General features: G+C 35.9%; 155 protein-coding genes, 11 tRNA genes, 3 pseudogenes and 6 riboswitches. Of the genes and pseudogenes, 55 read left to right on the top strand and 114 right to left on the bottom strand.

Translation table 11 applies throughout. The features are described from left to right. The 4 genes from U860_RS33980 to U860_RS0122790 all read right to left on the bottom strand — a co-directional run. Nucleotides 1–3,774: Cna B-type domain-containing protein (locus tag U860_RS33980; RefSeq protein ID WP_025150316.1), on the bottom strand; the 3,774-nt coding region annotated here is incomplete at its 3' end. 2,140 nt (nt 3,775–5,914) lie between these two features. Next, nucleotides 5,915–6,868 (bottom strand): methyltransferase domain-containing protein, encoded by a 954-nt coding sequence (locus U860_RS0122800; RefSeq protein ID WP_025150315.1) that lies wholly within the window; start codon nt 6,866–6,868, stop codon nt 5,915–5,917. Between the two features lie 508 nt (nt 6,869–7,376). Continuing rightward, nucleotides 7,377–8,951, bottom strand: coding sequence for an N-acetylmuramoyl-L-alanine amidase (locus tag U860_RS0122795; RefSeq protein WP_025150314.1), 1,575 nt, complete (start codon nt 8,949–8,951; stop codon nt 7,377–7,379). Between the two features lie 226 nt (nt 8,952–9,177). Further along, nucleotides 9,178–10,227: a M42 family metallopeptidase gene (locus tag U860_RS0122790; RefSeq protein ID WP_025150313.1), complete on the bottom strand. Its 1,050-nt coding sequence runs from the start codon at nt 10,225–10,227 to the stop codon at nt 9,178–9,180. Between the two features lie 128 nt (nt 10,228–10,355). On the opposite strand from U860_RS0122790, the gene U860_RS31865 reads away from it, so the two are divergent. After that, nucleotides 10,356–10,535, top strand: coding sequence for a hypothetical protein (locus U860_RS31865; RefSeq protein WP_033795471.1), 180 nt, complete (start codon nt 10,356–10,358; stop codon nt 10,533–10,535). 20 nt (nt 10,536–10,555) lie between these two features. Here U860_RS31865 and U860_RS0122785 read toward each other — a convergent pair whose 3' ends face one another. The 3 genes from U860_RS0122785 to U860_RS0122775 form a co-directional block, all read right to left on the bottom strand. Further along, the gene (locus U860_RS0122785; protein WP_016119674.1) at nt 10,556–10,882 is read right to left on the bottom strand and encodes a nucleoside triphosphate pyrophosphohydrolase; all 327 of its coding nucleotides are present in this window, start codon (nt 10,880–10,882) and stop codon (nt 10,556–10,558) included. A gap of 17 nt (nt 10,883–10,899) precedes the next feature. Beyond that, complete coding sequence (locus U860_RS0122780) at nt 10,900–11,220, bottom strand: hypothetical protein (RefSeq protein ID WP_025150312.1); 321 nt, start codon at nt 11,218–11,220, stop codon at nt 10,900–10,902. A 62-nt stretch (nt 11,221–11,282) separates the two neighbouring features. Further along, entirely contained in the window at nt 11,283–12,071 is a 789-nt protein-coding gene (locus U860_RS0122775) for an enoyl-CoA hydratase (RefSeq protein WP_025150311.1), read from the bottom strand. Between the two features lie 327 nt (nt 12,072–12,398). On the opposite strand from U860_RS0122775, the gene U860_RS0122770 reads away from it, so the two are divergent. Then, nucleotides 12,399–13,793: an O-antigen ligase family protein gene (locus U860_RS0122770; protein WP_025150310.1), complete on the top strand. Its 1,395-nt coding sequence runs from the start codon at nt 12,399–12,401 to the stop codon at nt 13,791–13,793. 93 nt (nt 13,794–13,886) lie between these two features. On the opposite strand, the gene U860_RS0122765 is transcribed toward U860_RS0122770, so the two are convergent. Together U860_RS0122765 and U860_RS0122760 are read right to left on the bottom strand one after the other, a co-directional pair. Next, a complete protein-coding gene (locus tag U860_RS0122765) occupies nt 13,887–14,918 on the bottom strand; it encodes a hypothetical protein (protein ID WP_025150309.1) in 1,032 nt (343 codons plus the stop codon). Nucleotides 14,919–14,927: 9 nt separating this feature from the next. Continuing rightward, a complete protein-coding gene (locus U860_RS0122760) occupies nt 14,928–16,385 on the bottom strand; it encodes an MBOAT family protein (RefSeq protein ID WP_025150308.1) in 1,458 nt (485 codons plus the stop codon). Between the two features lie 227 nt (nt 16,386–16,612). On the opposite strand from U860_RS0122760, the gene U860_RS0122755 reads away from it, so the two are divergent. Beyond that, nucleotides 16,613–18,028, top strand: coding sequence for an MBOAT family O-acyltransferase (locus U860_RS0122755; RefSeq protein ID WP_025150307.1), 1,416 nt, complete (start codon nt 16,613–16,615; stop codon nt 18,026–18,028). Nucleotides 18,029–18,052: 24 nt separating this feature from the next. Further along, nucleotides 18,053–19,243: a secondary cell wall polysaccharide O-acetyltransferase PatB1 gene (gene patB1, locus U860_RS0122750; RefSeq protein WP_025150306.1), complete on the top strand. Its 1,191-nt coding sequence runs from the start codon at nt 18,053–18,055 to the stop codon at nt 19,241–19,243. A 328-nt stretch (nt 19,244–19,571) separates the two neighbouring features. On the opposite strand, the gene csaB is transcribed toward patB1, so the two are convergent. The 3 genes from csaB to U860_RS0122735 form a co-directional block, all read right to left on the bottom strand. Further along, nucleotides 19,572–20,669 (bottom strand): polysaccharide pyruvyl transferase CsaB, encoded by a 1,098-nt coding sequence (gene csaB, locus U860_RS0122745; RefSeq protein WP_025150305.1) that lies wholly within the window; start codon nt 20,667–20,669, stop codon nt 19,572–19,574. Between the two features lie 164 nt (nt 20,670–20,833). Further along, nucleotides 20,834–22,354, bottom strand: coding sequence for a polysaccharide biosynthesis protein (locus U860_RS0122740; protein ID WP_025150304.1), 1,521 nt, complete (start codon nt 22,352–22,354; stop codon nt 20,834–20,836). 559 nt (nt 22,355–22,913) lie between these two features. Beyond that, complete coding sequence (locus U860_RS0122735; RefSeq protein ID WP_033795474.1) at nt 22,914–24,392, bottom strand: SulP family inorganic anion transporter; 1,479 nt, start codon at nt 24,390–24,392, stop codon at nt 22,914–22,916. A gap of 198 nt (nt 24,393–24,590) precedes the next feature. On the opposite strand from U860_RS0122735, the gene U860_RS0122730 reads away from it, so the two are divergent. After that, a complete protein-coding gene (locus U860_RS0122730) occupies nt 24,591–25,055 on the top strand; it encodes a hypothetical protein (protein ID WP_002170575.1) in 465 nt (154 codons plus the stop codon). 63 nt (nt 25,056–25,118) lie between these two features. On the opposite strand, the gene U860_RS0122725 is transcribed toward U860_RS0122730, so the two are convergent. Then, complete coding sequence (locus U860_RS0122725; RefSeq protein WP_025150302.1) at nt 25,119–25,937, bottom strand: helix-turn-helix domain-containing protein; 819 nt, start codon at nt 25,935–25,937, stop codon at nt 25,119–25,121. Between the two features lie 111 nt (nt 25,938–26,048). Here U860_RS0122725 and U860_RS0122720 point away from each other — a divergent pair, with 111 nt between their 5' ends. Together U860_RS0122720 and U860_RS0122715 are read left to right on the top strand one after the other, a co-directional pair. After that, complete coding sequence (locus U860_RS0122720) at nt 26,049–26,681, top strand: GNAT family N-acetyltransferase (RefSeq protein WP_025150301.1); 633 nt, start codon at nt 26,049–26,051, stop codon at nt 26,679–26,681. A 132-nt stretch (nt 26,682–26,813) separates the two neighbouring features. Beyond that, a complete protein-coding gene (locus tag U860_RS0122715; RefSeq protein ID WP_025150300.1) occupies nt 26,814–27,413 on the top strand; it encodes a DedA family protein in 600 nt (199 codons plus the stop codon). Between the two features lie 517 nt (nt 27,414–27,930). Here the strand turns inward: U860_RS0122715 and U860_RS0122710 are convergent. The 5 genes from U860_RS0122710 to U860_RS0122690 all read right to left on the bottom strand — a co-directional run bounded on the left by U860_RS0122710 (nt 27,931) and on the right by U860_RS0122690 (nt 38,110). Continuing rightward, entirely contained in the window at nt 27,931–28,737 is an 807-nt protein-coding gene (locus U860_RS0122710) for a putative protein N(5)-glutamine methyltransferase (protein WP_081806866.1), read from the bottom strand. A 331-nt stretch (nt 28,738–29,068) separates the two neighbouring features. Then, nucleotides 29,069–30,625, bottom strand: a complete 1,557-nt coding sequence (locus U860_RS0122705) for a fatty acid--CoA ligase (protein ID WP_025150298.1) — start codon at nt 30,623–30,625, stop codon at nt 29,069–29,071. A 258-nt stretch (nt 30,626–30,883) separates the two neighbouring features. Next, the gene (locus U860_RS0122700; protein ID WP_025150297.1) at nt 30,884–32,374 is read right to left on the bottom strand and encodes a coproporphyrinogen III oxidase; all 1,491 of its coding nucleotides are present in this window, start codon (nt 32,372–32,374) and stop codon (nt 30,884–30,886) included. A gap of 143 nt (nt 32,375–32,517) precedes the next feature. Beyond that, nucleotides 32,518–36,816, bottom strand: a complete 4,299-nt coding sequence (locus U860_RS0122695) for a SpaA isopeptide-forming pilin-related protein (RefSeq protein WP_025150296.1) — start codon at nt 36,814–36,816, stop codon at nt 32,518–32,520. Nucleotides 36,817–37,237: 421 nt separating this feature from the next. Then, nucleotides 37,238–38,110 (bottom strand): Cof-type HAD-IIB family hydrolase, encoded by an 873-nt coding sequence (locus U860_RS0122690; protein WP_002170562.1) that lies wholly within the window; start codon nt 38,108–38,110, stop codon nt 37,238–37,240. A gap of 134 nt (nt 38,111–38,244) precedes the next feature. Here U860_RS0122690 and U860_RS0122685 point away from each other — a divergent pair, with 134 nt between their 5' ends. Further along, nucleotides 38,245–38,859 (top strand): DNA-3-methyladenine glycosylase, encoded by a 615-nt coding sequence (locus U860_RS0122685; protein ID WP_025150295.1) that lies wholly within the window; start codon nt 38,245–38,247, stop codon nt 38,857–38,859. A 31-nt stretch (nt 38,860–38,890) separates the two neighbouring features. On the opposite strand, the gene alsD is transcribed toward U860_RS0122685, so the two are convergent. The 5 genes from alsD to U860_RS0122660 form a co-directional block, all read right to left on the bottom strand. After that, the gene (alsD, locus tag U860_RS0122680; protein WP_025150294.1) at nt 38,891–39,649 is read right to left on the bottom strand and encodes an alpha-acetolactate decarboxylase; all 759 of its coding nucleotides are present in this window, start codon (nt 39,647–39,649) and stop codon (nt 38,891–38,893) included. A gap of 17 nt (nt 39,650–39,666) precedes the next feature. After that, complete coding sequence (gene alsS / locus U860_RS0122675) at nt 39,667–41,355, bottom strand: acetolactate synthase AlsS (RefSeq protein ID WP_025150293.1); 1,689 nt, start codon at nt 41,353–41,355, stop codon at nt 39,667–39,669. A gap of 385 nt (nt 41,356–41,740) precedes the next feature. Next, nucleotides 41,741–42,202, bottom strand: coding sequence for a VOC family protein (locus tag U860_RS0122670; protein ID WP_025150292.1), 462 nt, complete (start codon nt 42,200–42,202; stop codon nt 41,741–41,743). Between the two features lie 164 nt (nt 42,203–42,366). Beyond that, nucleotides 42,367–42,720, bottom strand: a complete 354-nt coding sequence (locus tag U860_RS0122665; RefSeq protein ID WP_002170555.1) for a YlbF/YmcA family competence regulator — start codon at nt 42,718–42,720, stop codon at nt 42,367–42,369. A gap of 142 nt (nt 42,721–42,862) precedes the next feature. Then, nucleotides 42,863–44,008: a DUF445 family protein gene (locus U860_RS0122660; RefSeq protein WP_025150291.1), complete on the bottom strand. Its 1,146-nt coding sequence runs from the start codon at nt 44,006–44,008 to the stop codon at nt 42,863–42,865. Nucleotides 44,009–44,133: 125 nt separating this feature from the next. Here U860_RS0122660 and U860_RS0122655 point away from each other — a divergent pair, with 125 nt between their 5' ends. Both U860_RS0122655 and U860_RS0122650 read left to right on the top strand, forming a co-directional pair. Beyond that, nucleotides 44,134–45,186, top strand: a complete 1,053-nt coding sequence (locus U860_RS0122655) for a YheC/YheD family protein (protein WP_025150290.1) — start codon at nt 44,134–44,136, stop codon at nt 45,184–45,186. A 20-nt stretch (nt 45,187–45,206) separates the two neighbouring features. Then, nucleotides 45,207–46,661, top strand: a complete 1,455-nt coding sequence (locus U860_RS0122650; RefSeq protein WP_025150289.1) for a YheC/YheD family protein — start codon at nt 45,207–45,209, stop codon at nt 46,659–46,661. Nucleotides 46,662–46,831: 170 nt separating this feature from the next. On the opposite strand, the gene U860_RS0122645 is transcribed toward U860_RS0122650, so the two are convergent. Beyond that, nucleotides 46,832–47,077: a hypothetical protein gene (locus tag U860_RS0122645; RefSeq protein ID WP_025150288.1), complete on the bottom strand. Its 246-nt coding sequence runs from the start codon at nt 47,075–47,077 to the stop codon at nt 46,832–46,834. 489 nt (nt 47,078–47,566) lie between these two features. On the opposite strand from U860_RS0122645, the gene sasP reads away from it, so the two are divergent. After that, nucleotides 47,567–47,770 carry a small acid-soluble spore protein, SasP family gene (gene sasP, locus U860_RS0122640; RefSeq protein WP_000013349.1) on the top strand — a complete coding sequence of 68 codons (204 nt, stop codon included), beginning with the start codon at nt 47,567–47,569 and terminating at the stop codon, nt 47,768–47,770. Nucleotides 47,771–47,820: 50 nt separating this feature from the next. Here the strand turns inward: sasP and U860_RS0122635 are convergent, their stop codons facing one another. The 5 genes from U860_RS0122635 to U860_RS0122615 form a co-directional block, all read right to left on the bottom strand. Then, nucleotides 47,821–48,555, bottom strand: a complete 735-nt coding sequence (locus U860_RS0122635) for an amino acid ABC transporter ATP-binding protein (protein WP_002170550.1) — start codon at nt 48,553–48,555, stop codon at nt 47,821–47,823. A 28-nt stretch (nt 48,556–48,583) separates the two neighbouring features. Next, nucleotides 48,584–49,282 carry an amino acid ABC transporter permease gene (locus tag U860_RS0122630; protein WP_025150287.1) on the bottom strand — a complete coding sequence of 233 codons (699 nt, stop codon included), beginning with the start codon at nt 49,280–49,282 and terminating at the stop codon, nt 48,584–48,586. Next, nucleotides 49,269–50,066: an amino acid ABC transporter substrate-binding protein gene (locus U860_RS0122625; protein ID WP_025150286.1), complete on the bottom strand. Its 798-nt coding sequence runs from the start codon at nt 50,064–50,066 to the stop codon at nt 49,269–49,271. The genes U860_RS0122630 and U860_RS0122625 overlap by 14 nt, the downstream gene beginning before the upstream one ends. Nucleotides 50,067–50,382: 316 nt before the next feature. Further along, a complete protein-coding gene (locus tag U860_RS0122620) occupies nt 50,383–52,383 on the bottom strand; it encodes an ABC transporter ATP-binding protein (RefSeq protein ID WP_025150285.1) in 2,001 nt (666 codons plus the stop codon). Next, complete coding sequence (locus U860_RS0122615; RefSeq protein ID WP_025150284.1) at nt 52,380–54,134, bottom strand: ABC transporter transmembrane domain-containing protein; 1,755 nt, start codon at nt 54,132–54,134, stop codon at nt 52,380–52,382. The genes U860_RS0122620 and U860_RS0122615 overlap by 4 nt, the downstream gene beginning before the upstream one ends. Before the next feature lie 645 nt (nt 54,135–54,779). Here U860_RS0122615 and gapN point away from each other — a divergent pair. Further along, the gene (gene gapN / locus U860_RS0122605; RefSeq protein WP_025150283.1) at nt 54,780–56,219 is read left to right on the top strand and encodes an NADP-dependent glyceraldehyde-3-phosphate dehydrogenase; all 1,440 of its coding nucleotides are present in this window, start codon (nt 54,780–54,782) and stop codon (nt 56,217–56,219) included. 27 nt (nt 56,220–56,246) lie between these two features. Here gapN and U860_RS0122600 read toward each other — a convergent pair whose 3' ends face one another. After that, entirely contained in the window at nt 56,247–57,101 is an 855-nt protein-coding gene (locus U860_RS0122600) for a GNAT family N-acetyltransferase (protein ID WP_025150282.1), read from the bottom strand. Nucleotides 57,102–57,306: 205 nt separating this feature from the next. Further along, nucleotides 57,307–57,488, top strand: a riboswitch (Lysine riboswitch). A 147-nt stretch (nt 57,489–57,635) separates the two neighbouring features. Between U860_RS0122600 and U860_RS0122595 the strand changes: the two genes are divergently transcribed. From U860_RS0122595 to U860_RS31860, 3 genes are all read left to right on the top strand, one after another. Next, on the top strand, nt 57,636–59,060 hold the full coding sequence (locus tag U860_RS0122595) for an amino acid permease (RefSeq protein WP_025150281.1): 1,425 nt from the start codon (nt 57,636–57,638) through the stop codon (nt 59,058–59,060). A gap of 60 nt (nt 59,061–59,120) precedes the next feature. Further along, nucleotides 59,121–60,320: an ABC transporter permease gene (locus tag U860_RS0122590; protein WP_025150280.1), complete on the top strand. Its 1,200-nt coding sequence runs from the start codon at nt 59,121–59,123 to the stop codon at nt 60,318–60,320. Between the two features lie 314 nt (nt 60,321–60,634). After that, nucleotides 60,635–60,838 carry a hypothetical protein gene (locus U860_RS31860; RefSeq protein WP_033795473.1) on the top strand — a complete coding sequence of 68 codons (204 nt, stop codon included), beginning with the start codon at nt 60,635–60,637 and terminating at the stop codon, nt 60,836–60,838. Between the two features lie 52 nt (nt 60,839–60,890). Here U860_RS31860 and U860_RS0122585 read toward each other — a convergent pair whose 3' ends face one another. Beyond that, nucleotides 60,891–62,153 (bottom strand): MFS transporter, encoded by a 1,263-nt coding sequence (locus U860_RS0122585; RefSeq protein ID WP_025150279.1) that lies wholly within the window; start codon nt 62,151–62,153, stop codon nt 60,891–60,893. Between the two features lie 106 nt (nt 62,154–62,259). On the opposite strand from U860_RS0122585, the gene U860_RS0122580 reads away from it, so the two are divergent. Together U860_RS0122580 and U860_RS0122575 are read left to right on the top strand one after the other, a co-directional pair. Beyond that, nucleotides 62,260–64,002 (top strand): SgrR family transcriptional regulator, encoded by a 1,743-nt coding sequence (locus U860_RS0122580; protein WP_025150278.1) that lies wholly within the window; start codon nt 62,260–62,262, stop codon nt 64,000–64,002. Nucleotides 64,003–64,048: 46 nt separating this feature from the next. Further along, nucleotides 64,049–64,567: a hypothetical protein gene (locus U860_RS0122575; RefSeq protein ID WP_025150277.1), complete on the top strand. Its 519-nt coding sequence runs from the start codon at nt 64,049–64,051 to the stop codon at nt 64,565–64,567. A gap of 117 nt (nt 64,568–64,684) precedes the next feature. On the opposite strand, the gene U860_RS0122570 is transcribed toward U860_RS0122575, so the two are convergent. Together U860_RS0122570 and U860_RS0122565 are read right to left on the bottom strand one after the other, a co-directional pair. Beyond that, nucleotides 64,685–65,233, bottom strand: coding sequence for an NAD(P)H-dependent oxidoreductase (locus U860_RS0122570; RefSeq protein ID WP_025150276.1), 549 nt, complete (start codon nt 65,231–65,233; stop codon nt 64,685–64,687). A gap of 22 nt (nt 65,234–65,255) precedes the next feature. Next, nucleotides 65,256–65,795 (bottom strand): ester cyclase, encoded by a 540-nt coding sequence (locus U860_RS0122565; protein WP_025150275.1) that lies wholly within the window; start codon nt 65,793–65,795, stop codon nt 65,256–65,258. Between the two features lie 166 nt (nt 65,796–65,961). Between U860_RS0122565 and U860_RS0122560 the strand changes: the two genes are divergently transcribed. Continuing rightward, on the top strand, nt 65,962–66,300 hold the full coding sequence (locus U860_RS0122560) for a helix-turn-helix domain-containing protein (protein WP_025150274.1): 339 nt from the start codon (nt 65,962–65,964) through the stop codon (nt 66,298–66,300). 47 nt (nt 66,301–66,347) lie between these two features. Here the strand turns inward: U860_RS0122560 and U860_RS0122555 are convergent, their stop codons facing one another. From U860_RS0122555 to U860_RS0122535, 5 genes are all read right to left on the bottom strand, one after another. Continuing rightward, on the bottom strand, nt 66,348–67,550 hold the full coding sequence (locus tag U860_RS0122555) for a tetracycline resistance MFS efflux pump (protein ID WP_025150273.1): 1,203 nt from the start codon (nt 67,548–67,550) through the stop codon (nt 66,348–66,350). Between the two features lie 307 nt (nt 67,551–67,857). Next, entirely contained in the window at nt 67,858–68,433 is a 576-nt protein-coding gene (locus tag U860_RS0122550; RefSeq protein WP_025150272.1) for a TetR family transcriptional regulator, read from the bottom strand. 165 nt (nt 68,434–68,598) lie between these two features. Beyond that, complete coding sequence (locus tag U860_RS0122545) at nt 68,599–68,913, bottom strand: multidrug efflux SMR transporter (protein ID WP_025150271.1); 315 nt, start codon at nt 68,911–68,913, stop codon at nt 68,599–68,601. Nucleotides 68,914–68,915: 2 nt separating this feature from the next. Then, the gene (locus U860_RS0122540; RefSeq protein ID WP_025150270.1) at nt 68,916–69,260 is read right to left on the bottom strand and encodes a multidrug efflux SMR transporter; all 345 of its coding nucleotides are present in this window, start codon (nt 69,258–69,260) and stop codon (nt 68,916–68,918) included. A gap of 625 nt (nt 69,261–69,885) precedes the next feature. Beyond that, entirely contained in the window at nt 69,886–70,245 is a 360-nt protein-coding gene (locus tag U860_RS0122535; RefSeq protein ID WP_025150269.1) for a MerR family transcriptional regulator, read from the bottom strand. Between the two features lie 140 nt (nt 70,246–70,385). Between U860_RS0122535 and U860_RS0122530 the strand changes: the two genes are divergently transcribed. After that, nucleotides 70,386–71,156: an SDR family NAD(P)-dependent oxidoreductase gene (locus tag U860_RS0122530; protein WP_025150268.1), complete on the top strand. Its 771-nt coding sequence runs from the start codon at nt 70,386–70,388 to the stop codon at nt 71,154–71,156. Nucleotides 71,157–71,234: 78 nt separating this feature from the next. Here U860_RS0122530 and U860_RS0122525 read toward each other — a convergent pair whose 3' ends face one another. Continuing rightward, the gene (locus tag U860_RS0122525; RefSeq protein ID WP_025150267.1) at nt 71,235–71,690 is read right to left on the bottom strand and encodes an N-acetyltransferase; all 456 of its coding nucleotides are present in this window, start codon (nt 71,688–71,690) and stop codon (nt 71,235–71,237) included. A 138-nt stretch (nt 71,691–71,828) separates the two neighbouring features. Beyond that, nucleotides 71,829–72,323: an Lrp/AsnC family transcriptional regulator gene (locus U860_RS0122520; RefSeq protein WP_025150266.1), complete on the bottom strand. Its 495-nt coding sequence runs from the start codon at nt 72,321–72,323 to the stop codon at nt 71,829–71,831. 206 nt (nt 72,324–72,529) lie between these two features. On the opposite strand from U860_RS0122520, the gene U860_RS0122515 reads away from it, so the two are divergent. Further along, on the top strand, nt 72,530–73,441 hold the full coding sequence (locus U860_RS0122515; RefSeq protein ID WP_025150265.1) for a DMT family transporter: 912 nt from the start codon (nt 72,530–72,532) through the stop codon (nt 73,439–73,441). A 33-nt stretch (nt 73,442–73,474) separates the two neighbouring features. Here the strand turns inward: U860_RS0122515 and U860_RS0122510 are convergent, their stop codons facing one another. From U860_RS0122510 to U860_RS0122470, 9 genes are all read right to left on the bottom strand, one after another. Further along, nucleotides 73,475–73,957, bottom strand: coding sequence for a PRK06770 family protein (locus U860_RS0122510; protein WP_025150264.1), 483 nt, complete (start codon nt 73,955–73,957; stop codon nt 73,475–73,477). 88 nt (nt 73,958–74,045) lie between these two features. Beyond that, nucleotides 74,046–74,447: a nuclear transport factor 2 family protein gene (locus U860_RS0122505; RefSeq protein WP_025150263.1), complete on the bottom strand. Its 402-nt coding sequence runs from the start codon at nt 74,445–74,447 to the stop codon at nt 74,046–74,048. 154 nt (nt 74,448–74,601) lie between these two features. Then, entirely contained in the window at nt 74,602–75,006 is a 405-nt protein-coding gene (locus U860_RS0122500) for a DoxX family protein (RefSeq protein ID WP_025150262.1), read from the bottom strand. 167 nt (nt 75,007–75,173) lie between these two features. Next, complete coding sequence (locus U860_RS0122495) at nt 75,174–76,232, bottom strand: MupG family TIM beta-alpha barrel fold protein (RefSeq protein ID WP_025150261.1); 1,059 nt, start codon at nt 76,230–76,232, stop codon at nt 75,174–75,176. Nucleotides 76,233–76,280: 48 nt separating this feature from the next. Continuing rightward, nucleotides 76,281–77,645 (bottom strand): PTS transporter subunit EIIC, encoded by a 1,365-nt coding sequence (locus U860_RS0122490; RefSeq protein WP_025150260.1) that lies wholly within the window; start codon nt 77,643–77,645, stop codon nt 76,281–76,283. 23 nt (nt 77,646–77,668) lie between these two features. Next, nucleotides 77,669–78,553 carry an N-acetylmuramic acid 6-phosphate etherase gene (gene murQ / locus U860_RS0122485; RefSeq protein ID WP_025150259.1) on the bottom strand — a complete coding sequence of 295 codons (885 nt, stop codon included), beginning with the start codon at nt 78,551–78,553 and terminating at the stop codon, nt 77,669–77,671. A gap of 150 nt (nt 78,554–78,703) precedes the next feature. Then, nucleotides 78,704–79,567 carry a MurR/RpiR family transcriptional regulator gene (locus U860_RS0122480; protein ID WP_025150258.1) on the bottom strand — a complete coding sequence of 288 codons (864 nt, stop codon included), beginning with the start codon at nt 79,565–79,567 and terminating at the stop codon, nt 78,704–78,706. A 30-nt stretch (nt 79,568–79,597) separates the two neighbouring features. Then, nucleotides 79,598–79,915: a hypothetical protein gene (locus U860_RS0122475; protein ID WP_025150257.1), complete on the bottom strand. Its 318-nt coding sequence runs from the start codon at nt 79,913–79,915 to the stop codon at nt 79,598–79,600. Nucleotides 79,916–80,039: 124 nt separating this feature from the next. Next, nucleotides 80,040–81,221 carry a cation:proton antiporter gene (locus tag U860_RS0122470; RefSeq protein WP_115610340.1) on the bottom strand — a complete coding sequence of 394 codons (1,182 nt, stop codon included), beginning with the start codon at nt 81,219–81,221 and terminating at the stop codon, nt 80,040–80,042. A 209-nt stretch (nt 81,222–81,430) separates the two neighbouring features. Between U860_RS0122470 and U860_RS0122465 the strand changes: the two genes are divergently transcribed. Next, nucleotides 81,431–82,852 (top strand): amino acid permease, encoded by a 1,422-nt coding sequence (locus tag U860_RS0122465; RefSeq protein WP_025150255.1) that lies wholly within the window; start codon nt 81,431–81,433, stop codon nt 82,850–82,852. Nucleotides 82,853–82,965: 113 nt separating this feature from the next. Here U860_RS0122465 and U860_RS0122460 read toward each other — a convergent pair whose 3' ends face one another. Continuing rightward, nucleotides 82,966–83,169 (bottom strand): hypothetical protein, encoded by a 204-nt coding sequence (locus U860_RS0122460; RefSeq protein ID WP_025150254.1) that lies wholly within the window; start codon nt 83,167–83,169, stop codon nt 82,966–82,968. 80 nt (nt 83,170–83,249) lie between these two features. Next, nucleotides 83,250–85,712: pseudogene (locus U860_RS31855) on the bottom strand (LamG-like jellyroll fold domain-containing protein). Nucleotides 85,713–85,846: 134 nt separating this feature from the next. Here U860_RS31855 and U860_RS36570 point away from each other — a divergent pair. After that, nucleotides 85,847–86,005: pseudogene (locus tag U860_RS36570) on the top strand (S-Ena type endospore appendage); the annotation flags it as partial. Between the two features lie 86 nt (nt 86,006–86,091). Here U860_RS36570 and U860_RS31850 read toward each other — a convergent pair. The 4 genes and pseudogenes from U860_RS31850 to U860_RS0122440 all read right to left on the bottom strand — a co-directional run bounded on the left by U860_RS31850 (nt 86,092) and on the right by U860_RS0122440 (nt 88,038). Continuing rightward, nucleotides 86,092–86,321: pseudogene (locus U860_RS31850) on the bottom strand (S-Ena type endospore appendage). A gap of 167 nt (nt 86,322–86,488) precedes the next feature. Next, entirely contained in the window at nt 86,489–87,094 is a 606-nt protein-coding gene (locus tag U860_RS0122450) for a DedA family protein (protein ID WP_025150253.1), read from the bottom strand. Nucleotides 87,095–87,105: 11 nt separating this feature from the next. After that, nucleotides 87,106–87,387 (bottom strand): DUF1232 domain-containing protein, encoded by a 282-nt coding sequence (locus U860_RS0122445; protein ID WP_002170514.1) that lies wholly within the window; start codon nt 87,385–87,387, stop codon nt 87,106–87,108. Nucleotides 87,388–87,663: 276 nt separating this feature from the next. Beyond that, on the bottom strand, nt 87,664–88,038 hold the full coding sequence (locus tag U860_RS0122440) for a VOC family protein (RefSeq protein WP_025150252.1): 375 nt from the start codon (nt 88,036–88,038) through the stop codon (nt 87,664–87,666). Between the two features lie 108 nt (nt 88,039–88,146). Between U860_RS0122440 and U860_RS0122435 the strand changes: the two genes are divergently transcribed. From U860_RS0122435 to brnQ, 4 genes are all read left to right on the top strand, one after another. Further along, on the top strand, nt 88,147–88,362 hold the full coding sequence (locus U860_RS0122435; RefSeq protein ID WP_002170512.1) for a spore coat associated protein CotJA: 216 nt from the start codon (nt 88,147–88,149) through the stop codon (nt 88,360–88,362). A gap of 8 nt (nt 88,363–88,370) precedes the next feature. After that, entirely contained in the window at nt 88,371–88,634 is a 264-nt protein-coding gene (locus U860_RS0122430; RefSeq protein ID WP_025150251.1) for a spore coat protein CotJB, read from the top strand. 130 nt (nt 88,635–88,764) lie between these two features. Continuing rightward, entirely contained in the window at nt 88,765–89,334 is a 570-nt protein-coding gene (gene cotJC / locus U860_RS0122425) for a spore coat protein CotJC (protein ID WP_002170510.1), read from the top strand. A gap of 217 nt (nt 89,335–89,551) precedes the next feature. Then, on the top strand, nt 89,552–90,868 hold the full coding sequence (gene brnQ / locus U860_RS0122420) for a branched-chain amino acid transport system II carrier protein (protein ID WP_025150250.1): 1,317 nt from the start codon (nt 89,552–89,554) through the stop codon (nt 90,866–90,868). 44 nt (nt 90,869–90,912) lie between these two features. Here brnQ and U860_RS0122415 read toward each other — a convergent pair whose 3' ends face one another. The 3 genes from U860_RS0122415 to U860_RS0122405 form a co-directional block, all read right to left on the bottom strand. Then, nucleotides 90,913–91,920 carry an ABC transporter permease subunit gene (locus tag U860_RS0122415; RefSeq protein ID WP_025150249.1) on the bottom strand — a complete coding sequence of 336 codons (1,008 nt, stop codon included), beginning with the start codon at nt 91,918–91,920 and terminating at the stop codon, nt 90,913–90,915. A gap of 1 nt (nt 91,921) precedes the next feature. Further along, nucleotides 91,922–92,782 (bottom strand): ABC transporter permease subunit, encoded by an 861-nt coding sequence (locus U860_RS0122410; protein ID WP_002170507.1) that lies wholly within the window; start codon nt 92,780–92,782, stop codon nt 91,922–91,924. Between the two features lie 87 nt (nt 92,783–92,869). Continuing rightward, a complete protein-coding gene (locus tag U860_RS0122405; protein WP_025150248.1) occupies nt 92,870–93,604 on the bottom strand; it encodes a TIGR02206 family membrane protein in 735 nt (244 codons plus the stop codon). A gap of 211 nt (nt 93,605–93,815) precedes the next feature. Here U860_RS0122405 and U860_RS0122400 point away from each other — a divergent pair, with 211 nt between their 5' ends. The 4 genes from U860_RS0122400 (at nt 93,816) to entC (ending at nt 98,798) form a co-directional block, all read left to right on the top strand. Further along, nucleotides 93,816–94,919, top strand: coding sequence for an efflux RND transporter periplasmic adaptor subunit (locus U860_RS0122400; protein ID WP_025150247.1), 1,104 nt, complete (start codon nt 93,816–93,818; stop codon nt 94,917–94,919). Continuing rightward, complete coding sequence (locus U860_RS0122395; protein ID WP_000609100.1) at nt 94,916–95,590, top strand: ABC transporter ATP-binding protein; 675 nt, start codon at nt 94,916–94,918, stop codon at nt 95,588–95,590. The genes U860_RS0122400 and U860_RS0122395 overlap by 4 nt, the downstream gene beginning before the upstream one ends. Nucleotides 95,591–95,592: 2 nt before the next feature. Continuing rightward, nucleotides 95,593–96,768 carry an ABC transporter permease gene (locus tag U860_RS0122390; RefSeq protein WP_025150246.1) on the top strand — a complete coding sequence of 392 codons (1,176 nt, stop codon included), beginning with the start codon at nt 95,593–95,595 and terminating at the stop codon, nt 96,766–96,768. A gap of 614 nt (nt 96,769–97,382) precedes the next feature. Then, a complete protein-coding gene (gene entC, locus U860_RS0122385) occupies nt 97,383–98,798 on the top strand; it encodes a cell wall-binding protein EntC (RefSeq protein WP_115610339.1) in 1,416 nt (471 codons plus the stop codon). Between the two features lie 193 nt (nt 98,799–98,991). Here the strand turns inward: entC and U860_RS0122380 are convergent, their stop codons facing one another. After that, a complete protein-coding gene (locus tag U860_RS0122380; RefSeq protein WP_025150245.1) occupies nt 98,992–100,080 on the bottom strand; it encodes a DUF871 domain-containing protein in 1,089 nt (362 codons plus the stop codon). Between the two features lie 320 nt (nt 100,081–100,400). On the opposite strand from U860_RS0122380, the gene U860_RS0122375 reads away from it, so the two are divergent. Both U860_RS0122375 and U860_RS0122370 read left to right on the top strand, forming a co-directional pair. After that, a complete protein-coding gene (locus U860_RS0122375; protein WP_025150244.1) occupies nt 100,401–101,603 on the top strand; it encodes an MFS transporter in 1,203 nt (400 codons plus the stop codon). A 327-nt stretch (nt 101,604–101,930) separates the two neighbouring features. Continuing rightward, nucleotides 101,931–103,586, top strand: a complete 1,656-nt coding sequence (locus tag U860_RS0122370; protein ID WP_025150243.1) for a Na/Pi cotransporter family protein — start codon at nt 101,931–101,933, stop codon at nt 103,584–103,586. 36 nt (nt 103,587–103,622) lie between these two features. Here U860_RS0122370 and U860_RS0122365 read toward each other — a convergent pair whose 3' ends face one another. Next, complete coding sequence (locus U860_RS0122365) at nt 103,623–104,621, bottom strand: YhdH/YhfP family quinone oxidoreductase (protein WP_025150242.1); 999 nt, start codon at nt 104,619–104,621, stop codon at nt 103,623–103,625. A 278-nt stretch (nt 104,622–104,899) separates the two neighbouring features. On the opposite strand from U860_RS0122365, the gene U860_RS0122360 reads away from it, so the two are divergent. Both U860_RS0122360 and U860_RS0122355 read left to right on the top strand, forming a co-directional pair. Further along, nucleotides 104,900–106,180 (top strand): LCP family protein, encoded by a 1,281-nt coding sequence (locus U860_RS0122360; protein WP_115610338.1) that lies wholly within the window; start codon nt 104,900–104,902, stop codon nt 106,178–106,180. Between the two features lie 140 nt (nt 106,181–106,320). Then, nucleotides 106,321–106,761 carry a hypothetical protein gene (locus U860_RS0122355; protein WP_000642362.1) on the top strand — a complete coding sequence of 147 codons (441 nt, stop codon included), beginning with the start codon at nt 106,321–106,323 and terminating at the stop codon, nt 106,759–106,761. Between the two features lie 187 nt (nt 106,762–106,948). Here the strand turns inward: U860_RS0122355 and U860_RS0122350 are convergent, their stop codons facing one another. The 14 genes from U860_RS0122350 to U860_RS0122285 all read right to left on the bottom strand — a co-directional run bounded on the left by U860_RS0122350 (nt 106,949) and on the right by U860_RS0122285 (nt 116,590). Continuing rightward, nucleotides 106,949–107,722, bottom strand: a complete 774-nt coding sequence (locus tag U860_RS0122350) for a sulfite exporter TauE/SafE family protein (protein WP_025150240.1) — start codon at nt 107,720–107,722, stop codon at nt 106,949–106,951. A 32-nt stretch (nt 107,723–107,754) separates the two neighbouring features. After that, nucleotides 107,755–108,234: a DsrE/DsrF/DrsH-like family protein gene (locus U860_RS0122345; RefSeq protein ID WP_002170492.1), complete on the bottom strand. Its 480-nt coding sequence runs from the start codon at nt 108,232–108,234 to the stop codon at nt 107,755–107,757. Between the two features lie 66 nt (nt 108,235–108,300). Further along, nucleotides 108,301–108,597, bottom strand: a complete 297-nt coding sequence (locus tag U860_RS0122340) for a rhodanese-like domain-containing protein (protein WP_025150239.1) — start codon at nt 108,595–108,597, stop codon at nt 108,301–108,303. Between the two features lie 16 nt (nt 108,598–108,613). Next, nucleotides 108,614–108,982 (bottom strand): rhodanese-like domain-containing protein, encoded by a 369-nt coding sequence (locus U860_RS0122335; RefSeq protein WP_025150238.1) that lies wholly within the window; start codon nt 108,980–108,982, stop codon nt 108,614–108,616. A 170-nt stretch (nt 108,983–109,152) separates the two neighbouring features. Continuing rightward, on the bottom strand, nt 109,153–109,500 hold the full coding sequence (locus tag U860_RS0122330; RefSeq protein WP_025150237.1) for a hypothetical protein: 348 nt from the start codon (nt 109,498–109,500) through the stop codon (nt 109,153–109,155). Between the two features lie 63 nt (nt 109,501–109,563). After that, entirely contained in the window at nt 109,564–109,791 is a 228-nt protein-coding gene (locus tag U860_RS0122325; protein ID WP_025150236.1) for a sulfurtransferase TusA family protein, read from the bottom strand. Nucleotides 109,792–109,816: 25 nt separating this feature from the next. Then, on the bottom strand, nt 109,817–110,044 hold the full coding sequence (locus U860_RS0122320) for a sulfurtransferase TusA family protein (protein WP_025150235.1): 228 nt from the start codon (nt 110,042–110,044) through the stop codon (nt 109,817–109,819). A 38-nt stretch (nt 110,045–110,082) separates the two neighbouring features. Continuing rightward, on the bottom strand, nt 110,083–111,213 hold the full coding sequence (locus U860_RS0122315) for an MBL fold metallo-hydrolase (RefSeq protein ID WP_025150234.1): 1,131 nt from the start codon (nt 111,211–111,213) through the stop codon (nt 110,083–110,085). Between the two features lie 42 nt (nt 111,214–111,255). Next, the gene (locus U860_RS0122310; RefSeq protein WP_025150233.1) at nt 111,256–111,825 is read right to left on the bottom strand and encodes a sulfurtransferase TusA family protein; all 570 of its coding nucleotides are present in this window, start codon (nt 111,823–111,825) and stop codon (nt 111,256–111,258) included. Nucleotides 111,826–111,913: 88 nt separating this feature from the next. Continuing rightward, nucleotides 111,914–112,177 carry a metal-sensitive transcriptional regulator gene (locus tag U860_RS0122305; RefSeq protein ID WP_002170484.1) on the bottom strand — a complete coding sequence of 88 codons (264 nt, stop codon included), beginning with the start codon at nt 112,175–112,177 and terminating at the stop codon, nt 111,914–111,916. Between the two features lie 237 nt (nt 112,178–112,414). Then, entirely contained in the window at nt 112,415–114,079 is a 1,665-nt protein-coding gene (gene cdr / locus U860_RS0122300; protein WP_025150232.1) for a CoA-disulfide reductase, read from the bottom strand. Between the two features lie 355 nt (nt 114,080–114,434). Further along, nucleotides 114,435–114,935: a GNAT family N-acetyltransferase gene (locus U860_RS0122295; protein ID WP_025150231.1), complete on the bottom strand. Its 501-nt coding sequence runs from the start codon at nt 114,933–114,935 to the stop codon at nt 114,435–114,437. A 350-nt stretch (nt 114,936–115,285) separates the two neighbouring features. Then, a complete protein-coding gene (locus U860_RS0122290) occupies nt 115,286–115,870 on the bottom strand; it encodes a DUF3238 domain-containing protein (RefSeq protein ID WP_025150230.1) in 585 nt (194 codons plus the stop codon). Between the two features lie 135 nt (nt 115,871–116,005). Then, a complete protein-coding gene (locus U860_RS0122285; RefSeq protein WP_025150229.1) occupies nt 116,006–116,590 on the bottom strand; it encodes a DUF3238 domain-containing protein in 585 nt (194 codons plus the stop codon). 145 nt (nt 116,591–116,735) lie between these two features. On the opposite strand from U860_RS0122285, the gene U860_RS0122280 reads away from it, so the two are divergent. Further along, on the top strand, nt 116,736–117,209 hold the full coding sequence (locus U860_RS0122280; protein ID WP_025150228.1) for a MarR family transcriptional regulator: 474 nt from the start codon (nt 116,736–116,738) through the stop codon (nt 117,207–117,209). Between the two features lie 126 nt (nt 117,210–117,335). Here the strand turns inward: U860_RS0122280 and U860_RS0122275 are convergent, their stop codons facing one another. The 3 genes from U860_RS0122275 to U860_RS0122260 all read right to left on the bottom strand — a co-directional run bounded on the left by U860_RS0122275 (nt 117,336) and on the right by U860_RS0122260 (nt 120,802). Beyond that, a complete protein-coding gene (locus U860_RS0122275) occupies nt 117,336–118,598 on the bottom strand; it encodes a neutral/alkaline non-lysosomal ceramidase N-terminal domain-containing protein (RefSeq protein ID WP_025150227.1) in 1,263 nt (420 codons plus the stop codon). 111 nt (nt 118,599–118,709) lie between these two features. After that, nucleotides 118,710–120,125, bottom strand: a complete 1,416-nt coding sequence (gene spoVR, locus U860_RS0122265) for a stage V sporulation protein SpoVR (RefSeq protein WP_025150226.1) — start codon at nt 120,123–120,125, stop codon at nt 118,710–118,712. A gap of 116 nt (nt 120,126–120,241) precedes the next feature. After that, entirely contained in the window at nt 120,242–120,802 is a 561-nt protein-coding gene (locus U860_RS0122260) for a nitroreductase (protein ID WP_025150225.1), read from the bottom strand. Nucleotides 120,803–121,034: 232 nt separating this feature from the next. On the opposite strand from U860_RS0122260, the gene U860_RS0122255 reads away from it, so the two are divergent. The 13 genes from U860_RS0122255 to U860_RS0122195 all read left to right on the top strand — a co-directional run bounded on the left by U860_RS0122255 (nt 121,035) and on the right by U860_RS0122195 (nt 132,946). Continuing rightward, a complete protein-coding gene (locus U860_RS0122255) occupies nt 121,035–121,631 on the top strand; it encodes a hypothetical protein (protein WP_025150224.1) in 597 nt (198 codons plus the stop codon). Nucleotides 121,632–121,931: 300 nt separating this feature from the next. Further along, entirely contained in the window at nt 121,932–123,437 is a 1,506-nt protein-coding gene (locus tag U860_RS0122250; RefSeq protein ID WP_025150223.1) for a spore germination protein, read from the top strand. After that, a complete protein-coding gene (locus U860_RS0122245; RefSeq protein WP_025150222.1) occupies nt 123,434–124,516 on the top strand; it encodes a Ger(x)C family spore germination protein in 1,083 nt (360 codons plus the stop codon). Before U860_RS0122250 ends, U860_RS0122245 begins: the two co-directional genes overlap by 4 nt. A gap of 12 nt (nt 124,517–124,528) precedes the next feature. Then, a complete protein-coding gene (locus tag U860_RS0122240) occupies nt 124,529–125,629 on the top strand; it encodes a GerAB/ArcD/ProY family transporter (RefSeq protein ID WP_025150221.1) in 1,101 nt (366 codons plus the stop codon). Between the two features lie 54 nt (nt 125,630–125,683). Then, nucleotides 125,684–126,193 (top strand): PCYCGC domain-containing protein, encoded by a 510-nt coding sequence (locus tag U860_RS0122235; RefSeq protein ID WP_025150220.1) that lies wholly within the window; start codon nt 125,684–125,686, stop codon nt 126,191–126,193. 120 nt (nt 126,194–126,313) lie between these two features. Continuing rightward, on the top strand, nt 126,314–126,562 hold the full coding sequence (locus tag U860_RS0122230) for a YhdB family protein (protein WP_001195459.1): 249 nt from the start codon (nt 126,314–126,316) through the stop codon (nt 126,560–126,562). Nucleotides 126,563–126,726: 164 nt separating this feature from the next. Continuing rightward, nucleotides 126,727–127,146, top strand: a complete 420-nt coding sequence (locus U860_RS0122225) for a disulfide oxidoreductase (RefSeq protein ID WP_025150219.1) — start codon at nt 126,727–126,729, stop codon at nt 127,144–127,146. A 12-nt stretch (nt 127,147–127,158) separates the two neighbouring features. Beyond that, on the top strand, nt 127,159–127,617 hold the full coding sequence (locus U860_RS0122220; RefSeq protein WP_025150218.1) for a thioredoxin family protein: 459 nt from the start codon (nt 127,159–127,161) through the stop codon (nt 127,615–127,617). 63 nt (nt 127,618–127,680) lie between these two features. Continuing rightward, nucleotides 127,681–127,896 carry a DUF1540 domain-containing protein gene (locus U860_RS0122215; protein WP_002170469.1) on the top strand — a complete coding sequence of 72 codons (216 nt, stop codon included), beginning with the start codon at nt 127,681–127,683 and terminating at the stop codon, nt 127,894–127,896. A gap of 119 nt (nt 127,897–128,015) precedes the next feature. Further along, nucleotides 128,016–129,002 (top strand): LacI family DNA-binding transcriptional regulator, encoded by a 987-nt coding sequence (locus U860_RS0122210; protein ID WP_025150217.1) that lies wholly within the window; start codon nt 128,016–128,018, stop codon nt 129,000–129,002. A 136-nt stretch (nt 129,003–129,138) separates the two neighbouring features. Then, nucleotides 129,139–130,515: a sucrose-specific PTS transporter subunit IIBC gene (locus tag U860_RS0122205; protein WP_025150216.1), complete on the top strand. Its 1,377-nt coding sequence runs from the start codon at nt 129,139–129,141 to the stop codon at nt 130,513–130,515. 17 nt (nt 130,516–130,532) lie between these two features. Further along, the gene (locus U860_RS0122200; RefSeq protein ID WP_025150215.1) at nt 130,533–132,008 is read left to right on the top strand and encodes a sucrose-6-phosphate hydrolase; all 1,476 of its coding nucleotides are present in this window, start codon (nt 130,533–130,535) and stop codon (nt 132,006–132,008) included. Beyond that, on the top strand, nt 132,005–132,946 hold the full coding sequence (locus U860_RS0122195) for a carbohydrate kinase (RefSeq protein ID WP_025150214.1): 942 nt from the start codon (nt 132,005–132,007) through the stop codon (nt 132,944–132,946). Before U860_RS0122200 ends, U860_RS0122195 begins: the two co-directional genes overlap by 4 nt. Nucleotides 132,947–132,958: 12 nt before the next feature. Here the strand turns inward: U860_RS0122195 and U860_RS0122190 are convergent, their stop codons facing one another. The 3 genes from U860_RS0122190 to U860_RS0122180 all read right to left on the bottom strand — a co-directional run bounded on the left by U860_RS0122190 (nt 132,959) and on the right by U860_RS0122180 (nt 135,009). Next, nucleotides 132,959–133,210 (bottom strand): hypothetical protein, encoded by a 252-nt coding sequence (locus U860_RS0122190; RefSeq protein ID WP_025150213.1) that lies wholly within the window; start codon nt 133,208–133,210, stop codon nt 132,959–132,961. A gap of 102 nt (nt 133,211–133,312) precedes the next feature. Then, the gene (locus U860_RS0122185; protein WP_025150212.1) at nt 133,313–134,074 is read right to left on the bottom strand and encodes a L,D-transpeptidase; all 762 of its coding nucleotides are present in this window, start codon (nt 134,072–134,074) and stop codon (nt 133,313–133,315) included. Between the two features lie 68 nt (nt 134,075–134,142). Next, nucleotides 134,143–135,009, bottom strand: coding sequence for an SDR family oxidoreductase (locus U860_RS0122180; protein ID WP_025150211.1), 867 nt, complete (start codon nt 135,007–135,009; stop codon nt 134,143–134,145). A 223-nt stretch (nt 135,010–135,232) separates the two neighbouring features. On the opposite strand from U860_RS0122180, the gene U860_RS0122175 reads away from it, so the two are divergent. The 4 genes from U860_RS0122175 (at nt 135,233) to U860_RS0122160 (ending at nt 140,396) form a co-directional block, all read left to right on the top strand. Further along, nucleotides 135,233–136,534 (top strand): NCS2 family permease, encoded by a 1,302-nt coding sequence (locus U860_RS0122175; protein WP_002170465.1) that lies wholly within the window; start codon nt 135,233–135,235, stop codon nt 136,532–136,534. A gap of 92 nt (nt 136,535–136,626) precedes the next feature. Next, nucleotides 136,627–136,732: riboswitch (SAM riboswitch) on the top strand. Between the two features lie 88 nt (nt 136,733–136,820). Beyond that, the gene (locus U860_RS0122170) at nt 136,821–137,933 is read left to right on the top strand and encodes a sugar ABC transporter substrate-binding protein (protein ID WP_025150210.1); all 1,113 of its coding nucleotides are present in this window, start codon (nt 136,821–136,823) and stop codon (nt 137,931–137,933) included. Further along, nucleotides 137,930–139,417, top strand: a complete 1,488-nt coding sequence (locus U860_RS0122165; RefSeq protein ID WP_025150209.1) for a sugar ABC transporter ATP-binding protein — start codon at nt 137,930–137,932, stop codon at nt 139,415–139,417. The genes U860_RS0122170 and U860_RS0122165 overlap by 4 nt, the downstream gene beginning before the upstream one ends. Then, nucleotides 139,401–140,396: an ABC transporter permease gene (locus U860_RS0122160; protein ID WP_002170462.1), complete on the top strand. Its 996-nt coding sequence runs from the start codon at nt 139,401–139,403 to the stop codon at nt 140,394–140,396. Before U860_RS0122165 ends, U860_RS0122160 begins: the two co-directional genes overlap by 17 nt. Before the next feature lie 27 nt (nt 140,397–140,423). Here U860_RS0122160 and U860_RS0122155 read toward each other — a convergent pair whose 3' ends face one another. The 3 genes from U860_RS0122155 to U860_RS0122145 all read right to left on the bottom strand — a co-directional run bounded on the left by U860_RS0122155 (nt 140,424) and on the right by U860_RS0122145 (nt 142,020). Further along, the gene (locus U860_RS0122155) at nt 140,424–140,696 is read right to left on the bottom strand and encodes a hypothetical protein (RefSeq protein WP_025150208.1); all 273 of its coding nucleotides are present in this window, start codon (nt 140,694–140,696) and stop codon (nt 140,424–140,426) included. A 75-nt stretch (nt 140,697–140,771) separates the two neighbouring features. Next, complete coding sequence (locus tag U860_RS0122150; protein WP_081806867.1) at nt 140,772–140,984, bottom strand: hypothetical protein; 213 nt, start codon at nt 140,982–140,984, stop codon at nt 140,772–140,774. 181 nt (nt 140,985–141,165) lie between these two features. After that, nucleotides 141,166–142,020 carry a patatin family protein gene (locus U860_RS0122145; protein ID WP_025150206.1) on the bottom strand — a complete coding sequence of 285 codons (855 nt, stop codon included), beginning with the start codon at nt 142,018–142,020 and terminating at the stop codon, nt 141,166–141,168. A 301-nt stretch (nt 142,021–142,321) separates the two neighbouring features. Here U860_RS0122145 and U860_RS0122140 point away from each other — a divergent pair, with 301 nt between their 5' ends. Beyond that, nucleotides 142,322–143,209, top strand: a complete 888-nt coding sequence (locus U860_RS0122140) for a DMT family transporter (protein ID WP_025150205.1) — start codon at nt 142,322–142,324, stop codon at nt 143,207–143,209. 187 nt (nt 143,210–143,396) lie between these two features. Here U860_RS0122140 and kdpDN read toward each other — a convergent pair whose 3' ends face one another. The 18 genes from kdpDN to tenA form a co-directional block, all read right to left on the bottom strand. Continuing rightward, nucleotides 143,397–144,551, bottom strand: coding sequence for a KdpD-like non-kinase potassium sensor (gene kdpDN / locus U860_RS0122135; RefSeq protein WP_081806860.1), 1,155 nt, complete (start codon nt 144,549–144,551; stop codon nt 143,397–143,399). A gap of 56 nt (nt 144,552–144,607) precedes the next feature. Beyond that, nucleotides 144,608–145,189, bottom strand: coding sequence for a K(+)-transporting ATPase subunit C (kdpC, locus tag U860_RS0122130; RefSeq protein WP_025150204.1), 582 nt, complete (start codon nt 145,187–145,189; stop codon nt 144,608–144,610). Nucleotides 145,190–145,206: 17 nt separating this feature from the next. Next, the gene (gene kdpB, locus U860_RS0122125) at nt 145,207–147,297 is read right to left on the bottom strand and encodes a potassium-transporting ATPase subunit KdpB (RefSeq protein ID WP_025150203.1); all 2,091 of its coding nucleotides are present in this window, start codon (nt 147,295–147,297) and stop codon (nt 145,207–145,209) included. A gap of 13 nt (nt 147,298–147,310) precedes the next feature. Next, nucleotides 147,311–148,978: a potassium-transporting ATPase subunit KdpA gene (gene kdpA / locus U860_RS0122120; RefSeq protein WP_025150202.1), complete on the bottom strand. Its 1,668-nt coding sequence runs from the start codon at nt 148,976–148,978 to the stop codon at nt 147,311–147,313. 19 nt (nt 148,979–148,997) lie between these two features. Beyond that, entirely contained in the window at nt 148,998–149,078 is an 81-nt protein-coding gene (kdpF, locus tag U860_RS31845) for a K(+)-transporting ATPase subunit F (protein WP_000972378.1), read from the bottom strand. Then, on the bottom strand, nt 149,075–149,179 hold the full coding sequence (locus U860_RS0122110) for a SipW-dependent-type signal peptide-containing protein (protein WP_000887889.1): 105 nt from the start codon (nt 149,177–149,179) through the stop codon (nt 149,075–149,077). The genes kdpF and U860_RS0122110 overlap by 4 nt, the downstream gene beginning before the upstream one ends. Nucleotides 149,180–149,280: 101 nt before the next feature. After that, a riboswitch (cyclic di-AMP (ydaO/yuaA leader) is annotated at nt 149,281–149,426 on the bottom strand. A 258-nt stretch (nt 149,427–149,684) separates the two neighbouring features. After that, complete coding sequence (locus U860_RS0122105; protein ID WP_025150201.1) at nt 149,685–149,915, bottom strand: hypothetical protein; 231 nt, start codon at nt 149,913–149,915, stop codon at nt 149,685–149,687. Between the two features lie 17 nt (nt 149,916–149,932). Continuing rightward, nucleotides 149,933–150,319 (bottom strand): hypothetical protein, encoded by a 387-nt coding sequence (locus tag U860_RS0122100; RefSeq protein ID WP_025150200.1) that lies wholly within the window; start codon nt 150,317–150,319, stop codon nt 149,933–149,935. Nucleotides 150,320–150,412: 93 nt separating this feature from the next. Next, nucleotides 150,413–150,560, bottom strand: a riboswitch (cyclic di-AMP (ydaO/yuaA leader). A 119-nt stretch (nt 150,561–150,679) separates the two neighbouring features. Then, nucleotides 150,680–151,492 (bottom strand): bifunctional hydroxymethylpyrimidine kinase/phosphomethylpyrimidine kinase, encoded by an 813-nt coding sequence (gene thiD / locus U860_RS0122095; RefSeq protein WP_025150199.1) that lies wholly within the window; start codon nt 151,490–151,492, stop codon nt 150,680–150,682. 15 nt (nt 151,493–151,507) lie between these two features. Next, nucleotides 151,508–152,527 (bottom strand): thiazole biosynthesis adenylyltransferase ThiF, encoded by a 1,020-nt coding sequence (locus tag U860_RS0122090; RefSeq protein ID WP_025150198.1) that lies wholly within the window; start codon nt 152,525–152,527, stop codon nt 151,508–151,510. After that, nucleotides 152,520–153,290: a thiazole synthase gene (thiG, locus tag U860_RS0122085; protein ID WP_002170447.1), complete on the bottom strand. Its 771-nt coding sequence runs from the start codon at nt 153,288–153,290 to the stop codon at nt 152,520–152,522. The genes U860_RS0122090 and thiG overlap by 8 nt, the downstream gene beginning before the upstream one ends. A gap of 2 nt (nt 153,291–153,292) precedes the next feature. Continuing rightward, a complete protein-coding gene (gene thiS, locus U860_RS0122080) occupies nt 153,293–153,496 on the bottom strand; it encodes a sulfur carrier protein ThiS (RefSeq protein WP_002170446.1) in 204 nt (67 codons plus the stop codon). A 15-nt stretch (nt 153,497–153,511) separates the two neighbouring features. Continuing rightward, nucleotides 153,512–154,621, bottom strand: a complete 1,110-nt coding sequence (gene thiO, locus U860_RS0122075) for a glycine oxidase ThiO (RefSeq protein ID WP_025150197.1) — start codon at nt 154,619–154,621, stop codon at nt 153,512–153,514. Continuing rightward, the gene (gene tenI / locus U860_RS0122070) at nt 154,614–155,234 is read right to left on the bottom strand and encodes a thiazole tautomerase TenI (protein ID WP_025150196.1); all 621 of its coding nucleotides are present in this window, start codon (nt 155,232–155,234) and stop codon (nt 154,614–154,616) included. The genes thiO and tenI overlap by 8 nt, the downstream gene beginning before the upstream one ends. 10 nt (nt 155,235–155,244) lie before the next feature. After that, nucleotides 155,245–156,246 carry an ABC transporter substrate-binding protein gene (locus U860_RS0122065; RefSeq protein ID WP_025150195.1) on the bottom strand — a complete coding sequence of 334 codons (1,002 nt, stop codon included), beginning with the start codon at nt 156,244–156,246 and terminating at the stop codon, nt 155,245–155,247. Further along, on the bottom strand, nt 156,243–156,995 hold the full coding sequence (locus U860_RS0122060) for an ABC transporter permease (RefSeq protein WP_025150194.1): 753 nt from the start codon (nt 156,993–156,995) through the stop codon (nt 156,243–156,245). The genes U860_RS0122065 and U860_RS0122060 overlap by 4 nt, the downstream gene beginning before the upstream one ends. Further along, nucleotides 156,995–157,744 (bottom strand): ABC transporter ATP-binding protein, encoded by a 750-nt coding sequence (locus tag U860_RS0122055; protein WP_025150193.1) that lies wholly within the window; start codon nt 157,742–157,744, stop codon nt 156,995–156,997. Before U860_RS0122055 ends, U860_RS0122060 begins: the two co-directional genes overlap by 1 nt. Continuing rightward, nucleotides 157,713–158,408, bottom strand: coding sequence for a thiaminase II (gene tenA / locus U860_RS0122050; protein ID WP_025150192.1), 696 nt, complete (start codon nt 158,406–158,408; stop codon nt 157,713–157,715). Before tenA ends, U860_RS0122055 begins: the two co-directional genes overlap by 32 nt. 89 nt (nt 158,409–158,497) lie before the next feature. After that, nucleotides 158,498–158,600, bottom strand: a riboswitch (TPP riboswitch). A gap of 60 nt (nt 158,601–158,660) precedes the next feature. Continuing rightward, a riboswitch (TPP riboswitch) is annotated at nt 158,661–158,773 on the bottom strand. A 250-nt stretch (nt 158,774–159,023) separates the two neighbouring features. On the opposite strand from tenA, the gene U860_RS0122045 reads away from it, so the two are divergent. Next, the gene (locus U860_RS0122045; protein WP_025150191.1) at nt 159,024–160,181 is read left to right on the top strand and encodes an SH3 domain-containing protein; all 1,158 of its coding nucleotides are present in this window, start codon (nt 159,024–159,026) and stop codon (nt 160,179–160,181) included. Nucleotides 160,182–160,186: 5 nt separating this feature from the next. Next, nucleotides 160,187–160,519 carry a hypothetical protein gene (locus U860_RS0122040; protein ID WP_025150190.1) on the top strand — a complete coding sequence of 111 codons (333 nt, stop codon included), beginning with the start codon at nt 160,187–160,189 and terminating at the stop codon, nt 160,517–160,519. 241 nt (nt 160,520–160,760) lie between these two features. On the opposite strand, the gene U860_RS0122030 is transcribed toward U860_RS0122040, so the two are convergent. The 13 genes from U860_RS0122030 to U860_RS0121970 all read right to left on the bottom strand — a co-directional run bounded on the left by U860_RS0122030 (nt 160,761) and on the right by U860_RS0121970 (nt 163,873). Continuing rightward, entirely contained in the window at nt 160,761–161,912 is a 1,152-nt protein-coding gene (locus U860_RS0122030; RefSeq protein WP_025150189.1) for a DUF3965 domain-containing protein, read from the bottom strand. Nucleotides 161,913–162,296: 384 nt separating this feature from the next. Beyond that, a complete protein-coding gene (locus tag U860_RS0122025) occupies nt 162,297–162,716 on the bottom strand; it encodes a CBS domain-containing protein (protein ID WP_002170436.1) in 420 nt (139 codons plus the stop codon). A gap of 139 nt (nt 162,717–162,855) precedes the next feature. Beyond that, nucleotides 162,856–162,927, bottom strand: a tRNA-Glu gene (locus U860_RS0122020). Between the two features lies 1 nt (nt 162,928). Continuing rightward, nucleotides 162,929–163,003 (bottom strand) — tRNA-Asn (locus U860_RS0122015). Between the two features lie 9 nt (nt 163,004–163,012). Then, nucleotides 163,013–163,089: transfer RNA gene (locus U860_RS0122010), tRNA-Ile, on the bottom strand. A 13-nt stretch (nt 163,090–163,102) separates the two neighbouring features. Next, nucleotides 163,103–163,173: transfer RNA gene (locus tag U860_RS0122005), tRNA-Trp, on the bottom strand. A 6-nt stretch (nt 163,174–163,179) separates the two neighbouring features. Then, a tRNA-Thr gene (locus U860_RS0122000) sits at nt 163,180–163,252 on the bottom strand. Between the two features lie 18 nt (nt 163,253–163,270). Next, nucleotides 163,271–163,346, bottom strand: a tRNA-Phe gene (locus U860_RS0121995). A 9-nt stretch (nt 163,347–163,355) separates the two neighbouring features. Further along, a tRNA-Asp gene (locus tag U860_RS0121990) sits at nt 163,356–163,431 on the bottom strand. Nucleotides 163,432–163,433: 2 nt separating this feature from the next. Next, nucleotides 163,434–163,510: transfer RNA gene (locus U860_RS0121985), tRNA-Met, on the bottom strand. A gap of 25 nt (nt 163,511–163,535) precedes the next feature. Next, a tRNA-Ser gene (locus tag U860_RS0121980) sits at nt 163,536–163,628 on the bottom strand. A 61-nt stretch (nt 163,629–163,689) separates the two neighbouring features. Further along, nucleotides 163,690–163,782: transfer RNA gene (locus tag U860_RS0121975), tRNA-Ser, on the bottom strand. A gap of 18 nt (nt 163,783–163,800) precedes the next feature. Continuing rightward, nucleotides 163,801–163,873, bottom strand: a tRNA-Ala gene (locus U860_RS0121970). Between the last annotated feature and the right edge of the window lie 34 nt (nt 163,874–163,907).

Here is a 163,907-nt window from a genome sequence, read left to right as displayed (position 1 = left end):
GTCTGTAAACGCGTATTTCCAATCACTTGCTTTACTTACTTCTTGTGTCGCGATTACTTTGCCATTTTGTAGTAGATCTACTTTGATCATTTCTGGACGATCTGTTGCGTTATCATCTTTCCATGTCTTCGTTCCTTCTACCTTTGTTTGGCCTACTTTTGTATTCGTGATGTCATAACCTTGAACCTCAGATTTATATCCAGCCACCGGTTGTTCTTTCACTTCATACTTATATGCTTTTCCTTCGGCATCATATGCCGCTAAGTCTTTGAATCCATATTTCCAATCACTTGCTTTACTTACTTCTTGCGTCGCAACTACTTGGCCATTTTGTAGTAAATCTACTTTGATTGTTGTCGGACAATTTGTTGCGTTTCCGTCCTTCCACGTCTTTGTTCCTTCTACTGTTGTTTGCGCTACTTTTGTATTTGTGATGTCATAACCATGAACCTCAGACTTGTATCCATCCACCGGTTGTTCTTTCACTTCATACTTGTATACATTTCCTTCGGCATCATATGCCGCTAAGTCTTTGAATCCATATTTCCAACCTGTTGCTTCACTTACTTCTTGCGTCGCAACTACTTGGCCATTTTGTAGTAAGTCTACTCTGATCGTTGTCGGACGATTTGTTGCATTTCCATCCTTCCACGTCTTTGTTCCTTCTACTGTTGTTTGCGCTACTTTTGTATTTGTAATGTCATAACCTTTTACTTCGGATTTGTATCCATCCACCGGTTGTTCTTTTACCTCATACTTATACGCATTACCTTCGGCATCATATGCCGCTAAGTCTGGAAACGCATATTTCCATTCACCCGCTGCGCTCACTTCTTTTGTTGCGATCACCTTGCCATTTTGTAGTAAGTCCACTTTGATCGTTGCCGGACGATTTGTTGCGTTTCCGTCCTTCCACGTCTTTGTTCCTTCTACTGTTGTTTGGCCCACTTTTGTATTTGTAATGTCATAACCTTTTACTTCGGATTTATATCCATCTACCGGTTGTTCTTTCACTGTATAGATGTAAACTACTCCGTTTGTATCGTATGTTGGGATTTTTTCAAAAGTATACTTCCAGTTTGTTGCCGCTGTCACTTCTTTTGTATCTATTACTTTACCGTTTTGTAGTAAATCTACTTTAACTGAGCTTGGGCGATTTGTTGCGTTGTTATCGTTCCAAGTCTTTGTTCCTTCTACTTTCGTTTCGCCTACTTTTGTATTCGTAATATCATAACCGCTCACGTTAGATTGATATCCCACTACTGGTTGTTCTTTCACTTCATACTGATAAGCTACTCCATTCGCATCGTATGCTTCTAAATCTGCAAATATATATTTCCAACCCATTATTGCTAGTACGTCTTGTGTTTTGATCAAGTTTCCGTTTTGTAGTAAGTCTACTTTAATCATTGCCGGACGGTCTATTGCATTTCCGTCTTTCCACGTCTTCGTTCCTTCTACTGTCATTTTCGCTACTTTTGTATTTGTAATATTGTAGCCATTTACTTCCGTTTTGTATCCCGCTACTGGTTGTTCTTTCACTGTATAAGTATAAGCAACACCGTTCGCATCATATTGTGCTAAGTCTGCAAACGTATATTTCCAGTTATTCGTTTCTGTTACGTCTTGTGTTTGGATTACGTTTCCGTTTTGTAGTAAATCTACTTTAATTGAGCTTGGACGATCCAGTGATGCGTTATCTTTCCAAGTTTTTGTTCCTTCTACTGTTGTTTCGCCTACTTTTGTATTTGTGATGTCATAACCGTTTACTTCGGATTTGTATCCCGCTACCGGTTCTTCCTTCACTGTATACGTATAGGCAACACCATTCGCATCATATGATTCTAAATTTGTAAATGTATATTTCCAACCATTTGCCGCTGTTACGTCCTGTGTCCCGATTACATTACCATTTTGTAGTAAGTCTACTTTGATCGTTGCCGGACGGTCTGTTGCATTTCCGTCTTTCCACGTCTTCGTTCCTTCTACTGTCATTTTCGCTACTTTTGTATTTGTAATATTGTAGCCATTTACTTCCGTTTTGTATCCCGCTACCGGTTTTTCTTTCACTATATAAGTATAAGTAACACCATTTGCATCATATTGTGCTAGGTCTGCAAATGTATAATTCCAACCGTTTGCTGCTGTTACGTCTTGTGTTTGAATTACGTTTCCATTTTGCAATAAGTCTACTTGGATCGAGCTTGGACGATCTGTTGCATTGTTGTCATTCCAAGTTTTTGTTCCTGAAACAGATGTTTTTGCATCTTTTGTATTCGTAATGTTGTAGCCATTTACTTCCGACTTGTATCCTGCTACTGGTTTTTCTTTTACTGTATACGTATAAGCATTACCATCATTATCATATGCAGGTAGATCTGCAAACGTATAGTTCCAGTTATTCGCTGCTGTTACATCTTGTGTTTTGATTGAATTTCCATTTTGCAGTAACTCTACTTGGATTGAGCTTGGACGATCTGTTGCATTGTTGTCATTCCAAGTTTTCGTTCCTGAAACAGATGTCATTTTCACCTTATTCGGAATAGTAAGCTTTACGCCTTTTTCAGCATTTGCAACAATTGTAAAAGGCACTTTTACTTGAGGATCGAAATCCAAATAGTTTGGACCTGCAATCTCCTGTACATAATAATTACCTGGGTCTAAACCTGGGACCTCCACCATACCTTGTCCATCCGTTTTATACGTACCGCCTATTTGCTGACCCGACTCTGTATATAAATTAAATGAAACATTCGGTATAAATTTCGTCTCATCTCCGGCAATGTGCTTCACGATTCTTAACGTTCCTTTAGGAGGTAAATCGCCTTGCGCACCGCCGCCCTGATCGATATTTTTAACACTGGCACCCTCTGATTTAGATACTTGCTCTTCACCCGTAACCTTGTAGTTTACGGTATAATTATTATAAAATGATTCTAGTTTCTTTCCACTATCAGATATATTTGCTTTATATTCAAAAACAAAAGTAAGACCATTGGCTTTATCCTTATTAATAACAGCATTAAATCCGTTATCACCAATAAACGTAATCGTTCCATAACCTTGAGCTTGGAATTCTTGTGGTGTCATAGGGCTAGCAAACCCTCCAATACGGAGACTATCTTGATTAAGCGTTTGCCCCTCTTGTAAGGTATCAGTCAAAACAATATCACTATCTACATTTTGTTTTGACGTATTTACATTTAAAACCCATTGTACTTCATTGGTGTTTTCTGGTTTAATCTCACCTGTTTTGTACGAAAACGGTGAAGATCCACCACCACCACCACTAGTCGGGCCGATAATCGTTACCGTTTTCTTTTCTAATTGTGTACCTAAATTCGTTTCAGTTGTTACCGTTTGTCCCTGTGCAACATCAACTGCTTTAACTTGGAAATGAAAATCCCCTCTAATATTTTGAAGTTTCTCAACTGTATCACTAAATGTACATACGGCATTAGTGGTCTTTATTTGACAAGTACCAAAATTAACACCTGCATCATTATTTAATGGAATCGTTCCACTGTATCCTTTCAATTCCGAAGGTAACGTTAATGTTAGTGTATCTCCAGCTTTCATTTGATTCCCAGATTTATCACTAAACTGTACTGTTATTTTTGTTGGTTCTCCGGAATTAAGCGTCGTTTTATCGATTGTAAAACTATCAACAAATCCTGTTGTATTTAACTCTTGTGCATTTGCTATTATGGATGTGAAACTCTGACCTATAGTAAATATAAAAATCATTAAAATCGAGGTTACTCTCTTTATCATGTCATTCTCCTATCAATTATAATTAGATGGCTCCTAATATGAATATGAAATGACAATGACTTAATAGGTTGATGGCATTTTTCTCTTTTAATTGTTATACACTTAAAAACTTGAAAACAGATTTCTATAAACGATCCCTCTGTTCTCTATTAAACTTCATTTTTTCTAATGTAACATTAAATTCACCAAGTTTAATGTTTACAAGTTTAACAATTATTGATATTATTGTAACTGGCGAAGTTACGTTCTTTTCATCATCCCTATAAAATCTTGGGATTTTATATCATATCTACCATCTTATGTTCAGCATAAATCTCTGATTAATAATGTTTTCATTTCAATGCTATTAGTTTATTCATATTATTTTTCATTGTTTTCAGATTCATAACATCAATATGTCCAAATTTGATAGCACATTTTTAATGATTCACAACTTTATTTACCAGAATCTTTTTCCCCCTCCTATAGGCATTTTTTTCATGCTCTCATCCGTAATATAGGACCTTTTAGATACCAAAGATAGTTTTTGTAACTTTTGTAATTGATTTTGTAATTAAAGAAACCAAACATAAATTAATACCTCTTTTGGGATAAACTTCTTATTTTATACTTCCTCCTACATACACGAAACATCATCCCTAAATGCTTGTTCTAAATCTCTACCTAATTCTTGATTCATTCAGTAAAAATATAAAATCACAAACAATTTTGTTTATCCATATACCTCTTGGAAATCATTTCTCAGATTTGTAATTAGATAGTCTTATACTTTGTAAAAGAATGAACAGCAACGTTCACCAATTTGGGTCAGCTTATGCATTTAGAATCTAAATCACAATCTACATGACTTGTAAACTTCATGGTTGCATCTCGCTATTCCAAGTCTTCAATTAAATCCTCAGCTTGATGACTAGATTCATAATTACTTGTAGTTGCTTACTTCTTTATTTGTATGAAACTAAATTTTTCGTTGCTAGGTTGAAACAACGATCTCAATTTCCTTTACAAATATTTGTAATAAGTGTGCAATTAATTGATTAAGGTTTCATAAGAATAACAGAATGCTTACACTCTACTTTTACCAAATAATCACATCTCAGTCACCTCGCTATCTATTTATAATGCTCGCTATAATATATAAAATAAAACAAAGAAAGAGTAGTAAGCGTAAATATGAATCAGACGAAAATTAAACTGAATTTTCAGTCTTTTTTGTTTGGAGGAGGATATTTTCAGCTACTCTTTCTTTGTATTTTGAGTTTAGCACTAAATATAAAGTATAACAAGACAAAAAAATTCAAAATTCTCATAAATTCGACATTTTTTTCACAAAAAAATAATACTGATCCTTAATTAGTAGAGATCAGCCGAAATACGTTGTACTTTCATAATTAGCTTTTTAGGTAAGAATCCTCTCCATCAAAAAAAACAAGTTCCTGTACGTTAAAGAAATTGGCTTATTAATGTAATTCATTGGTTACGTTTGTTTTTTTGAACGCTGAAATAATGGCCATAAAAGTATTCTTATCTCTTTTTAACTTATACAATGGAGAAAGAAATTGTAGAAAAATTCAAACAAACGTTTGTTTAAAACATTTTGGCGATGAGGGGCATGTAAGGTGACCCCTAAAACAAAAAAGAAAACAACTTGTATAAAAACAGGTTGTTTTCTTTTATAGGGTAAAACAAAGAAAGAGCGGAAAAGCAATACTCAAACTTATGAATCTAATGGAGTAAACCAACAAACAAGACTAAAAATTCAGAAAACTTAATCGCTAAGGGTTTTTGTTCACTCTTTCTTTGTTGTTATGAGTATAACATTAAAAATTTGATGAATCAACAAAAAATTACATAATTCTTATATTTTCGACATTTTCCGCAAAATGATGCTGGTTGTTAATTAGTGTGGGTTACCACACATCTCCATGGTTCTGATGCAATGATTGCATCTATTTGAAAGAGGTATATAGATTCCTAATGGAATCTATTCTTATACAGCCATTCCGAATAGTTGATGGATGTGTAGCGGTACTCCATAATAAAAAGGCAGGAACATTTTGTACATATCAAATATGTTCCTACCTTTGATTTTATTGAGTTTAACATCTATGACCTAAATATAACGATCGGGTGACCTTTCCTATTCACAAATAAGAATTTGTCTAGAGAATGTTCCTTTTTTTGCGACGCCACGATCTGTGATTTCGAATCCGGCTTCATGAATCATGTCGTCCATTGTTTCCATCGTTACAACGACTACTTTTTTTGCGATACGGCGCGCACTTGAGAGAATTGAGAGTTGATCTTCTGGTGTTGCGTGCGTAAATAGGTCGTACGGCATGTCGATAATTGCGACGTCGTAGCTCTCAGTAATTTCTTCAATTGGGCCTTTTGTTACTGTTCCTTCAAACCCGAAATGTGCGATATTTTTTCTCGTTCCAAGAACCACAAGTGGATTAATATCTCTACCGACGATATTAATCCCCATAGAAAGTGCTTCTACTACTACCGTTCCAATGCCGCAGCACGGGTCAATTGCTCGTACTCCCTCTGGATTTGGTACAGCGATATTTGCGACAGCTCTAGCAACACGTGTGCTCAGTGATGTCGAATAACTATGCGGTTTTTTTATGTGATGGTACCAAACGGCTTCACTTTCCATATAGTGTCCGAAGTACCAGCGCCCTCCAAGGGGAACAATTCCGAATACACGCTCTGGATTACGAACGTCTGCTTCTCCCTCAATATGCATACCAAGGTCTCGCTCAATGAGACGTCTTTCTCCATATTCAATTTTATTCTCTCCAACAAGGTCATTAATTTTAACGAAGATAACTTTGAACGTTGCTCCCGCCAAGTCAATTTGTTCCACTTGTTTCAAGATGCTTTCTAAGTCGTCTCCTTCATACATAACTTCAATTCGCTCTTTAATAAACGGGCTTCTGCTTGGATCAATTTTGACATCACTTTTCAAAATGTTAACGTGGGACTCCATTCCAAATAATGAGCGCATTTCCAAGTAGCATAAAGAACGCTCATCCTCACGGAATGCATACGTATATATACATGCAGGTGTTTTACTATGATTACTCAATCTATTATCATCCTTTATCGTTTAAAATTGTTATTATCACAATTACTCAAATGCTTTTTCACGTAAAGTGAAACTTTTATCAGTGGGAAGCCTTATCCCCCACTGATAGTTAGCCCTCACCAATCGGGCTTTTACGGGCAGTTGATCTCCCACCTAACTTCCTCGTGTTCGTCTAATTTCTGGGTGGGAATCTTACTGCTCGCAAATAGCGGGATAAAATTAAATGATATCATATGCTCGAAATAAAGAGAAACTTTTATAATTCATTTATTGAACTACCCCATTTACCTTCTAGACAAACTTATTCTGTTACCTCGTAGCAAATCTTTAACAAGAAGAACCTTTAGGATTCTGCCTAACCGCCAGTCATCTCTCACCTACTCATCGGACCATGTCCTATCCATTCCTTGAGGTGGGAGTCTTACTGCCCGCAAATAGCGGGATAAATTAAAAGAGACTGCCTCTCGGCAATCTCTTCCATATTTACATTCTAAAGTTATCTCTATTATTAACGGTAAGAAGATACGTCTTTACCTTGCCATTCATAGTAATCTAGAATACCAGCATAAATTGCTTCTGCTGCGCGTTGTCTCCATTTTTCTGAAGATAGTTTTTCACCTTCGTCTTTCGCATCGATGAAACCTAATTCAGTTAAAATTGCAGGCATTGTATTATATTTAACTACATAGAAGTCATCTGTTTTTACACCTCTATCATTTGATTGAAGTGCGTTCACTAGACGTTTTTGTACTTTTTCTGCTAGTACACGGCTTTCTTCTGAGTTTGGATTTGGTGCTGATCTATAGTAGTATGTTTCCGTTCCTTCTACTTGGTTATTGAAGCCATTTGCATGGATACTTACGAAAACATCACCGTTATTTTCTTGCGCAAATTCTACACGTTTCTTTAAAGAATCACTAGCAGTATTTCCTGGTCTTGTATCATTATTACGTGTTAATAAAACAGTGAATGGAGTCTTTTGTTCAAATAATTTTTGCACGCGTAAAGATGTATCTAGTACAATAGCACTTTCATCCATGTTTACACCAGCATGCCCAGGATCCACTCCACCATGACCTGGATCAATAATAATTGCCTTACCTTCTAAGAAATTACCTTGTTTCACTGGGTTTAATTGATTTTTATCAACCCATTGGAAACCAGCGCCCACACGGATACGAATCCAGCTACCATTCTCTTCAATAACAGTTACTTTTTGTGCACCATATGTACCTAGCACTTTAGACTGATGTGAAGCTTCTGCATACGCAGTAAACCCTTCATTAATAACATCTGTTTTCTCTGTTAAAGGTGTCCACTTGTCACCTTTACTTGTTGCAATCTTCATCCATCCATCCGCTCTTTGCTCTTTCACTTCAATCATTTGCGGTTGATGTTGAACGTCAGTAATACCAGATGCTAATGATGCTTGATGATATGTAATAAAGTTTCTATTCATATACATTCTTTTCGATGTATTTGTTTTATTTTTATCTGCCATTGCGATAAACTGAGCTGCTTCGGCACGACTTACAGTACCGTCAGGATTCCAGCCATTTCCTGTACCCTTTGAAATCTCTAAAGCTACTAAAATATTAGCTTTTTCCTTACCCCAATGATTTTCCAAATCTTTAAATTGTGTTGGAAGTTCTCCAATAATTTTCTTATCTAATGAATATGCTTGTACAAGCATAGCTGCCATAGATGCACGGTTAATTGGGCTTGATGGATTGAATTTCCCAGTACCATCTCCACTAACTACACCTGCTTTTTCTACTGCAGCAATATATGGTGCTGCCCAATGATTTTGTGAATCTTTAAAAGATGGTTTCGCTTTTGGATCAATTGGTAAACCAAGAACGATCGCTAATAACTTTGCAGCTGATCCTTTATCTACCGCTTCAAATGGAGCGAATGTACCATCTGGTTTTCCATCAAGCGCATTTTTACTAACTAAATAGTCTAATGAACTTTGCGCCCAATCTGGAACATCTGTAAATTTTTTCTCTGCTGCGAAACTACTTAATGGAGACGATAATAAACTTGCGGCTAAAATACCTGCCGCGACTGCACGATACTTCATAAATAATAATACTCCTCTCGAAAATCAACCTTTAAAACGCGTAATCTTAATATACAAATTATGGATAAAACAAAAAAAAAAAAAAAAATTAGCGCACCTCTATCATTCTATAATACTAGAATTCTGTAGTAAACCTACTTTCTTAATATTGTACAATAAAATGCAATTAAATTATTTTTTATGCACAAAAAAGTGGTTGATTCATAGAATCAACCACCCTCTCTCACTATTCTACTATCATCTCTGATAATACATATGCATAAACAAGCGCTTCTGTATGTGCAATCGAGCTTTCATGCGTACGCTCAAATGCATGAGAAGAGTCAATACCAGCTCCAATTAACGCATGCTTCACATCAAATCCGGCGCGAATCGCAGCTGATGCGTCTGATCCGTAGTATGGATAAATATCCACTTTATATTCAATAGCATTCGCTTTCGCCAGTTCCACTAAATGTTTGCGTAAAGCGTAATGGTATGGACCACTAGAATCTTTCGCACAAATAGATACTGTATATTCATCAGATGCTTGTCCATCACCTAACGCCCCCATATCAACTGCTAAATATTCTACAGTTTCCTCTGGAATGTTAGAGTTTCCACCGTATCCGATTTCTTCATTATTAGAAATTAAGAAATGTGTTGTATATGGCAATGTTACATTCTCATCCTGCAATCTTTTAATTAATTTTAATAAAATTGCTACACTTACTTTATCATCCAAATGACGTGATTTTATGTATCCACTCTCTGTAATTTGAACGCGCGGATCAAATGAAACGAAGTCTCCTACTTCAATTCCTAACTCACGTACTTCATCTGCTGAAAATACACGCTCATCAATACGAACTTCAATATTTTTCTCATCGCGCTTCGCTTCGCCTGCATCTTTATATACATGGACAGAAGTTTGATGCATTAAGATCGTTCCTGTATACGTCTTACCGCTTGACGTTTCAATTTCGCAATATTCCCCTTCTACAGAGTTCCAGCGAAATCCGCCAATCATAGATAAACGAAGACGACCGTCAGGCTTTATTTCTTTCACCATCGCACCTAACGTATCAACATGAGCAGTTAATAAACGATGCTGCTCATCATTCTTCCCTTTTACCGTTAAAATAAGAGCGCCTTTATTATTACGCTTCGTCTCTACATTCCACTCACTCACATAGTTTTCAATGAAATTAATAATTTCCGTCGTGTTTCCAGATGGACTCGGAATAGAGACAAGCTCTTTAATTAATTCCATCGTTTCTTTTGCATGATGTGCCATTGTCGTTTTCCTCCTCATTTTCTCTACTATTCAGTATACAAAATTTGCTATGAAACCTCTACTAATATAGTTTAATTTTCTAAATTATAGTAAAATTTAGTTTAGTACGTGAAAAGGAGCTAGCAAAAATGACCGTAACGAAAAAACATGTACATGTTGCACTCATTTGGTTTTTATCCTCATTAATTTGTTTACAAGTTTCTTATGTCGTCCACACTACTACTTCTATTACAATCGGCTGGACATTAACAGTTATCTTCTTAATCATTAGCCTACTTGCAGCAAAAAAGCACAGCGCCACTAAGTAAGCTGTGCTTTTTCTATGAAACTACTCTTCCGAAACGTCCATCAAGTAAATCCCTCTTGTAAAGCCGCCTCGTTCTTCTTCTTTCTGCTTACGAAGACGTTCTATATCTTCAATTGTTGCACCTTCTGCACGCGCTAATGAAATAATAACTTCAAGTGCATCCGCAAGAGAATCTAATGCATGCTCACGCTCTTTCATTGAAGCAAATTCACGAATTTCTTCCGTACCAATTTTCGCTAACGCTTGTATGTAAGCTTGTCCTGTTAATTTTTGCGCTGTATATGTTTTTCCAGACATTAAAATTTTCTCTGGGACACGATCCCTTACTAACTTGTTATAAGTTGACATCACTTATCCTCCTATTTTTAATAACACCCGAGCTCTGCTTTATAGAAAAACCAATCTTTTTTCACACAAGCACTTAACATATCAATTCCTGATCCATGTGCTCTTACTGTTGGAAAGAAGTAATTCTCTGGCTCCTCTTCCTTATCACTATATAAAGTCGCATACTCAGCAGGAATCGCCTCTTTTTTCACATCCCGTTCTTTCGTCACTTCACTAGAGAAAGCAACAATTGGATGTCCCTCAAAGAATAATGCAGTCCGTACCGCAAGAGATGGCGTACTATGCAAAGCATAATATGTAAGTAAAATAATAGCGATAGCACCGATAATTTTCTTCATTTATTCCTCCTAAAAAAAGTGCTAACACAATTATACTAAAATGTGTTAGCACGTTCTTTACTTTATTCCCCTTTAAACACCGGTAAACGTTTTTCTAGAAAAGCAGCAATACCCTCTTTATGATCCGCTGTTTGTCTCATCGCATATTGACCACGCTTTTCAAGTTGCAGCGTTTGTTCTAAATTAGAGCGATTTACTTCACATAAAATTTGCTTTGTTTGAATCATCGCCTTGATAGGTTTTTGTAACCACTCATTAATTTTTTGCTTCACAGCCGTTTGGAAATCCTCACCGATTACTTCATCAATTAAACCGATATCTAATGCTTCTTTTGCCGATAACTTCTTCCCTTCCCAAATAATTTGCTTCGTCATATTTTCACCGACGCGCTTTTGAAGGAAGAAATGGCCACCACCATCTGGAACTAAAGCGATTCCAATAAAGTTCATCGCAATAACTGACGATACATCTGCCATTACATAATCAGCTGTTAACGCAATGCTTAGCCCCAGTCCTGCAGTCGGCCCATGAATCGCACTAATAACAAGCTTTGGCATCGTATATAACGTCACAACAATTTCAGAAATTGTATTCATAATGCCTTCAAACTTGCTTTCATCATTACTTGAAAGCATGGATTTAATATCTCCACCCGCAGAAAAACCACGGCCATTTCCGCATAACACAACAACATGAGCAGAACTTGCCGCTACTTCTTTCAACTTTTGTAACAACTCTTTTAACGTTGGTTCATCTAATGCATTTAAAACCTCTGGACGATTGACCATAACCGTTGCTACGCGCCCTTCATATTTCACAACAACAGATTCTGTTTTACTTGTTACTTCCATTATATATACCCCTCTTTTCCACATAAAGATTATACTTCTATAATTATAGAAAGCATGTCAAAAACCCTTCTTTTTTCTTAATTTTCTGTCTAATATTCTCGTAATTTGTATATAACTCCGTATAAAACATACAATTTCGTTAAAAAATATAGAAATTAAAGTCGGTTTATCGATGCTTTTCATCTATTTACCATTGTAATGAAATGGTGTATTCTTAAGTTTGTTACAAAAACAAATATGGAAATTCATTCGCCTTACTATGTAAATAAGGCTTTTATCCCCATCTCTTGGGTATTGAAATAAAGGAATGAAGAAATGGAGGAACATATGGTTACTAAGTTGAAACAAACGGATAACTACTTCCCGCATTTCCTATTGCTATTCATTGTGTTTCAACCAATTTTAGATTTATTAACATCTTTTTCAATCTATGTATTACACATGAGTGCAACAGTTGGAATCGTAGTCCGTTTCGCCTTTATGCTTCTCGCATTAGGGTATCTACTTCTTCATAGAAAACAAAATGGAGCGAAAAAGTACATTCTCTATTTATGTCTACTTGGGGTCGTACTAGCAATTGGCCTTGTAAATAATATGATGGTCAAATCTCCAGTTTCATTTGGCGAAGAAGTGAAATTTATTTTAAAGAGCATATATCCAATTGTGTTACTGTTTGGATACATCATCGTCTTTAAAGAGTTAAAAAATAATGAATACGCGTTTCATAAAATCATTACATATTTCTTATATGCAACTTTAATTTTAAGTATCACACTGATTGTTGCAATGCAAACTGGTACAGATTTCCCAAGCTATCCTCACTCAAAGATCGGTTCAAGAGGATGGTTCTTTGCTGGAAATGATTTAAGTGCTATTTTTGCAATTATGTTCCCAATCGTTGTCTTATATTCGATTCACAAAACAACTTCTTTCTCGAAAGTCTATTACTGGATTCCAACTTTACTCGCGATGTATGCAAGTATTATGGTCGGAACGAAAGTAGGATACGGTGCAATTGTTCTTACACTTGGTATTGCACTTTTATTCTCATTCATTGAATATATGATTCATCGCAAAAAAGAAGGAAAAGGATTCACATATCTTGTAAACACAGTTGTTGCTGCTATTGTACTAGGAGGCTTAATTGCACTTACACCGTATACTCCTATCGCAAAAAATATGGGCATCCATTTACAAATGTATGAATACAAAAAATCAGTTCAAGAAGAAAAAGAAAGAAAAGAAGGAAAAGTAATTAAAAAAGATCCAGACGAAGCAAAAAAACATGCACAAGGTGAGCTAACAGACTCTGAAGTGAAAAGTTTAATTTACAGTGATCGCGATAAGTTTTTAAAAGTATACAAACAATACTATAAAGACGCACCACTATCACAAAAATTATTCGGAATGGGCTACGCTGGTAACTATACGGATAAAATTAAATTAATCGAAATGGACTTCCATGATCTATTCTTTGCATTCGGAATCATCGGTTCTCTTATTTACTTCCTACCATTCCTTTACTTCGGTATTAAATTGTTACTGCGCATCATCGCAAACTTTAAGAAAATATTAACTGTGAAATATATGCTATCAGCTAGCACCATTATACTATCACTTGGAATCGGCTTTATGTCCGGGCACGTATTAACCGCGCCATCCGTTAGTATTTTCTTCGTTGTTATACTCGCTTACGTAATTGTTGATTTAAAGGCGGAATAACTGAATAAAAAACGCTTAGAGAAATAATTCTCTAAGCGTTTTTTTGTCCTACCATTCCCTTACCGCCTCTAGTATTCAAAGTACTAATTCTTTCTATTGAAAAGATGCATGAATCTGCTCTAACACCTCATCTATATTATCCTTCGTAATCACAATACCGAAGTCTTTCGGGACATTGCTATCCTCTTCATTCACAACTTTATGCGCGATCATCTGCCCGACTTCCGGTCTGAAATGATGCCCATCCATATAATTGTCTAAATTCTTTGTAACGGAATTGAGATACATGAAATGATGAACTTCTCCAAATACATCTACAGCGTCATGAAGCCATCTTTTATAATCTTCCCATCGCCCTGACTGAATCATCGTACGGAACAGAGGCTCTGAAACAGGCGTTGTAAAAATATAAAACTTCGTATTCGGATTATGAGCCTTTACTGTTCCTAATATTTCTTTCATATTTTGATACTCATAATTCCCGCCGTAAATCTCTCTACTAAATTTATCTATTTGCGCTGCTATTTGTGCATCGCGTTCTTCTTTCGTATAATCACGCATTGACTTTACATTCTCTCGATTGTACCGGTCAATAGCCGTATTATGATGGATAGAGTTTTCAATTGTATTCTTTGAATAGGTAATCCCGTCCATACTCACATACGATTTAATCGGGTACAATAAACTTTGCGCCTGATTAATATACACTTCTGGTTTATCAAAGCCGATTTCTCTATTTTTGTTCGTTCCAAGAAAATCTAAACCGAGTACAATTGACGATAATTCACTGCCTTTTTGTTCTTTCGCATATTCAATATACGCATCATATTCACGCGGGTCTGTACTACTCACCGCATAATTAAATGCGTTTAACCCGGTGAAGTCATTCTCGTTAACAAAAGTCGTTCTACTACTTCCAAGTATAACTCCATCATATGTAAACGGACGGTATGTTATATAATTCGTTTTCTGCTGTCTCTCGTTAAACCCAAACTGAACATCATTCCACTTATTTTTATGCGGGAATAACCAAAGTGAATCTATATAGCTATTAAATATCCCAACACCTACAAGAGGAACAAAAACACATACAAAAACGAAAATAAGCCACTGTTTGTTTTTCATATTCTCCACCTAGAAATTAAAGTATAAAAACTCACTAATACTCGTTAAATGTAACACGCTATATACGAGTAATATTGCAGTAAATAAAGCGGTCCATACATTCGGACGGAATGAATCTTTTAACTGAATCGAATTTTTCAAGAAGAAACTAATACATAACGCCCCAAAAATGTACGCTACCATTTTCGGATCTAATAAAGATACATGGTACCCTTCTGTAAATGATACACCGTACTCTTTTAAAAATTGCAACTTCTCTATTATAAATGCTGGGAATACGCTATTTGCTAATTCGAATCCATTTAATCCGAACATTCCTTTTAACACTTTCACCGCATCATGCATAGATGTTGCCCTAAAGAATACCCACGTTATATTAATGAAGAAAAACGTAACGAGCCAACCAGCAAAGGCTGGCATGCGTCCTCCCGCTTTACTCCATAAGCGATGAATAACAGAAGCCGCGCCGTGCAGGAATCCCCAAAAAATAAATGTCCAGCCAGCTCCATGCCAAAGTCCACTTATTAAAAATACAATCATAATATTCACGTATGTACGTGTAATCCCTTTTCGATTTCCTCCTAGAGAAATATATACATACCTCGTTAAAAACTGGCTAAGCGTCATATGCCAACGATGCCAAAAATCTTGTATATTCACTGCTTTATATGGTGAATTAAAGTTTTGAGGTAATTTAATATTGAACATTAAGGCGATTCCAATTGCCATATCACTATATCCACTAAAATCAAAATATAATTGGAACGTAAACGCTAACGACGAAAGCCACGCTTCGACAAATGTTAATGATTGCTGCACATCAAACCCTTCACGTACAAGGGGTGATAATACATCTGCAATACCTACTTTTTTGAAAATACCAATTGCAAATACGAAAATCCCAAGAACGATATACTTCGATTGCCAACGCTTTTTATTATCATCAGCAAACTGCGGCATAATTTGCGCATGATGTACAATCGGCCCTGCAATAAGCTGTGGGAAAAAAGTTACAAACAATGCGTAATCAAGAAAATGACATGCCTTCGTTTCCCCACGATACGTATCTACTAAAAATGCTATCTTTTGAAACGTATAGAAACTAATCGCAAGCGGTAACGTTAATGATAATAATGTAAAATGAGTTCCAATTAATGCATTAACATTTTGTAAGAAGAAATCATAATACTTGAAATAACTAAGCATCCCAATATTAAATATTAACCCTACTATTAAAAGAAATTTACTCTTACTCTTCACAAGCCTCATTCCGATAAAGTAGTTCACAATGAGCGACACTAACATAAGCGGTAAATATTTCACATTCCAATAACTATAGAAAAATAAAGAGGCCGCAACAAGCCAAGCTTTCGCTAATGTAGCATGTCCAAATTTATTTAATAGAAAATATAAAAGAAATGCTATCGGTAAAAATAAAAAAATAAACTCAAACGAGTTAAATAACACACCATCTCTTCCCTTCTAAACAAATCACACCTTACTCATCTTATCTTATCCAAATAATGAGTGTCAAAAGGATTCCGTCCCTCTTTTCTTCCATTATATATAATAATCATCTTAATCGAATTATTAATATGCCAAAATAATAAAGGCGCTTTTATATAAAAAAATATATAATAGGAATGTCGGTTTTTTGCACGAAATGTATTTTTGAAAAAAGTGAGGAGAGTCCTTTGGTATTTAGTAGTTCTATTTTCTTATTTATCTTTTTACCTCTCGTATTATTTTTCTATTTTATAGTGCGTGCCGAGCTACGTAATTTCGTATTACTTGCATTTAGTTTAATTTTCTATGCATGGGGAGAACCACGATTCGTCCTCTTAATGCTCTTTTCTATTCTATTAAACTACTGCTTCGGCCTACTCGTGCATCATTATGATAAACGAAAAAATATGAAAGTCACATTTTTAATTATGGCTGTGGTCGGAAATATTTTATTACTTTCTTATTTTAAATATATTTCCTTTTTCACAGACATTTTGAATCAAACTTTGCATTTATCTATTCATGTGGAACCTATTCCACTACCGATTGGAATTTCATTCTATACGTTCCAAGCGATGTCCTATGTTATTGACATATACCGTAAAGATGGTGATGTTCAAAAGAATCCACTTAACTTAGCGTTATATATATCAATTTTCCCGCAGCTCATTGCTGGACCAATCGTTCGTTACAATATCGTTGCTGAACAAATTAAAACGCGCATCCATTCTTTTGAACGATTTACAGAAGGTATCCAAATTTTCGTTTTAGGATTAGCGAAAAAAATATTAATTGCCAACCAAGTTGGATTTGTAGCAGATAAAATCTTCGCCTTACCACCGTCTGAAATAAGCGTTGGAACGGCTTGGATTGGTATTATCGCCTATACTCTTCAAATCTATTTCGATTTCTCAGGGTACTCTGATATGGCAATTGGACTTGGAAAAATGTTCGGATTTGATTTCCCGAAAAACTTCAATTATCCGTACATCTCGAAATCCATTTCAGAATTTTGGAGAAGATGGCACATTACATTAGGTTCTTGGTTCCGCGACTATATATACATTCCGCTCGGCGGAAACCGTGTTTCAAAACTAGCAAATTACCGTAACCTCTTCATCGTATGGGGATTAACCGGTTTATGGCACGGAGCAAGCTGGACATTTATCGCCTGGGGCTTATATTACGGCTTTATTATCTCAATTGAAAAAGCTGGATTTGAGAAAATATTAAATAAGCTATGGAAACCGCTGCAACACGCATATGTACTAATCATCGTTATGATCGGTTGGGTCTTCTTCCGAGCTGATAATTTCGCTTACTCGTTCCAATATTTAAAAGCGATGTTTGGCATGCAGCGACAATCTTTCATTGATGACAACACAATGCTATATATACATGAATACATTATCGTATTTATCATTGCCTTTATCGCAGCGACACCAATTTTGAAACGTGTTAAAAACATATTAGAACTTGCGCCCAAAACGTATATGTTCACGATGCAAATTGTACGTCCTATATTATTACTCACATTATTTATGATTTCGATTATGTATTTAATTAATTCGACGTATAATCCATTTATTTACTTCAGGTTTTAACTTATGTAGGAAGGAAAAGTTATTATGAAAAAATTGGGGAACATCGTCCTATTTATCGGTTTTCTCACCATTATCTTTTCATTTGGCATATTATCGCTTCTCAAAACTGACCGAGCAATCTCGCCTGTTGAAAATCGTCCGCTCGCTCAAAAACCAGCTCTTACAAAAGAAGCCCTCGCAAAAGGCAGCTTCTTTAAAGACTTTGAGACATATACAAACGATCAATTAATCGGAAGAGATGATCTCATTAAAAACTATACACTTACCCAAATTAAAATGGGCAAGTCTCTCATTAACGATATTATTCTAACTGATGATAAATGGCTTCTAAAAAACCCAGCTTGGACTACAAAATATAATGAGATTGACCAAGCTATGCCAGCTGTAAAAGACTTATCTCAGTTTTTAAAAGAACAAAATATTGAGTTTTACTTTGCTTTACCACCGTCCAAAACGAATGCATTATCATTTAAATTACCTTCTTATATTCACACATATGCACAGGAAAATTTAAATTATTTTCTAAATAAACTTCCAGCGGACGTAAAGCCAATTAAACTCATGGATTATTTTAAGCAAAACTATACAAATGAAGAAATACAAAGTATGTACTTCAAAACAGACCATCACTGGAATATGGATGGTGCCTTCTTAGGCTATCAATATATAATGAACACAATCGGGCAACAATCTTCTATATATAAAGGAAAAGAAATAAAAAAAGAAGATTACACTCGTACGTGCGCTCCAAATACACATCTAGTCGGAAGCTTTAACAACCAGCTATACCAACTGATCGATGCGACTGGTGAAAAACTATGCTACTACACACCGAAAGACGGTTTCAACTTCACAAGCGTAACCGCAAAAGATGTAAACGGCACTGTATATCGCACATTGGATGAACTATATGGCGTAGAAAAACAAAACGATACAACATCATACGCAGGTTATTACACGAACGACTATCCAGAAATCGTCATCGAAAATAACAATGTGCCAAATGATGTACGAGCTTTAGTCCTAAAAGATTCATTCGCAAACGCAATCGTGCCTCACTTAGCACAAAGCTTTAAACACACATCCATCCTCGACCTCCGTCACTATCACGAAAAGGATGTATATCAATACATTAAAGACAACAATATTAACATGGTATTGTTTGTGTATAGTGATTCGAATTTGAGTGGTGAAATGTTTAAGTTTAAGAAATAAAAGAAGCCTCTTGTAACCAATTTACAAGAGGCTTCTTCTTTATTTATTCCGCTATTTGTGGGAAATAATAAAGTGAAACTTTAATCAGTGGGGGTTTTGTCCATCCCCCACTGATTATTAGTTGAACCAATCGGGCTTTTACGGGCAGTTGATCTCCCACCTAACTTCCTCGCATCCGCCAAATTTTGAGGTGGGAGTCTTACTGCCCGTTAATGCGGGATAAATTAAACTATTATGGGTTTCGACATTGTTATTATTTCACTTGTACCTTCAACTACAAAAAGGAGAAAGAGCTAGGAAATTCCCCTCTACCTCTCTAAAAATAAGATTACATCCCTCTTTTTATAGACTCTTTTGCATGTAAGTCACTAATAATATGTTTGGATGCTCTTGAAATTTGTTCTCGTAATTCCTCTACCCTTTGCCCTAAAGTTTCTTGCATATATTCTTTTTGTTCTATTTGGTTGATTGCCATGCTATATAGTGTCCCCGGCGTCCAGCCTCCATCTACACTCCCAATACTTGGTTGGTTTACTTGTTGTACAAACGAATCGATCTTTGGATCATATGAAATGCCAATCATAGGAGTATTAGCAACTGCCGCTAATATAAGAGCATGGAGCCTCATTCCGATTAGCAAGGAGCATTCTGATAAAATAGAGATTTTTTCATGAATATCCATTTTATAAGGGAGCATGTGTGCTTCTTCTCCCATCAAATTAATGATTTCCCTTGATGCATTTTGATCAAATGGACCATGCATCGGTACAAATAAAATATGATATCCCTCTTGCTTAAGTCTTTTTAGCGTGCCTGCTAACTTCTTCATATAATTTTCTTTTGCATCCCAGTACCGTACACTAACCGCAACAATTTTCCCTTGTAAAGAATGTTTTTGCAGCCAATTGGTCTTCTTTTTTTCTGGCATACAAGCTAATACTGGATCTGGAACAAGTTCGATGTCTTTCTTAATACCAATTTCTTTTAAGTACAAAAAAGAGTCTTCATCACGCACTGATATATACTCAGCCTTTGATATATGCCATTTCACCAATAAACGATTTTGCTTCTTCGTAATAGGCCCGATTCCTTGGGCATAAATATAATACGGCTTTTTCAACAAAAGAGCCAACCGCATAATACCTGTATAATATAGAATACTTCTTATACTCGTCTTATCTTGCAAGAGGCTACCGCCTCCACTAATTAAACCATTACTTTTCTTTATTTCTCGGTAAACCGCTCCTATATCCCAACGATTTACCGCCTCTACACCGTACATTTCCCTTGTATAGTCGGGGTCATTAGAAAGTACAACAAGCTCAAGAGTAGGATCCTCTTCATGCAGCGCTTTAATAATTGAATGTAAAATTGCTTCGTCCCCAACATTATAAAAACCATAATATCCTGATAAAACTAACCGCACTCTTAGCCTCCTCCAACGTTTCACAATCAGCTCTTTTGTAATTAAACAAATTGCTATTAATTCCTTACCGAGAAAGGTTTGATAACTTCAAATTGAATTCTTTTAAAAACATATAACAAACCATACTTATTTATAACGCTGTTCATTTTCTATAATAATCGAATTTATTTACGTAAAAACGGAATTTGTTCTTTCGATATCCAGTTTAATTTCAACGCACATACGCCATATAACAAGGAAGCTATTCCTAGCGCTACAGCACTATATATCATTGCAAAAAGTCTAGAATCTGTCACATTGATAAGTGTAGACACAAAGTATAATGCTGCCCCTAAAATACTAGATACTACAATCACCGCTATAAATTTCCCTATATGTATTGGATAGGAAAGGTCTTTTCTAATATAAATGTAATTCGCAATACAAATCAGTATATATATGATTAGAGTACTATACGCTGCTCCATTTATACCAACTTGTTTTACTAGCGTTATATTTAAAATAATTTTTACGAAACTCGCACCAATGATAATCCATGCTGCTTGCATTGAACGCTTAATCCCTTGCAAAATTCCTATTGATAATACCGTAAGTGATGTGAAATACGAACTACCAATTAAAATGGCTAGCATGCCACTTCCTTTTGTGTCTGTAAATAATCCAACATTAAGCGGTACTGCGAGCGCCATAAGCCATATCGTTAGCGGCATTGTTAAAACATGCGCAAACTCATTTGTGCGCTTTACTGTCAATTTAGCTAAAGCTATATCTTTTTTTGTTAAAGCAGCTGTTAATAATGGAATTAATGGAAATACCATTGCGCTTGCAAGTACAACAATTAATTGCGTAAATGCAAAACCACGGCTATATATACCGAATTGCTCTTGAATAGTTGCAGAAGATTCATGTAGTACATGTGGAATTGTTACGGAATCAACTAAATTTAAAACCGGCATAGATAACGCTCCAATGGCAATGGGAATTGAAACACGGAGTATTTTTTTCGCGTTTTTCTTAAAGTCTTGTAACGAATACGTTTTACTCTTATAACGATACGTGCTTCTCACATATTTTACTCGTAAATATATAAGTGACGTAATAACGCCAAAGCAAGAACCAATCATTGCTCCACCTGTTATGATATCACTACTTTTATTCAAATATACAAATACATAAGCAATCGTTAGCATAAAGAAGACGCGAATCAACTGCTCAATTACTTGTGATACGCCCGTAGGTATCATATCTCCAAATCCTTGGAAATATCCACGATACACTGCCATGTATGGTGCGATTAACAAGGCAAATGAGGTAATAATTAATGGTAGCCTCGTCTCTTGTCCACCAAGCATATTTGCAATGCTACTCGATCCAATGATAATAATTAAAAATCCGAATATCCCACATATAACACCGATAATAGATGCGGACGTAAACAATTTAGCAATTCCGTCCCGATCATTTTTTTCATGAAGTTCAGCAATTAGCTGGGATATTGCTAGCGGAACCCCCGCTACTGATAAAGTTAAGGCTATCATATATACAGGAAAAACGAGGCGAAAAATCCCAAGTACTTCATCTCCCGCTATATTTTGCAATGGAATTTGAAAAAAACTCCCCACCACTTTCGATAGGAACGTTGTAATGGTTAAAATTGCAGCGCCTTTTACAAACTTTTTATTCATCTTCTATCTCTTTTCTTTCAAATATGATCTAAATAAATATCAAGTCAGTATTCTTGCTTAATCTAAAGAAACTTCACTCTATTTCATTTAGTTATCATACCAAATTTCTTATATATTGAATACTCTCGTTCCAAATATAATATGCACAAAACAAGATTATTTCCATCCTATTTTCCCTTAAATTTACTACTTTTACTTATTCAAGATAAACCTGTAATATACTGTAGCTCTTGTCAGTAAGAGGATTGTTTGCAACACGCTAAATTAAGTAAAATAATTCTTAAAATTCCATTTCCAAGAGGAAATGGAGAAATCTGAAAAAACAGACGAAATGTGACTTATTCAATCATCTTAAGTTTATAATTTCGTTAACCGTACACAATTAATTTGTGAAGATAGCCATTTCTCAAATCCTAAATATAATTTGAAGTTAGATGATCTAATTGATGCTCAGCAGATTACAAAATCCAGACATAAGGATTCTCCACATAAGCAACACATATATAAATAATAAGAACCCCCACACTCTACAACACAACTCGTGTGAAGGTTCTTATTATTATACTGCCTTAACTTCTAAAAACTGTAGTTTCTCTTTTTGCTCATCATTCGCCATCATAACTATCGTCTTTTCAACATGTGGATGTACATTTTCAAGCGTCACACTCGCTCCTACTTTATCTGACTGCTCAACAAAGTTTAATAACGCCATAGCTCCTGATACATCCATATAACGTACATCTTTCATACGTAAAACAACCGGTGACTTCACATCTTGTAAAGAAGTAAAAATACGATCTACTGATAGGAAAGAAAGTGATCCCTGAATCGTGTACGTCGCTTCTTTTTCTTTTATAATAGAAGCTTTCCGTTCTTTACATCTCACCATATATATAATGAAAGAAAGAATAATACCAAACGCAACAGCAACCATTAAATCAAATTTCACTGTCACAAACATCGTCACGAACATAACAATAACATCACCCTTTGGGGCTACGTGCACTTTCCTCATACTTTCCCAATCAAACATCCCTATACCAGTTAAAATTAAAATACCTGATAATACAGCAAGTGGGATATATTGTACCACCGAACCGAGTCCCATAATGAAAATAAATAATATGACACTATGCATACAAGCTGAAAGTGCCGTTTTCCCGCCACTTCTTATATTTACAATAGACCTAACAGTCGCCCCTGCTCCTGCTAATCCTCCGAACAAACCGCTCGCAATATTACCAATACCTTGTCCGATTAGCTCTTTATTACTTTTATGCCGTGTCCCTGTCACATTATCCATTACGACAGACGTTAATAATGAGTCAATGGATCCTAGTAAAGCAATACTTAGAGCTGGCAATACAAGTTCCAACATTCCCGATCCGCTTAAAGCCGGTACGTGAAGAGCTGGCATCGCCTCCGGAATTGTACCTATCTTTTCAATTACCTTATTTAAAGAAATAGTTCCTACAACCGGTAAGTGTACTGTAAGTCCTTGTAGCATAGAAGAAAATAACGGCAATAGTGCTGTAACACCTACTAATGCCACTAAACTTGATGGAATCGCCTTAATCCATTTTCCAGAAACAATCATTACAATAATCGTTAATAACACGAGTAGAAAACTATTTTGTACGTGCTTCATTTCACCTAAAATAATGATAAGTGCAATCCCATTCATAAACCCTGAAACTACAGAGTACGGAATATAGCGAACGTAAGAACCAAGCTTACATACACCAAATAAAATTTGAAATACCCCTGCCATCATAAATGCAATAAAACTTGCTTCTAATCCGTAAGTTGCAATAACGCCTGTTGCAATAACTGTAATCGGCCCAGTTGGACCTGTTACTTGTCCTGGTGTCCCGCCAAATAACGCCGCAAACAAGCCTGCAAAAATCGCGCCATACAATCCAACTAATGCCCCTTCAGACGTTCCCGTCGCGGCAATACCAAATGCAATTGCTAGCGGCAAAGCAACAATCGCAACAGTAAACCCTGCTAAACATTCCTTTGCTATTTTTTGAATCATAAAAAAACCACCTTCATATAAAGTCCACGTTCCATTGTACACCCAAAAAGATTCATTCGTTAGCGTATTTATAAGAAACTCTTTACAGTCTCGTGAAGTAAACGTATTCAATGAAAAGTTTCTCCCTTACCTTTGGAAACAATTACAACTATGCTATAATGAACAAATTAAATCTTTTACTATACACTTGGAGGCACTATGCTAACTTTTGAAGAAAAATTATCGATTATTGAATCTTTCCCAGAATTAGAAAGAAAGAACGTATCATTAAAACGCGTAAACTTTCACTTTGAAGAAAGTCGTTTAGATAAAAAGAACGTTGTATATCATTTACATCCAAACGGAAACGGATTTGTATACGCAAGCGGTATTAAAGGCTACAAAACGGACGACAAAGGTATGATTAACATTCGTGAATTTTCAGCAGAGGAATTACGTTCAGTAATTGAGCAATCCATTGAACTACTATCACAAGAAGAAATAGTAGTTCCTGCAGAACCTGCGAAAGAAGAAGAATGGCATAACGAAGATGGTCATATTCTTACTCTTATATCTGAGGATGACATGTGGAACGTTTACGCTGGCGTAAACTTAGACGGTACATTCAACTCTTATCCAGAAGCTGCGGAATACCTTGACGAAGAAGGTTTTTCACGTAAATAATAAGCTCTCCACCATGTATGATACCCCCGTAAATTACGGGGTATCATACATCAAATTATGAAATCAAAACTTCTTATTCTCACTATCCCCTATAAAACTTTGAAGTTGACAACTATAAGACTCCGTATTAAAAACATCATTAACTAACTCCACTTCAATAAAACTCTCCACTTCTATATTGTTTTCTTTTACATATTTAATCATGGTATTTCTACGTTCCTCTTCATTCTCTTTACTATACGCTAATGTTAAATATTTCCCGCCCGGTAATATTTTTATATTTTGCTCCTCTTCCATATGTACATTATCTTGCACCTTATTAAAAACATACTTTGGTTCTACATCCCACTTTTCATTTACATTGTATAGAATCCCCATTTCCATTGACATTTTCCCTTCATAATTTTGAATGATTTTCTCTAAATCGGAATAATAAAGTAACTCTTGTAAACTCCCCACTTCTTTACAAGGAGCTACAATTACATAACGCTGTTCAAAGAACTGAATAGATATTTCATCATTCTTTAATATATCCTGTGAACTCCCTACTTTCGCATTTAAACAATCAATCGTTTCGATTACTTCTTTCATTTTCTTTATATTTTCTTCCGCTTCTTCTCTCTTTAATTGTAAAAATTGCAGCAATTTATCCGTATTACATTCCTTAAAAATCTCTTGAAGTTCTACTATACTGGTGTTTAACTCTCTACAGCTTTTTATAATATCAATGTGAATGAATTGATCTATAGAATAATATCTATATCCAGTTGATTCATCAATATGTTTTGGAATAAGAATCCCCATTTTATGATAGTACCTTAATGCTTTTATCGTTATACCCTTTATTTTTGCAACTTCTCCAATAGAAAATAATTTTTTCACCTTAATCTCTTCCTTTATATTTTTTCTCTCACTACCATTGACTCTCCCCTTAGAGGAGACCTTACTATTTATATAATAAGTTATTTACATTGATAAAGGGAGTATACAATTATGAACACAGTAAAATATAGAGCTCTTGTTAAGGAAGACTATGAACCTATAAAACATTTAATTGGTGAGGCATTTGGATTTAATGAATTCATTACAGATAAAAAATTTTTAAATTCATTATTAAACTTCTATCTACAAAGTTGTATTTTAGGAAGTTCCTTTAGTAAGGTAGCTGAAAAAGATAATAAAATTATCGGTGTCATTTTAGGCGATTCCGAAAAAGATAAAAACCGTTTAAAGAAATTTCATAATACTTTTAGCTTTGCCTATAACACGCTTAAACTATTCATGACTAATAAAGAGAATAGAGAATTTTTAAAAGCATTTATAAAAGTTCAAAAAACATATAAAGAACTAATTAAAGGAAAAGAAGATCATTTTCAAGGCTGTATACAATTATTCATCGTATCCGAAGAATCTAGAGGTCTTGGAGTTGGGAAAACTTTAATGAACGATTTATTCCAATATATGACAAAAGAAGATGTGACTTCCTTATATTTATATACAGATAATGAATGCAACTATGGATTTTATGACAAGCAAAACTTCAAACGTGTACAAGAAAAAGCAATTCATTTTGGACCAAAGGAAGATCAATTTAATATATTTTTATATCGCTATGATTTTCTCTAATAGCAACATTTACGATTCGATGCTCTTTACTAATTAGTAAAGAGCTATATTAAGTATGATCGATCCTACCTAGAAATATAAAGAGAATGTGGGTATTGTACATGAGTAATACTGTAAAAAGGAGAGCACAATATGGAATGGATTTATGAATTATTTCAGCAATATGGGTATTATGTAGTACTTATTGGATTGCTGTTAGAATATATCGCTTTTCCGTTTCCAGGAGAGCCAACATTAGCCTATGCAGGATTTTTAGCGCATCAAGGTGATTTGAGTTTACCGATTTTAATTGTTTTATCCTTTATTGGGACAAGCGTAGGTATGACATTCCAATACTTTTTAGGAAATAAACTTGGCATGCCTTTCATTCAGAAATACGGGAAATATGTATTTTTAACACAACGAAAAATTGATTTAACGAAAATGTGGTTTGATAAATACGGATATTTTCTAATCTTTATCGCTTTTTTCATTCCAGGTGTCCGCCACTTTACAGGGTACTTTGCAGGAATTATCAACTTACCGTTTCGCCGTTTTGCCATTACAATTTATTCAGGCGCCCTATTTTGGGTATCTTTCTTCTTAATCGGCGGTTACTGGTTAGGCGATAACTTACAAGATATATTCACAGTACTTGGACAGCACATTGGGAAAATTATTTTCGGTGTGATTGCCATTATGCTAATCACCCGATTCCGCAAAAGATTAAAGCATGTGTTTGTAAAAAATTAAAACACATATTTGTAAAAAACATAGTAGAGTAGAAAACTGAAACAGATTATATTTTCTTTAGAGATGGCTCTGCCATCTCTTTTCCGTTTCAGCTTCCCCTCATCAAACCGTACGTGAGGTTTTCCCTCATATGGCTTTCCGATGTTTTTCCTTCTTTGGTTTTCAGTTTGTTCTAGCTTCCGACTTTCACGAGTATGTATGTTGTTTTGTTTGACATACGATGACAAAGTCATCGGCATATCGAATAAGTTCTGTAAAAAGACAATAAAGTTATTTAATTTTAAAGCCTAAAACAAGCATAACCCCGTTCTAAATTTAGGACGGGGTTAAAATATAGTTGTTTAATTTTCGATATAAGATACTTCACTGTACTCAAAAATATAACAATAAAGTCGTTTGAAAATCTAGGGTTTATTGAACAATAGCGCCCTTTAATTGAATAAGGATTTTTTGTTTATTTGTATATTGCTAGGAAATTATCATTTCATTTGTGAATAAGACTACGTACTGATTTATGCTAAAAAACAGAATTCGATCCTATAACGACAGTGGCGTCTAGTTCCTCGTCTCTAGCCACTTTCGTGGTAAGCCCAGCACCAGCAAAGATTTCAAAGGTCTGGGTTGCCTGCATTTTGCTCGTCTCTATTAAAAGATGTCCTCCTGGTGCTAGCCAGAGAATTGCTTCTTTTGCTACTCTTCGCTGAATGTCAAGTCCATCCTCTCCTCCGTCAAGCGCCCCCTTCGGTTCATGTAGGCGAGCCTCTTGTGGGAGCAGCTTTATTGCCTTGGTAGGAACATAAGGTACGTTCGCAACTAGGGTGTTCACATGGCCTTTAATCGAGTGAGGCAGAGCTGTATACAAGTCACCTTCAAAAACATGGCCACCGAAATCTGTTACGTTGCGGCTTGCACATCGTACTGCGACAGGGTCAATGTCAACAGAGTACAATTCAACTTGTCCTAAAGCTGCTGCCAGTGCTACACCCACAGCACCTGACCCGCAACATAGATCAACGACGATATCACCAAAACATGACAGAGCTTCTGCCTGGTGAACAAGAAACTCGGTACGTTGACGAGGCACGAAAACGCCTTGGTCCACTTCTATCCGCAACCCACAGAATTCTGCGTATCCAACAACATATTCAAGTGGTAAACCATCGGCTCGCATTTCTACCATTTTCTTGAGGTCCTCTGCAGTTCGTGCCTCTGAAATAAGTAACCGGGTCTCATCTTCTGCGAAAACACAACCCGCGCTCTGAAGCCTGTTAATTATACATTTTTCCGTTTTATTGTCCCAAAAAAAATTAAATTCTTTTCCTATTTATCTCACCACTTTTGCTTATTTATAACCCTGTATTCGTTAAAAATTGGAGATATCCTTTTTCAACAAAATGGTCCAATTCAAAAAAATACGACTTTATTGTAAATTAAACAACTTTATTGTCTCTGTACAAGTTCCCCCAAGTGTTTACACTTCTTTTCCTAAATGATATCCATATAGTTTAAATATATATAGGAAGGAATTATAAATAGAAGGTACATACTATTTTTTTGATCACTCTATTTATCATATCTAATAATTTCCAAAAAATAAGGCTACCTTTCCTTATTAAGAAAGGTAGCCTTATCTGTATAGACGACTGTTCTATTCCCTATTTATTCGATCCTTGTAACGACTCTCTCAGCACAAACTTTTGCAGTTTTCCGCTCGCATTACGAGGAAGTTCATCTACAAATAAGTAATGACGTGGACGTTTATAATCTGCTAATTCATCACTTTCTTTACAATACGTTTCTAAATCAGCCTCTGTAATATTTTCATCTTTCTTTACAACGACCGCAACAACACGTTCTCCCCATAGTTCATCCGGCTCACCAAGTACTGCAACATCTAATACACCAGGGTGACTATGAAGGAAATCTTCAATTTCACGAGGGTAAATATTCACACCACCGCTAATTACCATATCATCAACGCGGTCTGCAACGAATAAATATCCGTCTTTATCGAAGTAGCCTAAATCACCAGAATGATACCATCCTTTATACATTGATTTTGCATTTGCTTCTTCTCGATTATGATAGCCAGCCATCATAGTTGGACCACGCAAAATAATTTCCCCTACTTCATAAGGAGGCAACATATCATCTGGCTCTGCCGGTGCATCTTCGTTCGGTTTGACAATTCGAATTTCATGGCTAAAGCATGGTGTTCCTGCTGAACCAGCTTTCGTAATCTGATCCTCTTCTACGAGAAACGCAACAACTGGTCCCATTTCTGTCATTCCGTAAATTTGAACAAGATCAATATAAAGACGTTCTTTACATTCCTTCACTAACGCTGGAGCCATTGCAGCCCCGCCATATACGCCAATCTTCATCGAAGTTAAATCATACTCGGCTAGATTTTTTTGCAGTAACATATTCCACATCGTCGGTGCTGCAAAAAACGTCGTAACCTTCTCTTCTTGAATCGTATGTAATACTGTTTTCGTATCAAAGTGATGCAAAATAACATTCTTGCCACCAACTTGAATGCGCGGTATGATTCCAGCGTTTAACTCGCCGCAATGATATAAAGGCGCTACTACAAGCCCAACACTATCCCTGTTATATTTTATGAAATACGTACAAATCATACTATGCTCAGCCATATCACGATGACGATGTAGTACGCCTTTCGGACGACCAGTCGTACCGCTCGTATAAAGCATAGAACAAAAATCCATTTCATCGACTACAATATCTACTTTTTCAGCTGATGCTTCATTTACTTTTTCATGGTAGGAACTAGCATAGGAAGGTGTATCGTCTTCTACATACCAAAAAGACGTATTTGGAAAATCTCGTTCAACCATAGCAACAGTTGATTCGACTGCTTTTTCAAAGACAACTACTTTCGAGGCTGCATCTTGGAGGATATACGATAATTCTTTTGCTTTTAAGCGGAAATTAATTGGGTTAAATATCGCGCCAATTTTCGCACAGGCTAAGTAAACGTTTACAAATTCACGACAGTTATATAAGTAAACAGATACACAATCTCCCTTTCTTACGCCTTCTTTCAATAGAGCTTGCGCTGTTTTATTTATTTGCTCATCCCACTGTTTATATGTCCAGCGAATATTTTTTTCTGGTTCTACTAACGCCTCTTTATTCGGATACTTGCCCACTACTAAATCAAAAATTCTCCCTATCGTCATGTACATGCCAACAATTTCCCCCTTTTCTCTTTCATAAATCTATCATTTCGTCTATAAGTAGACATTGTCCTCTAATAATCTGACTAATTTTTCTGATTATTATCGACATAGTTTTACAAATGAAGTTAGTTTTTGATCCACATCTCGGCAAATGAAATTATATCGGCGTTTTTTCGAATATATCGATTTATCGACAAAAGCTGATAACAACATCCCCCTATATTAAAAAGAAGCTATCCCAAAATTGGGACAGCCTTCTTCTCCTTACGCGAATAGCTCTTCTAAAATTTTCAGTTTATCTTCTGTATATTTCACAAAGCCATCGTTATATGATTTTGGATCTTTCGGATTCGCAAAGTGTGTAATTGCTCCTGTTTGTGGGTGAACAAATTTACTTGATGCCCCGCAACCAAGTCCGATAATAGATTGCACTTCTTCCATAATAACAATATTGTAGATACTTTCTTGCGATGGTATTGCATAACCAACGTTTTCTAAGTTACCTAAAATATTCTTTTGACGATATAAATAGTATGGCACGTAATTGTGGTTCTTTGTCCACTCTTCTGCCTCATGCATCATCGCAGTAATTTCTTCACGACCTGCTACTTTATATTTACGTTTGTTTTGTGTCATTTCAGAAGCACGTTTAAATGATAACGTATGAACTGTTAACGATTCTGGCATTAACTTTTCTGTTTCATCTAACGTGTGCTTAAAGATTTCTAATCCTTCACCAGGAAGACCAATAATTAAGTCCATATTAATATTGTTCATTCCCATTTCACGTGCTAAATGATATTTCTCAATTGTTTCTTCTACAGTATGATGACGTCCAATTGCTTTTAGTGTTTCTTGATGGTATGACTGCGGATTAATACTAATACGGTCAATATTCCATTTATTTAACACTTCTAGCTTTTCTGGTGTAATCGTATCTGGGCGACCTGCCTCAACTGTTACTTCACGCACATCTTTCACATCTGGGAACGCTTCGTACATTTCTTCATACAGCATATCCATCTCTTCTGCTGTAATACTTGTAGGTGTACCACCGCCGTAATAAATCGTCGTAACTTTAACACCTTTTTCTTTTAAAAACTTACCAATTTCACGAACTTCATAGTGTAAGCCACCTAAGAATGAATCAACAGATCCTTGGCGTCCGTTAATTGCATAAGCCGGGAACGTACAGTACGCACATTTTGTAGGACAAAACGGAATACCAATGTAAATACTTACTTCTTCTTTCAAACGGTATAAATCCGGAACGACCGCTAATTGGCAATCTACGATACGTTGCAGAAGTTCAATTTTCTCTTCATGAATTAAATAACTTTCACGAAGTTCTTTATGCGCTTCTTCTTTTGACATACCATTTTGAAGCATTTTGTGAAGAAGTTTCGTTGGGCGTACCCCAGTTAAAATTCCCCAACTCTGTTCAAGTCCAGTTAGCTGTTGAAGCACAGAAAGATATACGTAAGAAACAACATGTTTCACTTGCTTCATACGTTCTTTTTCTTCTGTGAAAGCAGATAAATCTTTCGAGAATGTTTCTTCATACACATTTCCGGTTGCAACATCCGTTAAACGAGCCGATGCTGTCACATTACCTTCTATCTGTATATCAACGATCAGATTTGCTTCTTCTTTCTCAAACCCTATCGTGCTCTCTTCAAAAAATAAACCGCCAATATTTTGTAGCGGACGTAAAAAACGATCATCTTGTAACGTTTTAATTGAAATTAACAACATTATCACCTTTTCATTTGCAAACTCTCTTTAGTTTACTTGAAGGGCGTTTGCAGGTCAATACAGAAGCTTTTACCTTATTTTTTCTATATAAAAGCAAAAGGCATAAGAGAAAACATTTTCTCTTATGCCTTTTATAAATCCTATTAACTATTTTTAATCATAAATCTTAAACGTAGCCCTAATAGTACAAGAATTCCCCCTATAAACGGAAGATAATTCGTATTATGCCCTGTAGCTGGAAGCTCTTGATCATTAGAGCCGCCTTGTTCTTTCTCTGGTAAGTTAGGCTTTCCTACTTCTTCACCTGGCTTTTCTGTTCCTTCACCTGGCTTTTCTGTTTCTTCACCTGGCTTTTCTGTTTCTTCACCTGGCTTTTCTGTTTCTTCGCCTGGTTCTTTTTCATTTGTAATTTGAAGTCTTACAACTTCATTTTTTTGATTAGAAATCGTAAATTTGATTTCCTTATCAGATAAATTGTATCCTTCTGGTGCCTGAATTTCTTTTAAAATATAATCTCCTGGCTCCAATTCCTTCGAAGTCACTTTACCATTTTTATTTGTTGTCAATGTATCTATTTTTGTTCCATCTTTCCAAATTTCAAACACTGCGCCTTCTAATGTTTTATCTGTATCATTTGCGTCTACCTTTGTAAGCTCTAATTGACCTGTTACTTTTGCTGTTACTTTTTCATTCATCACTTCTTGTTTCACTACTTCATTCGCTACAACGTTTACTTCCACTGTAACTTCTATCGCTTTGTAGCCTTCCGGCGCTTTCGTCTCTTCTAACGTGTACTTTCCTGGCACTAAGTTTTCGAATGTAACTACACCGCCTTTATTTGTTGTTTTCGCTTCTCCAACTACTTGGCCATTTTCGTTCTTTAGTTTAAATTCTGCACCTTCTAGAGCTTTTCCACTCTCCGCATCCTTTTTGATTACTTGTAAGCTTCCTAGTTCTTTTGCGTTTTCCACTTGTACTTGTACTACTTTGTTTGCTTCCACAATGACTTCAATTTCTTCTTTTAATAATGTATATCCTTGTGGCGCTTTCGTTTCTTTTAATGTGTATTTTCCTGGTTCTAATTTTTTAGAGGTTACTTTACCTGTTTTATCCGTTCGTAACGTATCTATTTTCTTACCATCTTTATACACTTCAAACTCTGCGTCCGGTAGTACCTTCGTTTTATCGTTTGCATCTACTTTTACGATTTCAAATTGACCAAGGCTCTTACTATTCGTTACTTTTACATCAACAACTTTTTCACCATCAACTGTTACTTGAATTACTTGTTTTGTTAACTCATAACCTTCTGGTGCTTTTGTTTCTTCTAACGTATACTCACCTGGCACTAGTCCGTCTACTTTAACAGTTCCAGACTCATCTGTTGTAATTCCTTCTTTTACAACATTTCCTTCAGCATCTCTCAATGTAAATTCTGCGCCTGCTAAACGTTTCGCTTGATCTTTATCATCCGTTTTAATAATTTGTAGAGAACCTAAGATTTTTTCGTTTTCTGCCTCTACTTTTACTACTTCTTTCTCGTTTTGAATTGTTACTTTCCATTCTTTATTAGAAAGTTTATAACCCACTGGTGCTTTCGTCTCTTTCACTGTGTATTCACCTAATGGTAATTTCGGTGACATCACTTTTCCACTCTCATCTGTTTTCAGTTCCGCTACCTTTTTACCATCTTTATATACTGTGAATTCTGCACCTGATAATACTTTCGTTTTATCATTCGCATCTACTTTTACAATTTCAAATTGACCTGTTACTTTTTCGTTCGTAACTTCTTGTTTTACTACTTCGTTCGCTACAACGTTTACTTCCACTGTTACTTCTACTGCTTTGTAACCTTCTGGTGCTTTCGTTTCTTCTAACGTGTACTTACCTGGCACTACGTTTTCGAATGTAACAACGCCATCTTTATTTGTTGTTTTTGCTTCTCCAACTACTTGACCACTTTCGTTTTTCAGTCTAAATTCTGCGCCTTCTAGAACTTTTCCGCTCTCCGCATCCTTTTTAATTACTTGTAAGCTTCCTAGTTCTTTCGCATTTTCTACTTGTATTTGTACTACTTTGTTTGCTTCCACAATGACTTCAATTTCTTCTTTTAATAATGTATATCCTTGTGGTGCTTTCGTTTCTTTTAATGTGTATTTTCCTGGTTCTAATTTCTGAGAGATCACTTTACCTGTTTTATCTGTTCGTAACGTATCTACTTTCTTACCATCTTTATACACTTCGAATTCTGCGCCTGATAATAGCTTCTCTTTATCATTCGCATCTACTTTTACGATTTCAAATTGACCTGTTACTTTTTCATTCTTAACTTCTTGTTTTACTACTTCATTCGCTACGATATTTACTTCCACTGTTACTTCTACTGCTTTATAACCTTCTGGTGCTTTCGTTTCTTCTAGCGTGTACTTTCCTGGCACTATGTTTTCGAATGTAACAACGCCATCTTTATTTGTTGTTTTCGCTTCTCCAACTACTTGACCGCTTTCGTTTTTCAGTCTAAATTCCGCGCCTTCTAGAACTTTTCCGCTCTCCGCATCCTTTTTGATTACTTGTAAGCTTCCTAGTTCTTTCGCATTTTCTACTTGCACTTGTACTACTTTATTCTCTTCCACAACGACTTCAATTTCTTCTTTTAATAATGTATATCCTTGTGGTGCTTTCGTTTCTTTTAATGTGTATTTTCCTGGTTCTAATTTCTGAGAGATCACTTTACCTGTTTTATCTGTTCGTAATGTATCTATTTTTTTACCATCTTTATACACTTCGAATTCTGCGTCTGATAGTCGCTTCGTTTTATCGTTTGCATCTACTTTTACGATTTCAAATTGACCTGTTACTTTTTCATCGATTTTTTTATTTAATGCTTCTACCGTAACAACCTCATTAGATACTACATCAACACGAACTGAGCTAGATGATAGTTCATAACCTTTTGGCGCTTCAACTTCTTTTAATGTATATGTTCCAACTGGAAGTTGTTTTGATAAAGCCTCACCTTTATCGTCTGTAATAATTGTTTCCACAACATTCCCATCTTTATCTATAACATCAAATTTTGCACCTGGTAGAAGTTGACCAGATTCACTATCCTTTTTCAATAATTTAAATTGGCCATTTTCTACTTTTTTCGTATTCTTCATAACAAGTTCAATTACGTTTGTCTTATCAATTGTTACTTTTACTGGTGTATCAACTTTTACATATCCTTCTGGTGCACTTATTTCTTTTACAAAATAGTCACCAAGTGGTAAGTCTTTAACTTCCGCAATACCCTTGTCGTTTGTTGTAACAGTAGCCACAACAGTATTATCTTTATCTATAACATCAAATTTCGCATCTTTTAAAACAATATTTTCATCGTTTTCATCAACTTTTTTAATTTGTAAATTTCCTTTTTCAACTGATGGCTTTTTCCATTTCGGCCAGTTAAATTTGAAATTATGAACCTCAAATCCATCTCTTTGGTGTAATCCACCAACAAAGGCTTGTCCGTTAATAGAACCACCTTTTGTTTCCACAACTGCGTTAGGCGCAAACACGCTTCCTACTACACCATAACCTTTAGTTGATATTTTAGTAGCATTTGGAAACACCCAAATTACTTTACTAGCTAACTCAGTAAAAGATGAATTAGGATCATATGCTTGAGACGTATTAATTAAGTCTGTCGCTATCCCAGTATTTCTTGTATCATACAAAATTGCACCACTACCAAAATTCACTTCTTCCGCATCTGAATAAATAACAATAAAGTCTTTGTTATCTACGTTCGGAAGATAAACATCTCTTACATCAAATGTTTTCTTTCCTGTTAAGCCTGAAGAAACATAAATATTAGGATTCTTTACATCTTCTCCGATACCAAAGCTCATATTAGGTTTTGGTGTATCTGTATGTAGTTGGCTCGCATCCCCAATTACACCATCAACGTCTTTTCTAAACTCTTTAAATTTGGCATCAATCTCTGCTTGCTCTTTATAAGAGATACGGTCATACGATGATTTCATTGCACCTTCAGGGTCACCATCTTTTGTCATCGCCACTGTTCCATCTTGGATAATTACTTGTCCTGTTCCCACTTTCGTAAATTGACCACCTAGTAATAACGATGGATATCCTTCATCTACCCATGTTGCTCCAGCTAAGTTACTCGCTCCAGTTGCAGCCGCTACGACTGTATAACTTGATGCGTTCATATTCTTTTGAACAGCCATCGCACCCTCAATATCCGCACTTGTTGCACTGTGATCTCCAAAAATGATTGCGTTGTAATAAGATACATCACCTAAACCTTTTAATTCTGTTGTAGCTGCCTCTGCTTTGTTTGGTAAATGGATTAAAGAATTCATACATAATAATAATACGACCATGAAACTACTACTTATTTTTTTAACCTTTTGACTAAATGATTTCTTCAAGAAATTCATTCCCCCTTTTCAAATTTCAAAAACTTATAAAAAGAAGTACATTTCATATGTACTTAAAACCTATTCATACTAATTTACAAATAATCCATTTAAATAAAACAAAGAAGCTCTACAACTAATTGGCGAAACTACTACAATTCATTTTTGAGATAATACGTGAACTAAACTAACATACGGAAGTGCTTTTACTTATGGGAGCTCAATGAAATTAATCTGAAGAATATTTCATGTGGTGTAACTGTTTTGGCAACATCATCCACTCTACAACAGTTTTCTAAAGTATTCAAGTGAATTGCATGGATTTCAGACACAATTCACCACCTGAAACGCTTTCATTTTTCATTGGAATATGAATTTAAATTTTCCAAATAAGGTCGACAAAAAAACGTAGCCAAAAAGCTACGTTTTTCTTTCATCGTTTCGGTGTATGTTTATGATTCTTTAAAAATGGAAGCGGGAATTGTTTACGGAAATGCTCTTTAATCATATACTCTACGCCGTTCTCAGTATTAGAGCGTGTAATCCAGTCCGCCGCTTGCTTTAATTCTACAGGAGCATTCCCCATCGCTACCCCGAGCCCAACATTTTCAATTACATCTAGATCTTCTAAACTATCCCCTATCGCCACCATTTCATTTAGCGGTATGTTTAAATGTTCACCAAGCAATTGTAACCCACGTAGCTTCGATACATTCTCTGGAAGAATTTCTATTCGTTTCGCATCACAATCGACATATGATATATCTTTAAACGCTTTTTTTAGCGTGTTAAGCCCTCTTTCTTGTTCACCCTTACTATGAAAGACAACGTCAATTTTCGGCGCAGCTACTGGATGATCACGCAGTGCATCTCCTAAAGAATCTACAAATTGAACCGGATAAAATAACGGGTCTGCACTTGATAATACAGTACGCGCAATTAAGTTTGGTGTATTTCTCTCACGATTCCCAATTGAAAATCGTTCATGCGAAATGCGAATATTACAATCAAAATGCTCTAATACCTGCACAATATTAAAGGTTTTCTCTTCAGATAACCTCCTTTGAGCGAACGGCTTATCTAACGATGCTGAAACGAAAGCACCACTATGTGTAACTAATATAGAATCTAATTTTAACGCCTTCGCTATTTTATGAGCGGATTGAAAATTACGACTCGTAAACAATGTAACGTATACATCTTTTCTTTTCACAAAGTCAATTGTTTCCCGTAACCCTTTTGCGATTTTTCCGTTGTTGTATAGTAGTGTCCCATCTATATTAAGAGCTAGTAAGCGATAAATCATGTCGCACTCCCCCTCTTCGCTGTTGTACTCTATCCATAATTTATGAAATAATTTCAGTAAATAGAACGAGTTAGAATTACTACTGAAAATTTGGTTTACTATATACATATACAACTGGCAAAGGAGATAGTACTATGCAAGCACCACCTTCTTTTTATGAAGGCGATACGTTAGAAGTCGCCCAAAAGTTACTCGGACATAAACTTGTACATATTGTAGATGGCATAAAGCGGAGCGGAATTATTGTAGAAGTAGAAGCGTATAAAGGTCCAAATGATAAGGCCGCACATAGTTACGGAGGAAGACGGACAGATCGAACGGAAGTCATGTTCGGCGCACCAGGACATGCTTACGTATATCTTATTTACGGTATGTATCATTGTTTTAACGTTATTACAGCACCAGTCGGCACCCCGCAAGGAGTTCTCATCCGCGCTCTTGAGCCTGTAGACGGAATCGAAGAAATGAAACTAGTGCGCTACAACAAAACCGACATTACGAAAGCACAGTACAAAAACTTAACAAATGGCCCCGGAAAACTATGCCGCGCACTCGGAATCACTTTAGAAGAACGCGGGGTATCACTCCAAAGTAATACGTTACATATTGAACTCGTTCCAGAGGAAGAACATTTGTCATCCACATATAACATAATAGCCGGCCCTCGCATTAATATTGATTATGCAGAAGAAGCTGTTCATTATCCGTGGCGATTTTATTATGAGAAGCATCCATTTGTTTCAAAGTAAAAAGGGAAGCTATTTAGGCTTCCCTTTCCTTTTACTCCGCACCTTCCGCAGTTGCAATATCATTCTCTAAATTCTCTCTTGATAATTCCGCCGTCATAAAATCGGCTGTTTCCGGAAGCGCTAAATGCATATGAGCTTTTTGACAAATTTGGATCGTACAGTTTTCTACAACATAGTCGAAAACATGTCCGCCCCCGCTTCTTTTATCATCAATATAATGCAAGTGGAACCCCGCTACACCGATGCCTTGTGCGTAATCTGGCGTCCAAAATCCAGCTAACGTACCGTCTGTATTTTTAAATGAAAAGATCGGTTGTGATTTCGTCACCTCAACAAGCGGTGTATACGGTTTTTCTTGTCTTGGAACTGTTCTCGTTCTTACTTCACGGAAAGTCCCATCCATTCGAAGCGCATAAAATAAATTTTTACTTGGCATTAATTCATGTAATAATGCTTCTACTTCTTCGCGATTCATCGGATGCTCTACCCGATAACTCATTTCTTTTTCAAAAAACGTTACAGTCGCAAACGGTGTTGTTTCTTCTGGTTCTACTTTTTCTGCCGAACCGTCTGAGCGTAAATGGTAAAAATCATTATCAAATGCAATCATTTCACCATCTAATTGATCAAATGTACCGATGCCGAAATCCCCGCGCTCTTTTAATTCTTCAAAGTTAATAACGCCATCGTATATACCATCTAATAACGCAAGCATTGTAGATGTTTGATATACTTCATTGTTCGTTTTCGTTCTTTTTGCATCAATGTCAATTACTTGTGCAACACTCATCTCACTCATGCCCCTCGTTAATTTAATTGGTTTGGTAATAATTTTTCGCTTAATTTAATGTTGTCACGGTAATCGATTGGAATATCAATAATGACAGGGCCCTCTGCTTCTAATGCCGTTTTCAGTACACCCTCTAATTCGTCTGGTGTATTGACACGAAGACCTATTGCACCGAAACTTTCCGCATATTTCACAAGATCAACATCGCCAAATTCTGTAGCTGATGTTCTGCCGTATTTCATCATTTGTTGGAACGCAACCATATCATATGTACCGTCTCTCCAAACGAGATGTACAACCGGCGCATTTAAACGGACAGCTGTTTCTAACTCCATCGAAGAGAATAAGAAACCACCATCACCTGACACGGAAACTACTTTTTTACCTGGTTCTACTAACGTTGCAGCGATTGCCCAAGGTAGCGCAACACCTAACGTTTGCATACCGTTACTAAATAATAGTCTACGTGGTTCATAAGAACGGAAACATCTTGCCATCCAAATAGAATGTGAACCGATGTCACACGTAACCGTTGTATCGTCACTAATTAAAGAACGCAATGTACGAATGACTTGCAATGGATGAGTAACACCTTCTGAAGCACGATTTGGGACTTCCGCTTGTTCTGATAATTTCGCACGTAATCGTTCTAAAACTGCTTCTGATTCCGTCTTTAATACAAGCTTCGGTAATTTCTCTGCAATACTATTTACAGTTAAAGCGATATCACCAATTAATTCACGCTCTGGTTGATAATCATGGTCGATATCTGCTTGGTGATCGTCAAGATGAATAATTGTTCTGTCTCCAAGCTTATTCCAGAACTTTGGATCATACTCAATTGGATCATAACCGATAGATACAACAAGATCGGCTTCTTCTAGTAAAATATCACCTGGTTGATTGCGGAATAATCCAACGCGGCCGAAGAAATGATCTTCTAACTCACGTGAAATCGCACCCGCTGCTTGATACGTTTCTACAACAGGAAGTTCTGTACCAGCAATTAATTCACGAACCGCTTTCGTTACTTCATTTGTACTCGCTCTCATACCGAGTAAAATAACTGGCAATTTCGCTGATTTTATTTTTTCTACTACATATGTAATATCTTGTGTGGGAGCGATTCCAAGCCGCGGCTTAGAAAGCGCACCGATAGACTCTACAGTCGTTTCCGCAGTCATAACGTCTTGCGGAAGACTTACTAGAGTTGCTCCTGGATTTGTAGAAGTAGCACTTCGAAATGCATTTGATAGTGCTTCTGGCACATTATCAGGATGCTCTACTTCTACGCTATATTTTGTGATTGGTTCGAATAGTGCAGCATTATCCATAGATTGGTGCGTACGTTTTAATCGATCAGTACGCGGAACTGCACCAGCTAAAGCAACAACGGGATCACTCTCCGCATTCGCAGTAACAAGACCTGTCGCTAAATTTGATGTTCCTGGTCCTGAAGTTACAAGACATACACCCGGTTTCCCTGTTAATCTACCAACAGCCGCTGCCATAAATGCTGCGTTTTGTTCATGACGACAAACAATTAACTCTGGTCCTCTTTCTTGCAATACATCAAATACAGAGTCAATCTTCGCTCCTGGAATACCGAAAACATGTGTAACACCTTGTTTAATTAAACAATCAACAACAAGATCTGCTCCTCTTGTTTTTGTTTTCACGTCGTTTGCTTTTACACCTGTACTCAAACTAATCATCCCTTTATTTCATAATGTGTGTAATAAAGATTTTAATTTCACCTAGTTAATTAATGTGGTGAAGTATTGTTTATCATTATATTACAAATACATTATTTTTCCAATGAGATGAATTTGACAGTATTTTGACAACCACTAAAGAATGCGCTTACAATTATTTATTTATCTTAAAATACCATTCTGATATTATCACTTTACCCATAAATTTGCCGAAAATTTTACAAAATAATAAATAAAAATACTTATCAGTGTAGGATATTCGAAATGATTAGCTTATTCATTAGAATCTTTGTGATTTAAACCATAACTTTGCCACTTGGGCAATGTTATGGTTCCTTTTAAAATTGTCTTGCGGGATCCGAGTCAAAAATCAAATTTATTCTTCACTCACCAAGCTTTCCCACTCACTTAAATACATAACATCTTGTTTTACTTTTTTCTTTTCAGGAAGTAAACAAAGAAACTCTAAAGAGTTGCCGTCAGGATCATAAAAATAAAGATTTGCAGTAGGTGTCCAGGTATGAACCATAGGCTCGGAAGGTTCAAGACCAAAAGCGGCCCTTGGGTTTATTCCTTTATTAAGAAGCCATTCTCTTGCATGAATGATTTCTTCATAGTTAACCTTGAATGCAAAGTGACTTGTATGGAATGCTTCTTCTGATACCTCCCAAATGCCCAGCATTTGTTCTTTCTTATTATCTTTATCAAACCAAAAGAATGCTACACGGCGTTCTTCAATAGTGCGAGCATGAAATAATCCAAGTTTAGTATAAAACTCTTTTGCTACTTCTAAATTTTTTGTTTTAACATGTGTTTCATATAAAGTACCTGGAAACAAAGCATATCCCTCCTTTATATTTTTAGAAATTCTTACTATAAAGCCTATTTTAATAAATTAGAAATAGAAGTGCCCTCGTATTTTATTTATATGTTTTGTTCAATTTTGTAGCCCTAATGCTGAACAAAAAAGACGCCCCCATATCCCAGGAGCGTCTTCCATCATTACGCTTGTTGCGCGCTATATAATTCTTCAAGTGGCTTCATGATGATTTTGTTAACGTCAGTGATAACGATGTTTAAACGTTGCTCAGTTTCCATTAACTTTGTGATTTTTGCATCTTGTTGAATGCGAGTTACAACTTCTTGTGCTTTTTGGTTATCTTCTTCAGTGATTTCTTGGCCTTGCATCATTTTTTGTTGTAAACCAAGTTGCATTGTACGGAACTCTTCAAATAAGTTCTTTGAAGCTGCATCTCCTTGTACTGCTGCGTAGCTTGCTTTTAATGTTTGGAAATCTTCGTTTTCAGCGATTGCTTTTTGTAATTCATATGCAACATCATGAATGTTTTTTGTCATTTTATTTTTCCTCCTTTAGAAGGCTAGCGCTTTTCGTACGCACTGCCTTTTAAGTGCTTTTTATCCGCACCTCTTCTTACCATATCAAACTATGTAAGAGATGTGAAGAAATTTCACTTTTATTTCTATGTACCCACCTTTATTACTTAAGGAATAAGAGCAACAAGCCTTGAATAAATCCAATCGTTCCTCCTAATAACGCCCCTAAATATGTAATCATTTTTAACTCATTTTTTGTAATGGATAATACGAGATCTTCTAGTCTCTCTGTTGAAAATGTAGATACTTCTTGCTGGACGATTTCCGCAAGGTGTAGATTTTTCAATATATCTCCGACGTTTTCTGTCCCCCACTTCAAGCCTTTCTGCATCAGGCTAGGGACCACTTTTTCAACGATCGTTTCTCGAACCGGCTCACATACTTGCTGAACAGACTGATTTAAAAATCTACTCACTATTTCCTCTACTTTAACCGCTGACAATATGGAGCTCACAATCATTTCTTTCTCTACGAACGTTTCTAATTCTTTTACGTCTCTTCCTTTTAACTTTTCCCACTCTTCTTGCAGTACATCAGTTAAAAGTTGCCCTGTTCCATCTTGTCCTAAAAACTTAATAACTTCCGGCTGCACACGATCCACTAAACTTACATTTCCTAAAAACATACCAACTAAGTTAAGCAACGTTCCTCGAGAAGCAAAAAAGTCATCAATCATTTTTGAAAGGCGTGCCTTTCCTTCTTCACTTTCAAAAAAGCTAATTCCTCTTTTCAAAATAAAAGACGCTACATTTGGAATCGCATTCTCTACTTTTTCATGAACAGACTGAGGTAAAGCTTGTTCCCATGTATATGTATAGTACTCTGCTAAAAATGCATGAGTTTTTTCTGTAATAACATGTTCGATTTTTTGAGTCGCCTCTTCTTCTACATGTGCTACATTCCATTTTTCTAACATATCTCGTAATGACTGTTCATTCGTAATTACTTTATTCACTTCCACTTGTGCCCAGCGGATTAAACTTTTTTGAAACTCTTCATTCGTTAGTTTCTTTCCAATTCCTTCTGGTGTTAACAAGTGGTCTACAACCATTTTCCCTAATTGAACAGCAAGCTCATCACGGCGCTTCGGAATTAACCCCGGCGTAAATGGAACTTGAAACTTCCCAATATAAATAGGACGATGAGGACGAAATAACATTTTTATCGCTAAATGATTCGTGTATCCTCCAATAATTGCCCCGAGCCCTGTCGTTGTTAACATATTCAACCATATATTCATTATAATCAACCTTTCACTTCTCTAAAACGATAGCATATCGTCATACGGACAAAAGTATAATGGTATAAAAACGTATTTGCAATATATAGCTTCGCCTATTATGCAAACATCTTGTTAATAAAGGAGTGATTTCGTTGGTTCTTGGTCTTTTAACTTCTCAATTTCATCATGAGCAAACGTATTACACCGAAATCGCTAAGCGAGCTCGACTTTATCATAACGTCGTTGCCCAATTCACACCGTTTAGCATTGATTCAAAGACAGATCTTGTTTCCGGTCTTATTTACGATACAGATACAGGAAATTGGATAGATCAAACCTTTCCCATTCCTTCATATATATATGATCGTTGTCATTTCAAAGAGGATGAGGAATTCCAACAAGCAAAACCGATTATTCATTCATTACACAAACGTTCTTCCACTACTTTTTTAAATAACACGCTTATTAATCCAAGCGATTTACACAATCTTTTTCTTGCTAATAAACGTCTTTCCCCTTACATACCAAAAATTAAAAAAGGAACAGTACAAGGAATTTTTAAATTACTACTAGAAACAAGAGATATTATTATAAGACCACTTAATATACATTCCAATGAAGATGTATATCGAGCCACATACAAAAATAAAACATTTCATATAGATACAATAAATGAACCGCATCATACTTCTACTCAATTTAAACGGACCGATGAATTTATATCATGGTGCAAATTTAACATACAATTATCCCGTTATATGATTCACCCAATGCTACAACCTCCAAATCAACTATCATATCCAATCCATGTTCGAACCATTATACAAAAAAATAAAGAGCAGAATTGGGAAGTGCTCGGTCAATTTATACAAAAAGGTTCATTCCCTGCACAATTTTTACTTTCAGCAACAGAACGTTCTATGTTACATCCATTTTCTAAAATTAAATATTTACTTTCTTCAACTGGCGTTCAATTATTGAAAGATGCTTTACATGACGTTGTAACTGAAGTTTTTCAAACACTTGATCAGTCATATTCTTCATTATTCGAACTAGAACTTTCTACCATTATGGATCAAAAAGGGGCCATTTGGCTTATGTACGTCAATACGATGCCGTCATACGAAATTTACACCAGATACAATAATCAGTTAGCTGAGCAAATTTTTCATGGTCCATTAAAGTTTAGCCGTTTCACACCATAATGAAAGGAGGAGAAACTCTGTTGAAAGAGCACGTATATACATTAAACATTTCAGATGAGTATCCAAATAGTATTACTTTACCTTACGTTTTTTCAATTACACCGCCGATTACATCTCTTTCCTTTGGTGTACGCTATATCGCATGTGAGAATATTAAAATTCATTATTCATTTACTCGAGAAATCATTATCGGAAAACAAATTGCAGACCGACTTTTACTTCCACATTCGACGACAATCCATGCCCTCACACAAAATCAAACAATCATTTTTGGCCCATTAATCGGGATTTTTACAACTGGCTTTAACGATGACTCACCCACTCCTTTAGGAAATCGTTCAACTTCTCTCGGTGAGTTACTAACACCATCATTCACATTGCGACCATTTGTATTTGTCTTTGGCGTTCAACATATAAATTGGGAAGAAGAAACAATTGAAGGGTACTTCTTTCAAGAAGGAAAATGGGTAAAAAACAAAGTCCCTTTACCGAATGTCATTTACAACCGATTACCAAATCGCCAATCAGAAAATTACAAACCAATCGTGAGAGCAAAGAAACGATTAGAAAGCGACTATGCAATCCCATGGTTTAATCCAGGATTTTTCAACAAATGGGAAGTTCATCAACTCCTAATGAAAGAAAATTCGATTAAACCATTCTTGCCAAAAACAGAAGCTTTTCAACATTTTGAACAAGTAGAACGACTTCTTGGTACGTATAAGTATATTTATATGAAACCGATACATGGTAGCTTCGGGAGAAATATTCATCAAATACTCTATTCTCAAGCAGAGAATCGCTACTATTGTCGTTATCGTGAAAATGACCAAAACAAACTAAGAAAGTATCAATCATTAGAAGCACTTCTTAACCATGTGTTAAAAGGACATGATTTAAAAAAATTTATCGTACAGCAAGGCATCTCATTGCTCCGCTTCGAGGGGCAACCCGTCGATTTTCGCATCCATACAAATAAAAACCATCTTGGCAATTGGATAGTTAGTGCAATTGTCGCCAAAATCGCTGGCAAAGGTAGCTTAACAACTCATGTAAATAGCGGTGGTGATACAAAATTACTTCAGGAACTTTTTCCTGATTCAACAAAGCAAGTTCAAATTGAAAATAAATTGAAACAAACAGCCTTACAAATAAGTTATGCACTCGATAAACAAGTAACCGGGAACATTGGCGAAATCGGTTTTGATATCGGTTTAGACACGATGGAAAACCCATGGCTATTTGAAGCAAATTCTAAACCTGGGCGAACTGTATTCCAAGATGAAAGGTTAAAAGAACAAAGTGAACTTACACGCCAATTATTTTATGAATATGCCATCTATTTAACTGAACATTCTTTGCGCGACACGAAAGAAAAAATGTCTCAAATAAAATCAGAGCCTTCGTCAAACACCGAAAATCTCCCTTCCCCTATGATTAACTCACAAATACAAAAACTTCCACCTCAATCATAAGGTGGAAGTTTTCTATTTATCCCGCTATTTGTGGGCAGTAAGACTCCCATCTCCAAATTCGGAGAATGCGAGGAAATTAGGTGGGAGTCGGGCTGCCCGTAAACGCCCGATTGGTGAGGGCTGATAATCAGTGGGGGATGAACAAAACCCCCACTGATTAAAGTTTCACTTTATATGAGCTTCACTACAACTTCCGTTTCCACATTACATACTCCGCAATAAAACACATGATTGCAATACTCCTGTGAATTATTATTTGTTAAACCGTCTACCGCACTTAATAATTCCTGATCCATATATGCACTGTAAGTATCTATGTAATCTACAGTTTTCCCATAATCTTGGAGTACACCTTGGCAATTTTGACAAGAATATGTTTGTGATTCTAGTGCGTTGCAAAGCGGGCAAATTCCCATCGCTATTCCTCCATACGTTATCGTTTAAAAACCTGTAAAAAGCCTCTTTTTTTAGATTGAAGAGAGCATCTAGCCATGCATAGGAGCGGTCAGTTCCTTTTTCTACCTCATCCCGGGTTAAAACAGAACTATGAAGTTGTTGCCGATTTAATTTTTATTTTACTAAGCTGTAATTTATCTCACTTTAACAAATCATAAGTTGAGTAAGCCAAGCTGGTTATACAAAGAAAAAACACTCATATGATATCGCTCTTAGTTTAGCCTTCTTTCTTAAAAATACAACGATTACTCTTATTTCATAATTTACAAAATAGCGAAGATTTTTTACAAAATTTACAAATTATTATTTTGTATATCTTTCTAGGTAACATCCATACTATGAGTACAAACTTAATTACCGATGGATTAGCGCCAAACGGGGCGGCAATCTGGTTCAACTCCAGCTAGTCCAACCAAAAAACTTTTACACTCTAAGGAGGATATATTCCTATGGCAAACCAAAGTTCTTACAATCAATTAGTAGTACCAGGAGCAACAGCTGCAATCGATCAAATGAAGTACGAAATCGCTCAAGAATTTGGTGTACAATTAGGAGCAGATTCTACGGCTCGCGCTAACGGTTCTGTTGGTGGAGAAATTACAAAACGTTTAGTTGCAATGGCTGAACAAAGCCTTGGCGGATTCCAAAAATAAATATATATGGCAAAAAGGTCTCAGGGCATACGCCCTGAGACCTTTCTTATTTACTGCAACATTTGTAAAAACTTCTTCGTTCGTTCTTCTTTTGGATTTGTAAATACATCTTCTGGTGTACCTTGTTCGACAACGACACCGCCATCCATGAAAATAACACGGTTCGCAATTTGATGAGCAAAGCGCATTTCATGCGTTACAATGACCATCGTCATTCCTTCTTTAGCAAGTTCTTTCATTACCTTTAAAACTTCTTGAACTAGTTCCGGATCAAGCGCTGACGTTGGCTCATCAAATAGTAAAACTTCCGGCTCCATCGCAAGTGCACGAGCGATTCCGACGCGCTGTTGTTGTCCGCCTGATAATTGGAACGGATATAAATCTACTTTATCCGCAAGACCAACTTTTTCAAGGAAGTAGTTTGCTTTTTTCTTCGCTTCTTCTTTCCCCATCTTTTTCACTGTAACGAGCCCTTCCATTACATTTTGAAGTGCTGTTAAATGCGGGAATAGATTATGGTGCTGGAATACCATACCTGTTTGCGTACGAAGATTTACAATATCTTTCTTCGATACTTTTTTAGAGAAATCGAGCTCTTTATTACCGATGCGAATGCTACCAGCGTTCGGTGTTTCTAACACATTGAGGCAACGTAGAAATGTCGTTTTACCAGATCCAGATGGCCCGATAATAACAACAACTTCGCCCTTCTCAACTGATAAATCTATATGTTTTAGTACGGTATTATCTCCGAAACTTTTTTGTAAACGTTGAATTGAAATCATAAAAACAAAAACTCCTTTTATGAAAGGATTATTTTAGAGTGTAACGTTCAGAACGTTTTTCTAATATTTGTTGCACAATAGATAATAGGAAGCAAATTACCCAATAAATAAGACCTGCTTCGAAATAAACGATTAAAAACTCATAGTTCATTGCCGCAATTTCCTGCGCTTTTCGGAACATTTCTGTTACTAAAATTAACGATGCTAATGAAGTATCCTTCACTAAACTAATAAATGTATTCGAAAGCGGCGGAATGGATACACGCGTTGCTTGTGGTAAAATAACACGTTTTAACGCTTGCGGATATGTCATCCCAATTGTGTAAGCTGCTTCCCACTGCCCTTTCGGAATAGAAAGAATAGAAGCACGAATAATTTCAGATGCATATGCACCGACATTTAATGAAAATCCAACAACTGCTGCTGTATATGGCTCAACCTCAATATTAAGAGTTGGAAGACCATAGAAAATAATAAATAACTGTACAAGAAGTGGCGTTCCGCGAATGATAGATACATAGATACGAGCAATCCATTGTAAAATACGACTACCTGAAATACGCGCGAGCGCTGTTAACGTCGCAAGTATAATACCGATAATAAACGTAACAAGCGTTAATGGAATTGTCGTAAACACAGCTTCCTTCAGCATAGGCATGAAGGAAGACTGCATAATATCTACCCATGTAGACAATCGATCTGAGACCAATGCACTACTTAGATACATTTTCACCGAACCATTTTTTCGCTATTTTGTCGTACGTACCATCTTTTTTCATATCTTCTAACGCTTTATTTACTTCTTGTACAAGCTTGTCGCTACCTTTGCGGAATAGGAAACCACTTTGTGATGCTTCTTTTTCTGTATCTACAATTTTAATTTTTGCATCTTTCTTCGTTTCTAAGTAGTTTAATACTGATAACTTATCATTAATTGTGAAATCAACACGGCCAGTGTTTAATAATTCTGCCGCTTGGCTAAAGCCTTCTACACTAGTGATTTCCGCACCATTTTTCTTAGCAATATCTGCATAGTTACTTGTTAAAGATTGTGCTGCTTTTAATCCTTTTACATCAGTAAATGTAGCAGGTTTATCTTTATCCTTCGCAATAACTAATACCGCTGAAGATGAAACGTATGGTTCAGAGAAGTCATATTTCTTTTGACGATCTTCACGAATACCAACTTCGTTAGCAACCATGTCGAAACGTTTTGCGTCTAAACCAGCAAGTAAGCTGTCCCATTGTGTTTCTTTAAATACAGGCTTTACACCTAAACGTTTTGCAACTTCTTCTGATAGCTCAACGTCAAATCCAGTTAATTTATTGCTTGAATCGTGGAATGTGAACGGTGGATATGTACCTTCTGTTCCAATTACAAGTTCACCACTTTGTTTTATCTTTTGTAACGCATCTTGACTAGCTGTATCTTTTTTCTCTTCTTTGCCGCAGCCCGCTACAATCCCAATCGCTAATGTAGTTACTGCAAGCACTGAAAATAATTTTTTCATAACCGTGATCCTCCAAGTATTCTGATAGGAATTTAAAAACTATATTGATTGTATGCAATCTTGAACAATTTTTCAATGAAAATGTTCTTATTTAGTTTAACCTTTTTCTTCATAATCAAACAAAATGGAAAAATAACGCTACATACAAAAAATAAGTAACATTTTTTAATATAGCATTTATATAGAAAAAGGTAAAACAATACTTCTTATTATTTTTGCTTGTCATGATTTATCGAAGAATCGATATCCTTTTTCAAAACGTCGATATAATTTTAATCAAAAAAGAACTTGCGAAAATCGCAAGTTCTTCTAAATATTAAGCGCTCTGGTTTCCTTCCATTTGCGTTTTATACATATCGTAATAACGCCCGCGCTTTTTCATTAATTCATCATGAGATCCTTTTTCCAAAATCGTTCCTCTATCAAGCACAATAATTTGATCTGCACTTTTAATTGTTGAAAGACGGTGTGCGATAATAAACGTCGTTCTTCCTTTTTTCACAACTTCTAACGCTTGTTGAATCATCGCTTCTGTCTCTGTATCAATACTAGAAGTCGCTTCATCTAAAATTAAAATCGCTGGATCAAAAGCAAGTGCCCTAGCAAACGATATGAGCTGACGTTCTCCGGTTGAAAGTGTACTTCCCTTCTCCGTAATTTCTTCATCTAAATTGTTCGCAAATCTTTCAGCACCAACATCACGTAACGCCTTTACGATACGATCTTTTGAAATTTTTTCATTTTCTAAGCTGACATTGGATGCGACTGTTCCGCTAAATAAAAACGGATCTTGCAATACAATTCCCATATGTTCACGAGTTGCCTGTTTCGGCATTTCTGTTACATCGTGACCATCAATCGTAAGCTTTCCTTTTTGAAATTCATAAAATTGGAAGAGTACATTCATAATGGAACTTTTTCCTGATCCAGTATGACCAACAAGTGCCACTGTCTCCCCTTGTTTCGCTTCAAAAGAAATATTTTTTAACACTTCATCTTTCCCATTATAAGAAAACGAAACATTATCGAATTTCACATTTCCGTTTAAGCGAGGCATACGTTCTTCTTCTACTGCCTCTCCTTTTTCCTCTAACAATTCAAAAACACGCTCTGATGCAACACGTGATTGCTCTAAGTTAGCAAGCTGATTCACCATATTTGTAATCGGCGAGAATAATCTCGTTAAATAATCAACGAAAGCATACAGTACCCCGAGTGAAACAATACCCGTAGCACTTAATGAAGCACCACCAAAATACCAAATCACTCCTGTAAAAGCGATGTTTCTTAATACCGACACTAAGTTATGCGATGTTGCTGCATTTAAATTTAAAATTTTATTTTGATATTTAAAATAATCGCCATTTAACTCTTCAAATTCCTTCTTCGTTTCACGCTCTTGACGGAATGCTTGAATGATCGGCATCCCTTGAATCGATTCATTCACTGTTCCGTTAATATCCGATAAACGCGAACGCATTTTATGATTGTATACAGACGCATACTTTCTATACAATATCGCCCAAACAATTAAAATCGGGATAATTAATAAACAGAACATCGCGAGTTTTACATCGAGTAAAAATAGCGCAGCGAATATCCCAATAATATAAATAATACTAGAGACGAATGTCGCAAGTACCGTTACATATAAATCACGGATTGCCTCTGTATCATTCGTTACACGCGAAACAATTTTCCCTGCTGGTAAATGATCAAAATAACGAATCGGCAACGTTTGAATATGAGAAAAGACATCCTCCCTCATAATTTGAATAATTTTGTTTGCAGCTTTTTGTAAGAAGAACTGCTTTCCGTACGCAAATAATGATACGACTACTAATAAAGCGAAATATCCACCGCCAAGTAGTAATAGTCTGTTTATTTCTGGTTTATAAAACGCAAATACTTCTTCTTTCGTTAATGCTTTCGCTTTATACACCTGCACGGCCTTACCACTCTGAACGGTAATCACATCACCCTTAACGGACCGAGAACCTTCAAGCGTTATTTTATTCGGCACAAAATAGTACTGAAAACCAACTTGAATAACTCGAACTTCCTTCCCTTTTTTCTCGCCTTCCTCAAAGCGATCGCCTCGCTTATAAAAGGCGCCATTATACGAAACAGCATCCTCACTTTTTTCTGTTTCATACCAAGGCCTCTCTATGCCAACGATATGCTCATCAATCATCGTTTTTGCGACGAACGGACCTGCAAGCTCTGCAATGACGAAAACAAATAGCATCGCCATCGCTGCAAAAATAGGCCCTTTCACTTTCATCGCATATTGAAACAATCGTTTTGAAACGCTCATATTTTCACCCCACTATCCGCACTTTCACCTTGCTGCCGTTCGAACTGCTCAGCATACCAGCCCCCATTTCGAACGAGCGCCTCGTGCGAACCTTCTTCAATAACTTCACCGTTATCCATAACGAGAATCCAATCTGCGTGCTGTACCGCTGATAAACGATGCGTCGTTATAATCGTCGTCTTCCCGCTTCTTTCTGTTCGTATATTTTCAATAATTGCCGCTTCAGTACGAGCATCAACAGCTGATAAAGAATCGTCTAAAATTAAGATTTCCGGATTTTGAATAACAGCTCTCGCAATCGAAATCCTTTGCTTTTGCCCACCTGATAAAGAAACACCTTTCTCTCCAACAAGCGTTTCTAAACCTTCCGGTAAAAACTCTAAATCCTTTTTAAACGCAGCTATTTCAATCGCTTTTTCAAGTTCTTCTTCAGTCGCTTCTCTGTTTCCGAATAAAATATTTTCCTTCGCTGTTTTTGAGAATAAAATGTGTTCCTGAGGTACATATCCAATCCAGCCAAGTACGTTATCATTCGTAATTTTATCTAGCGTCACATCAGAAACTGCAATATCCCCTTCTCCAAGTGGATATTGACGAAGCAGCTGACGAACGAGCGTCGTTTTCCCGCTTCCTGTTTTCCCAACAACTCCAAGTGTCTCTCCTTGTTTTAATGAGAACGAAACATTTTTTAAATTTGTTTCATTTGATGAAGGATATGAAAAAGAAACATTATCAAACTGAATGTAATCCGGCTCTTGTACAACCTTTGGATTTTTTGGATTCTTTACATCCGGTTCATAAGCTAACGTTTCATTCACACGATCTAACGAAGCATTTCCTCTTTGCATAACATTAATCAATTCACCAATTGCAAACATCGGCCAAATCATCATACCTAAATAGACGTTAAAAGAAACGAGTTCCCCAAGTGTTACTTTTGATTGGAACACGAGATATGCACCGTACACTAGACCAATTAAATAACTAAGACCAACGAGCATTTTCACAGTTGGCTGGAATAGCGCATCGATTCTTGCTACTTTCATATTTTTCTCGTATACGTCATCTCCTAAATGATGAAACCTTTCTTGATCAGCATTTTCTTGTACATACGCACGAATAACGCGTACACCAGCAATTGATTCAAGCACTTTATCATTCATATCTCCGAACGCATCTTGTGCAACTGTAAATCGTTCATGCAATTTCTTTCCGTATATATTCATCGCATACGCCATAATCGGAAGCGGTATAAGCGCAGCAAATGTTAGCTGCCAACTAATTGAAAAGCCCATCATACAAACGATTGTAAGCATATATAGACTAGAATCAACGAGCGTTAATATACCAAAGCCAGCTGTCATCGCGATTGCTTTTAAATCATTCGTCGCTCGCGCCATTAAATCGCCAGTACGATTTTTTTGATAAAACGTCGGCGTCATCTTGAGTAAATGCCCCATAAATTTTGAACGCATCGTTTTCTCAAGTACGAACGCCCCACCAAATAGTTGATGCTGCCAAATAAAAGTGAGCACATACCCGCCTATCGTTACCCCAAGTAAAATAAAAATATATTGCATAATCGCCTCGTTCGTTAAGGCTCCTGTTTTAATATTATCAATTGTAATTCCTAACACTTTCGGAGGAATTACCTCTATTACGTTTACAATTAAAAGTACCCCAATTGCGATACTATACCTTTTCCAATGCTCTTTAAAAAACCATCCTAATTTTTGCAGTACTGAAAACAATATAACCTCTCCCTTCCCGTTCTCGTTTGACTCACATTTCTTTATCCGCTATCCAAACCCATCACATTTACATTTCGTTTGCCATACAATTTCATCACATTTTTCCACCTTCCAAATTCTGATTTTTATAGTAACCATACAAAGTATGGAAACAAGCAAATTAGACAAAAAAAAGCATACCGCCGCTTGACGATATGCAAGGGAATGCATAAAAGCGTACGTTACGATATACGCAACGTACGCTTCTCATAAGACAAAAAAGTCCTATATATCCGCACGGGTTGCGTAATGATATGAATGTTTTCCGCCATTTAACAGAGCTAAGCCCATTACATTTACGATTACAATCATTACGCACACCCCTTTCATTTATTTTCCATTTATAATCTTACAACTTTATTGAGTATTCTGTCAATTATTTTTTTATCTATAGAATAAAATAATCTTTTATCACCAAAAATGAAAGTGATACATTCTACTTATAATCCAGTTTGAAATAAGGGAATCTTCTGTAAGAAAGGGCATACAAAATAAAAAAATAATAAGAAATCGTTTTCACAAACATTTCATTTGAAAAATATTATCAAACCCCCTACAATCACCTTATACTCACTCTTACAAGTTGCTATTTTAGGAGGACTAATCATGACAACTAGCAATACGTACAAATTTTATTTAAACGGAGAATGGAGAGAAAGCTCTTCAGGTCAAACAATCGAAATTCCATCTCCATACTTACACGAAGTAATTGGTCAAGTACAAGCAATTACTCGCGGAGAAGTAGATGAAGCAATTGCATCTGCAAAAGAAGCTCAAAAATCATGGGCTGAAGCTTCTCTACAAGATCGCGCAAAATATTTATATAAATGGGCTGATGAGCTCGTAAATATGCAAGATGAAATTGCCGATATCATTATGAAAGAAGTCGGTAAAGGATATAAAGATGCGAAAAAAGAAGTTGTTCGTACAGCTGACTTAATTCGTTACACGGTTGACGAAGCACTTCATATGCACGGAGAAAGTATGATGGGTGATAGCTTCCCTGGTGGATCTAAATCTAAACTTGCGATTATCCAACGCGCACCACTTGGTGTTGTATTAGCAATCGCACCGTTTAACTACCCAGTAAACTTATCTGCTGCAAAACTTGCGCCAGCACTTATTATGGGTAACGCGGTTATCTTCAAACCAGCAACTCAAGGTGCAATTAGCGGTATTAAAATGGTTGAAGCACTTCATAAAGCTGGCCTTCCAAAAGGTCTTGTAAACGTAGCGACAGGACGCGGTTCTGTAATTGGTGACTACTTAGTAGAGCATGCTGGAATCAATATGGTATCGTTCACAGGTGGTACAAATACAGGTAAACATTTAGCGAAAAAAGCTGCGATGATTCCACTTGTATTAGAACTTGGTGGTAAAGACCCTGGTATCGTTCGTGAAGATGCTGATTTACAAGAAGCTGCAAAACATATCGTAAGCGGTGCATTCTCTTACTCAGGTCAACGTTGTACAGCTATTAAACGTGTACTTGTACACGAAAATGTAGCGGACGAGCTTGTTGGCTTATTAAAAGAGCAAGTAGCTGAATTATCAGTTGGATCTCCAGAACAAGACAGCACAATCGTTCCATTAATCGACGATAAATCTGCTGACTTCGTTCAAGGTTTAATTGACGACGCTGCTGAAAAAGGTGCAACAATCGTTATCGGTAACAAACGTGAGCGTAACTTAATTTACCCAACTTTAATCGACCACGTAACAGAAGAAATGAAAGTTGCTTGGGAAGAGCCATTCGGCCCAATCCTTCCAATCATCCGTGTTTCTTCTGACGAACAAGCGATTGAAATTGCTAACAGATCAGAGTTCGGCTTGCAAGCAAGTGTCTTCACGAAAGACATTAACAAAGCATTTGCAATTGCGAACAAAATCGATACTGGTTCTGTTCAAATTAACGGACGCACAGAGCGCGGTCCTGACCACTTCCCATTCATCGGTGTAAAAGGTTCAGGTATGGGCGCACAAGGTATTCGTAAGAGCCTTGAGTCTATGACTCGTCAAAAAGTAACTGTATTAAACTTAGTTTAATCTTATATTCAGCAGCTGATCTAATATTTAGGTCAGCTGCTTTTTAAATTTCCGAAACACTTGTGTATGATGAAGCGGCTTAAATCCTACAGAGTTGTATAACCTCTCAGCACTTTCATTTCCTTCTATATAACATAGTCTAATATCTTCGTACCCGCCTTCTAACAACTTGTTCATACCAAATTGTAAAGCTTCACGCCCATATCCATTTCCTTGATGACTTGGTGCAACCATTAAATTCTCTATTGTCCCTTCCCCTACCGTAACTGATGCGACCAACTGTTCATTTTTTAAAACCATATACACATTACTTTCATTGCTCAATTTGTATTTCTTTATACTATCTTCCGGAGCAAGATAAGGCTTCATATCATTCATTTCATGCAATTCGTAATAACATTCCTGTACCATTTTTACAAACTGGTTGAAAAATCTATCTTCATACTTAATAAACGTGATATCCGTTTCAGGAAAACTCCCTCCCTTATATATCAATTCCAGCGATCCCCACCATCTTTCAAACCCCATTTTCTTAGCAAAACCAATACAATTTTCTGATTCAATTTTCATATAAGTGCACACAAAATCCGGTTTCATTTCAGAAGTACACTCCTCTATTGCCTTATATAAGGCAGAACCAATACCTTTCAAACGAGAACCAGGTTCCACATACACACTTATTTGAACAATAGACTCTCCATTACTATTTGTATAAAAAGATGAATACGCGAATCCTTCAATCCCATTTTGGTTATATAAAAGAAAATGCGTAGAGTTCAATACGATATCATCTAAAGAGCCTATCTCTTCTTCTATCCCCATATTTTTTATTAAATTTAATATACTGATTCTGTCCTCACTTTCACTATAAACACGTATCATTTAAACAACCTCCATTCCCATTGACAGTAAATTCTCTATTAAAAATTCAATATATATTTATTCAATGAATCCATTTCAAACCCTCCAAGCCCTTAATAACAAACTCTTCTCCATAATCTGATTATTACTATATCCATTGACGTAGAAAAATTCATTTGTTACTCTTAAATACGTTAATTTAATATTTAAATCCTCATTCGTATCTCGGTGAGGTAGAGGTTGCAGTCATTAAGAGTATCATTTCAGGAAATGTAGTGGCATTGATGAATGAATGAGAAAGGAATGATTGCCGAAGTAAGTCGTGTCCACCATGCACGCTTGCTGGGTCTGCATTTAATAAGTGCAGAACTGTCACAAACGTTTCGTTTGTGGAGAGCTATCGAGAGGTATGTCGTGGGTTTCTTATAAGATAGAAAGCATGTAGCGGCAAGTTTACGTGCTTTTTTTGTTTTGTTTGGAACTTCTCTTCCTTACCTGGAAGACATACATATCTCCTCGCTTGACTTGGTTATACTAACTTTGGAGGTATTTTCTATGCAACAAAAAAAATGGGGCTTTTGGGTACTAACAGCTTTCGTTGTCGGTAACATGGTTGGCGCTGGTATTTTCATGGTGCCAAGTACGTTGGCACAAACAGCAAGCCCTCTTGGTGTCACTTTAGCTTGGTTAACAACAGGGTTTGGTGTTTTAATGCTAGCTCTTGTTTTCGGTAATTTAGCAATTCGTCGTCCTGATTTAACGACAGGACCACAAAGTCATGCATATGCTTTATTCTCATCACCAAAAAAGAAAAAAATGGCTGGTTTCAGCATGGTGTGGGGATACTGGGTTGCAAACTGGGCAAGTAACGTTGCCATCATTACGTCTTTTGCGGGATATTTATCACTCTTCTTCCCGATTATGAAAGATACACGACTATTATTTTCAATCGGTTCTTTTAACGTAGAAGTTGGAAAACTTATTACATTTACTATTTGTTCCATCTTACTATGGGGAACTCATATCATTTTAACAAACGGTGTAAGCGGAGCCGGAAAACTAAACTTCTTAGCAACAACAACGAAAGTAACTGGATTCCTTCTATTCATCGTCGTTACTTTATTTGCATTCGAAGCTTCAAAGTTTGGACAATGGTACACACCGATGATTGATAAAGAAGGCGTATCACACGGTCTTCTATCACAAGTAAACTTAGCTGCTCTAACAACGCTTTGGGCATTTATCGGAATTGAATCAGCAGTTCTTTTATCAAACCGTGCTGTTTCTCCAAAAACGGTAAAACGTGCAACGGTTGCAGGATTACTTATTACAGTTGCAATTTACTTAGGAATTACAATTTTAACAATGGGTGTACTTCATGTTGATAAATTACAAGCTTCTGAACGTCCATTAGCAGACGCATTAAACGCAGCGATGGGTCATGGCGGTGGGAAACTTATGGCATTACTTGCTCTTACTTCCCTATTCGGTTCAATATTAGGCTGGATTTTATTAAGCTCAGAAGTACCTTATCAAGCAGCAAAAGAAGGCTTCTTCCCTTCCTTCTTTACAAAAACAAATAAAAAAGGAAGCCCGATCTATTCACTACGATTAACAAACATTATGTCGCAAGTGTTCTTATTCTCAACATTATCAGGAACAATCGCGGAAGCTTATACATTCGTTATTACAGTATCAACTTTAGCCTATCTCATTCCATATCTCGTTTCACCAATCTTCCAGTTAAAACTAGTCGCAACTGGTGAAACATATAAAAATGAAATGCGGGCAAGAATTATGGATGGCATAGTCGCAGTTATCGCACTTTGCTATGCACTATGGGTTATTAAAACCGGCGCATCCGATATAAAAACATTCCTTCTCGGAATTGGTTTATTCATAATCGGCTTTGCCTTCTATCCATTAATGAATCGTGATCAGAAAAAAAATAACGAAAAGAAAAACGAGCAAATTGCATAACGCAATTTGCTCGTTTTTTGCTTAATAAAACATATATAATAGAACGAAGAGGTGAAAAACATGTCAATCGAATCGCTATGGAGCAGTCGCTTCCAACAACATATTCAAAATGCCATTACATACTTTGCACGTATGATTAACGGTTTACTATATAGCTTTATCTTTATTTCATGCGTTGGTGCATATTATTATGCTCAGTTTCTGAAAGCATCTCCTTCTAAAGGAATATCTTTAGTACTCATTACAATCGTACTTACAACGATTATAACGAGATGCCCAATCCGTACGTTTATTCAAAAACCTGATGCTGTCTATTTATTAGCACTAGAAGAGAAATTAACTTCTTATTTCAAAAAATCTCTTCTATATAATTACGTCATTCAGCTTTTCCCACTCGTATTTACGTTCCTTATTATCGTGCCGCTTGCCATGCAATCATTACAATTAACCGTACCTTTTTTATGTACAATCTTTATCGTTTTGATGATTTTAAAAGGCTGGAACATATACATACATTGGATATGGCGTGATAGTCATGCAAAAAACATATGGCTTATCATTCGTATTGCTTGTAACGTCCTAATCATTTACATGCTTTTTTATATTGCAAATATCATTGTGCTAGGCGGCTTACTATTACTTCTTGCTTTCCTACTTCTATATACGAAGAAACAGCCCCCAAAACGAATACCGTGGGAATACATAATCGAGCAAGAAGAGAAAATGGACATACACTTTTATCAATTCGCTAGCATCTTCACCGATGTTCCGCAGTTAAAAAAACAAGTAAACAAAAGAAAATGGCTTACAAATTGGATTGAACCCATATTACATAAAAAACAAGCAACGTTCTTCTATTCACATACACTAGCGTTTTTACGTGGTAATGATTATTTCGGTATATATATTCGCTTGAGCTTTATCGGCTCCTTCATCGTATATTTCGTACCGAATATATATGTCAAAGGCGCTATCACTTACTGCATCATATATATGACTGCTATGCAGCTTCGTTCCCTGTGGAAGTGTTTTTCGGTAAATATTATCGTAGCATTATATCCAATTAGCACCGATGAAAGAATGAATCAATTTCTCCGCTTAATTTTTATGTTAATAAGCATTCAATTAGTTGTATTTTCAGGTGTTGTACTCATTGCTACAAGACAATTATTACTTGGCTTTATCATTGTAGTAATAGGAATGCTATGGATCAAATTTATTATCATACCGAAAACAAAGAAGAGGATTTCTTCGTTTTAGTTCAAAAAGAGGCTGCACATAGCAGCCTCTTTTCTCGTCCCAAAATTTCTAATCACTTTTCGTAGGCATTTCTCATATAGTGAAAATGACTATACAATCCCTATCCATAAGTTAAATAATAATTTTACACATATAAAGTGAAACTTTAATCAGTGGGGGGTTTTGTTCATCCCCCACTGATTATTAGTTGAACCAATCGGGCTTTTACGGGCAGCTGATCTCCCACCTAACTCCTTTGCTTTACAGCCGAATTTTGAGGTGGGAGTCTTACTGCCCGTTAATGCGGGACAAATAAAAAAGATGGGAGCTCTACTATAAACAACAATCCACCTTCTCCTCCCAAAAACAACTCAGAAGAAAATAGCCGTGACATTACACTACAAACATTACGGGTCATCGGACTCATCGTCCTCATTAGTGGTTATATCCTCGTCGCTCTCTCTGAAGTAGGTGAACTGAAGAGTTTGTTAACTAACCCTAACGCTAATCCTGACTTAGCTGAAGTTGATCCGTTTTAGGGGCTATATAAAAAGCGAGTCCCAGTATAGCTGGTTCGCTTTTCATATAGTTTTATCCAATCTGCGAAACTTCTCTCTCATCCTCATACTTCTCTTTCCCAATTGCCCTCATAAATAATAAAATACTGCTCATACCAATGATAAAATACATCGCACTCATTCCCCAAGATGCAATAAATGAGCCTAGCATAACTCCTAATGCACCGTTCATTTTCGCTACTTGAAAGACCATTCCGTTAATCGCCATATATGAGCCTCTCGCCTCATTTGGCACCATATCTGCCATAATGGATTGACGAACCGGAACATACATCATCTCTCCTACTGTTTGGAATAGCCCCGCGATTAATAAAATCCATAAGCTATTGCTCGTTCCGAGTATTGTAAATCCAATTGTGTAAATGAATAAACCTACATACAAGATTTTCAAATCGTTGAAACGCTTTAACATCTTAATAATAAGCGCTGAACATAGCACAACTAAAATTGTATTCTCTGCAGATATCCAGCTCAGCATTCGAATACCTGTTAAATCAAAAGTAAAACCATTTCCGAATAAAAAATGAACCGTTTCAAATTCCTTCTGCAAACGCACCCCTAAATAATTATTAATTTGAAACTCTAAAGATAACGTACATATACTCGCTGCACAAAAGATTAAAAACGCTCGGTCTTTCATAACAACTTTATAACTTTCCGCCATATCTCTTAATACATTTTTCTTCTCTACTGTTTTGCGAGCTACATACACTTCTTCCATATATACAGCCATAACATATAAGGTGATTACAGCAACAGCTGTTAATACAATAAACAATTGTAAGCGATAGTTTTCAAATAGTAGCCCGCCAAATATCGCTCCAATTGCAATGGATAAGTTAATAGCCCAGTAGTTAATGCTATACATCACCTTTCGATTTTCAGGTGTACTCACATCTATTAACATCGCCTCGGTCGCTGGATTCATAAGTCCAGATCCTAAGCTATTTACTAACATAAATAAAAACGTTAACCACGGTGAGTCTACGTAATCCGAATTCGCAACTCCCATACAAGCAATTGAAACGGCCTGTATACTTTGACCTATAATCATTACTTTTTTACGCCCAAGCCGATCTCCAATATACCCGCCATATAAACCAATTATTAATGAAGCTAACACATTGATTAGTAGTAAAGCGCCAGCAATCGTACTGCCTAATTTTATTGAAAAATAAATCGCCATAAATGGAAAAATCATCGTTGATACAGTTCGTGTTAAAAATGATGTTATAATTCTAATTTTTATATTTCGATGCATACTCCAAAACCCCATCGTTTCTCCCTCCTTATGCTTATTCATTTTACTTTGAAAAAGAGGAAGAAAAAGGTTAGAATATTCTAAAGAGTTTCCCCTTTTATACAGAAGGACGTGTATACATATGAAAATTATGGACTATTATATTAGACTAAGGCTGCATGTACAAGATCAACAGCATATGCGAAATAGCTTACAAGAATTAGCGGATATTTTATATTGCAGTACGAAAAACGTGAAGATTTTATTAAAGAAAATGAGCGAAGAACAATTAATTTGCTGGACTCCAGGGCGAGGCCGCGGGAATAAGACGGAAATTATATTTTCACATACTTTAATAGAAGCAATTGAATTATATACAGATGAACTTTTAGAGCAAGAAAAGTTAAAAGATATCTTTCTTCTTTTAAAAGAACCCCTTCCTCTTGCACTTCAGAAAAAAATAGAAAGTAAACTACATCATCATTTTGGCTATGAACCTTCAAATGATATGTACGACATATTAAAGATCCCTATATCAAGAAAGATATTACCGTTAGATCCGGCTTTTGCGGCTGTAACTACGGAGAGCCATCTTACTAGTCAAATTTTTGATACATTAGTCGTTTATAACGATGTTACAGAAAAAATGGAACCACATCTTGCTCATACGTGGGAATTAAGTCAGGATCAACTTACGTGGACGTTTCATTTACGAAAAGATATACATTTTCATAACGAAACTCTTTTAACTTCTAAAGATGTTCAATTTTCATTTGAAAGATTAAAGCAAGTCCAATCTCCTTTCGAATGGTTAACAGAAGAAATTGTTCAAATTGAAACACCATCACCACTGCAAATACGATTCCATTTAGCAAAACCGAACTTATTTTTCTTACATTATGTGAGTTCAATGCAGCTCGCAATCTTGCCACATGATGCAGTCATTCAAAATCATCACTACATAGGTACTGGACCTTTTAAACTTAATCATTATTCTGAAGATAATATCGTACTCGAAGCTTTCACCCATTATTTTAAAGAGCGTGCGTTACTAGACCGTATTGAGTTTTGGCGTATTCCAGATCATGTGAAAATACATTCTGATTATGAACTGCCAAATGAAAATGAAAACGAAAGACACGATATCCAAATAGAAGAAATAGGTTGCATTTATGCTAGCTTCAATTTTAAAAAAACTGGTCCCCATCACGATATTTACTTTCGTAAAGCTTGGAGAGAAATATATGATGTTGAAACGATACTTTGTAACATAGAAGGAAGACGAACAATTGCTGCATCAAGCTTCTTTCCTGAAAGAAGCCGTCATCAAACCCCGAGAAGATCCTACTCTTTAGAAAAAGCGAAAGAGTATTTGAAAAAGAGCACATATAATGGAGAAATAATACATATTTACTTCTTCGCATTTAAAGATAGTGCAAACGACGCAGACTTCCTAAAAGAACGTTGCGAACAATTAGGAGTGCAAGTAGAACTTCACCCATTTCTCGTTTCAGATTATACGGATCGTTCTATTGATAAACATGCCGATATCATTTTAATGGGAGAAGTATTTGCCACTGAGCATGAAATGGCATTTTTAAACGTATTTAAAAATAAAAATTGCTTTATAAATCGATTCATGGACCCGCACTATGAAAAACAAATTAATTGTTTACTAGATACATTTTTATTAGAAGAAAATAAAGAAAAGCGCTATGAACTCATGTATGAAATTGAAGAGTTTTTGCAAGCTGAATACATTATTTTATTTAACTATCACGTTTTAAAAAGAAAAACATATCCCTCTTCTTTAAAAAACGTAACAATTGATTCATTCGGTTGGGCGAATTTTGCGAAGTTATGGATACAGCCATCCCCGCACTAAAGTGTGAGGGTTTCGAATATATATTCTTTATAAAAGGAGAGAAACTATGAGAGGAAACATAGAAAGAAGGCTTTCCTATCTATACACAGGTGAGTTATTTTCAGTCATTACTTTTATTTTTACAAGTTACTTAATTAATTATGCTTATCCTACATTATATTTATATTCCCTGTATTCTTTTTGGGTCTCATTTCTTCTTTTAGAGTTTCTCTTACTACAAGGAACTGTTTACTGGTACGTAAAGTGGAAAAGACTAAAAAAAGAAAAAACATCTGTTACGCCTATTTGGATCATTCAATATTTAAAAAGACTAAAAAAGATAAATATAGGATTGATTATCACAGGACTTATTATGTTTATTATTGATTTTTTAATTTGGTATCCCCATTTACCTTTAGGCGGGCTATCATTCTCCCTATTTGTTTATGTTTTTGCATTATTTGAGTATATTAACTATTATCATATTCAGCTTTCATATGATAACACCTCTGATATTAAATATTTAATAAAATCAAAAAAACTAAAACAGTCCTGTATGAGTAAAGATTTTCAACGTATTTCATAAAAGATTAGACTCCACTTATGAAAATTTTAGGTTAATAAAAACTAAGCAACCTTTATGAATGCAAGAGAAGGTACTACACGTTTAGTAGTACCTTCTCACGCACAAAGATGTAAACTATTATTTAATTACTTCATCCAAATGATTTTTCAAGTTTAATAAAAACTGCTCTATATTAGGATTTTTCACCACATCATAACACGCAAAACTCTTTAACGGACTCATACCAATAAACTTCTGCACGCGATGTAAATGACTAAGCGCTGATTCTAAACTTTCCCCTTCAAAGAACTTCGTCTTATCTCCAAACACTTTTTCAGGTGCATTCCAAGTTGTAGAGAACATATACTGTTTCTCTTTTAGTAAACCACCTGTTCCATATTCATCTGCACCTTTGAAGAACAAACCATATTCATATACTTCATCCATATACGTTTTAAATAATCCCGGTACACTAAACCAGTAAATTGGTGTTTGATAAATAACAACATCCGCCCATAAAAACTTCTCTTGTTCTTCCTTAATACTATATCCATCTTGAATCGTTGTCGTTTTCACGTGATGATTTTCGCTTAATAAAGTTATCATATAATCAACTAACGTTTTATTTAATCGCCCTTCCTTTGAACCGTATTTCTCATGCCCATTTATAATGAATATATTTTTCATCACATTTCTCTCCCCTATATTTTTATTCCTCAGCTATTAAGCCAAGTTGCTGCTTCAGCGTAAGATTATCTTCTAAATGCCAATCTTCCGTTATCTTTCCGTCTTTCACATGCAAAATATCAATTGCAAAAAAATTAATCTTTTTATCATTATGAGTTCCCGTAAAAGAAAGACGGGCTGTTACTTTATCACCAACCACTAATAAATCTTCAATCTCACAATGTATATTTGGAACGACTTTACGAAAACTTTGCGCCGCAAACTTTAATCCTTCAATACCTTGCGGACGACCTTTCGGCAACGTATTATCGAAAAAATTTTCAGTAACAGTCTGCGGAATAAGTTTCTCCTTACCTGTATCCCAAAATGCGTAAAACCGCTGGGCTGCATGAACCATATCTGTCGCTTCTCTTTTGCTTAGTGAAGGATCGATTGTCATTGTTTTTGGCTTCGGCATTTCCTTCAATAATTGGATTTCAGTTTTTTGCTCCCCACTACACGCTACAAGCACAATACAAATGACCAAAAAACTTAGTAACGCAAATAACCTTTTTATACCCATGGAAATCACCTCCTCCTGCTACAAACCCTTTTTATTTCGTATTGCTATTGTATATGCACTAACTTCCCTTTTGGAAGTAGTGATATTTTTTTCATATAGTTACCAAAAGGATAGTTTTGTGATACTATAAAGCAAATTCATATAATTTTTTATGGAGGCTAGTTCCATGAGCAATATAGATCCGGTTATATTAACGAAAGGTTCACCAGGTATTCCATGCCCTATCGCCAAAACACTTGACGTAATTAGTACAAAATGGACTTTTTTAATTATTCGTGACCTTCTTATTGAAGGAACATTACGCTTTAGTGATTTACAAAAATCAATGGATGGCATTAGTCCGAAAACATTGTCACTTCGACTAAAAGAGTTAGAAACGCAAGGGATTATAACGAGAAAAGTGTATCCAGAAGTTCCGCCTCGTGTAGAGTACACATTAACGGATAAAGGAAAGCAATTAGAAAATATCTTTATAGAATTAAAACGGTTTGGATTAAATTTATAAAATAAAAACCCCTTACAACGGTAAGGGGTTTTTCGTTACTTATTAAATTACCTCGCCAAACTTTCAGCTAACTGCTTCTCTCTCCACATAAATGTAATGCCGAGACCAACTATTAAAACAACTCCTGAGAAAGCATATGGATAATGAATATTTACATCAAATAATATTCCACCCATCGCTGGTCCAACAATATTTCCTAAGCTCGTATAAGTTGAGTTCATTCCAGCAACGAACCCTTGCTCTTTTCCAGCTGCTTTTGATAAAAACGTCGTTAACGCTGGACGAAGTAAATCGAAAGCTAAGAAAATAAAACAAGTAACAAGGAGCACAATCCAATAATTAAAGACTATTGTTGAAACAAACGCTAACACTGCTCCTACAATTAAACATAATTGAATTAGCACTTTTTCACCGAATATGTCCACTAATTTCCCAAACATAAATACTTGTACAACTACCCCAAAAATTGAACTAATTGTAATAATTGCAGCAATATCTTTCGGTGTGAAACCAAATTTATGATCAGAAAACAGGCTAAAAACAGTTTCATATGCGGATAAACCGAATGCCAGTACAAATACAATAATAAATGCAATTGCATACATTGGATTTAAAGATTTCTTTAAATCTCCGATAAAACTTGATTCCTTCGTATTAGTAGAAATCTCTGCAAGCTCCTCTTTCGTTAACGGCTCTTTCAAAATAAATATAGAAATAATGCATGCCATAAAGGCAATAACTGCTGCCACAAAGAACGGTACACGTATACCATATTCTGCAATAAATCCGCCGATTCCAGGTCCTATTATAAAGCCAGTACTAATAGCCGCAGACAGATATCCCATCGCTTTTGGACGTTCCTGAATAGATGTAATATCAGCAACATATGCTGTAACGCCAGGCATAATAAACGCAGCACTAATCCCGCCCAGCATCCTTGCTACATAAAGCATCCATACATCTTTTCCTAATCCAAAAAGAAGCTCTGAAACACCAAAAATAAATAATCCAATGATAATCATTTTCTTCCTACCGTAAAGGTCGACCCATCGACCAGTAATTGGTGAAGTAAGAAGTTGGGCCATTGCAAATACTGCAACGAGATATCCCATCGTTTTCCCTGTTAAATTCATATCATTCATAAAGGACGGCATAACTGGAATGATTAATCCAATGCCTAAAAAAGCAATAAATATATTACTTAAAAGAATGATTAATACCATCTTTTGTTCTTTAATTGGTTTCTTCAATGATTAACACCTCTTCCCATAAAACTCATTTCTGTACAGTTTCTCTCAAAAATAATGCCCAAGAAGTTTTTTCTTTATCCCGATTAGTGGGACTAATAATCAGTGGGTTGGAAAAAACTCCACTGATTAAAACCTCGCTTTACACTTCAGCATATGCATAAAAACAAACTGAATGATTATCATTCAGTTTGTACTTGAAATGAATCCACCCTTGTATTTCTGATGAATTCACCCAGCCATTTATTCTTTTATCCCGATTGGTGTGGGCTAATAATCAGTGGGAAATGTCCCCCCACTGATTAAAGTTTCACTTTATATGTAGTGCATGTGTTAAAAAATCTAGCACTTCTGCTTTTTGGAGTTCAACTTGCTCATCATCTTTATGGTCATATAAATGAACTTGTTCAGCTGCTGATTCAACAAGAGCGATAAATAGCTTTGCTGTTCTTTCTGCATGAATTGAATCACGAATTTCACCTAATTCTTTTGCCTCGCTTAAAAATTCACTTAGCCATTTATAAAGAGGCTCATATACAGCTTCCCATTCTTTTATATGTTCAGTAGATGCAAGACCCGCATACATTAAAGCTTGTATCTCACGATATTCCGCTATAAAGTCAAAAACAGCATCTATTACTTGCGTAACTTTCTTTGAAAAAGGTCCATCGTTCTGTACCTTTTCTTTTACTGCAAGTATCATCTTTTCAACCATCACTTCTGCTATTGCAGGCATAACAGATAACTTAGAAGGAAAATATAAATAGAAAGTTCCTTGCGCAATACCAGCCAATTTCACGATATCAGAAATCTTTGTTTTTTCAACGCCCTTTTCCTGAAACACTTCAATAGCTGCAAAGATAATTTTTTCTTTTTTATTCATCATCTAAACCCTTTCACACGCGTATTGAATGACTGTCACTCATTTTATAAGAAAGTGTATTATACTGTCAATCATAGTGTATTATATAGAAAAAATCTCCTAATAGACGATTCATTGTTCTATTAGGAGACAAAAATATAATATATAATTTGTGCTATAGTATACTTCTTAAGAAAGAGCCTTTAATCCCGTCACTCCGCATACAATAAGAGCCACACTAATAATACGCGCTTTACTTTTCGATTCTCCAAACAGGAACATGTTTAATAAAACTGCTCCTGCAGTCCCAATACCGATCCAAACAGCATAAGCTACACTTACCTGTAAAAATAAGAAAGATGTATATAGGAATGCGAAAGAAGTTCCAAATCCACCTATATAAATAGCCCCGTTTGTTAACGTCTTATCTTTACTATACATTTTAAGGCCTATTACACCAACTATTTCACTAATCGCTGCACAAAATACGAAAAACCAACCCATTTTTAAGCAGCTCCTTCCACAGTTTCTTCTTTATTATCAGCCAGCTTTAAACCGATAACGCCGGCTACAACCATCACGATAAAGAATAGTTTTCCTAAACTAAAACTTCCACCGAAAAGAAAAACATCCATTAAGAAAGTTCCTACAGTACCAGCCCCAGCAAATACCGCATATACTGTCCCTGTCGCAAGATGTTCACACGCTTTAGAAAGGAAGTGAAAATCAACAGCGATAATCCCTACAATGATGATCCAATGCCACCAAGTGTGGGCCGTATTAAAACCAAACACCCAGAAGACTTCAAAAATACATGTTAATATGACATATAACCAAGCTTTATTTTTCATACCTCTCACCTTTTATAACTGACTGACCGTCAGTCAGTTTGTTTGTTTTTTAAAAATATAATCTCACACTAACTACTATATAAACCAATATCATCCTCTTTTATCATTATATTTGTTCCGTCACCAAGCTGACTAAGATTATAAAGTTCTTTCAAATTCTTACAACTCAAAAGAGATTCAATGTAATTTTAACATCCCTCTATTAATGAGCTCTCGTGTTCCCTTATCTTTCTGTATAAATTGCTTATCTACATCCTCTCACAAAAATGACTGAATGTCATTCATAAATATTCTACATGAACAATTTGTGAAATGTCAACAGTGAATTTTCATGCTACATAAGGACAAAAGAAACAAAAATCCCCTCACCATATACATGTGAAGGGGGATTATAAAAAAATTTCAACTCGACTGTATGTTTTTCAATACTCTGTCAATAATGGTAGTAACAAAATATTTTCTCCATTCCCCCTTGGAGATCCCTTTGAATCGAGCAGTTACTTTTAGCTAGCTGCTCTTTTTTAATTTATCATTACATTATAATGAAATGCTCATAAATCAATTCCAAAACAAAAACACTGAATTCCCTTTTCCACATTAAAACGGGAACGCAGTGTTTTGTACGCTATTTATTTTCCAACGAGTCTTTGTACGCAATAATTTTATTTTCAAGCATCTTCTCTGTAATTACTAAGTTCTCTCTTTGAGTTTGAATAGATTTTTTATGATCTTCTAAAAGTTGTAACCGGGCTTCGGTTGTATGCTCCCCTTCTAAATATAATCTAGCGTATTCTCTTATTTTCGCTATCGGCATTTGCGTTTGTTTTAACTTCATTACAAACTGCAACCATGTTATATGTGATTCGTCATACATTCTATTTCCATTTGTATTACGATTAGCAATTAATATATTCTCCTTTTCATAATATCGTAATGTATGTGTGCTCACTCCTAATAATTTCGCTACCTCGCTAATTGTGTACATAATTATTCTCCTTCACACGATATGTATCCTCATATATTTTACTACCTTATCTAAATTTCAAAAAACATTTGACTTAGAGTGTACTCTAACTAATACAATCTAAACATAAATAATTCAATTTGAATTCAGGGGGAGTTTATATGAAATATACTGTTATTACTGGTGCTAGTTCAGGAATCGGCTATGAATCAGCTTTAGCCTTTGCATCTCGCGGAAAAAACTTAATACTTGTAGCACGAAGACAAGCAGAATTAGAAGAATTAAAATTGAAAATTAACGAAATGAATCCGGAATTGGATGTTGTCATTCGAAGAACTGATTTATCCGTCACTGAAAATGTTTATAAACTTTATGAAAGCCTCCAAAGCTTTCAAATTGAAACGTGGATTAATAACGCAGGTTTTGGTAATTTCGCCTCAATTGCTGAACAAAATTTAAACAAAATCGAAACGATGTTGCATGTAAATATAGAAGCACTAACAATACTTTCTTCCCTTTTCGTTCGAGATTATTCAATGATCGAAGGAACACAGCTTATTAACGTTTCATCAGGCGGTGGATACACGATTGTTGCTAACGCTGTTACGTACTGCGCTACGAAATTCTATGTAAGTGCATTTACAGAAGGACTATCTCACGAACTGAAAGAACAAGGTGCAAAACTGCAAGCAAAAGTTTTAGCTCCTGGTGCAACTGAAACAGAATTCGCGAAACGTTCATTTAATATTGATGAGTTCCAATACGATAATGTTGTACCGAAATTTCATACTGCAAAACAAATGGCACAATTTATGCTCGACCTTTATGATAACGACAAAGTTGTAGGACTTGTCGATGGTTCTACGTATAACTATGAACTTAGAGATCCACTTTATAATTTTGTCATGAGACAAACGAATTCAAATTCCTAATAACATCTCATTTCTTATTAAAATACAGATGCCCACTATTATCTAAATAATAGTGGGCACTTTTTTTCTCTAAAAACTTCACCCAACATACCGAATCAGCGCCACCTCATCACAGCAATCAAACTTTGGACAATGTCTACAATCGACCCATACTTTCTCTGGCAATGATTCTTTATTCACAAAATCAAACCCACACTTTTGAAAAAATTCTGTTTCATATGTTAAAGAAATTACTCTATTCACTTTTATTTTTGCTGCCTCATTCATTACATGATTCACTAACATACGCCCAATCCCTTTTCCTGCATATGTATGCGAAACTACTAACGATCGTACTTCTGCAAGATCCTCTCCTAATACGTGTAAACCAGCGACTCCAATAATACTCTCTTCTTCTTTCACAACATACAAACATTGTAAATATTGATAAAGAGACAAGAGAGAACGTGGCAAAACAACTCCCTCTTTCGCATACACTTCAATTAAGTTATAAACCTCTTTCACATCACTTGTAACAGCATTACAAATTTCCATATTATATCCCCTTAACCAGCACATTAATATTTATAAAAATAAATGAATATTAATCCGTAATTTCATATAATAATACAATCCTCTTTTCTCTCCGTCAATCACTTTTCTGAATTTTACACAAACAAAAAACCAAGCAATCTAATCCATGCTTGGTTCCTCATTCCGTATCGGCAATACCGTAGAATATTTAATTTCACGCAGTGCTAAACTCGTTTGTATCCGTGTAATGCCTAGCTTATTCAGCTTTCTAATAAAATGCTCTAGTTCTTTTCTGTCACGATTCGCCACTTTTAATAAATAATCATATTCTCCTGTTAAACAGTGACATTCTAACACTTCAGGCATAGATTCTAATTCTCTTTCTAGCACTTCAAGCTTTTCCGACTGATGAATATTTGTACTCATAAAAATGAAACAAAGTAAATCAAACCCTAGCTTTTCTTGATTTAAAATCGCCACTTGTTTATCAATGAAACCTTCCCCATCTAACCTTTTTATTCTTGCATGCATAGCAGCCGGTGATAAGTTAACGCGGCGTGCAAGTTCCGCATTGCTTACTTGTGACTCCTTTTGTAATATATCTAAAATTTGTATATCCAAATCATCTAGCACTTTAATAACAGATGACTCCATCAAAATTCCCCCTTTTTTTCTTACCGACGATTATTCGAAGAAACATCTCATAACTTATATAAAACTGAATATTTTTCTGCGAATAAGATTTCCAACAAAACATTTTATTGAGTTTTCACCATTATACAAAAGAATATATTAGACAATAAAGAAAAATGCTAAAATTATTTACAGTTCATTCTTATTTCAACAAAGGGGTTTTTAGTATGCCTTATTTTTACGTCTTTTTATTATTATTAACGAGCTTATTATGGGGAGGAAATTTCGTCGTTGGGAAATCACTCGTCGATCATGCGTCTCCGATGACACTGACAAGTTTAAGATGGATGATTGCGATTGTTTGTTTATTACCAATGGTATGGTTTAAAGAGAAGAAAATCATTCCACCACGCTCTGCAATACTTCCGCTAATACTTATGGGAATATCAGGAGTCGCTCTTTTTAACATTTTTCAATTTTTAGCATTAGAAAAAACATCCGCAACGAATGTAGGTCTTATTTCTACATTGAACGCTATTTCAATTGCACTATTTTCTGTGTTATTTCTAAAAGAAAAAGTAAATACACTTCAAATTCTTTCTATGATTCTTTCATTTTTCGGCGTCATTCTCGTTCTTTTGAAAGGAAATTTCTCTCTTTTATTTTCACTACATTTTAATAGCGGAGATTTATGGATGATTGCGGCTGTTTGTATTTGGGGCATTTATTCTGTTTGCAGTAAATGGGCGACAAAAACAACTACACCGCTCATGGCAACTTTATATTCTGGTATTTTTGGCGTTATTTTATTACTCCCATTTAACATAGGCAACTTCACTGTTTCCAATATCAATTCTTCTTTCATTACATCACTTTTATATACAGGATTGATTTCAACAGTCCTTTGTATGGTGTTTTGGAACATTGGTGTACAGAAATTAGGAGCTACTACATCGGGGATTTTTCTAAATTTCAATCCAATTTTCACAGCTATTTTAGCATTTATTTTCCTCGGAGAAGAACTAACATGGATTCAAATTTTCGGAACAATTATCGTCGTGACAGGATGTTATTTATTTTCTCATTTTAAAACTGTTTCTCCTCAAACGACTAGAACTTTAGTACGAAAACATTCTTAATGAAAAAGCATCGCCACCAGAGTGGCGATGTATTTATTTACCCTTCATTTCTTTCACATACTTTTTTTCTTCTTCTGGCGATAAACGTTCTGTTGCCTTTCCGGTATCACCACCTTGAATTTCCCACAAAAAGTTATGCTCCTCAACCGTTTGTGAAAAGTCTCCTTTCTCCCAACGCTCCAAAGTAGAAAGTAGCTTTGATTTATATTTAAAATTTGTACTGCTTTCTACTGCGTTCTTCGCACTACTAATTTCCTTATTTGTCATTTCGATAAATCCCCATTTCTCAGAGGATTTCACTTTTTGATGTACCATCCTATGCATTGTAGAAATAATTTCATCTTCACTAACTTGTGGCTTCTCTTCCTTTACTTTCTTCTCCTGTTGATCCATTACTTTTTGTACCTTAAGGCTCTTCTCCTCTTCCTCTATATAATTAAGAAATTTAGTAACACCGAATAAAGCCCCCATCACAATTACAATCATTGTAATTGTCCCTATTATCCATTTTTTCATATTATGTACTCCCCATTCCCCCTAATAATCACATAAACAAATGGAATCGCCTGCACATAGTCAATTCCATTTGTTTCCTTATTTCCTTTTAGGCCTTCATCGCTTCTCGTATAATATAACTATCCACATACTGCTTAAACTTCACGATTTTTCCGTTCTCAAGTTTCCATACGTGAACAAAGTCTGCTTCAAAGGATTTTCCCGTCTCTTTATAAACTCCTGAGTAAACACCTTCAGCAATAATCACATCTTTTCCATTTACTTCATGGTACGTATTTACACTAGCCTTATAATCATTCCATTCTAATCCTAAACGACTAAATACATTTTTCATTACTGCTTCTACACCAATATACGTTCCGCCGTACGGAAAACCCGCTGCCTCTGTCCATTCTACTTTTCTAGAAAGGGCTTCCGCTAAATGTTTTGCATTTGAAGAAGCCGAACCTTCATATGTGCTTCGAATCATTTCTAAATTTGACTTAGTCATGCTATTTCCTCCACATTTTTTATTTTTTCACTTCAATTGTAACTAATTAAGTTACATTTATAACAAAAAAATATTAGCTCTTCCGTAACTACGCGACTAGATGTAACTATTTTAGTTACATCTAGTCGTCAAGTCAACACTTAAAAAATGAAATTTACTTCGTTTTCATTACTTTCTCTTTTAAGAGACGATCTACATATCCTTCTGCTTTTACAATGAATAAATACGCACCCATTGACAATAATGCAAGATCTAATTCATATCCCGGATTCTTTCCATCTCCTAATAATCCTGCTGCTCCATTTACCTTTACGATAGCTCCAGCTAAAATAAGAGCAAATAACAATCCTACATATCTCACACCTAAACCGATAATTAATAATATACCACCAACTAATTCAACTGTTGCTACACCGTATGCAAGACCACCTGGTAAGCCGATGCTTGTAAACCATCCTGCTACGTTATCGATACCTGATTGAAACTTTGCTAAACCGTGTGCAAAAAAAGTAACTCCTAACACGATACGAATAATTAAATTACCAATATATTGATTCATTCTGAACTCCCCTTTTCGTTTTGTTATTGTGAACTTTTATTCACAAGACAAAACAATACGGTATTTCCTTTCATTCGTCAAATACTTTTTTAAGAAAACAAAAAACATTATCTATTTTACGGATAATGTTTTTTTACAAGGTAGTGCTAATTCAAGCTTTCGCTCTATTACTTAGAAAAAAGTTGAAAATTTTTCCCAGCACCTATATAAGACAATAGCGATACATCTTCTTCCACAACCATTCCAACAACATTCACTTTCTTATCTGCAGGTAAATCATTTATAACAATTTGCATTTCACCCGCATATCTACCGTACAATTCATTATCAATTGTAATACTGCCTCTTTTTCTTAAAATTGTATTCACCGGTTGTAATACAACATTATTTTCTTCTCGCGATTCTACAGAGCGAATTACATCACGCGCTGGATCAAGCCGGTTCGTATGCACTCGTTCTATCAGCTGTACCGTGTCGCTATCATTCATAAATGATTGATACCGCACTGGGATAATTCCACCACTCGCGCTCGCGATTTCTTGTACACTTTCTAGGCTCCCGCTTATATCTCCAATTAACACTTTATCAACAGCGCACTCTTGAACAAGCTCTAAATACGCTTCAAGCGGGCGCATATGTCGATGTTTTTCTAAAGTCGGTAAACCTTCATATAAAGGACCTCGTTTTTCACCATCCCCTGGAATAAATGCCATCGTTTTTATTCCGCACTCATGTAAATATTTATTTTGTTTTTGCAAAAATGATTTTGCTAGTCCTGTTTCTGGACGCGGATAAAAATTATGCCACGCTTCTACACGATCTACTCGTATATTTTCTGCCATTAACTCTTTCCAAAATGATTCCGTAATCGTACTCGCGTTTAACGCTACTTTCATCTTATGTGATACGCATGCGATTTCTTTTGGCGCAATACCGTAATCCATTCGTAATCCTGTAATGCCCCACCCCACTAACTCTTCCACATTTTCATACGTTATTCCTAAATGATGTAAAGATTTCGGAGAGACATCGACCATTAATTCCATTTCATACTTCAGCGCTTGTTTCCCAAGTATTTGTATTAACTCTTTATACGTATTTGGATCGTCTTCTGGAATGTGAAGAGATGTAAAAATAGATGAAAATCCGTTTTTCTGTGCTATTTCCAACCATTCTTCTTGTTTCTCTACTCGCTCTTTTGAAAGATAAATTGAAACTCCTATCATATGAATCTCCCTTTCTATTAATAGAAAAAGAGAAAGGAATCCCTTTCTCTATATGTTTTCTGCCATTTCTTCTTTAAATCCGAAGAAATACGTAAAGATAAATCCGAAAGTATATGCAATTACTAACCCTAAGAAATATAATAGATATTTATTATCAGCAATTAACGGAATTAAAGATAATCCTGATACACCAATTCCGAGTGCAGCCGTTTTCATAACCGCTTGGAATGCACCACCGACAGCTGCACCTAAACAAGCAGTAAGGAACGGTTTCCCAAGTGGTAATGTAACCCCGTATAATAACGGCTCACCAATCCCTAAAAAACCGACTGGTAATGCACCTTTAATAACATTTCGAAGTCGTTTATTTTTTGTTTTCACATAAATCGCAATCGCTGCCCCTACTTGCCCAGCACCTGCCATTGCTAATACAGGTAATAGCGGCGTTACGTGCGTTTGATTAATAAATTCCATATGAATCGGTGTTAAACCGTGATGTAATCCGACCATAACGAGCGGTAAAAATGTTCCCGCAAGCACTGCTCCCGCAAATGCTCCACCAATATTTAAAATAGCATTAATTCCGTTTGTAATTCCCTCAGATAAGAATCCTGCAACTGGTTGAATCACTAACATCGTTACTATACTTACCACTAATACAGTAATAAGGGGTGTTACAATAATATCAACTGCATTTGGCACTGCTTTTCGTACTCGTCTCTCAACTACAACCATGAGCCATGCTGCAAAAATAACTGCAAATAATCCGCCCCGTCCGGGTACTAGCGCTTCACCAAATAGTTTTACATTTGCCATCGCCGGATTGAAAATTAAAATACCAGCAATTGCCCCAAGAACTGGTGTCCCTCCAAATTCTTTCGCTGTATTCCAACCGACTAAAATTCCTAAGAATGTAAAGATACCCCCGCCAATTAAAAGTAATATTTGTAGCCATGTTGCATTCGGATCAGCACCTGCATTTTTCGCAAAGTTAGCGACTCCGTTTATAATTCCTGAAGCAACAAGACCAGGTATTAACGGAATGAAAATACTTCCTATTTTTCTTAAAAAGTTTTTCACTGGTGTATTGTTTTTCTTCTTAATCCCTGACTTTATCTCTTGGCCGATATCTTCAAGGTGATAATCTGCCACCTCACCAATTCGTAATCCTGTTAAAACTTCCATTTCTGCCGCTACTTTATTTACCGTTCCTGGACCAACGACAACTTGAAGTGTTTCATCTTCAATCACACCCATAACGCCTTCAACTTTTTTCAAAAGGTCCATATTCACTTTACTTTCATCATGAAGCGTCAGTCGTAACCTCGTCATACAATGAGCAATGCCACGAATATTTTTTACTCCCCCAAGTTGCTCCGTAATCTCACTTGCCATTCTCACTTCTTTCTTCATAACAGAATCCCCCTCCCCAGAGTTTAGAGTGCCTTCTTCACAAATCCTTTCGCTTCGTTTAATTTTTTTAGTGCTTCCCCATATTCACACTGTAGTAATATCATAACGATTGCAGCTTTCACATTTCGATCTGCTTTTTCGTAATACTCTGTAGCTACTTCATAACTAGCGCCTGTCGCTTCAACAATAATTCGTTTTGAGCGTTCTACTAGCTTTTCATTTGTAGATTGAACATCTACCATTAAGTTTTTATATACTTTTCCTACACCAATCATAGACGCTGTTGAAATCATATTCAGTACTAACTTTTGCGCTGTACCAGCCTTCAAACGTGTTGAGCCTGTTAATATTTCTGCTCCTGTTTCCACTTCCACATTTAGTTTTGCATATTTACTTATCACAGCATTTTTATTACAAGAAATACTCGCTGTGCTCGCTCCCACACTATTTGCGTATTTCAATCCGCCAATTACATAAGGCGTTCTACCACTTGCTGCAATTCCAATAACCGTATCTTTCTCGTTTAATCCAATACTTTTCAAATCTTCTTCTGCTAACTCTTCACGATCTTCAGCACCTTCTACCGCTTTAGTAAGCGCTTTCAATCCACCTGCTATAAATCCTTGCACCATTTTATCATCTGTGCCAAAAGTCGGTGGACATTCCACTGCGTCTAAAATGCCTAAACGGCCGCTCGTACCAGCCCCAATATAAATTAATCGTCCATCTTCTTCAAAAGACTTAATAACAATCTGTACAACCTTTTCAATTTCTTCTATTTCATTTTCAACTGCTAACGCAACAGTTCGATCTTCTTGATTCATGCTTTGTAAAACTTCTTTTATACTCATCTCATCTAAATTCATCGTCTTCTCATTGCGATGTTCTGTAGATAAATTTTCTAGCATGTTGTCACCTTCTTTGAAATTTAATTTCACACTTTTATTATAACTTCAAGAAATTTAAAATCAATATTACTTTCTTATTTTATGAAATTTTATTTCTCTTCATGACAAATTTATGTCCAGCCACAAAAAAAGATGGGTTGCCCCATCTTTTCACTTTAACTTCCGTAACCGTACCGCTTCTTCTCTCGTCTCCATAAATTGATCTATCACATTATTACCAATACGATTAAAAGTAATAACGTATAAAGCATCAATCATATTGAGTTGCGTCATCCGTGAAGCAATACTCGCTATACGATGATCTTGCTCTACATCCGGCATACAAAGACGAATGTCTGCCGCTTTATATAAAGGAGATGATTGATCTAGCTTCGTAATCGCAATAACCGTAGCTCCTCGCTTCTTCGCATATTGCGCCATTTCGAGCACATCTTTCGTCCGCCCAGAAGTTGAAATCGCCACAAATATATCTCCCTCTTTTAAATTCGTAACGAGTGGCAACATCATATGAAAATCAGATAGCATCATCGCTGTAAATCCAAGTCGAGTAAATTTATAAGCTCCGTCCATCGCCGGTGTAGCTGACCCACCTACACCGTAAAACATGACCTTATCAGCATTTACAATACTATCTGCTGCTTTCTCAAGTTCCTTCTTATCTATCGCAGTAACACTCGCCTCAATTGCAGCTTTATTCACATATGTAACTTTATTAAACAAATCGTACGGTCCATCTTCTGTATTCATCACTGAAAAATCGTTAATATTATAATCAGCAATCGTTAATTCACGAACGAGCGCTAACTTAAATGCTTTAAAGCTCCCAATACCGATTGTTTTACAAAAACGTACAACACTCGCCTCACTCGCTCCCGCATTTGTAGACACTTCTTTCGTCGTTAAATTCGGAACAATCTCTGCGTTCTCCATTATGTACATGGCAACCTTTTTCTCAGCTGGTGAAAATTGATCCATATTATTTTCAATTTTAAATAGTAATGTTGAAGCTTGCACCATTTAACCTCCACTTCTTGTGGCTACTTTTTATTTCGTATATTCTCCTTCTTCATGAAGATAATAGCCATCATCACCAGGAGGATGAAACACATTTACAGTGCGATTCCCTTTTTGATAAACGGTTCTTTCCCCTTCTGTCCACTTCTTTTCCCATCCATTTAGCCAAACTGCGAAGTCTGGTAAAAATGCAGTGTATTTATATTCATGTGGATAACCGCCTTCCACATGAGAAGAAAAAATAGAAACCGGAAAATCTTTCACCTTTGATTCTTTTCCTACAATACATGGTATGCAAAGTAAAAGAAGTATAACTACGCCTATAACTTTTCCCCTTGTAATCTTCATCTATTTCTCTCCTTGCCCTAGCATATACGTAGATTTTAACATAATTCCAACTTATTCATGCTACATAACCATTGCTTTTTACGATAAAAAAAGAGCTTACCTATATAAGATAAGCCCGTTCTCTCTATACAAAATATTTCTTCAAAAGCGGCGGCGTAATAATCGTCGTTAATATAACGACAATGACAATAGCTGTGAAATTTTCTTTCGCTAACAAATTCGCCGTTAATCCATTTGCTGCAATGATGAGCGCTACTTCACCGCGCGATACCATCCCTGCCCCAATACTAATAGAAGATTGTAAATTAAATCCTGTTAGTCTTGCTCCTAAACCTGATCCAATTAACTTTGTGAAAATCGCAATAAGCGTCATAATGATAATGAACCAAAGTTGGCTTCCAATACCTTGAAATGTAATTTCCATTCCGATACTTACGAAGAACACTGGTACAAATATCGCATACGCAATCGGTTCAATTTTATGTTCCGCTTCATGCTTATACGCTGTTTGAGATATTGCAATTCCTGCTGCAAAAGCTCCGATGATACCTGCGATTCCCATTTGTTCACTATAATAAGCAAATGAAAAACAAATAATAAGAGCCGCGCTAATTAACGCTTCAGATACCCGAAGTGGTACGAGCAGTTTCATAATCCACGGAACAACTTTCCAAGCGATAAAAACAATACTCACAAAGAAAATAATTTTCTTTGCGATGACAAGTGTTATGTTCACATCTTGCGTTCCTAAAAAGCTCATTACAAACGCTAATAAAATAACGACTATTACATCATCAAATACCGCTGCTCCTAAAATTGTTGTACTTTCTCTCGTATTCATTTTCCCTAAATCTCGTAACGTCTGCACCGTAATACTAACCGATGTTGCGCAAAGTAATAATCCTAAAAAAATAGCATGGGATTGCATCAATCCAAAAAGCAGTCCCGTTACATATCCACCGATAAAAGGAAAAATAATTCCACCAGCCGCTACTGCAAATGACGATTTTAAGTTCCGATTTAGCTCTTCTAAATCTGTTTCGAGTCCCGCCATAAACATAAGTAGCAAAACACCAATTTCGCTAAGCTCATCAATAAGTTCAGAACTATTAATAATGCCAAGTACTGCTGGACCGATAATAATACCAATGATTAATTTACCGAGTACAGAAGGCTGACCAAGTCTAACACTAATATCACCAGCTAATTTCGTACAAAGTAAAATGACGACAAGTTCGAAATAAAATAACATAGCATCTTCTCCTACTATATAAAGTAAAACTTTAATCAGTAGATTATTCTTCATCTCTACTGATTGTTAACCTGCATCTATGTCTGCACATAGTTTCTCCTTACAACCGGCATTTTATTTGTTAAAGTTTTATTTGACAAAATATTCTGAATTATGTTAAAATTAATCCAGAAATTTCAAAAAACTACATACCATAACTGTACCTTCACTTACGTACTCTTTTCCAATGGGTTCACACTATTCGCAGTTATGGAGACGAAAAAATGGGGGGAGAGTCCAAAGTGAAATCATTATTACGAAAAAAAGCGCTTAGTACTGAATCACCACGGCAGCTAGATCGAACACTAACTGCATTAGATTTAACGTTTTTAGGAATCGGCGCCGTAATTGGGACAGGGATTTTTGTATTAACAGGTATTGTAGCGGCAAAACATTCTGGTCCTGGTATTATGTTATCATTCCTTATCGCTGCATTTACTTGTGCTTGTGTAGCATTTTGTTATGCAGAATTCGCTTCTTCTATACCAGTCTCAGGAAGTGTTTATACTTATGCATACATGACCGTCGGAGAAGTTGTCGCTTTCATCGTTGGTTGGTGTTTAATGCTCGAATATTTACTCGCAGTTGCAGCAGTGGCTGTTGGCTGGTCTGGATATTTACAATCATTGCTTCAAGGATTCAATATACATCTTCCCGCCATTATTGCCTCGGCCCCCGGCATGGGAAAAGGTGGTCTCATTGATTTACCAGCTGTTTGTATTTTACTTATCATTACGGGGCTTCTAAGTTTTGGTATACGCGAAAGCGCACGCATTAATAATGTTATGGTCCTTATAAAATTAGCAGTTATTATCGCCTTTATCGTAGCAGGCGCAAAATATGTAAAGCCTGAAAATTGGACACCGTTCATTCCATTCGGATACGACGGCATTATTACTGGAGCTGCCACTGTCTTCTTCGCATTTTTAGGTTTTGATGCGATCGCAACTGCTGCGGAAGAAACGAAAAAACCACAGCGTGATTTACCAATCGGTATTATCGGTTCCCTTCTTATTTGTACCGTTTTATACATGATCGTATCTTTCGTTTTAACAGGTATGGTTCCCTATACTCAATTAGACGTTTCTGATCCCGTTGCATTTGCACTACATTTCGTTGGAGAAGATACTATCGCTGGGCTACTTGCAGTTGGTGCAATAACAGGAATGACAACCGTTCTTTTAGTCGTTATGTATGGACAAGTTCGCGTTTCGTATGCAATGAGCCGAGACGGTTTACTTCCAAAAGCGTTAGCACGCGTAAATAAAAAAGTGAAAATCCCTTTACTAAACACATGGATTACTGGGGTATTTGCAGCTTTATTAGCAGGACTTTTAGACTTACATTTACTTGCGAATTTAGTAAACATCGGTACGTTAACGGCCTTCACATTCGTTTGCTGCGCTGTCCTTATTTTACGAAAAACACATCCTGATTTAAAACGTGGATTCCGCGCACCTCTCGTACCTGTATTACCAGTTGTCGCTATTCTTTGTTGCTTATATTTAATGATTAATTTGTCTAAAACAACATGGATCAGCTTTGCAGTCTGGCTTATTATCGGTTTATGCGTCTATTTCTTCTACTCTAGAAAGCATAGTCATTTAGCTACGGAAAAAACAAATGATGAGCAAAAAAAAGCATAACAAAATAGCTCGCCTATAAAAAAGGCGAGCTATTTTCATTAACGCTTGTAAACTGAGAAATATGCCGATGCAAATTCGTACATAACCTTCAACTTTTACATACTTATTTCCCCTTACTTCGTCTCCTTCTTATTCTTCCTCCACGCATTTACACTATCAAAGAAAAAGTTAATAAATAGTGTTCCTAATCCCGCTAATAAAAATGTCATTAAAAATAGAACCCATATACTTTTATCTTTTAATAAATAATATCCTACAAGGAGCACAACAGCGATCCATACATATTCAAGAATTCTTTTTATCTTTTTCTCTTCCAAATTATTCGCTCCCTTTTTCTATTCTACTTTTAGTATAACAAAAAAGAAGCCTATCATGATAAGCTTCTTTTTCTTCTTCCTTATTTGTTAATGCTTTTTTCAACCAATGAAATAGCATGCTCTAACGCGCGATTCATTGATTCTACATACTCATCTTTTACATTTTTATCTTTTAACACAGCTTCTGCAACTGTGATTTTTTGACTTAATGATTTAACTGATCCATCTGTTATTTCTCCAGCTTGCGCTTTTTTTACTATAGCTTTTGCAGATTCAATATTCACTTGTAATTTTTCTTGCGGTGTTTTTGGCTGTTCTTCTGCCACTTTTGATTGTACAAATGTTTGGTTTGCTGTTTTTAATTCATTATACGTTTGAACAATTTCTTCTCCTGTGCTTGCTGCGTTTTCGAATACTTTCTTTGCATTACTATAACTTTTTTGTAATTCGTTAAACGCTTCTTGTGAATATTGACCTGGCTTCTCACCAAATTCATAAGTACCTGCCAATACTTCTTTCACTTTTCCAATCTCTTCATATAACGCATTTACTTGCTCTAATTTTGTACGACTAGAAAACTCATTGTACGCTGCTAATACTTCTGAAGAGCTTAACGCTTTACTATATAATTTTGCGAGCGCAATTTGTCCATTTAACGGAATACCGCCATTTCCATTACTATCTGGGTCAGCACCAAATGCAAATGGTACGTTCGGATGATATACTTTCCCTTGAGCTGGCTGACTATTTACTTTTTTACCATCTACATAAATCGCTACTTCGCTTCCATTATACGTTCCTGTTAAATGATACGTTTTATTTGCTTCTAATTGAGCGCCAACACGTTTATAGCTTCCACCAATATGAGCCCACAGTTCTACATATCCACTTCCTGTAGATTCAAAACCAATTCCACCGCTCTATGTATTTTGCAAAATCCCTTGTCCACGAATTTCATTCATCGAAAATACAGTTTCTAACGTAAACGTATTCGCTACTTTTTCTTTTTGTGCCGCTGAAAACGGAATGTAACCAAACGTATTTGCTTTTCCATTTAACTTCATTACATGTTTTTTCAAGGCTTTATCGTATTCAATTGATACGTTTCCTTTCACATCACCTTTTGTTCCAAATGGTGAATTATCTGTAAATGTACCATCTAAAAAATTCACATCAAAAACGTCTGCCTTTGGCACTTTCACATTCGGATCAATATTATCTTTTTTCGTTGTAATTTCCGCTGTTAACGGTTGTTCACTTTCATTGCCAAACGAATCAATCGCAACCACTTCAAGCTTATATGTTTTCCCGCCATCTAATCCTGCAAGTGTAAATGTAAGTTCTTTCGGTACTGGATCACGATAAAACTCGGAGAACGCTAATAGCTTATTTTTAATCTCACCTGTTTGTTTATCCTTTGCTTGCAAGCGATAAGAATGAACAAGAAGGTTGTCCAACGCTTGCGGGAATGTTACTGTTGCCGCATTTTCCGTTACATTTGATACAGCAAACTTTGCATCCTTCGCAAAGTATGGCTTTTCTTTATCACGATCTTCTACATAGTTGAATCCTTCTTTTTTCGTTGGTAACTTAATTTTCCAAGGTTCGCCTGTCCAAGAATTCGTATGGAAATCACGGCGATTAATTGTTACCTCTTTGTCATCTACCTCTACTAATAAACCTTGGCTTAATGTACTAGCTCCTGGCGGGATATTTCCTTGTACTTTACCGCCTTCAACTTCCATATAGCTTACAGAAGATGTTCCAACGGACGTAAAGTCTTTTTGATGAATCGATCTTGGATCATCTAACGGATAATGCGAATGACCTGAAAACGTAATGACTTGTGGATATTCTTTTAATACCGCATTAATTTTTGCACTATCCTGTGTTCCCCATTCTTGGCTACCGTACACTGTATCTTTAATATGTTGATGTAAAAACACAAAAATCGGTTTTTCTGGATCATCTTTTTGTGCCTTTGCCATTTCTTCTTTTAACCAATTAATTTGCTTGTCCGAATAATATCCATGTGTTGTCCCATCCTCTGGAGACATAACAAGGAAATGATACCCTTTTACCACTTTATGATAATAAATCGATTCCATTCCTGTTTTTTCTAAGAAACGCTTCTGCGCTCCCTCTACAGATAAGCCATTCCAATAATCATGATTACCTAGAGAATTCATTCGTACCGCATCTTTATTTGCATTTTCGTTATACACTTGCATGAAACGATCATATTGTTGCAGCGATCCTGTATCCGTGAAATCACCTACAATAACAAAAGCATCTTGCTTTGGTGCAAGCGTATTAAATTGCTCAATCGCTCGTTTCCAGCGAAACGTATCATCTGTTCCACTATTTTTAATATGCACATCACTTACAACTGGAAAAACAAGCTTCTTCTCACTTGGCGCCTTTTCTTGTTTTTTCTCTTCCGCTTTGACCGATGTACTCCACGGAAATGATACAAATGCTAATACAAAAACCATCAATAATCCAATAAGGCCTTTTACTTTTCGTAAAGCAGTTCTTTCCACGTGAATCCTCCTCATATAATGAATTAATTACAATGGTTATTGTACCGAACACATATTAACCTCATTTAAATTAAAGTTAAAAGTTATTTTACTTTTGTAAATATACAGTCAATTTTACGTAACATCCAACATTACTTGTACTATCTTATACAACCACCTTTACTGTTTTTCCTGGCAACACGATGTCGTACACAGGGAAATCATTACAATCCATTACAATTATTAATATTTCAAATAATCCACTCCCCTATATAGAGGGGAAATATTGTTGTCAGTTTTCATTTTGTTTATAAGATAAGTTTCCTCTTCTTTACTTATGAACCTACAAACCATAGAGAAAAGGCATACCATTTTGGTATGCCTTTTCTTATGAAATCGGCTAACGCAATGTAAGGCATAATTGCCCTTGGCTCGTTGCCGTCCCTGTTGTTACGATTTGAATTGTAGTAAAATACCTTACTGTAAACAAGCCGCTACTTTGTGGTTGTACAGCACATTTGTAATTGCAGTAGCAACTACAGTTCCTGACCATGGACTATACACTTTATCTTGTACAAAATTTTTATCTGGACAACAAATTAACGCTGCTCCTGAGCATTCACAAGAAATTATGCGCCTTTATCCCGCATTAACGGGCAGTAAGACTCCCACCTCAAAATTCGGAGAATGCGAGGAAGTTAGGTGGGAGATCAACTGCCCGTAAACGCCCGATTGGTTCAACTAATAATCAGTGGGGGATGAACAAAACCCCCACTGATTAAAGTTTCACTTTATCTTTAAATAGATTCCGTTTTGTCCCTTTTTTTCATATATTTATAGATTAAGATACTACCCACAATCACAAGAACAACTACTAGTATAGGTAACATGTACTCCCCAACAATAGCCCCTGCTTTTTCCCAATGTGGTCCTAATTTCATCCCTACATAAATATACAAGGCCGTTAACGGGAACATTGCTATAAATGTATATATGATAAATTGCCATATGTTCATTTTTGCCATACCACATGGAACAGAAATGAGCGTTCTGACTCCTGGAACGAAGCGTCCAACAAATGCTACAACCGGGCCATACTTCGCAAAGAAATCATCTGCTTTTTGAATTTGTTCTTCTTTAACAAAGAAGTATTTCCCATATTTTATCAATAGAGGACGACCGCCGTAATAACCGAGCGCGTATAAAGTTAATGGCCCTGTCGTTCCACCAAGTGTTCCGGCTAACACAGCTAGCCAAAAATTCATATCACCCTCGTACACCCAATACCCAACAAGCGGCAAAACAACCTCTGCTGGAATAAATTCAAAAGTTAAAGCTAACACAACTCCAAAATAAGAAAACTGCTTTAAATACTCAATTATATCTAAAATAATTTGCTCCATACTTTTAACTCCTATCCAATATTCACATTATGCTTTTCTTGCAAATGTACTGGCGCCATCTTTACGATTCGGTTCAAAATGAATAACACAATTCCAATATCATCTAAAATACCGATAAACGGTAAGAAGTCTGGAATTAAATCGAGTGGCATAGCAACATACCCTACTAAAAAAGCAATAGATAAGATTTTCTTCTTTATTGAAACCTCTTTTGAAGTGAAAAAGTCAAATAAAAATGGAACAAATCGACGAACATGAAATACAACTCTTAATCTACTTATAAGTTTTTTCATTTTATTTCTCCTCTCTTTGTATACAAAAAGGACCCTACCAAATATGGTAAGGGTCCTAAAAAAGACAATAAGGGGCCTTTACCATTGCTGGTAAAGGTCTCACTAACAACGAAACGTTGCCAATAAAGCCGAGGGTTTCTCCCTGTAATGACGACTTTATTGTAATAAGTTACTCCCCTTTATATACACAATTTTATACAATCACATTAAAATATTTGGAGAGGCTTGTCAATATTTTTTTCATTTGCCATTAAGATTATTACATTATAAAAGACGCTATTCTATATTCTCTGTTGAAACAATTTGGAGCTTAAAATGGTCTGGATCATAGCAAGTTATTCTTACTTCTTCACCACAGCATTCTTCTGTAAATGATATATGATAAAATTCTAACTTTTTCTTTATTCGCTCGATATTTGCAGTTTTTAAAAATATTTCCTTAACTGATGATGTGACAGTCTCTCTATACTCTCCCAGTCCCCTATTTACTACAAAACAAATTCTCGTTGAATCAATATCATACCAAACACCTGTTACACGTAATTGTGGCCTCTCCTCGCTTGGTTTAAAACCTAGAATCCCTTCATAAAAATATAATGTTTCCTTTAAGTTTTTGGATTCTAATACAATACATGTTGTAATACCTTCCATCCGCACTCCCCCTGTCTCTATTAGTTTTCTATATGAGTCATAATTTACAATTATGTACGAATACAATACATAGTGATGAATATTTCATTTATAAAGGAGGAGTGTAACATGGATGAATTCATGAAATCCTACATACCTTTTCACGGCCCAAACGATCCTTGCCCTCCAATTGGAAAAAAATATTACTCAACTCCCCCCCACTTATACATGGGCTTTCAACCAACTAATTTACCCCAATTCCCACCAAAAGAGGCTTTAAGAAAAGGGACTCTATGGCCTGCATTTTATGATTTTTATGAAAACCCTCACAAAAAAGGACGGTGAGTAAAAACGTGACACAAACATTGCCTGATGAATATTACAAATGGATTGAAGAACTACAAGAACTTGATTTTGTATTAGTTGAACTTACCCTCTATTTAGATACGCATCCCGACGATACTGCAGCTATAAATCAATTCAACGATTTCTCCTATAAACGAAGAGTATTAAAACAAAAAATTGAAGAGAAATTTGGTCCACTTCAGCAATTTGGAAATAGTTATTCTAACGCTCCATGGGAATGGAGCAAAGGACCTTGGCCATGGCAAATATAACGTAAAACTTTCATTAGTTTTGAATTCTTTAATCCAAATCATTATGAGGCCTACTATACATTCCCAGCTATTTCTTCGCCTAGAAGAATGCTTATTACTGTTCATTAACACAAGATGAAGGAGAGAAAATATGTGGATTTATGAAAAGAAATTACAATATCCTGTTAAAGTGAGTACTTGTAATCCAGCTCTTGCAAAATTATTAGTTGAACAGTATGGTGGTGCGGACGGTGAACTAGCCGCTGCCCTTCGTTACTTAAATCAACGTTATACAATTCCTGACAAAGTCGTTGGCTTACTAACCGATATTGGTACAGAAGAGTTCGCACATCTAGAAATGATTGCTACAATGATTTATAAATTAACAAAAGATGCAACACCTGAACAAATGAAAGCTGCTGGATTAGACGCGCAATACGCTAATCACGATAGCGCTTTGTTTTATCATAATGCAGGTGGCGTTCCTTTTACCGCTACTTATATTCAAGCAAAAGGAGATCCTATTGCAGATTTATATGAGGATATTGCAGCTGAAGAAAAAGCACGAGCAACCTATCAATGGCTTATTGATTTATCCGACGATCCAGACATAAATGACAGCTTACGCTTTTTACGCGAACGAGAAATTGTTCATTCACAACGCTTCCGAGAAGCAGTAGAAATTTTAAAAGAAGAGCGTGATCGAAAAATTTATTTTTAAAACACATATCCTAACGATATGTGTTTTTTCACGTTAAAAGTTAAATCCTTCCTAATTAACATATAAATAGTATATTTATTCAATTTAATGCATCATTTTTTAATATTTATAAAATTCCCTCTTGCTTTCTAGTCATCAGACCTTTAAAATAATAACAGTTACTCGACAAATTGTTTGAATTTTCGACAAAAGCACTCATTAGGAGGATTTTCTTTATATGCGTACAACTTTAAAACCAGCGCAAATACTTTCGATTAGTTTACTACTATTCGCAGTTTTCTTCGGTGCTGGTAATATGATTTTCCCGCCCCTTCTCGGCCTCTCTTCTGGAGAAAATATGTGGGTTTCCATTACAGGATTTATTATTACAGACGTCGGCTTATCTTTACTTGCTATCGTCGCAGTTGCCCTTGCCGGTGGTAGTTTTAACACTTTAGCAAGCCGTGTTCATCCAAAATTCGCAGCAGTATTCGCTATCATTATTTATCTTTCAATCGGCCCACTATTTGTTATTCCACGAACTGGATCTGTATCTTACGAAATTGGGATTGCACCACTTTTCCCTGATCAATGGTATTCTATGTTAGTCTTTAGTGCGATTTTCTTTACAGTCGTCTACTTCTTATCATTAAACCCATCCAAATTAGTAGATCATATCGGTAAAATATTAACGCCAATTTTACTTGGAATTATTGCAATTATGGCAACAAAAGCAATTCTTTCACCAGGATCATTCGCTGAGCCTATCGGTGACTATAAAGACATCCCATTTTTCAAAGGGTTTCTTGAAGGATTTTTAACTTTAGATGCAATCGGCGCTCTCGTATTATCAACAATTGTTGTAAATGCAATTCGCCAAAACGGTATACAAGAGAAAAAATCCATTGCGAAATATACAATTATTTGCGGAAGCATTGCTGCCCTTTTCTTAACAATTGTTTATTTCTTACTCGGTTATATCGGGGCTTCAAATGGAAACTTAGGACAATTCGAAAATGGCGGTCAGCTACTAGCAACAATTATGTATCAATTCTTTGGGACAAGCGGTAATGTTTTATTAAGTATCGCGATTATAGCTGCTTGTTTAACGACTGCAATCGGTGTTGTAAGTGCATTCGCCAACTATTTCACAACAGTACTAACAAATGTTTCATATAAGAAGCTTGTACTATACGTTTGTATCTTTAGCTTCGTTATTTCAAACTTAGGATTAAGTTTATTAATTAAAATTACATTACCCGTATTAATTATTTTATATCCAATTACAATCATTTTAATTTTCGTATCATTTATTGATAAATATACGAAACGTAAACCTTCTGTCTACATCGGGGCAATGATCGCAGCATTCATGATTAGCTGTATTCATGCACTTGATAATGTGGGCATGATACCAAGTTTTATCGCTAATATCGTACACACAATTCCTTTTTATAACTTAGGAATCGGCTGGATCGTTCCAGCAATAATCGGTGGTATAATCGGATACTTTATTCCGCAAACAGAAGCTGAAGGTGAAGTTTCTACAAAATAAAAAAAGAAGCAAGCATGAAATCCATGCTTGCTTCTTCTTTATTTTCACATCGTATGTTTAAATGTAAATAACTCTTCTTTTGACTGCAAATTCGGTTGTTCCTCTTCTGCTACTTCCTTCTTTACCTCTCCACCTATTCGAACTTTCATCATTGCTTCTTCTATACTTTTTGCAATCATATTTCCCGAAAAGATGGTAAGCCCGAAAAATGTAATTGGAACGAGAGGAATCCACGGATGCACTGTTAAAGAGCGAAAATATACGCCGATTAATCCCGACCATTCATGTGTGTAGGACTCTAACTCTTTATCCATCATCCCTCCCAATACAACTGTTCCTCCAAAAAAGACTTCAAGCAACCCTAGATGAAGAAAGATAGTAAGTGTTTGAATAAATTGCTGTATAAATACGAGTATAAAACTCATGTATAAATGTGGGAAAAGATGCTTTATAACAATATGTCTTCGCGATCCACCTAATATACGAGCAGCATCAATAAATTCTTCGGTTCGTAACTTACGAACTTCATTCGCAACATAAAGTGCAATAATCGGCAACGCAAGCGCTACAAGTAATATAACCTGAAACGAAGCTCTTTCAAAAAAAGTTGACGTTTCCCCCCCACTTCCAAATGTATTAACAGATTGCAGCATGAAAAACGCAATCATTACTGTTGGAATGACTGTTAGTCCATCAAAGAAAGATTCAATTTTTGTAAAACCTCTTTTTATGTATGTTCCAAGTATGACACCGAAAAACACACCTATAATCGTACGTAATGTTGCGATAAGGAGCGATATACCAATCGTCCACTTTGCCCCTTCTATTACTAAATTTAACAAATCATAACCTTTTCGATCTGTTCCTAGTAAAAATTGGAATGAAGGTGGAAATGGCGGCACTTCTGGATTTTCAGCCGCATCATATTGCAATGTTACTTGCCTAATATGTCCATCATTCCATATCGTATTTCCGATGCTCAAAAGAACTAATATGAGAAGAAATCCAAGGCTTATCCAAAACCTTTTATCACGTTTTACATATGTCCACATTTTATAACCTCTCTTTCATTGTAGTGGGAACAAAATAATGAAATGATTTAAATAAGATAAAAATTGGGATATAAATAAGCACTAAACTAACGATGAATATTTCAATCATCGGATAATTTTTAACAAACGTAAACAGACCTCTCACATTAAAAATATATTCAATAATATATAAATTCGATAGCATAAACCAAACGTTCGTTTTTGCAAAAAAGAGTGTACTAAGCAATACATTTCGCAAAATATGACGATTCAAAATATGAAATCTATCTAATCCTTTCGCTTTCGCAAATAAAACATAATCCTGCTCCAATTCGGTTTCAAAACGCAATACTAATAGTTTTACGAACATAACTATAGTTGGAATACTTAAGCAGAATATAGGTAATCCTCGAATGGATTCGTCTCCAATTGCAGCAATTTTGAAAGGTAGCAAGCCTGTCTTTTTAAAAAACCATACTACTAAAATTTGAGAACCAATAATAAGAAGAATATCCGGAATAGATTCTAGAAAGAGCAAAAAAGACTTAATTCGATGCTGGATACGTGGTGGACTGCTCATAATGATATAAACAATGCAAAATGCTACTAATAAGGAAATTAGAAATGCCGATAAAAAAATAAGCATCGTTTCTTTATAATGGAAAAGTAACTGTGGGAATAATGGTTTTCCCATAGCATACTGTAAATTTGAAACATCTAATAACCTTTTAAACACATCTTGTAAATTTGTTATATATCCTAAAACATTTAACTCCAAACCTTGAAATAATCTCGGTAATGTACCTAAACAAATAATTCCTATAATAGAAATTGTAAACTGAATCATAACTTCCACACCATTAAAAATAACCTTTTTTGCCATTTTCCCCCTCTTTTCCACATGATTTACCACTTTATTTTATTCTTAATTTTCTGAATTGTAAATATTCGCAATAAAAAAATCGCTAGGTTATGATCCTAGCGATTCTTTATGCACATGTTTTTCATTTTTTGAAAACGGCATATACAAAATGAAACATCCCATAAGCGCTGCAATTTCTAATGAAATAATATAGTAAGGATGCGGGCCTAACATATCAAGTAATGAAGCAGTTTCTGGCTTATGAGCTAAAAACATATAATTACCGCCTGTTTTGTAATTCACATACGAAACAATTGGAATCAATATGTTTAAAAATATCATCGTCCGTTTAATAGATTGTAATGTAGGACGATATCCTTCCACCCAAGTCATAAAGAGCGGTGCCCAAATGAGCAATATATGTGCGATAAAAAATTCAATGAAACGAAAATGTGGAAAAGCATATTGCAAATTTGGCGTTAAAATGGCTTGTGATGCACCAATAATTCCTGTAAAAAACACAATCTCATATATTCGATAACTTTTCGTTACAATCATAATCGATGCTAACAATAAACTAATCGTACATAACTCAAATGGTAATGAAGTGCCTAGCTCAAAAACACCTGCTATCCATTCCCACATATGAAGTCCAATCTCACTTCCTATAAATAGAAATGCAATCGCATATCGAACCGTTATATTCCACTCACTTTGACGTAATAAATCTTGGTATTGATATAGAAAAAATATCCCCACCAACATAATAAATAATATAATGGCATGTTGCCTTGAGTATGGAATAAATGGTTTTAATGGCTGCGCACTAAAATAAGCTTCCATCTTCCTTCCTCCTCTCCTTCATACAATATTATTGTAAGAAAGAAACAAAGAGTCAATTCATCTGCTTAAAATAGTACAACCTCTACCTTACATCTAGATATTCATTCCTTACAAAACTGTAAGGTTATTGTAAGCTAAAACGATTTGTCAGATTCTCTACCTCTTCTATACTTAATGTAGATACTAAAACGAACGAAAAGGTGATAAATAGATGAAGAAGAAAAATAAAGTGTTAATTACTAGTGTAGTAGCAATCGGAATTGCAGCTGGATCATATTTCGCATTTGCTGGCGGTGGATCTGAAGTAGCAATGGCATATGGCGGTTATAAAGTTACGGAAAAACAAATTGAAAACGCACAAAAATTTGGCGGCGAAGTTATCCCTAATGGTATTGAAACAATCTCATTCGATCCAACAAAAGGTACGTATGAATTAGCTGTTAAAAAAGGTGATGAAGTAAAAAAAGGACAGCTTCTTTTTAAATATAATGATCCTGTTTCCAAACAAGGCGTAACGGAAGCAGAAATGCAAAAGAAAATTGCACAAAAAGAAGTAACATTACATCAAAAACAAATTGATGTAGCAAAACAAAAATTGCAAAAGGATAAAAATGCTGGCCTTCCTCAGGAAGCATTAAAAGCATCGGAAATCGAAGTGCAACAATTAGAATCACAACTTGAAATGAAAAAGTTTGAGGTAGAAAAAGCTGATGAAATGATTAAAGCAGCAAAAGAGAAAGTAAACACTCTTTCTGTAACGAGCCCTGCTGATGGCGTAATTGATGATATCGTTAAAACTGCTGATGAAAAAACAGGTATGAGTGGCATTACACTTCGTCACGCTGGTCAATTTAAAGTAAAAGGTCAACTTTCTGAATATGAGCTTGCTAGCATGAAAGTTGGGCAAGAAGTAACTGTTTCATCAAAAACTGTCGCTGGTAAGACTTGGACAGGAAAAGTAACAGAAATCGGTTCTACACCATTAAAGAGCATGGACGAAAATAAAACTGTTTCTAATTATCAATTCACTGTCACATTAGATAATAGTGAAGAATTACAAAACGGCTTTCATGTTTACGTAACAAGTAAATCTGGCGAAGCAACTGGTACGATTGTTCCAAAAAGCAGCATCGTGAAAAAAGGTGACAAAAATGTTGTCTTCGTTGTAAAAGACGGTAAAGCGAAAGAACAAGCTGTTACGGTTGAATTCGAGACAGATAGCGAAGCAAAAGTTTCTGGAGTGAAAAAAGGAGAGCAAATTATCTCTAAACCTGAAAAAGACTTAAAAGATGGTATGGAGGTTGTCGTTGAATGATTAACTTAAAAGGCATCACGAAATCCTTCCAAAATGGTGCAGAGTCCGTTCAAATACTACACGGAATTGACGTAACACTGAACCAAGGAGAATTCACTTCTATAATGGGACCATCTGGTTCTGGTAAATCAACATTAATGAACATTATCGGCTGCTTAGATAAACCAACGACCGGTACATATGAACTAGCTGGTCAAAATATTTCAAACATGTCTGAAACAGAACTCGCACACGTTCGTAATAAAGAGATCGGGTTCGTATTCCAAAACTTCATGTTATTACCGAGACTTACAGCACTTCAAAATGTTGAATTACCTCTTATTTACGCTGGAGTCGATAAAAAAGAAAGACGTGAGCGCTCATTAGCTGCTTTAACAAAAGTAGGTTTAGCTGATCGCGCTACCCACTTGCCGAACGAATTATCAGGTGGTCAAAAGCAGCGTGTCGCTGTTGCACGCGCAATCGTAAATAACCCGAAATTTATCTTAGCCGATGAACCGACGGGAGCACTTGATACGAAAACAAGTACACAAATTATGGACCTCTTTTACGAATTAAACAAACAAGGCTCAACAATCATTATGATTACCCATGACCGTGAAATCGGGGAAGCTGCAGCCCGCCAAATTGTAATTCGTGACGGAAATATCGTCCAAGATTGGAGAGGTTAATTTTGAACACGAGTGAAAATATACGCATGGCCCTTTCCTCTATCTTTGCTCATAAAATGCGTTCTATATTAACGATGTTAGGTATTATTATCGGTATTAGCGCCATTATTACTATCATTTCAATGGGTGATGGTACAAACGAAAAGTTTAAAAAAGAGTTAGGCCAAGGAAAAGATAATGAAGTAACGATTTACTACAACAACCCTGATTACGGAACAGATAGTGCCAAAATCACAGCTGATATGTTAAAACGTCTTCAAACTGTGCCAGGCGTTAAAGATGTTTATCCAGATGTGAGTATGAAAGTAAAAGCATCTTCTGGTTCAAAGGATGTCTCTCTTGATTTAAAAGGTGGCACAGGCGCCTTTATGACAGATTCAAAGATAAAATTAGTTCACGGCCGCGAATTAAACGACAGCGAATTAAACCAAGCAATTCCCGCTGTTATATTAAATGAAGAAGCTTTCAACAAATTATTTAACGGTTGGGAATCAAATTTATACACTGATATAAAAGGAAAGCCGTATAAAATAGTCGGTGTATACGAAACGAAAAACGAATTCGGAATGGCTATGCCTGAAGGTTATACATCACTTGAAAACGCTCCTGTCATTTCAGGAGTAAATGAGTATGACTCTGTAAAATTAACAATGACCTCTCCAACAGAACGTAAAAGTGTAGAAAAACAAGCCGTTTCTGTTTTAAACGAAATGAAAGCTCCTAAATTTGAGCATAAATTCGAAGCACAGGACTTAGGTGAATTTACGAAGCAATTAGACGAATCAATCGGTATGATGAAGATGGTATTCGGTGGTATTGCTGCTATCTCCTTACTTGTTGGTGGTATCGGTGTAATGAACATCATGCTTGTATCTGTAACAGAACGTACACGTGAGATCGGTATTCGTAAAGCACTTGGTGCAACACGTGGTAAAGTATTAACACAATTCCTAATCGAATCTTGTATTTTAACGGGACTCGGTGGATTCATCGGATTCATGCTCGGTATTTTCTTCGCTTGGATCGTCTCAATCTTTGCCGGATGGCCACTCGTTGTCTCAAAAGAACTTGGACTTCTTGCAGTAGGAATCTCAATGCTAATCGGTATTGCATTCGGTTTACTACCAGCTAACAAAGCTGCAAAACTTGATCCAATTGAATGTTTACGATACGAGTAAATAAAAAACGTAGGAGTTTACACTCCTACGTTTTTTATTTTGTTGAAGACAAATTCAATTTTATTCCGATTAGTGTGGGCTAACAATCAGTGGGAGGATTAAAGTTTCACTTTATCGATGTTTTAACGAAAATATGAACCTCTAAATTCTATTATATAAATCTACAGCGATTCACGAACCAATTAATAACGATATCGTCCCTTCAAATCATGTTTCTTCTATTATATATGTTTTATGTTACGAATATCTTTTTATCATTTAAACTTTCACTTCTTGCTAAAGCTATCATGCAATCATCTTATTGCAAAAATAATATGTAATAGAACAAATTCAAGGCGTAATTTTTTCCATACTACAATTTATTTTGTAACAATTATATCTCTATTTTATTAAAATTCACCCTATATATATGACTTTACACACAAAAATATTATACTTTCATAACTACATTACGATTCAAACAGTTAAACGCCTCTCTTTTGTAACGTCATAGAAACTATTATGTAACATTATCGACACATTGTTAATCGACTGGTAATTAAAAAAGTGTTGATTTTATGAATCATATGTTCTAATCCCCCGAAAAACGCAAAGAAAACGCTATCAGGATATTCCTGGAATTATTACAGAATATTAATGCCTCGTTACGAATGCTTTGTAGTTTTGTGTTTTCCGCAAATAAGAAAATAATGGTTGCTATAATGAGGTCAACGAAAACAAATGCAATGGAGGCTATTATGAAAAAATTTATGGGTATAGCAACAGCAGCGGTTTTTGGTCTTGGGATTTTCACAACATCTGCTAAAGCAGAAACTATCGTAACAACTGATGTATTGAATGTACGAGAAAACCCAACTACTGAATCAAAAGTTGTCGGAAAATTATTAGATGGATATAAAGTAAATGTTCTACATACAGAAAATGGATGGTCAAAAGTTAAATTAAATAACGGTAAAGAAGCTTTCGTAAGCGCTGACTATACGAAAGACACTTACTACGTAACAGCAAACGTATTAAACGTACGTGCTGGAGCAAATACAGATTCAGAGATTCTTGGTAAGTTGAAAAAAGATGATGTAATCGAAACAACACACCAAGTACAAGATGATTGGATCCAATTTGAATATAACGGCAAAACAGCTTATGTACATGTTCCTTACTTAACTGGTACAGCGCCAGTTAAAGTTCAGCCAGCAGTTAAGGCTGAAAAAGTAACTAAAGTTCAAGATACAGCTAAAGTTCGTGAAGCAGTTAAAGCTCAAGAGGCAGCTGAGGCTCAAGCAACAGCTAAAGCTCAAGAAGCGGCTAAAGCTCGTGAAGCAGTTAAAGCTCAAGAGGCAGCTGAGGCTCAAGCAACAGCTAAAGCTCAAGAAGCGGCTAAAGCTCGTGAAGCAACTAAAGCTCAAGAGGCAGCTGAAGCTCAAGCAGCAGCTAAAGCTCAAGAAGCGGCTAAAGCTCGTGAAGCAGCTAAAGCTCAAGAAGAAGCTTTAGCTCAAGCAGCAGCTAAAGCTAAAGAGGCAGCTAAAGCTCGTGAAGAAGCTGAAGCTCAGGCAGCGGCTGAAGCTCAAGCAGCAGCTAAAGCTCGTGAAGCGGCTAAGGCTCGTGAAGCGGCTAAGGCTCGTGAAGAAGCTGAAGCTCAAGAGGCAACTAAAGCTAAAGCTCAAAAACCAGCTACACAACAACCTGTTGCAAAAGAAACTGAAACAAGTGCACCATCTTCTTCTCGTGAGTTCACAGTTGTAGCAACAGCTTATACAGCAGATCCACTTGAAAATGGTTACAAAGCAGGCGACCAAGTAAAATCATCTATGGGTCATAATTTAACAGCAAACCCAAACATGAAACTAATTGCGGTTGATCCAAGCGTGATTCCATTAGGTTCAAAAGTATGGGTTGAAGGTTACGGAGTAGCAATCGCTGGTGATACTGGTGGAGCTATTAAAGGAAATAAAATTGACGTTTTAATGCCAGATAAAGGTTCATCAAGTAACTGGGGACGCCAAACAGTTAAAGTGAAAATTTTAAACTAATTACTATAAAAAAGAGTCAGTCTCAACGTTGAGGCTGACTCTTTTTTTATGATTCTTATATTCTTTCCTTCTACTTCTCTCCCGTCCAAGTTAAAATCTATCCCTTTGAATTCTATATACGATAGACTACTATTTCAACAGAAAAAAGAGGATGCCATAGCATCCCCTCCTACCTTCTTTATTCCACATTAATTTATTTCTTTAGTGTAAATCCAAACTTATCCCAAGCTTGTAAATAATCTAATAAGAAAATTTCTTCCTCTACAACTCGGCCAACTACATTTGTTTTCCCCGTATTCACCATATCTTTTAAGGCAAGTTGTAATTCACCTTTATATTGACCGTATTGTTCATTATCAATTAAAAGATCCCCCCGCTTAATCTCGCGCGTATTATGCGGTTTGAATTCCTCTTTTTTATATTTCACACGACTTTGAGTAGAACGAATCATATATTCAGATACATCCCCGCGATAAAAATGAGGTTCGTCTAGCACGATAATTCTTTCTAACTCTGTTGTCGTTTCATAAATTTCTATATCAAAAGTTTGCTTATCTTTATTTAATTCACCAAGTGCCTCTAGTTCTTTTTCTGATGCATAAGCATTCGCAATAATAACATCATCAATTAATTCTGTCGCAAACAAATGCTTCGCCTGTGTTGTCATCGGCAATTCACGATGCTGCTCTAACGTACATAACCCTTCTGTTACTGGCCAAGGCCCATATGTTGCATCAAATGATGAAATAAATGCAGCCGTTCTCATGCCGTAATCATTAAATTGCTTCGAGCATTTAATGAAATGATCGTATGATAACCCTGAATAACGGTGTGGATAAAAGTTATGACAGCCAATTAAATTTTCACGATTTGGTCTATGACTCATAATGTTATCTACATACTTTGTGCCATTGCTCATATTAATCTCAATTTTTAAGCCGTACGGATTGTACGTCATAATCGATTCTTCTAAACCAGAGAAACCAACATCTAAACGAATACCGTAAGCACCTAGTTCATGGAAAAACGATAAATCATTATAAGAAATACCTAGTTTCTCAAAAACAGACGGACTAATATCAACCAATACTTGGAACCCTAATGCATTCGCATGAGAAATCGTTTCTTTAAACTCTTCTACAATTTTCTCTTTTTCGCCATCTACAGATAGTAAACATGTGAATACACGTGTAAATCCGTATTTACTTGCTAATGTTAAATACTCCTTATCTTTCTCTACTGTCGAATGTTCTGGATAAATAGAAATACCTAATCGTCTCATATGTACACGCCTCTTTCTTCATCATATTGTAAACCTTTTCAAATATATGTAGTGAAAAAGTATGTATCCCCTTCTCGTTCACCACTTTTTGAATCCGCTTTCTGAAAAGAAAAAACAATTTCTATCATTCATAACAAATACTAGTCTATACATCTATACTTTACATCTTTTTTTCATAGTTGTGTAGCCTTTACACAAATTTGTCAGTTTTTCTGCCTTAAAAATTGTTATGCGTTTTCAATGCACCTTCCTTGACTGTTACATTGACCAATACATATACTCGAAAGAACAGAGAAAACTTTTATATAGGGGATGAATATATGGGAGAGGCAGTACTCGTAAAACGAGAACCGTTATGGACGAAAGAGTTTATTGCGTTAATTCTAGCAAACTTATGTATGTTTTTAGGATTTCAAATGTTAATTCCAACTTTACCTGTTTATGTGAAAGAAATTGGTGGCACAAGTTCAAATATCGGATTTGTTGTCGGCATGTTTACCGTTGCGGCACTATTTGTTAGACCGCTAACTGGAAACGCCTTGCAAAAATTCAATAAAAAAATCATTTTAATGATCGGTACTGCAATTTGTTTATTAGCTATGGGTAGCTACCTTTTCGCTTCAACCGTCTTCCTCCTGCTTGCCGTTCGCATTTTACATGGGGCTGGGTTCGGCATTACAACGACTACATACGGAACTGTCGTTTCAGATTTAATTCCGCAAGCTCGCCGCGGAGAAGGCATGGGATATTTCGGTCTTTCTGGCACTATTGCAATGGCACTCGGTCCACTTATCGGACTTTGGCTTATGCAAACATATAACTTCACGATTCTTTTTTTATGTGCACTCTCATGTACAATTGTTTCATTAATATTAACGAAACTACTTCAAATCAAAAAAACGCCGCAACCACCACAGCAAACATCTGGTACCTTTCTGGATGGATTTATTGAGCGTAAAGCTTTACTTCCTTCATTATTAATATTATGTATTACGTTAATGTACGGGGGAATTGGGAGCTTCATCACATTATTTGCTACGGAAGTCGGCATTGCTGACATTAGTCTCTTCTTTTTATTTAACGCACTTGCAATCGCTGTAACTCGTCCATTTTCCGGAAAATTATATGATGCGAAAGGCCATACATTCGTCATTATTCCAGGAGTTATTATAACGTTTACAGGTATTATATTACTGTCGTATACAACTACAATTCCGAGCTTAATTATTGCGGCAGCGTGCTACGGAAGTGGTTTCGGAGCGATTCAGCCAGCACTACAAGCATGGATGATTGATCGAGTAGCACCACATCGACGAGGAGTAGCAACAGCAACATTTTTCTCAGCATTTGACCTTGGAATTGGTGCTGGAGCGATTATATTTGGATTCATTGCACACTTTACCAACTATGCAACTGTATATCGTTATTCCTCCCTATTACTTATCGCTTTCCTTTTCATTTACATCACAAACTTACGGAAACAAAAACAGAAGGATAAAACTAATGAAAAAGCTGCTGGATAATTCGGCAGCTTTTTTAATTTAAAACATCATTGATTGTCCTACATACTTTTTTAACTTTCATCAAAAAATATGTAGGACAATGAAATTTTAATCGATAGTTTTCCTTACCTATTTTTACTACCTATAAATAGTGTGATAAATGTGACTTCTTAACAAAATTATCGTGTATTGAATATTAAAACCAATTAAATCCAGGTGTTTCTTTAAAGATTTGTAAACTTTTCACCCCTTTGTAAATTTAGTGTGAATTTTACAGGTGAACCGTTTACAGTGCCTCAAGGTTTAGTTAATAATTACATCGTACATGAAATTTAAGGAGTGGAATGCGTGGAATACAATGTTCAAGATATGATCTTCCAGTTCATTGGTGGATTAGGTATTTTCTTATTCGGGATTAAATACATGGGCGATGGACTGCAACAAGCAGCTGGAGATCGTCTTCGCGATATTCTAGATCGCTTTACAACAAACCCACTTATGGGTGTACTAGCAGGTATGTTAGTTACTGTATTAATCCAATCAAGTTCAGGAACAACTGCTTTAACAGTCGGACTTGTAAGTGCCGGATTTATGACATTAAGACAAGCAATCGGTGTTATTATGGGTGCAAACATCGGTACAACAGTTACTGCATTTATTATCGGGATTAAAATCGGAGAATACGCGCTCCCAATTATGGCAGTTGGAGCTATCTTATTATTCTTCTTTAAAAATAAAAAAGTACATTCTGTAGGTCAAGTTGTATTCGGTTTTGGTATGTTATTCTTCGGTTTAGAATTAATGAGCACAGGTATGAAGCCTCTTCGCTCTTTAGAGTCATTCCAAGAATTAATGGTTAGCATGAGCGACAATCCAATTTTAGGTATTGTTGTCGGTACAGTCTTCACTTTAATTGTACAAAGTTCAAGTGCAACAATCGGTATTTTACAAGAACTATTCGGTCAAGGTGCAATCGATTTACAAGCTTCTCTTCCTGTATTATTCGGTGATAACATCGGTACAACAATTACAGCGGTATTAGCAGCAATCGGTACTTCAATTGCAGCAAGACGTGCAGCATTAGTTCACGTTATCTTTAATATCGTCGGTACGATTATCTTTACGATTTTATTAGTACCTTTTACAAATTTAATTCAATACTTCCAAACGTCATTAAACTTAAATCCAGAAATGACAATTGCATTTGCACACGGAACGTTTAATGTAACAAATACTATTATTCAATTCCCGTTCATTGCTGTATTAGCATGGATTGTAACAAAAATTATTCGCGGCGAAGATTCTGCTATTAATTTCAAACCGCAACATTTAAATCCAATTTTCATTGAGCAATCTCCTGCTATCGCATTAACAGAAGCTCAAAAAGAAATTATCCGTATGGCAGAGTTTTCATTACATGGATTAAAAGAAGCAAACCAATTTTTAAATACACAAGACAAAAAACACGCTAACATGGCTACTCAATTAGAAGGAGCTATTAACAATTTAGATAAAAAAATTACCGAGTATTTAGTTTTACTATCAGAAAAACCACTTTCATCTACAGACTCTGAAAAACATTCAGTTCTAGCAGGTGTTGTTGGAGATATTGAACGTGTCGGTGATCATGTAGAAAACCTTGTAGAACTTGTAGATTTCCAAATTTCAAACCGTGTTTCACTATCAGACGAAGCACTAGCTGAACTAAATGAAATGCTTGAGTTAACAATTTCAACATTACAAGACGCAGTTGAAGCTTTAACGAACTTTGACACTGAGCTAGCTCAAACTGTTATTGCAAAAGAACGTAAAATTGACCAAATGGAACGTGTTCTTCGTAAACGTCACGTATTACGTCTAAACGAACGTAGCTGTTCAGGTGATGCAAGCATCATTTTCGTTGATATGGTAAGTAACTTAGAGCGTATCGGTGATCACGCTGTAAATATTGCTGATGGTGTTTTAGGAGAACAAGGTAAAATGGGATTAAAACAATCATTATAATAGGAAAAGAGACGCTCAAATTAGCGTCTCTTTTTTTCATTTCATATTTACAACTGTTCTTCCTTTTAACTTTCCTTGCAGTATAAGTGCAAATTTCTCATCTAATTCTTCTAATGTACATTCTTCTGTATAAGATGCTAGCTTTGAATTTTTCCACTCAGTCGCTAATAACGCCCACACTTCTCTTCTCACATCCACCGGACAGTGAACTGAATCTATTCCTAGAAGGCTAACTCCTCGTAATATGAATGGGTATACAGTTGTATTTAACTTATGCCCTGCTACATTACCACACGTCGTTACACAACCTCCATACTTAACTACCTTTAAAGAACTTTCTAACATGTTCCCACCAGCTGTATCGATAACACCTGCGTATACACCCTTCAACATTGGTTTCCCAGACTTATCATCCAATTCTTCGCGATGAATAGCTTTTTTCGCTCCTAGACGTAGTAGCATCTGTTTTTCTTCCATTTTCCCAGTTGACCCTACTACGTTATATCCTAACTTCCCTAAAATACTAACTGCTACACTACCTACTCCGCCAGTAGCACCAGTTACTAAAACATCTCCCATATTAGGCGTAATTCCCGCTCTAATAAGCTTATATACCGATAAAGCAGCTGTAAAGCCTGCTGTCCCATACATCATACTTTCCTTCAAAGACATTCCTTCTGGTAAAGGAACGACCCAAGATGATGGCACGCGAATATATTCTCCGAAACCACCAGAAGTATTCATACCTAAATCATATCCGGTTACAATAACTTGATCTCCTTCCTTAAAGGAGACATTTCTACTACTAACAACCTCTCCTGCCGCATCGATACCAGGTGTATGAGGGTATGTTCTCGTTACACCTTTATTACCATTAGCTGAAAGGGCATCCTTATAATTTAATGAAGAATAATGAACACGTATTAATACGTCTCCTTCAGGTAAACTATTTACTTCTCTATCAACAAAGGTTCTTTCAAATTGATTATTTTCCTTTTCTTCCACGACCATTGCTCGGAATGATGTATGATTCATTATGCCCTCTCCTTCATCCATAAAATCCTTCTTTATTATATAAGAAATGCTTATAAAACGAATCGCTTCTTCTTGGCTATATTTCAACAAATCTTACTTCTCTATCACTTTCTCACAATACATATTTTCATTTCTACTAAAACAGCTTATACTTATTCTTTATCCTAAAAATAAAATATAGAAAATCTGACTTTTTATAAATAAATTGAATTTTTACGAAATGTAAATGATTTGTAATGTTTTTTTTCGCTAAATTTCATTATAATAAGTGGATATGAGTGTCGTATTTCAATCCAAATGAAGGAGTACAAGAAATGGAGCAAAACCCATCTTTGCAAGAAAATACACGAAGCAACCCGAATAAAAGTAAGAAAAAAACAAAAATTATTATAAGCGTTATTCTATTATTTTTAATAGTAGGTGGCAGTTATACTTGGTTTTTAGTCAATAAAGCATCTTCTGCTGTTCGAAACGCCGCTCACGATTTAGCGCGCGGTGATAAATCTGATTTACGTGATAAAGCTGTTAAACCTATTACAAATAACGTCTCTGTCTTAATAATGGGTGTTGATGAAAGCGATGTCCGTGGGAAAGAATATGGTGGGGCTATAAGAACGGATGCACTGTTACTTGCAACGTTTAATAAAGATAGCAAAACTGTTAAACTATTAAGTATTCCACGTGACACATATACTTATATTCCAGTAGAAAAGAAAAAAGATAAAATTACACACGCTCATGCATTCGGTTCTACTAAAAATGGAAAAGATGGTGGACCACAAGCAAGCATTGATGCAGTTGAAAATTTAATGAATGTTCCTGTCGATTACTTTGTAAAATTTAACTTTAAATCATTTATAAAAATCGTCGATGACTTAGGCGGTATTGAAGTTGATGTACCAGTTGAATTCACTGAACAAGATAGCAATGATAATGCTGAGGCCATTCACCTGAAAAAAGGTGTTCAAAAGTTAAATGGCGAAGAGGCTCTTGCTCTAGCTAGAACACGACACATTGATAGTGATGCGATGCGTGGACAACGTCAGCAACTCGTTATTGAAGCCATTTTAAAGAAACTAACAAGCGTTGGATCCGTAACAAAAGTTGGTAACATCATTGATGATATTAACGGCCAATTCGTTACAAACTTAACATTCGACGATATGCTTTCATTCTATAAATATGGATCAGATTCTACTATTGAAAAATTACAAATTCAAGGTGAAGACTGTTACATGGCAAAAGGTGATGACACATGTAGTCAATCTCCTGGTGGTGGTCGAACTTACTACTACAATCCAGATAAAAAAGAATTAGCTAATCTTACAAACGAACTTCGTAGTCACCTTGGGCTACCTGCATATACAAAATCTGACTCTGATTCGAAAAAAACAAATTCAGAGAAAACGAAAGAATCTACATCCGATTCGAAAAAAACAAACTCAGAGAGAACGAAAGAAACTGACTCTGAGGATACAAACAAACATGAATCAAGTAACAACAAACGTAATGATAATAGCAGTGAAGATACAGAAACATCGTCTAATGACAATGAATAAAAAGAAACCGTACTCTATGGAGGTAGAGTGCGGTTTCCTTTTTAAGATAAAAAATCAGAACTTTCTAACTATCTTTTTTAATATTTTTAAATTATAATAAATAGTAGTAATCTATTCCAATTACCAGGGGGCTCATACATATGAAAGCTGCAGTAAAACATAACATTTCAGATTTTAAAGACTACTTAAAATCCAACGATATATACATGGAAGAAAATATAGATGAAAATGATGGTTCTGTTCATTTTTCAGTAGGATTAGAGACAGAAGCTGGCGCAAAAATTCAACTTATCGCTGCTTTCCAAAACGAACATCCTACTGTGGATATATACTGCTTCAATGTTGCTCATGTACCTGATGCAACATCAACAAATGATATTTTACACGTCATCAATGAATTAAACACATCTTATCGATTTGCAAAATTCACACTAAACAAGCAAAATGCAATTGATATTTCAACATCTCTTGCATTCTCAGAACCAAACTTTAATCCAGCACTTGTCTTTGAACATACGAGAATGCTATATAAACTGGCGAACGATGAATATAAGAACTTAATGAAAGTTATTTGGGCATAAAGTGAAACTATAATCAGTGGGGGTTTTGTTCATCCCCCACTGATTATCAGCCCTCACCAATCGGGCGTTTACGGGCAGTTGATCTCCCACCTAACTTCTTTGCTCCAGCCGAATTTTAAGGTGGGAATTTTACTGCCCGTTAATGCGGGATAAATAAAAAGATGGTGCTACAAGCAGCACCATCTTTTTATTTCGATATCATATCAACCCACATCTTTATCGCAGTTCCTACAATTAAAGCAGACAATACGTATTGCAAAACTTTTTGATTCACTCTCTTCCCTACTTTCACTCCAAGCGGAGCGGCAAATAAACTTGCTACCGCAACGATAAGGGCTGGGATAACAACTACTTGTCCCGTAATCACTTTCCCAGCAGTAATCCCTACCGAGGAAATAAAAGTAATAGCGATAGATGTTGCTATTGTCGTACGTATCGGTAGTTTTAAAACAACTAACATAATCGGAATTAATAGAAACGCACCACCAGCCCCAATAATGCCGGAAACACTGCCTACAATAAACGCTAACATACTAGCTAGCCATTTATTATACATAGTTCCTTCTGAATCCTCACAGTTGTTTCGCCTCGGTATAAACATCATAATAGCCGCGATAGTAGCTAATATTGTATAAACAACATTTACAGTATGCTCATTTAATAGATTGGCGCTAAAGCTACCTACAAAGCTTCCTATTAATATACTAGCTCCCATGTAAACAACTAACGTTTTATCCATATCATTACTTTTCCGATATGCCCACGCACCTGCAAAAGTTGCAAAAAACACTTGAATCGCTGTAATACCGCTCACTTCATGTGATGTATAGCCAGCAAATCCTAGTAATACCGGAATGTATAAGATCATCGGATAATTAATAATTGCCCCGCCAATCCCAACCATTCCTGATATAAACGATCCTATAAACCCAATAATAAAAAGCAGTACTGTTAAACTCATATGTTATCCCCCGTCTTCTAAAAGAAGGTGATTTAAATAAATAAATTCACATTCCCATCCGAAGCATCTGCTAAATATGCACCTACTCCTGCAAACTCTACCCCTTCCATAATCTCTTCCTCTTTTAACCCTAATAAATCTACTGTCATTTGACAAGCTACAAGCTTAACCCCTTGCTCTTTCGCCATATCAATTAAGTCTGGCAAAGGCATCACATTATGCTTCTTCATAATTCCTTTAATCATTTTGGGCCCCATACCAGCAAAGTTCATTTTTGATAATCCCATCTTATCCACACCGCGCGGCATCATTTTTCCAAACACTTTCTCTATAAAAGTTTTCTTTACTTTCACATGCTCATCTTTCCTGAGGGCATTTAAGCCCCAGAAAGTATGAAAAATAGTCACCTCTTGGTCGTACGCCGCTGCACCATTTGCAATAATATAAGCTGCCATCGCTTTATCATAATCTCCACTAAATAAAACAATTGTTGTTTTCTTCTGTTGCTCCATGTTGTTCCTCCTCTAAATTACCTATAGGGGTATTTAAACCCCTATAAAAAATCGTTTATTTTCGCCCTATTCTACTTTACCTTTCCAAGCTAACATACCACCTACCATATTGATCGCTCGAAAACCGTAACTTTCTAAAAATTGAACTGCTCTTGCACTTCTCCCTCCAGAACGACAAACGATAATATATTCCTGATTTTTATTTAACTCATGCATACGAAATTCTAATAGTCCTAGTGGAATATTACATGCTTCTGGAATTTTCCCTTCAGCTACTTCTTCTACTTCACGTACATCTACGATATTTACTGCTTCTTTACGTAACAATTTTTCTTCTAATTCTTTTGCAGTCATTTCTTTCATGTTTCCCATCTCCTTCTTAATTACAAGCATTCATACCGCCTGAAACATTTGTAATATATTGAAATCCTAGTTTTTTTAACATTTTCGCTGCTTGTTTACTTCTCATTCCACTTTGACAAAGAACAATAACTTCTTTACTTTTATCTAATTGTTTCGCTTTATTGGCCAGTTCATTTAATGGGATATTCCGAAACCCTTTAATATTATTTCCTCTATATTCACCAGGTGTACGTACATCAATAAATTGTTTATTATTTTGCCCCATCATACGCTTCAATTCTTTTCCTGAAATATTTTTTACTCCTCTAGCTGGTAAGAAACGAGAAATGATAAACCAAGTTACAAGTATAATTAAGATTATATTCAATATTGTCTTTCCATCCATATAATGATAGCCTCTTTCTGTTATATTTTTTTATCCCGCATTAACGGGCAGTAAGACACCCACCTCAAAATTCGGCTAGAGCAAAGAAGTTAGGTGGGAGATCAACTGCCCGTAAACGCCCGATTGGTGAGGGCTAATAATCAGTGGGGGATGAACAAAACCCCCACTGATTAAAGTTTCACTTTATTCGTCGCTACACTATAACTTTGAATACAAAACCCCTTCTTGTTTAAAAACCGAACACTTAAATTTCGATCTACTTTATTATGAACAATAAGATGTATCGGTTTATTTGGTATTTCATAATAGTACCGCTTTAAATACGCATACGGTATACACATAATTTTAGACGTATGATTACCGTGACTCTCTACATAGTCACGCACATCTATAACAATAACATCCTCACTTTGTCTTACTTGCTCTATTGAAATATGTGCAACATGTAAAACAGGAACGTAACGTTTTAATATATTTCCCATTATCAATACTATTATGGGTATGACTATATAAAACATATATGATTATCCTCTTTACTTCTAATAATGAGCAGAGAATACCCTCCTCTTATCATTGAAATATTATGCTTTCTTGATCCAAAACTTTAATTCGCCTTCTTCTTCCGTATGTTTTAACACTTCATGACCGCCTTTTTGTGACCATGCTGGAATATCTTTAATTGCACCTTTATCTGTTAAGTGTACTTCTAACACTTCTCCTGATTGTAATGCTTCCATCGCCTTCTTTGTTTTTACAATTGGCATTGGACATGCTAATCCTTTTACGTCTAATACTTCTTTCACATTCATCTTATATACCTCCACTTTTTTATAATTAAGCCTTCTTAATCCAAAACTTTAATTCGCCTTCTTCTTCCGTATGTTTTAACACTTCATGACCGCCTGTTTTTGACCATGCTGGAATATCTTTAATCGCGCCTTTATCTGTTAAGTGTACTTCTAACACTTCACCTGATTGTAATGTCTCCATCGCCTTCTTTGTTTTTACAATTGGCATTGGACACGCTAATCCTTTTACATCTAATACTTGCTTTGCATTCATCTTATATACCTCCCATTTTTATTTCATTTGAAATCGAATTAATCATGAACAGCACAACGGTTTGGACCAATCTCCATTTCACGCTCTTCTTCTTGACTTGGGTTTAATTGCCCCATATTTATTTGACGAATTTCTTGATATGCATTCGGTTGAGGTGGTAAATTCTCTGTTACAACTTTACGAAACTCTCCCTCATCCTCAATATTTAATCCTGCATTATACTCAAATAAATCTTTTAATTTTGAGCTAACAATCCCACTCTCGTTCATTTCACTTATTTTTGAATAATGAGCCGGCAACACAATTAAACTTTGAGATAGTTCTTTATATCGGCTATATAAAGTATTACGTAAATCACTTACCCAATCTTCAGCTTTCCCAGCAAGATCCGGACGCCCAATCGAATCTACGAATAAAATGTCCCCTGATAATAAATACTCATCATCTACAATAAATGAAGTACTACCAATCGTATGTCCCGGCGAATAGATTGCTTCGATATCAATCTTTGTTTCCCCAACAGTAATTACAGCACCTTCTACAAGTGGTTCGTAAGAAAATACAACTTCTTCCGCATCTTTTGGCGGTAACCAATACGTCCCATTTACTTTCTCAGCTAACTTACGACCTCCTGAAATATGATCGGCATGCAAATGTGTATCCATTACATTTGTAATTACAGCACCTTGTTCTTTTGCAAATTCCTCATATGCCTCAACTGTTCGTACTGCATCAATAACAGCTGCTTCTCCTTTAGAAATGACCATATATGATAAGCAACCTTTTCCAAGGCGGTTAAACTGATACATACTTCCGCCATCTTTTAAATCCCCAACTTTTATAGGCTTTACATATTCACTCCAAGCCTTCATACCACCAGCTAAATAATAAATATTTTCTAATCCAGCCTCTGTTAATTGCTCTGCCACAAATATAGAAGACCCTTCTTTTGCACATACTACTAAAACATCTTTATCTTTAGGTAATTCACTTACAATATGATCTATACCCTCTAATAAATCAAAGTACGGCACATTCATTGAAGTAACTTCTTTCCCTTCAATTTTCCAATTTTCATAATCCGCTTCATTACGTACATCTAAAATAAATAACTCCTCAAACATAACCTTTTCTGCAACATCTTTTGCTGCTAAATGTTTAACCTTCATTCTATTACCCCCTACGGTATATTTATGTTTAAAATTTTTTCCTTATCTTTTTTCTATCTTTCCATTCCAATGCAGCATGCCAGGAATAACATTCTTAACATTGTTAAACCCTTGCTTCTCCAATAGCTGACAAGCAAGATCACTGCGATTTCCTGTCCGACAAACAACATATATTGGTTTTGTTTGACTTAAAACACCTTGTTTTTCTTCTAACTCACCTAATGGAATTGAAATTGCAGATGGGATGTGTCCAAATACATACTCAGCTTCTTCCCTTACATCTAAAATAATGCATTCTTCATCAGCTAATACCTTTTCTTGTAGTACCTCATTCGTTACTGTATGAGCATATTTTACTACTTCGTTTATTTCTTGCGTACTCGCTTTTCTTACATAATGTTTTAAAGTATCTCCCTCTTGCTTTGTACCTATATATTGATGACCAACATTATTGGCCCAACTTTGTAAATCTGCTGTAGAGCCTTTATCTGTTGCTTCTATTTCAATCACTTGCCCAGATTGTAATGCCTCCATCGCCTTTTTTGTTTTCACAATCGGCATCGGACATGCTAATCCTTTACAATCTAAATGTGTATCTACCTTTATACTCATATTGACTTCCCCCTCAAAAAATATACATATACCTGTACGGGTATATTAAAATGTTATTTAAAATCTGTCAACAAATAAGTTTGACAGATTATCGGCTTTTTACTAGTAATTGAACAGCTTCTTTAATAAGATCCTCATTGGAACCATCACCTTTTTCAAACTGTTCACGTAAACATTGTTCCAAATTTGTTCCCACAATTAATCCAATCGAGCGATCCAATGCAGAACGAGAAGCAGTTAATTGTGTGATTACTTCCTTACAATCTTTTCCTTCTTCCATCATACGAAGCACACCACGAACTTGCCCTTCAATACGCTTTAATCGATTTTTTATATCTTGATTATATTCCATTCTATAATCACCTCATTACCATTATGTCACTATTTATAGCTTATGACAATATATTATACCCTGCAGGGTATTTCGTAAAGCCCTAATTTAAATTTTTTAACCTAAATGTGAAAAAAGCATATCGTGAGACTTCTATCCTTATTTTTTGAGCCTATACAAAGCTGAATTTTACGAGCAGCAATCTCCCACCAATTATTAAATTAGAGGATTCACTGCCCGTACTTATTAGGATAAACATCAATATACAATACGGTCTGGTAATACTGTCCCGTATAATTTAAAGCCGCCATCTACATTCTTTACCTTATATCCTTTTTCCATTAACATACGCGCTGCAACATACCCTCTCATACCAAGTTGACAAGTAATATATATTTCTTTGTCCACTGGCACTTCATCCAAACGATCACGTAATTCATCTAACGGAATATTAATAGAACCATTAATCATTCCCTGTTTTAGTTCATTAGGCTCTCGAACATCAATAAGATATCCACCATTTTCAACAATACGATCTATTTCATGCCATTGTACCGTGTCCACAAAACCATCTACTATATTACTTGCCACATACCCCACCATGTTTACTGGGTCTTTTGCAGAAGAATACGGGGGTGCATATGATAATTCTAAATCCGGTAAATCGATTACAGTTAAATTTGCTTTCATTGCCGTTGCAATAACATCGATACGCTTATCTACCCCGTCACGTCCTAAAGCCTGTGCTCCGTAAATTTTCCCGCTATCTTTATTAAAAATTAATTTTATTAGCACTGGCGTAGCATTTGGATAGTACCCTGCATGAGAATTTGCCTGTACATGTACTACCTCATAGGGTATATTTAATCGTTTTAATATTTTCTCATTTACTCCAGTCGTAGCAACTGTTAAATCAAAAACTTTAGCCACAGAAGTTCCCATCGTACCTTTATATAAAGAATCCGTATGACCATGAATAATATCTGCTAACATGCGACCTTGACGATTAGCTGGCCACGCTAAAGGAATCATTGTTTCTGTTTCTGTAACAAAATCTTTCACTTCAATCGCATCACCAATTGCATATATATGTGGGTCCGATGTTTGAAATTTCTCATTTACCTTTATCGTTCCTCTAACTCCTAGTTCTAATTCTGCATCCTTCGCTAAACTACTCTCTGGTTGTACACCAATTGCTAAAATAATCATATCAGTCTTTATTATTGAACCGCTTTTTAAACGTACAACAGTCCCGTTCTCTTCTAATGCATCCACACCATCTTCAAAAACAAGCTCAACATTGTGATTTTTCATATGCTCATGTACATATGCTGCCATTTCATAATCGATCGGTGGCATCACTTGATTTGCCATCTCTACAAGAGTAACATCAATTCCTCGTTCTCTTAAGTTTTCAACCATTTCCACTCCAATAAATCCTCCACCAATAATCGTCGCATGACGTGGTTCCTTCTCATCAATGTATGCTTTAATACGATCTGTATCAGGTACATTTCGTAATGTAAACAACGCCTTTGCTTCTTCAATACCCGGAATAGGTGGAACAATTGGTTTCGCCCCTGGTGAAAGAATTAAAACATCATATTCCTCGTTATATGTTTCATTTGTAGTTACATTCTTTATAGTAATTGTTTTCTCTTCTTTATTAATCTTTACGACTTCACTTAATACACGTATATCTAAATTAAAACGCTTTGACATCTTTTCAACTGTCTGCACTAATAATTTTTGTCTTTCTGTAATTACACCGCCAATATAGTATGGTAATCCACAATTTGCAAATGAAATATATTCACCGCGCTCAACCATAATAATTTCATCTTCTTCACTTAAACGACGAAGTCTTGCAGCTACTGATGCTCCACCAGCAACTCCACCTACTACAACAATTTTTCTAGACATATTTCAAACCTCCATATTATTTATTATTTTAAATTCTCGTATACCCATACACATAACTCATACCCGTATGGGTATATAATAAAATATACAAAAATTATTTTCAATATATATCTCTTTCTTTCACAAATTCGAAACAAATAAAAAAAAAGAACCTAGACATCTTTATCAAGACCTAAATTGAAAAAAATCTTAATTTATAAGGACTCTAACAAAATATTCATGTATATTATGTAGAAATCAAAAAGGATCTTCCGTTGAAGATCCTTTTTGATTCTTGTTTAACTAACGCACCCGTTAGTTAAATAACAGAAGGTTTTTTAGTCAAGAACCACTCCAATAGTATTACGGTATTAAATTACATATCAAAAGGTTCAAGCTTTAAAATAAATTCTTCAACATCCTTGCCTCTTGCGTTGGAAAACCCCTTATCTTCAGAGATGATTTTAAACCAGCATTTTTCCAATACCCTGATGGAGGCGAGGTTATCTTTAGCGGCACGAGCATAAAGTGGGCGTACCTTAATATACTCCAGAAACTCTGACAACGCTTTAGTTGCAATACCTTGACCCCAATATTCCTTCCCAATCCAGTAGCTTACTTCGGGTTCGCTGAACTGTTCAAAGTTCGAGACGTGTCCAGTGACAATGCCATTAAATAATATAGTCTTAATTGTGATGGTCTCGTCAGCGATAATTTTTGTCCAATGGTCAAAAAATGCGTCCTTATCAGTGGGGTCTTTAGCTGTAAAAGCAGCCATATAGTTAGCCGTTGAATCTAGTTGTTGTTCATAAAAGATAGGAAGATCTTCCTCTGTGATATCTCGTAGCTTCACTTCGCTTTTGCTAATGGATTCCATATAATTCACAAGCCCCTTAACATATTTTTGAATATAAATTCTTCAAAGTTTAGAGAAATTCCTTCTTCAACTATCCTGCTTCGTTAGTTGAAGAAGAAAAAGAGTTACCGAAGTAACTCATATTTGTTTATAAATATCAGCTATGTAAGAAAAAAGCGGATATATGCCCTTATATTGGACATAGTATCCGCTTCTCATTATAGTCTGTTTAAACATCTCCAAGCTCTTTTCTGTATAGTTCTATAGCTTTCTGTATGATTAAATCCATGCCTAAAGGCGACGTAGTATGGGGTAATACTTATTTTTGACGGCTGAATTTCATTTACGAATGAAGTAATTTGTCATATTTCCTATAATCTCTTTGCAAAACTATAATCCATGTCTCCACCTAACGCTGCAGCTGTATCACCAGTTTCTCTAAAATCATGTTTATAAATTTGTTCAAATGAACCGAAATCTACCTGCTTATAAAATTCAAAACAAGGGAATCCATCGTGTTCTCCTTGAATATCTATGCTACCATCCTTTTTAACACATACAGTTAATAAATAATCTACAGGAGGTGCATATACATTTAATGGATTACTAGCGCTTGCACTCATTTTGAATTGTACACTGTCAGAATTCCATACAATATCAGTACACACAATATTTTCGGTACTCGCTTTTCCTGTTCTTTTATTCACAGAACCATCTGGATTCGTAACCTTTTCCGTCGTAATACCTGTGTTTGCATATGAAAACACTTCTTCTTTATAAAAATCTACTACTACCTCTTGCTCAACTCTAGAGCGCATAGTATTTACCGCATGCGGTGTAAATTCCCGTGAATCACCTTCGAATTGAATTACTTTCCCTGTTTGTACATCTTTCTTAGGTTCTGTCCAAGACATTGGAATAAATACGTTGGCTCTAATTTTAACGATATTAGTCATAAGAAACACCTCTATAATTTTATTTTAGATACTGCATACTATTGAATAAAACAGACCACCATTTCGGCCCCATAATCAAATGCTTTCTCTTTTACGTTTGCTACTTCCTTCTTAAAAATAGCGCTATATTTATATCTAGATTGTCGTTTTAAAGCTATATTCCATTTCTCCAGCTAGTGCTGCTGGGGTATCATCCGTTTCTCTGAAATCATGTGTATATATTAATTCAAATGAACCAAAGTCTATTTGTTTATAAAATTCATAGCAAGGGAAACCATCATGTAAACCTTCAACATGCACAGCACCACTCTTACTAACTCGTATAGTCAAAAAATAATCAGCTGCAGGTGCTGCCGCGTCTAACGGATTGCTGGCACTTGCTCTCATTTCAAATGAAACCTCATCCTCACTCCATGCAATATTAGTACATACAATGTTTTCTGTACTTGTTTGTCCTTTTTGATACTCAATTGAGCCATCTGGATTTGTAATTTTCACAGTGACGATACAAGCATCTGCATATGTGAAAATTTCTCTTTTATAAAAATCAATATTCACTTCTTGCTCTAATCTTGAACGCTTTGTGTTCACAGCGTACGGTGTAAATTCACGTGCATCTCCGGCATATTCAAAAACCCTTCCTGTTGCAGGATCCTTAATAGGTTTCAGCAAAGCATACGGCGCAAATACACTCCCTCTAATTTTAACAATATTAACCATGTGAAACCTCCATTATTTCTATTTAGATAAATCATTATTTGTTCTAGTACCACAATATAGTCAATTTGATTGACTATATTCCGTATAGTACAATAGATTTTACTTATAGTCAATTTAATTGACTATAAGTAAGGAGGTTATATACATGGATCATCAAACATTTAACGAATTAGATCTTACTTCACTTTTGTCATTATCCTTCAGTACATTAATCACTGAACTACATGACAGATTAAGTGAATTGGGATTTGAAGATATTAGGCCAGCACATGGTTTTATGTTCAAACGCATCCTTCCAAATGGAGCAACCGGTATAGAACTAGCTGAATATTTAGGGGTTTCTAAGCAAGCTGTAAGTAAAATGGTCGATTCTCTTGAGAATAGTGGCTACGTTATGCGCAAAACGCACCCTACTGATAAAAGAGGTAAAATCATTGTTCTAACCGAACGTGGTTTGTCAGTAATGAAAGCAAAAGAAGAAATAGTAGCTGAAATAGAGCAGCGATGGATTGAAAACATAGGTGCAGAGCGAATGCAAATGCTCAAAGAAGATTTAACAACATTCGTTACTAAAGAAAATACAGGCAAATTAGCATCGAGCATACGACCTGTTTGGTAAACAAAATCCATATAAAAAATGAATCCATTTTGATTAGTCTTTTTCAAAATGGATTCGTTTTCTACAGTTGTATTAAAAATCATTAGTTTCTTTAAATTGTATTCAAAATATATGAGATAACATTTTTTACGCATTATATAATTCCATAACTCTCTTCACAACCAACTCCGCCGTATTCTCCTCAGGTGGCATCAACAAGTTTGTAACCGGCCCATACACAACCGGATTTAATTCAACTTCGTATCCACCATATATAAGCTCTTCACTTGTCGGTAAATAACCAATATATCCATTCGTATATCCACCAAAGAAAACTAGTTCATTTTGAAAACTCTCTTTCATTTCTAAAGCAGTTTCTGAAAAAGGTTCCATCGGTATTCCAGAGAACATCCCATCATTAATTTGAAACAGTTGAACTTCTAAATCTATACTTAACTGCCGAATATCTTGCTTATATTTATTTAAAACGATAGTAAGCCATTCATCCGTATTCACGCCCCACTGCTTTTCAGCTAATCGAGCCATTCTCTTTATCTCTTCAATTTCAGGAATATCCTTCAATTTCATTTGCATCGTACTCGAAATCGTTCTTAGATTTACAATTGGGCTATATGTAACTGTTGGTAGCATCATTAATACATGTCCACTAAGTACGTAAGCCATTTGTTTTAATGCTTCCTTCGAACCTCGGTACTTCGCATTCACATTTCCAGCTGCACCTTGAACAATAATAACAGGACAGTTTAATATTTCCTCAAGAATCTCTCTCGTCATTCCAGGATAATCCGCTGATAATGCATCACTATCCCCTTTTAAAACATTCGGATGCGCAGTACAAAATACTACAATCCCAGATAGCTCCTTTGATTCAGCATCTCTCATTGCTAAAACACCAATTCTTTTATCTACAATACCATCTATATTTGTACCCATCTTTGCTTTTCCATCAGATGTTCTCTCTCTTCGGTTTACTCCAATATCACCTGTCGTAACACCCCATCCAACTTCACATGACCTCATGTTGTTATTTGCAGTAACAGCACCCTGCACTACATTATTTAGTAAAATCGTTTTATACGACTTTATTAAAGGGTGATCACCGACTGTTTCCGGACCAGAGTGTGTATGTGTATAAACAACTGTTATTTGCTCAAATGATACATGAAGCTCACTAGCTACTCGTTCACGAATAATATTCGTATCTTCTACTAACATCCCAATATTATCAATGCTTATAAACACCGTCTTCACTTCATCTTTTTCAAATACAAAGATTGTCCCGTAAATACGCTCTTCAATATTATTAATCCCTGTTTCTCTATGATATCCGATAAAATCAATACCTAAAGGCGGCGTAATATCCACCTTACATACCCCTATTTTGCTCATTTGAATCGCTCCATTTCTCTATGTAACGCCCTCTCTTCAAGAATAGCATATTTACCATTTTCCAAATAAAAAGAACGGACAAGAAATTCTTTGTCCGTTCTTTTTATTACATCACACATACTTCCGATGCACCATCTTCCCATCATAAGAAAACACAACGCCCTTACTCTCCACAAAGGACTCCATATGCACCGTTCTTCCCCATAACTGATGAATGTATGGCAATACTTTTTCTAAGTATTTTAAATCTAGCTCGATTCCTTCGTAGCTATGTTTAATGTACAGTTCTCCATTCTTTAAGTAGTCTCCATCTTCTACTACTAAGTACGGGAAACCTCCATTTGTGCGCATATTTACGAGTTGATCGCGTACATGTTCCCACTCTTTATCAATTACTTTATATTCTTTTCCTTGGCGCTGGAATAAGTACATATCTTCTCGCATTACGAGTTCTTTATTTAAGTAGTTTCTTAGGAATGATACGTCCCATTCAATTTCCCGTACTTCAAAGATTTTCTCACGACCAGAACCTGGTTTTACACCGCGTCGCTTCATTTCTTCTGTCGGGTTGTTGTAGCGTTCTTCAATGTCTTCAAACATTTTAATACCGAGGTAGTATGGATTAATACTTGTTTTTGATGGCTGTACGACACCTGCGTTTAATTTCGCAAATTCAATTGCTTCATCAGATGTTAAATCCATTTCACGAAGTATGCGTTGATGCCAGAAGGAAGCCCAGCCTTCGTTCATGATTTTCGTTTCAAGCTGTGGCCAGAAGTATAACATTTCCTCACGCATCATCGTTAATATGTCGCGCTGCCAATCTTCTAACTCACGGCTATATTCTTCAATAAAGAGGAGTAAATCTTTCTCTGGTTGCGGCGGAATTTTCTTCTTTTTACGTATATTAGAGCGCTCTTGTTTTTTATTTCGGTTATCTAAATTCCATAAATCATCGTATTGTGATGCCTTTTTCTTTTCTACTTCTTCTTCTAAATCATCAATACTCCATGCAAGTTTCGGACGCATTAGTGACGGATCAATATGTTCCTGAATAGCGAGTACGGCATCTAAAAATGTTTCTACCTCTGCCTTTCCGTACTTATGCTCATATGCTTTCACACGATCCGCTGTTGCCGCCATACTCTCCACCATATCCCTTTTCGTATTAGAGAACCGAATATTATTTTTAAAGAAATCACAGTGCGCTAAAACGTGCGCCACGATTAGTTTATTTTGAATTAAAGCGTTCGTATCTAATAAAAAGGCGTAACATGGATCAGAGTTAATAACGAGTTCATAAATTTTACTAAGTCCCAAATCGTATTGTAATTTCATTCTGAAAAATTGCTTTCCAAAACTCCAATGTGAAAACCTCGTCGGCATCCCGTATGCACCAAATGTATAAATAATTTCCGCTGGACATATTTCATAACGCATCGGATAAAAATCAAGCCCAAATCCAGTCGCAATTTCAGTAATTTCCGCAATCGCATATTGCAGTTCTTTATCGTCACTTGCTCTCATTATTTTCCCTCCTTACACTTTCCCTTAAGAAAGTGTATGATGAGGAACAAGCTTTCATGAGGATTGATTGCATAATAAAAAGACACCCTCGCAAAAACGAGAATGCCTTTTTCCAATTATCCTTCAATAATCTCCATCTTCTCCGTAATCGGTGTACGCGCTTTTCCTTCTGGTGCTTTATCGAAATAGCCGATATGAAGAATTCCAACAATGCGTTGGCCTCTTGTTAAACCGATTCCTTCTATAAATAGTGGATTGTAGTTTAATCCACCTGATTTCCAAACACATCCTAAGCCGCGCTCCCAAGCAAGCAATTGGAAGTTTTGCATAAATGCACATGTTGCCGCGTAATCTTCGTCACGTTGAATTTGACGTGGATCTTCATCAATGTAAACAACGATTTGTGCAGGTGTGCTTAAGAAACGGTCAGATAAAATTTTGCCGCGTTTCGCTCTTTCTTCTTCTGTGAAAGAGTTTAATACTGCGTCTACTAATTTCTGACGGCCTTCTCCAATGTATAATTTACAATTCCATGGCTCACGGTGTTTATGATTTGGTGCCCATGTTGCGTCGTTTAATAGTTCAATTAATAGCTCTTTTTCTACTGCTTTATCTGTAAATGTACGAACAGAACGTCTTTCTTTAATAACGCTTGCGATGGAAGTATATGTCGTCATATTTTTCTCTCCCTTATTTTTATCTATATGTATAAGTTTATTATTGATATTGATTTTCAATTTCGATTATAACCTAGTTTTTCACTATTAATCAATGTTTTATGTTGGAAAACTAATAAAAACTTTATTTCATACTGTGAATAAAAAAACTTAACTTGTTCACAAGTTTTTCACATTTTATGGAAATGATATGTGTAAAGTTTTCCACATTATCCATCTAGGAGGAATTTATATGTACAAGAAAATCGCAGTAAGTATGACTATGGCAGCATTATTATGTGGAGTAACGGTCTTCCCTGCTTCCGCTGCCACACCAAAAGAAGTAACAATGCACCATCATAAGCCTATTTCAGAAGAAGAAATGAAGTCACTCGAAAAACTCGGCTATAACAAACATGAAATATGGAAAGCTGCCCACATTGCAAGAATAAGCAAAAAAGAAATTAAAGACGTTTTAACTTACTATAAACAAAATAAATCTTGGGAGAAAACGGCACAGCATTTCGGTGTAGACCCAAGTAAATTGAAAAAGCATCATATGAATAAAGAAACGAAAAAAGCATTGCTACAAGAGCTAGCAAACATGCACAAATCTACACCTGATCAGCTAAAACAAAAAATGAAAGAGTATAACATCGGCTTACGTCATCTCGCGGTGTTAACAATCATCGCTCAAAAAAGTAATACCCCTCTCGATGATGTACTGAAAATGAAAAAAGATGGAATGAACATTAAACAAATTGCAGAAAAATTAAATGTAAAAAAAGAAGATATACGACCAGAAATGATTAAATTAGTGAAGTCTATTAAAGAAAAGAAAACAAATTAATACGACAAAAAGGAAGAGGTACTCATTACCCTTCCTTTTTTATCCCGCATTAACGGGCAGTAAGACTCCCACCTCAAAATTCGGCCGTAAAGCAAAGGAGTTAGGTGGGAGATCAACTGCCCGTAAAAGCCCGATTGGTGAAGGCTGATAATCAGTGAGGGATGAACCCCCCCCCCACTGATTAAAGTTTTACTTTATATCAATCCGCTCCTTTTAATTTTTCTTTCTAATTTTCAAGTATAAATTCCCGCCTTTCCCAAAAACTAACATAAGTAAATGATGTATGTAAGAGGTGAGAAAATGTTTCGTTCTTCGTCTAAAAAGAGTAAAAAAACAATCCGTTCCATTCCAGAATTTATCCACACTATGAAAGGGTCTAGTGATTTCGTTTCTTATAACATCGTAGAAGATGGGACGTTATGTTTGTTTTATTATAAATCTACAGCTGAATCACTCCTCATTAATCGATTCATTTTAACACCTATAAAAAGAGAATTAGATCACATTAAAAATATAAGTGACATAGCAAATATCGTCACACTTGAGGAGATTATCACCGGCCCTTCTATTGATGATATTCGTGAAAAATTATTAAGTGGGTATGTACTCATACAGCTAAAAAATGATTCTCGCTCAGCAGAATATGCACTTATTCGTGCCGAAAGTTCAGTTGTAGGTACACGATTATATAACGATACCGAAAATGAATATAGTGTAATTGGTCCAAAAATCGGATTTGTTGAAAATATTGATACGAATACACACTTACTTCGCCGAAATATTGTAACGGAGCAATTAGTTTTCAAAGAAGTTGTAGTTGGCTCTATATCAAAAACAAAGGTCGTAGTTGCTTACATCGAAGGCATTACGAATGAACAGCACGTCAATACTGCAATGCAGCGCCTGCAAGACATTGACTTTGATGTTCCTTTTGATGCAACTATGATTGAACAGTTTATTAGCGATAACAGTAACTCACCCTTCCCTGTATTATTACCTACCGAGCGCTTAGATCGCTCCGTTTACGCCTTACTGAATGGAGGGGTTGTTATTTTAACAGACGGTTCACCATATGCATTAGCTGGACCAGCGACATTGCTCGATTTCTTCGTCTCTCCAGAAGATTATTATTTACCCTGGATAGCAGGCTCATTTCTTAGAATAGTTCGTTTTTTCGGAGCAGCATTCTCTTTATTCTCTTCAGCTATTTACACAGCTGTATTAACGTATCACTATCAAATGATCCCGGCTGATTTACTTGGGCCTATTATTTATTCTAGAGCTAACGTACCATTTCCACCTGTTTTAGAGGCGCTTTTTTTAGAAATTACAATTGAATTGCTTCGCGAAGCCGGAGCACGCTTACCGACTAAAGTTGGACAAACGATTGGTATTGTTGGAGGAATCGTAATTGGACAAGCATCTGTTGAGGCTGCTTTAACGAGCACTATTTTATTAATTGCGGTTGCGTTATCTGCGCTCGCGTCTTTCACAACACCGACTGTCAAAATGTCTTCTACTATCCGGTTGTTACGATTCCCGCTTATTCTTTTAGCCGGGGCATTTGGAGGGTTAGGTCTTATTGTCGGATTTGTATTTATTTTGGCTCATTTAATTAAATTAAAGTCACTTGGATCACCTTATTTATTACCCTTATATCCATTTCGTGGTTTAGGTACAGCGGAAGGCTTTCTCCGCTTACCATTTAGCCAAACTGCACAAAGGTCTTCTTTTCTTAGGCCAAAGTCTAAATGGCGCTATAATCCAAACAAAGCGAAAGAAAAACGTGATGGTGAGGAAAAATGAAAAACATTTTACTGTGCTTCTCCATTATCCTGTTAATTTTCCAATCAGGCTGTACACAACCGAATATAGTAGACACACAGCGAATGATTCATGTAGGTGGATTTGATATAACGAAAGACAAACAATTTCGCGGAACTATTTTATATCCCGATTACACAAAAGGCGTTCAGTCAAAACCGGAAACCCAGTCAACTACTGCAGGGACAATTGAAACTATTTCTTCACGACTAAATGCAAAATCACCTCATACGATCGCTGTAGGTCAAATGCGTGTTGTCCTTTTTGGAAAATCATTTGGCGAACAAGGAATTGGCGATATTATAAATAATTTGCAGCGTGATTCTAATATTGGTCGAGATGTTCAACTAGCACTTGTAGATGGTTCCACAGAAAAACTGCTCAAACATGTTAAAACAAATGGATCACTATATCTCTCTGACTTACTTGAGCAAAACATAGAAAATGAAACGATTCCGCGGACTGCTTTAAATATTTTTTTATATAACTTTTATTCATCAGGATGCGATCCATTTCTCCCTTATATTAAGCTTGATGAAGATCAATCCGCTTCCATTAAAGGACTCGCTTTTTTAAAAAAGGATAAAGTAGTTATGTACACGGATAAAAAAGAATGTTTTTTATTCAAATTACTCATTAATCCAACTAAAAATGGTCGTTACGAAGTTCCAATACAGAAAGGTAACCACAAAGGATTAATTGCCACTCAAAACTTATCTGGAAAGAGCGTTTGCTATCTTTCCGATACTGGTAATATGCCAAAAGTTCATATTCAACTCAAATTAAATGGACTCATAAAAAGCGCTCCGAGCTGGCTTGACTTAGCGAAGAACGAAAATATAAATTACATAAAAAAACATGTAGAAAAAACACTTGAGAAACATTTAAACGAATTAATAAAACAATTCCAAAAAAAAGAAGTTGATCCAATAGGTATAAGAGAAGAAATTCGTAGCCATTCAAGAAAATGGACGATAAAACAAATTCAAGAAATGTACCCTAATGTAGACGTTGCTGTTCATGTTCAAATCAATGTCGTGCAATCTGGTATCGGAGAATAGTGAGGTGCTATAATGGCTGAACAAAATAAAAAATATACTGTTTCCCCTTATTTCGCATTTCTTCTATTACACTCCCTTCAAATCGGAGTAGGCGTGCTAGGATACCAAAGAATTATTGCGCAATATGCCGGTTATGATTCTTGGATTTCTCTTATTGTTGCGGGCATTGCAACTCATATCGTGTTATTTTGCATGCTTAAAATGTTAGAAAAAGATAATGATTTAATGAATATTCATACGACCTGTTTCGGAAAGTGGATTGGAACATTTTTTTCCGTGTGCTTTGCTGCGTACCTTCTATTATTTTGCCTTACGGTTCTTCGTACATATATTGAAGTCATTCAAGTTTGGGTCTTTCCTACAATTAAACCGTGGAAATTAACTTTACTGTTTTTACTTGTAACTTACTACGTAATTAGGGGTGGCTTTCGTTCTGTAACAGGCATATGTTTTTGGGGCGTCATAATACCGATTTTCGTAATACTTTTTTTAGTATTCCCAATGAAATACGCACATGTTCGCAACATTTTTCCCATTCTTACTCATTCACCTGTAGAAATTCTAACTTCAGCAAAAGCATCTGCATTAGAATTTCTTGGATTTGAAGCAATCCTTATCTTTTACCCTCTTATAAAAAAAGATAAATCATTAAATAAGTGGGCACATGGCGGGATTGCTTTTACAACTATTTTATACGTATTATTAGCAATCGTTTCCCTTATGTACTATAGTCAAGGACAGCTGCACCACACAATTTGGCCTACATTAACGATGCTAAAAATCATTAAAATTCCCTTTATTCAGCGATTTGAATACATAATTATATTCGTATGGTTCCTTATTATTTTACCTAACCTTTGTTTAACGATTTGGTCTTCTTGCCGTACTATTAAGCGTTCTTTTCATGTACCATTTAAAATTACATTGCCACTTTTTATTGTAACTGTATTTATCTCATCCCTATTTTTCACAAACCGTGAGAGTATTAATACATTAAATACAGTACTATCAAAGGCTGGCTTATATATCGTATACGTTTATATACCGATTTTATTTCTATTCCATTCACTGCGATGGCACTTCAAAAATCGTTCAAAAAAAACTTCTCCCTAGGTGTGCTTCAGTCTGATACAATTTTATTAATACATTTGTAAAGGGGACAAGCAGATGAAAAAATATGTATTTTCTTTACTTGCAGTACTTAGCCTAATTCTTACTGGATGCGGGAGTACTGGTACAAATGAAAAAAAGTCTTCTGAATCAAAAGAAGAGCATGACCATGCATCACATACTCAGCAAACTGACATTCAAGAAAAGACAAAAGGAGTCGACACACTCCCAACCTTCCTAGATAAGCTTGATCCACAAATGAAAGACATCTACACTGTCGCTGGACAAAATGCTGAATTATTAGATTGGATTCCTTGTTACTGCGGTTGCGGCGAAAGTGTAGGACATAAAAATAATAAAAATTGCTTTATTCGTGAAATCAAAAAGAATGGTGAAGTTGTTTGGGATTCCCATGCAACAACTTGTGTAAATTGCCTAGAAATTGCAGTTGAATCCGCTTCGATGAAACAAAAAGGAAAATCAACGCTTGAAATTCGTAAATACATTGATAATAAATATAAAGAAGGATATGGAAGACCAACCCCTACGCCAATGCCAAAAGCTTAAAAACGAGGAGATACCTCGTTTTTTCTTTTCATTCACCTTTTTTCTTAACAAATTCTTTCAAGTGTATTTCTCCTTGCTTGTCACACACTATATATAACTCCTCGGTAAGGAGGGTACACAGTGCAAACATATAACGACTATGACAAAGCTCTCTATTACACGTATTGTTGTAATTGGGATAAATTACTCGTTCTAATGGTTCAAACGAATGATCAGTTATTTTCTAAGCGTATTGAACATTTCCTTCACGCTTACCAATATAGCAAAGAATTACCTGAAGTTGATAAACAATTGCAGCTTCTATTTCAATATATTGACCATGCATCACAAAAGTCACATGTAGAAGAAGTAGAGCAAATTCAAATGTAAAATATAGCGCTATTCTCTCAGAGAATGGCGCTTTTTTGAACATTTTCATATCAATAAAAGTTTCCTTTTACAAAACTTTTATTGATAAACATATTTTCTCTTTCTTTTCTCTACCACTTCATACTATAATTTAGTATGTAACTATTATAAGAGAGGTATAAAATATGGAACGAGAAAAAAAGCAAGAATATGCTTTATTTACTGCATGGGGAGCTTCTTTTATTGCTACGCTAGGTAGCCTATACTTTTCCGAAATCATGAAATTTGAGCCTTGTGTCCTTTGTTGGTATCAACGCATCTTTATGTATCCATTCGTTTTATGGCTCGGCATTGCTGTAGTAAAAAAAGATTATCGTATTGCAAGTTATTCCTTACCAATTGCAAGTATTGGTGCTTGTATTTCTTTATATCACTATGCAATCCAAAAAATTTCAGCACTATCAGCTGCAGGAGCAGCTTGCGGACGCGTACCTTGTACGGGAGAATACATAAACTGGTTCGGCTTTGTGACAATCCCGTTTTTAGCACTGATCGGCTTTATCACAATCGCTATTTGTAGCTTTATTGTAATTAAAAACAAATAAGGAGATGAAAAAATGAAAAAAATGCTTATATTTGGCGGTATTATTATCGTCTTATTTGCAGCAATCTATGGTGTAACACAAATGGAAGAAAAAAACGCATCGACAAGTCAAAAGCTTAATAATAATAGTACTAGCCAAACAAACAGTACGGACTACTATACAAATAAAATCGCTCTTCCAGATCTTCAGAAAAATTTAGAAGAGAAAAAAGAACAAACAGTATACTTTTATCAAACATCTTGCGTTCATTGCCAAAAAATATCTCCTATTGTCGTACCACTTGCAAAAGATTTAAATATCGATATGAAAGTTATGGATATCGAAAAATTGGACGCTCCTTGGGATGATTATAAAATTCAAGGTACTCCAACAATCATTCATTTTAAAGACGGTAAAGAAGTGAGCCGTGTTAGCGGAGAACAATCAAAAGAAGCATTTACAAAATGGTTCGAAAAGACAAAACAAGAATAGGAAACTCCTTCTATACATGAAATGGGTGTAAAATCCCACACTAATGTATAAGGAGGGGATTTTATGCCAGAAGTAAGATGCTCTGTTTCCAATTGCTCATTTTGGGGACAAGGTAACTTTTGTCAAGCAAGTGCAATCGTTGTTCAACCCGATGCACAACAAGCAGATCAAATTGAAAACGATTCTTACACAAGCGCAACTTTAACAAATGAGACACTTGAAAGCTCTGTAACGACGAGTGTAGAAACTTGTTGTCAAACATTCAAGCCAAAATATTAACACTTATTCCACCTCATATACGTGAGGTGGTTTTTTCTTCCTCTCTTCTTGTTTACGTAACCTTTAATTCTCCCTATAATAAAATTAACATTTTTTTATAAATATAAAGGTGGAATACTATGGCTAAAACAATTGCAGATATCGCCAAATTAGCTGGAGTTGCAAAGAGTACTGTCTCTCGTTACTTAAACGGCGGCTATGTAAGTGATAAAACAAAACAAAAAATTGAAAGTATTATTCAAGAAACAAATTTTTCTCCTAATACATTTGCGCAAAGTTTAAAAGCGAAAACAACAAATTTAATTGGTGTTATTATCCCCCGATTAGACTCTTTCGCTACAACGAAAACACTTATGGGTATTGATAATGCTTTACGGGAAAACAACTATCAGATGCTTGTTGCAAATGCGAATCAAAAAATTGAAACGGAAATTCAAGCAATGGAAAACTTTATAAAACAAAAAGTAGCTGGCATAATTTTATTAACAAAAACTTTAACAAAAGAGCATAAACACATCATCGCTAACTCTACTACCCCTATTTTATTTGTTGGTCAAGAATATGAGGATCAATATTGCCTCGTTCATGATGACTATGATGCTGCTTATGAGCTAGGAGCATACGTATTATCACAAGGTCACCGTCATATCGCCTATTTAGGAGTGGAAAAAAATGATATTTCTGTTGGTGTAAATCGAGAAAATGGTTTTCAAAAAGCAATTGAAAATTTAGATCCTACTTGCAGCATTTCTTATTACGAAACAACCTTCAATATTGAAGATGCGATGAAACAAGTACAGCATATTTTAGATCACAACCGTCCCACTATTATCGTATGTGCTACAGATAATATCGCTCTTGGAGCAATGAAAATAATTCATTCTAATCACCTTTCTATACCAAATCACATATCTGTAGCAGGATTCGGCGGATATGATATTTCTGAAATGGTACACCCTAGCTTAACGACAATCGCATTTGACTATGAATATGCTGGTAAGCTTGCTGCTACTTCCCTTTCGCAGCTTGTTGAAAATAAAACAATTCCTAAAATATTACACTCTCGCTATACATTAAAAATTCAAGAAAGCGTTGACAAAATTTAAAGGCGCTCTATAATAAAATTAAAACCGGTTCCATATTTTAAAAACAGGATTTTCGCATCACGTCCCTGTTTTTTATTTTAACTAAAAACGGAACCGGTTCCATAAATAAAAAGTGTATTAGTAAGGGGGAATTTTTATGAATATGAAACAAATCGCAACGCAAGTTTTACAGAACATCGGCGGAAAAGAAAACATTATTCGCGCTACACATTGCGCTACTCGCCTTCGTCTTGTACTAAAAGATGAAACAAAGATAAACGCAGCAGAAATCGAAAACATCGATGGGGTTAAAGGTGCTTTCGCAACGACTGAGCAATATCAAATTATTTTTGGAACTGGTGTAGTAAACAAAGTATATGATGAATTTTCAAAACTAACTGGAATGACCGAACTTGATTCTACAGCATCAAACGATATTCCTAAGAAAAAAATGAACCCGCTCGCTCGACTTGCAAAAACATTATCCAATATTTTCGTTCCAATCATTCCAGCTATTGTCGCAAGCGGTTTACTTATGGGTCTACTCGGAATGTTGAAAGCGTTTAAATTAGTTCCTGGCGATCACTCACTTATCCAATTGCTTGATATGTTCTCAAGTGCAGCTTTCATTATTTTACCTATTTTAATCGGTGTTAGCGCTGCTAAAGAATTTGGCGGAAATATTTTCTTAGGTGCAGTTGTTGGTGGCATATTAACTCACCCAAGCTTAACGAACCCTTGGACTCTTTCAAACGCAAAACCAACTGTTTTACATTTCCTTGGTATGGATATTGATATGATTGGCTATCAAGGCACTGTTTTACCTATTTTATTATGCGTATATGTTATGAGCACAATTGAAAAAGAACTCCGAAAACGCGTTCCGAACTCTTTAGATTTATTAGTTACACCGTTCTTAACAATTATTATAACTGGCTTTTTATCACTTATTATTATCGGACCAATTGGATATAAAATCGGTGACGGTATTACGTACCTTTTAAATACAATTTATCAATTTGCAGGACCAGTAGCTGGACTTATATTCGGTGGTCTATATTCAACAATCGTTCTTACTGGCTTACACCATAGCTTCCACGCTATTGAAGCTGGCTTACTCGCAAATAAAGATATCGGTGTCAATTTCTTACTCCCTATTTGGTCAATGGCGAATGTTGCTCAAGGCGGAGCTACTTTAGCAGTTTATTTCAAAACAAAAAACAAAAAAACGAAAGAAATCGCAATTCCAGCAGCAGCTTCTGCATTTTTAGGAATTACAGAACCAGCTATTTTTGGTGTCAATTTAAAACTTGGTAAACCATTTATTGCAGCAGCTATTGGCGGCTCAATTGGAGGCGCTTACGTTGTTTGGATGCAAGTTGCAGCGAATGCATATGGTCTAACAGGTATTCCAATGCTTACAATTGTTGCACCTCTTGGCATGATGAATGTGATTCACTATGTAATCGGCTTCGCTATTGCAGTTATTACGGCTTTTGTTGCCACATTCATTTTATATAAAGAAAGTAAATAACAACGGGGTGAAAACCTATGTCGAAATATAAAACAATACTACAATCTAATAAAGAAGAATTACATTCTTTATTAGAAATTGCAAATCAAGATTCATGGAAACCGATTTATCATATCCATCCACCATATGGATTAATGAATGACCCTAACGGTGTATCATACTACAATGACGAATATCACGTTTTTTATCAGTGGTATCCATTTGGCCCAATTCACGGAATGAAGCATTGGGGACATGTAAAATCAAAAGATCTTATTAACTGGGAGCGAATGCCAATAGCCATCATCCCTACTGAAAGTTATGAATCACACGGCGCATATTCCGGTAGTTCTATTATAAAAGATGGGCTTCTTCACTTATTATATACAGGTAACATAAAGAAATCTGATGATTCTCGCGATGCTAAACAATGTATGGTAACGATGGATTCTCAATATACGATGACTAAATATAGTAATAATCCTGTTATTGATATGATTCCTGATGGATATACGAAGCATGTACGCGACCCAAAAGTATGGAAAAATAACGATACGTACTATATGTTACTCGGAGCACAACGTAAAAATAAAACGGGTACTCTATTATTATATAAGTCACTAGACCTATACAGTTGGAATTTCCAAGGTGAGGTTAAAACCAATTTAAAAGAATTCGGATTTATGTGGGAGTGCCCCGACTACTTCCAATTATCAGGGAAAGATGTGTTACTCTTTTCGCCGCAAGGGATCGAAAGAGACGAGGAAAATTTTCAAAATGTATATAATGTCGTATATGCAATTGGAAATTTCAATATTGAAAATTTATATTTTCATATTGATTCGTATTACGAAGTTGATAAAGGTTTCGACTTTTATGCCCCTCAAACTTTAGAAGATCAATCTGGGCGCCGCCTTTTATTTGCTTGGGCGGGCTCAAGCGAAATAACATATCCTTCTGATGATTATATGTGGGCTCATTGTTTAACACTTCCACGAGAACTAGCATTAGAAAATAATATATTAAAACAAAAACCAGTTTCAGAACTAACCAAACTAAGAACAACCAAAAAAGAGGTTTCAGGTGACATATCAACTGGGCTAAACGTACTAGCGAACCTTGGCCATGAATGCTCATATGAATTAATTGTAACTCTTAAAACAGATGATGCGAACAACTTCGGCCTTTCTATCTTCCATAATGAAGAAGAATCTTTCCCAATCACATTTAACCGTGAAAAAGGAACTGTTTCCATAGACCGAAGAAACTTCCATCACCAATTTGGCGGAGAATATGGGTATGAACGCTGTAAAAAAATTGATATTCACGATACGATAGATCTAAGAATATTTGTAGATAATAGCATCGTAGAAATCTTCTTATATAATGGGTCCACTGTCTTTACGTCTAGAGTATTTCCGCGAAAAGACATGAAACAGTATATTGCAATCTTTTCAGATGCAAAACTACACTTTACAATTACACAATATAAACTTAAAAGAGGGATTGTATGAGAAATGTTTTTTGTATAGGTGAATTATTAATTGATTTCGTTTGCCGAAATTCCAATGTTTCTTTAGTGGACGGTACAGATTTCGAAAAAAAAGCTGGTGGGGCTCCAGCTAACGTTGCCGCTGCTATTACAAAATTAGGTGGACGCGCTACATTTATGGGACAAGTAGGAAACGATCCATCTGGTGAGTTTCTAGAGCAAACTTTACAACGCGCTCATGTTGATACTTCAATGCTCATAAGAGATAAACAAACCACGCTTGCTTTCGTATCTATCGATAAAGATGGTGAACGAGATTTTATTTTTATGCGCGGAGCTGATGGTGAATACACCTTTAATAAAATTGATTTATCAAAAATAAAACGTAATGATTTAATACATTTCGGTTCGGCAACTGCCTTATTATCAAGTCCATTAAAGGAAACATACTTTCAACTATTACAATTTGCGAAAGACAATAATCATTTTATTTCTTTTGATCCAAATTATCGAGATGCACTGATTACAGATGTAGAGCAATTTTCTCAAGATTGCCTATCCTTTATAAAACACGCACATTTCGTAAAAGTAAGCCAAGAAGAAGCAATAATGCTTTCTAAAGAAACTGATTTACAACAATCAGCACTGAAATTATTACATTACGGGGCTAAAGTTGTAGCTATTACACTCGGAAAAGATGGTACCCTTCTCGCAACAAAAGACTCTCAAATCATTGTACCTTCTGTTTCCATTAAACAAGTAGATACAACTGGTGCTGGCGATGCTTTCGTTGGAGCGATGTTATATCAAATTTCAAAAAATGAACAAATGCTTCCTCAAAAATTCACAGACTTAACCGAGTTTGTCTCGTTCGCAAATAAAGTAGGTGCCATAACATGTACAAACTACGGAGCAATCTCCTCACTTCCTTCATTGGCAGATGTAAAAGCATACGATTAGTCGTATGCTTTTTTACATTCCCCTCCAAAAATCATGCATCATAAAAAAGTATAAAACGCCGAGAATGACCGTCCCACATAAAGTGATACGCCGATATATACTCCTCTCTCCTTCCCTTGCTTTAACAAACGCACAAATAAATCCGACGAACAATATTAAATCAATATACGGAACATAAAAGGAAAATACGAGTAACGCATACAAATACACGATAAATAAACAAATCGTTACTAAGAAAATTTTAAATGCAAATTCACTTTTCATAATATAACCGCCCCCAATCCGTACTGTATTATATTCATGAAAAAACAATAGTTGCAGTTAAAATCAAAGCACAAATAAGCTACCGTCTATTTACGGTAGCTATTACGGGACATTATATTTTCTTTTATAGATGTTACTCAAAATCGAATACGGTAATTGTTCATAACGAATTTTCTCTCCAGTTTCATCTATTATATACAAATTATTCCCTATATAATATACTACATTTTTCCGTTTCGAATATACTACATATCTTTCATTTGGCAATACTGTTTTTACTTTCGAAAGCTGTCCATTTGGCTCTTGCCAATATATATTTAAACGATCAACTAACGTAAGATTCCCGATTTGTTCCTCTTCTACTTTACGGCCATTCCAGCTCACAACACGATAACCAAGCTTATATGCTTCATATTCAGGACTCGTATAAAAACGAGAAATAATTACTTTTGTCTGTAATTGTACCCGATCATATAACCATTGTATGTCCCGATCATGCATGCGAATACACCCATTCGACTCCCGGCTTCCAATCGTCCATTCCCGATTTGTTCCATGAATCGCATATTCCTTTTTATCCAAACCTAGCCACCTCGTACCGAGAGGATTATTCGGTGCACCCCCAGCTATTTTTTTACGATGGTAGTCTTTATTTTTATATTTACTTATAATACAAAAATTACCTTCAGGCGTCGGAGTACTGTCTCTTCCTGTCGTTATCGGAAATGTCCTAGTATAGTTTCCATCTTCAAAAAAAGATAGCTGATTCGTCGTAAGGTTAACTAATATTAGATGATCTGTATTAGCAAAAGCGCTAGCTGGTAGGCAGAAAAATAAGATTGCAATAAACCAGACTTTCTTCATCTAAATCCTCCCTAGCACTAACATCATAATAAACGCAATTAGCTTTACTTTGCTCTTATAAATGAAAACTATCCATTTACAATAACGCCCCCATTTACATGTATCATTTGTCCCGTCACATAAGCCGAATCACTAGACGCTAAATATACATATGCAGGTGCTAATTCATACGGCTGACCAGGTCTTTGCATCGGGACATTGCTCCCGAACTGTGATACTTTTTTCTTATCAAAACTTGATGGAATAAGCGGCGTCCAAATTGGCCCTGGCGCAACACCATTTACACGAATTCCTTTTTGTACAAGGGACTGAGAGAGTGATCTTGTAAAGGCGACAATTGCTCCTTTCGTTGCAGAATAATCGATCAACGTTTCATTTCCTTCATACGCAACGATAGATGCCGTGTTTATAATTACATCCCCTTGCTTTAAATGAGAGAGTGCTGCTTTTGTAACATGAAAATAAGAAAAAATATTAATACGGAACGTTTTTTCTAGCTGTTCCGCTGTAATATACTCTAACCCTTGCTGCGGATATTGCTGTGCGACGTTATTCACTAGAACATTTAAACTCCCCAGCTGTGAAACAGTCTTTTCCACAATATCTTTACAATGTTGTTCACTACTCAAATCCCCCGGCAGTAATATGCAATCCACGCCTTCTTTTTCAACAAGTTGTTTCGTCTCGTTTGCATCTTCATCCTCATCTAAATAAGCAATCGCAACATTTGCTCCCTCTTTTGCAAAAGCAATGGACACAGCTCGCCCAATACCACTATCTCCCCCTGTAATTAATACATTCTTTCCTTTTAACTTTTCGCTTCCTTTATAATTTGGATCTTCAAATTGCGGAAGAGGATTCATTAACGATTCAATACCAGGCTGTTTGTTTTGATGTTGCGCTGGCATTGTTAAAAAGTTTTTTTGCTGTGGCATAACTTCCTTCAACTCCTTTTCCTTATAATGTGCACAATAATAAAAACTACTTACACATTAAAAAACTGTAATTCACACGCATCTTCACGATTAATATTCGAATTTAAGACATAAAATATGAATTGTTCTAAAGTTTTTATGTAAAACTATTGCAAAATAGATAAAAAACGAATATTATATATAACTGTTGTGGAAATTATTCGTAAAAAGAAAGGATGTTTATATGTTTAACCTTTCAAAACATAAAACTTCTATTAAAACTGAAATTATGGCAGGTATTATTACCTTTTTAACAATGGCATATATCATTGTCGTAAACCCTGTCATCCTTGGGGATGCAGGTGTTCCGTTTGAACAAGCATTTACAGCGACAATTATTGCAGCTGTTGTCGGAACATTATTTATGGCAATCTTTACAAACTTACCAATCGCAATTGCACCAGGTATGGGATTAAATGCTTACTTCTCTTATTCTGTTGTAAAAGCTCATGAAGGCATGACTTTCGCAATTGCATTCTCTGCTGTATTCGTAGCAGGTATGATTTTAATTTTGTTATCATTCACATCTTTCCGTACAAAATTAATGGAAGCAATTCCTGAAAACTTAAGACATGCAATTACTGCTGGTATCGGTCTTTTCATCGCCTTTATCGGTTTACGTTTAACAGGTATCGTTACAAAAAATGATGCAAACTTAGTTGGACTTGGAGATCTTCACTCTGCTCCAGTACTACTAGCATTAGCTGGACTTGGAATTACAATTGTCCTTATGTCTTTAAATGTAAATGGCGCGCTATTTATCGGAATGCTATTAACTGGTATTATCGCTTTCTTCACAGGACAATTAACATTCTCAAACGGTGTTACATCAATGCCTGGATTACCAGAAGGAATTATTGTTTCAAATCCAATTACTGCTGTATCTGATGTAATTAACTACGGATTATACGGCGTTGTTTTCTCATTCTTCCTTGTTACACTATTCGATACAACAGGTACATTACTTGGCGTTGCACAACAAGGTGGATTTATGAAAGACGGAAAGCTTCCAAAAGCAGGACGAGCTCTTCTATCTGACTCATTCTCAGCAACAATCGGTTCTATGTTCGGAACAACACCATCAACAGCTTATATTGAATCATCTGCTGGTGTTGCTGCCGGTGGTCGTACTGGTTTAACGACAGTTACAGTAGCTGTTCTATTTGCATTAGCAGCGTTCTTCGGACCATTAGTAAGTGCCATTTCTGGTGTATCAGCTATTACTGCACCATCACTAATTATCGTTGGTAGTCTTATGATGGGCTCTGTTCGCCACATTGATTGGGATGCATTTGATGAATCATTCCCAGCATTCTTAGTAATCTTAAGCATGCCACTTACATCAAGTATCTCAACAGGTATTGCACTTGGATTTATTTCATACCCACTTATGAAAGTGGCAAAAGGTAAATTCCGTTCGGTTCACCCACTTGTGTATTTATTCGGAATCTTGTTCGCTTATCAATTGATATTCTTACCACATTAAAATCCCTCGTTGTGAGGGTTTTTTTATTTATTAAAAAACATTTGACAATAGTACATAGTTATGGAATAATTCGAAATAGTTAAATATTCGATGTCTTATCAAGAGCAGGTGGAGGGATGAGCCCTACGAAGCCCGGCAACCGACCCATTTATGGGCACGGTGCTAATTCTTACAACACATTGTGTTGAAAGATAAGAGTAATATGATAAGACGTCTTTTCTATATGAAAAGGCGTTTTTTATTTTCACTCCCTCCCCTCTCTTCTTAGTTTAGGAGGGATTTTTTTATGAAGAAATTTTGTTCCATCGCACTTATTTTTCTCTTACTTACATTAACAGCTTGCACAAATGAACAAGATGCTGTCTCTTCACAAATGCAACAACCGGTGAAGAAAGTGACTACTACAGCAGAAAACCATTTACAAACAGAAATTCCAAGCCAAGTAAAAAAGCCATTAAAAATCGCATTAATTATGCAAATGTCCATCGGAACTTTTTCCTCTCAATATATTGAGGGTGTCAAAAAACAAGTTGAGCTATTCGGTGGCAGTGTGCAAGTCTACAATTCTGATAATGATTTAGCAAAAATGGCAGCAAATCTAGATACTGCTATTAATTCAAAAGTTGATGGTATTTTAATTGATCACGGTCGCTCTGAAGCACTAAAACCCGGAGTAGAAAAAGCATTACAAGCGAACATTCCTGTAGTAGCATTTGATAACGACCTACGCTTACCAGGCGTAACAATTATTGATCAAGATGACTATAGTCTCGCATGGAAATCATTAAAAACGTTAGCGGAAGATTTGAATGGACAAGGGAATATCGCCGTCGTATGGGTTGGCGGATTTGCTCCAATGGAACGTCGCAATGTTATCATCGATGCTTTTTATAAACGTTATCCAAATATAAAAGAAGTTGCACGCTTTGGTACTGCTAGTAATAACACACCACTTGATACACAAACACAAGTAGAAGCTTTACTAAAGAAATATCCGAAACAAGGGGATTTACAAGCTATTTTCGCTTCGTGGGATGAGTTTGCTAAAGGGGCCGTCAAAGCACTCGAACAAGCTGATCGTACAGATATAAAAGTATACGGCATTGACTTAAGTAATGAAGATTTACAACTCATGCAAAAAGAAAATTCACCTTGGACCGCTACGGCTGCAACTGATCCGGCTGAAGTCGGTAAAGTTCAAGTGCGCTTCTTATACAAAAAAATCGCTGGTGAACAAACGCCGGATATTTACTCACTGGAACCTTATTTAGTAAAGAAAGATAGTTTACCAAAAGAAAATATAACAATGGATCAATTATCAAAACATATAAACGGTTGGGGAGACTCGAAAGATGCATATTCCCCTTGGATGAAAAAATTAGAGAAGGAGAAAAAATGATGACATTCTCTCTTCAAAACATTACACATTCTTATCACATCGCTACCCCTGTACTAGAAGATGTTTCTATTAACATACAAAAAGGAAAAGTTCACGCTTTACTAGGAATGAACGGCGCGGGAAAAAGTACTTTACTAAAAATTGCAACTGGTGAAATTCAGCCAGTTGCTGGGGACATAAAAATTGATAATCAGCCTATTTCCTTTACTTCGCCACGAGATGCGAAAAAGCATGGTATTTCTTTCGTAACACAAGAAGTGGATCACGGACTTATTCCTGGATTATCTGTATTAGAAAATGTACTAATCGATCATTTAACAATGCAAAATAAAGTACTATTTTCAAAATCAAAATTAGTAGCACTTGCGAAACAATATTTGCAAGCTGTCCAGGTAGATTTAAATGTTTCGGAAGATGTTTCAAACTGCTCATTACATGAAAAACAATTACTTCTCATCGCAAGAGCCCTATCTAACAATACAAATTATCTTTTATTAGATGAGCCAACTTCTTCTCTTGGGCCAAAAGAAGTGGAAACCTTTGGGAATCTCTTTAAAGATTTAACATCAAAAGGTATTGGTATCATCTTGATTTCTCATCGTTTATCCGAGATTCGAAAATTTGCGGATGAGGTAACTGTATTACATAACGGTAAGGTTACACTATCTGAAGCTATTACAAAGATTACAGATCAACAAATTGTTGAAGCAATGACTGGAAAACAACTCTTACTTCCTATTAATACAGCACCAAAATTCGGGAGTGAAGAAATATTAAAAGTACAAGAGCTTCAATTACACAAAGACCATTCTCCCCTTTCTCTTACAGTACGAAAAGGAGAAACTGTTGTGATATACGGATTAATTGGAAGCGGAAAAACAACGCTTGCTGAAACTTTATTTGGTGCTCGCCATACTTATCGTGCAAAAATAAACGGCCAAAATATAACGATTAAAACACCGCGAGATGCAATTAAAGCGAAAATCGCACTTGTACCAGAAGAAAGAAGAAAACAGGGCTTATTTCTTTCGGAAGATATTATAAGTCACACAAATTTACACCAATCTGGTTGGAGACGAAAACAACCCGAATTACATAATGCTACTGCGGCAATTACTACTTTCAGCATCTCACCAAATGATCCAAAAGCATTTATTCATTCACTTAGCGGAGGAAACCAACAAAAAGTCTCGATTGCAAAGTGGGATGGATTCAAACATAATCTATTTCTTTTGGACGAGCCAACTAAAGGTGTAGACGTCGCTGCGAAACAAGACATTTTTCAATTCATTCGCAACACTACAGAAGACGGAAATTCCGTAATTTATTTCACAGGAGAACAAGATGAAGCGCTACATATCGCCGATCGTATTCTTATACTAGCAAACGGCGAATTTGTAGGCGAGTACTTGCCGAATGACCTATCTCCTGAACAGCTTTTATACTTATCTGAAGGGAGCTATTCCATTGAATCTCGTTCATAAAACTAAAACTAAGAAATTATATTTACCTACCCATCTTTTTTATCAATTTAGCACAATCGCTATCATTATAGGCGTTACAATTTTTTTCTCTATCGTCAACGATTCTTTTTTAACCTACAACAATATTAGTGATATTTTACGTTCCATTTCTATTGTAACGTTACTTGCAATCGGTGTTACCTTTACATTAATTGTAGATGGATTTGATTTATCAGTCGGCTCTACCGCTAGTTTAGCAACAATTGCGGCCGCCTCCTGTCTCGTTTTATATCGACAAGAACTATTAGTCACACTTCTTATTCCTATTCTTTGTGGTCTATTAGTTGGATTATTAAATGCACTACTCGTTATCCGAATTAAACTACCAGATTTGCTAGCTACATTAAGTATCATGTATATCGTGAATGGACTACACTTAACATTCTCAAAAGGATCTTCTATTTATGAAGGAATGTCTGGGGCCACAGGACATTTTATTCCATCCTTTTTATTTATCGGTCAAGGCTCCGTTTTAGGGATTCCAGTCCCTGTCATTATCATGCTTATCGTTGTTTTCATTGCACATCTTTTTTTAGAAAAAACAACATACGGTCGTTTCTTTTATATGACAGGTGGGAATCGAGAAGCTGCTAGATTAGCGGGTATTCCTACCGATCGTTACCGTGTATATGCTTATATGATTAGCGGTTTACTAGCCTCTATTGGCGGCATTATTCTATGTAGCCGCGTTGGAACAGGACAAGTTTCAGCTGGTGCCCCATTATTAATGGATGCAGTCGCAGCTGCCTACATCGGTTATGCAATGTTCGGTGCCAAGAAACCAAATGTCATCGGAACATTTCTCGGCTCCATACTAATTGGCATCATATTAAATGGACTCACAATGATGAACGTTCCTTATTATGCACAAGATATCATTAAAGGCAGTATTTTAATTACAGCTTTAGCCTTTTCATTTATTAAAAAGAAGTTTAAATAAAAAAGTAGTGCATCGAATTCCGATGCGCTACTTTCCTTTTGCAACAATCGTACGAACTACTTTTAACGCAAGTAGTAAGAGGAGGTTCGCTACTGCTACAAGTCCTAAGAAGCCTGCTATCATCAGCTCTCCCATTCCGTTATTAATTACAAACATAATAGAAGAAATAAAAGCCAAAATAAACAAAATTAACGTTGGGATATATTTAACAGGAGGCTTCTTATATGCTTTTTTAGAAAGAAGAAATGTAACTAACAACGTCATAATAAAAACAAAATACACCGCAAATAAGAAAATCATCCAAACGCCTCCTCTCTATTCAAACCTCTTAACTATAAAAAGCCCCCTCCAAATATAAAGGGAGCTTACAATTTGTTAATACTTCTCATCTACCTGTAATTCTTTACTATACTTTTGAATGAAAACTGATGAAATAGCCATCACGATCCCTACACTAAACCCAATAAGCTGATCTAATAACATTTCATCATGAATAAGCCAGCGAAGTAAAAATACGCCGCCAAAAATAAGCATTGCAGTAAATCCAGTATGTCTAAGTCCTTTATATACATTTTCGATATGTATCATTCCTTCACACACTTTTATCCATATTACACCATAACCTTCAAGCAAATTCTCCTCAATAAGAAACCCATATGTTTTACAAACTCTTTAAACTCTTAAACATTTATACATAAAAAAAGTAACGTATAAGCACCAAAGTAATACAAAAAAGACTGCAGAGAACTCCTTCTCCACAGCCTAATTATTATTTTTGCAAAAACGCCTGTAAATCTGCAAATTGCCTCTTCGCATCTTCATAGCCTTGCTCATATAGATTTTGTAGTTTTGCTGTATCTTTTTCCATACGGTCTACTTGAAGCGGCACTTCTGGACGAATAACAAATAAATTACCCGCTTGTTCTTCTCTTTCAATGTAGTGAAGTGTTTCATTATATACTTCATAACGAGCTAACATCGTATTTACAAGGTTGGGATATTTTTTATAAGCCTTTGCTGCAACCCAGCCAAACTTTGATTTTTTCTTCGCGTAACCATGATTTCTCGTCAAAATAACGACTGATTTTTTAAATCCATCTTCCTGTGCTTTACGAACTGGAATCGGATCAGAAATCCCGCCATCTAATAATTGCTTACCTCGGTAGTCTACTACCGGTGCAATAAATGGCAATGAACTAGACGCTTGCAATAAATTTAACACATCATCATTCGTTCCCTCTTTTTCAAAATAAACAGGTTGTCCAGTTTCACAATCTGTTGTTCCTACAAGGAAACGCTCTGGACTATTAAAGTATGTTTCAAAATCAAACGGTACATGCTTTTCTGGAATTTCATGAAAAATGAAATCCATATCAAATAATTGACGCTTTTTCCATAAGTTTTTATACGATAAATACTGTGGATGTGATGCATAATCAATATTTACTGTTTTATTTCTATTTCTTTGTCTGGAAAGATACGACGCTGCATGGCAAGCACCAGCTGATACACCGATTACATATGGAAAATATAAATCTTGTTCCATAAAGTATTCTAGTATCCCACCAGTATATACTCCGCGCATACCGCCGCCTTCTAATACTAACCCCGTATTTTCAAGCATGTTACTCTCTCCTCTTTCTATATATTGACTCTTTAATTATTCACTATGTTAAGTATCTTTTTCTATTATATATGAGTTCTTTCAGAAACTATATTTAAAAGGCTTGAAAAAAAAGAATTTCTTCTTCCTAATGATAGCACCACATCACTATCAGGCTAGCGAAATATCGCTACGACTTCTTTAAATGAATTATTATAAATAATCCCAAATTTTTTAATTTTAAATATTCAGAATTGAAATTAAAATATATAATAAGATGATGGGGATGAAATTACAAATTATAGATAACGAGGGAATAGGGATGAAATTACAATTAAAAGCTGATTTAATGCTACTACTGGTTACATTTTTTTGGGGTGCATCCATCCTACTTACAAAGGTTGGCCTTGATGACATAGAAGAATATAATTTAATCGCATTACGATTTATTATTGCCTTTCTTTTATCAGGTTTAATATTTTACAAACACTTATTCAAAATTGATTTTAAAACTGTAAAATATGCTTTTATATTAGCTTCTGTTTTATTTATAGTTTATATTTTTGCGACTTTCGGTACAAAGTATACAAGTGTTTCTAATGCAGGTTTCTTACTAAGTCTCACTGTCATTTTCATTCCAATATTATCATCTATATTTTTAAAGCACATTCCTGAAAAGAAAGTTATATTAGGAATTGTTTTAACGATAATAGGAATCGGATTATTAACATTAAATAGTGAATTTAAGATCGGTAACGGCGATATATTTTGCATATTGTCTGCTTTATTTTATGCGATTCACGTCATCATTACGGGCACAGTAACGAAACATGTGAATTCAATTGCTCTTGGGGTAATACAACTCGGCTTTGTTGGCCTATTTAGTCTTATTTTTTCATTCATTATAGAAACCCCAAAACTTCCAAGCACTATTGACTCATGGCTAATCACCTTAGCCTTAAGTATATTTTGCACAGCAGTAGCTTTCATTGTTCAAGTTATCGCCCAGCAATATACCACTCCCACACATACAGGTCTTATCTTTTCACTAGAACCCGTTTTTTCAGCCGGTTTTGCCTTCTTTTTCACGGGTGAAACACTCACACTTAAAGGCTACTTAGGTGCAACTCTCATATTATTAAGTGTATTAATTGCTGAGTTAGATTTTAAAAGTTTATTAAAACTCAATTATAAGAAAAATATGGAATAAATATTTCGCCAAGATAGATAAATATACATCCACGTTGAGGGGCTTCGTTTATATTATTTTCATTCTCTTAACCTAGGTCTACTTCTAAGTGAATGTCTTTCTCTCACGGGAATAAAATCCCCATACTCTACAAAAAAGAAAATAAGTAAAAAGCAAAATAGAGACTTCCCGAAAGGAGGTCTCTATTTTAAGCTCTTTGATCAGCAACGATATGGATATCAATATGCTTCGTTTGTCTCATAATTTCATTTACAATAGAACCTTTTCTTATTTCTTCCCACCGTGTTCTTGCTGATTGTCCGAGTAAAATTTGCGTTACTTGTAGTCTGTTCGCGACTTCAATAATAACATCAGCTGGCTTTCTCCCTTTCGCTTCTTCTAATACAAAGCTCGCATCAAATTGATTCGTCAAGGATTTCCACTCTTCAATTGTTTGCTTTTTCCCTGCTGAAATAGAATCTATATTTTCCCTTTCTACATTTAAGACATACAATTCAGCGTTTAACCGATCAGCCATGCGCCATCCCCTTCTTATTAATTTCTCTGCTGTTGAACTGTATTGTACACAAACGAGAATCTTTTCTTTCACGCCAATCGGCTCTATAACTGTTTGACTAATTTTTTCATCCATATCATCTGCAACTTCACGAAGCGATAATTCCCTTAGTGCCCCTAGATTATTAAGCGTAAAGAAGTTTTGTAAGCTTTGCTGAATTTTTTCTTCCTTATATATCTTTCCATCTATTAATCTCTTCCTTAATACCTCAGGTGTTGCATCAACGAGTTGAATTTCATTTGCTTTTTGCAAAATAAAATCCGGAATACGTTCTCGTACTTTGACGTTCGTAATTTGAGCTACAATGTCATGAACGCTTTCTAAATGTTGAATATTAAACGCGGATAATACTGATATACCAGCCTCTAGCAATTCTTGAACATCCATGTACCGTTTTTTATGTTTAGAACCAGGAATATTACTATGCGCGAGTTCATCAACAACAACGATTTGTGGTGCTCGCTTTATAATTCCTTCTACATCCAGTTCATAAAATACTTTCCCTTTATAATCTATTTCTTTTAAAGGAACTTTTTCTAAATCAGCAATTGCTTCTTCCGTCTCTTTTCTTCCATGCGTTTCAATTAAACCAATTACAATATCAATACCATCTTTTTGCATTTCTCTAGCATCAAAGAGCATTTTATAACTTTTCCCTACTCCTGGAGCAGCCCCTACGTATAGCTTTAACTTTCCACGATTTTGCTGACGAATATATTCTAAATACTCTTCCGGTGTTCGCCTTTGAAACGTTGGTTTATAGTCATCTGCATACAAGACACGCACAACCTTTCTTTTGAAACAACGCTACCTCAATCCATTAGATTGAGGTAGCACTGTTACTATTTTATTAGTTTCTGTAATTCTAAATTTAACTTTAAGACGTTTACACGGTCCTCTCCAAATAAACCGAGTGTAGCGCCTTCTGTTTGATTTTTAATAAGCTGATCAAGCTTTTCTTTCGGAATATTTGTTAATTTCGAGATACGATCCACCTGTACGTAAGCTGCCTGTGGACTAATATCCGGATCAAGTCCTGAACCTGAATTTGTTACTAAATCAATCGGTACTTCTGTAACTGGCACACTTGGATTTTGTACCTTCCAATCTGCAATACTTTTCTCTACTCGTTTCGCTAAATCTGGATTAGACGGTGCATAGTTATTAGACCCTGATGCTTCTGCTTTATATTCTATACTAGAGACACGCCCATGAAAATAACGTGGATCTGTGAAATTTTGACCGATTAATTTTGAACCAACTACTTCATTCTTATCATTATATATAAGACTTCCATCCGCATTATCCTTCATTACCGCTTGCGCAATACCAGTTACAATTAGCGGGTATACAAGTCCACACAAGACTAAGAATGTAAAAGTAATACGAATAATTGGTGAAAGTATACTTTGTCTTTTCGCCATCTTTCTTCCCCTCTTCCTTATATGAACAAGCCGACAATCATATCAATTACTTTAATTCCAATGAATGGAACGATAACTCCGCCAAGCCCGTAAATGAGTAAGTTTCGGCTAAGCAGTGCATTAGAACTCATCGGTTTATATGCAATACCTTTCATCGCTAACGGAATTAGTAACGGAATAATGACTGCATTAAATATTAATGCTGATAAGATTGCTGAAAGCGGTGATGTTAATTCCATAATATTTAATGCTTCCATTTGCGGAATCGCAAGTGTAAACATCGCTGGAATAATCGCGAAATATTTCGCAATATCATTCGCAATACTAAACGTCGTTAGCGCACCACGTGTCATTAACAATTGCTTACCGATTCCTACAACCTCAATAATTTTAGTTGGATTCGAATCTAGATCGATCATATTTGCCGCTTCTTTCGCAGCTGTTGTACCACTATTCATCGCTAATCCAACGTCGGCTTGCGCTAATGCCGGAGCATCATTTGTACCATCACCTGTCATTGCTACAAGTTTCCCTTTATCTTGTTCTGCTTTAATAACCGCAATTTTATCTTCTGGTTTACACTCGGCAACGAATTCATCTACCCCTGCTTCTTTTGCAATTGTTGCTGCTGTTAATGGGTTATCACCTGTACACATAACCGTTTTAATCCCCATTTGGCGCAATTGTTCAAAACGTTCACGCATACCAGGTTTTACTGTATCCTTTAAATAAATTAAACCGTAAATACGATCATCTACTGCAACTACAAGTGGTGTTCCACCCTCTTTTGAAATTAAATCTGCTTTTTGATTCACATCTTTTGGAATCGTTCCGCCTTGTGATTGAACCCATTCAATAACGGCACCAACAGCACCTTTTCTCACTTTCGTTCCATCCTGTAAATCAACACCGCTCATTCTCGTTTCTGCTTTAAACGGAACAAATTCACCTTGTTCTGCAAGTTCTCTATTATATGATATTGATTTTGCTTGCACATACTCTATAACAGATCGACCTTCTGGCGTTTCGTCTAAAACAGAACTAATCGCAGCCCATTTCCCTACCTGCTCAATCGTTTCATTTCCTACAGGGAGTAGTGTATGTGCCATCCGGTTCCCGAAAGTAATCGTACCTGTTTTATCTAAAATGATTGTATTAATATCGCCCGCAGCTTCTACTGCTTTCCCTGACATTGCTAATACATTAAACTTTGTCACGCGGTCCATCCCAGCAATACCAATCGCTGATAATAACCCACCAATTGTCGTTGGAATTAAACAAACTAACAATGCCACAAGTACAGCTGTATCAATTTGAAATCCTAAATAATTTGTAAAGATCGGCAACGTCACAACAACGATTAAGAAAATTAGAGTTAAACTCGTTAATACTGTATTTAAAGCAATTTCATTCGGCGTTTTTTGACGAGCAGCTCCTTCTACTAAAGAAATCATTTTATCAATAAATGATTCACCAGGATTACTTGTAATTACAATTGTAATCTCATCACTTACGACCATCGTTCCGCCTGTTACTGAACAAAAATCGCCACCTGCTTCTTTTATAACAGGAGCTGACTCCCCTGTAATTGCAGATTCATCTACAGACGCCAATCCTTTAATTACTTCACCATCATTCGGAATCATTTCTCCTTGTTTTACAATAACAATGTCACCTTTTTTCAGCTCAGTTGCTGAAACTTGAACGATGTCTCCATTTTCTTTTATAATATTTGCAAACACATCCTTCTTCGATTGTTTTAAAGAATCGGCTTGCGCTTTACCACGCCCTTCTGCTAACGCTTCTGCAAAGTTAGCAAATAAAACTGTAAATAATAGAATAAGAGAAACTGTTATATTAAACCACCCTGGTACGCTACTCGAACTACTTGGAAGAAAGGATAAAAGTAACGTAATTATAAATCCAATTTCCACAATGAACATAATAGGATTCTTAATCATTACTTTCGGATTCAATTTCGCAAAGGATTGTTTTATCGCATGCGTCACGATATCGCGATCCAGCGTTTTCGCTTGTCTAACCTCATCTTCTATAACATGTATTTGTGACTCGTTCACTTGTTTTTCTTTTACTACTACCGGCTTCATCATTTACCCTCCATTACTTCAATGTAAGAAATTCTGCAATTGGGCCTAATACTAACATCGGGAAGAATGTTAACGCACCGACAATTACAATCGTTCCGATGAAGATGCCACCAAATAAACTATTATCCGTACGGAATGTTCCGACTGTTTCTGGTACGACCGTTTTCTCCTTCAGTGAAGCGGAAACAGCTAGCATCGTAATTAAGCTGAAATAGCGTCCTAAAAACATAACTAAACCAGTCGTAATATTCCAAAACGGTGTATTATCCCCTAAACCTTCAAATCCAGATCCGTTATTCGCAGCTGACGATGTATACTCATATACAACTTGCGTTAAACCGTGGAAACCTGAATGCGAAATGGCATCTGTTCCTAGATTTGTTGAAAGAGCCAATGCTGAAAATCCTAAAATAAGTAACGGATGAAATAATATCGTTACTGCAATTAATTTCATTTCCTTACCTTCAATCTTTTTACCTAAAAACTCTGGTGTCCGTCCGACCATTAATCCAGATATAAAGACTGCAATAATTGCATACATGATAATATTGATAAAGCCTGCTCCAACGCCGCCATATACTGTATTCAACATCATATTTACGAGTGGAACTAAACCACCAATTGGTGTTAACGTATCATGCATCGTATCAACTGCCCCTGTTTCAGCAGCTGTCGTTACTGTCGCATAAAGTGAAGAGAATACTGTTCCGAATCGTACTTCTTTTCCTTCTGTACTTCCTTGCACATGTTCAATACCTATTCCATTTAACGCTGGATTCCCGTTTAATTCAGATGTCGTAATCGTTATAAACCCTAGTAAAAACACCATAAATAGTGAAACGAAAAGGATACGTCCTTGTTTTTTATTTCCTACCATTCGTCCGTACGTAAATGGAAGTGCTGTTGGCAATAACATCATAAGCATCATTTGTAAAATATTAGTGATTTGTCCTGGATTTTCAAATGGATGCGCTGAGTTTGCCCCGAAAAATCCACCACCGTTATTCCCAAGTTCCTTAATTGAAACGAATGATGCAACTGGTCCACGTAATATACTTTGCTTTGCACCTTCAATCGTATGTGCTGTAACTGCCCCGTCTAACGTTTGTGGTACACCGAGTGCGACAAAGGCTAACGCCGCAATAAATGCAATTGGAAGAAAAACTCTCGTTAAAGCTCTCGTAAAATCAACGAAGAAGTTCCCAAGTTCTTTTCCAGCAAGCCCTCTTATAAATGCCATAACAATCGCTAAAGTCGTTGCTGGTGCTGCAAACATTAAAAACGTAATGGCGATTAATTGTGATAAATAAGACAAACCATTTTCACCGCTATAATGCTGTAAGTTTGTATCGGCCATAAAACTAATTGCTGTATTAAAAGCGAGCGTAGGCTCCATCCCTGCAATATGCGCTGGATTTAGCGGCAGCACACCTTGTAATCTGAAAATGAAATATACAACGACAATCATAAATCCATTTAACAATACTAGTGATAATGCGTATTGCTTCCACGTTTGATTGTATTGTTTCACCCCTGTAATTTTAAATATAAGTTTTTCAAAAGGCCCGAATACTTTATCTAGCGTCTTGCTACCTTGAAAGGCTTTCTCTAAATAAATCCCCATTGGCTTTGCTACTAAAATAAACAAGAGCATTGTAATAACAACTGCAACCCAAATCATAATGAATGATTCCCCCTAATTAAAACTTTTCTGGATTTAATAATGCGTACACTAAGTACACCGTAATCGCTGCAACAATAACCGATAAGGCAATCATCATGATTGCTTCCCTTCTTTCACAACTTTATCTGACCAACTTGCAAGACTTGCCATCGATGCAACTAATACAACAAATATCCCGATCATTACAACATCTAACATAGCTATCCCTCACTTCTTTTCTTGTAAAAATTTACCATTAAAATATTAAAAAAGAACACTGAGCTCTACTCAGTGTTCAAAAAATGAACAACAAAAAGTAAACCTCCTCTCTAAACGCTTACGAGGTTAGCTGTCGGATTCGGGCCTAAAGAGTAGCCCTACTTTCAAAACTGAAAGATTCACCCCAAGTGACGATGCACAAAATTGGTTCCCCCGCTCCATTTCTGGAACTCAGCGATTTTAGGTTTTTTTGGAAATTTTATGAATGATTTATGAGAGTAAATATACTCCTCTATATTTAACTTGTAAAGAGGCAAATTACTTTAAATAAGAAAATATTTTATTATTTAAACGCTTACATTACACGTTATTAATGTTCTTTCATCTATTTTCTTGTCTTTTCTTTCTTTTTCATAGAAATGATCTTTTAAATATGAAATAAAAAGAGCGAATTACATAAAGTGCATAGCTTGTTGCACTCAGCATTCGCTCTTTTATTCAATGCTTAATCTCCTCGTAAAAATGCACGTAAATTTCTCCCGCGAATATAAACTTGTGACAATTCTGCATGTAGCTGCTCATATTCGATAATATCTGTTTTTAAATATAAAGCATCTTTCGATGGCAATATTATATATGGCCTCGGAAAAATCGGATCGAGCACTACCAATTCTTGAACTCGCTCTACCGATACCGCCCAACGATTCGCTATATCTCCAAGTAGTAATACTTTCATCTTCGCTTCCTCCCGCCCTATTCAAAAAATAAAAACGAAATGTTATCACAGTTTGTAAACACGACAATTTTAGCTCCAATTGTTTCATAGAGCCTGGCCGGATATCGTTTATTCCTTGTGACAACAGTAATAGGCGCTTGAAAAGAAAAACGAATACGTTCTGTGAAGAAACTAACTATTGAAAGCTCATCTCCGAGCAAAATCACCTTCTTAATACACTCGCAAATACTAGTAAAATCCTGCTCCTTATTACAGCTATAAGTCGAATCAAATCCATAGTTTCTAACTTCAGCTGCTATCTCTTCATTTGCTGTAAAAATAATTAACTCATGCTGAAATGCTACTAGCTCTCTTAAACTCTTTACTTTATTTTCTTCTCCAACACAAATAAGTGTTAATTCCATATACCTCATCCTCCTTAGCATAAAAGAATCTAAACATAGATTGATATTCTCCTATACTAATCAGACCGATGAAGTGATGTATCCATCATGGCACCGTCCTCTCTCAAGACGCTTACGAAGTTAGCTGTCGGATTCGGACTTTGAGAGTAGCCCTACTTTCAAAATTGAAAGATTCACCCCTAGTGACGACGCACAAATTGGTTCCTCCGCTCCATAAATCTGGACTCAGCGTATTACAAAATAATCCATTATCCCCACATAATACGGAAATAAAAAACAGATTCTGGCTGATATATTACTCTTAAATTTTGAAAAAGTAAACAGAAAAAAAGCCAGTTAAAAAACTAGCTTTTCATGTCTTTATACATGTGTCTTATTCACTTTATAAGCAAAATGATTCGTCGGTCCATGACCAATTCCAATATTCAAAGGCTCTTCAATCGCTATACTAATAAATTGTTTTGCCTCTTGAACTGCCTCTTCAATTGAATATCCTTTAGCAAGTCCTGCTGTAACTGCAGACGCGAATGTACACCCGCTCCCGTGCGTTTGCTTCGAAGGAATTCTTTCACTTCTAAATTCGATAAACTGCTCACCATCAAAGAGTAAATCGATTACTTTATTACCTTGATACTCTGCATGTCCGCCCTTCATAAGAACATATTTAGCTCCTAATTCATGCAATACTTTCGCAGCTTCTTTACTATCTTCTATATTATGAATCTCTAGTCCTGTTAACACTTCTGCTTCAGGAACATTCGGTGTTACAACAGTAGCTAATGGCAATAAATATTCTTTTAATGCGTGTACTGCTTCTTGTTGTAATAATGAAGCGCCACCTTTTGCAATCATAACAGGGTCTAGCACAATATTATTCCAGCCAAATTTCTTAATGTGTTCTGCCACAATTTGAATAATTTCACTGCTAAATAGCATTCCTAGTTTCACAGCATCTGGTGTTAAATCCATACCAATTGAATTCAGCTGTTCCGTAATTCCTTCTAAAGAAACAGGATATACCCCTTGAACGCCAAGCGTATTTTGAGCAGTAATTGCTGTAATAGCTGTCATTCCATACACACCAAGCTCTTGAAAAGTTTTTAAATCTGCTTGAATTCCAGCGCCGCCTCCGCTATCAGATCCTGCAATCGTTAAAGCTTTATTTACTTTCATCTCACTCATCCTTTTCTATCCAAAATAGCGATGATAAATTGTTTTTGCTTCACTTATATCTTTCGTTCCATGCACAAGTACACGGCCATCTTTGAAGGCAACTAATCTCTTTTCTCCAACAGAAAATGATAATAAATATGGATTTACATTCAAATCATTCACGCGATCATTCAGCAATTCTTTATATTGTTCAAAATCCATTTCTTCTTTATGAGGTGGTCTAATTTGAACTGTATTTCTCCCGCATAAAACTGCTGTTTTTGAAGTGTTTTCTTTATTTAAATACGGATATAATGCATCCTCACCACATGAAGGACAATTATGTTTCCGAAGCTTTTGCACATTCATACATGAATATTCATTTTTCCATACATCAAACGACACAAGCCCATTTCGAAGTGATTCATAATCTTCTACTAACAGTTTTAGTGTTTCTGTTACTTGATGAGAAACGACAAGAGATACAGCAGGTGATATAATCCCCGCTGTATCACATGTCGCCCCGCCAAGCGGAATCGATTGTAATAAACAAGATAAACATGGCGTTTTATCAGGAAGAATTGTGTAAGAAAGACCGTAACTACCTACACACGCTCCGTAAATCCACGGAATAGAATATTTTTGCGATATATCATTCACAATAAAACGTGTTTCAAAATTATCAGTTGCATCAATTATTACATCAACATTTGTAACGAGTTCTTCTAATTCTTCAGCCGTTACATCTTGAACGAGAGCTTCGACTCTTACTTCACTATTAATCTCTTCTAGACGTTTTTTTGCCGCTATAGCCTTCGGAAGATTATTCTCTACATCACGCTCCGCGTACAATTGCTGCCTTTGTAAATTACTCCAATCCACATAATCGCGGTCAACAATTGTCACCTTACCAACACCAGCCCTTACAAACATCTCTGCATTTGCACTACCTAGTGCGCCCGCACCGATAATAAGTACATGCTTTTCTCCTATCTTTTGTTGTCCCTCTTCTCCAATTGGAGAATATAGCTCTTGGCGAGAATATCGATTATTCAACTACGCTCATTCCTTCTAAAGGGCTACTTGCTGTTGCACAACGCTTACGTGCAATACGACCCGCTTCAAAGCCTAAGCGCCCTGCCTCAATACCTAACTTCATTGCCTGTGCCATCTTAATAGGGTCTTTTGCTCCCGATACAGCCGTATTCAATAGCACACCATCTGCCCCTAATTCCATTGCAAATGCTGCATCAGCTGGGCTACCAATACCAGCGTCAACGATAACTGGCACTGTTGCTTGTTCAATAATGAAACTTAAATTTAATGGATTTACAATACCAAGCCCTGAACCAATTGGTGATGCTCCTGGCATAACCCCGTGTACACCAAGTTCTTGTAATTTACGCGCTAATACAACATCATCAGATGTGTATGGAAGAACGATAAATCCTTCTTCCAATAACATTTCAGATGCCTTCAATGTTTCTACCGGATCAGGTAATAACGTTTTATCATCACCAATAACTTCTACTTTTACCATGTCACAAAGTCCAGAAGCTTTTGCTAATTTTGCAATTCGAACAGCTTCTTCAGCATTTTTTGCTCCCGCTGTATTTGGTAGTAACGTATATTTTTTCACATCAAGTTTCTCTAATAGATTAGGTTGCTTCGCATCAAATATATCCATACGACGTACTGCGAATGTTAAAATTTCAGCTTCAGAAACGTCAATTGCCTTTTGCTGCACATCAAAATCAGAGAATTTCCCTGTTCCTAATAAAAGTCTAGAATGAAATGAAAATGGTCCAATGTTTAACATAATCAACCGCCTCCTACGAAAGTTACAATCTCAATTTGGTCTCCATCAAAAACAGATGTATCCTTATGATCATCTTTTTGTAAAATATCTTTATTACGCTCTACTACAACGATTCTTTTATCTAATTCTAAATGTGTAAGTAACTCAGCTACTGTTTTTACACTCGCTGGTATTTCAATTTGCTTACCATTAATTTTTAAATTCAAACTTCCATCCCCTTTCTAAACCGATTTAGGAAGCAATGAATCTAGCAAATGATTTTCTCGCTTTCCTTCTATTAAATCAGCCATATACTGACCGGAAACAGGACTTAATAAAATACCGTTTCGATAATGCCCAGTACAAGCATATAAACCTTTTATTTCTTCATGCTCTCCCATATAAGGAGCTCCATGATTAGACTGCGGTCTTAACCCAGCCCACGTACTTTCCCACTCTGCTTCTTTTAAAGCAGGCAATATCGTGTAAGCACGCTCTAATATAGAAGTTATGCTTTCTGGCTGCACAGCTTTATTAAACGTATGAGGATTCATCGTTGCCCCAATTACATAACGGCCACCGCGCTTTGGCGTAATATAAAACCGCTCTTGGAAAATAGGAGCTTTCAAGAGAGGCTTCCTGCTTCTTACTGCAACAACTTCTCCTTTAACTGGATATGTACCCCAATCACTATGGAAATAATGTAGTAATTTCGTACTCCATGAACCTCCAGCGATAACGACTTTTTCACATGTGATTACACCTTCGCTTGTAACAATTCCAGTCACCGTATTGTTTTCAATTTGAATATCAAACACTTCTGTCTGTTCATATATGTCAGCTCCAGAAAATGCCGCGGAATGTGCGAATGCTTTCGTCAGCTCTGGTGCAATAACATGACCGTCTTTTGGGTAATATACCGCCCCTATAATTGACTCGGAAAGAAATGGTTCTTTTTCCCGCAAATGCTCCCCTGTTAGAAAGTAGGAATCTTCGCCTGTTTTCTGTTGCCAATCCATAATATGAAGAATTCTTTCCTTCTCATCTTCATTTTGGGCAATGCGATAAATTCCCTTTTCTTCATACCCAATATCGATGCCTGTTTTTTCACGTAAAACTTCTGCAAGTTGTGGAAATATAGCACGGCTTTCTCTAGCAAGCTCAAACAACGGATCATATTCATCCCATTCTGCCTGAACACCGAGCAAACCAGCTGCTGCTTTCGAAGCTTCAGATGCGATTCCTTGCTTCTCTACAATCGCTACTTTATGCCCTCTTTCCGCTAGAAAGTGTGCAATTGAACTGCCAATTACACCTCCGCCAATAATCGCTACATCATACTTCTTACACATGTTTTCCCGCCCACTTTCTTATTGATTCCTTATAAGATTTCGCCTTGCTATACGGATTACTACTGCTTATAATCCCAGACATAACAGCAATGCCACTTACACCATTTGCAAGAACATCGTTTGTATTTTCAGGAGTGATTCCACCAATTGCGGTGATTGGTATTGATAAACACCTTGCCATATGAGCAATTTCTTCTAATCCTCTTGCTGGCACACCCTTTTTACAAGCCGTTGGAAATACATGACCGTAAACGAGCGAATCCGCTCCATTTTTAAATGCCACTATCGCTTCATCTAAAGAATGTACTGAATAACCAACATGCAAATAAGAAAACTTTTCTTTCACTAACTTTACATCTGCGCTTCGATACCCTAGCTGAACACGTGGAATATTTAATAGAATAGCAATATCAATTCGATCATTTATCACTATTTTGGATGCTGGAAAGCCTTTCTCCAAAAGGCTTTCCACACCGTAATACAATTCCTTCGTATTTTTCTCACGCTCACGAATATGCAAATAATCAATCTCACTCTCAATTTGTATCCCTACATTCACTACCTCTTCGAATGGCATTTGACCATTTGAGATTACATGGAGCTCATTTTTCATATGCATTCGCCTACTTTAAAATGTTTTCGAATAGTTCATCGGCTGGAACAACCTCTTTCGTCATCCCTTTTTCTTTCAACCATTTATTTTGCTGCTCCCATGACTCTTTTGAATCTGATAAGAATGGTTCATCTTTCGTTTCCATCTTCTCTAATAAAATTTTCATACTTTCTTTTTCAACTTCTGGTACAAGTGGGAAGTTTTCTTTTTCTTGATGATTTAATAAAATATTTAGTGCTTCATCCGGATTTTTCTTCATGAAATCATAGCCTTTTTTCGCACCACGTAAAAAGGCTTGCAACGCTTCCTTATCCTTTTTCAAAGTTTTATCACCTGTTACAAATACAAGCTCATGATAATTCGGCACCCCGTAGTCAGCTGGATTAAAGTAAGCTGGTTCATGACCTTCATGACGCATAACAGGAACCTCATGGTTAATGTATGCCCCTGTTACAGCATCTACTTTTTTCGTAATTAACGCTGGTACTAAATCGAATCCAACATCGACTACTTTCACTGTATCTGGATTACCACCATCTTCTTTTACCATCGTTTTTAAATACGCTTCACTTAAAGGTGTTCCAGAATATCCAACTGTTTTTCCTTCTAAGTCTTTAGGTGACTGAATACCTGCTGATTTCAGCGATACAACATGATTTAACGGCGAACGTACGACAGCTCCAATTGATTTCACTGGAATGTTTTCATTTGCTCTTGCAATCACAACATCTGGCTGATAATACAAACCAACTGTCACTTTTCCAGCAGCTGCTAATGTTAATGGATCAGTCGGATTAGAAGGGAATTTAATATTCACCTTTACTCCTTCTTCTTTAAAGTATCCTTTTTCAATTGCGGCATAAATAAAGCTATGTACCGCATTCGGATACCAATCCAGCATTACTGTTATTTCTTTCTCTTTTTTACTCTTATCTGATGCTGAATTACTAGAACATCCTGTAATCATTGCAACTAATAATGTAAACACAAAGATGCGTTTTAATAATTTCATGAATGTTTCCTCCAACTAATGAATTTCCTTTCTAATATCGAAACAAGTATGACGAAGAAAATAGCTAATAATGATAACAATACAATTGGTGCAAATACCCCCGCTCCGTCTAACTGCGTCATCATTCTTTTACTGAAATATCCAAGCCCAGCTTGCGCACCGAGCCATTCTCCAATCGCTGCCCCAATAACGCTAAGTGGTACCGCAATTTTTAACGCTGAGAAAAAGTAAGGAAGAGCAGATGGCAACTTTAGCTTTAGAAAAACATCTTTTTTCGTTGCACCATACGTAACTAAAAGCTCTTCCCATTCTCTTTTCGTACTGCGAAGTCCATCATACGTATTGACCGCAATTGGGAAAAATGTAATTAAAACTGTGACAACAACCTTACTCCAAATGGTATATCCGAACCATAAAACAAATAGCGGCGCAAGCGCTGTAATCGGAATTGTTTGCGAGGCAACTAATAATGGATAAAATGCTCTTTCCATCCACGTACTCGCATTCATTAACATTGCTAGCCCTACGCCCAAGACGATAGAAATAACAACACCTATTAAAACGACATACAACGTTGCAGGTAAATGAACCGTAAATAATATATCTTTCAGCGCCCATATCTTCATTACAATTGCAGAAGGTGATGGCAAAATGTACATCTCATCTACAATTCTTGCTCCTACTTCCCAAGCAATAAGTAAAATTCCACTTAATGTGAGGGCAGGTAATAGCTCCTTCAAACGATTCATCATACAAGTACCTGCCTTTGTAACATACTAAGAAGCTCATCCTTAAGCGCTAACACTTCAGGCTTATGTAAATCTTTTCTTGTTCTGTTACGTTCAAGCGGCACAATTCGCTCAGTTAAAGTAGCTATCGGCTGCTGCTCTACAACAAAAATACGATTAGAAAGAAAAAGGGCTTCTTCAACGTCATGTGTAATAAATAAAATTGTTTTTTCCCACTCTTGCCATTGTTCAAACAACCATTCCTGCAAAGATGCCTTCGTTAAAGCATCCAACGCGCTAAACGGTTCATCTAACAATAATATCTCTCCGCCTGTTAATAAAGTTCGGATAAAAGATACGCGCTGTCTCATACCACCAGATAAATCTTTCGGATATTTTTTCTCGTACCCTTGTAAACCAAATTTATGTAACAGTTCCTTTGCCTTTACCTGTGCTTCTTTCTTCTGCACACCTTGGCACTCTAACGGTAAAGCAGCATTCTCAATAACTGTTCTCCATGGCAAAAGCATATCTTTTTGAGGCATATACCCTACAGGATGCCTCTTTGTTTCCATAAGCTCTATTTGTCCGCTGCTCGCCTCTTCTAAACCTGTAATAAGGCGAAATAAAGTACTTTTCCCACAGCCACTTGGTCCAATAATGCTCACAAACTCTTTTTCTTGTATATTGGCATTTAGTCCCTCTATGATTGGTTTTTCATCATAATGAAAGGAAACATTACGAAACTGTAGTATGTTCTTGCTCCTCAAATCCCCACATCTCCTTACGATAAGCCATATCCCAGAATAAATATTCAAATCGGCTGGAATATAAGAAAATCTCCTCTAATCGATCTAGCTCTTTCTCTGACTTCCCAACTGCCATTTCATTTAATAAATCTATTAACCAAATACAAAGGTTACCGTATTCTTCAGAACTATATCCTTGAATCCACTCCCCAAAGAACTCATGATCTCTTGCTCCAGGAATATCATTTAAACGCTTTCCAATCTCCCAATAGCTCCACATACATGGAAGTAAAGCTGCTATTAATTCTGCAAGTGTGCCATTTTGAGATACAGACATCATATAATTTGTATAAGCTAAATTTTTAGCAGATGGTTTTGCCGATTCCATCTCCTGGGCAGAAATCCCAAGTCTTTTTGCATATTGTTTATGAATCGTCATTTCACCATTTAAAATACCATCTATTTGCTCTGCAAATTTCGCCATAACTTGTGGATTCGTTGCCTTTACAACACCAATTGCATATAGTTTTGCATAATCCAACAAGTATAAATAATCTTGAATAATATAATACTGGAATTTATCTTTTTCTAAAGTGCTATCCCCCATACCTACTACAAACGGATGATTATGACTTTTCTCCCATACAGGCTGCACCGTCTCAAATAATCTTTCACAAAATTTCATTTATATTTCCCCTTCCTGTATATCTGTTTATCCCAATAAAAAAGCCACTTCTTTATATAAGAAGTGGCCACAGCAAATAAAAATATATTTTATTCGTTGTTCCACTTCCCTTCGCTAGTATTACCTAGATCAGGTCTGTAAGGGTTAAGGATTATTCCTCTCTCAGCACGAAAAGCACCCCTAGTGGTGTTAATATAAAATTTTCAAATAAAAAAGCCCCGTTTCTATACGCAAAGAAACGGGGACTCATTGTTAATGTCCGAATTGCTTCCCTACGCTAGCATAATCTAGATCAGGTAATGAAAAGGATCAAAGGCTTACGGCCCTCCTCTCAGCTGGCAACACCAGCTCTCCTAGCAAACTATAAAATTATCACTGTCAGTATAACATTGTCATAAGTCATCATCAACTATTTTAATTTTCTTAATTGCGCATTAAATCTTAACATGTTAAACAAATATAAATGCAGCTCCACAAATGATATATATATACGAATCTCTCTTCTAACATTATTTATATTGATTTCATATTACATTTATGTGAATAAGACCAATATATTGTATCTTTATACTATAATAAAATTACAACTATACAACTAGAGGAGGTCTTTATTACATGAATATGAAAGCTACAGCTTTAACAGCAACTACTATCGCAATTGCTTCGTTACTTCCTTATATGGGAGAATCCGATATACAAACAGCTGCTGCTAAGCAATCATCTAAAGCAAAAACGGGGTATGTAAAAATTGACAACGTTGCACTACATCAAAATAGCCATGCAGACAGTGCAATAATTGATAACATTCGATTTAATAGCCCAGTTACTATTCTTGAGACAGCTCAAGATTGGTATAAAGTATCCGTTAACAACAAAACAGGCTATATGAAAAAAGATGCAATTCTATTCAAAAAAAATGTTCAACAAAAGTATCAATATATCGTAAATGCAAACGCATTAAACGTTCGTTCTGAACCTAATACAGAATCTTCTATTCTAGATATATTGCCAAATGGTCAATTCATTACAATTCAAGGTGAACAAGGAGATTGGTACAAAATATTACATAACGGCCAAATTGGTTACGTACAAAAAACATTTGTATCTAATGGATCCACACCTCTAGTAAAAGGTATAACTGTACAAGGTTCTCCTTCTTATACTGTTGCAACACCCAAATTAAATGTGCGTAGCTCTGCTAGCACAAATAGTGCAGCAATCGGTTCTCTGCAAAATGGTACACAAATACAGGTAGTAGAAACAGTAGGAACTTGGTATAAAATTCGTTTTGGCACAGGATACGGATATGTGGCAAAACAATATGTAGTGCAAAATCAAGCGCAAGCTAAAACAACCGCTTCACCTTCATCAATTCCAGCAGTTTTCAAATTCCCTACCCAAGGGAAAATCAGCTCAACATTTGATATGCGCTGGGAACAAATGCATTATGGTATAGATATTGCAGCACAAGGCAACGTCTCTATTCAAGCTGCTGCTGCAGGTAAAGTTGTGAAATCTTATTATTCGGCTAGCTACGGCAATGTCGTGTTCATCGCCCATCAAATAAATGAGAAATTATATACAACAGTTTATGCTCACATGAAAGATCGTACTGTACAAGCTGGTGATCAAGTACAAACCGGACAATTACTAGGTCATATGGGAAATACAGGATATTCATACGGACAACATCTCCATTTTGAATTACATAATGGGGAATGGAATTTTGAAAAAACAAATGCAGTGAACCCACTGCCATATTTAGTTAGGTAAATTGTATGCCACGCAATATACCTCTCTTTATTGAATACCTGGCTTTTTTAGGTTTAATCTGTTGTTTAATCATTTATAATACGAACACTGTATTTTTGTCTATTATCATTGCTTTTGTTGCTTTAGAAATTATGATGGAATCATTCCAAGTTCAACTGAAACAAAAAATTGCCCATATTTATAATGCAATTTTTCTTTTGAGCGCTCTTATAACAAATATAGTTAGTAATGGTTTTTATTTATCTACCGCATTTCCTGTATTCTTTATGGCTGTTTTATTATTCATAGCTAGATACGTTAATGCTCCTAAAAACCAAAAACACGAACAAGAAGCTTAGAAAGAGGAGACACTGTGTACCAATCTTTCAAAGATGACCCAATGAAATATATATTGAATTTATATGAAAAAACGAATACTTTTTTTGGTATACAAGGCAGTTATACTGCTCAATTTTTTCTTTATGGAATGTTATTTCTTGTCTTAATTACTTTCTCCTTGTTTTACTAACAAAAAAGGATCTCACATAAAATTTGAGATCCTTTTTAATTTATATTAATTTTTGATATGTAAAGTCCTCTTTATCCACAAGCATATTTTTCATAAATAAAACTAAGATTATATTTTTTCTCTAAGCTCATTCTTTGTTCATCATCACACCAATAGAAAAGAATATCATGAATCGTTGCATAACGTTTATTTTTAAGAAATAGTTTAAAGAATGATGGCAAACAATCATGTAATTGTATAAATATATAATTGCGTAGTATTTCTTCTTTATATTCAATGCCCTTACAAATATACAGTAATTCTTCACAATAATATGCATGCTGCGGAACTTGAATCATTTCGAAAAATGGTACATAAGAAAGTAACTTTCCAATAAAATGATCGTATCGATCCATTAACCCTATCGTCATATGTTCCATCATTTCTTTCATCACATACAAATAATCGTCTACGTGCGTTGTCTTTAGTGGATCTAACCGATCAGAAATTTGAGACAGTACAGCTTTTTGACAAGCTATAACAGCTTGACTAGGCCCATAATATGATAGGAAATCTGTGCATTTACGATACTTGCGCAGTAAATCATTTGTATATAAATCATACACAAAAGTATTACAATATATTGCTAGACCCATCATATCACTATTTAGCTGTTCTTTTGATAGAGTCTTAGCTTGCTTACACATATAAAAAAACGTAAACTCCAATACTTCCTTATGAGATAATAAATGTCTACACTGCATTATACATTTCTCACTAAATTTAACTCTCTCCCAAATCCCTACATCTCCATTATCCAATTCACCAATACGATGTTTAATGATTAAATAGTTTAGAGCAACCGCTTGCGTCAAAAGATCCCATGTTTCATATTCCAATGAAGTTTGGACAAATTCGTCTAACCCTTGATCAATCATAAATGTATATGCTTCTTTATACCAACCAATCTCTTGGCATAAGCGAAGAATACGTACTAAAGTGGGAATTTCATCTTTATGAAACTGCGGTAAATCTTTCGCTTTATTCATTCCATATACGATGAAAGCCGCTAAATTTTCTTCTTTATAAAATTCTTTTTCTTTCCATACTAAAATAGTTCGCTCTTTCCCTTCACCTTTCGGATGACGCGGTACAAGCAAAGAAAATAACTCAGCGAAATTCCTTGGTTCTACGTATGTATCTGTAACCAAATTCCAATTCGGATCGCCCTGTACAGCCCTCATATAATTCCCCTTCCCTTTTTATCTACATAGGAAATATTAATTCCTTATCTCACCAAAATAGATTAATATTGTTATATTCAAAATCTATCATAATACTTATATCTATTAGTATATCACTTTTTATCTCATTAAAAATTATGAATCACAAATTTTAAAAAACTATCGAAAATATTAATCATGCATAGCTAGTATATAATCTTTCAGCTCTATCATGTTAACACATCACCTTTATCCATATAAAGTTAAAATGATGTATATTTTTTTTGTGTATACATTGAAGCTATACTCAGTGGGGCGTTCCAAGCAACGAGACTCCCACCTGCTCCCTTCGCTTTCACAAAGTTGTGAGGTGAGAATCTTGCCGCCCGCAAATAGCGGGATAAATTATTTTGTATGCTCTGATATTTCACTTAAAGCAAAACCAGCTTGGTCATCTGCTACTTCTCTTATAGCTAAATCTCCCAAGGCTAACATACCAACGAATTGACCACCTTCAACTACTGGCAACCTTCTAATTTGATGCTGTGCCATCAATTCTGTAGCTCTCTCAATAGAATCATCAGGAGAAATTGAAACGATATTTGTCGTCATTACATCTGTAATCTTATTAGATCCTGGATGTTTTTCAGCAATTCCACGCACAACTAAATCCCGGTCCGTCACAAGACCAATAACTTGTTCATTCTCAACAACTGGAATCATACCAATTGCTTCTTCCTTCATTTTTACAGCAGCCTCATATACATTATCTAGTGGTGTACACTGTACAATATTTGTACTCATAAGTTCTCGAACCTTTGTCATTATTCTATCTCCTCCTTTTAATACATACTATAGCTTTTCCTAAATTCCTTTATTTATTTCAGGAAGACAGCACAATAAAAAGAGGTTGAAGATATAGACATACTAAAAAAGAGTCAGCAAATTGCTGACTCTTTTTTTATGACCCGTACGGGATTCGAACCCGTGTTACCGCCGTGAAAGGGCGGTGTCTTAACCACTTGACCAACGGGCCATGGCTCCGCAGGTAGGACTCGAACCTACGACCGATCGGTTAACAGCCGATAGCTCTACCACTGAGCTACTGCGGAATAAATATATGGTGGGCCTAAATGGACTCGAACCATCGACCTCACGCTTATCAGGCGTGCGCTCTAACCAGCTGAGCTATAGGCCCATATACTTTTTTACAGGGGCAGTAGGAATCGAACCCACACTGGAGGTTTTGGAGACCTCAGTTCTACCTTTAAACTATGCCCCTAAATGATGCCGGCTAGAGGACTTGAACCCCCAACCTACTGATTACAAGTCAGTTGCTCTACCAATTGAGCTAAGCCGGCAAAAAAAAAAAAAAAAAATGGTGGCTCGGGACGGAATCGAACCGCCGACACGAGGATTTTCAGTCCTCTGCTCTACCGACTGAGCTACCGAGCCAACATAAAATGGCGGTCCCGACCGGGGTCGAACCGGCGATCTCCTGCGTGACAGGCAGGCATGTTAACCACTACACCACGGGACCATTGGTTGCGGGGACAGGATTTGAACCTGCGACCTTCGGGTTATGAGCCCGACGAGCTACCAGACTGCTCCACCCCGCGACGATATTATGTTTTTTAAAATAAATGGAGGAGGTAGAGGGATTCGAACCCCCGCGCGACTCTCGCCGCCTGTCGGTTTTCAAGACCGATCCCTTCAGCCGAACTTGGGTATACCTCCATGAAGGAAACATTAATATCTTATTCATTTTTATATGTAACTAAACCAATTTTTGAAAAAATGGAGGAGGTAGAGGGATTCGAACCCCCGCGCGACTCTCGCCGCCTGTCGGTTTTCAAGACCGATCCCTTCAGCCGAACTTGGGTATACCTCCGACATATAAAAAATAAAGTGGAGCCTAGCGGGATCGAACCGCTGACCTCCTGCGTGCAAGGCAGGCGCTCTCCCAGCTGAGCTAAGGCCCCATGTTTTTGAAAAATCGGGAAGACAGGATTTGAA

The organism is Bacillus sp. H1a (assembly GCF_000633475.1).
In the GTDB taxonomy this organism is placed as follows: Bacteria; Bacillota; Bacilli; order Bacillales; family Bacillaceae_G; genus Bacillus_A; species Bacillus_A paramycoides.
Note: the sequence above shows the minus strand (reverse complement) of the source record. Positions and strands in the feature narration are given on the sequence as shown.

Bases quoted from the DNA above. Each gene is read 5' to 3' on its own strand.
- U860_RS0122795 (WP_025150314.1), bottom strand. From the start codon at position 8,951: ATGAAGTATCGTGCAGTCGCGGCAGGTATTTTAGCCGCAAGTTTATTA.
- U860_RS0122790 (WP_025150313.1), bottom strand. From the start codon at position 10,227: ATGGCACATCATGCAAAAGAAACGATGGAATTAATTAAAGAGCTTGTC.
- U860_RS31865 (WP_033795471.1), top strand. From the start codon at position 10,356: ATGACCGTAACGAAAAAACATGTACATGTTGCACTCATTTGGTTTTTA.
- U860_RS0122785 (WP_016119674.1), bottom strand. From the start codon at position 10,882: ATGTCAACTTATAACAAGTTAGTAAGGGATCGTGTCCCAGAGAAAATT.
- U860_RS0122780 (WP_025150312.1), bottom strand. From the start codon at position 11,220: ATGAAGAAAATTATCGGTGCTATCGCTATTATTTTACTTACATATTAT.
- U860_RS0122775 (WP_025150311.1), bottom strand. From the start codon at position 12,071: ATGGAAGTAACAAGTAAAACAGAATCTGTTGTTGTGAAATATGAAGGG.
- U860_RS0122770 (WP_025150310.1), top strand. From the start codon at position 12,399: ATGGTTACTAAGTTGAAACAAACGGATAACTACTTCCCGCATTTCCTA.
- U860_RS0122765 (WP_025150309.1), bottom strand. From the start codon at position 14,918: ATGAAAAACAAACAGTGGCTTATTTTCGTTTTTGTATGTGTTTTTGTT.
- patB1 (WP_025150306.1), top strand. From the start codon at position 18,053: ATGAAAAAATTGGGGAACATCGTCCTATTTATCGGTTTTCTCACCATT.
- U860_RS0122740 (WP_025150304.1), bottom strand. From the start codon at position 22,354: ATGAATAAAAAGTTTGTAAAAGGCGCTGCAATTTTAACCATTACAACG.
- U860_RS0122735 (WP_033795474.1), bottom strand. From the start codon at position 24,392: ATGATTCAAAAAATAGCAAAGGAATGTTTAGCAGGGTTTACTGTTGCG.
- U860_RS0122730 (WP_002170575.1), top strand. From the start codon at position 24,591: ATGCTAACTTTTGAAGAAAAATTATCGATTATTGAATCTTTCCCAGAA.
- U860_RS0122720 (WP_025150301.1), top strand. From the start codon at position 26,049: ATGAACACAGTAAAATATAGAGCTCTTGTTAAGGAAGACTATGAACCT.
- U860_RS0122715 (WP_025150300.1), top strand. From the start codon at position 26,814: ATGGAATGGATTTATGAATTATTTCAGCAATATGGGTATTATGTAGTA.
- U860_RS0122705 (WP_025150298.1), bottom strand. From the start codon at position 30,625: ATGTACATGACGATAGGGAGAATTTTTGATTTAGTAGTGGGCAAGTAT.
- U860_RS0122700 (WP_025150297.1), bottom strand. From the start codon at position 32,374: ATGTTGTTAATTTCAATTAAAACGTTACAAGATGATCGTTTTTTACGT.
- U860_RS0122690 (WP_002170562.1), bottom strand. From the start codon at position 38,110: ATGATTTATCGCTTACTAGCTCTTAATATAGATGGGACACTACTATAC.
- U860_RS0122685 (WP_025150295.1), top strand. From the start codon at position 38,245: ATGCAAGCACCACCTTCTTTTTATGAAGGCGATACGTTAGAAGTCGCC.
- alsD (WP_025150294.1), bottom strand. From the start codon at position 39,649: ATGAGTGTTGCACAAGTAATTGACATTGATGCAAAAAGAACGAAAACG.
- U860_RS0122665 (WP_002170555.1), bottom strand. From the start codon at position 42,720: ATGACAAAAAACATTCATGATGTTGCATATGAATTACAAAAAGCAATC.
- U860_RS0122645 (WP_025150288.1), bottom strand. From the start codon at position 47,077: ATGGGAATTTGCCCGCTTTGCAACGCACTAGAATCACAAACATATTCT.
- sasP (WP_000013349.1), top strand. From the start codon at position 47,567: ATGGCAAACCAAAGTTCTTACAATCAATTAGTAGTACCAGGAGCAACA.
- U860_RS0122635 (WP_002170550.1), bottom strand. From the start codon at position 48,555: ATGATTTCAATTCAACGTTTACAAAAAAGTTTCGGAGATAATACCGTA.
- U860_RS0122630 (WP_025150287.1), bottom strand. From the start codon at position 49,282: ATGTATCTAAGTAGTGCATTGGTCTCAGATCGATTGTCTACATGGGTA.
- U860_RS0122625 (WP_025150286.1), bottom strand. From the start codon at position 50,066: ATGAAAAAATTATTTTCAGTGCTTGCAGTAACTACATTAGCGATTGGG.
- U860_RS0122620 (WP_025150285.1), bottom strand. From the start codon at position 52,383: ATGAGCGTTTCAAAACGATTGTTTCAATATGCGATGAAAGTGAAAGGG.
- gapN (WP_025150283.1), top strand. From the start codon at position 54,780: ATGACAACTAGCAATACGTACAAATTTTATTTAAACGGAGAATGGAGA.
- U860_RS0122600 (WP_025150282.1), bottom strand. From the start codon at position 57,101: ATGATACGTGTTTATAGTGAAAGTGAGGACAGAATCAGTATATTAAAT.
- U860_RS0122595 (WP_025150281.1), top strand. From the start codon at position 57,636: ATGCAACAAAAAAAATGGGGCTTTTGGGTACTAACAGCTTTCGTTGTC.
- U860_RS0122590 (WP_025150280.1), top strand. From the start codon at position 59,121: ATGTCAATCGAATCGCTATGGAGCAGTCGCTTCCAACAACATATTCAA.
- U860_RS0122585 (WP_025150279.1), bottom strand. From the start codon at position 62,153: ATGGGGTTTTGGAGTATGCATCGAAATATAAAAATTAGAATTATAACA.
- U860_RS0122580 (WP_025150278.1), top strand. From the start codon at position 62,260: ATGAAAATTATGGACTATTATATTAGACTAAGGCTGCATGTACAAGAT.
- U860_RS0122575 (WP_025150277.1), top strand. From the start codon at position 64,049: ATGAGAGGAAACATAGAAAGAAGGCTTTCCTATCTATACACAGGTGAG.
- U860_RS0122570 (WP_025150276.1), bottom strand. From the start codon at position 65,233: ATGAAAAATATATTCATTATAAATGGGCATGAGAAATACGGTTCAAAG.
- U860_RS0122565 (WP_025150275.1), bottom strand. From the start codon at position 65,795: ATGGGTATAAAAAGGTTATTTGCGTTACTAAGTTTTTTGGTCATTTGT.
- U860_RS0122560 (WP_025150274.1), top strand. From the start codon at position 65,962: ATGAGCAATATAGATCCGGTTATATTAACGAAAGGTTCACCAGGTATT.
- U860_RS0122550 (WP_025150272.1), bottom strand. From the start codon at position 68,433: ATGATGAATAAAAAAGAAAAAATTATCTTTGCAGCTATTGAAGTGTTT.
- U860_RS0122545 (WP_025150271.1), bottom strand. From the start codon at position 68,913: ATGGGTTGGTTTTTCGTATTTTGTGCAGCGATTAGTGAAATAGTTGGT.
- U860_RS0122540 (WP_025150270.1), bottom strand. From the start codon at position 69,260: ATGAAAAATAAAGCTTGGTTATATGTCATATTAACATGTATTTTTGAA.
- U860_RS0122535 (WP_025150269.1), bottom strand. From the start codon at position 70,245: ATGTACACAATTAGCGAGGTAGCGAAATTATTAGGAGTGAGCACACAT.
- U860_RS0122530 (WP_025150268.1), top strand. From the start codon at position 70,386: ATGAAATATACTGTTATTACTGGTGCTAGTTCAGGAATCGGCTATGAA.
- U860_RS0122525 (WP_025150267.1), bottom strand. From the start codon at position 71,690: ATGGAAATTTGTAATGCTGTTACAAGTGATGTGAAAGAGGTTTATAAC.
- U860_RS0122520 (WP_025150266.1), bottom strand. From the start codon at position 72,323: ATGGAGTCATCTGTTATTAAAGTGCTAGATGATTTGGATATACAAATT.
- U860_RS0122515 (WP_025150265.1), top strand. From the start codon at position 72,530: ATGCCTTATTTTTACGTCTTTTTATTATTATTAACGAGCTTATTATGG.
- U860_RS0122510 (WP_025150264.1), bottom strand. From the start codon at position 73,957: ATGAAAAAATGGATAATAGGGACAATTACAATGATTGTAATTGTGATG.
- U860_RS0122505 (WP_025150263.1), bottom strand. From the start codon at position 74,447: ATGACTAAGTCAAATTTAGAAATGATTCGAAGCACATATGAAGGTTCG.
- U860_RS0122500 (WP_025150262.1), bottom strand. From the start codon at position 75,006: ATGAATCAATATATTGGTAATTTAATTATTCGTATCGTGTTAGGAGTT.
- U860_RS0122495 (WP_025150261.1), bottom strand. From the start codon at position 76,232: ATGATAGGAGTTTCAATTTATCTTTCAAAAGAGCGAGTAGAGAAACAA.
- U860_RS0122490 (WP_025150260.1), bottom strand. From the start codon at position 77,645: ATGAAGAAAGAAGTGAGAATGGCAAGTGAGATTACGGAGCAACTTGGG.
- murQ (WP_025150259.1), bottom strand. From the start codon at position 78,553: ATGCTAGAAAATTTATCTACAGAACATCGCAATGAGAAGACGATGAAT.
- U860_RS0122475 (WP_025150257.1), bottom strand. From the start codon at position 79,915: ATGAAGATTACAAGGGGAAAAGTTATAGGCGTAGTTATACTTCTTTTA.
- U860_RS0122470 (WP_115610340.1), bottom strand. From the start codon at position 81,221: ATGAAGAATAATCTACTGATTAAAGTTTTACTTTATATAGTAGGAGAA.
- U860_RS0122465 (WP_025150255.1), top strand. From the start codon at position 81,431: ATGGGGGGAGAGTCCAAAGTGAAATCATTATTACGAAAAAAAGCGCTT.
- U860_RS0122450 (WP_025150253.1), bottom strand. From the start codon at position 87,094: ATGGAGCAAATTATTTTAGATATAATTGAGTATTTAAAGCAGTTTTCT.
- U860_RS0122445 (WP_002170514.1), bottom strand. From the start codon at position 87,387: ATGAAAAAACTTATAAGTAGATTAAGAGTTGTATTTCATGTTCGTCGA.
- U860_RS0122440 (WP_025150252.1), bottom strand. From the start codon at position 88,038: ATGGAAGGTATTACAACATGTATTGTATTAGAATCCAAAAACTTAAAG.
- U860_RS0122435 (WP_002170512.1), top strand. From the start codon at position 88,147: ATGGATGAATTCATGAAATCCTACATACCTTTTCACGGCCCAAACGAT.
- cotJC (WP_002170510.1), top strand. From the start codon at position 88,765: ATGTGGATTTATGAAAAGAAATTACAATATCCTGTTAAAGTGAGTACT.
- brnQ (WP_025150250.1), top strand. From the start codon at position 89,552: ATGCGTACAACTTTAAAACCAGCGCAAATACTTTCGATTAGTTTACTA.
- U860_RS0122415 (WP_025150249.1), bottom strand. From the start codon at position 91,920: ATGTGGACATATGTAAAACGTGATAAAAGGTTTTGGATAAGCCTTGGA.
- U860_RS0122410 (WP_002170507.1), bottom strand. From the start codon at position 92,782: ATGGCAAAAAAGGTTATTTTTAATGGTGTGGAAGTTATGATTCAGTTT.
- U860_RS0122405 (WP_025150248.1), bottom strand. From the start codon at position 93,604: ATGGAAGCTTATTTTAGTGCGCAGCCATTAAAACCATTTATTCCATAC.
- U860_RS0122400 (WP_025150247.1), top strand. From the start codon at position 93,816: ATGAAGAAGAAAAATAAAGTGTTAATTACTAGTGTAGTAGCAATCGGA.
- U860_RS0122395 (WP_000609100.1), top strand. From the start codon at position 94,916: ATGATTAACTTAAAAGGCATCACGAAATCCTTCCAAAATGGTGCAGAG.
- U860_RS0122380 (WP_025150245.1), bottom strand. From the start codon at position 100,080: ATGAGACGATTAGGTATTTCTATTTATCCAGAACATTCGACAGTAGAG.
- U860_RS0122375 (WP_025150244.1), top strand. From the start codon at position 100,401: ATGGGAGAGGCAGTACTCGTAAAACGAGAACCGTTATGGACGAAAGAG.
- U860_RS0122365 (WP_025150242.1), bottom strand. From the start codon at position 104,621: ATGAATCATACATCATTCCGAGCAATGGTCGTGGAAGAAAAGGAAAAT.
- U860_RS0122355 (WP_000642362.1), top strand. From the start codon at position 106,321: ATGAAAGCTGCAGTAAAACATAACATTTCAGATTTTAAAGACTACTTA.
- U860_RS0122350 (WP_025150240.1), bottom strand. From the start codon at position 107,722: ATGAGTTTAACAGTACTGCTTTTTATTATTGGGTTTATAGGATCGTTT.
- U860_RS0122345 (WP_002170492.1), bottom strand. From the start codon at position 108,234: ATGGAGCAACAGAAGAAAACAACAATTGTTTTATTTAGTGGAGATTAT.
- U860_RS0122340 (WP_025150239.1), bottom strand. From the start codon at position 108,597: ATGAAAGAAATGACTGCAAAAGAATTAGAAGAAAAATTGTTACGTAAA.
- U860_RS0122335 (WP_025150238.1), bottom strand. From the start codon at position 108,982: ATGGATGGAAAGACAATATTGAATATAATCTTAATTATACTTGTAACT.
- U860_RS0122330 (WP_025150237.1), bottom strand. From the start codon at position 109,500: ATGTTTTATATAGTCATACCCATAATAGTATTGATAATGGGAAATATA.
- U860_RS0122325 (WP_025150236.1), bottom strand. From the start codon at position 109,791: ATGAATGTGAAAGAAGTATTAGACGTAAAAGGATTAGCATGTCCAATG.
- U860_RS0122320 (WP_025150235.1), bottom strand. From the start codon at position 110,044: ATGAATGCAAAGCAAGTATTAGATGTAAAAGGATTAGCGTGTCCAATG.
- U860_RS0122315 (WP_025150234.1), bottom strand. From the start codon at position 111,213: ATGAAGGTTAAACATTTAGCAGCAAAAGATGTTGCAGAAAAGGTTATG.
- U860_RS0122310 (WP_025150233.1), bottom strand. From the start codon at position 111,825: ATGAGTATAAAGGTAGATACACATTTAGATTGTAAAGGATTAGCATGT.
- U860_RS0122305 (WP_002170484.1), bottom strand. From the start codon at position 112,177: ATGGAATATAATCAAGATATAAAAAATCGATTAAAGCGTATTGAAGGG.
- cdr (WP_025150232.1), bottom strand. From the start codon at position 114,079: ATGTCTAGAAAAATTGTTGTAGTAGGTGGAGTTGCTGGTGGAGCATCA.
- U860_RS0122295 (WP_025150231.1), bottom strand. From the start codon at position 114,935: ATGGAATCCATTAGCAAAAGCGAAGTGAAGCTACGAGATATCACAGAG.
- U860_RS0122290 (WP_025150230.1), bottom strand. From the start codon at position 115,870: ATGACTAATATCGTTAAAATTAGAGCCAACGTATTTATTCCAATGTCT.
- U860_RS0122285 (WP_025150229.1), bottom strand. From the start codon at position 116,590: ATGGTTAATATTGTTAAAATTAGAGGGAGTGTATTTGCGCCGTATGCT.
- U860_RS0122280 (WP_025150228.1), top strand. From the start codon at position 116,736: ATGGATCATCAAACATTTAACGAATTAGATCTTACTTCACTTTTGTCA.
- U860_RS0122275 (WP_025150227.1), bottom strand. From the start codon at position 118,598: ATGAGCAAAATAGGGGTATGTAAGGTGGATATTACGCCGCCTTTAGGT.
- spoVR (WP_025150226.1), bottom strand. From the start codon at position 120,125: ATGAGAGCAAGTGACGATAAAGAACTGCAATATGCGATTGCGGAAATT.
- U860_RS0122260 (WP_025150225.1), bottom strand. From the start codon at position 120,802: ATGACGACATATACTTCCATCGCAAGCGTTATTAAAGAAAGACGTTCT.
- U860_RS0122255 (WP_025150224.1), top strand. From the start codon at position 121,035: ATGTACAAGAAAATCGCAGTAAGTATGACTATGGCAGCATTATTATGT.
- U860_RS0122250 (WP_025150223.1), top strand. From the start codon at position 121,932: ATGTTTCGTTCTTCGTCTAAAAAGAGTAAAAAAACAATCCGTTCCATT.
- U860_RS0122245 (WP_025150222.1), top strand. From the start codon at position 123,434: ATGAAAAACATTTTACTGTGCTTCTCCATTATCCTGTTAATTTTCCAA.
- U860_RS0122240 (WP_025150221.1), top strand. From the start codon at position 124,529: ATGGCTGAACAAAATAAAAAATATACTGTTTCCCCTTATTTCGCATTT.
- U860_RS0122235 (WP_025150220.1), top strand. From the start codon at position 125,684: ATGAAAAAATATGTATTTTCTTTACTTGCAGTACTTAGCCTAATTCTT.
- U860_RS0122225 (WP_025150219.1), top strand. From the start codon at position 126,727: ATGGAACGAGAAAAAAAGCAAGAATATGCTTTATTTACTGCATGGGGA.
- U860_RS0122220 (WP_025150218.1), top strand. From the start codon at position 127,159: ATGAAAAAAATGCTTATATTTGGCGGTATTATTATCGTCTTATTTGCA.
- U860_RS0122215 (WP_002170469.1), top strand. From the start codon at position 127,681: ATGCCAGAAGTAAGATGCTCTGTTTCCAATTGCTCATTTTGGGGACAA.
- U860_RS0122210 (WP_025150217.1), top strand. From the start codon at position 128,016: ATGGCTAAAACAATTGCAGATATCGCCAAATTAGCTGGAGTTGCAAAG.
- U860_RS0122205 (WP_025150216.1), top strand. From the start codon at position 129,139: ATGAATATGAAACAAATCGCAACGCAAGTTTTACAGAACATCGGCGGA.
- U860_RS0122200 (WP_025150215.1), top strand. From the start codon at position 130,533: ATGTCGAAATATAAAACAATACTACAATCTAATAAAGAAGAATTACAT.
- U860_RS0122195 (WP_025150214.1), top strand. From the start codon at position 132,005: ATGAGAAATGTTTTTTGTATAGGTGAATTATTAATTGATTTCGTTTGC.
- U860_RS0122190 (WP_025150213.1), bottom strand. From the start codon at position 133,210: ATGAAAAGTGAATTTGCATTTAAAATTTTCTTAGTAACGATTTGTTTA.
- U860_RS0122185 (WP_025150212.1), bottom strand. From the start codon at position 134,074: ATGAAGAAAGTCTGGTTTATTGCAATCTTATTTTTCTGCCTACCAGCT.
- U860_RS0122180 (WP_025150211.1), bottom strand. From the start codon at position 135,009: ATGCCACAGCAAAAAAACTTTTTAACAATGCCAGCGCAACATCAAAAC.
- U860_RS0122175 (WP_002170465.1), top strand. From the start codon at position 135,233: ATGTTTAACCTTTCAAAACATAAAACTTCTATTAAAACTGAAATTATG.
- U860_RS0122170 (WP_025150210.1), top strand. From the start codon at position 136,821: ATGAAGAAATTTTGTTCCATCGCACTTATTTTTCTCTTACTTACATTA.
- U860_RS0122165 (WP_025150209.1), top strand. From the start codon at position 137,930: ATGATGACATTCTCTCTTCAAAACATTACACATTCTTATCACATCGCT.
- U860_RS0122155 (WP_025150208.1), bottom strand. From the start codon at position 140,696: ATGATTTTCTTATTTGCGGTGTATTTTGTTTTTATTATGACGTTGTTA.
- U860_RS0122150 (WP_081806867.1), bottom strand. From the start codon at position 140,984: ATGATACATATCGAAAATGTATATAAAGGACTTAGACATACTGGATTT.
- U860_RS0122145 (WP_025150206.1), bottom strand. From the start codon at position 142,020: ATGCTTGAAAATACGGGGTTAGTATTAGAAGGCGGCGGTATGCGCGGA.
- U860_RS0122140 (WP_025150205.1), top strand. From the start codon at position 142,322: ATGAAATTACAATTAAAAGCTGATTTAATGCTACTACTGGTTACATTT.
- kdpC (WP_025150204.1), bottom strand. From the start codon at position 145,189: ATGGCGAAAAGACAAAGTATACTTTCACCAATTATTCGTATTACTTTT.
- kdpB (WP_025150203.1), bottom strand. From the start codon at position 147,297: ATGAAGCCGGTAGTAGTAAAAGAAAAACAAGTGAACGAGTCACAAATA.
- kdpA (WP_025150202.1), bottom strand. From the start codon at position 148,978: ATGATTTGGGTTGCAGTTGTTATTACAATGCTCTTGTTTATTTTAGTA.
- kdpF (WP_000972378.1), bottom strand. From the start codon at position 149,078: ATGATGATTGCCTTATCGGTTATTGTTGCAGCGATTACGGTGTACTTA.
- U860_RS0122110 (WP_000887889.1), bottom strand. From the start codon at position 149,179: ATGTTAGATGTTGTAATGATCGGGATATTTGTTGTATTAGTTGCATCG.
- U860_RS0122105 (WP_025150201.1), bottom strand. From the start codon at position 149,915: ATGAAAGTATTACTACTTGGAGATATAGCGAATCGTTGGGCGGTATCG.
- U860_RS0122100 (WP_025150200.1), bottom strand. From the start codon at position 150,319: ATGGAATTAACACTTATTTGTGTTGGAGAAGAAAATAAAGTAAAGAGT.
- thiD (WP_025150199.1), bottom strand. From the start codon at position 151,492: ATGAAAGTAAATAAAGCTTTAACGATTGCAGGATCTGATAGCGGAGGC.
- thiG (WP_002170447.1), bottom strand. From the start codon at position 153,290: ATGTTAAACATTGGACCATTTTCATTTCATTCTAGACTTTTATTAGGA.
- thiO (WP_025150197.1), bottom strand. From the start codon at position 154,621: ATGTGTAAGAAGTATGATGTAGCGATTATTGGCGGAGGTGTAATTGGC.
- tenI (WP_025150196.1), bottom strand. From the start codon at position 155,234: ATGAAAAATGAGCTCCATGTAATCTCAAATGGTCAAATGCCATTCGAA.
- U860_RS0122065 (WP_025150195.1), bottom strand. From the start codon at position 156,246: ATGAAATTATTAAAACGCATCTTTGTGTTTACATTATTAGTTGCAATG.
- U860_RS0122060 (WP_025150194.1), bottom strand. From the start codon at position 156,995: ATGAATCGTTTGAAGGAGCTATTACCTGCCCTCACATTAAGTGGAATT.
- tenA (WP_025150192.1), bottom strand. From the start codon at position 158,408: ATGAAATTTTGTGAAAGATTATTTGAGACGGTGCAGCCTGTATGGGAG.
- U860_RS0122045 (WP_025150191.1), top strand. From the start codon at position 159,024: ATGAATATGAAAGCTACAGCTTTAACAGCAACTACTATCGCAATTGCT.
- U860_RS0122040 (WP_025150190.1), top strand. From the start codon at position 160,187: ATGCCACGCAATATACCTCTCTTTATTGAATACCTGGCTTTTTTAGGT.
- U860_RS0122030 (WP_025150189.1), bottom strand. From the start codon at position 161,912: ATGAGGGCTGTACAGGGCGATCCGAATTGGAATTTGGTTACAGATACA.
- U860_RS0122025 (WP_002170436.1), bottom strand. From the start codon at position 162,716: ATGACAAAGGTTCGAGAACTTATGAGTACAAATATTGTACAGTGTACA.